This is a genomic window from Kitasatospora sp. NPDC097605, assembly GCF_040302725.1.
In the GTDB taxonomy this organism is placed as follows: Bacteria; Actinomycetota; Actinomycetes; order Streptomycetales; family Streptomycetaceae; genus Kitasatospora.
The window spans coordinates 1-225,325 of the sequence record NZ_JBEOSF010000003.1; the positions used below are offsets into that span (position 1 = coordinate 1).

A 225,325-nucleotide genomic window follows, 5' to 3' on the forward strand; every position below is an offset into this window, starting at 1 on the left:
GACCGGGCGGGAACGGGAGGGCACGGGGCCAGCGTATCCGCATTTCCGCACAGCCGGTCTGCACGATTGGTGCTTGAACGCACACCGGTGCGCGCCGACGGCCTGAAGCACGCCCGCGGCGGCACGCCCCACCACCGGCCCGCGCGCCCGGCCACCGCAGCCCACCCGGCCCGACGGCGGTCGCCGCCGCGGCCCGCCGGGGTGATGGGAACGGCGCGGCCCCCGACACCCCGGCCCGGCACCGGGCCCCACGCCCCCTCCGGCCACCCGTAAACCCCCGCCCGGCGGCGAGCGGCGGCCGGCCCGGACGCCGACACCCGCCCCGACGAGGGCAGCCCGGCCCCCGACACCCCCACCCGGCACCGGGCCCCACGCCCGGCCGACCCACCGCCCCCGGCCCGGCTGCAGCCACCACGCCCGCCCCGCCCAACCGGCAGCAGCACCGTCCCGGCACCCGCGCCGTCGAGGCCAGCCGCCCCGACGGCCCGGTGCCCGCGCCCGAGGCGTACCGGGCCTTCCGCCGGGGCAAGTACCGCCGGGGCGGTGGAGCGGCGAGTGGGGGACGGGATGACGTCGGGCACGGGTGGGGCGGAGCGGGCGGTGCGGGAGCGCGAGCTGCTGCCGGAGCTCTTCTGGGCGGCCGACTCGGCCTCCCAGCAGGGGCAGACCAGGACGGTGCGGCTCGCCGCCGCCGAGCTGGTGCTGCTGGTCGCGGCCGCCACGGCCGGATCCGCCGACGGCACGGTCTGGGCCTGGCTCGCCGCCGTCGCCTACCTCGGCGCCATCGCGCTCTCCGCGGTGACCAGCCGGCAGAACCCGCAGGGCCTCTGGTACGAGGGCCGGGCGGCCGCCGAGTCGGTGAAGACCCTCGCCTGGAAGTTCGCTGTCCGGGCCGACGCCGTCCAGCCGCCGCCGCGCCCGCTGCCGGACGCCGAGGGCCTGTACGGCCTCCAGCTCGGCCGGGTGCTGCACGCCTTCCGGGGCAGCCGCGCGGTCGGCCCGGGCCTGGCCGGCCGGCCCGCCGAGAGCCAGATCACCCCGGCGATGCGCGGCCTGCGCGAGCAGCCGCTCGCCGTCCGCCGGGACGTCTACCTGCGCGAACGCATCCAGGTGCAGCAGGACTGGTACCGGTCCAAGTCCCGCTACTGCGCCCGCGCCGGGTTCTGGACCGGGGTGGCCGGCGTCGGGCTGCCGCTGCTCGGCCTGGTGCTCGCGCTGCTGCGGGCGATGGGCGAGTTCTCCTTCGACGCGCTCGGCACCGTCTCCGCCGTGGCCGCCTCGGTCACCGCCTGGGCCCAGCTGCGCCAGTACCGCCCGCTCGCCGCCGCCTACGGCCTGGCCGCCGACGAACTGGCGCAGATCCGCGCGCAGTTGGCCCGGCTGGACGTCGGCTCCCCCGACGCCGAGGAGCTCTGGGCCCGGTTCTCCCGGGACGCCGAGGACGCCGTCTCCCGCGAGCACACCACCTGGCAGGCCCGCCGCGAGGTCAACGGCCCCGCCGACCGCGACTCCTGAACCGGCACCCGGGCCGGAGCTTCGCGGGCGTCAGGTGGCGAAGGTGGCCAGCGGCTCCAGGCCGTAGCTGCGGGCGTAGCCGTTCTCGACGCCCACGAGCAGCTCCACCACCTCGAAGTAGCGGTCCCAGAACGGGGTTTCGCGCAGTGCGTCGATCAGCAGCCGGTAGGCGTCGTGGTCGTCCGCCTCCCACACCCAGACATCGGTGACCCGCGCCGAGTAGAACTCGGTGTCGTAGAAGCGGGAGCGGACGCCCCGGGTGCGGGCCTCGACCACCGGGACGACCTGGGCGGTGAAGGCCTCGACGCGTTCGGGCACGGTCATCGCCAGCCACTCGGGCGTGGTCTTGACCAGCAGGAACGCGGTGACCGGCGCCGGGCCGGTGCGGTCGGCGGTGCGGCCCTCCGTGCGGCCTTCGGTGCGGCCTTCGGTGCGGTCAGCGGGCATCGACGGCCTCCGGCGCGGCGAGGACGGCGGGCTTGAGGGTCTGCGCGCACCACCGCGCGAATCCGGTGGCCGGACGGCCCGCCCGCGGCGAGCGCTCGACGCCCGCGTCCAGGCCCTCGTCCTTGGCGCGCTTCATGTCGACCATGCCCTCGACGAACGCCTCGTCGAGGCCGTACCCGAGCAGGTCGGCGCGCAACTCGTCGAGCGACTGGCGCCGGTAGCGGACCGGACGGCCCAGCTGCTCGGTCATGACGCGAGCCAGGTCGTCGGGCGACAGGTCCTCCGGGCCGAGCACCGGGACACTGCCGACGCCGGTCCAGGAGCGGTCCAGCAGAAGTTCGGCCGCCGTCGCGGCGATGTCGGCGACGGCCACCAGCGGGGCCCGGCGGTCCGCGGCGGCGGTGTCGGTGAAGACGCCGCTCTCACGGATCGAGTCGGCCTCCTCCAGCAGGTTCTCGAAGAACGACGGGCAGGCCAGGGCGCGGTAGGCGACGCCGGAGCCGGCGATCAGGTCGTCCATGGCCAGCGAGGCGGTGACCAGTCCGGCCCGGGCGGCCTGCGGGGTGCCGCGGCCGAGCGCCGAGACGCCGACCACACGGCGCACGCCACAGGCGGCGAACGCCCGTGCGGCGGGGCGGGTGAAGCCGCTGTACGCCCGCTCGGGCGTGGTCGAGGCGTCCGGCGGCACCAGCCAGAACACGGCGTCGGCGCCGGTGAGGGCGCGCTCGACGGTCGCGGCGTCGCCGTGCGAGCCGGTGACCACCTCGACCCGTCCGCGCACGGCCTCGGGGAGCCGGCCGGGATCGCGGACCACGACGCGCAACTCCTCTCCGTGCGCGGGCGCGGCCTCGACCAGCAGCGGCAGCAGCCGGCGGCCGATGTTCCCGGTGGGGGCGGTGATGACGATCATGAAAACCTCTCGGTCCCGTGGTGTCGGATCGGTACGGCCCCCTCATCGTGCTGACGCCAACCCCGTTGCCACAATGGGAACTTCAGCAACCAATCCTTGCCCGGAACGGAATGATGCCGGTGAGCAGCGACTCCGCCCCGCACCCCGCCCCGCAGCCGTCCCCGAACCTCGACGCCAACCTCGCCGTCGCCCTCGACGCCCTGCTGACCGAGCAGAGCGTCACCCGCGCCGCCGCGCGGCTGCGCACCTCCCCCGCGGCGATGAGCCGCACCCTGGCCCGGCTCCGCCGGGTGCTGCAGGACCCGCTCCTGGTCCGGGCCGGGCAGGCGATGGTGCCCACCCCGCGCGCCGAGGAACTGCGGGGCGAGGCCGCCGCGGTGGTGCGCCGGCTGGAGGCCCTGCTCACCCCGAGCGGCGGCATCGACCCCGCCGCGCTGCGGCGCACCTTCACCGTCCAGGCCTCGGACCTGGTCGGCGCGGCCCTGGCGCCCGGCCTGCTCGCACTGGCCCGCCGCCGGGCACCGGGCGTCTCGCTGCGGGTCCTGGCCGAGGAGTGGGAGGCGGGGCCGGCGCTGCGCGAGGGCCGGATCGACCTGGAGGTGGGGGCCATCGACCACGTCGACCCGGAGACCCGGGTCGAGGAGCTGGTCACGGTGCGCCTGGCCGCCGGCGTCCGCGCCGGGCACCCGCTCACCGAAGGCCCCCTTACGCCGGCCCGGCTGGCCGCGGCCGACCATGTGGCGGTCAGCCGCCGCGGCCGCTTCACCGGCCCGCTGGACACGGCCCTGGCCGAGCACGGCCTCAGCCGCCGGGTCGGCGTCACCCTGCCCGGCCACCTGGCGGCGATGGCGCTCACCGCCGCCGGCGACGCGGTCTGCCTGGTCCCGACCGCCCTCCCGGGCGAACCCCCGTCCCCCCTGAGCACCGCCGCCCACGCCCTGGGGCTGCGCCTGCTGGAGATCCCCCTGCCCCTGCCGCCCCTGACCATCGCCATGGCGTGGCACCCCCGCCACACCACCGACGGCGCCCACCAATGGCTCCGCGACGCCGTCCGCCAGGTCCTCCGCCCACCCCGGGATCGGTAGCCGGGCCAGGGCCGCTCGCCCGCCTCCCGGGCACCGCGGTCCCGGTGACGGGAAACCCGATGATCTGACCGGCTGTTAGCGTGCCCGGGTGGAAGATCTGGAACTCACGGTGTGGCCTCCCGAGCCGATCAGGACCGAGCGGCTCGTGCTCCGCGCGCCCGAGGCGAGGGACCGTGCGGCGTTCATCGAGCTGCTGTCCTCACCGGAGGTGAACGCCTACCTCGGTGGCCCCCGTCCGCGTGACGAGGTCGAGCGCGAGGTGCCCGAGGTGCCCGCACGGTGGCCGGGGAGCTTCGTCGTCGAGCTCGACGGGGCGATGATCGGCCAGATCCTGCTCAGGAGGGCGACCGGGCACCGCCGCCCGGCCGCCGCCGGGAAGGCCGATCTCGGCTACCTGTTCCTGCCCCGGGCCTGGGGATCCGGGTACGCCACCGAGGCGTGCGCGGCGGCGCTCGACTGGCTCGACGACGCCCTGCCCGGCGAGCCGGTGGTGCTCACCACCCAGAGCGCCAACGCCGCCTCGATGCGCCTCGCCGCGAAGCTGGGCTTCACCGAGGTGGAACGCTTCGAGGCCTGGGACGCCGAGCAGTGGCTCGGCGTGCGGTCCCCGTCGCGCCGTACGGGCTGATCATCCACGACGGCGGCACCTCCGTCATGGGGACCGACATCTGCCCCTGGTGCGGACATCGCCTCCCCGAGTCCCAGCGGGACGGGAACCGGATCACCGCACCAAGCTCCTAACGAGCCACCGGGGTGACCGGGTCCTTGCCGGAGAGGACGGCGCGGACGTTGTCCACGGCGAGGTCGCCCATGGCCTGGCGGGTGCGGACGGTGGCGCTGCCGAGGTGCGGGGCGAGGACGGCGCGGTCCTGGGCGAGCAGGGCGGACGGGACGGCGGGCTCGTGCTCGAAGTTGTCGACGGCGGCGGCGAACAGCGCGCCGGACTCCAGGGCGGCGGCGAGCGCCACCTCGTCGACGACGCCGGCGGTCATCGAGACCGCCACCGCGCCGGGCGGCAGCAGGGCGAGCCGGCGGGCGTCCAGCAGGTGGCGGGTGGCGTCGCTGAGCGGGCAGGTGACGATCAACACCGGGGAAGCGGAGAGCAGCTGCTCCAGCGGCAGCCATTCGGCGCCGTCGGCCTGCTCGGGCGGAAGCGGATTGCGGTTGTGGTAGCGGACCGGCATGTCGAAGCCGCGCGCCCGGCGGGCCACCGCCTGCCCGATCCGGCCCATGCCGAGGATGCCGAGCGGGGTGCCGGTGAGCTCCAGGCCGAGCAGGAAGTTGGGCGCCCAGGCCCAGGTCTCGCCGGAGCGCAGCAGGCGCTCCCCCTCGCCGAGGCGGCGGGTGGCGGCCAGCAGCAGGGCCCACGCCATGTCGGCGGTGGCGGCGGTCAGCACGCCGGGGGTGTTGGTGACCGGGATGCCGCGCTCGGCACAGGCGGCGAGGTCGATGTTGTGGTGTCCCACGGCGTGGTTGGCGACGATTTCGAGGCCGGGACCGGCAGCGTCGAGGAGTTCCGCGTCGACGCGGTCGTCCAGGGTGGTGATCAACGCCCGGCGCCCGCGAACGGCGGCCAGGAGGTCGGCGCGCTCCATCGGCAGGTCGGAGTCGTGCACGGTGGCCGGGAGGTTCGCGGCGAGCCGTTCGACGACACCGGGCGCGAGACGGCGGGTGACCAGGACCGGGGGCTGCTCGTTCATGGCCCGAATCTACGCCCCGCCCCCTCGCCGGGCCGGGCGAGGGGGCGGGGTGCCATCTATGGCACCTGCGTTCGCCCGGCCTTCTCGACACGGTCCCGCAGTGACCTCGTCAGCACCTCGCCGACCGCCCCGACGAGGGCGGAGACGAGGACGAGGAGGCCGAACACGATCGTCACGCGGCCGAGTCCAGCTCGAACCAGACGAGCTTGCCTCTCTTCTGCGGGTCGGCGCCCCACCGGTGGGTGAGCCCGGCGACGAGCTGGAGGCCCCGTCCGCACACATGATGTACGGCGGTCCGGCCGTCATGCGGGAGCAGCTGAACCACCTCATCGAGATGGCTCGCCTGCCTCATGTGACGATCCAGATCCTCCCGTTCGACTCCACGGTCTACGCGTCGACCGACACGGCGTTCCTGCTGATGCACGGGACACATGCACGCCTGGACACCGTTCTGTTGGAGAACCCCCATGGCCCGACGTTCGTCGGAGATCCTGAGGGAGTGGCCGCGTTCCGACGGAAGTTCGATCGCCTCAAGGGCATGGCACTCCCGCCCTTGAATGCCAGCGTAGACGGGCCATCGCCCGCCTTTCGGGACTCGTGGGGCATGATCCAGCACGTCCGCTACAAACTCCTGGGGAGGTAGCCATGGAGCAACTCAACTGGCAGAAGTCCACGTTCAGTGGGGACGCCGCCGAATGTGTCGAGATCGCATCCGACAGCAAACTCGTCCACATCCGCGAGTCCGACGACCCCACCGCCGTCATCACCACCACCAAAGCCAACCTCGCCACTTGGCTCCAGGCCGCCAAGGCCGGCGAGTTCGACCACCTCACCCACTGACTCCCCCGGGCTGCTCCCGCGCCTCGCGGGAGCAGCCCGGATCCTCACGGAGGGATGACCTCCTCGATGCCGGGAAACTCGAAACCCGACGCGACCACGATCGACGGCACCATGCCATGGCCGAGATCCTCCGTCGCGTCGGCCTGCGCGAGGTGCGGTACCAGGAGAACTACCGGGAGGAGTGGCGTCTGGGCGAGGTCGCCTTCGACTTCGACACCTGGCCCGATCTCCCGACCTTCGTCGAGATCGAGGGACCCGACGAGACGTCGGTCCGCCAGGCGGCGGCCCTGCTCGATCTCGACTACTCCGACGCCAGGTTCGGCAGCGTGGACGAGATCTACAAGAGCGAGTCCGGCCGCGACATCCTCGCCGAATCCACCCTCCTGTTCGCCGTCACTGACAGGACCGGGCTGCCGCCCATGGCGGCCGAGAACCATTGAGCACACCGGCTCCCGGTTCTTCATCACCGTCGTCCTCGAAGCCATCACGAACGAGCGCGTTCGAGAGGACGGTCGCGGCCGGTACCGTCGCCCGGCTGCTCCCGCGACGCGCGCGGGAGCAGCCAGGGATCGACCGACGCCCTCGCGCCGGCGGCGAATCGCTCTCCCATCGGCGTCAGGGCTCCGCTTCCGGCGAGGAGGTCCACCGCTTCGTCGGTCAGGGCTCGCCAGTGGGTGAAGCGGGAGCGGGCCGTTGGCGATCCGGCGTTCGCTCGGGTGCCCCAGAAGGCGGTGACGGCGAGGTGGGCGTAGACGGCCTGGAAGAGGGAGCCGATCGGGCGCGGGGAGAGGTCGAAGGCCTCGAACAGGCGGGTGTCGGTGCGGTCGTACAGTTCCCAGCGGTCGAGCACCGCGCCCAGCTTCACGTGCTGGAACTCGTGGACCAGGAGGAGTGCCAGGGTCGGCGCGGCGCGCGGGCGGGCGATGGCGACCGCTCCGAAGGCCTGGCGTGCCGCCGAGCTGAGGTCGTGCCCGTCCGGGCCGGGTCGCAGTGGGGTGATGGTGGTCAGGCCCGCCCATAGACCGGCCGCGTAGTCCGGCAGTTCGCGGTCGAGCAGGTCGGCGGCCGCCCGTAGGTCCCGTGCCCAGCCCGCGTACGCGGTGTCGGACAGCCGGTCCGCCACCGGCCAGCGGTGGGCGGCCCGTTGCGGGTCCACGTCCTCCAGCGCGATCGACCCGATCCGGCGGACCGGCTGCCAGCGCGGATCACCCGGACCCGTCAGCGCGCCGTCATCCGTGCGCGCCGTCCAGCCCGTGCGCCCGCCGGTCACCCGCGCCTCCCGGACACCCCCGCCGAGCACCAGCCGGCCGAGGGTCGGCAGATGGAGGGTTCCGTCGCGGACCGGCACCGTCATCACATCCCCGCGACCGGCCAACACGGCGGCGGAAGCGGCCAGTTCGGCCAACGGGCCGAGGCCCGCGCCCGGGTCGCCGGTCAGCCGTCGCGCGGCCCAGGACCGGACGTACGGGTGCGCCACCACCGCGTCCACGGCGACGGGTGCGGCGGCGTCCAGCTCGGTCAGCAGCTCCCAGGCGGCCGAGCGGGCCAGCCCCGCCGAGCCGTGCACAGCGGCCAGCATCGCCCGGGTGAGCGCGAGTTGGGAACGGGCCAGCGAACGGACGGTCTCCGGCCCGCCCAATCCGAGAGCCAGCTCGCCGAGTTGCGCGTCGGTGAGCCCCGGCCCGGCGACGTCGACCGAGGACGGAGCGGCGCGCGCGACGGTACCCGCCCGGGCCGCCAGGCCGTCGATCAGCGTCCGCAGGTCCGCGCAGTACACCGAGGGGTGCTCGAAGGAGCCGTCCCGGTAGCGGTGCGCGTACAGGCCCCCGCCGCAGGAGCGCACCACCGGGCAGGCCCGGCAGGTGGCGCTCAGCCCGGCCGGGCCCGCCTGCCGGGCGGCGATCCCCGGGTGCCGCAGGACGTCGTCGAGGCTGTGCCGGAAGACGTCCATCCCGGTGGCGGGCGCGCCGTCGTACGCCGTCCGCAGGCTGTCCGCCTGCTCGTACGTGCCGTCCGTCTCCAGCACCACCAGGTCGACCGGCTCCAGCCCGAGCGCCTCGCTCAGCCCGGGCAACCCGGACAGGGTGCGGTGCACCGAGTCGAAGGTGCGGACGGCGAACGGGCGGCCGTCCGCCTCCCAGCGCGCGTGCACGGCCAGCAGCCAGTCCGCGTACGGCGTCGCGCCCAGCCGGTCCGGACGCTCCGGCGGCCGCTCCCACGTGGCGTGCGGGAGCAGGAAATCGACGGCCGGCGGCTCCAGTTCGGCGAGCGCCCGGTAGACGGCGACCGGGTCGTTCGCCGCGTCGACGGTGCAGAGCAGCCCCGCGAACAGGTGCCGGAACCGGGGCTCGCGCAGCAGCCCGACGGCGCGCAGCACCTGCGGATGGCTGGAGCGCCCGTCCGCGAACCGGCGGTGGCGGTCGTTGGCGGCCCGGTCGCCGTCCAGCGAGAGGCCGACCCGGATGCCGAGTTCGTCGAACAGCTCGCAGTACGCCCGGTTCAGCCGGACCCCGTTGGTGTGCACCCGCAGGTCCAGGTCGCAGACCTCGGGCAGCGCGGCCCGCAACGCCTCCGCCGCCCGCCGGATCACCGCCGACCCCGCCAGCAGCGGCTCGCCGCCGTGCAGGACGACGCGCACCGCCGTCAGGCCGTGCGCCACGGCGTGCTCCCCGATCCGCTCGGCGGTTCTCCCCAGCACGGCGTCCCTGACGACGCGCGGCCGGGAGCGCCAGCCGGTGTCGGCGTGCTCGTAGACGTAGCAGTGGTCGCAGGCGAGGTCGCACCGGCTGTGGACCTTCAGCACGACCTGCGTGAGCGGCGGAGGAGTCATGACGGCACATTTCCAGGACGCGCCGTCCGCTAACCGTACTGTCAGATGCCCGAATTGAAAGACGCGACCGGTCTGGCCCCCGCGCCCGGCAGGGCCAGCTCCAGCCACCGGGCCAGCTCACCCGCGTCGGCCCTGGCCAGATCGGCCAGCGCGGGCCGCCCGTCGGTGCCCTGCGGCGGCCGGTCCGGCTCCACCACGATGTCCGGTTCCATGTCTCCTGCTCCCTCTCGGCCGATGCCTGTCCCGGTCCTCACACCAGGGGCGGCTCCGTCTCGATGTCCACCCACTCCCCCACCCGGATCGCCTCGGTGAGCGGGTGCCCGTCCCCCAGGTGCGGGAGCGCCCGCGCCCGGACCAGCGTCCGCACCCGCAGTTCCGCCGCCCGTGCGGTCTCGCCGACCGCTGCCAGCGCCAGGGCGACGTTCGCGGTCGCCGCCAGGACGTCGGGGTGGTCTTGGTCGAACCGCCCGGTGAGCAGTTCCGCAGCCGCCTCCGCGAGCGCCAGGGCCTCGGCGGAACGACCGGCCCGCGCCAGGTCGTTGGCCCGGTTGAGCCGGGCGGTCCCGACGTACGGATGGTGCTCGCCCAGCAGCCCGGTCAGGTCTTCCAGCACCCGGCCGGAGAGCGCCTTCGCCTCCTCGGTCTGCCCGGCCCGGCGCAGCGCGACGGCCAGGTTGCCCGCCGCGACCCGCTCCATGGGGTGACCGGCACCGAGGTGGTCGCGCTGGTAGAGGTACACCTCCTGGGCGAGCTCCACGGCCTGTTCGGTGTCCCCGAGCGCGCTGAGCGTGGCGGACAGGCTCCCCGCGGCGGCGGCCGTGCCAGGGTGGTCCGGGCCGTAGCGCCCCACCAGCTGCCGGTGCACGTCCTCGATCTCCCCCAGGGCCTCCGGCAGCCGGCCGAGCCGGCGCAGCACGGCGCAGCGGAAGCGGCGGGCGCGCAGGGTCTCGTCGTGGTCCTCCCCGAGCGCCTGCCGGCTGCGGCGCACCGCCTTGTCCAGCCGGGAGAGCGCCTCCTCCAGCCGCCCCGTCTCGCACAGCGCCAGGCCGAGCGCGACGCCGCCGAGGATCGTGTACGGGCTGCGCTTGCCGAACACCTCCAGCTTCCGGTGGTAGAGCGCCTCGTGGACGGCCAGCGATCCGGCGAAGTCCCCGGCCAGCATGATGGAGACGGCCAGGTTGTGCTCCGCCATCAGGCTGCGCCTGCTGTCCGGGCCCAGCACCCGGCGGGCGACGGCCAGCGTCTCCTCGTCCAGTTCCCGGGCATCGTGGTAGCGGCCCAGGTGGCGCAGGTCCCCGCCGAGGCTCATCGCGGCCGGGACGGTCTCCTGGTGCTCGCGCCCCAGCAGCGCGGTGAGCCGCTCGAAAGCGTCCCGGTCCGTGGCGTACGCCTCCCGGACCAGCCCCTGGGTGCGCTGGATGTTGCCGAGCTGGACGCGCAGCAGCTGCACCTTCACGTCCGGGCCGGTGCCCTGCAGCCCGGTCTCCCGCCAGCGGGCGAGGACGCGTTCGGCCAGCTCACGGCCCGCGTCGTGGAGGCTGCGCTGCCACAGGTAGCGGACCGAGTTGACGATCCACTGCCGCACCGCCGGGTCGGTGGACTCGTCCGCGCCGGACGGGCGCAGGTGGGGCAGCAGTTCGGCGTACCGGGGCCAGTGGTGCGGGGCGTCGGGGTCGCCGGGGTCGGCAAGGGCGAGGGCCCGGTGGGCCACCCTGCGGACCCGGTCCCGGTCGGCCTCGCCGACCTGTTCGCGGAGCAGCGCCTGGACGATCCGGTGCACCACCAGCGTGCCGGCGCTCTGGTCGTAGCGGGCGAGGTTGAACTGGTTGACGGTGCGCAGGATCTCGCCGACGGCGAGCCGGTGGTCGGAGGAGCCGGTCGGGAGCCCGATCGCCTCGATCACCGGCGGGCTGTACAGCAGCCCGATCGGGATGGCGTCCGGGCCGAGGAAGCCGCAGATCTCCAGCAGCCGGGCGGCCGGGGCGTTGATCCGGCGCAGGTCGGAGCCGGCGATCCGCCAGGTGGCGGCGGTGACCGTGGCGTTGGGGCCTTCCTCGGTGGCCCGCCCGACGTCGGGTTCGGAGTCCGCCCGCACCGAGCGGTCGAGGATGTCGGTGAGCGTCTCGTCGAGCAGGTCGGCGTAGGTGGCCGCCGGCATCGGCGTCTCCTGGAGCCAGGCGGCGGCCTGCCCGACGGCCAGCGGCAGGTCACCGAGCAGCTCGGCGATCCGCTCCGCGTCCGCCCGTTCGACACCGGTGTTGAAGTGCCGGACGAGTTCGACGCTCTCCGCCCGGTCGAACACCTCGACCTCGGTGCGGCCGGGCCGGCGGGCCCAGCGCCGGTCGCGGGAGGTGACCAGGACGTGGCCGTCCGGCCCGGCGGCGGGCAGCCAGGGGTCCAGCAGCTCCGGGTCCTCGGCGTTGTCGAAGAGCAGCAGCCAGCGGCGGTACGGCCGGCCGCTGCCGAGCGCCTCCAGCACCGCGCGCGCGGTGCGGGTGACGTCGCCGTCGGTCTCCAGGCCGAGGCCGGGGGCGAGTTCGGCGAGCTTCTGCGGGATCACCGCGGGCTGCTGGGCGGGCACCCACCAGAGCACGTCGTAGCCGGCCGCGAAGCGGTGCGCGTACTCGATCGCGGCCTGCGACTTGCCGACCCCGCCGATGCCGTAGAGCACCTGGACGGGCGCGGCCTCGGCGCCGGCGGTGAAGCCGTCGCGGACGGCCTCCAGCAACCGCATCCGGCCGGTGAAGGTGGGCAGCCGGGGCGGCAGCTCCTGGACCGAGGGGCGGCCGTCGGGGAAGCGCGGCAGGCGCGAGACGGTGAACTCGCCGGAGTCCATCCAGCGCCCGGCGCCGGGCGGTGGGCCGATCAGTTCGAACAGCTGCGCCTCGGCCCGGTCGGCGGAGCCGGTCGCCAGGTCCAGCACCCGGTGCCCGGCGAACTGCGGCGGCTCCGGCTGCTCCGGTGTGCCGATCCGCACCGCGAGCAGGCCGCCGGAGTCGCCCACCGGGTCGGTGGTGAGCCGGCGCCAGATCTCCCGGGCGCGCGGCAGGACGGCGTAGTCGGCGGTGAGCAGGGCGAGCAGCCGGCCGTCGCCGTCCAGCGGCCCGGCGGCCTCGGGCAGCGGGGCGGCCTGCGGCGGGCCCGGGTCGAGCGGGACGGCGGCGCTGTGCAGGGTGGCGAGGTAGCCGAAGCCGCGCAGGGTCCCGGCGATCCACTCGGCCCAGACCCGGTCCCTGGGGGCGTAGCTGATGTACACCTGGCGGGAGCGGGTGCGGCCCTGGCGCAGGTAGGCCGCGTACAGCCGGCGGCGGGCCTCGTCGGGGACCGGCCGCAGCTCGCGGACCCGGCCGTCGGTGAGCCAGTCGGCCAGCCGTTCGAAGGCGGCGAGCAGGGTGCGGCCCTGCTGCGGCCGGTCGACGACGGTGGCCGGCACCTCCTCGTAGGCGTAGAACGGCTTGTACGGCACCTCGACGTCGCGCCAGTACTCCGCGCGCTGCTCGGGGCCGAGCCAGCGGCCCAGGTAGGGGTCGAAGGCGTCGTGGGCGAGGTCGCGGCCGGCCGCCAGTCCGGCGCGTTCGGCGTCCTCGACGCGCATCGGGACGGGCAGCACCCGGATCTCGCGCTCGTCGGCGTCGACGATGGCGCGGGCCGCGTCGACACCGCCGCGGATGCTCTGGGCGCCGAGGGTGAAGCAGTCCACGACGGTGTCGGGCATCAGCACGGTGCAGATGCCGGAGGTGTCGCTGACGCCGGTGCGGCTGTCGATCAGCACGTAGTCGTAGGCGCTGGTCCACTGCTCGCGCAGTGCGTAGAGGAACTCCGCGCCGCGGATGTCGGCGCGGGTGTAGAAGCTGCGCCAGTTGAAGCTGGTGACGGCGGCCGAGTAGGCGGCGTTCTGCCGGCCGGCCGGCATCAGGTCGAGCCGGCCGCCGTCCGGGAGGTCGAGTGCCAGGCCGCACAGGTACTGCTCCAGCCGGCCGGGGGCGGCCAGCCACTCCCGGGGGTCCGGGCCGGGCCCGGGGCGGTCGGCGCCGGGCAGCGCCTCGTCGACGTAGGCCCGGAGCATGTCGATCAGGCCGTCGGTGGCGTGCAGCTCGGGGTCGACCAGCAGCGGGTGGTAGTACCGGTGCAGGCCCGGGGCCTCCAGGTCCCAGTCCACCACCAGGACGCGCAGCCCCTGGCTGGCCAGGATCCAGCCCAGGTTGGCGAGCGCCATGGTGCGGCCGGTGCCGCCCTTGAACGAGTAGAAGGTGACGACGGTGCCGGTGTCGGGGGTCGCCAGGGCCGCGGACCCGTGGTCCGCGAGGGCGGCGTGCTCGGGGCTCATCGGTCCGCTTCTCCTTCACTGGGCGCCCGGGTGGCCGGGGGCACGGTCTCCTCGCGCAGGACCGCCCGCGCCCCCGGGGCGGGCCCGTTCCCCGGGGTGCTCCCCGGGCGGGGCAGGGGTGGCCCCGTCCGGGCCGGCGGATCCGGTGGCGGCTCCGGCGGGTCCGCCGGATCCGACGGACCCGCCAGGCCCGGAGGGCCCGGCGGGCTCGGCGAGGCGGGCGGCGGCCAGGCCGGGATGGTGAGCCCGGGCATCGGCCGCGGGTCGGGGCCGAGTCCGAACGCGGCCCGGGCCGTCACCGGATCGTCGTCGACCTGGTCCAGCAGCCGGTTCTGGGCCACGGTCACCGTCGACAGGAGCTCGCGCTCGAAGCGTTCCCGCCGGACGTGGATGCGAAAGAGCGGCTCGGGCCCGGACCGGTGCAACCAGGTGCGCGCGAACACCTCGCGCACCCCCTCCCAGAGCCGGGCGCGCGCCGGACCGGGCGGCGGGTCGTCGGAGCTGTCGGGCAGCAGGACGGCGGTGACCGGGTGGTTCTGCCGGTCGAAGTCGCGCAGCGCCTGCCGGTAGGGCTCCCCGCCGGCCGCCCACGGGTCCACCAGCAGCACGCAGACCTCGTTGTTCTCCCGGGCCCGGTCGAGCGCGTCGCCGAGGTCCGGGCCGACCGTCTCCAGACTGGTGCTGTGCCCGGCCCGGGTGATCACCTGCTGGGCCTGGACCGCCAGCGAGGGCAGCCGCGGCGGGTGGTAGGGCGCCCAGTCCCGGGGGTGCGCCCCGTACCAGCCGCCGTGGTAGCGCTCGTCGGCACCGCCCGCGCCGCCCGCGCCCTCGGAGCGCTGCGGCGGGACGCGGTCGCCGTTGGCGGCGGCGGAGGCGGCGGAGGCGGCCTGGGCGGCCCGGTCCCCGGACCAGCGGGCGGCGACGAAGAGCCGCACCAGGCTGCTGCGGACGGCGACCGGGGCGATCTCCGGCACCGGGAAGCAGCCCTCCACCCGGCCGAGGTCGAGGTCCCGCAGTTCGGCGACCCGCCAGGCGGCGGCCTCCCGTACCCGCTCGGCGATCACCCGCACCACCAGCCGGTACGCGGTGCCGTGCGGGTCGGTGCGCAGCAGGTGGCGCAGGCCGCCGCTGACGTACTCGGGGCCGAAATCGTGCTGCACGTACTGGATCCGCCGCACCTCGGCGGGCAGGTCCTCGGGCGGGGGCTCCCACAGCACCGGGATCAGGGCCGGGACGCTCTCGCCGGTCTGCTCCTCGTGGCGCCGCGTCCGGTGGTCGAAGGCGGTCCACTCCTTGCCGCAGTAGTCGCTGGCGAAGTAGGCGGGCGAGTAGAGGGCGACCATGGTGCGGCTGGCGCCGACCATCCGGGAGAGCTGCCGTTCCCAGTCGTCGCCGACCCGCAGCCGCTCGGTGTCGCGGTAGGCCAGCTCGCCCGGCCCGGCCTCGGGCTCGATCCGGGCCAGTTCGTCCCGCAGGTCGGTGAAGAACTGGTCGACGAAGGCGCCTCCGACCAGATGGTCCCGCCGCGCGTAGCTGAAGAAGAAGTACGGCCGCACCCACAACCCCCCACCGACCCGGTGAACGTCCCCACCATACTGGCGGGTTGACTGCAGGTCAGCCGGTGGACGAAGGAAGTTGTCGCGGTGTCGTCACAAGTGCGACCCCGCGCCTCGACGTCCCTGGTCGGGGGCGTGCGGGCCCGGGGTCCGGGCAGCCCCCGGGCGGCCCGGCGGGCAGGCCCGGGGCGGCCGCGCGGGCAGCATCGGGCCGGCCCGGCGGGCGGTCGCGCACCCGCCTCACGGGCAGAGTCGCTCCACCCGCCAGCCCGTCGGGGCGGCCGGGTCGGCGACGTAGCGCAGCCGGTCGTGCAGCCGGTTCTCGCGCCCCTGCCAGAACTCCACGCTCTCCGGCACCACCCGGTACCCGCCCCAGAACGGCGGCACCGGCACCCCCTCGCCCTCCGGGTAGCGCCGCTCCAGCTCCGCGTAGCGCTGCTCCAGCACCTCGCGCGAGGCGACCGGGCTGGACTGCTCGCTGGCCCAGGCGCCGAGCTGCGAGCCGTGCGGGCGGGTGCGGAAGTAGGCGGCGGTCTCGTCCCGGCCGACCTTCTCCACCCGGCCCTGGACGATCACCTGGCGGGCCAGCGCGATCCACGGGAAGAGCAGCGCCGCGTGCGGGTTGGCGGCCAGCTCGGTGCCCTTGCGGGAGCCGTAGTTGGTGAAGAAGGAGAAGCCCCGGGCATCGAAGGCCTTGAGCAGCACGGTGCGCGCGCTGGGCCGCCCCGCGGCGTCGGCGGTGGAGAGCACCATCGCGTTGGGCTCCACCACCCCCGCGTCGTCCGCGTCGTGGAACCACCGGGTGAACTGTCCGATCGGCTCGGCGGCGAGCTGCTCCTCGGCCAGGCCCTCGTGCGCGTAGTGCTTGCGCATCACGGTGAGGTCCGGTCCGGGGCGGGCCTCGTCGGCCAGGATCCGGGTGGCGGGGGTCAGGGGCGTCGACTGGGCGCGGTCCGGGGTCTGCACGTCAACATCATCCCGTACGACAAGCAACCGGCACCGCTACCTCCGGACAAACCCCGGTGGGAGATAAGGTGACTCGCCACCGATCGGCCGCCCGTCGTACGGTGATTTGTCCGCGATCGCGCCCTTGGTTCCGCGGCTCCGCCGGGCCGGTCCGGCCGTCGGGCGAAAAGTCAAGCGGGCCCCGGGAAAACATCACCACCGTGGTGTATGGCGCAATGCACCCCGTGCCTGTCACCCTGGCACCGAGTGCCAACCACCATTCGGTCAGAGGCGTGCCTCCCCACCACGGCGGCCCGCCGATCGCAGAACTGAAGGAGCCGTGCATGTCCGACTTCGTACCCGGGCTCGAAGGTGTCGTCGCGTTCGAGAGCGAGATCGCCGAACCCGACCGTGAAGGCGGCGCTCTGCGGTACCGGGGCGTCGACATCGACGACCTGGTCGGCAATGTCTCCTTCGGCCACGTCTGGGGCCTGCTGGTCGACGGCAAGTTCAACCCCGGCCTGCCGGCCGCCGAGCCCTTCCCGATCCCGGTCCACTCCGGCGACATCCGGGTCGACGTGCAGTCCGCGCTCGCCATGCTCGCCCCGGTCTGGGGCCTGAAGCCGCTGCTGGACATCGACGCCGAGCAGGCCCGCGACGACCTCGCCCGGGCCGCCGTCATGGCGCTCTCGTACGTCGCCCAGTCCGCCCGCGGCCAGGGCCTGCCGATGGTCCCGCAGAGCGAGATCGACAAGGCCGAGACCGTCGTCGAGCGGTTCATGATCCGCTGGCGCGGCGAGCCGGACCCCAAGCACGTCAAGGCCATCGACGCCTACTGGACCTCCGCCGCCGAGCACGGCATGAACGCCTCGACGTTCACCGCCCGGGTCATCGCCTCCACCGGCGCCGACGTCGCGGCCGCCCTCTCCGGCGCGGTCGGCGCGATGTCCGGCCCGCTGCACGGCGGCGCGCCGTCCCGCGTGCTCGGCATGATCGAGGAGATCGAGCGCACCGGCGACGCCACCACCTGGGTCAAGAACGCGCTGGACAAGGGCGAGCGCCTGATGGGCTTCGGCCACCGCGTCTACCGCGCCGAGGACCCGCGCGCCCGGGTGCTGCGCCGCACCGCCAAGGAGCTCGGCGCGCCGCGCTTCGAGGTCGCCGAGGCGCTGGAGAAGGCCGCGCTGGAGGAGCTGCACAACCGCCGCCCCGACCGCGTGCTGGCCACCAACGTCGAGTTCTGGGCCGCCATCATGCTGGACTTCGCCGAGGTCCCGGCGCACATGTTCACCTCGATGTTCACCTGCGCCCGGACGGCCGGCTGGTCGGCGCACATCCTGGAGCAGAAGCGCACGGGCCGGCTCGTGCGCCCCGCCGCGCGCTACATCGGCCCCGGCCCGCGCAGCCCGCGCGACATCGAGGGCTACGACGCCATCGCGCGCTGACCCGCAGACCTCCGCAGGTCACCGCACACCCGCGCGAGCAGCGGGTCCGGAATGTGAACCGGACCCGCTGTTTCCGCAGCTCGCAGGCCGGTCGACGGCATCTCAGCGGGCGGACCGCCGTCGATTCCGGCCACCCCGACGGGTAGGCTGCGCCCGTGGCTCAGATCCAGATCCCCGCTGACATCAAGCCCGCCGACGGCCGTTTCGGCTGCGGCCCGTCCAAGGTGCGCCCCGAGGCCCTGAGTGCCCTCGCCGCGACCGAGACCTCCCTGCTCGGCACCTCGCACCGCCAGGCCCCGGTGAAGAACCTGGTCAAGCGCGTGCGCGAGGGCGTGAGCAGCCTGTTCTCCCTCCCCGAGGGGTACCAGGTGGTGCTCGGCAACGGCGGGTCCACCGCCTTCTGGGACATCGCGGCCTTCGGCCTGGTACGGGAGAAGTCCCAGCACCTCGACTTCGGCGAGTTCTCCTCCAAGTTCGCCTCCTCGGTCAAGGCCGCGCCCTGGCTCGCCGAGCCGAGCGTGATCAAGACCGCCCCCGGCACCCACCCGCTGCCGGTCGCCGAGGCCGGCGTCGACGTCTACGCGCTCACCCACAACGAGACCTCCACCGGCGTCGCGATGCCGATCGCCCGCCCGGCCGGCGGCGACGCGGGCTCGCTGGTCCTGGTGGACGCCACCTCGGGCGCCGGCGGCCTGCCGGTGGACATCACCGAGACCGACGTCTACTACTTCGCGCCGCAGAAGTCCTTCGCCTCCGAGGGCGGCCTCTGGCTGGCGTCGTTCTCCCCGGCCGCGCTGGAGCGCGCCGCCGAGATCGCCGCCTCCGACCGGTACATCCCGCCGTTCTTCGACCTGCCGACGGCCATCGACAACTCGTCGAAGGACCAGACGTACAACACCCCGTCGATCGCCACCCTGTTCCTGCTGGCCGACCAGCTGGAGTGGCTGAACGGCAACGGCGGGCTCGACTGGGCCGTCGCCCGTACGGCTGATTCCTCGTCCCGGCTGTACGGCTGGGCCGAGAAGTCCTCGTTCGCCAACCCGTTCGTGGCGAACCCGGCCGAGCGCTCCCAGGTCGTCGGCACGATCGACTTCGACGACTCGGTGGACGCCGCCGCCGTCGCCAAGGCGCTGCGCGCCAACGGCATCGTCGACACCGAGCCGTACCGCAAGCTGGGCCGCAACCAGCTGCGCGTCGCGATGTTCCCGGCGATCGACCCGGCCGACGTCGACGCCCTCACCGCCTGCGTCGACTACGTGGTCGAGCGGCTCTGACCGGACCGCGCGGACCGAAAGGGAAGGGCCACCGCCCGTGGGCGGTGGCCCTTCCCCGTGTCATCTCCGGTGGTCACCTGCTGACCAGCGAGCTGATCAGCACGACGACCAGCAGCAGTACCAGGGCGCCGGTCACGATTCGCATTCGAGTCTTGGGATCCACGGTCAACGAGCGTACCCCCGCCCGGCCGGCGGCCGGACGCCGAGGCCCGGCCCGGGGCTACCGCGGCCCGGCGTCCCAGCGGGCCAGCGGCCAGGCGCTCAGCGAGGTGTAGCGCAGCGGGCCGCCGCCCTCGTGGGCGCTGAGCATCAGGTGCAGCTCGGCGGCCTCCCACTGCGGCCCCCGGTACCCGTCCAGCGCCCGCGCCAGGGCGTCCAGCTCGGCGGCCGCCAGCCGCAGCTCCGCCCGCCGCCGGCCCCGCGAGGAGCCGGCCCTGGCCAGCGTGAGGTGCGGGTGGAAGCTGAACGTGTCCGTCTCTCCGACCACCTCCGCGGTGGCCTCGTGGACCGCCTCGGCGAGCCGGCGCACTGCCCAGTCCTGCCCCTCCACCCCGGCCCAGAGCACCCGGTCGCCGAACCGTCCGCCGCCGGCCAGCCGCAGCGTGTGCGCCGGGTGCCCCTCGGCGACCTCGGCCAGCGCGACCTCCAGCTCCGGCACCCGGACGGCCGGCACCTCGCCGAGGAAGGCCAGGGTCAGGTGCCAGGCGTCGGCCGTCGTCCAGCGCAGCCGCTCGGCCCCCGGCAGCCCGCGCACCGGGGCCACCGCGTCGGCCAGGTCCTGCAACGCCTCCACCGGAGGCAGCACCGCCACGAAGAGCCTCATGGGGCCATCCTCCCGCCGTCTTCCCGCACGCGACGGTTTGGGCTAGAACGGATTTCCATGAAGATCCGCAACGGGGGCCCCGAGGACATCCCCGACATCCTGTCCCTGCTCGACGGCGCCGTGGCCTGGCTGGCCGCCCGGGGCCGCACCCGGCAGTGGGGCGACCAGTCGTTCAGCGGCTCCACCACCCGCGTCGAGCACATCGGCGGATACGCCCGCGAGCCGTTCCTGATCCGGCTCGCGGTCGACGACGCGGGGCGGACGGTCGGCTCCTGCGTCCTGTCCGAGCAGCGGCCCGAGTACGCCACGGCGGTGGACGAGCCGGAGCTGTACATCCGCAACCTGGTGACCGACCGGTCCCGCAAGGGCTCCGGGATCGGCGCCGCGCTGATCGCCGACGCGCTCGACGAGGCCCGCCGGCGCGGCATCGGCCTGCTGCGGGTGGACTGCTTCGGCGGTGACGACCGCAAGCTCGTCGGGCAGTACCGGGCGCTCGGCTTCACCGAGACCGAGTCCTTCGAGGTCGAGCAGCCGGCCGGGCCCTGGCCGGGGCAGATCCTGGCGATCCGGCTCTGAGCCGCCGGCCCCGGCGCGCCGTCGCTGCGCGCCGGGGCCGGACGGGCGTCAGCAGGCCGTGGCCAGCTCCGGCTTGGCACCCGCTGCCGGACGCGGCACCAGCGCCACCACCCGGCCGCCGCGCCCCGGGTGCAGGTCCAGCCGCAGCCGCAGCTCGGCGCTGCGGGCCAGCACCAGGCCGACCACACCGGCCGCCGCGGCCGAGACCAGGCCGCAGGCCAGCAGCCCGACCCGGGGCCCGTACGAGGCGGTGACCCACCCCACGACGGGCGCGCCGATCGGCGTCCCGCCGGTGAAGACCAGCATCAGCAGGCCCATCACCCGGCCGCGCATCGCGGGGTCGGTGGCCAGCTGGAGCGAGGCGTTGACCGAGGTGTTGAAGCTCAGCCCGAACACCCCGATCAGGGTGAGCAGCAGCGCGAAGGTCCAGTAGCCGGGCGCGAACGCCGCCACCACCTCCAGCAGGCCGAAGCCGAGGGCGGCGCCGACCAGCCTGCGCAGCCGGGGCACGCCCCGGCGGGCCGCGATCAGCGCGCCGGTCAGCGAGCCGACGGCCATCGCGGTGTTCAGCAGGCCGTACTGCCCGGCGCCGACGTGGAAGGTGTCGGAGGCGAAACCCGCCAGCAGCGTCGGGAAGTTGAAGCCGAAGGTGCCGATGAACCCGGCCAGCACCATCGGCCAGAGCAGCTCGGGCCGCTCCTTGACGTACCGCAGGCCCTCCCGCAGCTGCCCCTTCTCACGGGCGATCGGCGCGGTCGGGCGCAGCTCGCTCTGCCGCATCGCGAGCAGCCCGCCGATCACGGCGGCGAAGGACAGCGCGTTCAGCGCGAACGCCCAGCCGCTGCCGACCGCGGCGATCAGCAGGCCCGCGACGGCGGGGCCGACCAGCCGGGCGGTCTGGAAGTTGGCGGCGTTCAGGCTGACCGCGTTGGCGAGGTCCTTGGGGCCGACCATCTCGGAGACGAAGGCCTGCCGGGTCGGGTTGTCGACCACCGTGACCAGGCCGAGCAGCAGCGCGAACACGTACACGTAGTACGGGGTGACCACGCCGCCGATGGTGAGCACGGCGAGGCCGGCGGCGAGCAGGCCCATCGCGGCCTGGGTGATGATCAGCAGCCGGCGCTTGGGCATCCGGTCCGCGAGCACCCCGCCGAACAGGCCGAACAGCAGCATCGGCAGGAACTGCATGGCGGTGGTGATGCCGACCGCGAGCGGGCTGCCGGTGAGGCTCAGGACCAGCCAGTCCTGGGCGATGCGCTGCATCCAGGTACCGGTGTTGGACACCACCTGGCCGGCGAAGTAGTAGCGGTAGTTGCGTACGCGCAGTGAGGAGAACATCCCCCCGGGCCGGGTGAAACGGGCGCCTGTGGGGGACGCGGCCGCGCGGGTGCGGCCGGGAGCGGCGGGGTCGTCCGCCGCGGTGCGTTGGTCGGGGTCGTCGTCGCCGTTGCCCGGCAGCCCCGTCGGGGCGGGTGCCCGGGTGTCGGCGGCCGCGGCGCTCGCCGCGGCGGGGTCGGTGGTCTGCTCGTCGGTCCGGGTACGGGTGGCGGCGGCGCTGGCTGCGGCCGGCGGTGTCACGGTGGTCTCCCCTCGCGGCGCGACGGCCGGTGCCACGGCCGTCGCGCTCCTGGTGTCGGTCATCGGTCCTGCGGTGATGCGGTTCTCCTTCGTCCTCCGGCGGCTACCGGATTCGCTGGGCCTAGAGGTGTGCGAGCTTGTAGAGCACGGGCGCGGCCTCGCGGAGCTTCGCCCACTCCTCCTCGTCGAGCCCCTCGGCGAGCTCGGCGAGCCAGGCGTTGCGGCGCCGGCGGGACTCCGCCAGGATCTCCTCGGCCTGTTCGGTACTGCTGACGACCACCTGCCGGCGGTCCTCCGGGTGCGGTTCGCGCCGCACCAGGCCCTTCTCCTCCAGCATCGCGACGATCCTGGTCATCGAGGGCGGCTGTACGTGCTCCTTCCGGGCGAGCTCACCCGGCGTGGCCTTCCCGCACCGCGCGAGGGTGCCCAGCACCCCGATCTCGGTGGGACTGAGCGACTCCTCGACCCGCTGGTGGCGCAGTCGACGGGAGAGGCGCATGGCGGACGACCGCAGCTGACTGATGGCTGCGAGGTCCTGCTCGGACATCTCGGGCATGTTCTTTAGCCTACGTCATTACTTTGACTAAAGAAAATTGGATGGCGAACGTCCGGATCCCGGCTCCCGGGCAGGGCTTCAGCGCCGGGTGTGCCGCCACCACCAGGCCGGGCGCCGTCGCCCCGGCGGCCACCGCCGTCACCGGGCAGCCGCGCCGGTCGGACGGCTCGGGCATCGGCGCCGAGCGCGGACCCCAGAGCCGGACGACGCCGTCGAAGCCGCCGCCCACCAGCAGCGGGATCTCCGGAGCCGGAGCGATCCCGATCGATCCGTGCTGGTCAACGGCCCGCAACCGGCCCCGTCGACCCCCTCCTCCCCCACCCCGTTCCGGCTGGCCGTGCCCTCCGTGACTCCCGGTGCGATGCTGGTCCTGGGACCCGGTCCACGCGGGCCCCGGCGCCGCAGCACCGCCCAGGGAGAGCAGCCATGACCGACGTCGCCGCCGAGCAAGCCACCGAGGTCGACCCGGCCCGCCCGGCCGGCCCGCGTACGGCCGACCCGGCCGGGCAGAACGACACCGGCTTCGCCCGCCTCGCCATGGTCACCATCGACTGCGCCGACCCGGTCGCGCTGGCCGGCTTCTACGGCGAGCTGCTCGGATGGGAGACCCGGCACGTGGACGAGCAGTTCGCCATCCTGGACAACCCCGAGGGCGGCAGCCCGCTCGGCTTCGGCCGGGTCAGCGGGTACCGGCCGGAGCCGTGGACCGAGCCGGACGGCGGCAAGCACTTCCACCTGGACTTCTACGTGGACGACCTGGAGGCGGCCACCGCCCGCGCCCTGGCCCTGGGCGCGACCGAGCCCGCCTACCAGCACGGACGCACGCTCAAGGTGCTGATCGACCCGGCCGGCCACCCGTTCGGCCTGGCACCGCTGGACGCCTGACCGTCGCGTCCGTTTTAGGCAGATCGGACGCTTTTGGGAAGAGTGCGTCAGGGCTTGGTGCCAAGATCATGCCGATCGCGTGAAGGGTGCCTCTGACCTGCGATTTCACAAGAAAACCGCACATTGTGGGACTCATCGGGAGCCACTACTCTCCGGCGGTGTCAGGGCACCCCCCACCCCAGGCGTCCCCCTCACGGACCCGGTTCACGGCCGGCCGGTCCGCCCTGCCCTGGTGTCGGTGCTCCCCCTCCTCCCCAACCCTCATCAGGAGTCCCTCGTGGGCGAGATCCACCACGCCAACCACGGCTGGGTGACACCGGCGGCCTCGTACCTGGTCGCCTGCCTCGGCGCCTTCGTCGCCCTGCGCGGCACCCGCTGGGCGCTGGTCTCCACCGGCCGCACCCGGGTGTACTGGCTGCTCTTCGCCTCGGCCTCGCTCGGCGCGGGCATCTGGTCGATGCACTTCATCGCGATGCTCGGCTTCTCCGTCACCGGCGCGGAGATCAGCTACCGGCCCGACCTCACCGTGCTCAGCCTGCTCGTGGCGATCGCGGTGGTCGGCATCGGCGTGTTCTCGGTCGGCTACGGACGGCAGCGGTGGACGGCACTGCTGGCGGGCGGCCTGACCACCGGCCTCGGGGTCGCGGCGATGCACTACCTCGGCATGGCCGCGATGGTGCTGCCCGGCTTCGTCGGCTACGACCGGACCACCGTCGCGCTCTCCGTCGGCATCGCGGTGTTCGCGGCGACGGCCGCGCTGTGGGCCGCGCTGAACATCCGGGGCACCCTCGCGGTGCTGGCCGCCGCGCCGGTCATGGGCATCGCGGTCTGCGCGATGCACTACACCGGGATGGCCGCCGTCTCCGTCCGGCTGCACAGCACGCGGACGGTCGACGACGGGCTGATGGCGCTGCAGTTCATCTTCCCGCTGGTGGTCGGGCTGGGCTGCTTCATCTTCGTCGGCTCGCTGGCCTTCGCGGTGTCACCGAGCCGCTCCGCCGCCGGCGCCCAGCCGATCCTGGTCGGCCACGCCGCGCCGCTCGCCCCGCGCGAGCCGTGACCGGCGCGGGGCGGTGAGCGGCGCGGGGCAGTGACCGGCACAGGGCACTGAGCCACGCGGGCCTTCCGGTGCGTCAGCGCGGGAAGGCCCGCCGCGCCCGCCAGGTGGTGTGCTCGCGCGACACCGCGTCCTCCGCCTCCGCGGCCAGCCGGGCCCAGCGCTGCTCGGCGTCCGGCGTCCGCGGGTCGAGGTCCGACAGCTGGTTGCCGACGTTCTCCAGCTCCCGCGCGGCCAGCTGGTACGCGGCCGCCAGCGGGCGGAGCTGCTTCAACTGCGTCCAGGCGATCACCGACGCGGCCGCCGCCGCGGTGGCCCCGAAGACGTGCACCTGCAGCGCCCCGGTCGCCTGCGCGACGGCCGCCGCCGCACCGATGATGATCAGCGCCGCCACGCCCAGTCCCCAGGTGACCGCCTGCGACTCGCAGGACTCGGCACGCGAGCGGTACCACGTCCGCTGCCCCTCCACCCGGGTGCGCAGGTAGAGCGTCCGCCGCGCGGTCAGCGACTCCGCGCGCACCCGGCGCATCTCCGGGGTGATCTCGGCGACCGACCCGGGCGGCACGATCGCCGGGTCCTCGAACGCCCGCAGCACGTCCTCCACTTGCAGCAGGTAGCCGCGGTCGACGTCCGCCGACTCCGCGTCACCCTCGAACGGCCGGGCCCGCACCGAGTACTTCCAGGCCAGCGTCTTCACCGACTCGGCCGCCGCCCGCGCCTCGTACCACCGCGCCTGCGGATTGCTGCGGCGCAGCCGCGACCAGAAGTACCCGGCCACCAGGAACGCCACCACCGAGAACAGCGGCGTGATGTCGGAGGTCCCCTTGTCGTCCGGCCCGGGCAGCGAACCCACCACCGCCGCGATCACCAGCATCGAGATGAGCCCCCGGTACCAGCGCAGCGTCTGCTGCTGGCCGGACAGCGACGCCTGGTCGGCCGTCCGGAACAACTCCGGCAGCAGCTGCGCCTCGACCCCCGCCGGCGGATCCTGTCTCACCATCGAACCGCTCCCCTCCCCCGTCTCAGGCCGGAGTATGCCCCCCGCCAACTCCCCTACACCGACGCCCTCTTGACATTCCCTCTTGCCCCGCATGCTGGAAACCTCTATAACCGGTTACATGCCCATGCACTGGAAGCTCGTCATCGACGCCACCGACCCGCACCGCCAGGCCGCCTTCTGGGCCGCCGCCCTCGAGTACACCCTCGAGGACCACAGCACCCTGATCTCCGGTCTGCTCAAGGCGGGCGCGATCACCCCGGACCTGCTCACCGAGGTCGACGGCCGGCAGGCCTGGCTGTCCCTCGCCGCCGTGCGCCACCCCGAGGACCCGCACGACCCCGCCAGCGACACCGGGCTCGGCCGGCGCGTCCTCTTCCAGCGGGTCCCCGAGCCGAAGCAGGGCAAGAACCGCCTCCACCTCGACCTCCACCCCGGCCCCGACGCCCGCGCCGCCACCGTCACCCGGCTCGAAGCCCTCGGCGCCACCACCCTCCGCGAGGTCGCCGAACCGGGCGGCTCCTGGACGGTCATGCAGGACCCCGAGGGCAACGAGTTCTGCGTCCACTGAGTCCAGCCGTGTCGAGGACTGAGCACGACGGCCCCGGCCACGACGACGACAGCCCCGCGCTCCGGGGGAGCGCGGGGCCGTCGAAGGCGCGGGGCCGGTCAGAGCAGCCCGAGGGCCGGCATCAGGTAGTAGAAGGCGAAGACGGCGGAGACGGCGTACATCGGGAGCGGGACCTCGCGGCCGCGGCCGGTGGCGAGGCGGAGGATGCAGAAGGTGATGAAGCCGAAGCCGATGCCGTTGGTGATGGAAGCCACTAACGGCTTGGGTAGGGTCTGGCCATGGCTGCATTCACACCGCGCCGCTTCGGGGGCCGCACAGAGCTGGACATAGACCCTGACCAGCTGGTTTGGATCCTGTATGCCCGCGAGTCGGAAGACTCCGAGGCTGGTCAACAAGTTGTTCAGGCGGACGCCTCGGTGATCAGGAAGTCGTCGGCGGTGGCGTCCATCAGGAGTTCGTCGCAGGGACGGCCGCGCCAGTAGCCCGACTGCCGCAGGCGGCCGGCGGCCTGGAATCCGGCCTTCTGATAGGCGGCGACGCCTGCCACGTTCGGCTCCAGGACCTTGAGCCACACCATCCGCAGGGCCGTGTACTCGAAAGCCCAGCGGAGCGTCAGTTCGGTCGCCTCAGCGGCGAAGCCCTTACCGCGCGCCTCCGGGGCGAGGAGGATGACGTACTCGGCCGTCCTCACGGCGGGGTCGATCGAGAGGGTCGTGATGCCGACCGGCGTGTGGTCGTCGCCGGCGACCACCTCGAACTGGGAGTAGTCGCGGTTGCGGCCCTGACCTTCCCAGCCGCCCGCGCGGACCTCCCAGGACTGGGCGACCTGCGTGCCGAAGCCGAGGATGGTGCCGGGGTCGTTCTCCCATCGGTGATAGTCGGCCAGGTGGTCACGGTTGGTCATCGCCAGGCTGACGCGCTCGCCGGGCAGCAGGATGTGAGGGGTGGGCATCAGTGCCTCGTTCCGGGTCGGTCGGTGCGTTGATCGGTGTGCAGTCGCCAGTCTGCTCGGGTTCCTCCACCGGCAGGCCGTGAACGTCGCAGATCCAGGCGTGCAGGCGTATCGGGTCGGTGGCCACGCCGTGGCGCCAGGCACCACCACGGCCGCCGAGCAGGAGAAGGAGGGAGGCCGCCACGCTCTCCTCCAGGCAAGCGACACGGGCGGGGAACGCGCGGGCGGCCCAACGGACCGAGCGCACCGCGAGACCGGCGTGGCGCGCGGTCGGGAGCGGCAGCCGGCCACCGGCCTCGGCGAGGCGTCGAAGGCAGCCGAAGCTTCTGTCCGGCCGGCCTGCCGTGCGCACGGCCAGGGTCGTCGCCACCACGGCCGTCGCCGCCAGCCGCCATGCCCACGGTGGTGGGGCGACCGCCTCCAGACGGGCGGGGGATTCGCGGGTTCCCCAGGAGACCTGCGAGTCACGCAGGACGACCGGCGCCGGCGCCGCGCTGTGCTTCTGTGCGGCGAGCCAGCGGGTGAGCATGTCGCCCGTAAGGAGGACCGTCCGGCCGGTCCGGTAGTCGACGACGACACCCGCGCGGCCGGTCAGTGCGGTACGCGTGTACTTCGTCGGCGTGGGAATCGTCACGGCCTCTCCTCCCAGCGAACCGCCTGTCCGGCCGCGGTCGAGGCCCGGAGCCAGAGTTCCGTGCCGAGAACGGATTCGATCAGGCCCCACGGGATGTCGACGCCGAGCACGGCATGGCCCAGCAGCGAGCGCACGGCCGCCGGACGGATGAGACCGAGGTCGGCGAGGCGGCCGTCCACCAGGTCCAGGACGCGGGCCTTGTTCGCGCGCAGCCCGTGATGGTGATCGGCCGCGAACACCCCCTTGGCGCCCCGCTGGAGGACCCCTTGAGGCAGGAGACCGGTCACGGCGTCGGTCAGCAGCGGCTTGTAGCGGCGTGCGGACCACCGTTGCGTCGCGGGCGTGGCGAGGACGGTCTCCACGATGCGGGCGTCCGTGTAGGGGTTGTGCATATCGATGCCGTGTGCGGCGGCGAGCTGGTTCTCCGTCGCGGCGGTCCGGCCGACGTAACGTGCTTCTCCCAGGAGGTAGCGGTCGGCGTGCCCGAGGGTGAGCGTGTCCGCGTATGGAGCGGTGACGGACCGGGCCAGGTCGAGCGTGTGGCGGGTGAGCCACGGCATCGGCGCCGTCGCACCGCCGAGCTTTCCGGGGTCGCTCCAGGCTGCGGCTACCACTCTCCAGGGGCTCGACCGGTAGAGCCGTGCCCATGCCTGCGCGTCGTCGGCGAGGCGGAGGAGCCGACCCGATCGCGCCAGGTCGGCCATGTGCACCGGGGGCGGCATGAACAGGGAGTCCCCGCCGTCCCCGGTCAGGTGCACGTTCATGCCATCAACCGCCAACAAACTCAGCTGGGCGGAGAGCTGGGCGTGGACCATGGCCGACGGCGCCGGTTCGTCCGTCAACGGGACGGAACCGAGGTCCGCAAAGGGCAGGTGCTCCGGGCCCAGGGGCATGAAGCGGTGGCGGATCGTGGGGAACGCGCGGGCGACGGCGCGGGCGTGGTCGATGTCTCCGCCGCTCTCCCGCCCCTTGGGGTGGTAGGTGAGGCCGGCGACAGGGCCGCACTTGGCGGCGAGCGCCGCGAGGGTACTGGAGTCGAGACCACCCGACAGATCGGAGGACGCCGCTTGTCCGGAAACCCGGATGAGCACACTGTCCTCCAGGTCATCGCGCAGCCGCTGTACGGCGTCGTCCCAGGCCAGGCTAGGCACCCGCCAGAACGGAGCAAAGACGGAAGCACCATGCACGGTGGCGGTCCAGCGGTGTCCCGGCGGTACCTGCTCCACTCCCTTCCAGGCCGACCGGCCGGGAACCCAAGCGGTCGGCTCGGCCAGGTGCGCGGCCAGCCAGACGTCATCCGGCTCGGCACCGATCAGCGAGGCCAGCGCGAGCGCACTCGACGCCCAGACCGAAGTCCCGTCCACCTGCGTGGTGTAGACCGGGGCCGCGCCGGCAGGGTCGGCCCACACCGTGAGTTCGCCGCGGCCGTCGTCGAGGACCAGCGTGTACGCCCCCGTCCAAGCGGTTGCCGCCATGTCCAGGACGCGCAGACCAGTTGAACGGACGAGACGATCAAGGTCCGGGTCCGTGGCACCACACGGGCCGAAAACCGCCAACCGCCTACCGGCGCCCTCCGCCAGGCGTACCCGGGCGTCGACCGACCAGGCCGACGGGCCGCGCCACAACACGCGTGCGCCGGCAGGCGTTCGAGACGTGGTGGCCGGGGTGATTGATCCACCGAACAGGCTCATGCGATCACCTCCAAGGATCGAGCCCGAACAAGGTGCGGCGGCACCCCCGGGGGTCAGGGTGCCGCCGCCGTGCCGTCACCGTCAGGCGTCGTACGGCGCGCGCTTGCCCTCGACGCTGTTGTTGTTGCTGCCCTTCGTCAGGAACGTCGCGTCGCCCAGGACGACGACCTCCTCCTCCTGCTCGGGGTCGAGCTGGACCAGGTTGTCCATGTCGTTCACCTCCCTCCGCTGGTGCAGGGCGTGACGGGTCCGATCCCGTCACGGTGGTGCACCCCCTGACCCCGGTGTCGTCGTCGGGGCCAGGGGAGTCTTGAGGGGACCTGCTTGTCAGGCCGGCGGCTCGTGGTCGGGTACCGATCTCGCGGGATGCGCGAGGCCCTGGTGATCGGCGGCCTCCAGATGGTTCAGCACCGAGGTTCCGAGGAGGAACACGGTGACGACGTGGCCGAGCGCCCGAACTCCGGTAAGTACGGTGCCAACCGGATCTCGATGCTCGCCCCGGTGTCGGCCGGGGATCCCGGATCGGTTCACGGTCACGTCGCCGCCGTCCTCAGCTCGAACCAGACCCACTTGCCGAGCGCGGCCAGATCCACTCCCCAACCGGAGGCGAGGGAGTCCACCAGGCCGAGGCCGTACCCGGACTCCGCCTCGCCTTTCGGCTCCATGCGGCATGGCAGTTCGACGGACGAGTCCCGGACCCCTACACGAACCGACGCCTGTTGCCGCTTCACCGAAACGGAGATCCTCGTGCACCCCGTGTGTTTGGCCGCGTTGGCGACCAGCTCGGTCACCAGAAGCTCAGCCACGTCAGTGAGATGATCGAGCGACCACGCGGCCAGGCTGGTGGTCACCAACTTGCGTGCGAAACCGGCCGATTCGGGGACGCAGGGCAGTTCCACCCGACACCGCCGGTCGCCAGGGAGTACCGCCGGGAGTTCGATGTGCACGTCGACCGGGCTACTGATAGAGGAGGAAGGAAGCACCGTCGAGGCGGAGTTGATCACGCTCATAGGTGCAGCCGTCCTCTCCGTTGGTCACCTCCGGGCATCTCCCGGAGGTGACTCCAGAGTCCCCGAGCGGACGGCTTCGAAATAAGGCCAGCGCGTGTACCCACGATGGGTAAACTCGCGGTCAGTCATCTCACGTGACACTGAGCGATGATCTTCCTGGCGCTGAGGGGCGGCAGCCATGAGCGAGTCCACTGAGCCACAGGGGCTTCCGCGCAGACTGCTCGCGGACCCGGAGATGGTTCTCGCCTGCGCGGAGCGCGACTTCGCGCGGATCTTCCAACTCGCCGCACGCAAAGGCGGGTTCCATCCCTCTCGCATCGCTCGCGCATGCGAGCTGACGCCCAGCAGGGTGGGCGAGGTGATGAAGGGCCGCCCAAAGATCACCAACATGGGCGTCATCGAGCGCATCGCGGACGGCTTACGGATTCCCGGGCGGATGCTCGGTCTGGCCGACCGGAAGTGGGAACAGCCCACCGGCCGTCGCCTGGATCCACCGCCCAAGGTCGAGCCTTCGCGCAGCCCCTGGACAGTGCCCGAGGCCCGAGTCGGGACCGAGCTGGATGACATCCTCGCCATAGCCGCAGGCGCGAGGGTAACGCCCAACGTCGTGCGTTCCCTGCAAGCGTCCATCGAGGACTATTGGCGGCGCGACGACCAGCATGGCGGTGAAGCCCTACGGCCGGCGGTGATCGGCCAGCTCAGGTACGTCACGGGCATCATGCGCGACACCGCGGATCCCAACTACCGTCGTAGCCTCCACGGCATCGCTGCCGAACTCGCGCGCCTCACCGGGTGGACGTACTTCGACGCACGGCAGTTCAACACCGCCCAGGGCTACTTCACCGAAGCACTCCGGTTCGCGCGCGAGATCGGCGACCGCCCGTTCATCGCCAACGTGCTCGCCTGCCTCAGCCTCCAGGCGACCTACCAGGAGCAAGCACAGGACGCGATCACACTGGCTCGAGCCGCCCAGGACAACGCCCGTCTCGACGGCGGTACGCCGAGGCTGCTGTCGATGCTGTCGATGCGCGAAGCCTTCGGCCACGCGAGCGCGCACGACCAGGAGGCGACCCACCTGGCGATCACCAGGGCGCATGACCACTTCGAGCGGATCTCCACCACCGACGACGCCCCCGCGTGGGTCCAGTACTTCGACCACACCAAGCTCACCGTGGACACCGGGATCGCCCTTGGCCAGCTGGGCGATGCGACATCCGCCGAGCCCCTCATCGCCGAAGCCCTCCGGGCCGAGCCGACGACGAACCTCCGAGGCCGCGCGTTCCACAGCTTCTGGCTCGCCCGCACCCAACTCCAGCGGCAGGAACTCGAACTGGCCTGCACGACCGCGACGGCAGCCCTCGACCTAGCGGCGGCCGTCGAATCCCCCAGGGTGGTCGCCCACCTCCAGGAGTTCCGCCAGTTACTCAAGCCCTATCGCGGCCACCCCCAGGCCGCGGAACTGGCCGACCGGATCACCGGCTCCGCCAGGTGATCAGAGCTCCGCTTCGTCGAGCAGCAGGTAGAGCACGCCCACGAGCGTGCCGCTGCTGACGATCTCGCGGCGGTCGATCATGCCGCGCAGCTCGGACAGGGCGACCCACTCGATCCGGTCGGACTCGTTGCGCTCGGTCGGCGGCCCCACGTACTCGACGGCATCGGCCCGGAACACGAAGTGCTCGGAATCGGTGATCCCGTTCGCCGGCTGGGCGTAGATCAACGGCTTGACCTCACCGACCCTCCAGCCGGTCTCCTCCAGCGCTTCGCGGGCCGCGGCCTCCGCCGGGGTCTCCTCCGGCTCGATCAGCCCCATCGGGAGTTCCCAAGCCCAGGTGTTGGTGATGAAGCGGTGCCGCCACATCATGAGCACCTGCTTCTCGCTGTTCACGATGGCCGCGACGGCCAGGTGCCGCAGCTTGACCACGTGGTGTTCCCAGCGGTGCCCGTCGGGCTGCTCGACATCAGCCAGCCACAGGTTCACCCAAGGGTTCTCGTAGATCGGACGTTCCCCGTGGATCTTCCACTGCATAGCCGCGGCCCCTCTCGATGGACCTTCAGCATCGCAGAGGAGGGCGGCCTCAACAGCCCACTCCGGCAAATTCGCGTCAGACTGACGAATACTGGCGGCCCTCGCATGCCGCGACACCGACGGCCCCACACCCATGAAGGTGTGGGGCCGTCGAAAGCTCAGCAGGGGTCAGAGCAGCCCGAGGGCCGGCATCAGGTAGTAGAAGGCGAAGACGGCGGAGACGGCGTACATCGGGAGGGGGACCTCGCGGCCGCGGCCGGTGGCGAGGCGGAGGATGCAGAAGGTGATGAAGCCGAAGCCGATGCCGTTGGTGATGGAGTAGGTGAACGGCATCATCGCGATGGTCAGGAAGGCCGGGATCGCGATGGTGTAGTCGGACCAGTCGATGTCCCGCACGGAGTTGGCGAGGATCAGGAAGCCGACGGTGACCAGGGCCGGGGTGGCGGCCTGGGCGGGGACCATGGTGGCGAGGGGGGTGAGGAAGAGGGCCACCACGAAGAGGCCGCCGGTGACGATGGAGGCGAAGCCGGTGCGGGCGCCCTCGCCGACGCCGGCGGTGGACTCGACGAAGCAGGTGTTGGCGGAGGAGGAGGTCGCGCCGCCCGCCGCGGTGGCGATGCCGTCGATCATCAGGACCTTGTTGATGCCGGGCAGGTCGCCCTTCTCGTCCAGCAGGTGGGCCTCGTCGGCGACGCCGAGGATGGTGCCCATCGCGTCGAAGAAGCAGGACATCAGGACGGTGAAGACGAAGAGCACGCCGGTGAGGACGCCGACCTTCTCGAAGCCGCCGAACAGGCTGACCTCGCCGACCAGGCCGAAGTCGGGGGCGGCGACCGGGTTGCCCGGCCAGGCCGGGACGGTCAGGCCCCAGTTGAGGGCGGGGATGTCGGCGAACTTGTCGATCACCACGGCGACGACCGTCGTCACGGCGATGGAGACCAGGATCGCACCGGGGACCTTGCGGACCACTAGGACCAGGGTGAGCACCAGGCCGAGCACGAAGACCAGGACCGGCCAGCCGAGCAGGTGGCCGCCCGTGCCGAGCTGGAGCGGGACGGTGGTGTGGGCGGCGTCCGGGATGCGGCTGACGAAGCCGGAGTCGACCAGGCCGACCAGGGTGATGAACAGGCCGATGCCGATCGCGATGGCCTTGCGCAGGCCGAGCGGGACGGCGCTCATGACCCGCTCGCGCAGGCCGGTGGCGACCAGGAGCATGATCGCGAAGCCGGCCAGCACGACCATGCCCATGGCGTCCGGCCAGGTCATCTTGGGGGCCAGCTGGAGGGCGACGATGGTGTTGACGCCGAGGCCGGCGGCCAGGCCGATCGGGACGTTGCCGATGACGCCCATGAGCAGCGTGGTCAGGCCCGCGGTGAGCGCGGTGGCGGTGACCAGCTGGGCGCTGTCCAGGTGGGCGCCGGTCATGTCCGTGGCGCTGGCCAGGATGATCGGGTTCAGCACCAGGATGTACGCCATGGTGAAGAAGGTGGCGACGCCGCCGCGGATCTCGCGCGGCAGGGTGGAGCCGCGCTCGCTGATCCGGAAGTAGCGGTCCAGCGCGCCGAACGGGGGCTTCGGCGCGTCGGGCTGGGCGGGCTCGGGCGACTCGGTGGTCGGCTGGGCCACGGGCATGCTGCGTCCTCTGTGGGGGGCGGAGGAGAGGGGGGACCCGCCCGGGAACGACGGTGGCCGGGCGACCCGGTGGGACGGGCACGAAGCACGGTGTCCTGAGCATGCCGCGACCGACCGGAGAGACAAGTATGGGTTCCGCGATCGCTCGTACGCTATCTTCGCGCGTAGAACGAATAACCCGGGTAAAAGTGCAGCCAGTGCCGTACGGAATCGATCGGACGTGCGCCCGCACCGTACCCTAGGCCCCATGCCCAAGACGCCACCGCACCCCTCTCCCCCGCCGCTGGAGGCCAACGACGTCGCCATCGTCGGCGGCGGCACGGTGCTCTGGTTCGTGGCGTTCGTGGTCCTGCTCCCGTTCTGGGGCACGCTCTCCGACCACGGCCACGGCAACTGGCCGTGGATCTGCCTGGCCGGCGGCGGACTCGGACTGATCGGTCTCTGGTACTGCCGGGCCCGCCGGGACGCCATCGCGCGCAGCCGGGCGGCCGCCGCGGCGGAGGCCCGGAACCCGGCCACCCGGTCGGACTGAATAGTCCTTTAGTAGCACGCACCGGACATAAGGCACCCGTAGAGTCGGTGCCATGACGCAGCCTGCGCAGCCCGCCGAGGAACAGCCCGCCGGTGAGAAGCCGGACGGCGCCCACCCGCTCGGCCTGCTGCCCGGGCGGGTCGGCGGGCTGACCGCCGCCGAGGTGGCCGAGCGGGTCTCCCGCGGCCAGGTCAACGACGTCCCGGTCCGCTCCAGCCGCTCCACCCGGGAGATCGTCCGGGCCAACGTCTTCACCCGGTTCAACGCGATCATCGGCGTGATGTTCGCGATCATCCTGGTCGTCGGCCCGCTCCAGGACGGCCTGTTCGGCCTGGTCATCGTCGCCAACACGGCGATCGGCATCGTCCAGGAGCTGCGTGCCAAGAAGACCCTGGACAGCCTCGCGCTGATCGGCGAGGCCAGGCCCCAGGTGCGCCGGGACGGCGCCGCCCAGCAGGTCGCCGTCGGCGAGATCGTGCTGGACGACACCGTGCTGCTCGGCATCGGCGACAAGGTGATCGTCGACGGCGAGGTCACCGAGGCCGACGGCCTGGAGATCGACGAGTCACTGCTCACCGGCGAGCCGGACCCGGTGCTCAAGCACCCCGGTGACCACGTGATGTCCGGCAGCTTCGTGGTGGCCGGCGCGGGCGCGTTCACCGCCACCAAGGTCGGCCGCGAGGCGTACGCGGCGCAGCTGGCCGAGGAGGCGAGCCGGTTCACCCTGGTGAAGTCGGAGCTGCGCTCCGGCATCGACAGCATCCTGCGGTTCATCACCTGGCTGCTGGTGCCGACGGCGATCGGTCTGATCATCAGCCAGCTGGCGGTGGAGGGCCGGGACTGGCGCGAGGCGGTCCGCCGGATGATCGCCGGGATCGTGCCGATGGTGCCCGAGGGCCTGGTGCTGCTGACCTCGGTGGCCTTCGCGATCGGCGTGGTCCGGCTGGGGCGCAAGCAGTGCCTGGTGCAGGAGCTGCCCGCGATCGAGGGGCTGGCCCGGGTGGACACCGTCTGCCTGGACAAGACCGGCACCCTCACCGAGGGCGGCATGGACGTGGTGGACCTGCGGATCGTCGGGGGCGGGGAGCCCGACGATCCGGACGACGGCACCCTCAAGGAGACGGTCCGGCAGGCGCTCGGCGTGATGGCCGGCGCCGACGCCCGCCCCAATCCGTCGATGCAGGCCGTCATCGACGCCTACGGCGACGGCAGCGAGGAGCGGCGCGACGGCTGGCGGGTGATCGAGGCGATGCCCTTCTCCTCCGCCCGCAAGTGGAGCGGGGTGCAGCTGCTGGAGCCGCGCGGCGACGAGGCCAGCTGGCTGCTCGGCGCCCCCGACGTGCTGCTGCCCTCCGGCCACCCGGCGCTGGCCGAGGTGGACGAGCTGGGCGCCCAGGGCCTGCGGGTGCTGCTGCTGGGCCGTACGCCCGTCCCGCTGGACGCCCCGGACCCGGCCGCCGGCCTGCGGCCGCTCGCCCTGGTGGTGCTCCAGCAGCGGCTGCGCGAGGACGCCGCCGAGACGCTGCGCTACTTCGAGGGCCAGCGGGTCGAGGCGAAGGTGATCTCCGGCGACGCGGCCGTCTCGGTCGGCGCGGTCGCCGCCCACCTCGGCCTGCCCGGCGCCGGCCACCCGGTGGACGCGCGCACCCTGCCCGCCGAGCCGAAGGCCTTCGCCGACACCGCCGAGCACACCACCGTCTTCGGCCGGGTCACCCCGCAGCAGAAGCGCCAGCTGGTCGGCGCGCTGCAGTCGCGCGGGCGCACCGTGGCGATGACCGGCGACGGCGTCAACGACGTGCTGGCGCTCAAGGACGCGGACATCGGCGTGGCGATGGGCAGCGGCAGCGACGCGACCAAGGCGGTCGCCCAGATCGTGCTGCTGAACAACTCCTTCGCGGTGATGCCCTCGGTGGTCGCCGAGGGCCGCCGGGTGATCGGCAACATCGAGCGGGTGGCCGGGCTGTTCCTGGTCAAGACGGTCTACTCGGTGCTGCTGGCGCTGCTGGTGATCTTCACCCACTCGCCGTACCCGTTCCTGCCCCGGCACTCCACCGTCCTGTCCACCCTGACGATCGGCGTGCCGGCCTTCTTCCTGGCGCTGGCGCCCAACAACGAGCGCGCCCGCACCGGCTTCGTGCGCCGGGTGCTGCGGCTGGCGGTCCCGGGCGGCCTGATCGCGGGGACGGCCACCTTCACCGCGTACGCGCTGGCCCGCGCCAACCACGCCACCGAGCTGAAGTCGGACACCAGCGTGGCCACCCTGACGCTCTTCCTGGTCGCGATCTGGGTGCTGGCGATCGTCGCCCGCCCGTACAACTGGTGGCGGCTGCTGCTGATCGGGACGATGTGCGGGGCGTTCGCCCTGGTGCTGACGGTGCCGTGGCTCTCCGACTTCTTCGAGCTCTCGCTGGCCGGCACCCGGGACCCGTGGATCGGCGTCGCCATCGCGCTGATCGCCGGGGTGGTGCTGGAGGTGGTCTGGCGGATCATGCGCCGCCGGACCGATGATTGAGCCCGGGACCGGGCGACGGGGGGTGGCCTCGATGGGGCGCAGGGGCGGTGAGCTGGAGGCCTTCGCGGCCTTCCTGGGCGGGCTGCTGGTCACCGGGGTACTGGCCCTGGCGATGGTGGGGGTCGGCGTGCTGGCCGGGATCGACCCCGGGCCGCGGCTGACCAAGGCGGCGGCCGCCGTGCTGACGGCCGCCTGGGTGGTCGCCACGCTCGCGATCTACCTGCGGCTGATCGCCCGCGGCCGGACCCGCTCCGGCACCCGCTCCTGAGGCGGGCGGGCACCGGAGCCCGGTGGCTCAGCCCTCGAAGTCGCGCGCGGCGGACAGCTCGTAGGCGCGGTCCGGCTCGCTGAGCGCGGCCAGCACCTCGAACCGGCGGTGCCACTGCCCGGCCGACCAGGCCAGCCCGGCGGCCAGCCCCTCCGGGGTGGCCGCGTGCAGCAGCCCGGGTACCGGCGGCACCTCGAACTCGTCGTCCTCGTCCGCCTCCTCGGCCGACTCCGGGTCGTACGGCGCCTCCGGGGTGTCGGCCGCGGCGTCCCAGCGCCAGTCCACGGCGGCCTCCTCGCCGTCCGGGCCGACCACCAGCAGCTCCTCGTGCTCCTCGTAGGCGACGGGGCAGCCGGGCAGCAGCTCCCGCACCACGGCCGGCACCCGGTGCAGGGCACCCTGGGAGAGCACCCGGCCGCCGGCCACCTCGCTGGCCAGCGAGACGTGCAGCCGCTCGGCGAGGTCGGCGGCGAGCGCCGGGGCGACCGGCAGCAGCGGGTGGTCGTGCAGCAGCTCCACCAGGTCGGGGGCGTCCGCGACGACCGCCTCGGAGGCGTCCACCACGATCGTGCGGTCGGGGCGGCGGCCGGTGGCGCGGTCCATCGGCGGCACCGCCCGCACCACGTCCAGCGGCTCGATCCGCTCCACCGCGACCCGGGCCAACGCGCTGTGGATGCCGTGCAGCTGGCGGTGCCCGACCTCGGCGACCGGGTCGGTGAGCCGGTCCAGCACCTCGTCCGGCCCGTGCGGCTCGGCGAGCAGCGCGGCCAGCGTGGTGCGCACCCCCAGCGCGTGCAGGAACTGCTCGTCCAGGGTGGTGCGGGCCTCGTCGTACAGGCCGCGCAGCAGCGGGTCGGCGCCGGCGGCGCGCAGCCCGGCGGGCTCCCGGCCGTCCAGCACCGGGTGGTCGCGCAGCCACCAGGCGGTGTACGGCGGCAGGTCGGCGTACGAGCCGTTGGGCAGCAGGGTGCGGACGGGGGTGACGACGGCGTCCCGGTACGGCGGGCGGGCCAGCGCGGCCAGCGCCTGCGGCCAGGCGTCGTCGTCCACCAGGTCCAGGTCGCGGACGGCGAGCAGCTCGGCGGCGACCGGCGGGACGCCCACGGTGTCCCCGTCGTCGGCGTGCAGCGCCTCCAGCACGTCCTCGGCCCACTCGGCGAGGCCGTCCGGCGCCTCGTCGATCAGTCCGGTGGGGTGGCCGCCGGCCGCCCGGTCGGCGGGGGCGGTCGGGTCGAGCCGCTCCAGGTCGTCCGGGTCGAGCACCACGTCCTCGGCGCGGACCAGCACGAACTCGGCCGGTACGCCGGCGGCGGCGAGCACCTCCGGGCCCCAGCGCTCCAGCAGCTCGTCGTCCACCCAGGCGGCGTCGTCCTCGCGCGCCAGCGCGGCGAGCGGGCTGTCGGGGAACAGCAGCTCACCGGCCCGGGCGGGCTCGCCCTCGTCGTCGAGCAGGGCCAGCCGGGCCAGCCAGGGGTGCTCGCCGGGCGCCGGGGCGGCCGCCTTGACGAGCGCCAGCACCGCCTCGGCGAGGTCGGCGGCGGCGTCCGGGTCGTCCTCGGCCAGCTCGTAGGAGCGGGCGACGGCGGCCCGCACCTCGGGCGTGTCCAGCACCCCGGCCGGGGTGGCCGCGCCGGCGCCGAGCTTGGCCAGCAGCGGGTGGGCGGCCTCCGGGTGGGCGAGCCGCAGGTCGAGCACGGCGAGCGCGCCGGCCAGCGACTCGGGGTAGCCGGGGAAGGCGGCCCAGTCGGCGTCGTCGGAGGGCAGCAGCACCCGGCGCGGGCCGGTCACCGTGCGCCCGTCGGCGAGCGGCACCGGCAGCGCGCCAAGCGCCTCCGGGTCGGCGCCGCCGAGCGCCGCGTAGAGGTTGCGCCACCAGGCCGGCTCGCGGTCCAGGCCGCCCAGCTGGTCGACCACCTCGGCGAGCGGGACCCGGCGCACGTTCAGCACCCGCAGCTCGGTGCGGCGCTCCAGGCCGGCCGGCAGCAGGCCGGGGAAGATCGGCGCCAGCGCCTCGACCACCGAGCCGTCCGCGCCCTCCAGCAGCGTGGCGTCCCGGGGCCGCAGCGCGGGCGTGCCCTCCTCGACCGGCGCCGGGTGCGGCAGGAACGGCGTGCCGGGCAGCCGGGAGAGCACGGCGGCGCGCAGCGCGTTGTCCAGCGCGCCCTGGCCGAGCGGGCCGGGCACCAGGCCGAGCGAGCCGAGGTCGCCGCCGCGGGCCCGCAGCAGGTCGGCGTAGGCGTCGGCGGCGCGCTCGGTGAGGTAGTCGGCGAGCGGGCCGGGGGCGACGTGCCGGCGGGTGGAGTCCAGCGGGTAGGAGGCGATCAGCAGCGCGGGCAGGCCGAGCGGCTCGTCGCTGGGGGTGGGCGCGTGCAGCACGGGGGCGATCGCGGGGCGCTGCGGGGCGCCCTCGTCGGAGACCGGCACCGCCCAGGTCACCGTCCAGTACGGGCGGGCGCGCTCCTCGGTGGGCCGGTCGGCGAGCAGGTCGGCGGCGAGCGTGCCGGACGCCTCGGCGGTCTGCCAGACGGTGCGCCGCAGCCCCCCGCCCGCGTCGTCTGTCACCGTCACCTCGGTGATGTTTCGACCCGCCTGCGGGCCCTCCTGACCCGGCGCCGACGGTCGTCGCTCCGTCGCTCCTCCGTCGCTCCCGCGCTCCTCCCTTTCGGCGCCGGCGGGCCCTCCGGCGCGAGTGTCCGGACGCGGCTCGGCGGCCGAGCGGGTCAGCGTGCGGGTGCCCTCCGAGGTCTCCACCACCACCTCGGCCAGGCCGGGCAGGGTGAGCAGCAGCGCGTCGTCGATGCCGGCCAGCAGCCGGCGGGTGAGGTCCTCGGCGGCGGCGTCGCGCAGCGGCAGCACCACCACCGTGTCGTACCCCTCGGGCGCCGGGCCCTCGGCGGCGAACGGCAGGCGCAGCAGCGGCACGTGGCCGTCCCGGCGGCGCAGCTCCTCGGCGAGCGCGGGCTGCGCCTCGGCCAGCGTCCGGGCCTCGGCGAGCGACCAGCGCACCCCGCCGGCCGAGCCGAGCACGGCGGGCTCGTCGGTGACCGCGAGGACGGCGGCGAAGCCGACGCCGAACCGGCCGACGGTGGTGTCGCGCTCGCCGCGCTTGGAGGAGGCGCGCAGGGTCGACAGCGACTCGACGGCGGCGGCGTCCAGCGGGGCGCCGGTGTTCGCGGCGGCCAGCACGCCGTCCGCCAGGGTGAGCCGCAGCCGTCCGGGGCCGTGCCCGGCGCGGACGGCGGCGTCGGCGGCGTTCTGCGCCAGCTCGACGACCAGCCGGTCGCGGTAACCGCCGAGGGCCAGCTCCTCCTCGGCGTTGGCGTCCTCCCGGAACCGGGCCGGGGAGGCGGCCCAGGCGTCCAGCACCCGGCGGCGCAGCTCGGCGCTGCCGAAGGGGTCCGCGTGGTGCTCGTCCGTGCCGCTGCCGATGATCCGAGGTTCCACTGGACCTGCCGCCTTCCGCCGCCCTGTTGTGCCCTACGGGGGCATTCTTCCTTGCCGGAGGGACTGCGCCGGACACGCCCCCGGCCGCAGCGCGCCGGGAGTGCGCCGGGAGCGCGGGCGGGAACGACGGCGGCCCGCCCCACCTGCTGGGGGACGGGCCGCCGGGAGACCACGGGGCTCAGGAGTGGCCGAGCTCCTCGGTGGGGGCGTCCGGCTCGACCGAGCCGGAGAGCCGGTCCGGGTGCAGCGGCAGCGGCTCGACCACCAGCTCGTCCAGGATCAGCTCGGCGGGCGCCGGCGGAGCCGGGATGACGGCCGCCTCGGAGTGCCCGCCGCAGCCGTACGCGAAGGAGACGATCTGGCCGTCGGCCGGGCCGAACTCGTTGCCGCAGACGCCGAAGGCCTGGCCGAGCGTGCCGCCGATCGGGATCAGGAAGCCGCAGCTGACGCAGGAGGCCGGGGCGGACTGCGCCATCGGCGTCTGCGGGCCGTGCGCCTTCTCCCAGCGGTCGGCGGCCAGGTGCATGCCGAGCCGGGAGAGCACCCGGCTGCGGCCCATGCCCAGCTCGTCGGCGACGGCGCTGATCTGGGCGCGCACCGGCGCCGGCTGGATGTCGGGGTCGGAGACCAGCACGTCCTCCTGCGCGGCCTGGGCCACCGCGGAGTTCGGCGCGGGCTCGTCCTCGCCGGTCCAGCCCGGCTCCAGACGCAGGTCGTCGGCGTCGGTGGGGAGCAGGTCCCCGGGGCCCATGTCGCCCGGGCGCAGCCGCTCGCTCCACGGCACCCACTGCGGGGCGAGGATCGCGTCGGCGCCGGGCAGCAGCACGACCTCGTCCAGCGTCACGTTCTTGGCGCGCGGGGCGCGGGCCACGGTGACGGCCCAGTGCCAGCCCCGGTAGGCCGCGTCCAGGCACTCGAAGGTGTGGGTGACGACACGGTCGGCCTCGGCCTGGACACCCAGGTGCGCTCCGACGGTCTCGGCACCGACGGCGTCCTCGGCGGCCTGACGGGCGAGTTCGACGGCCTCGGCACAGAGCCGATCAGGGGTACGGCTTCGCATCGCAGCACTCACGGCGTCGATTCTCTCCCAGTTCTTCTGTCGCCCACGGCGAGTTGCCTGTTCCGTCGCGGCTCGGTGTCCCTTGTCCATTCTGCGCGACCGCGGGCCGCCGCGGATACCGGCCGCGCCGCTCGTCAGGTCCGCCGGCGCCGGTCGGGCCCTCGGGCGGACCCTGGGCAGGCTACCCGCCGGTCGGCCACCCGGCACAGTCCGGGGCGTCCGGAGTGGCTCGCGGACGTCCGGATCGGGAACGCCGGCCCACGGCCGCGCGGCGCGGAGCGGAATCCCGCGTTGTCGTCATGATTCTGGGGCAGGATGGGCTTGTGGCGGACGAGAACCCGTCGCAGCACGCACTGCGCGCCTCGCAGGCCGGCGGCCCCGACGAGGCGAACGCGGTGCCGCGACAGCAGCCTCCGGTCCACGCTGCGGGTGAACCGCAGTCGGTGGACCCGTCGCCACTGCCCGCCGCCGAGGCCGTCGAATCCGCCGAGGCCGCCGAGACGATCGGGGCGCCGGAGGCCGGCCGAACGTTCGAGGCGGAGGACGCGGAGGAGCCGCACCGGCACTTCCTGGTCCGCACCGCCTCCGCGGCCGGCTCCCGCACCGGCAAGGTGGTGCACGGCACCGGCCGCCGGATCCGCCGGGCCACCGCCGCCGAGGGCGCCGGCGAGTCGGGCCTGGCCAAGCTCATCGAGCTGCACGCACTGAACGCCTTCGGCGACATGCTGATCACCGTGGCGCTCGCCTCCACCATCTTCTTCTCCGTGCCCACCGGCGAGGCCCGCGGCCGGGTGGCGCTCTACCTGCTGGTCACCATGGCGCCGTTCGCCCTGCTGGCCCCGGTGATCGGCCCGCTGCTGGACCGCCTGCCGCACGGCCGCCGGGCCGCGATGGCGACGTCGATGCTGGCCCGCGCGGTGCTCGCCTGGACGATGGCCGGCGTGGTGGCCGGCGGCGGGCTGGCGCTCTACCCGGAGGCGCTCGGCGTGCTGGTCGCCTCCAAGGCGTACGGGGTGGTGCGCAGCGTGGTGGTGCCCCGGCTGCTGCCCAGCCGGCTCTCCCTGGTGAAGGCGAACTCCCGGGTCACCCTGGCCGGGCTGCTGGCCACCATGGTCTCGGCCGGCGTCGGCGGGCTGCTGCACCTCATCGGGCCGGGCTGGCCGCTGCGCGGCGCCTTCCTGGTGTTCGTGGCGGGCACCCTGATGGCCTTCCACCTGCCGCACGAGGTCGACTCGGCCAAGGGCGAGCAGCGCGCCGTGCTGCATGCCGAGGAGCACCCGCCGGGCCACCACCTCGGGGTGCTGCACGGGCGCGGCGGCGCCGGGCCCGCCGAGCCGGCGGGCCCCGGGCAGCGGCCCAGGGCCTCGCTGCGCACCGTCGGCCCGTCGGTGGTGCTGGCGCTGCGCGCGATGGCGGCGATGCGCTGGCTGGTCGGCTTCCTGGTGCTGTTCCTGGCGTTCCTGCTCCGCGACGACCCGGTCGGCGGCCTGCGGCCGACCCTCGCGCTCGGCCTGGTGGCGCTGGCCGCCGGGACGGGCAACGCGCTCGGTTCGGTGCTCGGCTCCTGGCTGCGGCCCCGCGGCCCGGAGCTGACGGTCACCGCGATGCTGCTGCTGGCCGGCTGCGCCACGGCCGCCGCCGCGCTCTGGTACGGCACGGTGACGGTGGTGGCGGTCGCCGGGACGGCCGGTCTGGCGGCCTCGCTGGGCAAGCTGTCGCTGGACGCGCTGATCCAGCGGGACGTCCCCGAGTCGGTGCGGACCTCCGCCTTCGCCCGCTCGGAGACGGCGCTCCAGCTGTCCTGGGTGGCGGGCGGCGCGGTCGGCATCCTGCTGCCGCTGAACGGCGCGCTGGGCCTGTCGGTGGCCGCCGCCGTGCTCGGCGCGGTGCTGCTCTGGACGCTCCACTCGCTGCTGCGGCTGGGGCTGCGCACCCGGCCGGCGGCGCCCCGGGTGGCGTGATCCGGGCCCCGGTGGACAACACGCGGTTCCCGACCCCCGCGTAGCGTGATCGCGAAAGCCCGGTAGCCTCTGACGCATGAGCCTCAGCACCCGCGCAGTCGCCGGCCTCGGCGCCGTCGTCGTCATCGCCGCCGGCACGGTCGGCGGGTCCATCGCCTACGCGTCGAACCAGCACGAGATCAGCGACCACCGCGCCACCCTGCTGGTCGGCAACTCCTCGCAGGCCGCCGACCCGTTCTGCTTCAACAACGGCCAGCCGCTGACCGACCAGCAGCAGGAGGAGTGCCAGGACAAGGCCGGCAAGGCCCTGGAGGACGGCACCCTGCCCTCGTCCGACGTGGTCGTCAGCGACCGGATCGGCATCGGCGTCAGCCCGGAGGTGGCGGACCGCGGCTGGTGGGCCAACACCAACGGCGGGCAGCAGGGCCAGGGCGGCCGGTTCATCCTGGCCTCGGCCGCGCGCAACGCCACCTTCTCGGGCTCGGTCCCGGCCACCAAGGCGCTGAACGCCTCGGGCAAGACCCTGGTCACCGTGGTCGAGACCGACCCGAAGACGCCGGACGCGATCTACGCGGTGTGGTACTTCCAGCTGAACACCCAGGACAGCTGACGGTCGTCCGGTGACGGTAGGACTCCCCGACGAGCAGTCGGACCCCGCGCGGGCCCGGCTGCTCGTCGTCGTCGCGGTGCCGGCCGAGGCCGACGCCGTGCTGCGCGGCCTGGGCGCCGACCCGCGGGCCCACCAGGAGCGGGTGGCGCTGCCGGGCGGCGCGCTGGACCGCGTCGCGCACCCCTCGGGCGTGACGGTGGACGTGCTGGCCGGCGGGGTCGGCCCGGGCGCCGCCGCGGCGGCCGCCGCCACCGCGCTCACCGCCGACCGCTACGGCCTGGCGCTCTCGGCCGGGATCGCCGGCGGCTTCGCCCCCCGGGCGCCGCTCGGCGCGACCGTGGTCGCCACCGGCATCGTCGCCGCCGACCTGGGCGCCGAGACCCCCGACGGCTTCGCCGACGTCACCGAGCTGGGCTTCGGGACCGTCCGGCACACCCCCGCGCCGACCGCGGTGGCGCTGGCCGCCGAGGCCCTGGGCGCGGTCGCCGGGACGGTGCTCACCGTCTCGACGGTGACCGGCGGCGCCGCGCGCGCCGCCGCCCTGATCGCCCGCCACCCGGACGCGGTGGCCGAGGCGATGGAGGGCTTCGGGGTCGCCGAGGCCGCCGCCCGGCACGGCGTGCCGTCCTTCGAGCTGCGGACCGTCTCCAACGCCGTGGGCCCGCGCGACCGCTCCGCCTGGCGGATCGGCGAGGCGCTGGCCGCGCTGGAGCGCGCCTTCGCCGCCCTGCCCCACCCCGCGCTACTGAAGGAGGCCGGCCGTGGCTGAACGGCTGAGCATCGCGTACTCGCCCTGCCCGAACGACACCTTCGTCTTCCACGCCTGGTCGCACGGCCTGGTCGCGGGCGCGGACGCCCCCGAGGTCACCTTCGCCGACATCGACATCACCAACGGCCTGGCCGAGCGCGGCGAGCTGGACGTCCTCAAGGTCAGCTACGCCGCCCTGCCGTGGGTGCTGGACGAGTACACCCTGCTGCCGTGCGGCGGCGCGCTCGGCCGCGGCTGCGGACCGCTGGTGCTGACCCGCCCGCAGAGCGGCGACGACCTGAGCGGCCGGACCGTGGCCGTCCCCTCCGAGCGGTCCACCGCCTACCTGCTGTTCCGGCTCTGGGCGGCCGGGGCGGTGCCCGGCGGCCTGGGCGAGATCGTGGTGCTGCCGTTCCACGAGATCATGCCCGCCGTCCGGGACGGCCGGGTGGACGCCGGCCTGGTCATCCACGAGGCCCGGTTCACCTACCAGGACTACGGTCTGCGCTGCCTCGCCGACATGGGCGAGGCCTGGGAGCGGCAGACCGGCCTGCCGATCCCGCTGGGCGCGATCATCGCCCGGCGCTCGCTGGGCGCGGAGCGGCTGCGGGCGCTCACCGAGGCGATCCGCGCCTCCGTCCGGCAGGCCTGGGACGACCCGGAGGCCAGCCGCCGGTACGTGCTGGAGCACGCCCAGGAGATGGACCCGTCCGTCGCGGACCGGCACATCGCCCTCTACGTGAACGAGTTCACCGCGGCCCTCGGCGAGGAGGGGCACGCGGCCGTGCGCGCGCTGCTCACCCGGGCCGCCGCGGAGGGGCTGGTGCCTCCGCTCGGCCCGGGTGCGCTGGACTTCTGACGCCCGCCGGGGCCGTCAGACGTCGAACTGGTCGGCCACCCCGCGCAGCAGCACGGCGAGCTTCTGCCCGGCCGGCTTGGCCGGGTAGCGGCCGTGCTGGAGGCCCGGCAGCACCGCGTCCATCATGGTGATGAGGTCCTGGACGAGCGCCGCCATGTCGTCCGGGCTCTTGCGCTGGGCGGCGGCCACCGACGGCAGCGCGTCCAGCAGCTGGACCTGCATCGCCTGGTCGCCGCGGTGCCCGGCGACCACGCCGAACTCGACCCGCTGGCCCGGCTTCAGCGACGTGATCCCGGCGGGCAGCGCCTTGGTGTGGACGAAGACGTCGCCGCCGTCGTCGCGCGACAGGAAGCCGAAGCCCTTCGTCTCGTTGAACCACTTGACCTGGCCGGTGGGCATCTCGAACAGTCCTCGATGTGGGTGTGAGGGATCCCGGCCCTGGCCGGGGATCACTGGGTGGTGGGAGAGCGGTCCTGCCTCGGGGGCACGCCCGCGGGGGGCGCGTACGGCTGGCACGCTGTAAGGAGCAGACTAACGGTCCGTCACTGTCTCATCCGCGTTCCGCACAGGATCCGTACGGAGCTCCGGCGGCCACGGGCGACCCGGAACCGGAGTCGCCGGGGCGCGGCTCGGCGCTGTCCACAGGCTCGCACCCCCGCTCGGAGAGAAACGGGGCGCACTGATCGCACCCCTCGGCACAGCCTGCATACCCCCGCCCAGCAGGGATCAAAACTCCCAGCGCCCGGAAAACTGCGCAACGTGACGGAGCCGCTCGTCCGCGAAGCGGTCGCGGACGCCCGCGCCCGGCGCCGGCGCGGCACCGCGCGGGACGGGTCGCCGGCTGCCTCTGCGAGACTGGGACGGCAGCCGAACCCGCCGTCCCGGCCGCAGAGGAGCAAGTTCCGTGAGCAGCCAGAGCACCGACCGCGGCGACGCCTTCGTCAAGGCCGGAGCGATCGTCTTCGGGCTCGGCGCGCTCGCCACGCTCGTCACCTTCGTCCCGCTGTTCCTGCACCTGACGCCGCTGCCGACGGCCGCATACTGGCTGAGCATGCTGATGCCGCTGGGCTTCCTGCTCGCCCTCACCGGCCTGCTGCTCTCCGCCCGGGCCCAGCGCCGCCGCTCCCGGGCGAACGCCTAGGGTCCGCTGGAGGGCGCTAGACGGCCTTGCCGAGGTGCCCGGCCAGCCAGGCCGGGAAGGCGGTGAGGTCGGGCAGCACCACGTCCGCGCCCGCCGCCCGCAGGTCCTCGGCGCCGTACGGGCCGGTGGCCACCGCCACCGCGACGGCGCCCGCGTGCCGGGCGCCCCGGATGTCGCCGAGGTGGTCGCCGACGTAGACGGTGGCGCCGTGCTCGCGCAGCGCGTCGCCCTTGGTCTCCGCCCACAGGTCGCCGGCCAGCGCGTCCGCCCGCAGGCCGGCGTGCTCCAGATGGAGCCGGGCGTTCGGCTCGTACTTGCCGGTGATCACCGCGACCCGGCCGCCGTGCGCCCGGACCGCGTCCAGGGCGGCGTGCGCGCCGGGCAGGGCGACGGTCGGCGCGAAGGCGTGGTCCCGGTACAGCGTGCGGTAGCGGTCCACGACCGCCTCCAGCCGCTCCGCCGGGAACCAGTTGCGCAGCTCGTCGACGAGCGGCGGTCCGAGCCGGGTGACCACCAGGTCGGCGTCGATGGCGGTACCGGTCTCGGCCGACAGCGCCAGATAGGTGGCGCGGATGCCGGGCCGGGTGTCCAGCAGCGTCATGTCGAGGTCGAAGCCGACGGTGAGCGGGGCGTCCGAGGTGGCGGGCATGCCGCCAGGCTATCCAACCGGGCCCGGGCCGCCCGGCCGCCCGAGTCGCGCGACCTGCCCGAAGGAACGATTTGCCCAGGCTTCCGGGTGGAACTTAGGTTTGCCTGAGCTATCTGCGAGAGAGAGCCATGACCGACACCACCGCGCCCGGCAGAGCCCGCCTGCTGCGCCGCCGCATCCTGTGGCTCGCCGCCGCGCTGGCCGTGCTGGCCGCCGCGGTGCTGCTGAGCCTGGCGGTCGGCAGCCGGAACATCCCCTTCGGCGACACCGTCGACGCCCTGCTGCACGGCGGGGACACCACCAACGCCGTCGTGATCCGCGAGCTGCGGGTGCCACGCACGGTGGTCGGCCTCGCGGTCGGCGCGGCGCTCGGCCTGGCCGGCACCGTCATGCAGGGCATCACCCGCAACCCGATCGCCGACCCCGGCATCCTCGGCGTCAGCCAGGGCGCGGCGGCCGGCGTGGTGCTGGCGATCTCCGCGTTCGGGATCACCACGCTCACCGGGTACGTCTGGTTCGGCTTCGCCGGCGCGGTGATCGCCACCGTGGTGGTGTACGGGCTGGCCGGGCGCGGCCGGGGCGGGGCCACGCCGATCAAGCTGGCGCTGGCCGGCTCGGCGATGTCCGCGTTCATCGCCTCGCTCAACACCCTGGTGCTCACCACCGACGCCGCCGCGATGGACCAGTTCCGGTTCTGGCACGTCGGCTCGCTCTCCGGCCGCACCGCGGACGTCGCCTGGCAGCTGCTGCCGTTCCTGGCCGTCGGCACGGTGCTGGTGTTCGCGGTGGCGCGCGGGCTGGACGCGCTGGCGCTCGGCGACGACACCGCCAAGGGACTCGGCGCGAAGACCGGCCTGGTCCGGGCGGTCGGCGCGCTCGGCGCCACCGTGCTGACCGGCTCGGCGGTCGCGGCGGCCGGACCGGTCGCCTTCGTCGGCCTGGCCGTGCCGCACGCCGCCCGCGCGGTGGCCGGCGCCGACCACCGCTGGGTGCTCGCGCTCTCCGCCGTGCTCGGCCCGGCGCTGCTGCTGCTCGCCGACACCCTGGGCCGGGTGCTGTTCCCGCCCTCCGAGGTACCGGCCGGTGTGATGACCGCACTGGTCGGTGTGCCGGTGCTGGTCGCGCTGGTCCGGCGCCGGAAGGTGGTGGCGGCATGACCGCCTCGACGGTGCCGCTGCGCGGCTACACCGTGGTGCGCGCCCGGGGCGCCTCCTTCCTGCTGCACCGGCGCTCGGCCTGGGCGGCGCTCGGCCTGCTGGTGGCGCTGGCCGCCGTGGTCGTCGCCTCGCTCTGCCTGGGCGAGTCCACCGTGGCGCCCGGCGAGGTGCTGAAGGTGGTGTTCGGGCAGCCGAGCCCGCACGAGCTGGTGGTCGGCGAGTTCCGGCTGCCCCGGGTGGTGGTCGGCCTGCTGGTGGGCACCGCGCTCGGGCTGGCCGGGGCGCTGATCCAGACCGTCGCCCGCAATCCGCTGGCCAGCCCCGACGTGGTCGGCGTCTCCTGGGGCGCCACCGCCACCGTGGTCGGGCTGCTGGCGTACGGCGTGGTCGACTCCACCGGCCAGGTGCCGTACGCGGCCGTCGCGGGAGGGCTGGTGGCCGGCCTGCTGGTGTACCTGCTGGCCTGGCGGCGCGGGCTGCACGCCCAGCGCTTCGTGCTGATCGGCATCGGCATCTCGGTCGCGCTCTCCTCGCTGACCTCGGTGTTCCTCACCAAGGGCGACGGCTTCCAGGCGCAGGCCGCCAAGGTGTGGATGACCGGCAGCCTGAACGGCGCCGGCTACGACCAGGCCGGCTGGCTCGCCTGGGTGCTGCTGGCCGCCCTGCCGGTGGCGCTGTGGGCGGCCCGGGCGCAGCGCTCGATCTCCTTCGACGACGCCACCGCCGTCGGCCTCGGGCTGCGGCTGAACCGGATCCGGCTCGGCATGGCGCTGCTCGGCGTCGTGCTCGCCTCCTGCGCGGCGGGCGCGGCCGGGCCGGTGGACTTCGTCGCGCTGATGGCCCCGCAGATCGCCCTGCGACTGGCCCGCTCGGCGCAGATCCCGCTGTTCTGCTCGGCGCTCACCGGCGCGCTGGTCGTCGTGCTGGCCGACCTGCTGGCCCGCCGGCTGCTGGCGCCCACCGAGCTGCCGGTCGGCGTGGTGACCGGGCTGGTCGGCGCGCCGTACCTGATGTGGCTGCTGATCCGCTCCCGCCGAGGAGGTTCCTGAGTCGTGGAGGTCCCGATGCCCGCCGACGCCGAGTCCGCCGCTGTCGTCGACACCGCGGAGCCGGTGTCCGCCCACCGTCTGGAGGCGCGGGAGCTGACCCTCGCCTACGAGGCGCGCACCGTCGCCGAGCGGCTCTCGCTGCGGATCCCGGACGGACAGGTCACCGTGATCGTCGGGCCGAACGCCTGCGGCAAGTCCACCCTGCTGCGCGCGCTCGGCCGGCTGCTGAAGCCGGTCCGCGGCGCGGTGCTGCTGGACGGCGAGGAGCTGGCGCGCGTCCCCACCAAGCGGATCGCCCAGCGGATCGGCCTGCTGCCGCAGTCGCCGTCCGCCCCCGAGGGCATCGCGGTGGCCGATCTGGTGTCGCGCGGCCGCCAGCCGCACCAGAGCTGGTGGCAGCAGTGGTCGGCGGAGGACGAGGCGGCGGTCGCGGAGGCGCTGGAGCGCACCTCGACGGCCGAGCTGGCCGAGCGCGGCGTGGACGAGCTGTCCGGCGGGCAGCGGCAGCGGGTGTGGATCGCCATGGCGCTCGCCCAGGGCACCGACATCCTGCTGCTCGACGAGCCGACCACCTTCCTGGACATCGCGCACCAGGTGGAGGTGCTGGACCTGGTGCGGCGGCTGAACGTGGAGCGCGGGCGGACGATCGTCGCGGTGCTGCACGACCTCAACCAGGCGGCCCGGTACGCGGACCACCTGGTGGCGATGCGGGACGGGCGGATCGTCGCGCAGGGCCCGCCGGCCGAGGTGGTGACGGCGGAGCTGGTGCGCGAGGTGTTCGGGCTGGAGTCGGTGGTGGTGCCGGATCCGGTGACCGGGACGCCGCTGGTGGTGCCGGGCGCGCCGTGGGTGGCCAAGCCGGGCACATAGCAAAACTTTATGCACCAATTCGGACATAATCGACGGACGGCGTTCACTTTCCCCGCGCTCACCGTCCCCCGCCGTCCGAGGTGCCGATGTCCCCGCTCACCCGCCGCACCCTGCTGGCCTCGCTCGGCGGGCTCGGCGGCGCCGCGCTCACCGGCTGCACCACCCGCAGCCCCGCGCCCCCGCCGGCCGGCCTCGCGGCGGCCGCCGACACCCCCGCCCCCACCCCGCTGCCGCCGGTCACCGTGGCCACCGCCACCGGCCCGGTGACCGTGCCCGGCGCGCCGATGCGGGTGGTCGTCCTGGACACCGCCGAGCTGGACTCCGCGCTCACCCTCGGCATCACCCCGGTCGGCGCCGCCCGGTCCGCGGCGGACCGGGCGTTCCCGGACTACTGGCCCGCCTCCCGGCTGGACCGGATCGCCTACGTCGGCCCGGTCGGCGCCCCCGACCTCGCCGCGGTGCGCGCCCTGCGGCCCGACCTCATCCTGTCCAACCAGACCCGCGACGGCGGCCGCTACGACGAGCTGCGGGCGATCGCCCCGACCGTGCTCACCCAGACCACCGGCGCGCCCTGGAAGGCCAACGTGCAGGTCCACGCCCAGGCACTCAGCCGCCAGGACGCGGCGTCGGCGTTCGCGGGCTCGTACCAGCGGCACGTCAACCAGGTGGTGACGGCGCTGGCGAACGCCAGGGTGGGCGGGCGGAAGGTCGGCCTGCTCCGCTTCGTGGAGGGCGGCGGCATCCGGCTGTACGGCCGGCAGAACTTCCCGGGCTCGGTGCTCACCGACGCCGGCCTCGGCCGGCCGGACGCCCAGAACACCGACCAGTCCGACCAGGAGCTCCCGCCCGACCAGCTCGCCAGGGCCGACGCCGACCTGCTCCTCTACGCGGGCTACGGCGACCCGGCCCGCAACGGCCTCACCGCCACCCTGGCGAGCCCCGCCTGGCGGTCCCTGGAGGCCGTCAAGGCGCACCGCGCCTTCCCCGTCGACGACCGGCTCTGGTTCCAGGGCATCGGCTACACCGGCGCCAACTACGTCCTGGAACAGCTCCAGCGCTTCCTCGGCGCCTGACCGGGGTCAGGTGGCGCGCGGGAGGTCCGTCGCCGCGATCAGGCGCTGGAGGTCGTGCGTCAGGGCGAGCCGGTAGCGGCCGGTGGCGGCGAGGGCGTCGTAGACGCGCCGCGCCGTGGCCTCCTGGCGGACCAGGTCGCCGTCGGAGTCCTTCACGTCGAGGTAGGCGTCATAGCGCTCGAAGGGGATGCCGGCGTCCTCCTCGAACGCGTGGGAGAACGACAGCCAGAACGCCGTCCCGCCGACCTTCACGCCCCAGTCGCTGTGGTCGGCCTCGACCGGGAGCAGGGCCGCGCCGCAGGCGGCCCCGACGTCCGCCAGCAGCCGCTCGTGCGGGACGCCGTCGGCGCACTCGACGAAGACCTCGTGGTACGAGCCCATGACGGTGTCAGTCCTCCTCGTCGGCGACCGCGTTGAGGGAGGTGACGAGGGAGGAGAGCTGGGAGTTCCAGCTCTGGTAGGTCGGGCCGTCGATGGCGTGCTTCTTGGCGAGGTCGCGGACGGTCCGCTGGGCGCTCTTCAGCTTGGCGGCGGCGTCGTCGGGGCGGCCCTCGTTGAGGCGGGCGGTGGCCTCGTCGAGGGTGCGCAGCAGCTCGACCTGGCGGGCGCGCTCCTTCTCCACCGGGGTCTGCGCGATGTTCCCCCGCAGGGCGTTGATCTTCACCAGCGGGGCCGGGTCGTGCGGGGCCGGGGTGGTGGCGGGGGCGGTCGGGGTCGGCTTCGCGGACGGGGTGGTCGCGGTCGGGGTGGGCGTCGGCGTCGGCGTCGGGGTGGCCGACGGGGTGGCGGGCGCGGTCGTGGTGGGGCGGGTGGACGGCGCGGCGGCGACGGGGGTGGCCGGGTCCTCGAAGGCGGTGAGCGCGAGCACCGCGGCGCCGGCGACGCCGGCCAGCCCGAGGGCGCCGAAGACGATCGGCTTGCGACGGCTCTCCCGTTCCGGTTCCGGCAGCGGCGGCGGGCCTGCCGGGATCGGCGCCATCACCGAGGTGGCCGCCGGGGGCATGGGCGGCGCCGGCTGGGGCGGCAGCAGGGCGGTGTGCTGCTGGTCCGGCAGCGGGGCGGTGGGGAAGGCGGGCGGCAGCGGGGCGGCGGCGAGCAGTTCGGCGGTCGGATCGGCGGGCACCAGGCCCGGGACGCAGGCCAGCAGTTCGGCCCGCGCCGCGGCCGCGTCCGCCGGACGGGCGGCCGGGTGCTTGGCGAGCAGCCGCAGCACCGCCGCGTCCAGCGCGGGCGGCAGGCCGGGCCGCCGGGCGGAGGGCGGCAGCGGCTGCTCGCCGACGTGCTTGTAGGCGATCGCCACCGGTGTCTCGGCGGTGAACGGCGGCGCGCCGGTGAGCATCTCGGTCAGCACGCAGCCGACCGCGTAGAGGTCGGTGCGGCCGTCCAGCGGGCTCGCGGTGGCCTGCTCGGGCGACAGGTAGGCGGCGGTGCCGAGCACCGAGGCGGTCTGGGTGAGGTTGTGCGAGGAGCCCGCCCGGGCGATGCCGAAGTCGACGACCTTCACCCCGCCGTCGTCGGTGATCATGATGTTGCCGGGCTTGATGTCCCGGTGCACCAGGCCCGCCGCGTGCGCGTGGGCCAGCCCCTCGCAGACCGCGGCCGCGATCCCGACCGCCTGCTCGACCGGCAGCCCCGGCCGCTGGGCCAGCAGCGCGGCCAGCGAACGGCCCTGCACCAGCTCCATCACGATGTACGGCGAGCCCTGGTCGACCCCGGAGTCGAAGACCATCACGATCCGCGGGTGGACCAGCATCGCGGCGTGCTGCGCCTCACGGCCGAACCGCTCGGCGAACCTCGGGTCGTCGGCGAGGCCCCCGTTGAGGACCTTGACGGCCACCTGGCGGCCCAGCACGTGGTCCACCCCGCGCCAGACCGTGGCCATGCCGCCGACGCCGAGTATCTCGACGAGTTCGTAGCGCCCGTTCAGCGCGCGTCCGATCACCTGGAACCGCTCCCCTCAGAAGCCCTGCCCGGGGTCCCGGACCGCCTCGTGCACCTGTGCACGATAGCCCCCGGCGACGACCGTTCCCCGGGCGGCGGCGGCCCGCCCTGAGGGGCGGGCCGCCGGCCGGAAGGGTGTGGCGGCCGGGGAACCGGGCAGCGGATCCCCGACCGCCGGCTCGTGGTCGTACGGGACGACGGTCACGATCGGTCCGGGTCGGACTGGTCGAGCGGGTGCCGGCCCGCCCTGACTGCGGGCGGGCGGGCCGGCGGGGTCCGGTCCGGACGGACCGGCGGGCGCGTTCCGGGGTGCGCCCGCCGGTCCGTCCGGGGCCGGCCGGGTGGACGGCTGGCACGGGGGAGCCGGCCGGCCACTCGGGGTCCTCGGGTGGAGCGGGGTACTGCGGCTACTGCGGTGGTGCGGGTGGAACAGTCCGGATGGGCGACGGGCCCGGGGGGAGTCGCTCGCCGCCCATCCGGAGATCGTGGGTCACCTCGGACCGCCCGAGGTGTCGTCGGGCCGGTCGGTCCTCGGCTGGCCGGACGCGGCCGGCGGGGGCGGTGCGGTGGCGGGCTTCGACGCCCGGCCCGTGCCGCCGTTGCCGGAGCTGTTGGCGCCCTGGCCATTGGTCCCCTGACCGTTGGTCCCCTGGCCGTTGCCGCCGGAGTTCCCGGCGCCCTGGCCGTTGTTGGTCCCCTGGCCGTTGTTGGCGCCCGGGCCGTTGCCGCCGGCGCCGTTGCCGGGGCTCGCGGCACCGGGGCGGGACGGCGTCGGACCGCCCTGGTGGTCGTCCTCGCCCGCGGCGCGCAGCAGCCGGGCGCAGTAGTCCTGCACCTTGTCCGGTCCGCCGGCCGCGGCGACCAGCCCGCCGAACTGGGGGTCGCCGACCAGCGTGCGGGGGCGCTCGCCCTTGCCCGCCCGGTCGGAGAACGCCTTGCAGAGCGCCGCGTGGGCCGTCGGGTTCGACGGACCGCGCCCGTCCCCCGGCGTGGCGGCGGGCGGCTGCGACGCCGTCGGCCGGTCGGCCGGGGCGGACGGATCGGGGGCGGCCGGGGCGCTCGACGGACCGCCGGACGGAGCGGTGGTGGACGGAGCGGTGGTGGACGGCGCCACCGCCTTCCCGCCGGCCGTCGGGGAAGCGGAGCGGGTCTCCGTGACAGCCGACGCGGCGGACGTCACCGGGGCGGCCGGGTGCCGCTGCGGCTCGCTCGAACCGCCGCCCAGCCCGGTCAGACCGCTGGTGCCGGCGACCGCGACCCCGCCGAGCGCGGTGGCGCCGAGCACGACGACCGCGGCCTTCGTGCTGAAGGCCCTCGTCAGCGCGGCGGTTGCCATCGAACGTCTCCGGACGGGTGCGGGTGCGGCGGGTACTGCGGGGACGGGCGCGAGACGGGCCTCCCGGAACGCGGCCAGGGCCGCCTCCTCCCCGGCCAGTTCGCCCCCCGTCGCCGGCGCCGCGGCGGCGGCGAGCACCCGGGCGATCCGCTCGTCCGGCCGGTCGCCGGACGGGAGGGGTCCCGTGTGCCCGGTGCTGCCGTCCGGGCCGGTGAGCGAGGCGTCCCGCCCGGCCGGCGGGCCGCCCACGGCACCGGCGAGCAGCTGCTCGGCGGTGTCACGGTCGATCCGACGGGATCGGTTGGTGCTCATCTCATGTCCTTCAGCGTCGCGGCCCGGCGTTCTGTCACACCCTGCGCAGAATTTTTTTTCGCGGCCCGTCCGAGCCCCTTCCGGACCGCCCCGCCGCCGGTCGGCCCCCCGGCCTGACCGCCGACCGGGCCCCCGGTCTCACCGCCGGCCCGCGCGGCCGGGATCCCGGGGCCGCCGTTGCCGGTCCCCGCGCTCGCCGGGAAGGACTGCTCCAGCAGCTTGGCGAGTCGTTTCAGTCCGCGGTGCGCGGCCATCCGGACGCTGCCGGAGCGCTTGCCGAGCACCTGGGCGGCGCTCTCCGCGTCCAGCTCCATCACCACCCGCAGCAGCACCGCCTCGGCCTGGTCCCGGGGCAGCCGGGAGATCAGCGCCAGCGCGTCCGAGGTGCCGACGGAGGTGAGCGCCGCGCCCGCGGTGTCGTCCCCGCCGGCCAGCTCGGCCAGGTACTCGAAGGGCAGGTCGGTGACCGGCCGGCGGCGGCGGGCCCGCAGGTGGTCCAGCGCCCGGTTGCGCGCGACGGTCGCCGCCCAGCCCCGGAAGCCGTCGCCGTCGCCGGTGAAGGAGCCCAGGTCGCGGGCGATCTGCAACCAGGCCTCGGAGGCGATGTCCTCGGCGTCCTGGGCGTCCTCGGGCCGGCCCCCGACCAGCACCCGCAGATAGCGGAGCAGACCCGGCTGGACGCTGCGGAACAGCAGCCGGAAGGCCTCCTCGTCCCCGCCCTGCGCAGCCCGGACGGCCTCGGTCAGATCGGCGGGGGCGGCGGCCGCACCGCCCGGGGCGGGGCCCGGCGGCCGGCCGGACGTCGGGACCGGTCCGGACCGGCCGACGGCGCTGTCGGTGCCCGCTCCGGGGCGTTCTGCACTCTGCACCCGCCACATCATCCGCCATCCGGGCGAACGCCCCGCCCCGGCGGGCCCGGACCGCTTTCCCCCGCCCGCGCGGCCGCCCGGCCGACGGCGCCCAGGATGCGGCACCGCAACCAGAAAGCCTTCAGGTCGAAGGTCCTGAGACCTCCTGACCTTCGCATGCTGCACCAAAACGGGCATATCGCCTACGTTGTAGGTGACGATTCATTCCGGCCGCCGCCTCTGCGCCCCTCCCCCTCCGCTGCGCGCCGCCGGCACCGCCGGATGCTCCCCCCACCCCCAGGAACGCCATGACCCCCGCCGCCCACGAGCTCTTCGAGCGCGGCCTGCGCGACCACCTCGCGCCCGCCCTCCGCCTGCTGGGCCTCACCGGCTGGCGGCGGACCTTCAGCCTCCCCGACCCGACCCACTGGGCGCTGCTCGGCCTGGTCGAGCAGCGCGCCGGCGGCCGGCTCCGCTACACCTTCGACCTGAGCCTGGTCCGCCGCGCCGACTGGGCCGCCGCGGCCTTCCCCGGCCCGCGCCCTGACCCGCGCGCCGTCTACGGCGTCGAGTCCTGGCGGGCCCGGATCGGCGAGCTGCTGCCGGTCGGCGAGGACGTCTGGTGGGAGGTGCTGCCCGGCCCGCGCTGGCGGGTCGCCCTGGACGACTCGGTGGCCGCCGTGCGCCACTACGGGCTGCCCGAGCTGCGCCGCCGGGCCGACCGCGAGCGCGGCACCGCGACCGGCGAGACCTACCTCTCCGCCGCCGAGCTGGAACAGGTGAACGCCGCCCTGCTGGCCGTCCCGGTGGCCCGCGTCCAGCGCGCCGAGCTGGTCGACGGGGCGCTCGTCCTCACCGGTGCCTGGACGCGGGCGGACGCCGCCGCCCGCACCGTGCTGCGCGGCGTCGCCCACGGCTTCCTCGCGGCCGAGGACGAGCTCTTCGCCGTCGTGCGCTGCGTGGACACCCTCGACCGGCCGCTCTGGGACTTCGGCCACCCCTGACGCCCCGTGACCCCTCCCCGGCCCGACGGCACCGTCACGGTGCGCGCCGTGACACCTGTCATACGGATCCCGCAACGGACGGCACTGCAGGGCGGGCGGCCCCGCTCGGAAAACTGGAGGCACGACGGAGCGGGCAGCGGCCCGCCGACCGAGCAGCCAGTCCGGGGAGGACCCACCGTGAGCCAGATCGCCGCCACCACCGCCGCCACTGCCACCGCCGCCAAGGCCCCGAACCCGCTCGCCAAGGCCCTGCGCCCGCTGGCCGTCGACATCGCCGGCCCGCTCGCCGGCTTCTACCTCCTCCACGCCGGCCTCGGCCTGAGCGAGTTCGCCGCCCTCGCCTGGAGCAGCCTCCTGCCGGTCGCCCGCACCGTTCTCGGCCTGGTCGGGGAGCGCACGCCGAACCGCTTCGCCGCCCTGATGCTCGGCGTGAACCTGGTCGGCCTGGCGCTCACCACCGTCAGCGGCGACGCCCGGCTGATGCTCGCCAAGGAGGCCGTGCTGAGCGGCTTCATGGCACTGGCGGTCCTGGGCTCGGCGCTGACCGCCCGTCCGCTGATGTCCGCCGCGCTGCGCCCCTTCCTCACCAAGGGCGACGCCGCCCGCGACGCCGCCTGGGACCGGCTCGCGGCGGACTCGCGCCCGTTCCGCCGCCACGAGCGCCTGTTCTCCATCATCTGGGGCACCGCGCTGCTCGCCGAGTGCGTCGCCCGGGTGGCCGGCGCCTTCACCCTGCCGGTGGCCACCATGGCGTGGCTCTCCACCGTCCTGCTGATCACCGCGATCGCCGCCGGCGCGGTGCTCGGCCAGGCCGCCGCGCAGCCGATGGAGAAGCTGGTGCGCGCCGAGGCCGCCGCCTGACCGCCCATCGAGGCCCTACCCCACCGATCATCCGAAGATCCCAGGAACCATCCCGCTCCACCGGAAGTCCACATATAACGAGGGGGTAACGGGACCCCCTCGTCGAGGAGACGGGGAACCGATGAGCCGGGCCGACGCGCAACCCACCACCACCGAGGACCGCACCCTGGTCTGGGACGGCTGCCTCAACGTCCGCGACCTGGGCGGACTGCGCACCACCACCGGCGCCCGCACCACCCGCGGCGCGATCGTCCGCGCCGACAACCTGGACCGCCTCACCGCCGAGGGCTGGGACGCCCTCCTCGACCACGGCGTGCGCACCGTCGTCGACCTGCGCGACATCGAGGAGTACAAGCCGCTCCTCCCGCTCCCCGAGGACGTCGAGCTGATCCGCGTCCCGCTGGACGCGCTCGCCGGCCCCGCCTGGTGGCAGAGCTACGGCCACCTCGACGGCACCCCGCTCGCCCTGCGCCCCTACCTCGACCACTGCCCGCACGCCGCCGCCGAGCTGATCACCACGATCGCCGGCGCCCGCCCCGGCGGCCTGGTCGTCCACTGCGGCGCCGGCCGCGACCGCACCGGCCTCGCCGCCCTCCTGCTGCTCGCCCTCGCCGACGTCGAGCCCGCCGAGATCGTCGCCGACTACCTCCGGAGCGCCCCCAACGTCCGCCCGCTCTACGGCATGCTCGGCCTGCCCGACCCGTACCGCCGCATCGACACCGTCCTCGCCGAGGCCGGCACCACCGCCGAAGCCGCCCTCACCGCCACCCTCGCCGGCTTCGACCCCACCCGCTACCTCCTCGCCGCCGGCGTCGCCCCCGGCGACCTCGCCGCCGTCCGCGCCCGGCTGCTGGCCTCCTGACGGGACGCCCCGGAGTGGCCGGAGTGGGAAGTCCGCCGATCCGGCTTCCCAGTCCGGCTTCCCGCTCCGGCGCCCGACCCGCGCTCTGGCAGACTCCGGGCGTGATCCTTCGTACCGCCACCCGCCGGGACCTGCCGGCGATCATCGCGCTGCTCACCGACGAGGACGGGGTCACCGATCCCGCCTCCGTCGAGGTGGGCGAGGCGTACGCCCGGGCCTTCGCCGACACCGACGCCGATCCGCGCAACGAGATGCTGGTGCTCGACGCCGGGGACGGGACGGTGGTCGGCTACCTCCAGGCGACGTACATCCCGGGGCTCGGACGGGGCGGGGCGGAGCGGGCGCTGATCGAAGGGGTCAGGATCCGGGCGGACCGCCGGGGCGCCGGGCTGGGACGGGAGTTGATGGCCCGGGTGATCGAGCGGGCCCGGGCGCGGGGCTGCGCGCTGGTCCAGCTGACCAGCGACAAGCGGCGGGCCGGGGCGCACCGGTTCTACGACTCGCTCGGCTTCGACCGCAGCCACGACGGGTTCAAACTGACGCTCCGATAATCGTTCGCGGCCGGCCGGGGCGGCGCTCAATACTGCCGGGCATGGTGGACTTCTCCGATTTCGACACCCGCAACTACCCCACCGTGGACGTCCGGACCGGCTACGCCGGCTGGGTGGACACCTATGAGCAGACCGTCGAGGACACGATGGACCTCGCCGTGCTCGAACAACTCGCCACCCCGCCGTGGTCCGAGGTCCGCCGGGCGGCCGACCTCGGGTGCGGCACCGGGCGGACCGGCGCCTGGCTGCGCGCCCGGGCCGCCGAGGGGCTGGTGCTGGACGGGGTGGACCTCACCCCCGAGATGCTGGCGCGGGCCGAACGGCGCGGCGCCCACGACAGCCTGAGGGAAGGCGACGTCGCCGCCACGGGGCTTGCGGCCGGGCGGTACGACCTGGTGATCTCCTCGCTGATCGACGAGCACCTGGCCGACCTCGGCCCGTACTACCGCGAGGCCTTCCGGCTGGCCCGCCCCGGCGGGCGCTGCGTCCTGGTCGGGCTGCACCCGTACTTCATCATGGCCGCCGGCATGCCGACCCACTTCACCGGTGCGGACGGCTCCGACCTCGCCATCACCACCCACGTCCACCTGGTCTCCGACCACCTCACGGCCGGCCTGGCGGCGGGCTGGACGCTGGTCGAGATGCGGGAGGCGGTGGTGGACGAGGCATGGATCGCGCTCAAGCCGAAGTGGGAGAAGTACCGCAGCCACCCGGTCTCGGCGGCGTACGTGTGGGAGAAGCGGTAGGAGCCCGGCGCACCTAGCGTCAACCGATGGTTGACGATCCCGGGTCGACAACCTACGGTTGACGCTATGGAGAATCCGATCGTTCCCAAGACCACTCCGCTGCGCCTCGACGATCTGATCGACGCGATCAAGAAGCTCCACACCGACGCGCTCGACCAGCTCTCCGACGCCGTCATCGCGGCCGACCACCTCGGTGAACTCGCCGACCACCTCATCGGCCACTTCGTCGACCAGGCCCGCCGCTCCGGTGCCTCCTGGACCGACATCGGCCGCAGCATGGGCGTCAGCAAGCAGGCCGCCCAGAAGCGCTTCGTCCCCAAGGACCCGGCCACCCCCAACGACCTCGACCCCAGCCAGGGCTTCGGCCGGTTCACCGACCGGGCCCGGCACGTGGTGATGGCCTCGCAGGAGGAGGCCCGGCAGGCCGGCAACGCCGAGATCGGCGCCGAGCACCTGCTGCTCGGCCTGCTCGTCGAGCCGGACGGCCTCGCCGTGCGGGCGCTCGCCGCCCAGGGCATCGCCCCGGACGCGCTCCGTGCGGCGGCCGCCGGCGCGCTGCCCGCCCCCGACGCCGAGGTGCCGGCGCTGATCCCCTACGACGCCCGGGGCAAGAAGGCGCTGGAGCTGACCTTCCGGGAGGCGCTGAAGCTCGGCCACAACTACGTGGGCACCGAGCACATCCTGCTCGCCCTGCTGGAGTTGGAGAACGGCGCCGGGGTGCTGAACGGCCTCGGCGTGGAGAAGGCGGAGATCGAGCGGTTCATCAGCGAGATCCTCGCCGCGTTCGCCGCGTCGGGCACCGGGAACCAGCAGGACTGACCGGACCGTTCCGGGGCCGCGCGGGACGGGCCCGGCCCCGGAACACCCTCGGCCGCTCAGAAGCCCGACACCTGGGTGGTGACGATCCGCACCCGCCCGTCCGCCTTCGCCTCCAGCGCGGCGCGCAGCCGCAACGACCGTGCCGGGCCGAGCAGTTCGAGCGCTTCTTCGTCGTCGACCCAGCGGTGGTCGTCCAGTTCGCCGGCCGGGACGGTCACGGGGGTGCCGTCCGGGACGGTGCCGAAGTCGAAGAGGAAGTACTCGGCCGGGTGGTCGAGTTCATCCGACGGGTGGGTCCAGGAGATGGCCAGCAGGTCGCCGGCCGCCCGGACGATGCCGGTCTCCTCCAGCAGTTCCCGGGCGGCGCACTCGGCCGGCCCCTCCCCCAGGTCGATCGTGCCGCCGGGGAACTGCCAGTGCTCCCGGTAGCCCGCCTTGACCAGCAGGATCCGGCCGGAGGCGTCCCGCAGGACGCACCCCGCCGCCGCGTAGATCCGCGGCAGCGAGGCCAGCCACTCTTCACGGGACTTCAACGGCTCGACCGACACGGCGGGGCCTCCTGGGGAGCGGGAACAAGGCTGCGCCCCACTCTGCCAGCCGCCGGAGCGGTCAGCTCCGGGCGCCCAGGTACTCGACCAGGCGGTCGAAGCTGGAGTTGTGGCCGGCCTCCGCCTCCGGGCCCAGGAACATCGCCGGCACGTCCTCCTGCTCCATGAGCACCCGGGTGCGGCCGTCGCCGAGGTCGGTGAGGGTGATCCGGCCGGTGAGGCCGACGCCCTCCTCGAAGAACTCCAGCAGCTCGCCCTCGCGGATCGCGGTGAACCGGGCCCGCAGCGGGTAGCGCTCGCCGGTCGCCTCGATCACCATCGTGCTGTCGAAGCGCCCGCCGACCTCCGGCTCGATGGTCACGGTGTCCAGCGGCACATGGGTGCCGGCCGGGCCCCAGAAGCGGACGAACCGCTCGGGCTCGACGTACGCCCGGAAGACCTCCGCCGGGGTGGCCGACAGCTCGCGGACGATGGACAGGGTGCCGAGGTTCTCGGTCATGGTGGTGGTTCCCTCTGTTCGTTGGCGCGCCGCTCGGTGCCGCGCTCTCCCAGGGGTAGACCGCAGGCGCGTCGGAAACTCATCGCTCTCCGGCGAGTTTTTTCGGAGAACTTTCCGGCGGGCCGATGAGGCCCGGCCGTCGCACCGGTCTCCCCTCCGTGAAGACCGAACCGGAAGCACCCGCCGACCGACCGCTGAGCCACGACCTGAGCCGCGAGCTGAGCTGTGACCTGGGCGCCCTGACCGCCCCCGACCTGGCCGTCGTGGACGCCCTGGCCCGGCTGCGGCTCGCCGCCGCCCGGCGCGGGGTACGCCTCGTCCTGCGCAACGCGAGCGGCCCGCTGCGCGAACTGCTCGTGTTCAGCGGGCTGGCCGCCGTCCTGCCCGTCGAGCGGGACGGCGCGCGGCTACTCCCCGGCCGCCAGCCGGGGCGGCAGGCCGAAGAGCGGGAACAGCACGTCCGTGTCCAGGAAGTTGGTGAGCCCGGTGATCCGGCCCGCTGACACCTCCAGCACGATCAGCGCCCACGGCTCGTGCCCGCCGTCCGGGCTCGGCCGGTACTGGCCGAACGCCGGGCTGCCGTTGGCCTCCGCCCACAGCAGCCGGGAGCCCCGGCAGCCGGCGCCGGGCCCGAGCATCCACTCCCGGATGTCCGCGTGCCCGGTCAGCCAGAGCGCGAACGGCGGCATGTTGAGCGTGACGTCCTCGTGCAGCAGCGCCGCCAGGCCGTCCATGTCGTACGCCTCGAAGGCGGTGACGTACCGGGCCAGCAGCGCCCGGTGGTCCTCGTCCAGCGCCGGGGCCGGTCGGGCCGCGGCCGGGTCGGCGGCGAGCGCGGCCCGGGCCCGCTGGAGCGCGCTGTTCACCGAGGCGACGGTGACGCCGAGCAGTTCGGCGACCTCGCCGGCCCGCCAGCCGAGCACCTCGCGCAGGATCAGCACCGCCCGCTGCCGGGGCGCCAGCCGCTGCAGCGCGGCGACGAAGGCCAGCCGCACCGACTCGCGCTGCGCGGCCACCTCGGCCGGGTCCCCGGTCCCGGACAGCACCCGGCCGTCCGGCGCCGGACCGATCCAGGTGACCTCGGGCAGCTGGGCGTCGCTCGCGGTGGCCACGGTGGACGGGCCGGCCAGGTCCATCGGCCGGGCCCGGGCGTTGCGGCCGTTCAGCGCGTCCAGGCAGACGTTGGTGGCGATCCGGTAGAGCCAGGAGCGCAGCGCCGCGCGGCCCTCGAAGCCCCGGTACCCGCGCCAGGCCCGGACCATGGTGTCCTGCACCGCGTCCTCGGCCTCGAAGACCGAGCCGAGCATCCGGTAGCAGTACCCGGTCAGCTCCGTCCGGTACCGCTCCAGCTGGAGCTCGACCGGCTCCTCCGTCATCAGCTCGGTCATCGCCCGCGCCCCCGCTCACCTGCTGTCGTCGATCACCGCGAAAGCTACCGCAGGGCACCGACAACGCCACCGCACGCCCCCGGCCGCCGTCCTGAACGCCGGTCAGGACGAGGACCGGCGGCCGACGCACCCGGACGCACCTCGACGCACCTAGTGCGCGCTGTGCTTCTCGGCACCGCGGTGCCGGTGCCCCTTGAGCTCGGCGTGCTGGGCGGGCGCGGAGTGCGGGGCGGCGCTCGCCGCGTCCCGGCCGCCGTGCCGGAAGGCGGCGGCGCCGGCGGACCCGTCGCCGGTGCCGGCGACGGACGGGGTGCCGGTGCGCAGCCGGGGCGGGAGCGTGTCCGGCGTCGTCGCCATGCCCCGGCGCTCCAGCAGCTCCTGGGTACCGCTGCGGAGCCTGGGGGAGCTTCCCGCTGTTCGCTTGGTCATCGTCGGCCTCCCTTCGGTGGCCGCCGGCCGGACGGTACCCGGCCGGAGGCCGCACGGGCGTTATGTCCCGATTGGTCGGGGATTACACCTCAACCCATGGCCGCCGGAACGTCAACCCGGTCACCCCATGAGCTCGTGGACGAAACACCACCGCCAGTCCTCCCCCGGCTCGTAGGACCGGATCACCGGGTGCGAGCTGTCGTGGAAGTGCGCGGTGGCGTGCCGCTGCGGCGAGAAGTCGCAGCAGCCGATGTGACCGCAGTCCAGGCAGAGCCGCAGGTGCACCCAGTCCCGGCGCCCCTGGGCCAGGCAGTCGGCGCAGCCGTCCACGGGCGGCAGGGGCGCGATGTCCCGGGGTGCGGCGGCGAGGTCTTCGCAGGCGCTCATGGGAGGCACAGTAGTGACGCCGGGCCCGCCCCGCTCCCCGGGACACGCACCCGGAGGGCTCGTGGGAGCATGCCCCAGTGGCGGATACAACGGGGAACACGGTGGTCGGCACGACCGGTGGCACGGGCGACCCCCCGTCCCCGGGCATAGCCGGCACCGGCCGGATCCGGCAGCCGGCGGCACTGATCCGGCTGCTCGCCGGCCTCGCCGTGATCGCCCTGGCCCTGGTCTGCGCCGACTACGCCCGCGCCACCACCAGCGGCCTCGCCGAGGACGTCGCCGCGGCCGCCGCGCTGGTGCCGCACCCGCTGGGCGGCATCGCCACCGGCCTCACCACCGCCGCGCTGCTGCTCCTGCCCGGCGTCTCGGCCGGCTGCCGCCTGCTCCGCTGCGCGAACGACCGGCGCCACGTCCTCCAGCAGCTCGCCGACGGCGTGCTGGCCGCCGCCCTGGCCTACGGCGCCTCGCTCGCCGTCGACCTGTGGATCGACGGTTCCGCGCCGTTCTCGCTGGTCTCCGCGCTCACCCAGCCGCTGCCCGGCGACCCGCTCGCCCGCACCGAGCCGGTCTACGGCTACCTCGCCCCGGTCCTCGCCTTCCTCACCGCCTCCGCGGCGCGCGAACGGCGGGTGCCACGGGCCGTCCTCACCCTCTCCGCGCTGGCCGGGCTGGCCGCCGGGGCCGCCACCCCGACCGCCCTGCTGCTGGGGGTGCTGATCGGCTGGACGGCCGCCCACGGCACCCGCTGGGCGGTCGGTACCCCGGACCCGCGGCCCCGGCCCGCCCAGCTCCTGCACAGCCTGCGCGAGGCCGGCCTGCGCCCCGCCGCCGCCACCCCGGCCGGCCCGGACCGCTACCTGGTCCGCCAGCAGGACGGCCGCCCCGAGCTCGACGTCCAGCTGCTCGACCGGCAGGCGGTCACCGCCGCCCTGGTGCAGCGGGCCTGGCGGCGGCTGCGGCTGCGCACCGCCCCGCACCCGCGCGCGCTGCGCTCGCTGCGCACCGGGCTGGAGCACGAGGCCCTGGTCTCCTACGCCGCCGTCGCCGCCGGGGTCCGCACCCACCGGATCGCCGCCACCGCCGAGCTCGGCCCGGACACCGCGCTGGTCGCCTACGAGCGGCTGCCCGGCCACACCCTGGACGAGCTGGCCGACGAGGAGCTCACCGACGCGCTGCTCGCCGACGCCTGGGGGCAGCTGGCCCTGCTCCAGCGGCGGGCGATCGCGCACCGCGCGCTGGTGCCCTCCGCGCTGCTGGTCGACGCGGCGGGGGCGGTGCACCTGGTGGGCCTCGCGGACGGCGACATCGCGGCGGGCGAGCTGGTGCTGCGCAGTGACATCGCCCAGCTGCTCACCACGCTCGCGCTGCGCACCGGGGCCGAGCGGTCGGTGCGGGCCGCGGTGGCGGTGCTCGGCCCGGACGCGGTCGCCGCCGCCCTGCCGCTGCTCCAGCCGATCGCGCTGGCCCGCGAAACCCGGCACGCCCTCAAGCAGGCCGGCCGGGCCGCGGCCCCCGCGCCCTCCGAGGCCCCCGGAGCGCCCGCACCCGCACCGCCCGCACCCGACCTGCTGGAGGAAATCCGCGCCGAGGTCCTCCGCAGCCGCCCGCAGGCCCCCGTCCGCCCGGTCCGGCTGGAGCGGCTGCGCCCCCGCACCCTGGTCGCCGTCGGCGGCGGCGTGGTGGCCGGCTGGCTGCTGCTGCCGCAGTTCTTCGCCACCGACCGCAACCCGGTCGCCGCCGTCCTCGACGCCGACCCGTTCTGGCTGGTCCTCGCCCTGCTCGCGGCGGCCGCCAGCCACGTGATGGGCGCGATGGGCTTCGTCGGCTTCGTCCCCGAGCGGCTGGACTTCCGCAACGCCGTGCTCGCCCAGGTCGCCGGCTCCTTCCTGAAACTGGTCTCCCCCGGCGGGGTCGGCGGCGTCGCGCTGAACACCCGCTTCCTCCAGCGGGCCGGCATCCCCACCGCGCAGGCGCTGTCCAGCGTCGGCGTCGGCCAGCTGCTCGGGCTGGTGCTGCACCTGCTCCAGGTCGGCGCCTTCGTCTACCTGACCGGCGTCGAGACCGGCGACTCCGAGCGGGACGCCCTGCCGTTCGTGGTCGGCGGCCTCGCGGTGGCGGTCGCCCTGCTGGCCATGGTGTCCGCCGTGCCGCCGGCCCGGCGCTGGCTGGTGGCCCGGCTGCGCCCGCTGACCGCCGAGGTGCTGCCCCGGCTGGTGGAGCTGCTGCGCAACCCGGGGCGGCTGGCGGTCGGCTTCGCCGGGCAGCTGCTGGTGTCGCTCACATTGATCGGCTGCCTGTACTGCTGCATCCGGGCGGTCGGATCGGAGGCGGACTTCGCCATGGTCGGCGTGGTGTTCCTGGTCGGCAACGCGGCGGGCAACGCCGCGCCGACCCCGGGCGGGGCCGGTTTCGTGGAGGCCGCGCTGATCGCCGGCCTGGAGCTGGCCCCCTCGATGGCGCACGGCGCGGCCGTGGCCGCCGTCACCCTCTTCCGGCTGCTCACCCTCCTCCTGCCGGTGCTGCCGGGCTGGGCGGCGCTCAGCTGGCTGCAGCGCCGCGGGGCACTCTGAGAACCCCTCCCGGCGCGGGACTACTCGCGGTACTCGTCCTCGTCGAGCTGGACGATCCGGCTCTGCTCGGCGACGTCCGCGACATCGGTGGCCGGGTCCGCGCCGAGCGCGCGCCGCTCGGCCAGCTCGTCGTACTCGTCCTCCACCGTCTGCTCGTCCGGCTCAGCGGCCTCGTCGACCTCGTCCAGGTAGTCCTCGTGGTTCTGCGGCATGGCGTCCGTCCTCGTTCCTCGAAGGCCTGTGACCCGATGGCGACTGCCCGGTGGGGTACTGGCAGTATCCGTCGGCCGCCGCCCGGGCGCGATGCGCCACCGGCCGGTCGGCGTGTTGCCTCCTACCCGGATTGACCCGTCGAAACCGGCCGGGAATGCACCCCTCCCGGGGTGCACCCAGTTCCTAGGGTCGTCGCCATGACGACGAACGCGAAGGCCCCCCGGCACCCCGCCCGCCTCGACTACGCCCGCACCGCCCCCAAGGTCTTCCGCGCGGTGATCGCGCTGGACGCCGCCGCCCGCGAGGGCCTCGACCCGGCCCTCGTCGAGCTGGTGCAGATCCGCTCCTCCCAGCTCAACGGCTGCGCCTACTGCCTGGACATGCACGTCAAGGACGCCCGCAAGGCCGGCGAGAGCGACGAGCGGATCTACCTGCTGCCGGCCTGGCGGGAGGCCCCCGAGGGCGTCTACAGCGAGCGCGACCGCGCCGCCCTCGCGCTGGCCGAGCAGATCACCCACATCGGCGGCGGCGTCTCCGACGAGGTGTACGGGCGGGCCGCCGAGCTGTTCCCGGAACAGGAGCTGGCCCAGCTGATCTCGCTCTGCTACACCATCAACGCCTGGAACCGGATCAACGTCGCCACCCGCAAGACCCCCGGGGCCCGCTGACCGGCCGGGCCGGCCGGGCCGCCCCGCGGGCAGAACGGGCCTCCCGGCCACCGGGGTACGATCGGAGCCGTACCAGCAGGGCTTACCCACACCTCCCGGTGGCCCCGAGGCCCTTACGAACGACGGGGAAATCATGTCCGGCTCGCACTACTTCACCGGTGCACCCGAGGTCGCCAGCGAGCGCAGGCCGATCACGGTCACCCTGCCGGACCTCACCCTGGAGCTCACCACCGACGCGGGCGTCTTCTCCCGCACCCGGCTGGACCCGGGCACCCGGATCCTGCTGGAGCACGCGCCACCGCCCCGGGTCCGCGGCCCGATCCTGGACGTCGGCTGCGGCTACGGCCCGATCGCGCTGACCTGGGCGAGCCGCCGCAAGCGGCTCCCGGTCTGGGCGGTGGACGTCAACGGCCGCGCCCTGGAACTGGTCCGGCACAACGCCGAGTCGCTGGGGCTGGGAAACGTGGAGGCCGCGCTGCCCGAGGAGGTCCCCGCCGACCTGCGGTTCGCGGCGATCTACTCCAATCCGCCGATCCGGATCGGCAAGGCGGCGCTGCGCCGGCTGCTGGAGCAGTGGCTCGGCCGGCTGACCCCGGACGGCTCCGCCTTCCTGGTGGTGCAGAAGCACCTCGGCTCGGACTCGCTGCAGAAGTGGCTGAACGAGCAGGGCTGGCCGACCACCCGGCTGACCTCGGTCAACGGGTTCCGGATTCTGGAAGCGCGGCCCCGCCCGGCGGCGGGCGAGGGCCCCGAGAGTGGACGAGGGACGACGTCGTGAAGCAGCTCCGCGGGACCGAACTGAAGCGGCTGCACCGCTCCTGGCGGCGTGGCAACGAGTTCCGGCTCGCGATGATCCTGGAGAACCTCCAGTCGCCGTTCAACGTCGGCTCGGTCGTCCGGACCGGCGCCGCGATGGGCGCGGAGAAGCTCTACCTGACCGGTGACACCCCGTCGGTGCGCTCCTCCGGCGCGCAGAAGGCCGCGATGGGCACCGACAAGTACCTGAAGGTGGAGCACTTCCCCACCGTCGCCGAAGCGATCGCGGCCGCGAAGGCCGACGGCTTCAAGGTGGTCGGGCTGGAGCTCGCGGACGAGGCGGTGCCGATGTTCGCCGCCGAGCTGACCCCGGCGGTCGCCTTCGTGCTCGGCCACGAGGACCGCGGGGTGACGGCCGACGCGCTCGCCCTCTGCGACCAGGTGGTCTTCGTGCCGCAGCTGGGCCGGGTCGGCTCGCTGAACGTCTCCGCCGCCGCCACGGTGGCCTGCTACGAGGCACGCCGCCAGGGCTACGCCCTCACCGGCACCCCGGACGGCTCCGACGCCGGTGCCTTCGACGGCCTCGACGAGGACTGAGGTTCCCAGGGGCCGGGCGGATGGAACCACCCGCCCGGCACCCGCTCAGACCTCGACCAGCACCTTGCCCCGGTTGGCCTCCCGGTCCAGGTAGAGGCTCCGGTAGGCCTGCGGGATCGCGTCGAACCCCTTGTGCACGGTCTGGTGGTAGCGGATCTCCCCGCTGCCGACCAGCCCGCCCAGCTCCCGGTGCATCTGCGCCAGCAGCGGTTCGGTGAACCACTCCTGGGCGAAGATCCCGCGGATCGTGGTGCGCGGGAACATGATGTACGGCAGCAGCCGCGGCCCGGTCAGCTCGCCGTTCACCGTGGTCGCCCACTGCCAGCAGACCGCCACCCGGCTGTCCACGTTCAGCATGGTGAACACCGCGTCCGTGACGGTCCCGCCCAGGTTGTCGAAGTACCGGTCGACGCCGTCCGGCGCGGCGAGCAGCAGCGCCTGCCGGGCCTTCTCCGCGTCGTCGCCCTGGGTGTAGAGCACCACCTCGTCGAAGCCCAGCTCGCGCAGGTACTCGGCCTTGCCCGGCGAGCCGGTGGTACCGACCACCCGGCCGGCGCCGGCCCGCTTCGCCAACTGGCCCACCAGGGTGCCGATCGAGCCGGACGCGCCGCTGATCACCACGGTGTCGCCGGGGCGGACCTCCAGGAAGCGGGTGAGCGTGCCCCAGGCGGTCATCCCCGGCGCGCCCATGATGCCGAGCGCGGTGGACAGCGGCAGCCGCTCGTCGTACCAGGACGGGTCCAGCCGGCGGTAGGCCGGGAAGACCATCGGGAAGGTGCCGGTCGTCCACAGCTCCTCGGCGCCGTTGTGGACGACATGGGTGCGCCAGCCGCCGAAGCCCTGCACCAGGTCGCCGACCGCGAACGCCGCCTCCGGACCGGCCTCGACCACCTCCATGATCGAGTCGGCGCCCATGTGGTGGCCGACCGGCGTCTCCAGCGCCAGGCCGTTCTGGTACGGGTCCACCGAGACGTACCTGGTCCGGAAGAGCATCTCGTCCGGCCGCAGGTCGATCGCGACGTCCTCGACGACCTTCTCGTAGATCCGGTTGACGTCGGGCACACCGTCCAGGTGCTCCCGCACCACCCACTTCTCGATCCTCATGCCAGGGCTCCCGTCTCCACGTTCTCGCTGTCCTCGGTCCGCGCCGCCTGACCGGCACCCGCCGGCACCGTCCGCCGGGCCGGGCCGGGCCGGCCGACCGGGATGACCAGGTGCGTCGGCGGCGGCGCGCTCCGGTCGATCTCGGCGGTGAACTCCAGCCCGTCGTCCCGGCAGATGAACTGCATGACGTGCCGCCCGGCGGCGGCCGCCCGGATCAGCCCGCCGATGGTCGCCCAGACCCCGGAGAGGTAGAAGTCCGAGAGCCCGGGCAGCACCGGGCCGCTCTTCTTGATCTCCTCCTCCACCGTCTCGGCACCCTCCACGAAGGGGTTCCAGCCGGGGAAGGTGCCGTCGTAGACGCCGGTGTAGCGGACCTGGGTGAGCGGGGTGGACACGTCGGCGACGGCCACCGCGTCCTTGAAGCCGGGGAAGCGCTCGTCCAGGAAGCCGACGATGCCGTTGCGGACCCGCCGCTTGGCCGCCATGTACTCCCGGCCGTGCTTGACCGGCAGGGTGTGCAGCTCCTCGCCGCGCCGGATCCGGGAGGACTGCTCCGGGCCCTCGTGCAGCGCCCGCCAGGGGGCGATGTCGGAGAAGTACGTCGCGAACACCACGGTGGAGTCGGCCGGCGCCAGCTCCGGGTAGTGCCGGGTGCGGAACTGGACGTTCATCGACCGGCAGCGGATCCCGGTCAGCTCGGCCGCCTGCCGCTCGTCCAGCAGGTAGGTGGTGCACGGGTCGCCCGTCGGGAAGGGCTTGCGCAGGCCCAGGAAGAGCGCCACGTAGCCGGGCGACAGCTGGCCCGGCTCGTCGATCAGCGAGGTGTAGAGCCGGCGGTAGGTGTCGTTGAGGTACTGCCCCTTGAGCAGCTTCATCACCGTGGTGTGGCCGTCGGCGGCGGAGACCACGATGTCGGCGCGGAACTCCCGGCCGTCGCTGAGCCGCACGCCCACCGCGCGGTCCCGCTCGACCAGGATCTCCTCGACCTTGGCGTTGTAGGTGATCTCGCCGCCGAGCCCGCGGTAGCGCTCCTCGATCGACCGGGCCAGCGCGAGCGAACCGCCCTCCGGCACTCCGGCGGCGTGGTTGGCGTGCGAGGCGAGCTGGAAGTAGAACGGCAGCACCGGGAAGGCCGGGTGCTTCTCGTAGAGGATGAAGTTGAACGCCTCACGCAGCAGCGGGTCGCGGAAGCGCTGCGAGAAGTCCGTCATCAGCACCGCGATCGACTTGCGGATGGTGTTGAAGTACGGCGTGAAGGAGGCCAGCATCCGCCAGCGCTCCAGCCGGCCCATCAGCCCGACCGGCTTGAGGAACGGGTACGCCGCGAGCGCCTTGCGGAAGGTCCGGATGCCCGCGCAGAACTCCCGGATCGGCGCCGCGTCGGCCGGCGAGAGGCCGAGCAGGTGCGACTCCAGCCGGTCCGGGTCGGAGTAGAAGTAGACCGCCCGGCCGTCCTGGGCCCGGACGATGTTGAACACGTCGAAGTGCCGCATCTCCTTGCCCTGGAGCGCGCCCAGTTCGAGCCAGATCTGGTACATCTCGTTGCCCGGGCCGTTGCCGAGCAGCCAGCTGACGCACCAGTCGAAGGTGAAGTCGCTGCGGTCCCAGCCGGTGCAGGAGCCGCCGGGGATCTCGTGCATCTCGAAGATCCTGGTGCGGTAGCCGTTCATCCGGGCGTAGCACCCGGTGGACAGGCCGCCGAGCCCGCCGCCGACGATGATCATCGACTCCCGCCGGCGCGCGGTGTCTGTCTGCCGTGCCATTCCTGGCCTTCCTCGTCGTCCTTGGCTAGCCGTGCCTAGCCGTGCCTTGCGCTGCCTTGCCGTGCCGTGCCGTGCCGTGGCGTTCGTGGGTGTGACGGCTGCTCACCAGGCGATCGGGAGCGCCTGCAGGCCGTTCACCATCGCGTCCTCCTTCCAGCGCAGTTCGCGCTCGGGGACGGCCAGCCGCAGGCCCGGCAGCCGGGTCAGCACCCGCTCGATCGCCACCTGGAGCTCCAGCCGGGCGAGGTGCGCGCCGATGCAGTAGTGCACGCCGTGGCCGAAGCCGATGTGCGGGTTGGCCGGCCGGTCCAGCACCAGCCGCTCCGGCTCGTCGAACACCTCCGGGTCCCGGTTGGCGGCCGCGGTGGCGATCATCACCGCCTCGCCGGCCCGGATCACCACCCCGCCCAGCTCGACGTCCCCGGTGGCGTACCGGGGCAGGCTGAAGCCGGTGAGCAGCGGCACGTAGCGCATCAGCTCCTCCACGGCCTTCGGGATCAGCTCGGGGTGCTCCCGCAGCCGCGCCGGCTCCCCGGGGTTCACCAGCAGTTGGTGGAAGAAGTTGCCGATCTGGTTGGTGGTGGAGACGAACCCGGCGATCAGCAGGTCGCAGGCGATGGAGAGCAACTCCTCCTCGCTGATCAGCCGCTGCTCGCGGCAGGCCCGGACCAGCGTGGTGAGCAGGTCCTCGCCGGGCTCGCGGCCGCGCAGCTCCAGCACCCCGGCCATGTAGTCGATGAACGCCTGCCCGTCGACGGCCAGCACCTCGCCGGGGGTGACGGCGGAGAGCACCGTCTCCGCCCAGCGCCAGAGCATCCGGTGGTCCTCGGCCGGGACGCCGAGCACCTCGCAGATGATGGTGGTGGGCATCGGGATCGCGAAGTCCTCGACCAACTCGGCGGGTTGGCCCTTGGCGAGGATGCCGTCGAGCAGCTCGTCGGCCAGTTCCCGGGCCCGCAGCCGCAGCCGCTCGACCCGGCGGGCGCTGAACTCCTTGGCCACCAGCGAGCGCAGCCGGGTGTGCTCGGGGGGCTCGGTGGAGAACAGGCCGGCGCCGGTACGGGCCACCGGGCGCATCCGCGGCTGGTCCTCGCCCATCGCGGCGGCCAGGCTGAACCGCGGGTCGCCGAGCACCGTCCGGACGTCCTCGTACCGGGTGACCAGCCAGGCGCCGTCGCCGTACGGCATCCGGATCCTGACCAGCGGCTGCTCGCGCAACTCGGCGTATCGGGGGTCGAGTTCGAGGCCGTTCGGCTCGAAGGGGTAGGTCAGCGGCGGGTGCTGGCGGAGCATGGGCGGATCCGTCTCTCGTGCGGGGGCGGGCAGGCTCGGGGCGCGGCCCCGGACCGTCTCAGGACGCATGGGGGGCGGCTCCGGTGAGGATCGACCGGGCGAGCCCGGCGTTGTGGGCGATGAACTCGCGGTCGAGCATCTCGGCGTGCGGGCCGAAACCCTTGAAGACCGCCGTCCGGGTGGCCGAGCTGCCGTGCCAGGCGCCGTGCTGCCCGGCCTCGTACAGCGCCACCTTCTCGTCGTCGGAGATCACGCTGAGCGCGGCGGTGACCACCCCGAGGTTGGGCGTACGGCTGCAGAACCGCAGGTAGTCCCGGGCCTGCTCGCGGGTCTCCTGGGCGACCGCGGCCGAGCCGGTGTGCCGCTGGAGGTGCTCGGCCAGCTCCCGCTCGAAGGCCTGCAGGTGCTCGTCGCCGAGGTCGAAGGACTCCGGGATGCGGTGCGAGTCCATGATCACCACATTGGGCACCGCCCGGCCGCGCCGCTCCAGCTCCTTGGCCACCTCGAAGGCGAGGTTGCCGCCGAGCGAGTAGCCGAGCAGGGCGCACGGGCCCTCCGGCTGCAGCGCCTCGACGAGGTCCGCGTACCGGTCGACCTTGTCGTCCCCGGCCACGTAGTTGAAGGCGACCATCCGGTACTCCGGCAGGTGCGCCGCGAACTGCCGGTACACCAGCCCGTGGCCGCCGGCCGGCGGGAAGCAGAACAGCGTCTGCTGCTGCTCCTGGTTGAACCAGAGGTAGGGCTGGGCGCCCTCGATCCGGCCGGTGATGATGTGCTCCACGGTCTTGGCCATCCCGTGCAGGGTGGTGACCTTGAAGAGCCGGCTGACCGGGATGCTGATGTTGAACTCGGCCTGCAGCCCGTGGATCAGCTCGATCAGCTTGATCGAGGAGCCGCCCGACTCGAAGAAGTCGTGCTGGAGGCCGGGCTCCTCGATGCCGAGCAGCGCGCGCCAGTGCTCGGCCATCCGGACCTCGTAGAGGGTGACCGGCGGCTCGGCGGCCTCCGCGGCGTCGGTGCGGGGCTCGGGCAGCGCGGCCGTGTCCACCTTGCCGTTGGCGGTGAGCGGCAGCGCGGCCAGCTCGACGAAGTGCGTCGGGATCATGAAGGTCGGCAGGTAGCCGGCCAGGTGGCGGCGGAGTTCCCGGTGGTCGAAGGACCGCCCGGGAGCCGGCACGCAGTAGGCGCAGAGCACGTGCTCGCCGTCGCGGTCCGGCCGGACGGTGACCACCGCCCGCGCCAGCTCCGGCCAGTCGGCGAGCTGGGTCTCGATCTCGCCCAGCTCGATCCGGTGGCCGCGGACCTTGATCTGCGAATCGGCCCGGCCGAGCAGGTGCACCCCGCCCTCGGTGTCCCAGCGGGCGAGGTCCCCGGTGCGGTAGAGCCGGACGGGCTCGGTGCCGTCGGCGCCGCCGAGCGGCAGGGTGGCGAACCGGCGGGCGGTCTGCTCCTCGTCGCCGAGGTAGCCGAGCGAGACGCCGGAGCCGCCGATCCACAGCTCCCCGGTGACGCCGGGCGGCACCGGGCGGTTCTGCGGGTCGAGCAGGTAGAAGGCGCTGTTCGGGAACGGCCGCCCGATCGGGACCATCCGGCTGGGCTCCAGGGCGTCCGCCGGACCCTCGAAGTACGCGCTGTCGATGGTGGTCTCGGTCAGGCCGTAGGAGTTGACCAGCCGGGTGCGGGGCCCGCCGAGGGCGCCCAGCCGCTGGTACTCCTCGACCTTCCAGACGTCCGAGCCGACCACCAGCAGCCGCATGAACGACAGGTCCTGCCCGGTGCGTTCGCAGTGGTCCAGAACGGTGCGGACGACCGCCGGGACGAACTCCGCGGCGTCCACCCGCTCGGTGCGCATCACCTCGTACAGCCGGGCGGTGTTGAACAGCAGCTCCCGGCCGATCAGCACCAGGGCGCCGCCCGAGCAGAGGGCGCGGACCACGTCGCCGGTGAACACGTCGAAGGACGGGCTGGCCATCTGGAGGTGGACCCGGGCGTCGGTGTCCAGCCGGTACTCGGCGTGCCAGGCCCGGTAGGCCGAGGCGAGGTTGCCGTGGGAGACCCGCACCGCCTTGGGCCGGCCGGTGGAGCCGGAGGTGTAGATGACGTACGCCGGGTCGTCGGGGCGCACCGCGGCGTCGGTGAACTCCTCGTCACCCGCTTCGAGTTCAGCCGTGGTGACCAGCCGGGCGGGCAGCGTGCCGAGGCGCTCGGCGTCGTCGCCGACCAGCAGTGCGGCGCCCGCGTGCCCGACCATGTAGGCCAGCCGGTCCACCGGGTGGCCCGGGTCCAGCGGCAGGTAGGCGGCGCCGGTGCGGAGCACCGCGAGCAGGGCGGTGATCAGCTCCGGCGACTTCGGCAGGCAGAGCGCCACCACGGTGCCCGGCCCGGCGCCCAGCGCGCGCAGCCGGGCGGCAGCCCGCCGGGAGCGCTCGGCCAGCTCGCCGTAGGACAGCCGGGCGGCCGGGCCGGACTCGGCCGGCGCCGCCACCGCGGGCGCCGCCGGGTCGGCCGCCGCCGCGCGCAGCACCAGCTCGTGCACCGGCTCCGGGAAGGGCACCCGGCGGTCGGCGCCGCTCCACTGCCGGAGCACCACCGCGCGCTCCTCGCGACCGAGCAGTTCGAGGCCGGTGGCGGCCCGCTCCGGACCGGCCGTGGTCAGCGCGTCGACCAGGTTGACGTAGTGGCCGGCCATCCGGGCCATCGTCGAGGGCAGGAAGAGGTCGGTGTTGTACTTGAAGACGCAGTGGAAGCGGTGCTCGGCCTCGTCCTCGTAGGCGGACAGGGTGAGGTCGAACTGCCCCTCCTCCTCGGGGAGTTCGATGTACTCCAGGTGGTAGCCGTACTTCTCGGTGGCCACCTTGTGGTGGAGCAGGATGAACATCGCCTGGAAGACCGCCGAGCGGCTCGGGTCGTGCTGCAGCCCGAGCTTCTCCACCAGCAGCACGAACGGGTACTCCTGGTGGTCCAGCCCGCCGAGGACGGTGGTCCGGACCCGGTCCAGCAGCTCGGCGACGGTCGGGGCGCCGGCCAGCGAGACGTGCAGCGGAAGCGGGTTGACGAAGTAGCCGTAGACGCCGGCGAACTCCTCGTCGGTGCGGCCGGTCACCGGGCTGCCGACGATGATGTCGTCCTGGCCCGCGTAGGCGTGCAGCAGCAGGTAGTAGGCGCTGAGCAGCACCATGAAGACGGTGACGTTGTGCTCGCGGGCCAGCGCGTGCACCCGGGCGCTGAGCTCCTCGTCCAGCACGAAGAACTCGGAGGCGCCGTTGTGGGTCTGCACCGGCGGGCGCGGCCTGTCGGTGGGCAGGCTGAGGATCGGCACCTCGGCGGGCAGGTGCGAGCGCCAGTACTCCAGCATCCTCGGCGCCTCGCGGCCGGCCAGGAAGGCGTTCTGCCGGTTGAGGAAGTCCAGGTAGCGGGCGGCCACCGGGGGCAGCTCGGGCACCCGGCCGCGGCGCAGCCCCTCGTAGACGGCGAGCAGTTCCTCGATGAAGGTGAAGGTGGAGATCGCGTCCGAGATGATGTGGTGGACGGCCTTCATGATCACCCAGCGGGCCGGTCCGCGCCGGAACAGCCGGAACCGCACCAGCGGGTCCCGCTCCAGGTCGTACGGCCTGCGGTACTCGCGGACGATCATCGCGTGGATGTCGTCCCAGGGCAGGCCCTCGACGTCGAAGACCCCGAAGTCCGGCTCCACCGCGGCGGAGATCCGCTGCACGGCCCGGCCGGCGTCCAGCACGAAGTTGGCCCGCAGGCTCGGGTGGCGTTCCACCATGGTGCGGAACGCCAGGGCCATCAGCTCGGGCTCCAGCTCCACCCGGACCTCGACCGCGCCGCCGATGTTGTAGGCGAAGCCGTCCGGGTTGAGCTGCTTGAGGAACCAGAGCGCCTTCTGGTTCTGGGTCAGCGGGTAGGCCGAGGCGTCCTCGTACCGCTCGACCTCGGCCGCGCCCGGGCCGTCCGGGCCCTCGTCCAGCAGCTCGGCCAGCGACTCGTGCAGCCGGGCGACCAGCTCGGCCACCGGGGTGTTGCCGAGCAGCGCCACCACCGGGAGGGTGACGCCGAGTTCGCCGCTCAGACGGGCCCGCAGTTCCATCGCGAGCAGCGAGTCCAGGCCGAGGCCGCCGAGGCCGGCGGCGGGGTCGATCTGCTCGGCCGGCGCCTTCAGCACGGTGGCGGCCAGCACGGTGAACCGCTCGGTGAGCAGCGTCCGCCGCTCCTCCTCGCCGGCCGCCCGCAGCGCGTCCAGCAGTCCGGCCCGCCCGGCCGCCGGGGCGGTCTCCCGGGCGGCGGCGGCGAGTTCGGCGACCAGCGGCGGCGGCGCCGGGTACCAGGAGAGGAACACCGGCCAGTCGACGACGGTGGCGACCAGCAGCTGGGCGCGGTCCTGGCCGAGCACTCGTTCCAGCACGGCCATCCCGGTCTCCGGGGCGAGCGAGCTCATGCCCCGGCTGTGCCGGTAGTGGTCGATCAGGCCGAGCTCCTCGATCATGCCGGTGGCCCACGGCCCCCAGTCGAGGCTGAGCGCGGGCAGGCCGAGGGCCCGGCGGTGGTGGGCCAGCGCGTCCAGGAAGGCGTTGCCGGCGGCGTAGTTGGTCTGTCCTGAGGTGGTCAGCAACGAGGCGATCGAGGCGAACAGCACGAAGTGGTCGAGCGGTTCGCCGGCCAGCTGCCGGTGCAGGGCGAAGGCGCCGAGCACCTTGGGCCCGTAGACGGTCTCGAAGGTCGGCCGGTCCAGCTCGCCGACCAGGGTGTCCCTGACTTGACCGGCGAGGTGGAAGACGCCCCGGATCGGCGGCCGCTCCAGCCGCCGGTACTCGGCCAGCCAGCCGGCCAGCGCGGCCTCGTCGGTGACGTCCAGCGGCGCCGGGACGGGCTCGGCGCCGAGCGCCTCCAGCTCGCGCAGGAACGCCGCCCGCTGCCCGGCCGGGCTCGCCGGGTCGAGGTCGCGCCACCGCTCGCGCGGCGGCAGCGGGCTGCGGCCGACCAGGATCAGCCGGCGGGCGCCGCGCTTGACCAGGGTGCGGCAGAGCAGCCGGCCGAGCGCCCCGAACGCCCCGGTCACCAGGTACGCCGCGTCCGCGCGCAGCCGGGGCGCGAGCGGACGGCTCAGTCCCTCGGCGGTCCGCAGCCGGCTGGTCAGCCGGCGGGCGCCGCGCAGGGCGATCTCGTCCTCGTCCGCGAGCGCGAACTCCCGCAGCAGGGCCTCGGCCTCGGCCGCCCCGGGCGCGGCTGCCCCGGCCTCCACGGCCTCCGCGACCGGGCCGAGGTCGATCAGTTTGCCCCGGTGGGCGGGGAGTTCCTGATGGCGCAGCACCCGGGTGATGCCCCAGGCCGGGGCGGCGAGCGGTTCAACGAGCTCGCCGGGGGCGGTGCACTGGGCGGAGCGGGTGACCACGTGGAGCCGGCAGCCGGGCAGTTCGGCGGCCAGCAGCGCGGCCAGCGCGACCAGGCTGTAGGCACCCGCGGCGGTGTGCCCGGCGACGGTGGCGTGGTCGGCCCCGGCCAGCCCGGGGCGGTCGAGGTTCCACAGGTGGACCACGGCGGCCGGGTCGGGGGCGCCCGCGGCCCGGCGGTCGGCGAGCAGCCGGGCGAGGTCCCCGGCCGAGCCGGGGTCGACGGTGGCCGGGCGGTCGCCGTCGGCGGGCCGGTAGCCGGTGCCGGGGCGGACCAGCAGGCAGCTGCCGCCGCGCGCGGCGATCCGCTCGGCCAGGGCGTCGGCGACGCCGCCCCGGTCGGCGAACAGCAGCCAGTGGTCCGGGTGTTCGGCCGACAGGCCGGTGGTGTCGGGTGTGTCGGTGGTGTCGGTGGTGTCGGTGGTGTCGGCGGCGGCCGGCAGCTCCGTCCAGACCGGTTCGGCGAGCCAGCCGTCGATGGTGCCGAGGCCGACGGCGGTGGCGGCCTGCTCGACGTCGGCGGCCCGGAAGCCGGTGATCCCGCCGAGCGGCGCGCCGCGCTCGTCGTGCACCGCGAGGTCGCCGACGAGTTCGCTCCCGGCGTCCCGGGTGACGGTGGCGTGCACCCAGAGCGGGCGCTCGCCGACCGCGTCCAGCCGGACCTCGGCGATCGCCACCGGCAGCCGGATGCCCGCGCCCCCGGGGCGGCCCTCCAGCAGCTGGGGCGTCAGCAGGGTCTGGAAGAAGGCGTCCATCACCACCGGGTGCACCTGGTGGTGCTCGCCCTGTCCGGCGACCGGCGCCGTCGGACGGATCCGGGCCAGTGCCTCGCCGGGCCCGATCCAGACCTCCTCGATGCCCTGGAAGGCGGGACCGTAGTGGTAGCCCAGCGCGGCGAGTCCGGCGTAGCAGTCGGGGCCGGCGAGCCGGCGCAGGGCCCGTCCGCGCACCGCCTCGACGTCCAGCGGCCGGCCGGGCCGGCGGCGCTGGGCGGGGCGGACGGTGCCGACCGTGTGCACGGTGCGCTCGGCGCCCTCGCCGGTGGCGACGGTGAACGAGCCGTGCTCGGCGGAGAGGGTGAGCCGGACCGCGCGGCTCTCCTCGTCCGGCAGGAACAGCGCCTTGCGCAGCTCGATGTCGGCCAGCGCGGCGTCCGTCCCGCCGGTGAGCGCGCGGACCGCCTGGACGGCCATCTCCAGGTAGCCGGCGGCCGGGAACAGCACATCGCCCTGGATCCGGTGGTCCTCCAGGTAGGGCAGGGCCTCGGCGTCCAGCCGGGCCTCCCAGGCCGGTTCGGCCCCGGGCAGCCGGCGGCCGAGCAGCGGGTGGTCGAGCCGCCCGCGCCGGACCTGCTCGACCGGCCGCGGCTCCACCCAGTGCCGGTCGCGCCGGAACGGGTAGCGCGGCAGCGGGACGATCCGCCCGGCCGGCTGGAGCACCGACCAGTCGACCGCGACCCCGAGGTTGTGCAGCGCGGCCAGCGAGGCGGTGAAGACGGCCCGCTCGTCCTCCTGGCGGCGGATCGAGGGCAGGACCCGCACCTCGGGCCGGTCCGCCGTGCCCGGGTGGGCCTCGACGGTCTCCTGGATCGAGCGGCCGAGCACCGGGTGCGGGCCGATCTCCAGGAACACGCCGTAGCCGTCGTCGGCCAGCCGCTCCACGGCCTGCCGGAAGCGGACGCTGTCGCGGACGTTGTGCCACCAGTACCCGGCGTCGAGTTCGGTGCCGTGCGCGGTGCCCTCGCGGCCGGTCAGGTAGAGCGGGACCTGCGCCGGACGGGCCTTGAGGTCGGCCAGCGACTCCAGCAGCTCGTCCTTGATCAGCTCCATCCGGGCGCTGTGGTACGGGACTTCGACGGTCAGCGGCCGGGCGAAGACCTGCTCGGCGGTGAGCGCGGCGGCGATCTCGGCCAGTGCCGCCTCGTCCCCCGCGAGGGTCAGCGAGCCGGGGCTGTTGACGGCGGCGACCGAGACGGCGTCCCCGTACGGGCGCAGCCGGCGCAGCGCCTCGGCCTCGGTGAGCGCCACGGCGAGCATGCCGCCGGTGCCGGCGAGCTTCTGCTGGAGGCGGCTGCGGTGGACCACCACCTTGACCGCGTCGGCGAGGTCGTAGACGCCGGCCTCGTGGAAGGCGGCGACCTCGCCGGTGGAGTGGCCGACGATCGCGTCCGGCCGGACGCCCCGGCTGCGCCAGAGCGCGGCGAGGCCGATCTGGACGGCGAAGTTGGCGGGCTGGGCGAGCCAGGTCTCGGCCATCCGGGACGCCGCCTCGCCGGCGGCGAGCTCCTCGGTCAGCGACCAGCCGGTGAGGTCGGCGAGGTGCTCGGCGCACTGCTCGACGGCCTCCCGGTAGACCGGCTCGGTGGCGAACAGTTGGCGGCCCATCGCCCACCACTGCGGGCCCATTCCGGTGAAGACCCAGGCCAGCCGGCGGTGCCGGGCCTCGCGGCGGTGGTCGGTGAGCACCCGGGGGTGCGGTTCGCCGCGCAGCAGGGCGGCGAGCGCCTCGTCCAGCGACGCGCGGGCGGCGTGCTCGCGGGCGTCGTAGACGATCGAGAGCCGGGCGTCGTGGCGCTGGCGGCGGTGGGCCAGGGTGTGGCCGAGGTCGGCCGGGCGGGCCGGGCTGCCGCCGCGGACGCCGGCCAGCTCGGCCCGGACGCCGGCGGCCAGTTCGGGCAGCGCGGCGGCCTCCCGGGCGGTGAGCGGCAGCACCGTCCAGGCCGGCAGGTCGGCGGCGGCCGGCTCGGTGGTGTGCGCGGCCTCGGCGTCGGCATCGGCGGCGGGCGCGGACTCCGGCGCGGCCTCCAGCAGGACGTGCGCGTTGGTGCCGCCGAAGCCGAAGGAGTTGACCCCGGCGCGGGCCGGTCCGTCGTGGGCCGGCCAGGGGGTCGGCTCGGTGGGGATCCCGTACGGCAGGGTGGCCGGGTCGATCGCCGGGTTGAGCGTCTCCAGGTTGATGTGCGGCGGGATGGTCCGGTGCTTGAGGGCCAGCGCGGACTTGATCAGCCCGGCCAGGCCGGAGGCGGACTCGGTGTGCCCGATGTTGGTCTTGACCGAGCCGACGTAGCAGGCGTCGCCGGGACGGCGGCCGACGGCGAGCGCCCGGGCCAGCGCGTTGGCCTCGATCGGGTCGCCGACCGGGGTGGAGGTGCCGTGCGCCTCGACGTACTGGAGGCTGCCGGGGGTGATCCCGGCCTCGGCGCAGACCCGCTCGATCAGCGCGACCTGGGCGTCCGGGTTGGGCACGGTGATGCCGTTGGTGCGGCCGTCCTGGTTGACGCCGCTGCCGATGACGACGGCGTGCACCGGGTCGCCGTCGCGCAGGGCGTCGGAGAGCCGCTTGAGCGCGACCACGGCGACGCCCTCGGCCCGGACGTAGCCGTCGGCGGCGGCGTCGAAGGTGCGCGAGCGGCCCTGCGGGGAGAGGAAGCCGCCCTTGGTCTCGGCGATGGTGTACTGCGGGGCGATGTGCAGCAGGGTGCCGCCGGCCAGGGCCAGGTCGGTCTCGCCGCGCTGCAGGCTCTGCGCGGCGAGGTGGACGGCGACCAGGGAGGAGGAGCAGGCGGTGTCGATGGAGACGCTGGGGCCGCGGAAGTCGAAGCAGTGCGAGATGCGGTTCGACACCATCGTCATCATGGTGCCGGTGGCGGTGTGCGCGGCGAGTGTCTCGAAGGACAGGTCGGAGAACTGGACGATCTTGTAGTCCAGGGTGAAGGCGCCGACGTAGACGCCCACGTCCCGGCCGGCCAGCTCGGCCGGCTTCTGCCCGCCGTCCTCCAGCGCCTCCCAGGCCACCTCCAGCAGCTTCCGCTGCTGCGGGTCCATGTGGTCGGCCTCGCGGCCGCTGATGCCGAAGAACGCCGGGTCGAACTCGTCGAAGCCGTCGATGTAGCCGCCGCGGCCGCCGACCAGCCGGCCGGGCTTGGCCCGGTCGCGGCTGCCGAGGGTGGCGACGTCGTAGCGGCTGCGCGGGGTGGGGGTGATGCAGTCCTTGCCGTCGACCAGGTTCTGCCAGAACGACCGGTGGTCGCAGGCCCCGCCGGGCAGGCGGAGGCCGATCCCGATGATCGCGATCTTCTCCCGCCCGGCGGCGGACGGGCCGGCCGGTGCGGGTCGTTCGGAGGGTTCCGGGGAGGTGACGAAGCGGGAATCCGTCATGCGAGTCGAGTCCTTGGGTCGCTGCGTTCGCGCGCGCGGGCGGGGTGCGGGAGTGCCGCGCGCGCCGGGGGACACGGGGCCGTGCGCCGGTGCCGGGCAGGCCGGACACCGGGTCGGCCGAAGGGACGAGCCGTCGGTGGGAGGGCGGTCGGCGGAGCTGCGGGGCGGATCGGGTGCGTCAGGATCGGGTGCGTCGGGGACAGGAGCGTCAGGGACGGGCGGGCCAGGGACGGGTGGGTCAGGTCGAGCCGGTCGGGGAGCCCTCGGCCCGGGCGGGGCGGTGCCAGGCCTGGACGTGGCTGGCGACCACCCGGCGGGTGGCGGGGAAGCCGCCCGGATCGGCCAGCCCCACCGCGGCCGGACGGCGCCCCGGCCGCCAGGTGAAGCTGCCGAAGGCGTGGTCCCACACCGAGAGGTCGGAGCCGTAGTGGCCGGCCTCCGCCAGGTCGGTGCTGTGGTGCAGCCGGTGCTGCTCGGGACCGGCCAGCACATGGTTGAGCGCGCCGAGCCGGACGTCGATGTTGGCGTGCACGAAGTAGCCCTGGGCGACGACGAACAGGCCCACCACGAACACGGCCGGCTCCGAGAAGCCGGCCAGCGCCAGCGCGAACTGGACGCAGCCCTGGGTGAGTACGACGTCCAGCAGGTGGTTGACCCCGTTGTTGCCGACGTTCACCTTGTCGGGCACGTGGTGCACCCCGTGCAGCCGCCAGAGCCTCGGACTGGTGTGGCACCAGCGGTGGACCAGGTAGTTGGCCAGCGAGCCGAGCAGCAGCGCGGCCGGGATCTCCGCCCAGAGCGGCAGCGCCCCGTGCGCCGGCGCCGCCCACCCGACGAGGGCGGAAACGGGCACCTGGGAGAGGGCGCCGCCGACCATCGTCAGCGCGAAATAGACGCCGTACCAGCCCCATTCGCGGACATTCGGGGCCCATTCCGGTTCGTATGGAATCAACTGTTCGAGCAGCGCCATGTACCCGATCGTCCCGAGCAGGAAGAGCTGGTTCGCCCGGCCGAGGTCCCAGCGCAGCCGCAGGGTCGCGGCCGATATCACCACCAGGGTGACCAGCAGGAACGGGTAGGCCGCATGACGCACGGCAGTTCGAGGCCACTCCCCCATCACGACCCCCTTCGCGGTCCACGGTCGAACGATCACCGAAAGTGTTCGTTCAGATACTAAGGCCGCCCGGAACACCTGGCGAGGCATTTTCACGGGAAATCATGGAATTCTCGATTTGTCTGATGATCTCCAGGCGGATCATCCGCTCGGAGTCACGGATATCCAGCCATCGACCCGTTATTGCAGGTTATTCGATTAAGGAATCATCATTCCGGCACGCTTGACGCTTCGGACCACCGGCGCCGTCTCCAGCGCGCCGACCCCCTCCAGCGCCCCCAGCCGCTCCGTCAGGTAGTCGTAGAACGCCTCGGTGTCCCGGCAGACCAGCCCGGCCACCAGGTTGGTCGGGCCGGTGGTCGCCGCCACGAAGCCCACCTCCGGATGGTCCGCCATCGCCCGGCCGACCGCCGCCAGCCGCCCCGGGGCCACCGTCAGCCAGCAGAACGCCTCGATCTCGTAGCCGAGCGGCCGGGGGTCCACGTCCACGTCGAAGAAGAGCAGCCCGTCGGCGATCAGCGCGGCCAGCCGGCGGCGCACCGTCGTCTCCGGGTTCCCGGTCCGGGCCGCCAGCCCGGCCAGCGGCGTCCGCGCGTCCACCGCGAGCTCCGCCAGCAGCGCGCGGTCCAGCTCGTCCGGCACCGGCGGGACCACCGGGGCCACCGGAGCCACCCGCCCGCCGCCCGCCGGACGGGGCGCCGCCGACGCCGCCGCCCGGAGCCGGTCCACCTGCCCGGCGCTCAGCGCCGAGGTCCGCCCGGCCCACGCCACCCGCCCGCCGACGTAGGTGCGCAGCAGGTAGTGCGCCGCGACCGACAGCACCCGCGGGGTCCTCGGCAGCCGGCCGAGCAGCAGCTCCTCGCGCTCCGGCCGGACCTGCGCCCGGGCGTTGCAGACGATCTCGCCGCCGGACAGCAGGCTCACCCAGGAGGTGTCCGGCCGCCGGGCCAGCGCCTCGGCGATCGACGCCGCGGCGTCCGGCACGCAGCGGATCCGGGTGAGCCAGTCGACCTGACCGAGCAGCCGGGCGTTGGTCCGCCCCACCACCCGCAGCACCCCGGCGGCGCGCAGCCGCTGGTAGCGGCGGGCCACCGTCTGGTCGGACACCCCGAGCACCTCGGCGATCCGCCGGAACGGCGCCCGGCCGTCCACCTGCAGGGCGTGCAGCAGCGCCCGGTCCAGCCCGTCCAGCGTCAGGGTTTCCACCACCGGGATGGTAGGGCGTGTCGAGATCCGCCGGAAAGCCGTCGCCGGGCGGCGCGGCGGCCCGCCCCGGACCGAAGGTGACGGGGCGTCCGCCGAAGCGGCCGGCGCGGATCGAGGGAACGGGGACGACGGGGATGCGCAAGTGGGGACCGCTGGTCGCGGTCAGCCTCGGGGTGTTCATGCTGCTGACCGACGTCAGCATCGTGATCGTGGCGCTGCCGGACATCGGCGCCGGGCTGGACATGGGCTTCGACGGCCTGCAGTGGGTGCTGGACGGCTACGCGCTCGCCCTGGCCGCGCTGCTGCTCGGCCTCGGCGCGCTGGCCGACCGGGCGGGCCGCCGCCGGGTGTACACGGCGGGCCTGGCGGTGTTCGCGCTGGCCTCGCTGGCCTGCGGGCTCGCCCCGGACGGCGCCACCCTGGTGGTGGCGCGGATCGTCCAGGCGGCCGGCGGCGCGGCGATGTCCGCCACCGCGATGGCGCTGCTCAACCTCGCCTACCGGGGCCGCGACCGGGCGGTGGCGTTCGGGGTCTGGGGCGCCGTCAGCGGCGCGGCCTCCGCCGTCGGGCCGGTGGCCGGCGGCCTGCTCACCGAGTACCTGGGCTGGCGCTCGGTCTTCCTGGTGAACCTTCCGCTGGCGCTGGCCGGCGGCGTCCTGGCCCGCCGCACGCTGACGGAGTCCCGCGACCCCCGCGCCCGCCGGCTCGACCTGCCCGGCGCCGCGGCCTTCACCGTCGCGGCCGGGGCGGCCGTCCTGGCGCTGATCCGCGGCGGATCGGACGGCTGGACCTCGCCCGCCGTGCTCGGCGCGGGCGCGGCCGCCGCCGTCGCGCTCACCGTGTTCCTGCTGGTCGAACGCCGCAGCCCGGCACCGCTGCTGGACCTCGCGCTGCTGCGCCGCCCGGCCTTCACCGGGGTGCTGCTGTGCGGCGCCGTCTACTCCGCGGCCGCGTTCTCCGCGCTGCCGTACACCTCGCTGTGGCTGCAGTCGGTGCTCGGCCTCGGGCCGATGGCCACCGGGCTCAGCCTGCTGCCGATGAGCGTCACCGCGTTCACCGTCTCCGCGCTGGCGGGCCGCCGGCTCGCCGGCCTGCCGACGGCGGTGCCGCTGGCCGGCGGCCTGGCCGTGATCGGCCTGGGCGGGCTGCTCCAGGCCGTGCTGGACGGATCCTCGGGCCGGCTCGCGCTGCTGCCCGGCCTCACCCTGACCGGCCTCGGGGTCGGCGCGGTCAGCCCGATCCTGGCGTCCGGCGCGATGGCGGCCGTCCCGCCGGAGCGCGGCGGCATGGCGGGCGGCGCCCTCAACACCTTCCGCCAGCTCGGCCAGGCCTTCGGCATCGCGGTGTTCGGCCTCGTGCTGCACCGGGGGCTGCGCGACGCCGTGGCCGGGCACCCGGCCGCCGCCGATCCGGACGCCGCCGCCTCCGCCCTGAGCGCGGGCCGCCCGCCGGCCGGCCTGTCCGGGGAGCTGGTGCGGAGGGCCTTCGCGACCGCCCTGGACCAGACCCTGCTGGCCGCCGGGATCGCCGCCCTGGCGGGCGCCGCCCTGGTCGCGGTCCTGCTGCGGCGCACCCCGGCGACGGCCGGCGCCGACGGGCGGCCCGCCGGGGAACGGCCCGGCGGGGAACGGCCCGGCGCCCGTCCGGCGGCCCCCGTGCGCCGCTAGCCGGCGGCCCCGGACGGGCCGCGCCGGGCCGGTACGGCGTCAGCCCGTCCGGCCGGCCCGGTACAGCTCGGCGACCCGGAACGCGAGGTCCAGCGACTGGGCGTGGTTGAGCCGCGGGTCGCAGGCGGTCTCGTAGCGGTGGCGCAGGTCCTCCGGCCGGACCTCGTAGCCGCCCCCGATGCACTCGGTGACGTCGTCGCCGGTGAGTTCGACGTGGATGCCGCCCGGGTGGGTGCCCAGCGCGTGATGGACCTCGGTGAAGCCGGCGACCTCGTCCAGCACCGCGTCGAACCGCCGGGTCTTGTGCCCGCTCGGCGCGGTGAAGGTGTTCCCGTGCATCGGGTCGCAGACCCAGGCCACCCGGGCCCCCTCCGAGGCGACCTTCTCGACCAGCGGCGGCAGGACGTCCCGGACCCGGTCCGCGCCCGCCCGGACGACGAAGGTCAGCCGGCCCGGTTCGCGGTCCGGGTCCAGCCGGTCGAGCAGGCCGAGCACCGCGTCGGGGTGCGCGGTCGGGCCGAGCTTGACCCCGATCGGGTTGGCGATCCCGGCGAAGTAGGCGACGTGCTCGCCGTCGAGGTCCCGGGTCCGCTCCCCGATCCACAGGAAGTGGGCGCTGGTGGCGTACCGCCGGCCGGACTCGTCGCCACGGGTCAGCGCCTCCTCGTAGTCCAGCAGCAGGCCCTCGTGGCCGACGAAGAAGTCGGCGGTGGTCAGCCCCCGGGTGTCGGCGCCGCAGGCCTGCATGAAGGACAGCGCGTGCTCGATCTCGCCGGCGAGCCGCTCGTAGCGCTCGCCGGCCGGGGAGCCCACCACGAAGCCCCGGTTCCAGTCGTGCACCTGGCGCAGGTCCGCGAAGCCGCCGCCGGTCAGGGCCCGCACCAGGTTGAGCGTGGTCACCGAGGACTCGTACATCCGCCACATCCGCTCCGGGTCCGGGCGGCGGGCCCCGGCGGTGAACTCCCGGCCGTTCACCGCGTCGCCGCGGTAGGACGGCAGGACGGCGCCGTCCCGCTCCTCGACCGGGCTGGACCTGGGCTTGGCGTACTGCCCGGCCATCCGGCCGATCCTGACCACCGGCACGGCGGCGGCGTACGTCAGGATCACCGCCATCTGCAGCAGGGTCTTGAGCTTGCCGCGCACCTCCTCGACGCCGGTCGACCCGAAGGTCTCCGCGCAGTCCCCGCCCTGGAGCAGGAAGGCCTCGCCCCGGGCGACCGCGGCGAGGCGGTCGCGCAGCCGGTCGCACTCCGCGGCGAACACCGGCGGGGGCGCGGCGGCCAGTCGGCCGGTCACCGCGCGCAGGGCCGACGGGTCCGGCCAGTCGGGCTGTTGGTTCATCGACGCAGCTCCGTTCCACGGTCGAAAGCATCGGCGGATCCCACTTGAAGCCACCGCCCCGGCGGGGGTCAAGCGGACGCCGAGTGGACCGCACCCGCGCCCCGGGAGTGGTCTGGTCGCCCGCGTCGGCGACCTGTTCTGCTGTCCACCGGTCACCGAGACGGAACGGAGCTTTCATGGCCGCCACACCGGACTGGACGCCGATCGCGGTTCGGGTCACCGCGACCGGACTGCCGTCGCACGATCCCCTGGACCTCTACGCCGGGCTGCGCCGCACCCTCCCGGAACAGGAGGTCTTCCTCTTCGAGAGCGTGGCCGGCCCGGCCGACGACCTGCGCACCGCCACCGTCGGCCACGGCCGGCTGGCCGAACTCCGGGTGTTCGACGGGTACGTGGACATCGACGGGCTGCCCGCCCTCGCCACCGTGCTGCTCCGCGCGGCCCCCGGACTCGGGCTCACCCCCGCCGCCCGCGCCCCCGCCCCGGGCACCGTCCGGCTGTTCTTCGACCACCCCGACCGGCTCTGGCGGCTGCTGGCGCTGGCCCGGGAGGTGTTCCGGGTGGACACCGAACTCCCGGACACCGGCTACGCGTTCGGCTTCCTCGCCACCTTCGCCTACGAGTCCTGCTGGCTGATGGAGACCCTGCCGCCCCGCACCAAGGCGCCACGCGGCCCGGACGTCACGCTGACGCTGTTCCGGGACGTGGTCCGCTACGACCTGGTCACCGGCCTGGTCCACCACCTGCGCGCCGAGGGGGCCGAGCTGCCGCCCCCGGCCGCGCGGCCGGACGTCGCGGCGCTCGCCCGGACGGCGGCGGCCGACCGGCTCCGCCCGGCCGGCGTCCCGCGGGCGCCCGCCCCGCTCGCCGTGCGCGACAGCGTGGACCGCGAGACCTTCCTGGCGTGGGCCGAACGCTGCCTGGAGCACATCCGGGTCGGCGACGTCTACCAGATCCAGATCGGCCACCGCATCGACGTGGAGACCGCGTTGACCCCGGTCGAGGTCTACCGGCGGCTGCGCGACCGCAACCCCTCCCCGTACATGTACCTGATGCCCCGCGCCGACCGGATGCTGATCGGCGCGAGCCCCGAGCTGTTCCTGCGGATCGAGGGCGACGACATCACCATGCGCCCGATCGCCGGCACCACCCGGCGCGGCCCGGACGAGACGGAGAACCGCCAGCGCATCAAGGAGATGCGCGAGAGCGTCAAGGAGCAGGCCGAGCACATCATGCTGGTGGACCTCTGCCGCAACGACCTCGGCCGGGTCTGCCGCCCCAGCACCCGGCCGGTGGAGCGGCTGATGGCCGTGGAGAGCTTCTCGCACGTCTTCCACCTGGTCTCGACGGTCAGCGGCTCCCTCGCCGAGGGCACCGACGTCTGGCAGGCGGTCCGCGCCACCTTCCCGGCCGGCACCATGTCCGGCGCGCCCAAGAAGCGGGCCACCGAGATCATCGACTCCCTGGAGCGGGAGCCGCGCGGCAGCTACGCGGGCGCGGTCGGCCTGGTCGACGTCCGCGGCTGGAGCGAGCTGGCGCTGTGCATCCGCACCATCGAGTACGACGGATCGGTCTACTCCAGCCAGAGCTCGGCCGGCATGGTCGCGCAGTCCCGGCCGGAGGCCGAGTGGCAGGAGACCCTGGCCAAGCTCGCGGCCGCCTACTGGGCGCTCACCGGAGAGGAGTTGACGGCGTGAAGGTCCTGCTGATCGACGCGTACGACAGTTTCGTCCACATCATCGACCAGTACCTGCGGACGCTGGGCGCGGACACCCTGGTGGTCCGCTCGCTCACCCGCGCGCCCGGGGAGCTGGCCGCCCTCGAACCGGACGCGGTGGTGCTCGGACCGGGCCCCGGGCACCCGGCCGACTCCGGCCACGTCGAGCTGGTGCACACCTTCGCCGGCCGGGTCCCGCTGCTCGGCGTCTGCCTCGGGCACCAGGCGATCGCCCTCGCCCACGGCGGCCGGGTCGAGGTCGCCGACCAGGTCATGCACGGCCGGACCAGCACCGTGCGGCACGACGGCGCGGGGCTCTTCCAGGGCCTGGGCAACACCCTGGAGGTGGCCCGTTACCACTCGCTCATCGTCGCCGAACCGCTGCCGGACGAGCTGGAGGCCACCGCCACCGCGACCGACCACGGCTATCTGATGGGCCTGCGGCACCGCGAACTGCCATTGGAGGGCGTCCAGTTCCACCCGGAGAGCATCATGACCACCGGCGGCCTGCAGATGCTGCGGAACTTCCTGGCCGCGGGCTCGCCGGCGGATCGGCCCACGGACCGACCGATCCCAGCCGGCGGACGGCCTCGGTGATCGCCGAGCGCGGCAGGTGGGCGTGGCCCACCACCAGGGCCGGGGCGTCCCAGGACCACCGGGCGTGGAAGCCCGCCCCGCCGCGCACCAGCACCGAGCGGCGCAGCGCCCCGGCCACCACCTCCGCCTCGTCGGTGCCCGGGGGCAGCCGCAGGTAGGCGTGCAGGCCGGCCCGGACACCGAGCACGGTGGTACCGGGAAGATGGCGGCGGACCGCCTCGGTCAGGGCCTCCCGACGGCTCCTGCCCAGGGCGGTCAGCCGCCGCAGGTGCCGGTCGAAGAGCCCGCTGCGCAGCAGTTCGGCGAAGGCCAGCTGGGTGAGGCTCTCGGTGCCGAGGTCGTGCCGGGCGCGGTGGCGCAGCAGCGGGCCGAGCAGGCGCGGCGGGGCGGCCACCCAGCCCAGCCGCAGCCCGGGGGCGAGCGTCTTGCTCGCGGTGCCCGCGTAGACCACCCGCTCCGGGTCGAGGCGCTGCAGGGCGAGCGGCCGGCCGCCGCGCTCGTACCAGAGGCTGCCGTCGTAGTCGTCCTCGACCACCCAGCCGTCCACCTCGCGCGCCCAGCCGACCAGGGCGGCGCGGCGCTCCGGGGAGAGGCCGACGCCGGTGGGGAACTGGTGGGCCGGGGTGACCACGACCGCCCGGACCCCGGTGCGGGCCAGCGCCCCGACGTCGATGCCCTCCTCGTCCACCGGGACCGGCACCGGCCGCAGCCCGCTCTCCCGGACGAACTGCCGCTGCCCGGGGTGGCCCGGGTCCTCCACCGCGACCTCGGTGACGCCCAGCTGCGGCAGGACGCCGCAGAGCAGCCCGAGCGCCTGGGCGAAGCCGGACACCACCAGCAGGTCGGCGGGGTCGGCCCGCACCCCGCGCACCCGGCCCAGGTAGCGGGCGAGTTCGAGCCGCAGCTCGCCCATGCCGGCCAGCGGCGGGTAGGCGTGGCTCTCCGGGCCGGCCGCCTGGAGGGCGCGCTGGTAGCAGGCCAGCCACTCCTGGCGGGGGAAGGCGGGGGTGTTCCGCGCGCCGGTGCGCAGGTCCCAGCGGACGGCCGGGATCCAGCCCTCGTCCAGCAGGGTGGGCACCACCGTGTCCTGCCGGGACAGGTGCTCGACGACCCGGGTGCCGGAGCCCTGGGCGGCCTCCAGGTAGCCCTCGGCGACGAGTTGGCCGTAGGCCTCGACCACCACGCTGCGCGAGACGTCCAGGTCGCCGGCCAGCCGCCGGCTGGACGGCAGCCGGGTGCCGGGGTGCAGGACGCCCGCGGCGATCTCCTCCTTGATGAAGCGCTGGATCTGCGAGGTCAGGGAGTCCGGGGAGCTCCGGACGACCTCCAGGGCCATCTGCAGGCTCATCAACGCCGTCCTTTCCGAGTCGAAGTGGACCGTACGGCCGGTGGGGCACTGGTCTGGAAGCGGTCGGCGGGGGCTGCGCAGACTGGGCGGCAGAGGGACGGCAGGGCTGCCGTCCGGTCCCGTTCGAGGAGGATCCCCGTGGCGTCCGTACCTCCCCGCCCCACCTGGCCGCAGCTGATCGGCGCCCTGCTGGAGGGCAGGGACCTGTCGGCGGAGGAGGCTTCCTGGGCCATGGACGAGGTGATGTCCGGGAACGCCGGCGCCGCCCGGGTGGCCGCGTTCGCGGTCGGCCTGCGGATCAAGGGCGAGACGGTGGCGGAGCTGGAGGGGCTGGTCCGGGCGATGTACCGGCACGCGGTGCCGCTCGACGTGCCCGGCCCCGCGCTGGACATCGTCGGGACCGGCGGTGACGGCTCGGACAGCGTCAACGTCTCCACCATGTCGGCCCTGGTGGCGGCGGGCGCCGGGGCCCGGGTGGTCAAGCACGGGAACCGCTCGGCCTCCTCCGCCTGCGGCTCGGCCGACGTCCTGGAGGAGCTGGGGGTGGGGCTGGACCTGCCGGTCGCCCGGGTCGCCGAACTGGCCGAGGAGGTCGGGATCACCTTCTGCTTCGCGCCGGCGTTCCACCCGGCGCTGCGGCACGCCTCGGTGCCCCGGCGGGAGTTGGGCGTGCGGACGGTGTTCAACCTGCTGGGGCCGCTGGCCAACCCGGCCCGGCCGGCCGCGCAGGCGGTGGGCGTCGCGGACCGCCGGGCCGCCCCGCTGCTCGCCGGGGTGCTGGCCCGCCGGGGGGTGAGCGCCCTGGTCTTCCGGGGCGACGACGGGATGGACGAGCTCACGGTCACCACCACCTCCACCATCTGGTCGGTCGCCGGCGGGGAGGTGCGGACCGAGACCTTCGATCCGCGCGACCTCGGGATCGCGCCGGCGTCGCCCGAGGACCTGCGCGGCGGGGACCGGGTCCACAACGCCGCGGTGGCCCGGGCGGTGCTGGACGGGGCGCCCGGGCCGGTGCGCGAGGCCGTCCTGCTGTCGGCGGCGGCCGGGCTCGCCGCGCTCGCCCCGAGCGAGCGGCCGGTGGCGGAGCGGCTCGCCGCCGGATACGCGCGGGCCGCCGAGGCGGTGGACACCGGGGCCGCCGCCGGCGTGCTGAAGCGCTGGACGGCCGCCGCTGCCGGGGAGTAGCCCCGGCCGGAGGGGCTCAGGTCATCGAGACCAGCACCCGGCGCGCGTCGGTGTACGCCTCGCGCCCGTGCAGCACCCGCAGGTTGTCGACGACCTCAGGCTGCCGCTGCGCCGGGGCACCGACAGCCGGTTGCTCCGCGCGGCCGCCCGCACCGCGCCAGGTCCTCGTCCGGGATCGGGCTGCCGTCCCGGTAGGTGACCCAGTGCGGCAGGTCGTCGGCGCTCTCGATCAGCGAGAGCAGTGTGCGGCCCTCGCCCTCCGGCCGGTTGGACGGGTGCCACTGGTCGGCCTGGTCGGAGACCGCCACCCGCGGCGTGTTGCCGCCCCGGTAGCTGCGGATCAGCCGGTCCCCGAAGCGGTCGACGGACCGGTGGAACTCCTCGGCGTCCGCGATCCCGAGGCCGTGCACCATCACCGCTCCGTGCTCCGCGAGCAGCTCCTCGGCGCGCAGCCGCAGCCCCGCCGGCGCTCCCGGCGCCCCGGACCCGGCGACCGCCCCGGCGTGCAGGACGCCCATGCTGGTCCCGCCGGCCGTACGCAGCTCCTCCCGGTACTCCTGGTCGGTCGTCATGTCAGCGGTCTCCTTCGGCGGTCAGTTCGACGGGCAGGCCGCTGTACCCGTGGACGAAGTTGGAGTACAGCCGGGTCGGCGGGCCGAGCAGCTCGATCCCGCCGGCCATCGTGCGCAGCGCGTCCAGCACCGCGTTCACATGGACCCGGCCGAGGAACGCCCCGAGGCAGAAGTGCGGGCCGTGGCCGAAGGCGACGTGCTTGTTGGGGGTGCGGGCGAGGTCGAAGGCGAACGGGTCGGCGAAGGCATCCTCGTCGAAGTTGGCCGAACTGTTCCACAGGGTGACCACGTCGCCGGTCCGGATCACCCGGTCGCCCAGCGGGACGTCCTCCAGCGCCCGGCGGCCGAAGTGCATGGCGGGCGTGGTCCAGCGCAGCACCTCCTCGACGGCGCTGTCGACGGAGACCGTCCCCTCCTTCAGCGCCCGCCACTGGTCGGGGTGCCCGGCGAGCGCGATCAGTCCGCCGATGGAGGACATCCGGCTGGACTCGTCGCCGCCGAGGATGAGGCTGTAGCAGTTGAGGACGATCTCCTCCTCGGTCAGCGGCCGGCCGTCGACGGTGCCGGTGACCAGCGCGCTGATGACGTCCTCGCCGGGGTCGCGGCGGCGCGCGGCGGCCAGCTCGGAGAAGTAGAGCAGGATCTCGTTGCGGGCCAGCAGCTCGTCCAGTTCGCTGTCCGCGGAGCTGTGCCGGGAGAGCGTGCGGGTGTTCCACTCGACCAGCTGCGCGCGGTCGGCGGCCGGCACGTCCATCAGGTCGCCGATGGTGTTGATCGGGATGTGGTCCGCCACGTCGGTGACGAAGTCCAGCGGCCCGCGCTCCACCACCTCGGCCATCAGCTCCCTGGTCCGCCGGTGGACGCCGGCCACCACCGGCGCCAGGACGCGCGGGGAGAAGGACTTGAGCATCAGGTTGCGGATGTCGCGGTGGCGCGGCCCGTCGGTGACGGCGAGCATCTTCCCGGCGGCCGAGTCCTCGCCCTGCAGCAGGGTGGCCAGCACGTTGCCGCGCTCGGAGGTGAACCGCCGGTTGTCGCGGTAGACGGTCAGCAGGTCCTCGTACCGGGAGACCACCCAGAAGCCCGGCCGCCCGGGAGCGGCCGGGTGCCAGTGCACCGGGCTCTCCGCGCGGAAGCGCCGCCACATCGCGTGCGGGTCCACGTCGAGGAAGGTCTGCGGGTCGGTGAGGTCGAGGTCCGCCGGGTCGGGCGCGAGCGGACCGGTGCCGGTCGCGTCCGAGAGCCGCTGCGTGGTCATGGCTTACTCCCAGTCCCGGGCTCAGGAGCCCGCGGTGCGGTAGCGGTGAAGGCTCACCGCGGAGCAGATGGTGAACAGCACGCCCAGCGAGACGGCCAGCACCACGGCCGGGTGCTCGGCCGGGAAGCCGCCGGCGGCCGGGGCCGGGTTGCCCCAGGCCTCGCGGCAGGCCGCGATCACCGCGCTGACCGGGTTCCACTCCGCGACCGGGCGGATCGCCGCCGGCATGTCCTGCGGGGCGAGGAAGGCGTTGGACAGGAAGGGCAGCACGACGACGATGAAGGGGGTGACCACGCTGATCGTCTCCACCGCGCGCAGCGTCGTCGCGAGCAGCACGCCGACCCAGAGCATCACGTAGGCGAAGACCACGATCAGCCCGAACCCGCCCAGCGCGGACAGGATCCCGGCCCGCGGCCGCCAGCCGAGCAGCAGGCCGGCGGCCGTGACGACCGCCAGCCCCAGCACGCCGACCAGCAGGTCCGCCAGGGTGTGTCCGAAGAGCACCGCCGACCGGCTGATCGGCAGTGAGCGGAACCGGTCGACCAGTCCGCTCCTGAGGTCCACGGCCACCGACACGGCGGTCGGCCCGACCACGGCCAGGCCGACCTGGACGGCGCCGCCGGCGAAGACGTACTCGGCGTAGTCGCCGCCGCCGGGCAGGGTCACGGCGTCCCGGAAGAGGTAGCCGAGCATCACCATCGACACCAGCGGGCTGAGTGCCACGCCGATCACCCGGCCGGGGGCCCGGCCGAGGTGGCGCAGGCGGCGGCCGGCCACCGCGCCCACCTCGGCCAGGACCGCCCGCAGGCCCGTCGGGCCGCCGGCCGCGAGCACGGTGCTCATGCGCCCGCCCCGGACTCGCGGTGCAGCCGCTCCAGTTCGGCGGCGATCAGCGGGCCGACCACGGCCAGCGGCTCCGGGCCGAGGATGTCGTCGTGGGTGCAGTCGATCCGGTGGACGTCCATCGGCCCGTCGAAGAACGGCCGCCACAGCCCGGCCGGGTCGCCGCCCGGTCCGCCCCAGCCGGTGGCCCGGGACGCCACGAACATCGTCATCCTCCCGTCGTAGCCGCGCGGCCGGTAGCGGGTGCCGAGTCCCTGGTGGTGCCGCATCAGGGCGGCCATCCGGGCCATCCGGTGCTCCCCCATCCGGGCCATCGGGCTGTTGTCACGGCGCAGCGCCCCGTAGACGTCCTCGATGGTCAGCTCCCGGTCGCCGAACTCCTCGCGGTGGTGCCCGATGCCCTCCAGCAGCCAGCCGAGCATGGCCTGTTCGTCCCGCTCGTCGGCCAGGCCGGCGCGCGGGTAGGCGTCCAGGTTGGCCAGCAGGCCGACCTCGGCGCCGGCCGCCCGCAGCTGGACGGCGACCTCGTAGGCGAGGATGCCGCCGAGCGACCAGCCGAGCAGGTGGTAGGGGCCCTCGGGCTGGACCGCCCGGATCGCCTCGACGTACCCGGCCGCGGCGGACTCGATGCTCTCCGGCAGCGGGGCGTCGCCGACTACGCACGGCGCCTGGACGCCGTGGACGGGGAACGCGGGGTCGAGGTACCGGGCCAGCGGCAGGTACGACAGGGCGAACCCGACGCCGCTGTGCAGGCAGAACACCGCCGGGCGGCCGCGTCCGGGGGCGATCCGCAGCATCGGGCTGAACGGGCCGGACCCGTCCTCCCCGTCGATCTCCTCGATCGCCCGGGCCATGATCTCGGTGCTGCCGCGCTGTTCCGGGGCCTTGGCGGCCACCGGCTCGGGCGCGGGAGCGGGTTCGGGCTCCGGAGCGGGAGCGGGCGCCGCGAGCGAGCCGGCCAGCTCGCGGACCGTCTGGTGGGCGAAGACGTCGGCGATGGTGATCGGCAGCCCGGCCTTGTGGGCCAGGCTGACCACCCGCAGCGTCTTCATGCTGTCCATGCCGGAGTCGAAGAAGTTCTGGCCGACGCCGAACCCGGGCCGCCCGAGCACCTCGGCGACGACGGCGCAGAGCGCCTCCTCCTCCGGGGTGGGCGCGCCCTGCTCCCGCGCCGGGCCCTCGGCCGCTCCCCCGGCCACCGTCTCCCCCGGCGCCAGGAGCGCCCCGGAGCGGTGCCAGGCGGCGCGCTCGCCGGTGCGGTGCAGCACCGAGCCGGGCGGGCCGAACGGGTCCGCGACGAAGCGCAGGGCGGTGTCGCCCGGCCGGCCGGCGTACCCGCGCGGCAGGGCGCCGCCGGTCACGTACACCTCGCCGACCACGCCCGGCGGGACCGGCCGCAGCCACTCGTCCAGCACGTACCGCCGGCTGTTCCACGCCGCGTCGCGGTGGTCGGTGGGCGACGGGGTCACCCAGTCCGCGGGCAGCGGCTCGGCCGGCCGCGCACCGCCCCCGGTCAGCAGCGCGAACCAGTCGCCCGCCGTCCCGGCGTGCTCCTCCCAGACCGCCCGCAGGGCCGCCGCGCGGTGCTCGACGACCAGGGCGGCCGGGCGGCCGTCCTCGCCCTCGGTGCGGATCAGGTAGGCCGCGTGTTCCGGGCGCGGCGCCGGGCGCTCCTCGTCGCCCAGCGGGCCGTCCGGCAGGGCGAGCACCTCGGGGCCGTCCAGCACCACCGCGGGCAGCCGCAGCGCGCGCAGGCGCGGGGCGAGTCCCGAGGTGGTCAGCAGGCAGACCGGCGCGAGGTCGGCCAGCAGCGCCTTGATCCGGGCGGGCGGCTCGTCCGCCTCCACCGGCAGCACCGCCGCGCCCGCCTTCAGCACCGCGAGCGCGGCCGTCGCCCGGTCCAGCGGCCGGGGCACGGCCAGCGCGACGGTCCGCTCCGGGCCGGCCCCGGCCGCGATCAGCCGGCGGGCCAACCGGTTGGCCCGGGCGTCCAGTTCGGCGTAGCCGAGGCTGTGCGGACCGGCCGTGACGGCGACCGCGCCGGGCGTGCGCGCCAGCTGCCGCGCGAACAGCTCGGGCAGCGTGCGCTCCGGCACCTCGTGGCCGGTGTCGTTCCACTCCCGCAGCACCTGATCGCGCTCGGCGTCGGAGAGCAGCGGCAGCGTGCTCAGCCGGGCCCCGGGGTCGGCGGCCACCGCGTGCAGCAGCCGGACGAAGCGCTCGGTGATCCGCTCGACGGTGCTCCGCTCGAACAGGTCGGTCCGGTAGCCGAGCAGACCGCGCATCAGGCCGGTCTCCGGCCAGGGGACGATCTGCAGCACCAGGTCGACCTTGACCTGGTCGGTGGGCATGAACTCCAGGGACGCCCGCAGCCCGGGCAGGTCGAGCCGGCCCTCCTCGTTGTTCTGCATGCTCAGCACCACCTGGAACAGCGGGTGCCGGGCGGGCGAGCGGGTCGGCCGGACCGCCTCCACGACCTGGTCGAAGGGCACGTCCTGGTGGGAGAAGGCCGCCAGGTCGCTCTCCCGCAGCCGCTCCAGCAGCTCCAGGAAGGTCGGATCGCCGCTCAGGTCGCTGCGCAGCACCAGCGAGTTGATGAACACCCCGACCATGTCGTCGAGCGCCTCGTCGGTGCGCCCGGCGACCGTGATGCCCAGCGGGACGTCGGTCACACCGCCGAGGCGGCCGAGCAGGGTGGAGAACGCGGCCTGCAGCACCATGAACTCGGTGGTGCCGGTGGTGCGGGCGAGCTCGACCAGCCCGGCGTACAGCTCCGGCTCCAGGTCGAACACCACCTCGTCGCCGGCGGTGCCGGCCACCGCCGGACGCGGGTGGTCGGTGGGCAGTTCCAGCTGGTCGGCGATCCCGGCCAGCGCGTCCCGCCAGTAGTCGAGCTGCCGGGTGACCAGGCTGTCCGGGTCGTCCGGCGAGCCGAGCAGGTCGCGCTGCCAGCGCGCGAAGTCCTCGTACTGCACCGGCAGCGGCCGCCACTGCGGGGGCCGTCCGGTGGTCCGGGACCGGTAGGCGTCGGCCAGGTCGCGCAGCATCGGCGCCATCGACCAGCCGTCGAAGCCGATGTGGTGGAAGACCAGCAGCAGCACGTGCTCGTCCGGGCCGAGGTCGAACAGCCGGACCCGCAGCGGCGGTTCGGCGGTGAGGTCGAAGCCCCGGCCCGCCTCGGCGGCCAGGTCGGCCGCCAGGGTCGGCCCGGTGGTCCGGCGCGCCTTGAGCACCGGCGCCCCGGCCGCGGCGTCCAGCACCCGCGGCACCGGCAGGCCGTCCACCTCGGGGATCACGGTGCGCAGCACCTCGTGCCGCTCGGTCAGGTCGGCCAGGGCCGCCTGCAGCGCCTCGGCGTTCAGCCGGCCGGAGAGCCGCAGCGCCACCGGGGAGTTGTAGGCGCCGCTGTCGCCCTCGCGGCGGTTGAGGAACCACTGCCGCTGCTGCGAGAAGGACAGCAGGGGCTCGCCCTCCCCGGCGGTCCGGACCAGTGGGGTGCGGGCCGAGGCCGCGCCGGCCAGGTACTCGGCCAGGGCGGCCACCGTCTTCTGCTCGAACAGCGCCCGGATCGGGAGTTCCACCCCGAGGGCGGTGCGCGCCCGGCTCACCAGCTTGGTGGCCAGCAGGGAGTGCCCGCCGATCGCGAAGAAGTCGTCGTCGACGGAGACCCGCTCGACGTCCAGGACGTCCGCGAACAGGCCGCAGAGGATCTCCTCGGTGGGCGTGCGCGGGGCCCGGCCGCCGGCCCGGCCGCCGAGTTCCGGGGCGGGCAGCGCCTTGCGGTCCAGTTTGCCCTGGGCGGTCAGCGGCAGCTCCGCCAGTTCGACCACCGCGGCGGGCACCATGTAGTCGGGCAGCGTGCCGGCCAGCCGCTCGCGCAGGGTCGCGGTCACGGCGGGGTCGGAGACCACCACATGGGCGACCAGCCGGCGCTCGCCGTCGTCCTCACGGACCGTCACCACGGCCTGGTCCACCCCGGGCTGGGCCAGCAGCGCCGAGGTGACCTCGCCGAGCTCGATCCGGAACCCGCGCAGCTGGACCTGGTCGTCGGCCCGGCTCAGGTAGTCGAGCTGGCCGTCCGGCAGCCAGCGGACCAGGTCGCCGGTCCGGTAGAGCCGGTCGCCGGCGGTCCCGAACGGGTCGGCGACGAAGCGCTGCGCGGTGAGTGCGGGCCGCCCCAGGTAGCCGCGGGCGAGGCCGCCGCCGACGTACAGCTCGCCGACCACGCCGACCGGGACGGGCACCAGGTCGTGGTCCAGCACGTAGACCCGGTGCGCGGTGGTGGGCCGGCCGATCGGCGGCCGGCCGGAGCCCTCCAGCGGGCCGCTGACGGTGGAGGCGACCACGGCCTCGGTCGGACCGTAGCCGTTGAACAGCCGGACCTTGCCGGCCCAGCGCTCGACCACCTCGGACGGGACGGCCTCGCCGGCCACCGCCAGCCGCAGGTCGGCGGGCAGCACGCTGCCGGCCGGCAGTCCGCCGACCACCACCGGCGGCAGGCCGGCCAGGTTGACCCGGGCCCGGTCGAGGAGCTCGACCAGCGGGCGGCCGGGCGTGCGGCACTCGTCGTCGGCGATCACCAGGGTGCCGCCGGTGAGCAGGGCCAGCATGAACTCCCAGACCGAGGCGTCGAAGCTGGCCGAGGCGAACTGCAGGACCCTGGTCTCCTCGTCCAGGCCGAACCGCTCGACCAGGCTGTCGACCATCGCCAGCAGGCCGGCGTGGGTGACCACCACGCCCTTGGGCCGGCCGGTGGAACCCGAGGTGTAGATCACGTACGCGGGGTGCCCGGGGCGCAGCGGGGCGAGGCGCTCGGCGTCGGTGAGGTCCCCGCCGGGCAGCGCGGCCGTCGCCGGGTCGTCCACCAGCAGGGGCTCCCCTGCCGGCCAGCCGCGGTCGGCCGCCCGGGCCGCGGTGGCGCCGTCGGTCAGCAGGACGGCCGGAGCGGCGTCCGCGAGCATGTGGGCGATCCGCTCGTCGGGGTAGCCCGGGTCCACCGGCAGGTAGGTCGCGCCGGCCTTGAGCACGGCGAGCGCGGCGGCCACCAGGTCGGCCGAGCGCGGCAGCATCACCGCGACGGTCCGCTCGGGGCCGGCGCCGAGCCGCACCAGCCGGCGGGCCAGCCGGTTGGCCCGGCCGTTCAGCTCCGCGTAGCCGGTCCCCCGGTCGGCGAGCACGACGGCGGTCTTGTCGGGGGTGCGGGCCGCCCACCGCTCGAAGAGGTCGGCGGTCAGCCGCTCGGACGGCTCCCGCGCGCTGCCGGCGCCGGACCAGTCGCCGAGCAGCCGGCCGCGCTCCCCGGCCTCCAGGGTCTCCAGCCGGCCGAGCGGGGTGGCCGGGTCCGCGACCAGCGACTCCAGCACCCGCACGAAGCGGCGCACGGTCGAGGCGACCTCGTCGGGGCCGAAGACGTCGGGCCGGTACTGGGCCTCCAGCCGGATCCGCTCGCCCGGGAAGACGCTCAGCGCCAGCGGGTACTCGGCGACGACCCGGGCCTCCCAGCCGAGCAGCCGCAGACCGGGGATCCGCTCGGCGATGCCGTCGAGCACGCCGGCGGGGTAGTTGTGGTAGCTGACCACGGTGTCGAAGAGCTCGCCGATGCCGGCGGCCTGCTGCACCTCGGCCAGGCCGAGGTGGTGGTGCTGCTCCAGGCCGAGCCGGCGGTCCTGGAGGTCGGCCAGCATCGCCTCGGCGCCCAGCCCCGGGTCCAGGTTCACCCGGACCGGCAGGGTGTGCAGGAAGGCGCCGACCATCCGGTCGACCTCGGGCAGCCCGGCGGGACGGCCGGAGTGGACCGCGCCGAAGGTGACGTCGCGCCGGCCGGTCAGCCGGCCGAGCGTGATCGCCCAGGCGCCCTGGACCACGGTGTTCATGGTCAGTCCGCGGCCGGTCGCCCAGGCGCCCAGCGCGCCGGTCAGCCGCTCGTCGAGCTCGCTCTCCCAGGTGCCGGGAAGCACCGAGACCTGCCCCCGGTCGGCGGGGCCGAGCCTGGTGGGCCCGTCGATGCCCGCCAGTTCCTTCTGCCAGGCCTCGCGGGCGGCCGCCTTGTCCTGCGCGGCGGACCACTCCAGGTAGCCGCGGGCCGGGACCACCGGCGGCAGGGCCGAGGGGTCGGCGCCGTTCGCCCACAGGGTGACCAGTTCGCGGGCCAGGACGCCGGACAGCGACCAGCCGTCCACCAGCATGTGGTGCGCCGTCCAGACCACCCGGTGCCGGTCCTCGCCGAGCCGGTAGGCGGTGAACCGGGTGAGCGGGGCCCGCTCGACATCGAAGCGCCGCAGCCACTCCTCGTCGGTGAGCCGGCACACCTCCGCCTCCCGGTCGCCGGCCGGCAGGCCGGTGAGGTCGGTGTCGGTCCAGGGCAGCGGGACGGCGGCGGAGACCAGCTGCACCGGGTCGCCGGTGTCGCGGCCGCGGAACGCGGCGCGCAGGCCGGGGTGGCGGGCGAGCAGGGCCGCGGCAGCGGCGTGCAGCGCGTCGCGGTCCAGCGGGCCGCCGAAGTCCATCACCACCTGGAGGGTGTAGGCGTCCATGCCGTGCCGGTCGAACTCGGCCGCGAAGAGCAGCCCCCGCTGCAGCGGGGAGAGCGGCAGGATGTCGGTCAGCCGCTCGGACTCCCGCTCGTAGGCCTCGACCTCCTGCTGGGTCAGGGACACCAGCGGGAAGTCGGCGGGCGTGCGACCGCCGGCGCCGGGCTCGGCGGCGTGGTCCGCGAGCACCTCCAGCGCGTGGAACCAGCCCTCGGCGAGCTCCCGGACGTCCTGCTCGGTGAGCAGCGCGTCGGCCCAGGTCCATTCGGCGACCAGGACCGGCCCCTCCGGGCGCTCCTCGGTCAGCGAGACCAGTTCGACGGCGTGCCGCAGCGGGGTCTGCGGCGAGGCGGTGAGACCGGCGCCGCCGGTCTCGATCGACCAGTCGCCGCCGGTGCCGGCGCCGAACCGGCCCAGGTAGTTGAAGCCGATCTCCGGGGTGCCGAGCCGGGAGAGCACGGCGGCGCTCTGCGGGTTGAGGTGGCGCAGCAGGCCGTAGCCGAGGCCGTGGTCGGGCAGCGCGCGCAGCTGCTCCTTGATCCGCTTGAGGGCCGTCCCGTGGGACGCGCCGCCGGTGCCGGCGGTGCGGTCCGGCGCGCCGAGGTCGAGGGCGACCGGCAGGACGCTGGTGAACCAGCCGACCGTCCGCGAGAGGTCCACGTCGGGGAAGACGTCCTCGCGGCCGTGGCCCTCCAGTTCGACCAGGGTGCGCCGGCCGTCGCGGCCGTGCCGGCGGTGCCAGTCGCCGACGGCCAGCGCCAGCGCGGTCAGCAGCACCTCGTTGGCCTCGGCGTGGAAGACGGCGGGCACCCGGGTCAGCACCTCGGCGGTCCGGCCGGCGGGCAGCTCGACGCGCAGCCGGCCCGCGCTGCCGTGCAGATCCCGCGCGGGGTCGGCGGGGCGGCCGGCGACCGGGGCCCGGTCGGCGGTCAACTGCTCGACCCAGAAGGGCAGTTCGGCGACCCTTCGGGCGGTCCTGGCCTCGTCGGAGAGCAGCTTGGACCAGCGCCGGAAGGACGTCCCCACCGGGTCGAGCCGCACCTCGGCGCCCGTGGCGGCGGCGCTCCAGGCGGCCGCCAGGTCGGGCAGCAGGATCCGCCAGGACACCCCGTCCACGGCGAGGTGGTGGACCACCAGCAGCAGCCGGTCGCCGTGCTCGGCGCCGGACAGCCGGACGGCCTGGACGAGCAGCCCCTCCTCGGGGCGCAGCCGGGCCCGGGCGGCGGCGAGCTGCTCCGCCAGGGCGTCCGGGCCGTCCTCGGCGGCGGCGAGCACCTGCTCGGCGCGGACCGCGCCGGGCTCCCGCACCTCGGCGGACCAGAGGCCGGCCACCGGCTCGGTCAGCCGGATCCGCAGCGCGTCGTGCCGGTCGAGCACCGCCTGCAGCGCCCGCAGCAGGTCCTCGGTGCGCGCGCCGGCCGGCAGGGCGACGGTGGCGTACTGCGCGAACTCCCGGACGGGGACGGGCAGCCGGCCGAGTTCCTCGCGGAGCTGGTCGATCACCGGGGTGAGCTCGACGACGCCGACGCCGTCCTCCTCGGGGGCCGCGGCGCCGGGGCCGGCGGGCTCGGCCGGCCGCACCGCGGCGGCGATGCCCGCCGGGGTCCGGTGCCGGAAGACGTCCCGGGGGGTGACGGCCAGCCCGGCCTTACGGGCCCGGCTGACCACCTGGATGACGGTGATGGAGTCGCCGCCGAGGGCGAAGAAGTTGTCGTCCGGACCGATCCGGGGCAGGCCGAGCGCCTCCGCCAGCACCCGGCAGAGCAGGTCCTCGTGCGGGCCGGCCGGCTGCCGGCCGTGCTCCGTCCGCTCGGACCCGGGTGCGGGCAGCGCCTTGCGGTCCACCTTGCCGTGCGCGGTCAGCGGCAGTTCGGGCAGCACCAGCAGGACGGCCGGCACCAGGTGTCCGGGCAGCAATCCGGCCAGCTCGGCGCGGAGCGCCGCGGGGTCCGGCGCGGTGGCCCCGGCGGCGGCCTCGGGGGCCAGGTAGCCGACCAGCCGCTGGTGGCCGGAGCGGTCCGGCACCCCGAGCACCACCGCGTCCGCCACCCCGGGCAGCGACCGCAGCGCCGTCTCGACCTCGCCGGGCTCGATCCGCTGGCCGCGGATCTTCAGCTGGTGGTCCTCGCGCCCCAGGAACTCCAGCCGTCCGTCGCCCCGGAGCACCACCCGGTCGCCGGTGCGGTACATCCGGGCCCCGCCGCCCGCGAACGGGTCGGCGACGAAGACCGCCGCGGTGCGGCCCGGGTCGCCGAGGTAGCCCCGGCCGACACCCGCCCCGCCGATGTACAGCTCGCCCGGCACGCCGCGCGGCACCGGCCGCAGGTCGTCGCCGAGCACGTGCAGCGTGGTGTTGCGCACCGGCCGGCCGATCGGCACGGTGACCGAGTCGACGGTCCGGCCGGCCGGCGGGACCTCGTGGGTGACGTCGTCGGAGCACTCGGTGGGCCCGTACACATTGGCCACCGGGACCGCCGGGTGGTACGCGGCCCAGCGCGCGCACAGGTCGGCCGGCAGCGCCTCGCCGTTGGAGACCAGGACGCGCAGCGAGGGCAGGGCGGGGGCCGCGCCGGCGGCGTCCCAGGCGTCCAGGGTGGCCCGCAGCAGCGAGGGGACCAGCTCCAGCACGGTCAGCCGCTCGGCGGCGACGGTGCCGAACAGGACGTCCGGATCGGCCTGGGCGTCCCGGTGCACCGGGCGGACCCGGCCCCCGGCGACCAGCGCGGCCAGGGTCTGCCAGACCGTCACGTCGAAGGTCACCGGGGCGCTGTGGACCACCGCCGCGTCCCGGTCGAGCCCGAGGTCCTCGACCTTGGCCAGCAGGTGGTTCACCAGGCCGCCGCGGTGCACCAGCGCGCCCTTGGGGCGGCCGGTGGAGCCCGAGGTGTAGATCACGTAGGCCAGTTCGCGCGGGTCCTCGGCGGCCGGCCCGGCGTCGGGCTCGGCCGTCGCGCCGTCCAGCTCGTGCACGGCCACCGGCCGGCCGGCCCCGGCGGCGGCCCGCTCGGCGAGGCCGAGGTTGGCCCGGTCGGCGAGCACGGCGGTGGCGCCGCTGTCGGCGAGCAGGCCGGCCAGCCGGGCCAGCGGGGCGCGCGGGTCGAGCGGCAGGAACGCCCGGCGGGTGCCGAGCACGCCGATCTCGGCGACCACGAAGTCGCGTCCGGGCTCGGTCAGGACGGCCACCACGCCCTCCCCCGGGGCGAGCAGCCGGGAGACGGCGGCGGCCCGGCCGACCAGGGCCGCGTAGCCGAGGTCGCCGGCGTCGTCGGTGACCGCGACCGCCTCCGGACGCAGCCGGGCGTTGCGCCGGACCCGCTCGACCACGCCGAGGTGCGGCTCCTCGCGGACCGGCCCGGTCAGCGCGGCGGTCACGGCCTCCTGCTCGCCGGGGGCGAGCAGGTCGAGGTCGGCGAGCGGGGTGTCCGGGTCGGCGGTGACGAACCGCTCCAGGAAGGCCAGGAAGCGGGCCAGGTGGTCGCGCAGCTCGTCGCGGTCGTAGCGGCTCTCGTTGCCGCTCAGGTCGAGGGCGATGCCCGCCTCGCCCTTGTCGGCCAGGGTGAACTCGAAGTCGTCGACGAGGCCGGTGGAGAGGTTGTGCATGACCGCCTCGCACGGCCCGATCGACAGCTTCTCGATCTGCGGCATCATGTTGACGAACGGCCCGAAGGCCCGCCGGTCGTCACTGGACAGCCCCATGCCCCGGCGGATCCGGCTGACCCGCAGCCGCTGGTGCTTCAGCCCGCCGGCCAGCTCCTTGTACGCGGCCGCCAGCAGCCCGCCACGGGTCAGCCCGGGCTCGACGGCCAGCCGCAGCGGCACGTAGTTGACCACCATGCCGGGGATCACCTGCATGGTGCCGCCGACGCGGGCGGTGACCGGCAGCGAGAGCAGCACGTCCCGGGCACCGGTGACGCGCTGGGTGTACGCGGCGACCGCCGCCACGACCACGCTCTGCCAGGTGGCCCGGATGTCCCAGGCGATCGCCCGCATCCGCTCGGCGATCGCCTCCGGCAGCACGGTCTGCTCGCGCAGGAAGCCCTGGGTGGGCTCGGCGTCACGGCGGGAGAGGGTGATCGGCTCGGGGGCCCCGGCCAGCCGCTGCTCCCAGTACGCGGTGTCGCGCGCGTGGTGCTTGTGGTCGGCGTAGGCCGCCTCCGCGTCGATGAGGGTCCGCAGCGGCGCGAACCGGCCCTCCTCCAGGTCCCCGCCGGTGAGCAGGCTCGCGTAGACGGCCGACAGCCGCTGCCAGTAGATGACGTAGCTGAAGCCGTCGGAGGCCAGGTGGTGGTTGTTCAGGCAGAAGACGAGACGGTCGGGGCCCAGCAGGTAGACGCCCAGCCGGAACAGCGGCTCGCCGGAGGCGACGTCGAACGCGATCGCCATGTCGGCCCGGATGCCGTCCCGGGCGGCCTCGAACGGATCCTCGGCGCCGCTCACATCGGTGATCGTCAGCGGCGGCTCGGGCAGCGGCTCGACGCTCTGCCGGGGCTCGCCGTCCACCTCGAAGTACCGGGTGCGCAGGCACTCCGACTCCTCGACGAGCCGGTGGAGCGCGGTCAGGAAGAGGTCGCGGTCCAGCGGTCCCCTGACGTCCCAGAAGATCGCCGTGTTGTAGCCGGCACCCCCGCCGGTGATCTTCTCGTCGAACCAGATGTCCTGCTGGCCGGCGGTGAGTGGCAGACCGGTCGTCCGAACGTGATCCATAGCAATCCCCTCGACAAGGTCACCGGCGGTAGGGACGATGCTTGTCGCGCCCGCTGACACCTCGCTGACCTGCAACTGACGCAGAACCGGTGCCGGGGCGCCTCACGGCGCCCCGGCGGTGTTGCCCGTCGTGCGTGCGCGGCGGCGGCCGGTCAGCCGCAGCCGCCGGCGTGGCCGTCGTCGATCGACGGGCCGAGGCGCACCGCGCCGTTGTGCGGCTGCGGCGTGGTGGCCGCGGTGACCGTGACGCCCTTGCCCCGCAGGTAGGCGGCGAAGTCGTCGAGCCGGTCCAGGCCCCAGAAGCGGGTGAACCCGTGGACGAAGAACGGCACGCCGAACACCCCGTCCTCACCGGCCTGCGCCAGCAGCCTGGTCCCCTCGGCCCGCAGCCCCGGGTCGTCGACGGCCCCGGCGACCAGGTCGGGGTCGATGCCCAGCGAGGCGCCGATCTCCCCGACCACCTTCGGGTCGCAGATGTCCCGGCCCTCCAGGAAGCGCGCCTGGTAGCAGGCCGCGATGTACGCCCGGCCCCGGCCCTTGGCCTCGGCCACCAGGTAGCCCAGGTGCGGCACCTCCCAGACCGAGTCCCGGTCCACCGGCCAGGTCATGTCCAGACCGCGGGCCTTGGCGAGCCGGCCGATGTCCTGGAGGATGTACATGTTCTTGGCCCGGGTCATCTCGCCGACCACGTACTCGCCGCCGTACTCGGCGAGCATCTGCGTGGTCTTCGCGTCCGGCTCGCAGAACGGCACCCACTCGACCGCCTCGGCCACGTCCGGCAGCCGGGTGGTCAGTTCCCGGTGGAGCAGCCAGGAGTACGGGCTGCGCAGGGAGAAGTAGAAGCGCGGAATCTTGTGCTTGGCCATGCCGGAAGCCCTCCTTTCGATGTCTGGACGAATCAGGTCGCGCGGCCTCAGACGACGAGGCCGCCGTCGACGCCGAACACCTGGCCGGTGATGTAGGAGGCGCGCTCGGAGACCAGGAAGGAGACCAGGTCGGCGACCTCGTCGGCGCGGCCGAACCGGCCCAGCGGGATCCGCTCGGCCATCTTCCCGGCGTAGCCCTCGGTGAGCCCGGAGATCATGTCGGTCTCGATGAACCCGGGCGCGACCGCGTTGGCCCGGATCCCGTACGGGCCGGCCTCCTTGGCCACCGCCTTGGTGAATCCGATCAGCCCGGCCTTGGAGGCCGAGTAGTTGGACTGGGTGGCGTTCCCGTACACGCCGGCCACCGACGAGAGGGTGACCACCGAGCCGGCGCGACGCTTCATCATCGCGAACACCGCGGCCTTGCAGACGTGGTAGGTGCCGTCGAGGTTGGTCCGCAGCACCGCGTCCCAGTCGGCCTCGGACAGCAGCACCAGCGGGTTGTCGCGGACGATGCCGGCGCAGGACACCACCGCGTGCAGCGGGCCCAGCTCCTTCTCCACGCCCCGGACCAGGTCCCGGACCTCGCCGTGCGAGGAGACGTCGACCCGGCGGGCCAGCACGGCGGCGCCGTGCTTCCGCGCCGCCTCGGCGACGGCCCCGGCCGCGTCCTCGTCGGCCCGGTAGCAGAACGCGACGTCGTAGCCGTCGCGGGCCAGCCGGTCCACCACCGCGGCGCCGATCCCCCGGGAGCCGCCGGTCACCAGGGCCACCCTGCGGGGCTCCGCCCCGTGCGCGGTCCCGGTCACCGTGCCCACCCGCCCACGACCGCACAGCCGACCAGGCCGTCCCGCTCGATGCCGGTGACCAGCGCGACGCCGTCCGGGGCGAGCCCGCCGAGCTCCGCCCTGGCCAGGACGGCGGCCAGTTGGAGACCGGTGGCCGCGCCGGCGGTGTCGCCGAGCAGCGGACGGCAGCGGATCCACTCCGGCCCCGCCCCGGGGCCGAGCACCTCGGCCAGCGCCTGCTCCTCGACGGTGTCGAGGCCGTCGCCCGCGCCGAGCGGGGCGATCAGGACGACATCCCCGGGCCGGACGCCGGCCCGGTCGAGCGCGTCGCGGACGCAGGCGGCGAGCGCCCCGCGGGCGTCACCGCGCTCGGCGAAGGACCGGAACCCGGTGCCGAGCAGCCGGGCCAGCGGGGTCCGCCCGGACTCGAGCGCGTCCTGAGCGCGCTCCAGCAGGCAGACCGAGGCGCCCTCCCCCAGCGCGGTCGTGCGGTCCTCGCCCACCCGGCCGTGCCACTCCAGCCAGGCCCGCTGCTCCGAGTACTCCTCGGCGGCGCCGCACAGCACCCGGGCGCAGTGGCCGCCGCGGTGCAGCCGGGCCGCGTAGCTGAGCGCGAGCAGCCCGGCCAGCCGGCCGCCGGTGACCGTGGTGTTGGGCCCCTTGAGGCCGTGCCAGATGGCGCTCTGCCCGGCCGCCCGGTTCATGATGGCGTTCGGGAAGTGGGCCGGCTCCACGTGGTAGGGCCGCTCGCCGGTGAACGAGCCCTTGGTGAAGTCCATGGTGCTCTGGACGCTGCCGGAGCCGGTCCCGAGCACCAGCCCGATCTGTTCCGGACGCTCCGTCAGTTCCGGTCCGCAGTCCGCCAGCAGCCGGCCGACGGCGGTGACGGTGATGGCCGTCACCCGGTCCATGCTGCGGGTGCCCTTGCGGCCGACGTACTTCGCGGCGCTGAAGTCCGGGATCAGGCCGGCCTCCCGGAACGGGCCCGGGTGCTGCTCGCCGTCCAGCGCGCGGACCGCCGGCCGGCCGGCCAGCACGCCCTCGCGGTACGGCTCGCTGCCCACGCCGTACGGGGAGACCGCCGACCAGGCGGTGAAGACCAGTCCCGTCCGGTCCGGCGTCCGGTCCGCCGATGGCCCGCCGGCGGTCTGCTGCGCGGTGGTCACGACGCCTCCCGGTAACGGCCGAGGATCAGCACGGCGTTGTTCCCCCCGAAGGCGAGCGCGTTGTTCTGGACCATGTTCAGCTCGGCGGCCCTCGCCTCGTTGGGCACGCAGTCCACGCCGCACTCCGGGTCGGTCTCACGGTGGTTGATGGTGGGCGGGATGAAGCCCTCGACGATCGCCAGCGCACAGGCGGCCGAGGCCAGCGCGCTGGCCGCGCCCATCGAGTGCCCGATCATCGACTTGATCGAGACCACCGGCGGCGGCGTGCTGAACACCTGCCGGATGGCGCCGGCCTCGGTCACGTCGTTGGCCTTGGTGCCGGTGCCGTGCGCGGAGATGAAGTCGATGTCCTCCGGCTTGATCCCGGCGTTGCGGTGGGCGATCTCCATGCAGCGGGCCAGGCTGTCCCGGTCCGGCGCGACCGGGTGGTGCGCGTCGCAGTTCAGCCCGTACCCGAGCACCTCGGCGTAGATCCGCGCGCCGCGGGCCCGCGCCGACTCCAGGCTCTCCATCAGCAGGATGCCGGCCCCCTCACCGGTGAGGATGCCCCGGCGGTCCTTGTCGAACGGCCGGCAGGCGTCCGGCGCGATGGTGCCGAGCCGGTAGAAGCCGGAGAAGGTCTTGCGGCAGACCGCGTCGGCCCCGCCGCACAGGGCGATCTCGGCGTCGCCGTGGCGGATGGCGTCGAAGCCGCTGCCGATGGCGTAGTTCCCGGCCGAGCAGGCGGTCGGGATGGTCAGCGCCTCGACGTCGGTCAGCCCGAGTTCCCGGACGATGCCGAGCGACAGCCCGCCCGCCTGGGTCCGCCGGACCACCTCGGGCGCCCACGACTCGGGGCCGTGCTCCAACTGCTGGGCGACCAGGCCGTCCAGGTCGCGGGACTCCGCGTCGGTGGTGCCGACCGAGACCAGCGCCCGGCGGCGCCGGAGCTCCTCCGCGCTCAACCCGCTGTCGGCCACCGCCATGTTGGCGGCGGCCACGGAGAACTGGGTGGCGCGCCCCAGCTCGTCCGGGTCGGTCCGGTGGATCCACTGCGCCGGGTCGAAGTCGTCGACCTCGCACCCGTTGGCGTGGGCGAATCCCGTCGTGTCGAAGGCGGTGATCGGCTTGACCCCGCTCCGGCCGGCCCGCAGACCGTCCAGGAAGGCCTGGACGCCGAGGCCGATACTGGTGACCACGCCGAGGCCGGTGATCACGACGCGGCGTGGCCGTTGCTCGTTGTCGTGCACGTGCACTCCCGTCCGAGACCCGGTCTACGCCTTGGCGGCCAGTGCGTCTTCCACCACGGCGGCCACGCCGTTCAGGTCGACCATGCGGGAGAGTTCGGCCTGGTCGATGTCGATGCCGAAGGCACGCTCGAGCTGGGAGAGGATCTCGATGGCGCCCATCGAGTCGGCGTCGTGGTCCTCCTTGAAGCGGCTGGTGTCGGTCACCTCGTCCGGGTCGATCTCCAGGATGTCGCAGACGAGTTCCTTGATCTGGGCGCGACGCTCAACGTCGGTGTTCAGGGTCATGCCGGCCATGCTGGTCGAGCGAGCTGACAGGGCTCTGATCCACCGCTGACCGGCCGCTGACGGGGCCGGCCAGATACCCGCTCAATTCGGTGAATTCCGACGGGTGTTCGGCGATCCAGGCCCAGTAGCGGGGGATGGATCGGGCGTACTCGCAGTAGTATTGCCGGACCGTCCCGGCGAGCCGGTCCACGGTGGCCCGGCCGAGCAGACCGCTGCGCCACATCAGCTGCATCTCCGTCCACCGGGTGCCCGCGATCGGCACCAGGCGGACATCGCTGGTGGCCCCGGTCGGGGTCGCCAGGGCGGCCGCCCCGCCGTCACTGACCCAGCTCATCGCCTCGGCGTGGCTGGCGACGCGGTGCAGCAGCTCGGGTCCGGAGCCGAAGCTCTCGAACAGCGCCGACTCGACCCGGTGGAACCAGTGGTCACGGGTGAAGCGGACCCAGGTGAGGGAGGCGAGTTCGGTGGTACCCAGCACCGGCCGCGCGGCCATCGGATGCCCCTTCGGCAGGGCCACCCAGACGGGTTCGCGCACCACCACGAGCCGGGACAGCACGGGGTCCGCCCCGGCGTCCGGGAGCCCGGCGCCGACGCCGGCGCCCGGCACCAGCGCGGCGGTCAGCGTGCCGCGGCGCAGGGCGGCGACGGCGGCGTCCGGTCCGACCGTCTCGGTCCACACCTGGGTCCCGGGGAGCGCGGCCTGCAGCGCGCCGCGGAGCGTCGGCGGAGTCCACTCGGCGTTCCCGAAGTACAGGGTGTCCTGCCCCGTGGCGGAGGCCTCGGCGATCAACGCGTCGGCGCGCTCCACGAGGTCCAGCATCATGGGTATGAGTCGCTCGCCCAGAATGGTCGGAACGACTCCCGAGCGCGACCGGACGAAGAGTTCGCCGCCCATGGCTTTTTCGATTCTTCGCAGCTGCGCGGTGAGTGAAGGCTGTGGAATCTTGAGCTCGACCGCAGCCTTGGATATGCTTTGAGTGGCCGATATTGCCGCGACGACTCTGGCATGGCGAAGCTCGACATTCACACTGCCCCCCTAGCCGGTCGGAATCTCCCAAAAATGACACGGCCGGCCCCCGCCAACCGCCAGAAATGAAATTCCGAGAAATCCTCCTGCACACCGGCAAGAGCATTCACGATGCTAGCAGGGCATACCTGCATCGTCCACCAAGAGACGTTACCCGATCTTGGTGGACTTTTTTATGCCGCGCGGCACTTGCCACGGCGGCGCCCGGCCGGGACCCGCCCGGCGCACTAGCCGGCATGGACCCCCAGTGCCCGGCGGGGTTCACCCAGCACCGCGTCCTGCTCCAGGATCGCCTGGTAGACCCGGTGCATCGCGCGGCCCGGTTCCAGGCCCAGATCGCTGACCAGTCGCCGGCGGGCGCCGTGGAAGACGTCCAGCGCCTCGGTCTGCCGGCCCTCCTGGTAGAGCGCGAGCATCAGCAGCTCGCTCAGCCGCTCGCGCTCCGGGTACTCCACCGACTTCTCTCTCAACTCCGCTATGGACACCCGTTTCTGACGGAGATGCAGACGCGCCTCGGTGAGGTCCTCGTAGGCGGTGACCCGGCGCTCCTCCAGATGGGCGGCCTGGATCCGGCAGTGCATGCCCTCGCAGGAGTTCACCGCGTCCTGGAGGGCGGGACCGCGCCACAGCGCGAGTGCCCTTTCGAGCACCACCACCGCGTCGGCCGGGCAACGGCCGAGCAGGTCCGCGCCGGCCTCCGCCAGCGCGAGGAAGCGGTGGGCGTCCACCGCCTCGGCCGGGACGTCCAGCAGATAGCCGTTGGCGACCGTGCGCACCAGCTCGTCCTCCCCGGTCACCGACTGAAGCAGCTTGCGAAGTCGGCCGATATTCGCCTGCAACGCGTTTCTGGCATTGGCGATGCGCTGCTCCGCCCACAACTCGTCGATGAGCCGGTCAAAAGTCACCACCGATCCCGGTGCGGTCGCCAGGAGGGTCAGCACCGCGCCGACCCGCTTCGACGCGACCGCCCACCGGCGATTCCCGACGGACAAGGAAAGAGAACCGAGCAGTAGTATTTCCACGGCAAGGACCCCCGTCGACGTAGGCTTTGGCCCATCGTGCCGAATCTGTCAGGTCCCGGGAAATACCATCTCGCCGGTGCATGTCATACGGAATGGTATGGCCGGGCAGGGAACGCGGGGAGGCGCCGGACCGGGCGGGGGTCCCGATCCGACGCCGGTCTGCGGCAGGGTTGTCAGACACCTGTTCCCACGGTCGCCGGGCCCGCGGCCGGCTGGAGCGGGCCGCCCTGCTCGGGGGTGCGGGTCGGCCACCAGCTCAGCCGCCCGAGCAGGGTCAGCGCGGCCGGCAGGATCATCACCCGGATGATGAAGGCGTCCAGCAGCACCGCGACCGCGAGGCTGAAGCCGATCTGCTTCATCTCCGCGAGGTGCAGGAACATGAAGCTGGCGAAGACCGTCACCATGACGACGGCGGCACTGGTCACGACCTTGGCCGAGCGGGCGATGCCGTCGATGACCGCCTGCCGCGTGGGCATCCCGGCCAGGACGGCCTCCCGGATCCGGCTGACCACGAAGACCTGGTAGTCCATCGACAGGCCGAAGAGGATCACGAAGAGGAAGAGCGGCACCCGGGAGCCGATCGCGTTGGTGGCACTGGAGTCGAACCCGAACAGGGTGGAGGCCAGGCCCCACTGGAAGAAGATCACCAGCAGGCCGAGCGAGCCGCCGACCGAGAGCAGGTTCAGCGCGATGCCGACCAGGCCGATGACCACCGAGCGGAACACCACCGCCGTCATCAGGAAGGTCAGCAGCAGCAGGAAGCCGACCACCAGCGGCAGCTTGTCGTTCTGGTGGGTGAGGTAGTCCGCGTCGCGGGCCGAGTCCCCGGTCACCCCGTACTCGGCGCCGGCCAGCTTGCCGAGCGTCGCGGGCACGTAGTCGTCGCGGAGGTGGTCCAGCGAGGCGGCCGCCTCGTGCGAGCTCTGCCGGAACGGCACCGCCAGGGTGAGCCGGCTGACCCGCTTGTCCTGCGAGGTCCTCAGCTCCGGCTGCACCCCCTGGGCGAACACCGGGTCGGCCTGGGCCTTCCGGCCGAGGTCCTGGAGCGCCGCGGCGACCGCGCCGGCCTCGCCGGGTTCCGCGCTCACCACCACGGTGTGCTGGACCCGCAGGTGCGGGAAGGCGTCGTTCAGCCGGTCGTAGGTCTGCATCGCCGGGATCTGCCGGGAGTGGGTGTCCCGGTTCAGCACCCGCAGCTCCATCCCGAAGGCCGGCAGCGCCAGCAGGAGCATCGCCAGCCCGGAGACCAGCAGGGTCAGGCCCGGACGCTCGCTGGCCGGCCGCAGGACGGCGGTCCACACCTTGCCCAGCTCCGCCTTGCGCGGCGCGGCCGTCCTCGGCGCCTTGCCGCGCGCGGCGTCCCTGGCCGCCCGGCGGGCCGCCCGGCGCTCGGCCCGGTGACCGGTCTTCACCAGCAGGGCCGGCAGCGCGGTCATCGAACTCGCCATGGCGACCAGGACGACGACGATGGCACCGGTGGCCAGCGAGGAGAAGATGATGTCGGTGGCCAGGTACAGCGTGGCGGTCGAGACGATCACCGCGACGCCGGAGACCATCACCGCCCGGCCCGAGGTCGCCGCGGCGATGCCGACCACGGCCTCCGGGCTCAGCCTGCCGCCGCTGTTCTTCTGCTCCTCGCGCTCGCGCTTGAGGTAGAAGAGCGCGTAGTCGACGCCGACCGCCATGCCGATCAGCAGGATGACGTTGTTGCCCACCCCGGCGTCCGGCATGACGTGCGAGACCACCATCGACAGGCCCATCGCCGCCATGATCGAGGAGACCGCCAGCAGCAGCGGGACGCCGACCATGAGCACCGAACCGAACACCACGGCCAGGGTGACCAGGGTGACCGGGAAGGTGATCGCCTCGGACGCCGCGAGGTCCGAGCTGCGCTGGTCGTTGAGCCCCTTGCTGACCGACCCGCTGCCGGTCTCCTCGACCACCAGGTCGGGGTTGGCCCGCTGCACCTGCGCCGTCTGCTCCTGCAGCGGCTCGACGTTCTTCTTGGCCTCCAGCTCGGGGCCCTTCATGGTGACCTCGACCATCACCATCCGGCCGTCGCCGGACCGCACCGGGGCGGCCACCTGCTCGACCTCCGCCAGCCTGCCCATCCGCGCGGCGATGTCCGCCGCCACGGCGTCGGCCTCGGCCTTGTCCAGCGAGCCGGACTTGGCGGAGATCATCACCTGCTCGGCCGGCTTGTGCTGGAGGCCGGCCGAGGCCGCGATCCTGTCCGCGCGGCCGGACTCGCCCACCCAGTAGTCCTTGGCCACCGCATTGTTGGTCCCGGCCGCGATGCCGACGCCGAGGCACAGCACGACGAACGCGAACCAACCGGCGATGGCCCGTCCGGGGTGCAGCGCACTCCAGCTCGCCACCCTCACGGTGATCGGCTGCTTCTTCACTGGCCCATGCTCCTTACCGATCGTCACGTCCATCATGTGTAAGTCGAGAATGACGGGTGTTGGGCTGAGGGGTCAACTGAAAGACGGACTCCGGCCAGAACGGCGAACTTTGGCCGTCCGAACGGGATTTCGACGCCGGACAGGCCGCGACCCCCGCCTCCGGGGGAGGACGGGGGTCGCGATCGGCGTGACCTGCCGTGCCCGGGCCGTCGCCCGGGGTCACCGGATCAGCCCCGGGCGGTCGTGTCGAGCTCCAGGGCGTGGGGGCCGTAGACCTCGTTGACCCACGAGGTCAGGTAGACGTTGTCGAGGTAGCGCTCGCCCAGGTCGGGCGCGATCGCCACCGCCACGGTCGGCTCGTCCCCCCGGTGGTCGGCCAGCCAGCCGAGCGCGCCGGCGAGCACCGTGCCGGTCGAGCCGCCGAACAGCAGCCCGCGGGCGGCCAGCCGGTGCGAGACCCGGACCGCCTCGATCTCCGGGACGTGCACGACGTCGTCGACGAACGACCGGTCGAGCAGCGGCGGCCGGACACCGGCGCCGAGCCCCGGGATCATCCGCGGCCCGGCCGGGGCGTCGAAGATGACCGAGCCGACCGAGTCCACCGCCACCACGGTCACCGGGCGGCCGGACTCCTTGAAGTAGCGCGCGCAGCCCATCAGGGTGCCGGTCGTCCCGGCGCCGACGAACAGCACGTCGAGGTCGGGGAACTGCTTGGCGATGGACGGCGCGGTGGTCCGGTGGTGGGCGATCCAGTTGTACTCGTTGCGGTACTGGTTCAGCCACAGGTACCGGTCGTCCCGCTCGCAGAGCCACCGGACGTGGGCCAGCCGGGCACCGAGGAAGCCGCCCGCCGGGGCGGGCTCGGTGACCGTGTGCACCTCGGCGCCCATCGCCTCCATCATCCGGCGGGTGGCCGGGTTGCACCGGGTGTCGGTCACGCAGAGGAAGCGGTAGCCCTTGCCGGCCGCGATCAGGCTGAGGGCGACACCGAGGTTCCCGGAGGAGGACTCCACCAGCACCGAACCGGGGCGGAGCGCGCCGCGGTCCTCGGCGTCGGCCACCATCGCCGCGGCGGCCTTGAGCTTGATCGAGCCGGCGAAGTTGAACGCCTCGCACTTCAGGTAGAGCGGGGCCCCCAGGGACGGACGCAGGTCCACGAAGAGGTCGTCGACGTGGAAGTCCTCCGGTGCGGAGATGACGGGCATCGCCACCCCGCCTCAGGAGCCGGCCGCGGCGGCGTGCCCGTACCGGTCGACCTCGTGGAAGAACCCCTCGACCACCTGCAGCCCGCCCTCGCGGCGCACCTCGTCCAGGACGTACCGGCCGAGGGCCAGGTCCAGGATCCCCAGGCCGAAGGGCGAGAAGACCACCGTCCGCCCGGCCGGCACCCGCAGGCCGCCGGTCAGCACGTCGTACAGCGTCCCGTCGACGAAGTCCCGTCCGCCGGTGAGCTGTTCGGCCAGGTGCGGGGAGGTGTCGGCCTTCAGGCAGTGCTCGACGTCGTCCAGCACGTTCACCGCGGTCAGCAGGACCTCGGGGGCCAGGTCGCGCAGCGAGACGTTGAGGACCACCGGGTGGTGGTCGAACCAGCCCGGGTCGGTGAGGTGCGGGGCGGAGGCGACGGTGGCCAGCACCACGAGGTCCGAGCCGCGGACCAGGTCCTCGGCCCGCTCGTGCACGGTGATCCGGCCGGCCGCCCCGGAGCGGTCCAGGTAGGAGCGGAAGCCGTCCGCGTGCCCGGCGGACAGGTCGTGCACGCCCACCTCGTCGAACTCCCAGCCGGTGGCGGCCAGATGGGTGTGGATGTAGCGGGCGATCAGCCCGGCCCCGATGAAGCCCACCCGCCGGGGGCGCTCCCGCTCCCGGGTGAGCCGGTCGGCCGCCAGCGCCGCCGACGCGGCCGTCCGCGCCGCGCTGACGATCGAGCTCTCCAGACAGGCCAGCGGATAGCCGGTCGCCGGGTCGTTGAGGATCAGCACCGCGGACGCCCGGGGGATTCCGGCCGCCACGTTCCCGGGGAAGCTGGAAATCCACTTGAGCCCGTCCACCGGCGAATCCCCGCCGATCGACGCGGGCAGCGCGATGATACGCGAGGAGGGCCGGTCGGGGAATCGCAGGAAATACGACGGGGGATTCACGGTGGCGCCTTCGCCGTGCAGCCGGTAGGCCGCCTCCACCAATTCGACCGTCCGCTTCTCCTGGCCGGACAGCACACGGTGGACCTGCTCGCCGGGGATCACCGCGAACGGCGGCACCTGTCCTTGCCGGGTCATGCGCTGTGTCATGCAGAACTCCATTGCAGCTCGAGTGCCGTCCGGCACCGCCGACGGCGCCATCCTGGCCAGCGGCACTGACACCACGCTGACGCCCGGCCCGGCCGACGGCCGACCCCCCGGTCGACCTGCGAGTTTCACGGATGCCTGAAAAACGTAGCCGGTAATTGCCGCCGAACCTAGGCTTCATTTTCGGTGGCGCCACCACAGGGATATTCGAAGCCAGCTCCAGCGAAAGGATTCAGCCATGCTCAACAAGGTTGTGATCGTCGGCGGCGGAACCGCCGGCTGGATGACCGCCTCCTATCTCAAGGCGGCTTTCGGCGAGCGCATCGACATCACCCTGGTGGAATCCGGGAACGTCGGCACGGTGGGCGTCGGCGAGGCCACCTTCAGCGATATCCGGCACTTCTTCGAGTTCCTCGGGCTCAAGGAGAAGGACTGGATGCCGGCCTGCAACGCCACCTACAAGCTGGCCGTCCGCTTCGAGAACTGGCGCGAGCCCGGCCACTACTTCTACCACCCGTTCGAGCAGATGCGGTCGGTCAACGGCTTCCCGCTGACCGACTGGTGGCTGCAGAACGGGCCGACCGACCGCTTCGACAAGGACTGCTTCGTGATGGCGTCGGTCATCGACGCCGGCCTCAGCCCCCGGATGCTCGACGGCACCCTGATCGACCAGCCGTTCGACGAGAAGGCCGGCGAGATGCACGGACTCACCATGTCCGAGCACCAGGGCAAGACGCAGTTCCCCTACGCCTACCACTTCGAGGCCGCGCTGCTGGCCAAGTACCTGACCAAGTACTCGGTCGACCGCGGCGTCACCCACGTCGTCGACGACGTCCAGGAGGTCCAGCTGGACGACCGCGGCTGGATCACCGGGGTCCGCACCCGCGAGCACGGCGACCTCACCGGCGACCTGTTCGTCGACTGCACCGGCTTCCGCGGCGTGCTGCTGAACAAGGCCCTGGAGGAGCCGTTCATCTCCTACCAGGACACCCTGCCGAACGACAGCGCGGTCGCCCTCCAGGTGCCGATGGACATGGAGCGCCGGGGCATCCGCCCCTGCACCACCGCCACCGCCCAGGACGCCGGCTGGATCTGGACCATCCCGCTGATGGGCCGGGTGGGCACCGGCTACGTCTACGCCAAGGACTACCTCTCCCCCGAGGAGGCCGAGCGGACCCTGCGCGAGTTCGTCGGACCCGCCGCGGCGGACGTCCCGGCCAACCACATCCGGATGCGGATCGGGCGCAGCCGCAACTCCTGGGTCCGCAACTGCGTGGCGGTCGGCCTGGCCAGCGGGTTCGTCGAGCCCCTGGAGTCGACCGGCATCTTCTTCATCCACCACGCGATCGAGCAGCTGGTGAAGAACTTCCCGGCGGAGGACTGGAACCCGACCCACCGGGAGCTCTACAACAGCGCCGTCGCCAACGTCATGGACGGCGTGCGGGAGTTCCTGGTGCTGCACTACGTCGGCGCCAAGCGGGCCGACAACCAGTACTGGCGGGACACCAAGACCCGGAGCATCCCGGACGCGCTGGCCGAGCGGATCGAGCGCTGGAAGACCCAGCTGCCGGACTCCGAGACGGTCTTCCCGCACTACCACGGGCTGCCGGCCTACTCCTACATGTGCATCCTGCTCGGCACCGGCGGCATCGAGCTGAAGCCCTCGCCCGCGCTGGCACTGTCCGACCCGGCCGCCGCGGAGCACGAGTTCCGGCTCATCCGGGAGAAGACCGAGCGGCTGACCCGGACCCTGCCCAAGGCCTACGACTACTTCGCCGCCCAGATGCGCTGACCGGCGCCGCTCCGACCGGAAGGGAAGGACCGGCATGGACGCCCTCGGGCTCCTGATCCGCATCGCACACCTGGCCGCCGCGCTGGCCGTGGTCCTGCTGATCGCCAAGCTGGGCAGGAGCGCCGCCGAGCGGTTGCGCCAGCCCGGCGTCATCGGGGAGATCCTGGCGGGGCTGCTGGCCGGACCGGCCGCGCTCGCCCTGCTCGGTGACCGCGCCTTCGACGCGGCCCTGCCGCCGGTGGTGCTCGACGACGTCAAGCTGGTCGCCGAGGCCGGCCTGGTGCTCTTCCTGGTCGGCCTGGCCCACAAGCTGCGGATCGGCCCCAACCGGCCGCCCCGCCGCGCCACCGCGTGGGTCTCGGCGGGATCCCTCGGGCCGCCGCTGGTGACCGGGCTGCTGCTGGCCGGCTGGGTGCTGGTCACCGGCGACGAGGCGGCCCGGGGCAGCGCCCCGCTGCCCGCCTTCCTGCTGATGACCGCGGTGACGATGTCCATCACCGCGGTGCCCGTGCTGGCCCGCATCCTGGCCGACCGGGGCCTGAGCGAGACCACCGCCGGGCGGCTGGCCCTCGCCTCGGCGATCGTCATCGACGCCCTCGGCTGGCTGCTGCTGACGGCCGCGATCGGCCTGGGCGCCGGCGACCCGGCCGAGTCCCTGCGCTCCGCCCTGGCGCTGCTGTTCGGCGGCGGGTGCGCGCTCCTCGTCCGGTACACCCTGCGCACCCGGATCGCGCAGGACCTGTGCCGGCGGCTGCCGGTGCCCGCCGCGATCGTGCTCGGCGCGGCGGCGCTGGCGGTGGCCTTCACCGTGGAGGAACTCGGGATGACCGCGATCCTCGGGGCGGCCGCGGTCGGCCTGGCGATCCCCGGGGACGACGCCGCCCCGTGGGCCCGGGCGGTCACCTCGGTGTCGAAGGCCGGCCGGCTGCTGGTGCCGACCTTCTTCGCGGCCACCGGGATCACCGTGCTCAACCGGGCCTTCTCCACCGCCTCGTGGTCGCTGATCCTGGTGACCGTGCTGCTCGGCTGCCTCGGCAAGGGGCTGGGCGGCTACCTCGGGGCCCGGCTCGGCGGCGAGGGCCCGCACACCGCGCGCCGGATCGGCGTGCTGATGAACACCCGCGGCCTGACCGAGCTGATCGTGATCCAGGCCGGCTTCAGCGCCGGGATCCTCACCCCGCCGATGGTGCTGGCGCTGATCGCCATGGCGGTGGCGACCACGATGATGACCGGGCCGCTGCTCAACCTGGTGGACCGTCGCGCCCCCGCCGTCCAGACCGGGCCCGCCGCCGTCACCGCCGTCCCCGTCCCCGCCCTCCGTCCCGTCGACCAGGAAAGCGGTGCGCGATGACCGACTCCACCCTGCGCTCCGAGGCCGGGGTGACGGCCGACGAGTTCCGGACGATGATGAGCGGCTTCCCGACCGGCGTGGCGGTCACCACCACCTACCTGGACGGTGTGCCGCGCGGGATGACCTGCTCCTCGATGTGCAGCGTCACCCTCGAACCCCCCACCCTGCTGGTCTGCCTGAGAGTCGGCAGCCCGACCCTGGAGGCGATCGTCAAGAGCGGCGCCTTCGCGGTCAACCTGCTGCACGAGAGCGCCCGGGAGACCGCCCGGCTGTTCGCCTCCGGCAACCCCGACCGCTTCGACCTGATCGACTGGGAGTCGGCGCCGGACTCGGCCGGACCGCACCTGGTGCGGGACGCCGGCACGGTGGCCGACTGCGAGGTGGCCCTCACCCAGCGGGTCGGCGACCACGTCACCGTCTTCGGCGGGGTCCGGCGGATCACCGACCGGGACCCCCGCCCCCCGCTGCTCTACGGTCTGCGCCAGTTCCGTTCCTGGTCGGCGATCTGACGACCGGTCACCCGCAGGAGGCCCGGCTCGGAGTGACGAGCCGGGCCTTCGCGCCGCCCGGCCGCCGGACCCGGGGCGGGCGCTCCCGGCCGTCATTGACAGTCACCTGCGCCATATGTAAGTTCCACATTACAGGTGGGAGCTTGGGGTGGTTGCGGATGACCAGCGAGGAGCTTCTGGCGCTGCTCGCTGCCCTGGGACACGCACAGCGCCTCCGGGTGATCGCCGAGCTGTCCGGCGGCCGGATGTACGTGAGTGAACTGGCCAGGCGGCTGGGCGTGTCCCGGCCGCTGCTCTACATGCACCTGGAGCGCCTGGAGACGGCGGGCCTGGTCGTGGGCCGGCTGGAGCTGTCCCCGGACGGCAAGGCGCTCAAGTACTACGAGCTGGCCCCGTTCGACGTGCACCTCACCGCGGACACCGTCCTCGCGGCGCTCCGCGAGGACCAGTCGGACGGGAAGGGGAAGAGCACATGACCGGCGCCACCATCGCCATCACCCTGGTACTGATCATCACCCTCGGCATCACCACCGGGACGGTCGCCTTCTTCCGCCTCCAACGGCACCGCGCGGACGCCGTGGCGATGGCCGAGTACCGGCGCCTCGCCGAGGAGGCCGTCGCCGGCCAGGAGGTCCTGCACGGCCGGCTGAGCGAGCTCCACGACCGGCTGGAGGCCGTCGAGACCCTGCTGCGGAGCGTCGAGTGAGCCGCCCCGGCCGGCCGCCGCACCGCCCCGCGCCGGACGACCCCCGGCTGCTCGGCGACCGGCTGGACGGCGGAGCGGGCCCGCTGTCGACGCTGTTCTCCGCCGCCCCCTGGCGGGCCGCCGGCTACCTCGCCGGCTACCTGGTGGCCGCCCCCGGCCTGTTCGCCGTCTCCCTGCTCGCCGTCCTGGCCGGCGCCGTGCTCAGCCTGTTCAGCTTCACCGTGCTGCTGGTCTCCGGCTCCGCCTGGGTCCTGCGCTGCTGCGCCCAGGTGGAGCGCGGGCGCGCCGTCCTGGTCGCCGACCCGATCCCCTACCGCTACCGGGACTCCGCCGGGCTCGACCTCACCGCCAGGCTCCGCACCCGGCTGGGCGACGCCGCCGTCGGCCGCGACTGCGCCTACCTGGTGCTGCTCTTCCCCCCGCTGCTGCTGCTCGACGCCGCCGCCCTGCTGGTCTGGCTGGTCCTGCTCGCCGGGGTCTCGCTGCCGCTCTGGTTCCGGGCCGTCGACAGCACCCACGCCGACGGGACCGTCGCCCCCGGCGTGCGGATCGGCCCGTCCGCCGACGGCCCGGCGCTCTGGCTCGACACCTGGCCGGCCGCGCTCGGCGCCGCCGTGCTCTGCCTGCTGCTCGCCGCGCTCTGGAGCCGGCCCCTGGTCGCGGCCGCCCGGCTGCACCTGCTGGTCGCCCGGACCCTGCTCCGCCCGCCCACCGATCCGCTCGCCGCGGCCAGGCGCGTCCTCGCCGAACCGGGCCCGCTGGCGCGCCTGCGCCACGGCTGAACCCGTACCACGCCCGACACCGCCCGGAAGGGGCAGCACAGATGAACGGGACACCGACTCCGCACCCGGAGGCCGTGGTGCGGCTCGACGACGTCCGCAAGATCTACCGCGGTTCCAAGAACACCGTGGCCGCCCTCGAAGGCGTCACCGTCGGCCTGCCCCGGGGCAGCTTCACCGCGGTGATGGGCCCGTCCGGCTCGGGCAAGAGCACCTTCCTGCACTGCGCCGCCGGGCTCGACCGGCCGACCTCCGGCTCGGTGCGGCTGGACGGCGTGGAGCTGACCGAACTCGGCGAACGCGAGCTGACCAGGCTGCGGCGGGAGCGGATCGGCTTCGTCTTCCAGGCCTTCAACCTGCTGCCCGCCCTCGACGTGGTCGACAACGTCACGCTGCCGCTGCGGCTGGCCGGCCGCCGCCCGGACAAGCGCGAGGTCGACGAGGTGATCGAGCGGGTGGGCCTGGCCGACCGCCGGCGCAACCGCCCCGGCGAGCTCTCCGGCGGCCAGCAGCAGCGCGTCGCCATCGCCCGCGCCCTGGTCACCAGGCCCGCCGTGGTCTTCGGCGACGAACCGACCGGCGCCCTGGACACCCACACCGCCCGCGAGGTGCTCGGCCTGCTGCGGGAGGCCGTCCAGTGGGCCGGCCAGACCGTGGCCATGGTCACCCACGACCCGGTCGCCGCCTCCCACGCCGACCGGGTGATCTTCCTGGCCGACGGCCGGATCGTCGGCACCCTGGAGCAGCCGACCGCCGACGAGGTGGCCGACCGGATGACCCAGCTCGGCGCCTGGGCGCAGGGCACGCCGCGCGGAGCCCGCCGATGATCAGGCTCGCACTGCAGACCCTGCGCTTCCACAAGGGCGGGTTCATCGGCTCCTTCGTCGCCCTCTTCCTCGGCGCCGCGCTGGTCATGGGCTGCGGCTCCCTGATGGAGACCGGCATCCACAACGCCGCGCCGCCCCAGCGGCTCGCCGCCGCGCCGATCGTGGTCACCGGCGACCAGGCGTACGCCGGCACCCGCCGCGACACCTTCCCGGAGCGGATCCGGGTGGACGCCGCCCTCGCCGCCGGGATCGAGGCGGTGCCCGGGGTCACCGGGACCGTCCCCGTGCTGTCCTTCGACACCGCGCTGCTGCGCGCCGGCGGTGCGCCCGGCCCGGAGGCGACCGGCCTCAACTGGTCGGCGGCCCGCCTCGCGCCCTACCACCTGGCCGAGGGCTCCGCCCCCCAGGAGTCCGGCGGCGTCGCGCTGGGCACCCGGCTCGCCGCGGCCGCCGGGCTGCGGCCCGGCGACGAGGTCCGGCTGGTGGTCCACGGCGAGCCGACCGTCCACCGGGTCACCGGCCTGGTCGACGGGCCCGCCGCCGACAGCACCCTCTTCGTCCCCGACGCCGACGCCGGCCGGGCCGTCGGCCGCCCCGGCCGGGTGGACTCGATCGGCGTCCTCACCGCCCCCGGCACCGCGGCCGGCCCGGTCCGCAAGGCCGTCGCCGCCGCGCTGGCCGGCTCCGGCGGACCGGTCACCGTGCTCGCCGGCGACGACCGCGGCCGGGCCGAGGACCCCGAGGTGGTGAGCCGCGGCCAGACCCTGATCACCCTCTCCGCGGTGTTCGGCGGCCTGTCCGCGTCGGTGGCCGTCTTCGTGGTGGCCGGCACCCTGGGCCTGTCCGTCCAGCAGCGGCGCCGCGAACTGGCCCTGCTGCGCGCCATCGGCAGCACCCCCGGCCAGCTGCGCCGCCTGGTGCTCGGCGAGACGCTGTTCCTGGCGGTGGCCGCCACCGCGCTCGCCGCCTGGCCCGGCCCCTGGGTCGGCCGCCGGCTGCTCGACGCCTTCTCCTCCGCCGGGGTGGTGCCGGAGAGCGTCGCCTTCCGGGCCGGCTGGGTCCCGCAGGCCGCCGGCGCGGGCGTCGCGCTGATCGCCGCCCTCGGCGCGGCGTTCATCGCCTCCCGCGCCGCCTCCCGCACCCGGCCCACCGAGGCGCTCGCCGAGGCGACCCTGCAGAGCCGCTGGTTCAGCTGGACCCGGCTGGTGTTCGCGGTGCTCTTCCTCGCCGGCGGCGCCGCGCTCGGCCTGGTCACCGCCACCATGGCGGGCCCGCAGGCCGGGAGCACCGCGATCCCGGGCGCGATGCTCTGGACGGCCGGCTTCGGGCTCCTCGGCCCCGGCCTCACCAAGGCGGCCGCCACCGTGCTCCGGCTCCCGCTGCGCGCGGTCACCGGGCTGGCCGGCCGGCTCGCCGCGCTGAACACCCGCGCCCGGGCGACCCGGACGGCGTCCGCCGTCCTGCCGGTGATGCTCGCCTCCGGGCTGGCCACGGCGATGATCTACCTCCAGACCACCCAGAGCGCCGGGGCCCAGGAGGCGTTCGAGGACAACCTCCGGGCCGACCTCGTGGTCGCCTCGGCCACCGGCGGGCTGCCGCTCTCCCTGGTGGACACCGTCACCCGGACGCCCGGGGTCGCGGCGGCCTCCGCACAGCTGTCCAGCGCGGGCTTCCTCGTCCCCCCGGAGCCGGCCGGCGGCCGGAAGGCCGATGACGACGACGCCCCGGAGCCCACCGAGGTGCTGCTCCAGGGCGTCACCGCCGCCGGGGTGGCCGGGACCACCTCCTACCGGGCGAAGGAGGGCGACCTCGGCGCGCTGACCGGCGACACGGTGGCGCTGCCGACCGGGACCGGCGGCCACCGGGTCGGCGACCTGGTGCCGATGCGGCTGGGCGACGGCACCCCGGTCACCCTGCGGGTGGTGGCCACCGTCGACGCCCGGCGCGGCTACGAGACCGCGCTGGTGCCCGCCGCCCTGCTGGCCCCGCACACCGACCGGGGCACCGTGCAGCAGATCCTGGTGAGCGCCGCGCCGGGCACCGACACCGGCCGGCTGCGCGCCGCGCTCGCCGCGCTCGGGGCCGAGCACCCCGGGCTCCAGGTGGCCACCAAGGCCGCCGTCGAGGCCGGCCGCGCCGAGCAGACCGACACCCAGACCTGGATGTCGTTCCTGGTGGTCGCCATGGTGATCGGCTACGCCACCATCGCGCTGGTGAACACCCAGGTACTGGCCACCAACGAGCGGCGGCGGGAGTTCATGCTCCAGCGGCTGATCGGCGCCGGGCGACGGCAGATCCTGCGGATGATGGCGGTGGAGGGCGTGCTGGTGGCCGGCTCCGGCATCCTGCTCGGGCTGGTGGTCGCGGCGGCCACCCTGATGCCGCTCAGCCTGAGCGTGCTCGGCTCGCCGCTGCCGCGGGGGCCGCTCTGGATCCTGCCGACCGTGACCGGCACGGCGCTGCTGCTGACCCTCGGGACGACCCTGCTGTGCACCGCGCTCATCCTGCGCGGCCGCCCCGCCGAGGCGGCGGGCAGCCCCGACTGAGCGCCCGGGCCCCCGTTCCCCGTTCCCCTGGTCACCGGACCGTCGGATCCGGGGAACCGGGGGCCGGGAGGCGGGGGCCGTCTGGTCGTCAGGACACCGTGAGCGAGTGCCGGGCGATCTCGGCCAGGGCCGCGGCGGTGCGCGCCGGGTGGTCGAGGGGGAACATGTGGCCGCCCTCCAGCAGCCGCAGGCTGCGCGCCCCGACCAGCGGCTCAAGCCGCCGCAGCAGCGCCGGCGGGCTGACCCGGTCCCCGGTCCCGCCGAGCAGGTGCACGGGGGCCGCCACCCGGCCGGGCCGCCAGCCGGCGGACGCCACGAAGGCGAGGTCCCGGCGCAGCACCGGGACGATGTACCCGACCGCGAAGCGCTCGGAGATCTCCAGCTCCAGCAGCATGCCGCGCCGGCCGGCCTCCGCGAACAGCCGGCCGTCCTCCAGGCACAGCAGGTCGTCCGAGCTGCGGCCGGGCTCCGGCGGCGCCGAGAGCACCAGATGCAGCCCGGCCGGCCAGTCCGGCCCGCTCAGCCGGGCCATCGCGTGCGCCACCCCGGCCCCCAGGCTGTGCCCGAACAGGATGCCGGGTCCGCGCAGCTCCCCGGCCAGCAGGTCCAGGTAGAAGCGGGCCAGCGTGTCGATCCCGCCGCCCGGGCGCTCCGGCTCCGGCGGGTGCGGCGGCGGCTGGACGCCGACCACCTGCCAGCCCGGGTCGCAGTGCTTGGCCAGCCGGGCGAACGAGCGGGTGGACCCGCCGGCGAACGGCACGCAGATCAGCCGGAAGTCCCCGCCCTCCCGGAGCACTTCGCGCTCGGGGCCCTGACGGCCGCTCACCGCTCCGCCTCCCGTCCGGGCCGGACCGGCGGGACCGCCGGGAGCGGGCCGGCCGCCGGGTGCGGGTCCCGGTGGAGCCGCACGGCGGACCGCCCGGTGCCGGTCCTGGCCGGCCGCTCCGTCCGCCCGTCCAGCAGGGCCACCCCCAGCGGGGTCACCGAGTGGAAGACGGTGTTGCGCACCCGCCGGGTGGTGATCAGCCCGGTCTGCCGCAGCACCGCGGTGTGCTGGCTGGCCCCGGCGACCGAGATGCCGAGCCGGTCGGCGAGCTGGCTGGTGGTGCAGCTGGCCCGCAGGGCGCGCAGCGCGGCCGCCCGGGTCTGGCCGACCAGGGCGCCGAGCGACTGCCGGCCCGTCGCCCGCTCGCCCCACAGGTCGGCCGCCCGGTCCGCGTCCAGCGGGGCGGAGACGGCCAGGACCAGCCGGCCGTCCTCGCGCTCGTCGGCGACCAGCTGGCCGGGCCGGTGGCCGAGGAACACCGACGGGCTGATCACCAGGCCGTTCCCGTCGAGCCGGACGTCCTCGTCCGGCGCGCCGTGGATCTCCAGGACCGGGGCGCACCAGCGGATCCTGGGGTGCAGGGTGGCGAGCAGCTGCTCCACCCCGCCGGCCATCACGGTCCGGCCGCGGGCGTCGCACTCGGCCTCCAGGAAGCCCAGCAGCCGGTCCCAGTACGGCGCCACCGCGATCCGCCAGACCTCCGGCAGACAGGCCTCCACCCGGCGCAGCTGGCCGGCCGGCGGGCCCTGCGGGCGGCCCGCGCGCAGCAGCGCGTCGGGGACGGCGGGCGGCAGGGCCGCCAGGTGGGGCATCCGGGACTGGGGCATCCGGGACGCGGCCTGCCGGCGCCAGCGCGCGTACGCCGTCCCGCCGCCGCGGGCGAGCAGACCGAGCGCGAACACCGTCTCGGCGTAGGGACCGGCGGTGGGGCTCAGCCGTACTCGGGCGAGGTCTCCGGCGGTGAAGTGGATTCGGAGCATCTGCGGTCTCCCCCCGGAGGCGCGGGCCTGCGCGGGAGCGCGTGCCCGATCGGCGCACGTCACCGGGACCGCAGGCGGACTGTCACTGCGTCGGGCCGGCCGCTCGGCCGGTCGGCGTGATCGGCGAGGCCGGCCGGTCGGAGCGATCGGCAGGTCGGATCGGCCGGTCGGAGCGATCGGCAGGCAGAGCGATCGGCCGGTCAGAGCGATCGGCCGGTCAGGGTGACGAAGACGTCGTCGAGCGTCGGCCGGCGGAGGGCGAAATCGGCGATCTCGATGCCCTCCTGCTGGAGCGCCACGGACACCGCGGCGATGTCGCCCACGCCGTGGTCGAGCTGCACGGTGATCTCGTGCTTCTCCTCGTCCACCGCCGTCTCCCCGACGGTCGCCCGGCGCACCGCGGCCAGCGCGGCGGGCAGTTGGTCCGGCCGGGCCAGCGCCAGCTGGAGCCGGTCCGGCCCGGTCTTGCGCTTGAGTTCGTCGGGGGCGCCCTCGGCGATCACCCGGCCGCCCGAGACCACGGCGATCCGGTCGGCGAGGAAGTCCGCCTCCTCCAGGTACTGGGTGGTGAGGAGCACGGTCACTCCGTCGCCGACCAGCTCCCGCACCGCCGACCAGAGCGCCATCCGGCTCACCGGGTCGAGGCCGGTAGTGGGCTCGTCCAGGAAGAGCACCGAGGGCGCCGACACCAGACAGGAAGCGAGGTCCAGCCGCCGCCGCATGCCGCCGGAGTACGTGCGGACCGGCCGGTCGGCGGCGGCCACCAGGTCGAACTCCTGCAGCAGCCGGTCCGCCCGCTCCCGGGCCGCCCGGCGGCCGAGGTGCAGCAGCCGGCCGATCAGGACCAGGTTCTCCCGCCCGGTGAGCAGCTCGTCCACGGCCGCGTACTGGCCCGCCAGGCCGATCCGGCGGCGCACCTCGCGCGGTTGCCGGACCACGTCGTACCCGGCCACCCGCGCGTGCCCGCCGTCCGGTTCGAGCAGGGTGGCGAGCACCCGCACCGTGGTGGTCTTCCCGGCCCCGTTGGGGCCGAGCAGGCCGAGCACCGTCCCCGCGGGCACCGCGAGGTCGACCCCGCTGAGCGCCTCGTGCTGCTTGTACCGTTTGCGGACCCCTTCGGCCCGGATCGCGTCCACGCGCTACGCCTCGCGCAGGCTACGCGGGCGCAGGTCGCTCCAGTGCTCCTCGACGTAGGCCAGCGCGGTGTCCCGCGGACCCTCCCCGAGGGCCACCGTCCAGCCCCGGGGCTGCTCGGCGAACGCCGGCCAGAGGGAGTACTGGCCCTCGTCGTTCACCAGTACCAGGAACGTGCCGTCCGGGTCGTCAAAGGGGTTCGTCACGTCGGAGCACTCCGGATCTCGTCGTGGGTGGTGCCGCCATGTCCCGATCATCGTGTCGAGGAGCGCTGACACGGCACTGACGGTGGCCTGAACCCGCCGCCCGCCCGGAGCAGGGCCTAGGACGCGAGCAGCTTCCGGGTCGCCGCCGGGTCGGCCTTGCCGTTGGCGTTGAACACGATCTCCGGCACGACGTGCACCTCGTTGGGCGCCAGCGCGGAGGGCAGCACGTCGGCCAGCGCCTGCCGGACCACCGCGGCGAAGGCCGGGTCGCGGGCGTACGCCGGGCTCGGCAGGACGAACACCTCCAGGCTGTCCACCGGCCCGCGGACGACGTCGAAGACGGCGTTGGCGACCCCGGGCACCGCCAGCACGTGGTGCCGCAGCTCGCCGAGCTCCACCCGGTGCCCGTTGACCTTCAACTGGTCGTCCCGGCGCCCCAGGTAGAGCAGCGCGCCCTCCGGGAGCAGTTCGACCACGTCGCCGGTCCGGTAGGCCCGGCCGGCCGCGCCGCCGAGTTCGCGCTCGTCGACGAACCGCTCCTGCCCGGCCCCGCCCAGGTAGCCCGCCGCGACCGCCCGGCCGGCCACCACCAGCTCGCCCGCCGTCCCGGCCGGGACGGGGCGCAGCTGCTCGTCCACCACGTAGGCGCGGGTGTTCCAGGCCGGCCGGCCGATCGGCACCGTCGGCAGCGCCGGCACCCGGGTGTTGTCGAAGACGTGGGCGCAGCAGCCGATCGTGGTCTCGGTCGGCCCGTAGTGGTTGACCAGCCGCACCCCGTCGAGCCGCTCCCCCATCGAGCGCACCAGGGCCGGGTCCAGGCCCTCGCCGCCGAACATCAGCGTCCGGGTCGCCCGCCGGTAGAGCGGCGGCTGCGCCAGGACGTCGAAGAACCGCGCGTGCGAGGGGGTCAGCTTCACGAAGCCGTACGGCTCGGCGCGCTCCCCGAAGAGCGTCTCCTGGTCCCACAGCCCGGCCACCGTCACCACCCGGCGCCCCCGGGCGAGCGGGACCCAGAGCGAGGTCATCGCCAGGTCGTAGCCGAGGCTCGCGAACAGCGGGCTGTCGGCGGTCCCCGGGCCGACCAGCGAGCCGCACCAGGACACGTAGTTGGCCAGCGCGCCCTGCTCGACCATGACGCCCTTCGGCGTGCCCGTCGAGCCGGAGGTGAAGACCACGTAGGCGATGTCCTCCGGCCGCGGCAGCGGCCGCTCGGGCGGCAGGGGTCCACCGGCGAGTCCGTGCACGTCGATCGAGGGCACGTCCGCCCCGGGCGGCCGCCCGGCGTCGCCGGCCCGGTCGTGGACGGCCGCGACCGGCGCGGAGCCGGCCACCACGGCGGCGATCCGCTCGGCCGGATGGGTCGGGTCGACCGGGACGTACGCGGCCCGCAGCGACATCACGGCCAGGGCGGCGGCGACGACGCCCGGCGTCCGGTCGGCCCGGAGCAGCACGCGGTCCCCGGGGCCGACCCCGGCCTCGTCCAGGGCCGCGGCGATCTCCCGCACCCAGAGCCAGAGCTGACCGTACGTCAGGATGCTGCCGGCGGATTCGACGGCGGGCGCGTCGGGGCTGCGCCGGGCGTGCCCGCGCACCAGTTCGACGATCGAGCCGGCCACGACCGGCCGGGACTCGCCCTGGACCAGGCTGGGGTGTTCCGCTGTCGGAGCCACGCCGCTCCTCCTCCTTCGCTCGGCGGTCATCGGTCCGCGCAGACGCGTCGCGGGGCCGGGCAGCGCGCCCCGGCCCCGCGACGTCGGGGTCTGCGGTTCGGTCTCGGCGGTTCGGTTCCGGCGGTTCGGTTCCGGCGGTTCGGGCTCGGCGCTCGCTCCCGGGGTCCGCTCCTGGCGCTCGCCCCCGACGGTTCGGGCTCAGTCGGCCCGGCGGCCGGCGACCGCCTCCCGGCGCACCACCATGTCCCCCATCGCGACGATGATCTTGCGGTCGCCGACGAAGGGGTCCCGGGCGTGCGAGACGAGCATGTTGTCGATCACGACCAGGTCGCCGCGCTCCCACCGGAAGCGCCGGGCCAGCCCGTCGTAGACCTCGCGCAGCATGGCCACCGTCGCGTCGTCGATCGGGGAGCCGTCGCCGTACGAGGCGCTGCGCGGGTAGGCCGCCTCGTCCTCGCCGAACAGCGAGACCATCAGCTCGCGGATGGAGGGTTCGAGGCAGGCCGTGTGGTGCAGGAACAGCTGGTTGAAGAAGACCGGCTCACCGGTCACGGGGTGGTGCACCACGGCCGGCGCCCACTGCCGGGTGCGCAGGGTGCCGTCCGGCAGCCACTCGCACTCCACCTCCTGGGCCCGGCAGCGCTCCTCGACCTCGGCCCGGTCGTCCGTCCCGAACATGTCCGGCCAGGCGATGTCCAGGCCGGTGATGAAGTTGCGCACGTAGCGGATGCCGAGCCGCTCGAAGCGGGAGCGGACGTCGTCGGGGAGCGCCGCGTAGACCGCGCGGCCGTCCACGATCGGGGTGGCCCCGCCCTCGGCGGAGGGCCGCAGGCAGCAGAAGAACTGCCGGCTCGGCCACTGCGCCATGTGCGAGCTCTCGTGGTGGAAGAGGATCGACTGCTCCGCCGGGTACGGGGTCGACCCGTACACCCGGTCGGCGTCCTTCTCCAGCGGCAGGTCTCCGTAGTCCCCGTACAGCTGGTCCACCAGCGAGGCCGCCACCGCCTCGAAGACCTCGGCGTCCTCGACCCCGAAGCCGCGCAGCAGCACCGCCCCGTGCTCGCGCAGCAGCCCGTCGAGGTCGGCCCGGTGGCGCGCGGCCCAGGCCGCCGGGTCGGTGCCCACCGCCGTGCAGCGGATCGTCGGGGGGAAGGTCTCGGGGTTGACGTCGATGCCAGGGCCGAACATGCCTGATCACTCTCCCTCGTGGTGGCGGACCGGGCCGCCTCGGCGTCCACGGCCGGTGGACGCCGGTGCCACGCTCGAACCCGGCAGAGCGCTGCTCTGGCAGGTCCGCCCCACGGGACAGCGGGCCGGCTCGGCGGGAACACTCGTGAGTCTAGGGAGCGCCACCGGGCCGGACCATGTCATTCAGCGACCCGTGAAAGTCGCAGGCCCCGGGGCTACTCGACGCTGCGCAGCAGCGTCTCGACCGACTCCACCCGGCTGTTGAGCTCGTCCAGCTTCCCGTGCAGCGCCTGCTGGTTGGCGACGGCCTCCTCGGCGAGGCGCCGGTACTCGGCCATCGCCGCGGCCTCCGAGCGGTGCCGCTGAAGTCTGAAGTACGCGACCGTGCTCGTGGTGATGCCGCCGATGACGATCAGGACGATCGCGATGGCGATGAGGGCGCCGGTCATGTACGTGTCCCCTTCTTCACTTCATGTCTGACTGTCCTCGCGGAGCGCCGCGAGGACGGTGTCCGCGGTGAGGTGCACGTCGAACGGGGCCAGCTCGTAGTACTTGAGCGCCTTGCCGTCCGGGGACAGCTCCAGCCGGCCCACGACCAGGCCCGCCGTCTCCAGGCGCTCCAGGTGCATGTAGAGAAGCGGCCGGGACACGCCCAGCCGCCTGGCCAGTTCACTCACGTACATCCGGCCGCCGGACAGCTCGGCGATCACCCGGAGGCGCTGTGCGTGTCCCAGGGCAGCGAGCAGCGCCAGAAGCTCCTCGCTGGTCAAGGCCACACACCCCCCTCGCGTCTCCGGACAAACCTGTCCGCCAAGCCTTTCCCATTCCGGGAAGGGGTGTCAAACACTCTCCGATCCACGTACCCACTGGTCAGCGGACGGGGCGGGGCCCTTGGCCGGGGCGGGACGGGGCGGGACGGGGCCCTTGGCCGGGACGGGGCGGGAACACGACCGCGCCCGCGGTCCGCCGGTCGCGGTCCGCGGGCGCGGGGTTCCCCTCCGTCTTCCCCGGTCACCCCCGCCGGGGCAGGCCGCGGGCACCGCGACGGGCGGTGCCCCGGGAGACGTCCAGCGGGTCCCAGCCGTCCGGGCGCTCCGGCAGCAGGTCCGGATCGGCCAGGACCGCGCCCGAGTGCACCTCGTGGATCAGCCGGCGCTCCAGGATCTGCGCGGCGCAGGCGATCCCGCCGACCGCGACCCCGGTGATCCCGCTTCCGTAGCGGGTGCTGGCCCCGACGACGTACAGGCCGTCGACGGTGGTGCGGGTGTCCGGCCGGGCGCCGGTCGCGCCCCACTCGGCCAGGCCGAACGGCGTGCCGCCGGTGGACCGGGTGTACCGCTCGTGGGTGAGCGGGGTGGCCGTCTCCAGGTGGGTGATGTGCTCCCGGAACGGGCCCAGGGCCTCCTCGGCGGCCGCCAGCATGCCCTCGGTGAGTTTGCGCTTGCGCGCCTGGTACGCGGGGTCCCGGCGGTAGCGCCCGCCGGCGGCCGGCCCCTGCTCCACGCCCCACCACTCGGTGCCGGGCGGGCAGAGCGTCATCACCTGGAGGTTGGCGTGCCCCGGCGGGCACAGGGTGGTCGAGCCGGGGTCCTTCAGCGAGGCGAAGGAGATGAACAGGAACGGCACCGGGTCGAGCTCCCCGCGTCCCAGGGCGGCGTAGTAGTCGTCGATGTCCTCGCCCCGGTACCACCAGAGGTTGGCCTCGTTGGGCCGCGGCAGCTCCCGGTCCAGTCCCAGGTAGAGCGTGGCGAACGGCAGGCCCATGACGGCCTCCCGGGTCTTCGTCACGAGCTTGCGCGGGAAGTGCTCGGCGCCGACCAGGTCCAGGACGGTGCGCCGGTAGTCGGCGTTGGAGACCACCAGGCCGGCCCGGACCGTCCGCCCGTCGGCGAGCCCGACCCCGGTGGCCCGCCCGTCCTCCACCAGGACCTTCTCCACCCGCGCCCGGGTGCGCAGTTCACCCCCGTGCGACTCCAGCACCTCCACCAGCGAGGCCACCAACTGCTGGCCGCCGCCGACCGGGTAGGAGGCCCCGCGCACATAGTGGTCGGTGACCGAGGCGTGCATCGCGACGGTGGCCTGGCGCGGGCTCAGCCCGTAGTTGGGCGACTGCGCGGCGAGCACGGTCCGGGCCCGCGGTGACAGGCCGCAGTGGTCGAACAGTTCGGCCAGCGTCCGCCGCCCCCACGCCACCGAGACCGGCGCCCGCACCAGCAGGTCGGCCACGGTGAGGTCCTCGGCGCCCAGCATCGCGGACCGGATCTCCCCGCCCAGCGCGGCGCAGACGTCGACGAAGGTGTCGATGCCGGCGGCGTCCTCCGGCAGCGCCTGCTTCAGCCGGGCCCGGTACCGGCCCCAGTCCGCGGGCATGTCCAGCTCGGCGCCCCGGACCACCACCCGGTCGAAGCCGTTCCGGTCCATCTCCCGGTAGCGGACCCGGCCGGACAGCCCGAGACCGGCGAAGACCGCCGGCAGCACCCCGTCCGGACCGCAGTCCCCGAGGTAGTGGATGCCCACGTCGAACTCGTAGGCCCGCCGCCGGCGGAACACATGGCTGTTCCCGCCCGCGACGTCGTACTGCTCCAGCACCAGGACCCGGCGGCCGCTCACCGCGAGGTACGCGGCGCACACCAGCCCTCCCAGCCCCGAGCCGATCACCACGGCGTCCCACTCGTCCAACGACATCGGGCCGTTCCTCCCTCTCGGCCGGCACTCCGCACCCATTGGACGCAGACCCCGCTGACAGCCGGCCGACAGCGTCACCCCCCGACGCGCGCCTCCCGGAACGGCCCCGGCTCCCCGACCGGCTCCGCGACGGCCTCCCCGACCCCCTGCCCCCCGAGCTTCTCCAGGACCCTCTCCAGCAACTCGGTGTCGCAGTAGATGTGCAGCTCGGTGATGCGCCCCCACTTGATCCGCACCACGTGCACCCCCTGGTTGGAGTAGCGGTTGCCCTCACGGTCGGTGAGGTGGTCGACCCACTCCGCGAAGGCCACCGTGTCCCACGGCCACCCCTTGGCCACCACCTTCGTCAGCTCGAACCGCAGGTCGGGCATGACCTCCGCCAGCCGGTCGTACCACCGCTGGATCTCCTCCCCGCTGCGCCGCCCCCCGGACAACGCGTGCCGCCCCGAGAACCAGTGCTCCGCCCCCGGAGCGAACTGCCGCACGATCGCCCCGTAGTTCCCCCGCCCCACCTCGGCGAACGACCTCCGGAGATTCCGCCGAACAATCGCGTGATACACGCCCCACCCCTCCCCGCCGACAACCTGACCCCCAGTCAGACCATACGCCCCCGCCCCCACTCCCGACCGCCCAAACACAAAGAACCCCAGGTCAGAGTCCTGACCTGGGGTTCTTCACCGAGCCGCCTGCGGGATTCGAACCCGCGACCTACGCATTACGAGTGCGTTGCTCTGGCCAACTGAGCTAAGGCGGCACCGTTGCCGGAAGTCGTGGCAACGCGGGCCAGTCTACACAGGTTGGCGGGTGATCCGTAACGGGATGGGGGGGTGGCGGGTCAGGTGGAGGAGACGGCGAGCTTGGCGGCGAAGCCGGCGAAGAGGGCGGCGACGCCGCTGGTGAGGCCGGCGGAGAGGCGCTTGCGGCGGCGGAAGGCGCCGGCGAGGGAGGTGCCCGTGAAGATCAGCAGGGAGAGGTAGAGGAAGCTGAAGGTCTGCAGGATGCCGCCGAGGAGGGTGAAGGAGAGCACCGGGCGGCCGTAGGAGGGGTCGACGAACTGGGTGAAGAAGGAGAGCAGGAAGAGGATGGCCTTGGGGTTCAGCAGGCTGATCACCAGGGCGCGGCGGAACGGGCGCTCGGCGGATTCCTGGGGAGCGGCCTCCGCGGCGGCCGCCTCGGGGGCGGCGCGGTGTTCGAGCCAGAGCTTGCGGGCGGCGCGCAGCATGCCGATGCCTATCCAGAGCAGGTAGGCGGCGCCGCCGAACTTCACCACGGCGAAGACGGCCGGGTTGGCCTCCAGGAGGGAGGCTGCGCCCAGCGCGGTCAGGCTGATGAGCGTGAAGTCGCCGACGAAGACGCCGGCGGCGGCGCGGTAGCCGGTGCGGACGCCCTTGCGGGCGGCGACGGACAGCACGTAGAGGGAGTTGGGGCCGGGGAGGAGGACGATGACGAGGGCGCCGAGGACGTACGTCGCCAGGTCGTTGACTCCGAGCACGGTGGGCTCCGGTGGGGGGAGAGCGGGGAGGGGGCGCTCATCCTAACGTCGTACCGGCCGTAGGCTCAGGATCCGCACCGCTTCCCGTTCTCCGGGGCCTCGCCGCCCAGCAGGTAGCGGTTGACCGCGCCGTCGAGGCAGGCGTCGTGCCGGCCGTACGCGGTGTGGCCGTCCCCGTCGTAGGTCAGCAGCCGCCCGGACTCCAGCTGGCCGGCGAGCGCCTGCGCCCAGGAGTAGGGGGTGGCCGGGTCCCGGGTGGTGCCGACGACCACGATCGGCGTGGCGCCGGCGGCCCGGACGGTGTGCGGCGTGCCGGTGGCCCGGACCGGCCAGTAGGTGCAGGTCAGCGCCATCCAGGCCATGTCCCGGCCGAACCGCGGCGAGGCCCGCTCGAACTCCGGTACCGCCCGCGCGGCGTCCTCCGGGCCGCTGAACGGCGCGGGCAGGTCGAGGCAGTTGACCGCCATGTTGGCGAACATCAGATTGGGGTAGGAGCCGTCCGGCTCCCGCCCGTAGTAGGCGTCGGAGAGCTTGAGCAGGCCGGCACCGTCCCCGGCCCTGGCGTCGGCGAGCGCGGTGCGCAGCCGGGGCCAGAGGAAGTCCGCGTACATGGCCTGGATGACGCCGGTGGTCGCCTGCGCCTCGCTGAGCGGGCGGGCGGCGTCGCCGGTCGGCAGCGGGTGGGCGTCGATCGCCGCGAGCAGGGCGGCGAGCTGCTCGCCGGCCTGCTGCTCGGTGCGGCCGAGCGGGCAGTCCTGGTGTCCGGCGCAGTCCTTGGCGAAGGCGGTCCAGGCGGTCTCGAAGCCGCCCGCCTGGGTGCGGTTCCCGGCCAGCGAGTCGAGCGACGGGTCCATCGCGCCGTCGAGCACCATCCGCCCGGCACGGCCGGGGAACAGGCCCGCGTAGGTCGCGCCGAGGAAGGTGCCGTAGGACTTGCCGACGTAGTTGAGCCGCTCGTCGCCGAGCAGGGCGCGCAGCACGTCGAGGTCGCGCGCCGCCTCGACGGTGCTCAGGTGGCCGAGCCGGGCGCCGGCCCCCTGGCGGCAGCCCTCGGCGAACTCCTTGGCGGCGGTCACCAGGGCGTCGACCTCGGCCGGGTCGTCGGGGGTGATGTCGACGGCGGTGTACGCGTCCATCCGCTCGCCGCTCAGGCAGGTGACCGGGGAGCTGCGGCCGACCCCGCGCGGATCCACGCCGACCAGGTCGTACCGGGCGCGCAGCTCGGCGTCGTAGGTGCGGGCGGCGCCCTCGACGTACTCGACGGCCGAGCCGCCGGGGCCGCCGGGGTTGAGCAGCAGCGAGCCGAGCCGGCCGCCGGAGCCGGCCGATCCGGCGGATCCCGTGGGGACGGCCGGGGCGCGGACGGCGGCCAGGGTGAGGTCGCCGTCGGCGGGGTGGTCGTAGTCCAGCGGCACCCGGAAGGTGGTGCACTCGTAGCCGTCGTCGCAGGGCTGCCAGGCGAGGCCCTGCGCGTAGTAGGGGGCGAGCGCGGCCGGCACGGCGGCGGGCAGCGACTCCAGCGGGGTGACCGGCGGGGCGGACGCCAACCCGGACGCGTGACCGGAGGCAGGACCGGAGGCAGGACCGGACGGCGTGGCGGAGCCCGTCGTCCCGCCGTCGACGGGGGCCGCGTCCGGGCCCGCCCCACCGGCCGAGCAGCCGCCCGCCACCAGCCCGGCGGCCAGCACGGCCGCCGCCACCCCGCCCCCGAACCCCGCGCGCACCCGCGCCGGGGCGTCCTGCCGCCTGTCGGCCCGCATCTGGGATCCCCTCAGCCGTTCTCGGTACCGGACGAGCGTAGTGCCGCGCACCGGCCGGCTCAGGACGCCTTGCCGAGCGCCTCGCCGAGGTACTGCGCCGCCTGCCGGACCAGCCGCAGCCGGATCCGCTCCGCCGAGTAGTCCGTCGCGTTGTCGGAGATCCGCACCTCGGCGCGGGCGGCGGCGCCGGTACCGGCGCGCAGCGCCGACTGGAGCTTGCGGGCGGCGTCCAGCCCGGCGCTGTCCGCCTTCCCGGCGGCGAGCAGCAGCCTCGGGGTGCCGGTGGCGGGCGCCTCGGCGCCGGTGCGGACGAGCGCGGCCGCGTCGTATCGGCCGGAGACGGCGGCCGCCGCGCCGTACAGGTCGGGGCGGGCGAGGCCGGCGGCCGCGGCGCAGGGCGCGCCGTCCTCGACCCCGAGCGTGCCCCAGGCCGCCGGGCCGGGCGGCAGGGTGCGGAAGGTGGCCGCGATGGTGGTGCGCAGCGCGGCGTCGTCGGCGACGGCCATCGGGGCGGCGGCGACCAGCTCGCAGGGGTGCGCGGTGCCGTTCGGCGCCTCGGGGGCGACCAGGATGAACGGCTTGCCCTTGGCGCTCTGCACGGCGGAGGCGAGGCCCTCGAAGACGTCCGGGACCTCGGCGTCGGCGGTCTTCCGGGGGGTGGCGGCGTGCATCACCACGACCGGGAAGCGGGCGCCCGGGTCCTTGGCGTACTGGGCGGGCAGCCAGACCCGGACGTTGCGCGGGTGGCCGTCGGGGCCGGGGACGGCGGACTGCAGCAACTCGCCGCCGCCCGGGTGGCCGACGCTGTCGAACCGGCTGACGACGGGCGCCGGAGACGGCATCGGCACGGCCGCGTCGGCGGCGTCCCCGGCCTGGGCCGGCGGAGCCGCGGGCCGGCCGCCGCCCGGACGGGCGCCCCCCGCTTCCACGCCGTCGAACCGCCCGGCGGCCGACCCGTACGGACCGCCCGAGCCGTACGGGCCGGCCGAGCCGTCGGCCCGGCCGCCGCTCAGCGCGCCGAAGGTGCCGAGCGCCGTCAACAGCGTCAGCACGGTGACGCAGACCCCGCAGACCATCGCCCCGGCCGCCCGCACCAGCATCGGCCGGTGTTCCCCGGCCAGCTCGTACGTCTCCGCCGCCCGCAGGTCGCGCCAGCGCAGCAACGCGCCGCGCGCCAGCCACACCCCGCCCCCGGCGGCGGCCAGCAGGGGAACGACCAGAAGCGAACGGACCATGGGACGCACCACCTCGAAGGAGGGCCGGCCGACCGGTCGGGCCCGGCACCGTACGGGACACGACGGCCCCCGGGGCGGGCGCAGTCGGCCCCCAGCGTGCAAGACGACCCGGGGCTCGCACGCGCGTGTGCCCGGCGCGTAACGCGCATTCACTCGAAGGTGGGACGCCGCACTCGGGCGACGAGCCGCAGCCCGCGCCCCGCACGCCCCGCGTGCCCTGTCCCGGCGGCGGTCAGCCCGCCCGCAGCGCCACGGTCATCGCCTCGACGGCGAGCAGCGGGTCGACGTTGCGGTCCAGCGCCCGCCGGCAGGCGAGCACCGCCTCGATCCGGCGCAGCGTGGACTCCGGCGGACCGGCCTGGGCGACCCGGTCCAGCGCCTGCCGCTGGTCCTCGTTGGCCAGCGCGCCGGTCGAGCCGAGCTGGAGCGCGAGGACGTCCCGGTAGAAGCCGAGCAGGTCCAGCAGGGCGACGCCGAGGGTCTCGCGGCGGGTCCGGGTGGCCCGGCTCTTCTGCCGCTTCTCCAGTTCCTTGACCGCGCCGGCCATGCCGCGCGGCGCCTTGCCGCCCTCGGCCGCGCCGTAGGCGGCCTTGAGGTCGTCGGTCTCCTTGGCGTCCTGGGTCTCGGCGAGCGCCTCGGCGTCGGCCTTGGCGGTGTCGACCAGGCGCTGGGCGGCGGTCAGGCAGCCGCCGATGTCGCCGACCTCCAGCGGGATCCGCAGCACCTCGGTGCGGCGGGTCCTGGCCTGCTCGTCGACGGCCAGCCGGCGCGCGCGCTCGACGTCGCCCTGGCCGGCCAGCGCGGCCAGCCGGGCGGTGTGCGGCTCGACGCCGTCGCGCCGCACCAGCATGTCGGCGACCGCCTCGGCCGCGGGGGTGCGCAGCACCAGCAGGCGGCAGCGGGAGCGGATGGTCGGCAGCACGTCCTGCACCGAGGGGGCGCAGAGCAGCCAGACGGTGCGCGGGGACGGCTCCTCCACGCCCTTGAGCAGCGCGTTGGCGGCGGCCTCGGTGAGCCGGTGGGCGGCGTCGACGAGGATCACCGACCAGCGGCCGCCGGTCGGGTAGCTGGAGGCGCGCAGCACGAGGTCGCGCATGTCACCGACGCCGATGGACAGGCCGTCGGTGCGGACGTACTTCACGTCGGCGTGGCTGCCCGCGAGGACGGTGTGGCAGCCGTCGCAGAAGCCGCAGCCGGGCGTGCCGCCGAGCGCGAGGTCGGGGCTGGTGCACTGGAGCGCGGCGGCGAAGGCCCGCGCGGCGGTGGTCTGGCCGGCGCCGGGCGGCCCGGTGAACAGCCAGGCGTGCGTCATCAGCGAGGCGTTGCCGCCCGCCTGCGGATCGGCGCCGCGCCCGGCGCCGACGATCGCCCCGGCCGCCCGGGCGGCGGCGGTCAGCTGCTCGACCACCCGCTCCTGGCCCACCAGGTCGTCCCAGACGGCCACTGCTGCTCCCAAGCTCGCTACGGACTACCGCTCCCGCCGTCGAGCATACGTGGCGGCTACGACGGGCCCTGGCGCCGCCGGAACCCGGCCGACCGGCCTGACCGCCGGTCGGCTCCGACGGACCGCCGGTCAGCTCCGACGGCCCCAGCGACGCCCCTTGCCCTTGCCGTCGCCCTGACCGCCCTGACCGTCCCGGCCTCCCTGACCGCCCCGGCCGTCGGCGCCACTGGCTCCGCCGGCCCCGCCGACGCCACCGGGACGCGGACGGTCGGCCTGGTCCCAGCGGGCCCACTCCTCGCGCGAGCCGAGCAGCGTGTCCGTCAGGCTCGGCAGGTCGTCCAGCGGCGTCTCCTCCGCCCAGTCCGGACGCGGCCGCTGGTCGGCGGCGGGCTGCCCCTGCCGGGGGTCGACCACCGGCAGCTCACGGGTGCGCTCGACCGGGCGCTCCTCGCCGCCCGCCCGCTCGTCCCGCCGACGGGCCGACGGCGCCCGGTCGGCCGGGGCGCCCGGCTCGATCCGGGGCAGCACCGCCGTCCGGTCGGCGTCCTCCGCCGGGATCCGCGGCAGCACGGCCGTCTCGTCGGCCGCCGGCCCGTCCGGCACCACCGGCAGCTTCGCCGTCGCCGTGAGGTCCGCCGCGCCCGGGCCCCGCAGCGCGAGCTCCTGGGTCGCGTCGTCGGCCTGCCCGGTCCGCGGACCCGCCGGCCCGGTGTCCTTCACGGCCCGCAGCTCGGTGGTCGCCGCGTCGTCCGCCGCACCCGAACCGGCGCCCGCCGCACCCGCACCACCCGCGCGCTCCGCCGCCTCGGCGGCCGCCGCCGCAGCCGCCGCCAGCGCGGCGGCCTGCGCCAGCCGCGCCTCCTCGGCCCGCTGCAGCGCCTCCTCCGCCCGGCGCCGCTGCTCCTCGCGCGCCAGCTCGCGCTGCCGCTGGAGCTCCGCCCGGGCGGCCGCCTCCTCGGCGAGCCGCTTGCGCTCGGCCTCCTCGGCCGCCTTGCGCGCCTCTTCCTCGGCGCGGCGCTTCGCTTCCTCCTCCGCGCGGCGGCGGGCCTCCTCCTCGGCCTTCTTCCGGGCCTCCTCGGCCGCCTTGCGCGCGGCCTCGGCGGCGGCCCGCTCGGCCTCCTCCTTGGCCAGCCGCTCCTTCTCCGCCTGCTCGGCCCGCAGCTGCGCCAGCACCTCCTGGCGCTTGCGCTCGGCGGCCTCCTCCTCGGCGCGCTTGCGGGCCTCCTCCTCGGCCCGGCGGCGCGCCTCCTCCGCCGCCTTGCGCTCCTGCTCGGCGCGGGCGGCCTTCTCCTGCTCGGAGAGCGGCAGCTCGCGGTCGAGCCGGTGGCGGATCGCGGTGGTGACGACGCCGGGGGCCTGGCTGCCGTCGACGACGAGGTAGCGCGCCGGGTCGGCGGCGGCGAGCGCCAGGAAGCCGGAGCGGACCCGCTGGTGGAACTCGGTCGGCTCGGACTCCAGCCGGTCCAGCGCCTCGGTGAACCGCTCCCGGGCCCGGGTCGGGTCGACGTCCAGGACGACGGTCAGGTCGGGCAGCAGGCCGCCGGTCGCCCAGCGCGAGATCCGGGCGACCTCGGTGGCGGCCAGGTCGCGGCCGGCGCCCTGGTAGGCGATGGACGAGTCCATGTAGCGGTCGGTGATCACCACCGCGCCGCGGGCCAGCGCCGGGCGGATCACGTTCTCGACGTGCTCGGCCCGGTCGGCCGCGTAGATCAGGGCCTCGGCGCGGTGCGAGAGGCCGGTGTTGCCGACGTCCAGGACGAGGCCGCGCAGCCGCTGGCCGACCGGGCTGCCGCCGGGCTCGCGGGTGAGCACGACCTCGTGGCCCTTGCCGCGGATCCACTCGGCGAGCGCCTGGGCCTGGGTGGACTTGCCGGCGCCGTCGCCGCCCTCCAGGGCGATGAAGAAGCCGGTGCCCGCCCGGTGCGGGGCCGGGCCGGTGGCGCCGCGCACCGCGTCGACCAGGTCCCGGCCGAACGGCACGGTGCCGCGCCGGTCGTCGGTGCGCAGCAGCACGACGGCGGCCAGCACCAGGGTGAGCAGTCCGGCGGTGGCGACCGCGAGGGCCGCGCCGCCGTGGATGAAGGTGAACGAGCCGGGCTCGACCGTGCCGTACTCGACGTCCCCGTAGGCGGCGGCGATCAGCGGGACGCCGACCAGCGCGGCGCCGACCACGACCAGCAGCACCGCGTCGAGGTGCTCGGTGACCTGCGGCAGCCGGACCTCCTCGACCTCCTGGGCGAGCAGGGTGCGGCCGGTGGAGATCGCCACTCCGGCGGCCAGCGCGGCCAGCACGGTGAGCAGCAGGACCAGCACGAAGTCCGGTACCAGGCCGGCCAGGATCAGCGCCACGCCCTCGGTCAGCAGGGCGAGCGCGAGCAGCCGGCGGCGGGAGAGCGAGGGCAGCACGGCCCGGGTGAGCCGGCCGCCGAGCGCGGGGACGCCGGTGGCGGCCAGCACCAGCAGGCCGTAGCCGATCGGCCCGGCGCGGTGCTCGGCGGCGGTCAGCAGGGCCAGCGCAGCGACGCCGGCCATCGCGGCGAACCCGGCGGACACCGCGAAGGTGAAGTAGGGGGCGGAGCCGGTGCGGCCCTTGGCCAGGGCCGGGCCGGGGGTCGCGTCGGTGGGGGCGCGCAGGCCCCGCAGCGGCGAGACGGGCGGCACCGGGCCGGAGCCGCCGGGCAGTTGCTGGAGGTGGACCCGGACGGCCGAGACGGCGAACAGCGCGGCCGCGCCGAGGGCGGCGAAGGTGGTCTGGTGGGCGCGCAGCCAGTCCGAGCCGAGCGCCGCGCAGACGTTGTTGAGCAGCGTGAGCGCGATCAGCGCGGCGGCGCCGAGCGGCGCGGTGGCGAGGCCGGTGCGGTGGTCCAGGGTCCGGACGGTGGCCAGGTTGGCGGCGGACGGCCGCCGCTCGGCCACCGGGGCGTAGGCGTCGGCGGGCGGCAGCAGCGCGGGGACGGAGGCGGCCTTGGCGATCGCCCAGACCCGATCGGCGGCGCCGGTCAGGAAGACGGTGGCGAGCAGCACCCAGGTCGCGGCGCCGGAGGGCTTCGGGCCGGAGCCCAGCCAGACGATCCACCAGGGGGCGACGCCGATCAGCACGGCGCGCAGCGCGTCGGCGCCGAGCATCGTCCAGCGCCGGTCGAGCCTCCCGCCGAGCAGCCCGTGCACCGGGCCGAGCAGGGCGGTGCCGACCAGTCCGGTGGCGGCGAGGCGGGCGGCGAAGACGGCGGCGACGGCGAGCGGCAGGCTGCGCGGCGGGTCGCCGAACGCTCCGCCGAGCACGGCGGCGACCACGGTGAGCACCAGCAGCACCAGCAGGCCGAGCCGGTCGGCGGTGCCGCCGATCAGCTGGGTGGTCCACAGCCGCCGGTAGGGGCGCAGCCGCAGCAGCGCCCGGATCCGCTCACCGGCGGTCCCGGCGGGCGCGGTCTCCGGCCGGTCGGGCGTGCCGGTGCCGGCGGCCGCCGCGGCGCTGGGGGTGGGCTGCTCCTCGCTCGTCATACGGTCAGCGTAGCGGTCGGGGCTCGACGCAAAGGAGGGGAGCGCGGCTCCGGAAGGGCGCCGCCACCGGGTTGTGACGATCCGCGTACGCCCCTGTCACGCCCGCTGCCCGCCACTTCCCCACCGCTTCCCCCGGCCACCGTTCCGCCGGTTCCCCCGGACCCGACCGGACCCGCCGGGCCGGGCCGGGGCGGGCCGGGGAACGGTTCGGGCCCGCGCCGCCGGGGCGGACGCGGGCCCGGATGCGACCGACCGGGGATCAGCCCTCGTCGGTGGCGGTGGTCTTGCTCGCGGCGCTCTTGCTCGCCGCGGTCTTCTTGGCCGCCGTCTTGGTGGCGGCCTTCTTCGCGGTGGTGGTCTTCTTCGCCGCCGTCTTGGCCGCCGTGGTGGTCTTCTTGGCGGCGGTCTTGGTCGCGGTCTTCTTGGCCGCCGCCTTCTTCGCCGGGGCCTTCTTCGCCGTCTTCTTCACCGGCCCGCGCGCCCGCTTCTCGGCGAGCAGCTCGTAGCCGCGCTCGGGCGTGATGGTCTCGACCGCGTCGTCCTTGCGGAGCGTGGCGTTAGTCTCGCCGTCGGTCACGTACGGCCCGAACCGGCCGTCCTTGACCACCACCGGACGCTCGCTGACCGGGTCGGTGCCCAGCTCCTTGAGCGGCGGCGCGGCGGCGGCCCGGCCGCGCTGCTTGGGCTGGGCGTAGATCGCCAGCGCCTCCTCCAGCGTGACCGTGAACAGCTGGTCCTCGCCGGTGAGCGAGCGGGAGTCGGTGCCGCGCTTCAGGTACGGGCCGTAGCGGCCGTTCTGCGCGGTGATCTCCACGCCCTCCGGGTCGACGCCGACCACGCGCGGCAGCGAGAGCAGCTTCAGCGCGTCGTCCAGGGTGACGGTGTCCAGCGCCATCGTCTTGAACAGCGAGGCGGTGCGCGGCTTGACGGCGTTCTTGCCGGTCTTGGGCGTGCCCTCGGGCAGGATCTCGGTGACGTACGGGCCGTAGCGGCCGTCCTTGGCCACCAGCATGTTGCCGCTGACCGGGTCCTGGCCCAGCTCGTAGTCGCCGCTGGGACGGGCCAGCAGCTCCTCGGCCAGCTCGACGGTCAGCTCGTCCGGCGGCAGCTCGTCCGGGATGTCGGCGCGCTGGCCGGGCTCGCCCTCGACCTCGGAGGCACGCTCCACGTACGGGCCGTAGCGGCCGACCCGCAGGGTGATGTCGTCGCTGACCCGGAACGAGCTGATCTCCCGGGCGTCGATCGCGCCGAGGTCGGTGACCAGTTCCTTCAGGCCGCCCAGGTGGTCGCCGTCACCGTTGCCGGCCTCGGCGGCGCCGCCCGCGGCCGCGCCCTCGCCGCCCTCGCCGAAGTAGAAGCGCTTCAGCCACGGCACGGACTGCGCCTCGCCGGCCGCGATCCGGTCGAGGTCGTCCTCCATCTTCGCGGTGAAGTCGTAGTCGACCAGCCGGCCGAAGTGCTTCTCCAGCAGGTTGACCACGGCGAAGGAGAGGAACGACGGCACCAGGGCCGTCCCCTTCTTGAAGACGTACCGGCGGCCGATGATGGTGTCGATGATCGAGGCGTAGGTGGAGGGGCGGCCGATCTCCCGGTCCTCCAGCTCCTTGACCAGCGAGGCCTCGGTGTACCGGGCCGGCGGCTTGGTGGCGTGGCCCTCGGGGGTGAGCTGCTCGGCGGCCAGCGGGTCGCCCTCGGAGACCTGCGGCAGCCGGCGCTCGCGGTCGTCCAGCTCGGCGTTCGGGTCGTCGGCGCCCTCCACGTAGGCCTTGAGGAAGCCGTGGAAGGTGATGATCTTGCCGGAGGCGGAGAACTCGACGTCCCGGCCGTCGGCGGCCCGGCCGCCCACCTTGACGGTGACCGACTGGCCGACCGCGTCCTTCATCTGGGAGGCGACGGTGCGCATCCAGATCAGCTCGTAGAGCTTGAAGTCGTCGCCGCTCAGACCGGTCTCGGCGGGGGTGCGGAAGCGGTCGCCGGACGGGCGGACCGCCTCGTGCGCCTCCTGCGCGTTCTTCACCTTCGAGGCGTAGGTGCGCGGCGCGTCCGGCAGGTAGTCGGCGCCGTACAGCTGGGTGACCTGCGCGCGGGCGGCGGCGACGGCGGTCTCCGACAGCGTGGTGGAGTCGGTGCGCATATAGGTGATGAAGCCGTTCTCGTACAGCTTCTGGGCCACCTGCATGGTCCGCTTGGCGCCGAAGCCCAGCTTGCGGCTGGCCTCCTGCTGGAGCGTGGTGGTGCGGAAGGGCGCGTACGGCGAGCGGCGGTAGGGCTTGGACTCGACGCCGCGCACCGAGAACGCGGTCTGCTCCAGGGCGGCGGCCAGCGCGCGGGCGGCCTGCTCGTCCAGGTGCAGGGTGTTGGCGCTGCCCGCCTTGAGCCGGCCGTCCTGGCCGAAGTCGCGGCCGCTGGCGATCCGCTTGCCGTCGACGGCGATCAGCCGGGCGCCGAAGCTCTCCGGGTTGGCCGCGTCGGCCGGGGTGCGGCCGGTGCCGAAGGTGCCGACCAGGTCCCAGTACGAGGCGGAGCGGAACGCCATCCGCTCGCGCTCGCGCTCGACCACCAGCCGGGTCGCGACCGACTGCACGCGGCCGGCCGACAGCTTCGGCATGACCTTCTTCCAGAGCACCGGCGAGACCTCGAAGCCGTACAGGCGGTCGAGGATGCGACGGGTCTCCTGGGCGTCGACCAGGCGCTGGTTCAGCTCGCGCGGGTTGGCCACCGCCTCCTGGATGGCGGCCTTGGTGATCTCGTGGAACACCATGCGGTGCACCGGCACCTTGGGCTTGAGCACCTGCTGGAGGTGCCACGCGATGGCCTCGCCCTCGCGGTCCTCATCGGTGGCGAGGAAGAGCTCGTCGGACTCCGCGAGCAGCGACTTCAACTTGCTGACCTGGGACTTCTTGTCCGCGTTGACCACGTAGATCGGCGCGAAGTCGTGGTCCACGTCCACACCGAGACGGCGCACCTCGCCGGTGTACTTGTCCGGGACCTCGGCGGCCGTGCTGGGGAGGTCGCGAATGTGCCCGACGCTGGCCTCGACGATGTAGCCGGGGCCCAGGTAGCCCTTGATCGTCTTCGCCTTGGCCGGCGACTCGACAATGACGAGTCGCTGTCCGTGCGCGGTCTCGCTGCTCGGGGACACCTTCGCTCTTCTCTCCCGGTCGTTACGTGAGCTGGTCGGCGCTGGCAGCACGGGCTGCGCTCCGCCCGACCCCTCCACCGTCCCGGGGCTGCCGCTGTACGACGACCCCACCAGCGGAGTGTGACCGTACCCCGGCCACCCTTGTCAAACGGACGGATCCCGCAATTTCACCGGCAAGGCCGACCGACGCCACTCGAACGGTAACCCGAGCGCAACGGATCGCGCCCTGCGGAGGGGGGCTTCGGCGGGTTTCGAAGGATGGAATGACGGATTTCAAAATCTGTCAACGGAATATCCGCCCCCGGATCCCGCCGGCGCGGGTCCCCGGTGCCGGCTCCCCGGTGCCGGGGAGGGGCCTGCCCTGGGGACGAGGGCCGGGGTCCGGGGCCGGTTACGCGGCGACGAGCAGCAGGAGCGCCGCGGCGGCCAGGCAGCCCAGGCCGAGCGCCGTCCACAGCAGGTCGGCGACGACGGTCCGCGGACCGCTCTCCTCCGGCGCGAGCACCGCGAGGCCGGGGCGGCGGGGGTCGTAGGCGATCCGGACGGAGGTGCCCGGGACGAGCCGGGGCGGGCGCCGCAGCGGGGTGTGGCCGCGCGGGCGGGTGAGCACCAGCTCGCACGCCTCGACGGCCAGGGTGCCGCTGCTGTGCGCCGTGTGCGCCCCCACCCCCTGCGCCCCGACGGTCGAGGGCTCGGTGGCGAAGGAGAGCAGCGGCGCGCTGTCGAGCTCGCCGTGCGCGTCGGCCTCGGCGACCACGGTCGCGACGGCCGGCCGGCCTCGGCGGCGCACTCGGTGGCGCAGGCGCACTTCGGCGGCGCACCAGAGCAGGAGTGCGCCTCCGAAGAGGGCGAGTATCGCGCCCCCCACCGTCGCCGTCGTCGTTTCCACCCCAGCCGCCCCCAGCCCTGTCCACAGCCTGTGGACAGAGCCTCACAGTCCGGGGCCAACGAGGGGAAGATGTCAGGCGAACGACCGACGAACCGGGGGGAGCCGGAACGTGAACCGGCGGTCCGGAGGCCTGCTGCCTCCGGACCGCCGACTCACAGGGCGCCTGCTCCCAGGGCGCCGGCTCTCGGGCCACCGGCTCTCAGGCCACCGGCCGGATGAACCCCTGCTCGGTCAGCAGCCGCAGCGACTCCGGCACGCGGTCCCGCAGGACCACCCGGTCCTCGCCGAGCAGCTGGGCGATCGCGTCGACGATCTCGCCCGCCGAGAGCGTCCCGTCGCAGACCCCGACGAAGCCGGCGCCCACCGTGTCCACCTTGGTGGCCCGGCGCATCCCCCGGTTGTGACGCAGGATCACGTGCTCCGGATCCTCCGCCCCCGGCGCGCCCACCTGCTCCTGGACGACCTCGTCGGCCAGCACGTACCGCGCCGCCAGCAGGCCCGCGTCGTCGTGGGTGCGCAGGAAGTCCTGCCGGTCGAACCACTCCTCGATGTGCGGGCCGAGCGGCTGCTCCACCGGGTGCGGCCACTCCTCCACCCGGACGGTCGGCCGCTCGGCGCCGCTCGCCCGCAGGGTGATCCAGCCGAAGCCGATGCCCTCGACCCGGCCGGCCTCGAAGGCGTCCAGCCACTCGCCGTAGCGGGCCCGGTAGTCGCCGCCGGGGCCGCGGTGGTCGCCGCCGTCGCGCAGCCAGAGCTCCGCGTACTGGGCCACGTCCTGCACCTCGCGCTGGACGATCCAGGCGTCCAGCCCGGTTCCGGCCACCCAGCCGGCCAACCGGTCGTGCCAGTCCTCGCCCCTGACGTGCTGCCAGTTGGCCAGCAGCTGGCAGTAGCCGCCGGGCTCCAGGTGGGCGGCGGCCGAGCGGACCAGGCTGCGGCAGAGGTCGTCCCCGGCCATCCCGCCGTCCCGGTAGGTGAAGCGGCCGGCGGGCGAGATCACGAACGGGGGGTTGGAGACGATCAGGTCGAACCGCCGCTCCCCCACCGGCTCGAAGAGGCTGCCGACGGCGGTCTCGGTGTTGGCGAAGCCGGACAGCGCCAGGGTCAGCTCGGTGAAGCGCAGCGCCCGCGCGTTGAGGTCGGTGGCGGTCACCCGCTGGGCGTGCCGGGCGGCGTGCAGCGCCTGCACGCCGGATCCGGAGCCGAGGTCCAGCACCGAACCGACCGGCCGGCGCACCGTGATGTTGGCCAGCGTGGTGGACGCGCCGCCGACCCCGAGCACCAGGTCCTTGCGCGCCACGCCGTGCGCGGTCTCGCCGGAGCCGATCCCGCCCGCGCCGCCGACCGCGCAGCCCAGGTCGGAGACCACCCAGGCGTCCGAACCCGGCAGCCCGGCGACCTCGTTGGCGTACGGGCGGATGTCCACGGTGGCGCGCACCAGCTCGCCGTCCGGGCGCAGCCAGCCGTCGGCCAGGCAGTCCTCCACCGGCAGCGCGGCGGCGGCCGCCTTGTACGGGACGGGCTGCTGCAGCAGGAAGAGCCGCACCAGCGTCTCCAGCGGGCTGCCGCCGCGGGTCGCGCGCAGCGCGGGCACCGCCTCGCTGCGGGCCAGCGCCGCGTACCCGGTGGGCCCGAGCAGGTCCAGGCAGCCGTCGGCGGTGTACGAGGCGGCGAGCAGCGCCTCGCGCAGCTTGGCGAGGCGGGTCGGGTCGAGAACGGGGCTACTGATCACCCCGCCATTGTCCCCCGCTCGGCACCCCGCGCCCGACCTTCCCGGCCTTCCCGGCCTCCGCTCCGCGACGCCGACGACCCCCTCGGCCGTCGGGCCGAGGGGGTACGGGTGCGGCGACGCGGGAGGCGCGGGAGGCGCGGGAGGCGCGGCGCCCAGGGGGCTGCGGGTGCGGTCGGTCAGCTCGCCGAGGGAGCGGGGGTCGGGGCGCCCGTCGCCGGGCTCGCGCCCTCGCCGGCGCCCGCCGTGGCGGTGTCCGTGGGCGCGCCGGTGGCCGCGTCCGTCGGCGCGGCCGCCGGGGTGTCGGTCGAGCCTGCCGTCGGCGCGGCGGCGGCCGAACCCGGCTTGCACCCCTCCTGCTTGGCCATCGCCGCGCCCAGCTCGCCGCGCTGCAGCTTGCCCTGCGCCTGCGTGGAGAGCGCGGACAGCTGCCGGATCTGGTCGCCCACACTGCGCAGCCCGTCGGCGAACTTCGACTGGTCGTCGTTGGCGAGCGCGTCCAGCTTCTTCTGGATGTCGAGGTAGCCGTCGGCCGCCTTGTTGAGCTCGGCGACGGTGTCCTTCTGCAGGGTCGCGCCGTCGTCCACCTTGGGGGCGCCGGCCCCGTCGATGGCCGCGGCGATGTCCTGGTTGGTCTTGGCCAGCCGGCCGATGTCCGCCGAGAGGCGCTTCTGGAGGTCGGCCGGGGCCTCGCCGGTCTTCACCTGCGCGGTGTCCGCCAGCGCGGTCTGCGCTTGGGCGATCGGGTCCTTGGCAGCGCCGCACACGTTCGCCGCCCAGGACTCCAGCTGCTTGCTGTTGTCGTCGCCGCAGCCGACGGCGCCGAACGCGAGCAGCGCCCCGAGCACGGGTACGGCCAGCAGTCGCTTGTTCACCGGGAGAAGCCCTTTCGGTTTCGGTCGTCGAACTGCGAACCTACACGGCCGCCGTTCGACCCCCGGTTCCCGCCCGGACCGCTCCCGTTCCGCCCCCGGCACGCCGAGCCGCGCCCGGCCGCTCCCGGCGTGCCGGGGCACGCCGGACGGAACGGGTGTGCAGGACGGACGGAACGGGTGTGCAGGACGGACGGAGCGGGCGCCGCGCGTCAGAGCGCGAGCGCGTCCACCGAGGCGGGCCAGCTCATCCGGATCAGCCCTCCGCCGGCACCGGCGGTGACCTCCAGGTCCTCGACCAGGCCGGTGAGCACCGCGAGCCCGAGGGCGTCCTCGTCCGGCTCGGCGCCGTCCGCCGTGCCGGCGGTCGGGACGGTGTCGAGGCCGGCCTCGTCCTCGACCTCGATGAGGAAACGCTTCTTCTGGTCGATCAACGCGACGCGCACCGCGCCCTTGACGTCTCCGCGCTGGTGCAGGCCGACCGCGCGGGAGCACGCCTCGCCCACGGCGAGCCGCACCTCGTCGAGCACCGACTCGTCGACCCCGGCCCTTCTGGCGACTGCCGCGGCTACCAGCCGGGCCGTCCGCACGTGCTCGGGAAGCGCACTGAATCGAAGTTCGACGGTTGCCATCTCTTCCCCCTCGGGGTGCTCCGACCGGGGCCGGGCTCACGGCCCCTGCGGGCCGGTGTCGACCGGCCCTGGGGCGGCCGGACGGGCCGGGGCGCGCGGCCCCGGCTCCCCGGACGCATAGGGATCGGGCGGGCCGGCCACCAAGGGCCGACCCGGCCGGGTCAGTCGGTCCTGCTGATCAATCGGTACCGCTGATCAGTCGGTCTCGCTGATCAGTCGGTCGCCTGGACCGCGTCGTCCACCGAGTTGTGGATCGGGAAGACCTTGGTCAGACCGGTGATCCGGAAGATCTTCAGGATGCGCTCCTGGTTGCACACCAGGCGCAGCGAGCCCTCGTGGGCACGCACCCGCTTCAGACCGCCCACCAGCACGCCGAGGCCGGTGGAGTCCAGGAAGTCCACGCCCTCCATGTCGACGACGAGGTGGTAGCTGCCGTCGTTGACGAGCTCGACCAGCTGCTCGCGCAGCTTGGGGGCGGTGTACACATCGATCTCGCCGCCAACCTCGACGACCGTGCGATCGCCGACTGTACGGGTCGACAGGGACAGGTCCACGGAACCTCCAGCACCTTGCCTTGCTACGTCATTGCGATCCTCGGCCGGACGGCCGCCACCGCATGGTCGCGAGCTCCGGGCACACCCAGCCAGTGCGTGGCAAGCCTCAGCGCTGCGACCCCCGGCCGTACGGCCGTCACCGCCACATTCAACCACCTGCGACCATGCCCGCACGATGGCTTAGGACGATTCTCCGTCACGCCGGTGACACACTGGGTCCTCATGCCGCCGCGTCACAGCCTGCCCGAGGCACTGCTCACGACCCTGTCCACCACCCGAGGGCGGTCGGACCGGCTCACCCATACGGAGCACCTTCCCGCCCGGCCCGCCCGTTATGCGCCGTGGCCCGACTGGATCCGGCCCGAGATCACCGCATCCGCCCAGGCCATGGGTGTCGGGCACCCTTGGGCCCATCAGGCGGAGGCGATGGACCTGGCCAAATCCGGTCAATCTGTGGTGATCGCCACAGGGACCGCCTCGGGCAAGTCCCTCGGCTACCTCGCCCCGGTGCTCTCCGACCTGCTGGACGGCACCGAGGCGCCCAACGGCCGGGGAGCCACCGCGCTCTACCTCGCCCCGACCAAGGCGCTCGCCGCCGACCAGCGCCGCCGGGCCGCGGAACTCGCCCCGCCCCGCGTCCGGGCCGCGCTCTACGACGGCGACACCCCGCCCGAGGAGCGCGAGTGGGTCCGCCAGTACGCCTCCTACGTGCTCACCAATCCGGACATGCTGCACCGTGGTGTCCTGCCCGCGCACGCCCGGTGGTCCTCCTTCCTCAAGGCCCTGCGCTACGTCGTGGTCGACGAGTGCCACGGCTACCGCGGCGTCTTCGGCTCGCACGTGGCCCAGGTGCTGCGCCGGCTGCGGCGGATCTGCGCCCGCTACGGCTCCTCGCCCGTGTTCCTGCTCGCCTCCGCCACCACCGCCGACCCGGCCGTCACCGCCCGCCGCCTCACCGGCCTGCCGGCCGAGGCGGTCACCGAGGACGCCTCCCCGCGCGGCCCGATGGTCTTCGGGCTCTGGGAGCCCCCGCTCACCGAGAACGTCGGCGAGCACGGCGCGCCCGTCCGCCGGACGGCCACCGCCGAGGCCGCCCACCTGCTGACCGACCTGGTCGAACGGGAGACCCGCACGGTCGTCTTCGTCCGCTCCCGGCGCGCCGCCGAACTCGTCGCACTGCAGACCCAGGACCAGCTCCCCCGTCCGCTCGCCGACCGGGTCGCCGCCTACCGCGGCGGCTACCTCGCCGACGAGCGCCGGGCCCTGGAACGCGAACTGCAGTCCGGCCGGCTGCTCGGCCTCGCCTCCACCTCCGCCCTCGAACTCGGCGTCGACATCTCCGGCCTGGACGCCGTCCTGATGGCCGGCTACCCGGGCACCCGGGCCTCGCTCTGGCAGCAGGCCGGCCGGGCCGGACGCGAGGCCCAGGGCGCGCTGGCCGTCCTGATCGCCCGGGACGACCCGCTGGACACCTACCTGGTGCACCACCCGGAGGCGCTGTTCGCCACCCCGGTCGAGGCCACCGTGCTCGACCCGGACAACCCGCACGTCCTCGCCCCGCACCTGTGCGCGGCGGCCGCCGAGCTGCCGCTCACCGACCCGGACCTGGAGCTGTTCGGCCCCTCGGCCGCGCCGCTGCTGCCGGTGCTGGAGCGGCGCGGACTGCTCCGCCGGCGCGGCGACGCCTGGTACTGGACCCGCCGCGAGCGCGCCGCCGACGCCGTCGACCTGCGGGGCAGCGGCGGCAGCCCGGTGCAGATCGTCGAGGCGCCGACCGGCCGGCTGCTCGGCACCGTGGACGCCTCCGCCGCCCACACCACCGTGCACACCGGGGCCGTCCACCTCCACCGGGGCCGCTCCTACCTCGTCCGGGACTTCGACCTGGAGAGCTCGGTCGCCCTGGTCGACCCCGCCGACCCGCCCTACACGACCGCCGCCAGGGACATCACCTCCGTCTCCGTGCTCTCCACCGACACCACCGTCGAGTGGGGCGAGGGCCGGCTCAGTTTCGGTTCGGTGGAGGTGGTCAACCAGGTGGTCGGCTACCTCCGCAAGCGGATCTCCACCGGGGAGATCATGGGCGAGAGCAAGCTCGACCTGCCGCCCCGGACCCTGCGCACCCGGGCCGTGTGGTGGTCGGTCACCGAGGACCAGCTGCTCGACGCGGACATCCCGCCCGACCAGCTGCCCGGCGCCGCCCACGCCGCCGAGCACGCCTCGATCGGCCTGCTGCCGCTCTTCGCCACCTGCGACCGCTGGGACATCGGCGGCGTCTCGGTGCCGCTGCACCCCGACACCGGGCTGCCCACCGTGTTCGTCTACGACGGCCACCCCGGCGGGGCGGGCTTCGCCGAACGCGGCTTCCAGCGGGCCGTGCAGTGGCTGACCGCCACCAGGGAGGCGATCGCCGCCTGCGAGTGCGAGCGCGGCTGCCCCTCCTGCGTGCAGTCGCCCAAGTGCGGCAACGGCAACGACCCGCTGGACAAGGCGGCCGCCGTCCGGCTGCTGGACGTGCTGCTCGCCGGCGCTCCCGCGGCCGCCGGAGCGCCCGAGCCGGACGCACCAGCCGGACGGTCCGCGCAAGCCGTGCAGGCCGTGCAGCCCGCGCCGACGCTCGCGGCGGACCCGGTGGAGGCGGCCCAGGCGGCAGCCGAGGCGGCCGACGACGCCGAGGCGGCGTCCCGGGCGGCGGAGCAGGAGGCGGGGCGGGAGGCAGGGCCGGAGACCGAGCAGCGGACGGACGGGCCCACCGACGCGGGCTCACCGGACACCTCATGAGCCGCCCCCGGGCTGCCCGGCCTCGCCCAGCGCGGCCCGCGCGTCCTCGTCCGTCGGCGCCACCGGCGCCCTGATCGGTCCGGCCCGGGCCCGCGCCCGGGCCGGACCGACCGGCAGGCGCAGCGGCAGCCGGGCGACCGGCACCTGGGCCACCACCTCGACCGCGTCCTCCGCCCGGTCCACCGCGCAGGCGACCACGGCGGCCTGCTGCGCCGCCGCCACCGCCCCGGCCCGGCCGCAGCCGCCGTCCGCGTCCAGCAGCAGCCGGTCGGCCGCCGCGAGCGCCGCCAGGTCGGCGGCGGACTCCGCCCGGTGCCGGGCGCCGAGCACCGCGCCCACCGAGAGCGCGGCGGTGCACGCCAGGCAGCCGAGCAGCGCCCAGGCCAGCAGCCAGACCGTCGCCGACCCCGTGTCGGCCCGGCGCGGCGGCTGCCGCGCCGGCACCCTCAGCCCGCCCATGCGCCCGCACCTCCCTCCACTGCCGGCGAGCCGTCCTCCCGGGCCGCGACGGCGGTGGCGCTCAGCCGCACCGCGAGCACCTCCGCGAACCGCCCGGGCGCTCCGTACGGCGCCTCCACGGTGACCCGGACGGTGTCCGGCGCCAGCTCGACCAGGACCGCCGCCCCGGCCGGCGCGGCATCCCGCGCCACCCCGGCGGCATCGGCCTCCCCGCGCGCGGCCGCCCTGGCGCCCGCCCGTGCCGCGTCGACACAGCGGAGCTGGGCGGCCGCGGCGAGCACGGCCCAGACCAGCAGCACGCCCAGCAGCACCAGCGCCGGCAGCGCGACGGCGGTCTCGGCGGTGACGAATCCGCCGTCGCCGCGCCGTCGTCGCCGCTGCCCCTGCCGCTGCCCCTGCCGCGACGGCCGGTCAGGCCACATGGAGCGCCCGGTCCAGGGCGCCGGACAGGGCTTCGAACACGGCCGCGCTGGTCGCAACCTTGTACAAAGCGGCCCCCAGGGCGCACGCGCCGAGCGTGCCGACCGCGTACTCCGCGGTGGACATCCCCGCGTCCGAGCCGCCCCTGGCCCGGATCCGTCGCCGGATCGCAGGCCCGATCGCGGGCCGGACCCGTCGCACCGCCCCGAAAGCGGCCCCGACAGCGGCCCCGACAGCGGCCCCGCGCACGGACTTGATCGCCACGTTCATGTTTCCCTCCTTGCATCGATTCGGTTCGGTCCTGCGTCACATCGCGTGCGAGAAACGGCTGGTGAGCCCCATGACCACCGGGGCGACACCGACCAGCACGAAGGCCGGGAGGAAGCACAGCCCGAGCGGCGCCGTCGCGAGCACCCCGGCCCGGCGGACCCGGGCGTGCGCCGTCCGGACGGCCTCCGCCCGCCGGCCGCTCGCGAGCCCGGAGAGCGCCGCCGCCGCCGGGGCACCGCTCAGGCTCGTCCGGACCAGGCACCGGGCCAACGGCGCCAGCGGCGGATGCTCCTCGCCGAGCCGCCGCCAGCAGACCTCCGGCGGTGATCCCAGGGCGAGTTCGGCCGCGGTCGACAGCAGCCGCGGACCCATCGGGGCGTCCACGCTCGCGCCGACCGCCGCCACGGCCGCCGCCGGTGAGGCCGCGGATCCGAGGCAGGCCGCCAACAGCTCGGCGGTGAGCGGCAGCTGCCGCACCAGCCGCTCCCGCTCCAGCACGGCCCACCGCTCCGCCGGGGATCTCGCCCGCGGCATCCACCGGTGCAGCCCTACCGCCAGCAGTCCGCCCGCCAGCAGACCTCCCGGTCCGCCGAGGAAGGCCGCCGCCCCGAGCCCGGCCACCACCACCGTCGCCACCCGCCGGGCCCGTCCCGGGAGGACGGGGCTCGCCCGCGCCGCCGCCGATCGGCCGCTCCGCCACGGCCGGGGCGGCTCCCCGGCGCCCAGAAGCGCAGCGGCCCTTCGCCGCGCCCGCCGTCCGCGCCGAACCGGACCGTCGGCCATCGCGGCCACCGCGGCCACCGCGGCCATCGCGGCCAGCAGCACCGCCGCACCGGCCGTCTCCGCCGGCCAGGTCATCCGCACCCCACCTCCCGGCGGAAGGCCGCACTCGGCCGACCGGACCGGGCGCGGGTCCGGCTGATCCCGCACCGCCACTCCTCCGGCCCCGGCCCGGCCTCCCTCACCGGGGCGGAGCCCAGGGCGCCCTCGGCGGCCGCCCGGACGATGCGGCCGGTCCAGACCAGGCCCACCACCTCCAGGGCCGTGCCCGCCGCCAGGGCGGCCAGCCCGGCGGACGTGTGGAGCAGCACCTCCAACGGTTCGGCCCCGAGGCCCGCCCCCAGCAGCAGTCCGGCGAGCGGCAGGGCTGCCAGGACCGCGATCGTGGTGCGCGGGGCCGCCAGCTCGGCACCGATCTCCTCCGCCAGGGCCCGCTCGACGCGCAGCGCCTCGGCCACCCCTTCCAACCCGGCCGCCAGGCCCGACCCGCCGGCGGAGGCGACCTCCCAGCAGGCGGCGACCGCCGCCGCGCCGCTCCCGCCCGGCAGTTCGGCGAGCAGCCGGAACGCGGCGGGCACGTCCGCCCCGTACCGGCCGGCGGCGAGCCGGGCGACCGGCTCCGCGCCCAGCCGAAGCAGCGCCACCGGATCGGCGGCGATCCGGGTGGTCACCAGGTGCAGCGCCTGCTCGGGCGTCGCCCCGCCGCGCAACTCGCCCGCCAGTCCGGCGCAGAGCTCCACCACGCCGGCCGCCCGGTGCCGCGCCTCGGCCGCCGTCGCGCGCCGCTGCCGCCATCGCCGCGCCGGCAGGGCGGCCAAGGCGGCCGCCAGCACCGGGACGGGCGATGCCGTCGCCCAGCCGGCCGCCAACCCGCCCGGCAGGAGCAGCAGTTCGGGAGCGCCCCGAACGGTGCGCCAGAGTCCGTCCGACCACCGCGCGACCACGGCCGCCGCACCGCCGCCGTCACCGCCGTCCCCACTGCCACCACCGTCGGCAGCGGCGTCACCGTCACCCGCCAGGACCACCCCGGTCCGGCGCACACCCGCCAACTGCCGCTGCAGCCCGCACCACCCCGCCACCGCGGCCCCGCACAGCACCAGCGCCCACCACGGCGCCACCTCGTCAACCACCATGAGCACCACCTCCCTCGCCGTCACCGCCATCGCCGCCACCGCCCCGTTCCCTTCGCGCCCTCGGTCCGCTGCCCGGCCCGAGGAGCAGCAGGGCGCCCGCCGCGCAGCCGCCCATCAGCAGCGCGAACGCCGCCTCCGCCCACCCGGCCGTCACGGCGACCCCTCCTCGACGGCGGCTCCCCGGGCGGCGAGCAGGCCGGTCAGCCGCTCCCAGCCACGGCCCGGGACCGTGGCGCCGTCCGCCGTGAACGTCACCGCCGGGGTGGTGACGGCGAGTCCGTGCCGGTCACCGCCCAGGGTGTGGATCTCGGCGACGCGGCGGCGCCCGGTGCCCGGGTCCCGCACCAGGTGCACCACCAGGTCGAGGGCGGCCCGGAGTTGGCTGTGCAGGGCCGGGCGGTCCAGTCCGGCCAGCGAGCCGAGCGCCTCCAGCCGGACCGGCACGTCCGCCGCCGTGTTCGCGTGGACCGTCCCGGTGCCGCCCTCGTGGCCGGTGTTGAGGGCGGCGAGCAGGTCCGCGACCTCGGGCCCGCGCACCTCCCCGATCACCAGCCGGTCGGGCCGCATCCGCAGCGCCTGGCGGACCAGGTCCCGCAGGGTGAGTTCGCCCAGCCCCTCCTGATTGGGCGGGCGACCCTGCAGCCGCACCACGTGCGGGTGGTCGGGGCGCAGTTCCGCGGAGTCCTCGGCGACGACGATCCGCTCCTCCGGACCCGCCAGGCCGAGCAACGCCGCGAGCAGCGTGGTCTTCCCCGTGCCGGTGCCCCCGCTGACCAGCAGCGAGAGCCTGGCCCGCACGACGGCGGCCAGCAGCTCGCCGCCGCACGGCGGGAGCGCCCCGCCGGCCACCAGCTCGTCGAGGCTGAACGGCCTGGGTCGGCACACCCGCAGCGAGATGTGGGTGCAGCCGGCGGCGATCGGCGGCAGGACGGCGTGCAGCCGCGTGCCGTCCGGCAGCCGGGCGTCCACCCAGGGCCGCGCGTCGTCGAGCCGCCGCCCGGCCGCCGTGGCGAGGCGGTGGGCCAGCCGGCGCACCGCCTCCGGACCGGCGAAGCGAATCCCGGTGGCCCGGCGCAGACCGCCGCCCCGGTCGAACCAGATCTCGTCCGGTCCGTTGACCAGGACGTCCGTGACGTCGGGCGCCGCCAGCAGCCGGTCCAGCGGGCCCGCACCCACCAGTTCGGCGCAGAGCGAGCGCACGGTGTCGAGGACGTCGTCGCCGCCGAGCGGCGGCCGGGCGGCGCGCAGCGCGGTCGCCACCGAGCCGGCGGTCGGCGGCGCCCCGGACTCGGCCAGCCGCAGCCGCACGGCGTCGACCAGCGCTGCTGCGCGCTCCTCCCGTGCCGTCCGGCCGTAAGGGTTCGGTTCGGGCCGGGGAGCGGCCGCCGGGAGGCTCACGGCGCCGGGGACGCTCCGCAGCGCCCGCCGCTCGCGCGGCCCCGGACCGCCGCGGTCGACGACCGGGCCGCAGCCGGCCTTGCGCAGACGCACCATCAGGAGACACCTCCCTCGACCGCCGGCACCGGCGGCAGCACCTCGTCCAGGAACGCCCCGCAGAAGCGGGCGAGCGGCCCGCCCTCCCGGATGCCGGGCGGCACGCCCTGTTCGAGGTCGACGGCCAGGCCGGGCTCCGGCTCCAGCACCCCGGCGAGCTGCGTCCGCAGCCCCCGGGCGACCCGGTGCGCGGGGAGGGCGAGGGGACCCGGCGTGCGCACCACCACCCGCACGTCGTCGAGCCGCATCCGGACCGACGCCGCCACCCGGTCGGCGGCCGCCACCGCCCGCAGTTCGGCCGGCACCACCAACAGCGCCGTGTCGGACTGCTCCAGCGCCTGCCCGGCCGCCGGATCCAGCCGCCGGGGCACGTCGACCACCACGAGACCGCCCCGGCGGCGGGCGGCGGCCAGGACGCTGCGCATCGCCTCGGGCGGCACCGCGAGGGTGTCGCCGCGGTCCCAGGACAGGCAGGACAGGGTGCCGAGCCGCTTGAGCGCGGGCAGCGCCCGGGCGAGTTCGGCGCCGCTCACCCGGCCCCGGGATCCGGCGAGGTCCGGCCAGCGCAGGCCGGCGGCCGTCTCGCCGCCGAGCAGGATGTCCAGCCCGCCGCCGAGCGGGTCGCCGTCGACCAGCACGGTGCGCAGGCCCCGGCGTGCGGCGGTGACCGCGAGCGCGCAGGCCAGGGTGGAGGCGCCCGCGCCGCCCCGCCCGCCGAGCACGGCGACGGTACGCGCGGGGGCGCCGACCCCCTCGGCCGCGTCGGCCACCCGGTCGAGCAGCCAGGCCTCGGCGTCCGGCAGGAACAGCACGTGCTCCGCGCCGAGTTGGACGGCCCTGACCCAGACGCCCGCGTCGTCGAGGTCCAGCCCGAGCAGCAGCACCCCGGGTCTGCGGGGCAGCCCGGCGCACTGCCCGGACCGGTCGTCGCCGACCAGGACCAGCGACGCGCCCTCCCAGAGCTCGCGCGGCGGCGGAGCGCCCCGGATCAGCCGCGGCTCGGTGCCGGCCGCCGCGCAGATCCGCAGCAGCTCCTCGGCCAGGCCGTCGTCCCCGGTGAGGACGAGCGGCCCGGCGGGCTCCGGCCCGCCGGTGGTGGCGTGGTCGGTGATGGGCTTCGTCATGGCGGCTCCCCTGTCGTCCTGGTGTCCGTCGCTCCGGCGGTCCGGCACTCCGGCGGTCCGGCAGCCGGTGGCCGGGCCCGCGGCACGGGCCCGGCAAGCGCTGCCGGACATCACGGTGGACGGTGATCCGGATTACGACCGCCGGGTTCCGAATCCCTGTGGACAACTCGTGGGCTGTGGACGAAAACGTTCACCCACACGGGGGGCTATTGGACAAAGAATTGACGAAACGGCCTCACGGAGATGAACCGCCATACCGGCCCGGCCGGATAGCCGGGTGCGGAGCGCGCGCTCCCCGGGGCAGGTCCGGGCCCCATTCCGGAAGCGGCGCGGGCCGGAACGGGCCATGAGCGATGTCCTACGGATACTCTACGGAGAGTGACGAAAACCCGGGATCGCAGCCAGCCGCCGACACCCCCTGTAGACGTCACCGAGGTCGACCGGCAGATCCGCGCGGCGGGCCGTTCAAGCCCTGAAAATGGGCCCGGACGTGCGACGACCCCCGCCGGGGGGGAGAGCGGGGGTCGTCTATCCACGGCCCGACTCGGGGGGGAGGAGCCGGACCGGGTTAGCACGGTCGCGAACGATCCGTGACTTCCATGGTGTACCCGAGCGGCCAGAAACACAAACCCGCACGCCCACGAGTACGCCGAATGGCGGGCTGTTTTGCGGCGCCCTCTATCCTCGGTTCCCGTGGACACCACCGAGAACGCCGACGAACACGCCGACGAGTCCCCGGACTCCACCGCCGCAGCCGCCGGAACCGACGGGACAGCCGGGTCCGACGGGACGGCCGTGACCGGCGCGCGGCCCGCGGCGCCCGGCTCCGGCCCGTCCGGGGCCCGCCCGCCGGCCGCCCGGCCGCGCCCGGCCGGCCCCCGCACCGCCGCCTTCTTCGACCTCGACAAGACGATCATCGCCAAGTCGAGCGCCCTCGCGTTCAGCCGTCCGTTCTACCAGGGCGGCCTGATCAACCGTCGGGCCGTCCTGCGAAGTGCGTACGCCCAGTTCGTCTTCCTGGTGGGCGGCGCGGACCACGACCAGATGGAGAAGATGCGGGAGTACCTCTCCGCGCTGACCCGGGGCTGGAACGTGCAGCAGGTGCGCGAGATCGTCGCCGAGACCCTGCACAACCTGATCGACCCGATCATCTACGACGAGGCCGCCTCGCTCATCGAGCAGCACCACGCGGCCGGCCGCGACGTGGTCATCGTCAGCAGCTCCGGCTCCGAGGTGGTCGAGCCGATCGGCGCACTGCTCGGCGCGGACCACGTCATCGCGACCAGGCTGAAGATCGAGGACGGCTGCTACACCGGCGAGATCGAGTACTACGCCTACGCCGAGAACAAGGCCGCCGCGATCCGGGAGTTGGCCGAGGTCGAGAGGTACGACCTGGCCGAGTGCTACGCCTACAGCGACTCGTCCACCGACCTGCCGCTGCTGGAGGCGGTCGGCCACCCCTCGGCGGTCAACCCGGACCGGGCGCTGCGCAAGGAGGCGGTGGCCCGCGAGTGGCCGGTGCTGGTCTTCGACAAGCCGGTGGAACTCCGGCGGCGGCTCCCGGAGTTCTCGGCGCCGAGCCGCTCGGTGCTGACGGCGGTGGCGGTCGGCACGGCCGCGCTGACGGCCGGGGTCATCTGGTACGCGGCCCGGCGCCGCCGCCCGGCGGCCTGACCGCGTGCCGCCGGCGGTCCGACCGCGCAGCGTTGGACAAAACGGTCAAAAGCCGAAGACGTCGCTTTTCGGGTTCCCCTTTCGCCCGAAACGCGATACAAATGAAGCACGGCCCGCGAGACCCGGTCAGGACCGAAGAGGTCAAACCGACAACGCAGTTCAGGCCCCACGGACCGTCGTGCAGATGACCGAGCACCCACATGCAGCCGACCCGCTGTCGGGCCGCCGGACCAGACGAACGGGCAGGATCCCCGTCTGATCGGCACTTCCGGTGCATGCATGGTCACCCGGCATCTGTGCCAGCGGCGGCACCTGGCAGGATCAGGTGCCGCCGCATCTTCTCGTCCACCGGACGCGCGGTGGATCCCCGCCCGCCGCCCCGCCACCGGCCCGCCCGGTGGGTCCGGGTGCTCAGACCATGCCGCGCTGCATCGCCTCGCAGACCGCCGTGCTCTCCCGCACCCCGAGCCGCAGCGCCCGGCCGCAGTGGCCGATCCAGGCCCCCAGGCCCTCCGGCGTCCCCGCCAGGTAGCCGGCCAGCGCCCGCCGGTAGGCGTCCGTCCCCAGCTCCACCAGGCCGACCTCGGCCGGGCAGATCGACTTCGGGTCGAGCCCTTCGGCGATCAGCACGATCCGCTGCGCGGCCCGGGCGATCAGGCCGTTGTACGCGCCGAACGGCCGCAGCGCCAGCAGTTCGCCGTGCACCACCGAGGCGACCACCAGGGCCGGCGTCCCGACGCCCTGGCCCTCCGCGCGGGCCACCAGCAGCCGGGAGAGCTGGTCGAGCCGGGCGGCGACCTCCTCCGGACCCGGCGCCGCCGGCAGCTCCGGCACCGGCCCGTCCGCGGTCGCACCGGCGGGCGCGACCGGGCCCCGGTCCGCCGCGACGCCCTCCACCGGCTTCAGCGCCAGCGGGAACAGGTCGTCGGCGGCTTCGCCGGCCTGCCGCGGACGGCCCGCCGCGGGATCGGCGTCGCCGACCGCCAACAGGTGCAGCCGGGCCAGCACCTGGAGCGGCGAGTGCCGCCAGACGCTCAGCAGCTGGCCCGCCTCGGCCGCGATCCGCAGCGCGGCGCCCACCGTGCGGGCCTCGGGGTCCACGCCGAAGTCGCTGCGCCTCCGGACCTCCTCCAGCGGCCAGTCGGCCCCGGCCAGCGCCGCCGAGGCGCGGGCACCGCGCAGGGCGGACTCGGAGGTGACCTCGGCCGCGCGGCGGCGCATCACCCGGTGGCCGTAGAGGCGGTCGACGGCCTTGCGCACCTCGGCCACCGCGTCCGGCACTCCGGGGAGCTGGGCCAGCGGGGCGAGGGGATCTGTTCCAGTGCTCACCTACCCGAGAGTAATGACCCGGGTGCCCCGGCCGGAACAGCAGCCTCGCATCACCCGTTAGAGGCAATCCTCACTTCCCTCCGGCCCGCGGCCCGAAACCCCCGATAGCATGACCGCCGTCGAAGACGATAACGATTTCCACCTCGAAGATCGTCGACCTCGCCGCGGCGCGCAGCCGCGCCCGCGGCGGGCCCAGGAGCGAGAGCCGGAGTCCCAAGATGAAGATCGCCTTCGTCGGCAAGGGCGGCAGCGGCAAGACCACGCTGTCCGCGCTGTTCATCCGCCACCTGGCCGCCGCGGGCCGACCGGTCCTCGCCGTCGACGCCGACATCAACCAGCACCTCGGCCCGGCGCTCGGCCTGACGGACGACCAGGCCGCCGCGCTGCCCTCGCTCGGGGCCCGGCTGCCCGAGATCAAGGAGTACCTGCGCGGCAGCAACCCGCTGATCCGCTCCGCCGAGGAGATGATCAAGACCACCCCGCCGGGCCGGGGCTCGCGGCTGCTGCGGATCGTCGAGGAGAACCCGGTCTACACGGCCTGCGCCCGCCCGCTCGCGCTCGACGAGGGCTCGGTGCGGCTGCTGGCGACCGGCGCGTTCACCGAGGAGGACCTCGGCGTCGCCTGCTACCACTCCAAGGTCGGCGCGGTCGAACTGCTGCTCAACCACCTGCTCGACGGCCGGGAGGAGTACGTGGTGACCGACATGACGGCCGGGTCCGACTCCTTCGCCTCGGGGCTGTTCACCCGCTTCGACCTCACCTTCCTGATCGCCGAACCCACCCGCAAGGGCGTCTCGGTGTACCGCCAGTACCGGGACTACGCGCGCGACTTCGGGGTGCGGTTGCGGGTCGTCGGCAACAAGGTGCAGGGCCCGGGCGACCTGGACTTCCTCCGCCGGGAGGTCGGCGAGGACCTGCTGACCGCCTTCACCCAGTCCGACTGGGTGCGCTGCCTGGAGCAGGGCGCGCGACCGCCGCTGCGCGCCCTCGAACCCGCCAACCGCGCCGTGCTGGACGAGCTGCGCGCGGCCGCCGACGCCGCGTACGAGCTGCGTGACCCGCGCCGGTACACCGAGCAGGCCGTCCTCTTCCACCTGCGCAACGCCGAGAGCTGGGCCAACGCCAAGGTCGGCACCGACCTCGCCGCCCAGGTCGACCCGGACTTCGTGCTCGGCGACGCGTCCGCCCCGGCCGGCGAGCCCACCGCCGCCGGTGCGGCCGTCTGAGCCGGAGCCCCGCCGCACCACCCACGGGCCGCGGTCCCCCGCACGGGGACCGCGGCCCGCGCGCGTCCCGGCAGGCCCGCCACCAGCAGATTCCCGTCCGTTCGGCCACCACCCAATGGAGTGAACCAGGCCGTTATTCACTGTCGCTCCGGATGACGCTGTGCAAAGCTCTCATTACCCTCGGTTTACCGAGTCTTGATGTTCCGCTTCCGTCCCGGTGCCCCTCGCCGTGGCCTGGCTCCTCCCAGTGCCCCGCCGAACGGCCGCCGGGCGGCCCGATGGACCAAGGCCCGGCCGGTGATCCCCGCACTCCCGGCCCGACCGCGCCGTCCCGCCACACCGTCGCGACCCACGACAGCCGATCCGCTCCACCGAGCCCACGCGCGGACTCACCGCCGGACCTGACTGCGTTCGTTCCCCCGGACAGACGGGAAGACCCGATGACCCTCGACATCTCCAGCGCCCCCATCGCCTCCGACACCACCGACCACGCCCCACCGGGCCGACGTCCCCCCGCCGCCTGGGCGCGGGACCTCTCGGCCTCCCTGGTGGTGTTCCTGATCGCCGTGCCGTTCTCCCTCGGCATCGCCCTGGCCACCGGCGCCCCGCTCACCGCCGGCCTGGCCGCGGCGGCCGTCGGCGGCATCGTGGTCGGCCTCTTCGGCGGTACCCCGCTGCAGGTCAGCGGCCCCTCCGCCGCACTCACCGTGATCACCGCCGGACTCATCGCCCAGTACGGCTGGCAGGCCACCTGCGCCATCACCCTCGCCGCAGGGCTGCTCCAACTCCTGCTCGGCGTTCGCCGGGTGGCCCGCACCGCACTGGCCGTCTCGCCCGCCATCGTGCACGGCATGCTGGCCGGCGTCGGCCTCGCCATCGCGATCGCGCAGCTGCACGTCGTCCTCGGCGGCTCGCCTCAGAGTTCGGCCCCGGCCAACTTGCTCGCCCTGCCCGCCCAACTGGCGACGCCTCACCCCGCGGCCCTGACCGTCGGCGCGGTCACCGTCGCGGTGCTGCTCGGCTGGCCCCGGCTGGGCCGGCTCCCCGGCCGCTACGGGAAGTTCGGCGGCCGGCTGGCCAAGGTCCCCGGCCCGCTCGCCGCCGTCGCCGCCGCCACCGCGCTCGCGATCGCGCTGGACCTGCGGCTCGCCCGGGTCGAACTGCCCGCCTGGCAGCCGCACGGCCTCGCCCCCGACCTGCCGCACGGCCCGCCGCTCGCCGTCCTGGCCGCCGTGCTGACCGTCACCGCCGTGGCGAGCGTCGAGTCGCTGCTCTCCGCCGTCGCGATCGACCGGATGTCGCACCGGACCGGGGACCTCGACCGCGAGCTGCGCGGCCAGGGCCTCGCCAACCTGGTCAGCGGACTGGTCGGCGGGCTGCCGATCGCCGGCGGCGCGGTGCGCAGCACGGCCAACGTCCGGGCCGGGGCGCGCAGCCGCCGCTCCTCGGTGCTGCACGGGGTGTGGGTGCTGGCGGCCGCGCTCGCCCTGGCCGGCGGGCTGCGCCGGATCCCGCTCGCCGCGCTCGCCGCCCTGGTGCTGGTCGTCGGCCTGCAGATGGTGAGCTTCGCGCACATCCGCAAGGTGCACCGGCACCGCGAGTTCCCCGTCTATCTGACCACCGTGGTCGCCGTGGTGCTGCTGGGCGTCCTGCCGGGGGTGGCGCTGGGCGCGGCGACGGCCGTGCTGCTCGCGCTCTACCGGCTGACCCGCGCCCATGTGGACGTCCTGGCCGGCCCCGACGGCTCGTTCAGGGTGGAGACGCACGGCCCGCTCACCTTCACCGCGGTGCCCCGGCTCAGCCGCGCGCTGGCGGGCATCCCGGCCGGCGCCGAGGTCGCCGTCGTGCACGACGGCTCCTTCCTGGACCACGCCGCCTACGAGACGGTGCACAGCTGGCGCACCGGCCACCAGGCGGGCGGGGGGCGGGTGTCGATGGTGACCCGCCGCCAGGACGACGAGGTGCTCGATCCGGACGGCACCGTGCGTGCCGGCAGCTCCCCCGGCCCGCACCGCTGCCGCGCCTGGACGCCCTGGGTCGGCCACCACTGCATCGAACAGCAGGAGGACCCGCACGGCCGGCTGCTGGACGGTGTCCGGGTGTTCCAGCTGCACACCGCCCCGCTGGTGCGGCCCGAGCTGGCCCGGCTCGCCCGGGAGGGGCAGACGCCCTCCCAGCTCTTCCTGACCTGCGCCGACTCCCGGATGGTCACCAGCATGATCACCAACAGCGGTCCGGGCGACCTCTTCACGGTGCGCAACGTCGGCAACCTGGTGCCGGCGCCGCACGAGCCGGGTGCGGCCGACGACTCGGTGGCGGCGGCGGTGCAGTACGCGGTCGAGGTGCTGGAGGTGCGGTCGATCACGGTCTGCGGGCACTCGGGCTGCGGGGCGATGAAGGCCCTGCTGGACGGCGTGCACGAGCAGCCCGGCCGGCCCACCCCGCTGGCCCGCTGGCTGCGCAACGGCCGCGGCTCGCTGGACCGGCTGCGCAGGGCCCCGGCGGAGTTCGCCGACCGCCCCGCGGTCGACCTGAGCGAGCAGCTCTGCATCACCAACGTGGTCCAGCAGCTGGACCAGCTGCTGGCCAACCCGGCGGTGGAGCGGCGGGTGGCCGAGGGCACCCTGCGGCTGGTCGGCATGTACTTCGACTTCGCCACCGCGCAGGCCTATGTGCTCGACCGGGAGAGCGGCCGGTTCGGTCCCGTCGAGGCGTCCGCCCCGCGGCAGGAGCGCGACACGCCCGGACCTGTGGATGGATTCGAACAGGTTCCAGCGGGTGGTACCGCCGTCGCGGATCCGGCCCGGGACGGAGGAGGTCCCGGACTGGCCGCCTGAGACCCGGGCCCGCGTCCCGCCGGGCGGGCCAAGGACGCGGGCCCGCCTCCCGCACCGCCCCCGGGGCGCCGCCGGCCTCGGGCGGCCGTTCGACGCCCGGTCAAAGGTCTACACCAATTATCCGGAGCCTCTTGTCAACTGACCTCTTCGCCTGGTGAGCTGTGCGCTGGGACACACGGGACAATCCCCACGCACGGGAAACGACCCCGATCATGACTCATGAGGAGTGCGCGTTGAGCAACGAGAGCCTGGCCAACCTGCTCAAGGAGGAGCGGCGCTTCGCCCCGCCGGCAGAGCTCGCCGCAGCCGCCAACGTCACCGCGGCCGCGTACGCTCAGGCCTCCGAGGACCGCCTCGGCTTCTGGGCCGAGCAGGCCCGCCGCCTCAGCTGGGCCGTCGAGCCCACCCAGACCCTCGACTGGTCCAACCCGCCGTTCGCCAAGTGGTTCGCCGACGGCAAGCTCAACGTGGCCTACAACTGCGTCGACCGGCACGTCGAGGCCGGCAACGGCGACCGCGTCGCCATCCACTTCGAGGGCGAGCCCGGCGACGGCCGCTCGATCACCTACGCCCAGCTCAAGGACGAGGTCTCGCAGGCCGCCAACGCGCTGCTGGAGCTCGGTGTCGCCAAGGGCGACCGGGTCGCGATCTACCTGCCGATGATCGCCGAGGCGGTCGTCGCGATGCTCGCCTGCGCCCGGATCGGCGCCACCCACTCGGTGGTCTTCGGCGGCTTCTCCGCCGACGCCGTGGCCTCCCGCATCCAGGACGCCCAGGCCAAGCTGGTCATCACCGCCGACGGCGGCTACCGGCGCGGCAAGCCCTCCGCCCTCAAGCCGGCCATCGACGAGGCGCTGACCAAGGTCGACGGCGTCGAGCACGTCCTGGTCGTGCGCCGCACCGGCCAGGAGATCGCCTGGACCGAGGGCCGCGACGTCTGGTGGCACGAGGCCACCGCGCGCCAGTCCACCGAGCACACCCCCGAGGCGCACGACGCCGAGCACCCGCTCTTCATCCTCTACACCTCGGGCACCACCGGGAAGCCCAAGGGCATCCTGCACACCTCGGGCGGCTACCTCACCCAGGCCGGCTACACCCACCACGCCGTCTTCGACCTCAAGCCGGAGACCGACGTCTACTGGTGCACCGCCGACATCGGCTGGGTCACCGGCCACTCGTACATCGTCTACGGCCCGCTCTCCAACGGCGCCACCCAGGTCATCTACGAGGGCACCCCGGACACCCCGCACCAGGGCCGGTTCTGGGAGATCGTCCAGAAGTACGGCGTGACCATCCTCTACACCGCGCCGACCGCGATCCGCACCTTCATGAAGTGGGGCGATGACATCCCCGCGAAGTTCGACCTGTCCTCGCTGCGGGTGCTGGGCAGCGTCGGCGAGCCGATCAACCCCGAGGCGTGGATCTGGTACCGCGAGCACATCGGCGCCGGCAAGGCCCCGATCGTGGACACCTGGTGGCAGACCGAGACCGGCGCGATCATGATCAGCCCGCTGCCCGGCGTCACCGAGACCAAGCCGGGCTCGGCCCAGCGCGCGCTGCCGGGCATCGAGGCCACGGTGGTCGACGACAACGCGGTCGAGGTCCCGAACGGCTCCGGCGGCTACCTGGTGCTCACCGAGCCGTGGCCGTCGATGCTGCGCACCATCTGGGGCGACGACCAGCGCTACATCGACACCTACTGGTCGCGCTTCGAGGGCCGCTACTTCGCCGGCGACGGCGCCAAGAAGGACGAGGACGGCGACATCTGGCTGCTCGGCCGGGTCGACGACGTCATGCTGGTCTCCGGCCACAACATCTCGACCACCGAGGTCGAGTCGGCCCTGGTCGGGCACCCGTCGGTGGCCGAGTCCGCCGTGGTCGGCGCCACCGACGCCACCACCGGCCAGGCGATCGTCGCCTTCGTGATCCTGCGCGGCAACGCCACCGACAGCCCCGAGCTGGTCGAGGAGCTGCGGGCGCACGTCGGCCGCACGCTCGGCCCGATCGCCAAGCCGAAGCAGATCAAGGTGGTCGGCGAGCTGCCGAAGACCCGCTCCGGCAAGATCATGCGCCGCCTGCTGCGCGACATCGCCGAGGGCCGCGAGGTCGGTGACACCACCACGCTGGCCGACTCCACGGTGATGAACCTCATCCAGGCCCAGCTGCCGCCGGCGGGCAGCGAGAGCTGACCCGCGTCGGAAGACGTGTGTGACGGTGCCCCGGGCGGTCGTGACCGCCCGGGGCACCGCCGTGTCCGGACCCACTCCGCCCCCACCCACCCGCTGCACCGGGCCCGCACCGGGCCCGCACCGGAGCCGCTCCGGAGCCGCCCCGGGCCCTTCGAGAACCCGGGCCGCCGTGCACAAAGGGCCGCAGGGGGCTTAAGTCCTTGAAGTAGGACAATCCGGATGTCGCTTTGTCGCCACGCTACAATGTCAAAGGCGCATCAAGATCCGCGTCACAGGGCGAGCCGGGAAGTCTGGTCGGCGATGCACCACCGGTGCATCCACACACCGTCCCCTCGCCCCCAGGAGGCCGCGCGTGGCCAGCCAGCCGCCCGTCCACGAGCCGACCGAGCCGACGCCCCGGCGCCGCCAGTTCCTCGGCAGGCTGCCCCTCCCCGAGCGGAGTTACCTCGCCGACGCCCTGCGCACCGAGACGGTGGGCGGCGTCCTGCTGCTCACCGCCGCGGTCGTCGCGCTGATCTGGGCCAATGTCTGGCCGGACGCCTACCAGTCCGTCCTCAACCACACCGTCGGCCCGTCCGCCCCGCTCCACCTCGACCTCACCCTGGGCACCTGGGCCAAGGACGGGCTGCTGACGATCTTCTTCTTCGTGGCCGGCATCGAGCTCAAACGCGAGTTCGTGGCGGGTGAGCTGCGCAGCCCCAGCGCGGCGATGCTGCCCGTCATAGCCGCCGTCTGCGGTGTCGTGCTGCCCGCCGTCCTGTACACCGTCGTCAACGCGGGTCCCGGCGGGCACCCGAGCGGCTGGGCCGTCCCGACCGCCACCGACATCGCCTTCGCGCTCGGCGTGCTCGCCGTGGTCGGCACCCACCTGCCCTCCGCGCTGCGCGCCTTCCTGCTCACCCTCGCGGTGGTGGACGACCTGATCGCGATCCTGATCATCGCGGTCTTCTACAGCTCCGGCATCAAGTTCTGGGCGCTCGGGCTGGCCTTCGTCGGGCTCGCGCTCTTCTGGTTCCTGCACCGGCGCGGAGTGCACGGCTGGTACCTGTTCGTCCCGCTCGCCTTCGTGAACTGGGCGCTGATGCACGAGAGCGGTGTGCACGCCACGGTGGCGGGCGTCGCGATGGGCCTGATGCTCCGCTGCCACCGGGAGGGCGACGAGAAGCACTCCCCCGGCGAGCACATCGAGCACCTGGTCCGGCCGCTCTCGGCCGGGGTGGCGGTACCGGTCTTCGCGCTGTTCGCGGCCGGGGTGGCGGTCTCCGGATCGGCGCTGCGCGAGGTGTTCACCCAGCCGGCCCCCTTCGGCATCGTGCTCGGCCTGGTGGTCGGCAAGTCCGTGGGCGTCTTCGGCGGCACCTGGCTGGCCGCCCGCTTCACCCGCGCCGAGCTGAACCCGCAGCTCAAGTGGGCCGACATGTTCGCCCTCTCGGTGCTGGCCGGCATCGGCTTCACCGTCTCGCTGCTGATCGACGAGCTGGCCTTCCCGGACGACCCGGTGCTCGTCGACCGGGCCAAGGCGGCCGTCCTGGTGGGCTCGCTGATCTGCGCCCTCTCCGCCACCGTGCTGCTGAAGCTGCGCAACCGGCACTACCGCGAGCTCTGCGAGGAGGAGGACCGCGACCTCGACGGCGACGGCATCCCCGACGTCTACCAGCTCGACGACCCGGCCTGGCAGAACCGCATGGCCGAACGGACGCGGGCCGCCGAGGCGAGGACCACCGAGGCGACGCCCACCGAGGCGACGCCCACCGGGTCGACGCCCACCGGGTCAACGCCCACGGAGGCGCGGCCCACAGAGGCACGACCCACCGACACGGGCCCGACACGCCCGGCCGACGAAGGCCGCGACGGGGCGCGCTGAGCGGCCCGCCCGCCGGAACACGTCCCCCCGGCGGGGCCCCGGAGTGGTGTCCGCTCGTCCGGTAGGGGCATGATTCTGAACTGTCGACAGTCACCCGAAGAGGAGAACCGCTGATGCCCGCAGGAGCCGCAGACCCGTCCAGCAACGGCCGGGCGCCCTACGAGGGCGAGCGTTCGGTGGGGCAGCTGTTCGCCGCGGCCACCGCCGACCTGTCCGCCCTCGTCCACGACGAGATCGCGCTCGCCAAGGCCGAGATCCGCGCCGACGTCAAGCGCGGCGTCTCCGGCGGCGTCTCGCTGGGCGTGGCCGGCGTGATCGCGCTGGCCGCCGTCCCGATGCTGAGCGCGGCCGCGGCGTTCGGCATCCACGCGCTGGGCGTGTCGCTCGGCTGGTCGTTCCTGATCGTGGCTGGCGCGTACCTGCTGCTGGCCGTGCTGCTGGGCCTGCTGGCGCTGCGTTCGTTCAAGAAGATCGAGAAGCCGGTCCGGACCATCGAGGGTGCGCAGAAGACCGCCGACGTGCTGAAGAACGCGCGGCCGCGTCCCGCCACCAAGGAGGAGATCGACCGCGCCCTGGGCCGCATCCCGTAGGCCACCCCGCGCGCCAGGGGCGCGCCCGGGATCGCGCCAGGCACGCGCCAGGAACGTACCCGGGACGTGCGCCCGGTACGCGGCGGCCCGGAAGGGCCCGAGTGCGAGTGCCGGGCGCGTGTCCGGCGCGCGGATGTGACACGCTCTCGGTATGTCGCTCGACCAGAAGCCCGTGCCCGCGCAGCCGTCCGACAGCTCCGGCCTCAACGCCCCTGGCGACGCCCAGGACACGCCTGCGGCCGCCTGGGACGTCCGGCAGGCCGGGCCGTGGGTCCACCGCGACCTCGCCGCCAACGGCGCGCGGTTCCATATCGCCGAACTCGGCGAGGGCCCGCTGGTCCTGCTGGTGCACGGCTGGCCCGAGTACTGGTGGGCCTGGCGCCACCAGCTGACCGCGCTGGCCGCCGCCGGCTACCGCGCCGTCGCCGTGGACCTGCGCGGCATCGGCGGCAGCGACCGCACCCCGCGCGGCTACGACCCCGGCAACCTCGCGCTGGACATCACCGGGGTGATCCGCTCCCTCGGCGAGGACCGGGCGCACCTGGTCGGCCACGCCTCCGGCGGCACCCTGGCCTGGGTGGCGGCCGTGATGCGGCCCTCGGTGATCCAGAGCCTCACCGTGGTCTCGGCCGCGCACCCCCGCGACCTCCGCCGGGCGCTGCTCACCGACCGCAAGCAGCTGGCCGCCTTCGAGCACGTGCTGGGCTTCCAGCGGCCGTGGATACCGGAGCGCCGCCTGGTGGCCGACGACGCCGCGCTGGTCGGCCGCTACCTGGACGCCTGGACCGGCCGCAACCAGCTGGACCGCACGGCGGTGGCCGCCTACCGGCAGGCGATCCGGATCCCCAGCACCGCGCACTGCTCGATCGAGCCCTACCGCTGGCTGCTGCGCTCGATGGCCCGGCCGGACGGCATCCAGTTCGCCCGCCGGATGAAGAAGCCGATCACCGCGCCCACCCTGCACGTCCAGGGCGCGGCCGACCCGGTGCTGCTGTCGCACACCGCGCTGGGCGGCGGCGAGTACGTGGCCGCGCCGTACCGCTGGCGGCTGCTGCCGGGGATCGGGCACTTCCCGCACGAGGAGGCGCCGGAGCAGTTCACCGCCGAGCTGCTGGACTGGATCGGCCGGCACAAGGACTGAAGGACCAACGACCTTCCGCCGAACGGGGCACGGGGCCGAGGGTCCCGGCGCCCGGATGGGCGAACGGGGTCGAAGGTCCCAACTCCCTTGATGTGACGTTCATATGACAAACGCATAGGCCACGTTGATGGCCCGCCGGGCGGTTACCCCCGTCGGCCCAGGGGCATCCATTGCGGTATGACCTGGATGCCCGATCGCGGCGGCGCCCCGCGCGGCCGACAGCACAGCAACAGCCCGCAGCGTTCCGCCCACCGCCCCGAGTGGGCGGACGACCGCAGTTACGACCACGGCTACGACCACGGCTACGACGGCGGCTACGACGTCGGTTTCGAGGGCTCGGGCGGCCACCCGCGCACGGCGCAGCGACAGCTCGGCATCCCGCACATCCTCGGCCGCCGCGCCCGCTGGGTGAGCGCCCGGCTCCGCCGCGAGAGCTGACGTCGTGCGGCTGCCGGCCGGTCCCCGGCCGGCAGCCGCACGACGTCAGAGAGCGCAGCCCTGGGTGTCCACCCGGCCGGTCGCCGCGGCGCCGTGCTCGGCGTCCTGGCGCACCTCGGCGGCGGTCAGCACGTACCCGGTGTCCGCGCTGTCCAGCGACTTGGCGAACACCATCCCGTACACCTGGCCGTCCGGCGTGAGCAGCGGGCCGCCGCTGTTGCCCTGGCGGACCAGCGAGCGCACCGAGTAGACGTCCCGGACGACCTGGCCGCGGTGGTAGATGTCCGGGCCGTTGGCCTGGATCCGGCCGCGGATGCGGGCCGGCTGGACGTTGAAGGCGCCGTTCTCGGGGAAGCCCGCGACGATCGCGCTGTCGTTGGTCTTCGCCTCGCCCGCGAAGGTGAGCGCCGGCGCGTTCAGCTTGGGCACGTCCAGGACGGCGATGTCGCGCTGCCAGTCGTAGCTGACCACGGTCGCGTCGTACAGCGGGCCGACGCCGCCGACCTGCACGGTCGGCTCGTCGACGCCGCCGACCACGTGGGCGTTGGTCATCACCCGGTGCGGGGCGTAGACGAAGCCGCTGCCCTCCAGCGTCTTGCCGCAGGCGGTGGCGGTGCCGACCACCTTGACCAGGCTCTGCCGCGCCTTCGCCACCGCCGGGCTGGCGGCCAGCGCCGGGTCGGGCGTGTCGACCTGGGTGATCGGCTCGTGCTCGAAGGGGTTGAACACCTGCGGGAAGCCGTTGCGGGCGAGCACCTTGGAGAAGTCCGAGAACCAGTTGGGCGCGTCGCCGGGCAGCGCGTCCTGGACGCCGCCGAGCACGGCCGAGGTGCGGACCTGCTTGGAGACGGTCGGCAGGGACGTCCCGGCGAGCGCCGAGCCGATCAGCCAGGCCACCAGCAGCATCGAGATCACATTGACCACGGCGCCGCCCGCGGCGTCCAGGGCCCGGGCCGGGCGGCGGTCGATGTGGCCGCGCAGCTTCCAGCCGAAGTGCGTGGTGATCGCCTGGCCGGTCGCCGCCAGCACGATGACCACCACCACCGCGATCACCGAGGCGGTCGTCCCGGGGCTGAGGTGGTCGAGCAGCAGCGGCAGCAGCTGGACGGCGAGCAGGCCGCCGCCCAGGAAGCCGAGGACCGACAGCACGCCGACCACGAAGCCCTGCCGGTAGCCCGAGACGGCGAAGCCGACGGCGGCGGCGATCAACAGCACATCCAGGACGTTCACCCGGACACCCTCCCACGACGTACCACCCGGCCGGACGGACGACCGCCGAATCCGGCGCGGATCACGTGGGTCCCCGGGCATGCCCGGACCACGTGGGGATCCGCGCCGGCCCCGACCACGCGGGGACGACCGCCGGCCCGGATCACGCGGGGACGCGCCCGGCCCGCCGCCCGGTGGTTCACGGCGCCCCGGCGTCGCGGCCGAGCAGCGCGCGGGAGCGCTCCAGGTCGCCCTGCACCAGCGCCAGCGCCTCGTCCGAGAGGTCCACGATCCGGCCCGCGTCCCACGGCAGCTCCAGACCGCTGTGGTGCAGCACCCGGTCGATCACCCCGGCGGTGAAGCCCCAGACCAGCCGCCCGCCGACCGCGAAGGCCGGGCCCAGGTGACCGGACGGGTGCCGCAGCCGGGCCCGGTTGGCCGGGTCGGTCAGCTCCGCGATCGGCACCCGGAACACCGCGCCGGTCTCCCCCAGGTCCACCGGGCGGACCGGCGACTCCTCGCGCCACCAGCCGAGCACCGGGGTCACCACGAACCGGCTGACCGGGATGTACAGCGCGGGCAGGGTGGCGAAGACCTGCACGCCGGCCGGCTCCAGGCCGGTCTCCTCCCAGGCCTCGCGCAGCGCCGCCGCCACCGGCCCGGGCCCCGCCGGGTCGCCGTCCTCCGGGTCCAGCGCGCCGCCCGGGAAGGACGGCTGCCCGGCGTGCGAGCGCAGCGAGCGGGCCCGTTCGATGAGCAGCAGGTCCGGCCCGGACGCGCCCTCGCCGAACAGCATCAGCACGGCGGCGGCCCGGCCGCCCTCGGGCGGCGGCAGGAAGCGGCTCAGCTGCTCGGGCAGCACCCGCTCGGCGGCCTCCCGGACGGGATCCAGCCAGCCCGGCAGCCCGTCCCGCTCGACCCGGGGCGGCCCGGGCACCCGCGGCGCCCCGGGCATCCCCGGCTCCGCCCGCCCGCTCACTCGGCCACCGCCAGGTCGGCGACCTGGCCGTGGTGGGCGGCGGCGTCCGCCCGGGCACCGGCCTCGCCGGGGAAGTCGGCGGGCGGGCGCAGCCGCTGGCCCGGGTGGCCGCCCAGCTCGTACTTCAGCAGCTTCGCCGCCTTCTCCGGGTCGGTCTCGCCCTCTCCGTAGGAGGGGCAGAGCGGTGCGATCGGGCAGGCCCCGCAGGCCGGCTTCTGGGAGTGGCAGATGCGCCGGCCGTGGAAGACCACCCGGTGCGAGAGCATCGTCCACTCGGACTTCGGGAAGATCTCCGCGACCGCCGCCTCGACCTTCACCGGGTCCTCCTCGGCGGTCCACCCGAACCGGCGGGCCAGCCGCCCGAAGTGGGTGTCCACGGTGATCCCGGGGACCCCGAAGGCGTTGCCGAGGACGACGTTGGCGGTCTTGCGGCCGACGCCGGGCAGGGTGACCAGGTCGGCCAGCCGGCCGGGGACCTCCCCGCCGAACTCGTCGCGCAACGCGATCGACAGGCCGATCAGCGACTTCGCCTTGTTCCGGAAGAAGCCGGTCGGCCGGATGATCTCCTCCAGCTCCGCCGGGTTCGCCGCCGCCATGTCCTCCGGCGACGGGTACCTCGCGAACAGCGCCGGCGTCGTCTGGTTCACCCGCAGGTCGGTGGTCTGCGCCGACAGCACGGTGGCCACCAGCAGCTGGAAGGGGTTGTCGAAGTCCAACTCCGGGTGCGCGTAGGGGTACAGCTCCGCCAGTTCCCGGTTGATCCGCCGTGCCCGGCGCACCATCGCCAGCCGCGACTCCGGCTTGCGCACCTTGACCGCCCTGCCTGCCGGCTTCCCCGCAGACGCGGTCGTCCGGACCTTGCTCTCTGCCATGCGTGAAGGCTACGCCGGACGGCCGTACTCCTGCGGCGGATCGGCCAGGCCCGCCCCGACCACGGGTGATCACGCGCCGTCGGGCACGTGTCAGGGGCAGGTGACGACCTGGCCGGCCCAGGAGAGGCCGCCCCCGAAGCCGAGCAGCAGGGCGGGGGCGCCGCTGGGCACCTCGCCGCGTTCGACGAGCTTGGCGAGGGCGAGCGGGACGGAGGCGGCCGAGGTGTTGCCGGACTCGACCACGTCGCGGGCCACCACCGCCCCGGTGGCGCCGAGCCGGTCGATCAGGGCCTCGATGATCCGCAGATTGGCCTGGTGGGTGACCACGGCGCCCAGGTCACCAGGGGTCAGGCCGGCCCGGCGGCAGGCCTCCTCGGCGATCGGCGCCAGGGTGGTGGTCGCCCAGCGGAAGACGGTCTGGCCCTCCTGCCGGAAGCGCGGCCGCCAGCCGTCGTCCAGCCGGACGGCGTGGCCCTTCGTCGGGTCGGAGCCCCAGACCACCGGACCGACGCCGGGGCGTCCCCCGCTCGCGGTGTCCGGGCCGAGCACGGCGGTGCCCGCGCCGTCGCCGAGCAGCACGCAGCTGGAGCGGTCCGTCCAGTCGGTGACGTCGCTCATCCGCTCCGCGCCGACGACCAGCGCGTACCGGGCGGCGCCGGCCCGGACGGCGTGGTCGGCGGTGGCCAGCGCGGTGCAGAAACCGGCGCAGCCGTTGTTGACGTCGAAGCCGACGGCCGCCGGGATGCCCAGCCGGCCGGCCACCTGGGTGCCGATGTTGGGGCAGCGGTCGCGCGCGGTGCAGGTCGCGACCACCACCAGGCCGATCTCCTCGGGGGCCAGCCCGGCGGCGGCCAGCGCCTTGCCGGCGGCGGAGGCGGCGAGGTCGGTGACGCTCTCCTCCTCGGCGATCCGGCGGGTCGCGATGCCGGTGCGCCGGCGGATCCACTCGTCGCTGGTGTCGACCAGCCTGGCGAGGTCGTGGTTGGTCAGGACCTTCGCGGGCTGGTGGTGGCCCAGCGCGACGATGCGGGAACCCGGCATGGCTGCTCCTCGGGGACGGGGGCGGTGATGGGTCGTCATCACGCCGGACTATAGCGTCCGAACGGTCGGACGCTAAAGGGCCGACGCTCGCTACACTGGCGCGGTGAGCCCCAGAAGATCCGCCGCCGACACCCGCCGGACCCGCGCCTCGATCCTGGCGCGGGGCCTGGACCTGGCCTCGGTCGAGGGGCTGGAGGGTCTGACCATCGGCCGGCTCGCCGCCGACCTGTCGATGAGCAAGTCCGGCGTGCTGGGTCACTTCGGCACCAAGGAGTCCCTGCAGCTGGCCGTCGTCGACGAGGCGGTCGCGCTGTTCGTGCGCGAGGTGGTGCACCGCTCGGAGGCGGGCGGGGCCGCGCCCGGCCTGCCGCTGCTGCTCGCCCAGTGCGAGGCCTGGGTCTCCTACCTGGAGCGCGATCTGCTGCCCGGCGGCTGCTTCTTCACCGCCGTGACCGCCGAGTTCGACGACCGGGGGCCCGGGCCGGTCCGCTCGGCGGTGGCGGCGCGCAACGCGCTCTGGCAGCGGAGGGTCCGGCACCAGGTCGAGCTGGCGGTCGCCGCCGGGCAGCTGCCGGCCGGGACGGAGCCCGAGCAGACCGTCTTCGAGCTGACCGGCCAGGTGCTCGCGCTCAACCACGCCCGCCGGCTGTACGGCGACCGGGGCGCGGCCGACCGCGCCCGGCGGGCGATGCGGCGGCTGCTCGGGCTGCCGGCCCCGGGCGCCGGACAGCCGACGGCGCTCGCCGAGCTGCCCGCGCCCCCGGAGGCCTGACGCCCGCCCCGGGCGCGGCACCGTCCGGCCCGGAACGGCGCGACACCATCAGCCCCGGAACGGCGCGCCGCCATCAGGCGGAAGAGCAGCCCCCCGGAACAACCCGCCGCCGTCAGCCCCGGAACAGCGCGTCGACGTCGCCGAAGCCGAGCGCGCCGGCCGGCTCCGTCAGGGTGCCGGGGCCGAGCAGCTCCGCGGCGGCCCGGCGGGCCTCGGTGTAGGCGAGCTGCGCCACCGCGGTGCCCGCGCTGATCCGGCGCACCCCGGCGGCGGCGAGCTCGGCGACGGTCGGCCCGCCGGCCACCGCCATCGCGTTGACCGGCAGCGGCGAGCGCGCGCAGAGCACGACCAGCGCGTCGAGGTCCAGCAGGCCCGGCACGAAGAGGCCGTCGGCGCCCGCCGCCGCGTACGCCTCGGCGCGGACCAGCACGTCGTCGAGCCCGCCGAGACCGAACAGGAAGACATCCGTCCGCGCGTTGACCAGCAGTTCCGGCAGGCCCGCCGCCCGCGCCGCCGTCCGGGCCGCGCGCAGCCGGGCGGCCTGCTCGTCCACCGCGAACAGCGGGCCGCCGACCGCCGTCGAGTCCTCCAGGTTGACGCCGGCCGCGCCCGCCCCGACCAGCGCCCGGACGGTCGCGTCGACGTCGGCGGGCGCGGGACCGTAGCCGCCCTCGGCGTCCACGGTGACCGGCAGGTCCACGGCGGCGGCCACCCGGCGGGCGGCCTCGACGGCGCCCGCCCGGTCGAGGCGCTGACCGTCGCCCCGGCCCAGCGACCAGGAGACGCCGCCACTGGTGGTGGCGATCGCGGTGGCGCCCGCCGAGGCGATCACGGCCGCGCTGCCGGCGTCCCAGGCGTTCGGCAGCACCAGCACGCCGTCCGCGACCAGCGCCCGCAGGCGTTCGGCCTTCGCACGGAGGACAGCGGGCGGGAACGGGAGCGGGGCAGAGGTGGTCATACGGGGTCACCGGCTTTCGCGGATGGGGGGTGTGCAGGGCGGAAACGAAGGCGGGGGGGCGTGCCGGTGGTCCGGTGCGACCGGGCCGACGACGGCATCCTGCGGGCGGCCCGCGCCCCGGCTCCAGTGATTAAGCTGAGGCCGAATCAAGCCGGGCGAGAGGGGGGTGGCCCGATGCGTACCGAGCTCGCGCTGTCCGCCGACGACCTGGCGCGCACCAGGTTCGCCGTCTCCCCGATGTGGGAGGTGGTGACCAGCCTCCGGGTACTCGCCCAGCCGGTCGTCCCCGCCCCGCACCGGCCCTGGGCCGCTCAGGTCCGCCCCCGGCTGGCCGCCGCCGGGCCCGCCGTCCGGCGGCTGGCCGCGATGGTCCCGCCCGCCGGCCATCTGCCGGACTTCCTCAACCCCGTTCCCGGCACCGCGGCCCCCGCGCTCGCCGACGAGCTGGCGGCGATCGCCGCGACCTCCCCCGAGCTGGTCCGCGCCGACCTCGCCGTGCTGGCCGCCGAGCGGGGCGGCCGGCTGCCCGCCGCGCTGGAACCGCTCCACCGCGACCCGGCCGCCCGGCTGCCCCGGCTGGTGGCCGACGTCGAGACGTACTGGGAGCTGGCGCTGGCGCCCTCCTGGGCCCGGATCCGCGCCCTGCTCGACGCCGACGTGCTGCACCGCGCCCGGCAGGCGGTCGGGCACGGCCCCGCCCGGGTGCTCGACGACCTGCACGGGACGGTCCGCTGGGACGGCCGGGGGCGCGGGGCGCTGCGGCTGGAGCAGCGGCACTGCGCGGTCGAGCGGCTGGACGCCGCGGCCGGCCTGGTGCTGGTGCCCTCGGCGTTCGCCTGGCCCCGGGTGCTCACCCGCGTGCTGCCGCCGGACCCGCCGCAGCTCGCCTATCCGGCGCGCGGGATCGCCACCCTGTGGGAGCCCCGTCCGGCCGCCGGTGCCCCGGAGGCGCTGGCCGCCGTACTCGGCCGCTCCCGGGCCCGGCTGCTCGCCGAGCTCGACGCACCCGCCTCCACCACCGAACTGGCCCGGCGCACCGGGCTCTCCGCCGCCGGCGCCTCCCAGCACCTCACCGCCCTGCGCGCGGCGGGGCTGGCCAGCGCCCACCGGGCCGGGCACGCCGTGCTGTACGCCCGGACCGCCCTCGCCGACGCCCTGCTCGACCCGGACCGGTCCTGAGCCGTCCCGCCCTGACCAACCCGCTGACCAACCCGCTGACCAACGCCGGCCACCCCGCTGACCAACCCTGGCCAGCCGCGACCAGCCCTGACCGATCCTTTCCGGACCGGACACCGACCTGACCGGAACCGACCGAACCGTCGCGCCCCGTCGACCGGCTGACCTGCCGGTTCGACCGGCTTCCGGGAAGAGTCCGGCGGTACGAATGGCCCCGCGCAGCACACCTCCGCACACCCCCTCCTCATATGATCGGAGCGACATGCGCCATGCTTGGTGATGCAGAGCACTGTACGAACTTGTGCCGGAGGGCTTGACGGCCGGCCGGCCGAGAAGGAGGAAGCACGTGGACGACGTTCTGCGGCGCGCCGCACTCTTCGCGGCACTCGACGACGAACAGGCCGGCGAGCTGCGCGCTTCCATGACCGAGGTGACGCTCGCCCGCGGCGAGTCGCTGTTCCACGAGGGCGACCCGGGCGACCGCCTGTACGTCGTCGCCGAGGGCAAGGTCAAGCTGCACCGCGCCTCGCCGGACGGCCGCGAGAACATGCTCGCCGTCCTCGGCCCCAGCGAGATGATCGGCGAACTCTCGCTGTTCGACCCGGGTCCGCGCACCGCCACCGCGAGCGCGCTGACCGAGGTCAAGCTGCTCGGCCTCGGCCACGGCGACCTCCAGCCCTGGCTGCACGCCCGCCCCGAGGTCTCGATCGCGCTGCTGCGCGCCATCGCCCGCCGCCTGCGCCGGACCAACGACGTGATGTCCGACCTGGTCTTCTCCGACGTGCCCGGCCGCGTCGCCAAGGCCCTGCTGGACCTCTCCCGCCGTTTCGGCGTGCAGTCCGAGGAGGGCATCCACGTCGCCCACGACCTCACCCAGGAGGAGCTCGCCCAGCTGGTCGGCGCCTCCCGCGAGACGGTCAACAAGGCGCTCGCCGACTTCGCCGGCCGCGGCTGGCTGAAGCTGGAGGCCCGCGCGGTCGTCCTGCTGGACGTCGAGCGGCTCTCCCGCCGGTCCCGGTAACCGCGCACCCGCGCACCGGAAGGGCCCGTACGCTCCGGCGTACGGGCCCTTCCCATGGGCCGTGGACGGACCTCAGTCCGGGATGAGCCCGTGCTCCCGGAGGTACTGCAGCTGGGCGCGGACGGACAGTTCGGCGGCCGGCCACAGCGCGCGGTCCACGTCCGCGTAGACCCGGGCCACCACCTCGGCGGCCGTCCGGCAGCCGGCCTCGACCGCCGTCTCCACCTGGGCCAGCCGGCCCGCCCGGTGCGCCAGGTAGTAGTCCACCGCGCCGAGCGCGTCCGCGAGCACCGGCCCGTGGCCGGGCAGCACCGTCCGCACGCCGTGCTCGGCGGCCATGGTGTGCAGACGGCGCAGCGAGTCCAGGTAGTCGCCGAGCCGGCCGTCCGGGTGGGCGACCATCGTGGTGCCGCGGCCGAGCACGGTGTCACCGGTGAGGACCGCGCCGTCGGCCGGCAGGTGGAAGGTGAGCGAGTCCGAGGTGTGGCCGGGCGTGGCGACCACCCGCAGGTCGAGGCCGCCGACGTCCAGGCGCTGACCGTGGGTGAGTCCCTCGGAGCCGAGCCGGTGCGCCGGGTCCAGCGCGCGGACCTCGGTGCCGGTCAGCTCGGCGAACCGGGCCGCGCCCTCGGAGTGGTCGGCGTGCCCGTGGGTCAGCAGGGTGAGCGCCACCCGCTTGCCCCGCTGCTCGGCGGTCTCGATCACCCGGCGCAGATGGCCCTCGTGCAGCGGGCCCGGGTCGATCACCACCGCGAGGTCCGAGCCGGGCTCGGAGAGCAGCCAGGTGTTGGTGCCGTCCAGCGTCATCGGGGACGGGTTCGGCGCCAGCACGCAGAGCGCACGGGCGGTGGCCTCGCCGCCGATGGCGGCGGCGGGGTCACCGGGCAGGAGTCCGCTCACCGGCCGCCCTCGCCGTCGCGGTACAGCAGGCGCAGGGGCAGCGAGCGGACCAGGGCGCGCTGGGCGAGCTCGGCGAAGCCGACCGGGCCGCTCTCACAGGCCGGGGTGCGCGGGGTGAGGCTGCGGGCGGGCATCTCGGGTGCCGTCCGGCGAGCCACGTCGTTGTGGGTCATCGGCGTCGGTCCTTTCCGGTGGACGGGTAGAAGGGGGACGGGTAGAAGGGGACAGCTGAGGGGCGCGGCGTCAGCCGACGCGCTCCTCGGGGAAGGTGCCGTCGATGGTCAGTTCGTCGTACCCCGGCCAGCGGACGGTCAGCCGCTCCCCGCGCACCTCGGCGCGGCCGAGCACCGGCTCCAGCGAGCGGCCGGCCGCCGCGTCCAGCGCCTCGGCGGCGCTGCGCACCGGCAGCAGTTCGCGCAGCACGGTGACGGTCGGCGGCAGCATGCCGAACCGGCCCTCCTGGTAGCCGCGGACCGCCTCGGCCGGGGTGAGCCAGGCGACCCGGTCGGCCTCGCCGACCTCGCGGGCGGCGTCCTGCCCGGACGGCAGGGCGGCGACGAAGAACCAGGTGTCGTAGCGGCGCTCCTCGAACGCCGGGGTGATCCAGCGCGCCCAGCCGGCCAGCAGGTCGCTGCGCAGCAGCAGGCCGTGGTCACGCAGGAAGTCGGCGAAGGAGAGCTCGTGGGCCTCCAGGGCGGCGCGCTCGGCGCTCCAGTCGCGGGGCTCGGCGACGCTGCCGGCGTCCGGGCCGGCCAGCAGGACCCCGGCCTCCTCGAAGGTCTCGCGGACCGCGGCGCAGACCACCGCCTGCGCGGTCGCGGCGTCCACCCCGAGCCGCTCGGCCCAGGCGCGCGGACCGGGTCCGGCCCAGCCGAGCTCGGCCTCGGCGTCCCGCCGGTCCACTCCGCCGCCCGGGTAGGCGTACATGCCGGCGGCGAACGCCATCGAGGTGCGGCGGCGCAGCAGGTAGGCCTCGGGGCCGGCGTCCGCGGCCTGGTCCCGGAGCAGCACCACGGTGGCGGACGGCTTCGGCACGGGCGGGGTCAGCTCGCCGGCGGCGGCCGCCCTGATCCGGGCGGGCCAGCCGGGCGGCATCGGGAGCGTCGTTGCTCGCTGGTCCATGCCCGGATGCTAAGCGCCCGGGGGCGGGGTTGGACAGGGGTGATCCATTGTCCGACCCCGCCCCCGGCAGGTGTGCGCGCCGCGGTCAGGCCCGGACGCGGACCTGCAGCTCGACCTCGACCGGGGCGTCCAGCGGCAGCACGGTGACGCCGACCGCGCTGCGGGCGTGCACACCCGCCTCGCCGAGGACCTTGCCGAGCAGCTCGCTGGTGCCGTTGATCACACCGGGCTGGCCGGTGAAGTCGGGGGCGGAGGCGACGAAGCCGACCACCTTGACGACCTGCTCGACCAGGTCGAGGTCGCCGATCACCGACTTGACGGCGGCCAGCGCGTTCAGGGCGCAGATCTGCGCGAGCTCCTTGGCCTCCTCCGGGGTGACCTCGGCGCCGACCTTGCCGGTGTGCGGCAGCTTGCCGCCCACCATCGGCAGCTGGCCGGAGGTGAAGACGAACTCACCGGTGCGCAGCGCGGGCACGTAGGCGGCGACCGGGGCGGCCACCGGCGGCAGGGTCAGACCCAGTTCGGCGAGCTTCTCCTCGACCTTGCTCATGCCTGCTTCTCCCGCTTGAAGTAGGCCACCAGCTGCTCCGGGTTCGGGCCCGGTACGACCTGGACGAGCTCCCAGCCGTCCTCGCCGAAGTTGTCCAGGATCTGCTTCGTGGCGTGCACGAGCAGGGGTGCCGTCATGTATTCCCACTTGGTCATGGCCAGACTCTAGACGCTCCGTCCCGACGGACCGGCACGGTCCGCGCCCGGGCGTGCTCCGGCGTGTGAAGTGGCCCACAAAGCGGGCATGATTCAGGCCCGGCCCCCGGGGTAGTCCCGGCATCCGGCGCGGTCCCTGGTTACCCTCGCGGAAGGGCACCCGTGTGGTGCCGGCCCTCGGAGACGGACGGAGACGGAGCGTGGCACGCACCCCCGGCCAGGCGGCCCGGCGCGATCCCGACTGGGAGGGCGTGCGGTTGCACGTGGTCAGCGGCAAGGGCGGCACCGGGAAGACGACGGTGGCCGCGGCGCTGGCGCTGGCGCTCGCCGCGGAGGGCCACCGGACCCTGCTGATCGAGGTGGAGGGCCGGCAGGGCATCGCCGAGCTGTTCGGCATAGCGGCGCTGCCGTACGAGGAGCGCCGGATCGCCTCGGTCACCCCGGCCCAGCTGGGCCTGCCGGCCCAGGACGGCGCGAACGCGGGCGGCGAGGTGCACGCGCTCGCCATCGACACCGAGCAGGCGCTGCTCGAGTACCTCGACATGTTCTACAAGCTCGGCCGGGCCGGGAAGGCGCTGCAGAAGGTCGGCTTCGTCGACTTCGCCACCACCATCGCCCCCGGCGTCCGGGACGTCCTGCTGACCGGCAAGGCCTGCGAGGCCGCCCGCCGCAAGGGACCGGACGGACGGCGGCGGTACGACGCGGTGGTGATGGACGCGCCGCCGACCGGACGGATCACCCGGTTCCTGAACGTCAACTCCGAGGTGGCCGGCCTGGCCCGGATCGGTCCGATCCACAGCCAGGCGCAGGCCGTGATGCGGGTGCTGAAGTCGGCGGAGACCGCCGTGCACCTGGTCACCCTGCTGGAGGAGATGCCGGTCCAGGAGACCGTCGACGGCTTCGCCGAGCTGCGCGAGGCCGGGCTGCCGGTGGGCGGGGTGCTGGTCAACATGGTCCGGCCGCCGGTGCTGGACGCGGCGGCGGTGGCGGCGGTGGACGGCGACCACCGCGAGGAGGTCGCGCTGGCCCTCGGCGAGGCCGGCCTCGGCGGGCGCTCGCGCAAGCCGGAGACCGTCCGGGCGACGGTCGAGCCGCTGCTCGACCCGCTGCTGGAGCAGGCCCGGGAGCACGCCGAGCGGGTGGAACTGGAGCGCGCCCGGCGCGCCGACCTGCAGCAGCTGAAGCTTCCCACCTACGAACTTCCGCTGCTGGGCGAGGGTGTGGACCTCGGCGGGCTCTACCGGCTGGCGGGCGAACTGAAGCGTCAGGGGGCAGCGTGAGCGAGCGCAGGAGTGTCAACGGCGACGGCAGCCGGCTCGCCGTGGACGAGCTGATCGACAGTCCGAGGACCCGGATCATCGTCTGCTGCGGCTCCGGCGGCGTCGGCAAGACCACCACCGCGGCGGCGATCGGCCTGCGGGCCGCCGAACGCGGCCGCAAGGTCGTCGTGCTGACCATCGACCCGGCCCGCCGGCTGGCGCAGTCGATGGGCCTGACCGAGCTCGACAACACCCCGCGGATCGTCAAGGGGGTGAGCGGCGACGGCGAGCTGCAGGCCATGATGCTCGACATGAAGCGGACCTTCGACGAGGTCGTGCTGGCCCACGCCGAGCCCGAGCGGGCCCGGGCGATCATGGAGAACCCCTTCTACCAGTCCCTGTCGGCCGGCTTCGCGGGCACCCAGGAGTACATGGCGATGGAGAAGCTCGGCCAGCTGCGGGCGGCCGAGGAGTGGGACCTCATCGTCGTCGACACCCCGCCGTCGCGCTCCGCGCTGGACTTCCTGGACGCGCCGAACCGGCTGGGGTCGTTCCTCGACGGCAAGGTGATCCGGATCCTGACCGCGCCGGCCAAGGTCGGCGGCCGGTCCGCGATGAAGTTCCTGAACGCCGGGATGGGCCTGTTCACCGGCACCCTCGGCAAGATCTTCGGCGCCCAGCTGCTGACCGACGTGCAGACCTTCGTCAGCGCGATGGACTCGATGTTCGGCGGCTTCCGCGAGCGCGCGGACCGCACGTACCAGCTGCTCCAGGCGCCGGGCACGGCGTTCCTGGTGGTGGCCGCGCCGGAGCGGGACGCGCTGCGCGAGGCGGCGTACTTCGTGGACCGGCTGGCCGCCGACCGGATGCCGCTGGCCGGACTGGTGCTCAACCGGGTGCACGGGACCGGCGCGCCGCAGCTCACCGCCGAACGGGCGCTGGCGGCGGCGGAGGCGTTGGAGGAGAACGGCTCGGAGCACGCCTCGCCGGAGGCCGAACTGCTCGCGGCCGGGCTGCTGCGGCTGCACGCCGAGCGGATGCAGGTGATGGTGCGCGAGCGCCGGACCCGTGACCGCTTCGTCTCGGTCTACCCGGACGTGCCGATCGTCGAGGTCGCCGCACTGCCCGGGGACGTCCACGACCTGGACGGACTGCGGGCGATCGGCGAACGGCTCAGCGGCTCCGCCGACTGATCGGACCAGCCGACTGATCCGACCAACCGACCGGCCGGCTTGGCCGGCCGCACCCGGACAACCGGTCCGGCCCGGGCCCCCCAGCCCGGGCTGACCGACCCTCCCGCCGCCGGCTGCCCGGCGGCGCGGGGCTCAGCCCGCCTGGGCGTAGTCCGTCAGTATCACGCCGGTGGCCAGCGAGGCCTCGTACTCGGTGCGCGCGGTCTCCAGCAGCCGGCGCCACGAGATCACGGTCGGCCGGCGGCGCAGCAGCGCCCGGCGCTCGCGCTCGGTCATCCCGCCCCAGACCCCGAACTCCACCCGGTTGTCCAGCGCGTCCGCCAGGCACTCCGTGCGCACGGGGCACCCGCTGCACACCGCCTTGGCGCGGTTCTGCGCCGCCCCCTGGACGAACAGTTCGTCCGGATCGCTCGTGCGGCAGGCGGCCTGCGCACTCCAGTCGTCTACCCAGCCCATGCCGGCGCCGTCCTCTCCCGAATCGAGGCTCCCCCACGGCGGCAACGGCATATTCACCGTTGCCAGTTGAGGACGTTACGGAAGAACGACAGCTTGCAACAGCCCCTTCGGGCTCAATCTCGAATGACCCAATTGGACTATGGGTGGCGATCAGCTCACTCGTTGGAGTGATCGCAGGTCGCAAGCCTTGCCAGGGCCGGGGGCGCCACTCTCGCCACGCGAGCCGTCACTCACTGCTACCGGACACACGGGTGCAGCGTCCGACAGCTGCCTCAAAAGCACACCAGTAGCGGGCAATTCGGGCAATTCTCATCACTCACAAGAGTGATCGATGCTGACGCAGCGAAGCTGTCGCAAGCTTGTGACAAGCCTAGGCGAACACCTGCCCCGGTGTGTGGCATTCGGCAACGTAGGGTTCTCCTCATGGCACCGAAGCGCCCCCAGGCATCCCAGCCCCCCGGCAACACCGGAGCTCCGCGCGGCAAGCGTCGCGGGTCACCGCTGGACTACGCGGGACACGGAGTGAAGTTCCTGGGGGTCAGCGTGCTCTCCGGTGTGCTGCTGGCCGGCATGGCGCTGCCCGCCGTCGGGGCGCTCGGACTGACCGCCAAGAACACGGCGGAGGGCTTCTCGAACATCTCCGACGACTTCAAGACCCCGCCGCTCACCCAGGCCACCCAGATCTTCGACGCCAAGGGCGGACTGATCGCCAAGGTCTACGAGCGCGACCGCACCGTCCTCACCGCCGACCAGATGTCGCCGTACATGCGGCAGGCCCAGGTCGACATCGAGGACGCCCGCTTCTACGAGCACGGCGCCGTCGACCTCAAGGGCGTGCTCCGCGCGATCAGCAAGAACGCCGAGAGCGGCACCGCCTCCCAGGGCGCCTCGACGCTGACCCAGCAGTACGTGAAGAACGTCAACGTCGAGAAGGCCGGCGACGACCAGGCCGCCGTCCTGGAGGCCCAGCGCAAGACCCTGGGCCGCAAGATCCAGGAGCTGAAGGTCGCGATCAAGTTGGAGGAGGACCTGACCAAGGACCAGATCCTCACCAACTACCTCAACATCACCTTCTACGGCCACCAGGCGTACGGGATCGAGGCCGCGTCCCAGCGCTACTTCAGCAAGAGCAACAAGGACCTCACCGTCGCCGAGGCCGCCACCCTGGCCGGCCTGGTGCAGAACCCGTCGCAGTACGACCCGGTGCGCTTCCCGGACAACTCGGTGAAGCGGCGCAACGTCGTGATCGACAAGATGGTCGAGAACAAGCACATCACCGCGGACCAGGCCAAGGAGGCCAAGGCCGCCCCGCTGGGCCTGAAGTACAAGGACCCGCAGAACGGCTGCATCACCGCCCAGGCGGGCATGGGCTTCTTCTGCGACTACGTCCGGCACGTGGTCAAGCAGGACCCGGTGTTCGGCAAGAACGCCGCCGAGCGCAAGAAGTTCTGGGACCAGGGTGGTCTGAACATCTACACCACCCTCGACCCGGACAAGCAGGCCGCCGCCCAGACCGCGGTGACCAGCAAGGTCAAGGTCACCGACCCGGTCTCGGCCGCGGCGACCATGATGGAGCCGGGCACCGGCAAGATCCTGGCGATGGCGCAGACCCGCCCGTACGGCCTGGAGCCGGCCAAGAACCAGACCGTCGTCAACCTCAACGTCGACGCGGCGATGGGCGGCGGCAACGGCTTCCAGCCCGGTTCGACGTTCAAGCCGATCATCGCCGCGGCCGCGCTCGAGAACGGCATGCCGCCCACCAAGGCGTACCCGTCGGAGAACCGCATCGAGTGGCCGGCGATGAAGACCTGCGAAGGCACCTGGAAGAACACCTACAAGGGCAACGAGCGCTACGTCCCGAACGAGAGCAAGAGCGAGGTCGGCCCCTACGAGCTGAAGCAGGCGATGGCCCTCTCGGTCAACACCTACTTCGTCCAGATGGAGCAGGAGATGGGGCTCTGCCCCGTCAAGCAGATGCTCGACAAGCTGGGCATCACCGCCACCGCCGCCGGTGACAAGCTGGAGGTCGTGCCCTCGATCACCCTGGGCACCAAGGAGATGTCGCCGCTGACCATGGCGAACGTCTACGCGACCTTCGCCGCCCGCGGCAAGCACTGCACGCCGATCGCGATCAACAAGATCACCACCGTCGACGGCAAGGACGTCAAGGTCCCGCAGACCAGCTGCAGCCAGGCCTTCTCCGAGCAGACCGCCGACGCGATGAACACCGTCCTGCTCAACGTGACCGAGAAGGGCACCGGCGCCACCCTCGGCCTGGAGGACGGCCGCCAGATCGCCGGCAAGACCGGTACCACCGACAAGAAGAAGGCCGCCTGGTTCAGCGGCTACACCCCGCAGCTCGCGACCGCGGTCTGGATCGGCGGCCCGACCGGCGGCGTCGAGATGAAGAACATGAAGATCGGCGACACCTACTACGGCGCCGACGGCGTCTTCGGTGCCACCGGTCCCGGCCCGATCTGGAAGATGGCCATGGACGGCGCGCTGAAGGGCTCGCCCAAGGAGACCTTCCAGACCATCGACATCCCGGACCCGGCCCCCAAGCCGGACCCGAACGCCACCGCCCCGGCCACCGCGCCGGCCGACCCGAACGCGGGCGGCAACCCGCAGCCGCCCGTGCCGAACCCCGGCGTCCCCGGCACCAACGCGGGCGGCGCGATCGGCGGCGGCTTCACCTTCCCGCCGGGCATCATCGGCGGCGGCGACGGCGGTGACGGCGGGAACGGCAACGGCAACGGCAACGGGCGCGGCCGCCACTGAGCGGGCACCCGGTGAACGACGGGGGCGCCCCCCGAGCTTCGGCTCGGGGGGCGCCCCTCTTCCGTGCTTCCGCGGCGCCCGTCTCACGCGGCCCCGGTCACCGAGCCCCGACCGCTCAGCCGGCGAGGGCTGCCTTCACCGCGGCGGCCACCCGGCCGCCCTCGGCCAGGCCCTCGACCTTCGGCCGCACCAGCTTCATCACGGCGCCCATGCCCTGCGGCCCGCTCGCCCCGCTCTCCGCGACGGCGGCGGCCACGATCGCCGTCAGCTCCTCGTCGGACAGCTGCTTGGGCAGGTAGCCGGCCAGCACCTCGCCCTCGGCCCGCTCCCGGGCGGCCTGCTCGGCCCGGCCGGCGTTGTCGAAGGCCGTGGCGGCCTCCCGGCGCTTCTTCGCCTCCCGGCCGAGGACCTTCAGCACCTCGTCGTCGGAGAGCTCGCGCTTCTCGTCCCCCGCCACCTCCTCGCTGGTGACGGCGGCCAGCGTGAGCCGGATGGTGGACGAGCGCAGCTCGTCCCGGTTCCTGATGGCAGCCGTGAGGTCCTCCTGCAGCTGCGCCTTGAGCGTCGTCATGGCCCCGAGTCTCCCACCTGCGAGGTTCCGCCGCCCGCCATTAACCCGTGCCCCGCCCTTCCCCTCCCTTTTAAAGTGGTTACATGACCGACGAGCGGCCTCCGGGCCTGGTGCTGCACTCCCCCGGCGGAACGCGGTTCCACTTCGATCCCGGCACGCTCTGCCTGGAACTGCTGCCCACCGGCGGCCCCGGCCCGTACGCCCGGTACGAGGTCCTGCACCGGCCCGCCGACCTGGCCGACTGGGCCGCGAGGTCCCGGCTGGCCCTGCCGCCCGGCGCCGTCCGGATCACCGACGGCCAGCTCACCGCCGTCCGCGCCCTGCGGGACGCCCTGTGGCGGCTCACCGCGGCCCGCGCCGCCCACGGCGCGGGCGCCGGGGACCCCGCAGACTACGCCGTGCTCAACCGGGCCGCCGCCCGGCCCCCGCTCGCCCCGCAGATCACCCCGGACGGCACCGCGGCCCCGCCGCTGCCCGGCGACGGCGACCAGCTCGCCTCCACCGTCGCCCGCGACGCCATCGCCCTGTTCACCGGCCCCCACGCGGACCGGGTCCGCGAGTGCGGCGCCGACGACTGCCACCTGCTCTTCGTCGACACCTCGCGGCCGGGGCGGCGGCGCTGGTGCTCGATGGAGCGCTGCGGCAACCGCCACAAGATCCGGGCCCTGCGCGCCCGGCGCGAGCAGCACGAGGAATGACCCCTGCCTCCGTCCGGGGCCCGTCCGGGACCCGCCCGGACCCCGTGCGGGCACCGGCAGTTCACCTGCTGATCCGCCGTCTGAGAGCATGGAACGATGCGACCGCTGTACTCCGTTCCCCTCGGAATCGCCGCCACCGGCGCCGCCTGCCTCGCCTACTCCGCTGGGTACGAGGTCCGTTCCTTCCGCCTCCGCCGGGTCGAGGTCCCGGTCCTCCCCCGAGGCGCCCGCCCCATCCGGGTACTGCAGGTCTCCGACATCCACATGGTGGCCAACCAGGGCAAGAAGCGGCGCTGGCTGCAGAGCCTCGCCGGCCTGCGCCCCGACCTGGTGGTCAACACCGGCGACAACCTCTCCGACCCGCTCGGCGTCCCGGCCGTGCTGGACTCGCTCGGGCCGCTGATGGAGTTCCCCGGCGTCTACGTCTTCGGGTCCAACGACTACTACGGCCCCGCCCGCAAGAACCCGGCCCGCTACCTCCAGGCCCTGCGCAGCGGCGTCCACGGCATGAACAACCCCGACGGCACCGCCGCGCGCGGCGTCTCCGGCGCCGTCCACAACCCGTGGGAGAAGCTGCGCGACGGCTTCGACGCGGCCGGCTGGCTCGACCTCACCAACACCCGGGGCCGCCTCACCGTCGCCGGCCTCGACCTGGAGTTCACCGGCCTGGACGACCCGCACATCCGCCGCGACCGCTACAGCGAGGTCGCCGGGGGCCCCGCCGCCGACGCCGACCTCTCCATCGCCGTCGTGCACGCCCCCTACCTGCGCGTCCTCGACGCCTTCGCCGCCGACCGCTACCCGCTGATCCTCGCCGGCCACACCCACGGCGGCCAGCTCTGCGTCCCCTTCTACGGCGCCCTGGTCACCAACTGCGACCTCGACGCCAAGCGGGTCAAGGGCCTCTCCACCCACCTGGCCGGCGGCAGCCGCTCCTACCTCCACGTCTCGGCCGGCTGCGGCACCAACCGCTACACCCCCGTCCGCTTCGCCTGCCCCCCCGAAGCCACCCTCCTCACCCTCACCCCGACCCCCCGCTGACCCTCCCACCCCGCTCGCCGAGGAACCGGATTTCGTCTCTCGGCGAGCGTCCGGTAGAGTTCTACTCGTCGCGAAGGAGACGGAGCGACAAACAGAAAGACCGGGGTGTGGCGCAGCTTGGTAGCGCGCTTCGTTCGGGACGAAGAGGCCGTGGGTTCAAATCCCGCCACCCCGACCCAGTCCAGAGGGCCTATCGGAGAAATCCGGTAGGCCCTCTGGCGTTGTGCGTGTCTAACTGAGTGACTAAGCCTCAGGGTCTCGGGAGAACAGGTCATCCATGACCGTCGCCCCAGTCTGGATCACCGGACGGATCTGGTGGCGGTAGACCTCTTCGGTGACCGCCGTACTGGAGTGGCCGACCAGGCGGGAGATCTCTTCCAGGGGCACACCTCTGTCCGAAAGCAGGGAGACGAAGCTGTGGCGTAGCTCACGAGGGGTCCAGTCGGCGGCGTTGATCCCTTCCGCCGTGCCGATGGCGGACCGGAACGCCCGCCGGACGTGGGACGGGTCCAGCTCGGTGCCGACGGCCGAATGGAAGACCAGGTTGTTCTCCTCCCACTTGTCACCGGCGGCGAGCCGGTCCCAGCCCTGATCCACCCAGTGGTCCCAGAGCGCTTCGACGCAGCGGGCCGGCAGCGCGACCGTCCGGCGGGACTTCCGGGTCTTGGTATCGCCCGACGCGCGGACCGAGCGCCACACGGCGATGTGCGGCGGGACCGGCGGGGTGGCAGTGGGCTGGCCCTTGAGGAAGACGTGGTCCCAGGTGAGCGCGCGAAGCTCCTCTGTCCGGGCGCCGGTGAGGAGGGAGACGACAATGTATGCGTGCATCAAGGTCTTCTCGGCCGCTTTCAGCACCGCCTCCGCCTGAGCGAAGGTCAGCGACTTCGACGGCCGGCCCGGCTGTCCGGTGGGGACGGAGCAGAGTTCGACGACGTTGCGCTTGACCTTGTCCCGGGCCATGGCGCGCTTGACGGCCCGGTTCAGGCAGGAGTGGAGGGCCTGGAGGGTGCGGGTACTGAGGATCTTCGCCTTGTCCGCCAGCCAGCGGTCCACGTCCTCCGCGCTGAGGTCCCGGAGCTTGCGGGCGCCGAGAGCCGGTATGACGTGGTTGAGGCAGAGAATCCTGCTGGTCTCCACGGTCTTCTCGTCCCGGCCGGCGAGGCCGAAGGCAAGCCAGTCGTTCACCGCGTTCTCCACCGTGTAGTTCGTGGGCGCGATGGCCAAGCCGTCCTCGAAGTCCCGCAAGACTTCTTTGAGCTTGTTGCTCGCCTCGGTCTTGGTCTTGCCGCTCCCGCGCTTGGTGATGCGCTTGCCGCCCGGGTCGAAGCCGAGGTTGGCCGCCGCGATCCAGCGCTGTCGCTTCTCGTCCCAGTGGAGGCCGCCGTCTCCCCTGCTGCGGCGCTTGGTCAACGTCGGCCCCTCGCTTCGCGCTCCAGCAGCGCGACGTAGTCGGCGATGGCCGAGGCGGGGATGAGGCGTGAACGGCCCTCCTTGACAGTCCGGAGGCGGCCGGTGCGGATGAGGTCGTAGATGACCGTCCGGCTCAGGTTGAGGACATCCACGGCGTCCGCCACCCGGAAGAGGGCGGGTCTGGTCATCACGTCAGCCACGGGTCGGTTCTCCTTCCGTGCCGGGAGCGGGTTGGACGGCTGCGGCGAGCCACTGTTCACCACGGGTGAGGCCGAGGCCGGCGAAGACCCAGTGAGCGAGAACGAGCGTGGTGTGGTCGACGGCCGGGGCGTCCGGGCCGTGGAGGCGTTCGAGGGTCTGGGCACGACGCCAGGCGGTACGGGCGTCACGGAGGGCGCCCAGGGTGGTCGAGTACTTGCGGGTCTTGGTGGAGAAGTGGCCCCGGAAGCCGAGCATGTGAGCCCAGGCGCGGAGGCGGAGTTCGGCGAGTTCGGGGCGGGCGCCGAGGTTCCAGCAGGTGCGGATGAGCCGGCGGGCGTGTTCGGGGATGTCGTGCTGGGCGATCTCGACGAGCAGGCGCACGGGGCGGTCGAGCGTGCCGGTCGCGGTCTCGGCGCCCTTGGTGGCGTACTTGGCGATGTAGGCGGCGACGGCGCGGTCCGTGATCTGCGCGGCGCCGGTGAAGTCGGAGCCGCGGATGGTGCGGACGTCGAGCTGGCGGCCGAAGGAGAAGCGGAGCTGTCGGCCGTCGAGGTCCGGGCCGGGGATGTCAGTGCGGCGGGCGGCGGCGCGGATGGCGTCGGTCAGCAGCTCGGCGGAGGCCCAGGAGGGCGGAGGCGTGTCGCCGCCCTCGGGGCCGTCGAGGCGGATGACGGCGTGGAAGTGGATGGCGCCGCGCTTCTGGTACTCGGCGACCTTGCCGAACGAGATCCGGGCGAAGTCCTTGAACTCCCGCTGCGTCAGCCCGGCGCGCTTGGCGACTTCCCGGCGGAGCAGGATCGTGAAGCGGGCCCAGATCTTGCCCACGTGGGCGTTCCACAGGACGGCGGTCTCGTAGTCGTACGAGTCCGGGTCGAGGGGCGAGCCGAGCGCGGGGTCGTCGGCCGAGTGAGCGGTGCCGCAGCGGCAGCGGCCGGAGGCGGGACGGTTGTGGACGGGGCCGAAGCTGGGGGCGGTGAAAGTGGCGAAGACCCGGGGGTGCGAGGCCACGGTCTCCGGGGTGCCCTTGCCGCCGACGAGTCCGGCGGTGATCAGGTGGTAGGTGTCCCGGCGGTAGGTCTCGGCGCAGGACGGGCACCGGGTGGTGCGGCGGTTGCCGCAACGGACGAGCAGGTGGCCGGCGGGCAGGTCGGCCGGCTCCAGGTGGTGGAGAACCTGTCCGGTGGTCTCGTTGATCTCGGTGCGCCAGCCGTCGAGGCGGATGGGCGAGGTGCAGCCGGCGAGCCCGGAGAGCTGTCGCATGAGAGCGGGCATCGTGCCGAGTTCGGCGAGGCCGACCAGGTCGGCGATGGGCGGTGCGGTGGTGGTCGTCATCAGGCGGCCACCGCCAGTGGAAGGCTGGCCGGCGCCAGAACGGAACGCAGGACGGCGGTGGCCAGACCGGGCGGGACGGCGTTGCCGATCTGCTCGAACTGCTTCGTCCGCGAGCCCGCCCATGGGTAGTCGGCGGGGAAGTCCTGGAGGACGGACGCCTCGGTGGCGCTGAGCCGACGGACGGGTGAACCGTCATCGTCCAGCCAGGTCACGTCGTTGAGGGAATGGCCGAACAGCAGGGTCGGCGCGGGGGTGTCGATACGACGGCGGGTGGCGGAGGGACGGTTGCCCATGCGCAGGGTCCAGGAGCGGGCGCGAGCCGTCAGCGCCCACGAGGGTCCGGTCGTGGCGAAGCGGTTGCCGCCGCCGTGGTGTTCGCCGCGGGTGATGACGTCGCCGACGGGCAGGTGGAGAGCGTTGGCCATGGTGACCCAAGGGGAGCGCCCGGGGCCGAAGAGGCTCTCCGGTTCGGCGGTGGCGGCGTGGGTGGGACCGGGCGGCGTGACCGGGCAGACGGCGGAAGCCAGAAGGAACGCCCGGCGGCGGGTCTGGGGCATGCCGTAGTCGGCGGCGTTGAGGACGCCGACCCAGGTCGAGTAGCCGAGGCCGCGCAGGATGCGGGCGGTGTGGTCGAAGAGGGTTCCACCGCGGGGACTTCCTCCAAGGCGATCCAGTCCGGGCGGGTGTCGAAGGCGTAGCGCAGGGGTTCGACGGCCAGGAGCGAGCGCGGGTCGGCGCAGGCGGAGTGCAGGGCGGACCTGGTGTCGCGGCCGGCGGTGAGGTCGTCGAGCGCCTGGTGGCAGAGCGCGATGTCGTCGTTTCCGGCACGCAGCCCGGCGGCGCTGAAAGGTCTGGCAGGGCGGCGAGGCGATGAGGCCGGAGACCTTGCCGACGAGCGGGGCGGTCGGGTAGGTGGCGACGTCGGTGCGGATGGTGTGATGACCGGCAGCGGTACGGGTGGCGCAGGCGGCGGCGTCGATCTCGAATCCGATGTCGGTGTGGCCGAGTCGGCGCAGGCCCTCGGACCAACCCCCGGGGCCGGCGAACAGGTCGATGATGTAGCGGTTCAAGGCGGTTCCTCCCTCTGGTGGAGAGGCCCCGGGACGGACCAGCGGCACCGGTCCCGGGGCCGGGCTGGTCAGGACTGGTCGGTGGGCCTGGGGTGCTGCTCGGTCCACTTCTCGGCGCAGACCTTGTGGGCGGGCTTGCCTCGGTCGGAGCGGAGGTTGGTGGGCTTCTGGCAGACGCCGCAGGGGGCGGGCTGCGGGGACCAGTGGCGGGAGTCGCGCCAGTCGAGGAGGGCCATGTCAGACGGCCTTCGCGGTGGCGACGACGGCCGGGCGGACGACGGTGCCGGACCCGTGGCAGGTCGGGCAGTTGACCGGGACGGTGGCGCGGGAGCCGTCGCGGAGGCGGACGCCGGTGGCGATGGCGACGGCGGCGAAGCCGGAGCAGTTCGGGCAGATCCGGGCCGGGGCGTGGTTGTGCTGGGGCATGATGGTGCTCTCCTTCGTGGGCTTCGGTTCGGGAAGGGGTTGCGGCCCCGGGGCGGCGGATGCTTGGCGGCGTGAAACCGCCCCGGGGCTGGTTCAGAGGTCAGCGACGGCGAGCGAGCCGGCCGTCGGACTTGTGTGCGTACATGGCCCGGTCGGCGGCGGCGAGCGCGTCCGTCAGGGAGATCACCGGCAGCGCGGCAACGGCGCACAGGCCCACCGAGGCGGAGACCGGGACGACGCGGCCGACGTGCGTGACCGGCTGGTGGAGGGCTTCGAAGAGGTCGCGAACGCGGTCGGGGCCGTCCAGGACGATGGCGGCGAATTCGTCCCCGCCCAGGCGGGCGGCAATGCCGGAGTGACCGCACCAGGCGGACAGACGCATGGCAGTGGCAGCAAGGACAGCGTCACCAGCAGCGTGGCCGTGGGTGTCGTTGACGGCCTTGAAGTGGTCCAGGTCGACCAGCAGCACCGAGGCACGGTCGGGGTGGCGCTGGATGATCCGCTCGGCGCGGGCGGTGAAGCTGTCGCGCGTGTGCAGGCCGGTGAGCGGGTCGCGGCGGGCTGTCGCCAACCGGCGGTTGAGCACCAGGCCGTGGGTGGTCCATCCGATCAGCGGTGCACCGGCGGCAAAGATCGTGGGCAGATCCATGAGCGGTCCTTCGTGATGGGCGGTGATGGGGTTGCGGTCGCCCGGGACGGCTGGATGCTTGGCGGCGTGAAGGCCGTTCCGGGTTGGCTGGTCAGAGGCCGAGCGACTGGGCGCGGGTGGCGGCTCGGTCGAGGAGGCGGTGGATGTCGGCCTGCCGGGTGGTGGGGCGGTCGTTGTACTCGTCCGGGGAGTTCACCGGGCGGCCGGTGGAGTGGAGGACTTCCATGACCTGCACCCGGGCCGTGGTGACGGTGGCCGGGGTGCCGTAGCCGTGGACGAGGACGGCGGCCTGGGCGCCGAGGAGGCAGACGCGGCCGGCGGAGTCCCACATGGCGCCCTGGAGCCAGCCGAAGGCGCCGATGTACCGCGAGGTGAGCCGCAGGTGGTCGGCGGCGCTCACCGGGGCCGGGCGGGCCGGACGACGGGTGAGCCGGTCGAGCCGGGTGGGCTGCGGGAGCGGGTAGCCGGCGTTCCAGGCCTGGACCGTCGAGCCGCGCGGCGAGACGAACGGGACCGGGATGCGCGCCGGGGCGGGCAGCGTGGCCATGTACGCCTCGATCTCGGCGACCAGGGCGGCGCCGTCGGCCGTGACGAGCGGTGGGAGGCCCAGGAGCGTGCCGTTCACGGGTAACTCTCCTATCTGTTCGGCTACTTGGTGCCGGTCTGGTTGATGACGGCGACGCCGTCGCGGGTGGTCTTGTCGATCAGCGGGGCGGCGGACGAGCCGGCGAGGTAGAAGCCGAGCAGGACGAGCGCGGCGACGGCCCACCAGCGGAGGCAAAGGTTGCGGACGATGAACCAGGCGGCGAGCGCGAGGATCGGGAGGAGGGGCAGCGAGATGTTCATCTGGCTTGCCTTTCAGGCGAGCTCGGCGGCGAGTGCCGAGGCGAGCGGGTCTCGGACGCCGAGCTGAGCGCGGAGTGTGGCGGCGTCGATCGGGCTGCCGGTGTGGGCGCGGTGGCCGTCGGCGACCTTGCGGGCGTGTTCGAGGAGGAAGGCCGGAACCTGCGGACTCGCGGTGGGAGCCGCGGGCGTCGGGAGCGGTGGCAAGGGCGGTGCGGGAGTCGGCTCCGGGAGCGGTGCCGGTGTGATCTCCGGCACGGCGGGCGCCGGGAGCGCCGGCGGAGGTTCGAGAAGGGGCTCGTCGGCCGGGGCGTACAGCGGCTCTTCGGGCTGGACGTCGTCCGACTCGTCTTCGGCCGGGACGATCTCAGATTCCGGGGCCGGTTCGGTCGTCGAGTGAGCCAGCAAGGTGCCGCCGAGGAACGCGGCGGCGGGCCACCCGGCGACGAGCACTCGGAGCCAGGCCGGTGCGGCGGCGAGGTCGAGGAGCCCGGCCGTGCCGACGTTGGCGCCGAGCGAGGCGGCCAGCGCGATGACGAACCAGACCCAGGCGAGCCGTACGGAGGCCCCGGAGCGGAGTCGGCGCCAGGCGGCGACCAGCAGGAGGTCCACCGAGACCGGGTAGGCCCAGGACTTCCAACCGGCCTGGCCGGCGGCCTCGGCGAGGTCGTGCAGGTGGGCGAAGGAGAGCGCGGCGGCGATCACCGCTTGCGCCAGCACGGCGTCCAGCTTGGGAAGACGGCGCACAGTGATCACCCGGCGGTGTTCAGGTGCGGGCAGCGCGGACGTCGGCACGCGGTGACGTAGAGACGGCGCTGACCGGCATCGCGGGCGGGGTGCTCCTTCACGTCGTGCACGGTCCAGAAGCGGGCCAGGTCGGCGACGACGAGGTGCACGTCGTTCACGTCGCAGATCACGCGGATCTCGATCACTTGACGGCCTCCGGCGTGGTCCCGGCGCCGAGGCAGTCCAGGCACGTGGCCTCCTGCTCGGCGACCTTGCGACGACGGGCGCCACGGCCGGCGAAGACGGTGACGGCGGTCTGACCGGTGCCCGCGCAGGGCTGGCAGGGCACGGGCGTGGGCGCCGTCTGGCGCTTGCGGGTGGCCACCCGGATCACCGGCTGTTGCGCTTGGCGCGGTTGGCGGCGGCGCGCGCCTCGCGAGCGAGGGCGGCGGCGTCGCGGTCGTTGGGGTTGGCCTTGGCGATGCGCTCCAACTGGTCGGCCTTCTCGGCGAGCAGGGGGCCGATGTCGGCCCCGTTCCGGCTGGCCAGGCGGCTGCCGATGACGGCGCCGAGTTCGGCGTCGGAGGGCTTGCGGGACACGGTGAACTCCTCAGGTCTCAAGGCATGGAGGTGGTAGAGACTTGGCGCGAGACGGTGCGCCGACCGGAGTGAGAGGGTGCTACTCGGCGACCGGGGCCGGCGCGAAGACCGGCGGCGCCGAGGGCACGGGCGGGATGTCCGCCGGGATGAGCTGACCGGCCGGGGCCGTCGGGCGGAACGCCGCGAGGCGGGGCAGCTCCGGCGTCAGGTGCGCGAACTCGGCGCAGCGCTCAGCGACGTCGGCCAACGAGCGGTACGGCGTGCGGATCTCGTACCAGCGGCCGGAGGTGTCACCGGCAACGGCCTTACCCGGCATGTCGGGGCTGATCCGGGTGGCGGCGAGCATGGCGACTTCGGAGATGTCCCCGAGCCCCATCCGGGCCGTCTCCAGGTCGTTGACCCGGTGGACCGTGCGGCCGGTGAGCTGCGAGCGGAGCAGGGTCGCGCCCTTGCCCAGCTCGGAGCCGAAGCGCTGGCCCGCGATCTCCAGGTAGATGCCGGCGGCGCGGGCGAGTTGAGCCAGGCGGATGAGCGCGGTGACAGCCTGGTTGCGGCGTTCCTCATCGGCCCTGCTCGTCACCAGGAACAGCTCGGCGATCTCGTCGACCAGCACGACGATCGGCACCGGCCGCAGCTTCTCCGGCAGACCCCAGATGTCGGAGGTGAGGTCTTCGGCGGCGACCGACCCGGGCACGCCCTGGTGGGCGCGGATCAGGTCGTACCGGTCGTCCATCTCGACGAGCAGCGCGAGCAGCAGGCCCAGCGCCTCGGCCTGGTCGGTGGCCAGCGCGGACAGCCGCGGGGCGAAGGGGCGCTGTTCGACGCCGCGCTTGCAGTCGATCCCGACCAGCGCGACCGGCTGAGCGGCCAGGCCGTGCACCAGGTTCCGGGTGAACATCGACTTGCCTGACTGGTTGGCACCCAGGTCGAGCCCGTTCGGTACCTGCCGGTAGTCGCGGTGGTGAACCGTACCGTCGGCCCGCAACGCGACCGGGACCCGCAGCAGACCGGCGGACTTGGCGGTGGCCCGGCGCGGCATCCGGACGTCGCGGAGCACATCGAAGCCAACCACTCGCAGGTCCACGATGCCAGGCTTGACCTCGGCGGCGTACACCGCGTGGACGGCCCAGGCGTGCCGCAGCTTCTCGGTGGCGCTCAGCACGTCGGCCGTCTCCTGGCCCCGGGCGAGGCGGAGCCGAATGCGCATGCCGGTCGAGCTGGCGATGATCCTGCGGATCTGGGGCATCGCCGGCCGGGCCGGGCGGTTGGCGGCCGAAGACGCCATGGCGCGCCAGAACGAGGGGTCCACCGTGAGGCCGCACGACTCCATCACGGCCTCGTAGTCGCGCCGGATGCGGTGGACCGCGAGCGGAAAACCGATGGTCGACCAGTAGGTGCGCGGCATCCTGGCCCGGGCGTAGAGGGCACCGGAGCCGAGGGCCGCAGCGGGGGTGCCCAGCTCCAGGAGCGTCGTCGTCAGCGCATCCATGGCGGTCAGGCGCTCGCGCTGGCGAGGGAGGGCGCGGCCGTGACGGTCACGGCGTCGGCCCGGAAGGCGATGCCGGAGCGGCGCTGACCGTTGAACTCGTTCTCCCACGGCCGGGCGATCAGCCGGGTGAGGCTGACCAGCATGCCGGGCGCCAGCCCCTCGGGGATGCCCGGCTGCGGGACGGTGAGGGACAGGATGTCGGCCTCGCCGTTGGCGACGAACGTGACGTCCAGGGTGACCAGCGGCGCACCGGTCTCGGCGTCCATGGCCATCTCGCCGGTCTGGCGGTTCTTCAGCTTCGGGCGGGGCGGCTGGGTGACCATCACCAGCGCGCCGGTCGTGTCGACGGGGATGAAGCGCATGAGCTGGGCTCCTTCGTCTGGCCCTGAGGGAAGCGATCAACCTCCGGGCAGTCTCACCACGGCAAATGCCGGGCATCCGCAGCACCTCCTGAGGTCTTGTCTTCAAGTCCTCATTAAGAGTTGCCGTGGTGATGACTATGACTGGTCATCAGTTAGTCGTCAACACCTCTTTAAGACTTAGGATGGGCCCGAGACCACGACAGGACGGTGACCTGCACCATGGCCAACCAGTACGAGCGGATCGCGACCGATCTCAGGCGCCGGATCGGCGCCGGCGAGCTGGCGCCGGGCGACCGACTCCCCACGGAACCCGCGCTCGCCACCGAGTACGGCGTGAGCGTGCCGACCGTCCGCCAGGGTGTCGGAGTGCTCCAGGCCGAGGGGCTGGTGGAGAAACAGCATGGTCGCGGAACGTTCGTCCGCCAGCAGCCGACCCCGGCCAAGCGGGACAACCTGCGGCACCAGTGGGAGAAGGACCGGGCCCGCCAGTCCAGGGAAGAGCGGCTGAAGACGGGTGCCACCGAGCACGACACCGGGCTGACGGTGAACGATCTCGTGTTCTCCGCCGAGTACACCCAGAAGCCGGCGGATGCCGATCTGGCCGCAGCGTTCGCCGTTCGCGAGGGCACGATGCTGCTGGAGCGCACCTATCGGACCCGCCGCAACGGCGAGCGCACGCCGTTCAACGTCTCCCGGTCCTACCTGGTGCTCGACATGATCGCCGGGAACCCGGACCTTCTCCGGGACGACCAGGAGCCCTGGCCCGGCGGAACGCAGAACCAGCTGTACACGGTCGGCATCGAGCTGGACCGCATCGTGGAAACCTTCCGGGCCCGGCCCCCGACGCCGGAGGAGACCGAGGAACTTGGACTTCCGGTGGGTGTGGCGGTGATCGTTCTCCGGAAGACTTGTATCGACACGACGGATCGTGTGGTGGAGGTCGCCGATGTGACGCTGCCGGGCGACCGCACCGAAATGGTCTACACGACCCAGCTGAGCAGGTGGTGAGCATGGCCAGGCTCGTAACCGTCATCACGGCCGTCCACGGCCCGAGCGCCGAGTACCTGGCGGACGCCTACAAGTCACTGCTTGAGCAGGACCTCCCGCACGGGTGGGACTGGCAGTGGGTGATCCAGGAGGACGGCGAGACGGACGACGTTGCCCCTCACGTCCCGGACGATGCGCGGATCAGCTTCGGGCAGGGCAGGCACGGGCGTGCGGGCATGGCGCGGACGATGGGCCTCTCACGGGCGGCCGGCGAATTCGTGAAGGTGCTGGACGCCGACGACATGCTTCCGCCAGGAACGCTGGCCCGGGACATTGCCGTCCTCAGCGGGCGGCCGGACGTGGCGTGGACGACGTCGCGAGTACTCGATCTTCTCCCGGACGGCAGCACGGTCGGCTTCGATCAGGACCCGCTGGCCGGGCCGATCGAGCGCGGCGAGGTGCTGGCCCACTGGAAGGCCCACGACTTCCGCGCCCAGGTGCATCCGGCGACGCTGTGCGTCCGGCGGGACCTGTTGCTCGCGCTGGGCGGGTGGATGGCCCTGCCTGCGTCCGAGGACACCGGGCTGCTGCTAGCGCTCAACGCGGTGAGCCGCGGGTGGTTCGTCGAGGAGACCGGGCTTCTGTATAGGAAGTGGCCGGGGCAGAGCACCCACCAGGCGGCGCACAGCCACGAGATCGAGCGGGAGGCGCGGATGGCCGTCATCCAGGCGCGGGCGGAGTCGCTGCTGGCACTGGAGAACTGGCGGCTCGACGCTGGCTGAGCGCGACTCGACGAGACCGGCCCCGGCAGCGCGAGCGTCGGGGCCGTCTCGTTGCCCGGGTCAGGGCCGGTCGGAAGCCCCATCCGAGTTCCGAGCGCCAGGGAGCAGAAGCCCGCGGGCCGTGTGGTGCTCTCCCTCGAATCGGCCCCGGACACCCAGGTCCGCGCGGGCGGACTCGTGGAACCGGTTGATCGCCTTGAATGCCTCGGTGTGCAGTGACCGCCAGTCCGCGAGAGTGCCGTCGACGATGCCGCGGGCCTGCCAGCCGATCGCGGCTAGGTTCTCCTGAATGGCGTGGGCCGCCTCGATCACCTCGTCGCCGGCGAGCAGCATGACTCGCTCGAAGGCCATGGCCTGGGCGCCGCCGGCCTCGGTCAGTTCCATCGCCAACTCGTGCTCGGTACGTGGCATCAGCCGGATCTCCTCGCGCACCTCGTACAGGAGAACTGCAAGGTGGATCGAGGTCCGGACCCGCCCGACGTAGTCGGCATAGGCGTCGAGCTTCTTCTCATCCCACCGGAGCCGAAGACCGTCCTTGCGCCTGCTCCGCTCCATCAAGTTGTTCGTCAGGTACGTCGTCAGCCCACCGAGCACCACGGCCGCGATGGTCACAAGCTGGGTGATCGTATCCATAGCCCCCGCGCAGGATGGTGAAGAACCGTCAGTTCAGAGCCTGCCGATCATAGGCGGAGACCGGCGGGCCGAGCAGCAGGGCGACGTGCAAGGGGTGAAGGAGTGAGAGGGGCGAGGAGGCGATGGAGAGGAGTGCGTAAAAATCTTCTCTACGGGTTCAAGGGCGCGCACGGCGCGCCAGCGCGCGGCCCAGCCGCTCGCCGCCGCTCCTGTCTTGCGCCCCGCGACGGCGGCGGCCGGCCGCGCCCGGCGGCCGACGGCGATGGGGCGGGTTGAGGCCACTACCGGTCGTGGCTGGTGACGGGCGGCTCCACGGTTTTACCCACCTGCCAGGACCGGGACCCGCGTCGAGCAAGACCGGGGGGCCACTCGGCCAAATTGCGGTCAGGCCCAAAGAGCCCTGACCGAGTCGCAACAGCTTACGGCCCCCCGATCATGCTCGACCCCAGACCAGACAGGACACCGGCCAAAACCGCTCCGCCGCCCAGCGCGACGGTCAATGTTCGCCGGACATACCTAAATCTAATCCGCCAACATGTCAGCCCATTCTTGCTGACTATCCTTACCGCAGTGAAAATCCTTCAGGCGCTCAACTAGAAGTTGAGGAAGCTGCTGCAAACATGCGGACAGAGAAAGCGGAGACCACTGAATAGCGCTTCTGATCAAATCTTTAGGGTCCGTGATAACGTGCAGCAGCACTCCGCTACGCTCCTGAGCCTTCCTTGAAAGAGCCTCGGGATCTAGGTCCTTTTGATTAGGATGCACTGCCACGTACAGCGCCTTGCCGATTCCAGACGCCGCAAGGCGGTCGACAAACTGGAGGACTTCACTTTCCATTACAATCTTCTGCTTCGCCTCGCCACTCAAGATCACAATCCTGTTTGCGAAGTCGGCGACCGAGGCAATCGGCAGGGTCCCCGCAGGTGAATCTTGCGGGATTTCAAAGGTTACATCACCGGGCACTTTTCGACTAGGGTCATTAATCGCCCCGGAATAGACCTTATCGGGGTGCACCAAGTCAAAGCAGGCCGCAACGAGCGCTTGCCCCCTCTTGCCACCCTCACGATTCTGATTGATGAACTTTTCGATAAGATCTGAGATTTCGGGAAGCGTTAGAGAGTTTTTTTCAAGCTGGAGGATCGTCGCCTTGTTTCCATCCTCTATGCGCACCTTCAGAAAAGCAGCAAGAGCGCGAAGGGCAGTATCTCCCTCGAGAAAGTCAGCCACCTCAAGGCAATCAATTAGATACTCCAACTCAGCTCGAGCTGTCACCTTATTTTCAGGAATCAAATCCTTGTGGATGTGCGTCTTGTTGTAGAATGGATTATTGTTAAACGGTTCCGCGCCCGTGGTCCTTAGGTCGATCTCATGTTCGACGCAAAAAGGCACGAAAACGCTCTTGGCCAATCCCCGGGGCGAGTATCCACGGTGCACCTTCGTCTGAAGTGCAAGAGCGGCGACATCCTTATTTGTGGCCTTAGCCAATAGCGCCACTCCGAGCACTGGAGTGTTAGTGGCGTTGCTAGCCTTACCGACTTGGCGGCTGCGAGCAATCCACTCCCCCGGAAGATTGTCGCTCTCAGTAGCCAGCTGGAGCGCCTCCGTGAGATTCTGCCATGCAGCGCGCTTGTCGACCGTAAGGGTCTTCTTCTTGTTCCCGCCCTGTGCCATGCCCCTGCCCGCACTTCTGTCCGATCCCAACAGATGGCGCCCAGGCTCGCACACCTGGACCCTCGTGGCTACTCTGTGGCCCAGAAGTGTCACAGACAGGTGACGTCGGGGAGGTCAAGCACCGATCTGTCAGTCGCGTCTGGCACTCTGTCCTAGTGACTAGTCGTGGCATCGCAATCTCCCTGTTCTCTGGCGCCGGTGGGCTCGACCTCGGCGTCGAGGCTGCCGGCTACGAGGTACGTGCCGCTGTTGAGCACAACGCCGACGCCGTGGCGACGATGGAAAAGAACTTTTCCCACCTTCAGACTGAAGTGATCCAGAAGGACATCATCGATGTAAAGACAAAGGATCTTCTGGCTGCAGCGGGGCTTAAGGGTTCTGAGAGGCCGGACCTGCTCGTAGGTGGGCCGCCGTGCACTCCCTTCTCCAAGTCAGGCTTCTGGCTCGAGTACAAGCGAAAAGGCCTCGACCCAGGCGCATCGCTACTCCAGGCGTATACCCGGGTGCTGCGTGAAGCGAAGCCTCGGGCTTTCGTACTAGAGAACGTTTATGCGCTCACCTTCAACAATAAGGCTTCACGTCCGGCCTATGAGCGCCTCCTCAGGGAAATCGATGAGGCTGGGTATGACTGCGAGCCCCGCGTCCTCAATGCTGCTGATTATGGCGTTCCTCAGGCCCGTCCAAGGCTCTTTGTAATCGGAGTGCCGAAGGGCGAGAAGGTCCCGCTACACCCGGATCCCACACACGGCGGTAAGTGGGAGCGCAGGTCTACTGGGCTTGAAGGCCAGCCCCATGTAACTGCCAGCCAAGCGCTAAGCGGCCTTACAACCGAGCCGGAGCCCGGCGAAGTAGTTGCCGGCAAATATGGTCATCTGCTTCCCGGAATTCCACCCGGAGAGAATTACCTTCACTACACGGTGGAGCGAGGACATGAGAGCCCCGAGTTCAAGTGGCGATCGAAGTATTGGTCTTTCCTTCTGAAGCTGGACCCAGACCGGCCGGCACCGACCATCCAGGCACAGCCGGGACCCTATATCGGCCCGTTCCATTGGGAAAATCGTCGACTTCGCGTTGCTGAATTGAAGAGACTTTTCACATTCCCGGACGAGTTCGAGTTTGTTGGGAAGCGAAACTCAATCCAGGCACAACTTGGAAATTGCGTTCCCCCGCTCCTTGCAGAGAAGGTCGTAAGGGCGATAGCAGAGCAGGTGGCGAACTAATCTGGGCAGTGGATTCCTCATCGCGCTAGCCAGTTCGACTCACTGCTTTCCGGCCGAGCTGGCTACTCAGAAGAGAGTGGGCGCAGCTTCGTCGGGTTGCCCCACCCCCGGCAACGAATCCTGCCAGATAGTGGCATCCGCCAGGGCAAGCTGTTTCATGCTGCCCTCGCAGAGGACCAACGATCGCCGGTCCTTTTTGTGGTCATGAAGTACTCCATAGCCAACACGGCGAGTGGGCATGAGGGCTACTGGTCGTCCGCAGGTCGGGCACTGGACCCTTGGTGCACGCATGCCGCTAGGTTGCCTCATGCCTACGACAACATCCAGATCAGCGTCGACGGCGAGAGGTGCGACACGATCGTGGCACAGGTGTGCCAAAACGGGCGATACGTGCTACGTGTTCGATCTCGATCAACCACTGTTCCTGGACCCTGGAGACCAGTATCTGGATCTGGGCGGAGCGCAGCACGGTGGTCGTGCGGCGCTTGGTCACTGGCGTGGTCGAGCGCCCTGGGGGCAGCATGAATGCCGAGCGGTGGACGTACAAGCTGTTGTAGTACGGCCTGGCTGCGCCACCCGCAGCAGTCAGGCTGAGTGTCTAACTGCGCTACAACGGGTGCGCACATCGGCGGACGGCCACGGACAGCTGTGGACTGTCCGGGCAGGTCAGCAGTGCTGCCGATCGAGGTCAGGCGGGTGCCCAGGTTGCTTCGGGACGAAGAGGCCGTGGGTTCAAATCCCGCCACCCCGACCCAGTAGGACCAGCTCAGGGCCGGTCTCCCGCAAGGGAGACCGGCCCTGACTGGTTTTCGGGGGCGGTGGGGAGAGGGCCGAAGGCGACCGGCCCCGCCCGGGTGGCGGGTGATCGGGCTCACACGGTGGGCCCGCCGGGGGAGGGCCGGCGGGCCCGGTGGTGGGGGGTCAGGCGGTGGCGAGGGGGGCCACGGTGACGATGATCGAGCAGGCGGGGGTGGCGGGGCCCTGCTGGAGGGTCACGCCGACGCGGTCGCGGCGGGCGGGGTCGCGGGGGAGCTGGGTGACCTCGACCAGGCAGGGCTCGTCCAGTTCGACGTAGCGGCTGAAGTCGCACTCCATGGCGACGGCCATCACCGGTGCCTGGTGGTGCAGCGCCTGGGCGGCCTGGCGGGCGGCGTCGAGGAGCAGTGAGCCGGGGACGTGGTCGACCGGGTGGTCGAAGTGGACCGGGTGGTGGGTATCGGCCCGCAGCTGCCAGCGCCGGGCGCGGTCGGTGGCGGAGAGCACCACCTCGCGGGGTACGGCGCGGCCGGCGCGGGCGACCGGGATCGGGGCGGGCAGCGGGACGGCGCGGGCCATCATTTCGGCGGCGTCGCCCTTGTCGGCGCGCAGGCGGCGGTAGATCGCCGGGGTCTGGACGGCGAAGCGGGTCTGCGCGGTGGCGATCGGCTCGCCGTCCCGGCTGACCACGTAGGCGAGCGTCAGCGCGGCCACCCGGTTGCCGCGGCGGACCACGTCCTGGCAGACGGCGTCGATCTGCACCTCGTCGTACGCCTCGCCGGCCGGCGGAGTGGCGGGGACGGCGCCGTCGGCGTCGGCGGCGCCGCGCTGCCGCGGGACGGTGTCGCCCGCGCCGGCCCACAGGCCGCCGGGGATCAGCGCGTAGCCGAAGTGGTCCCAGATCAGCTGGTGGCCGATCGGGACGCCGAACGCCACGTGCGACAGCAGCGGGAAGGTCTGGCGGACCGTCTCCACCAGGAGCATCGGGTCGTGGTAGCCGTTGCGGACGCCGTAGGCGCGGTGGTCGCGCGGCCAGTGGGCGGTGATCCGGTAGGAGTCCTCGGCCAGTTGCTCCCAGCCGGTCAGCAGGACCTCCTCGGCCGCCCGCTTGTGCACGTACTCCTTGGGCACGGTCACCGGCGCGGGCGTCGGCTCGCCCGTCATGGATGCGTCAACAGTGCTGGACATGGTGGTGCTGTGGTCTGTGCGAAACATGGATGCACTCCCCCAGAGTGGCCACAGGCAAGGTGAAAGATCGGCGCTCCGGTGGTGTGTACGCCGGGCCCCATGGCGAATAACATAGAGGTCGTTCTTTTTGTTTGTCGAGGCGTTTGGAGTGACTCGTGGCAAGAGCCAAGCAGGAACGAGCCGTACGCACCCGCGAGACCATCCTGAGGGCCGCCGCCCAGATCTTCGACGAGTACGGCTTCAGCGGCTCCAGCGTCAGCAAGATCATCAACCAGGCCGGGACCACCCAGGGGGCGATGTACTTCCACTTCAAGTCGAAGGAGGACCTGGCCAAGGCGGTCATCGACGAACAGGCCTCCGACCTCGACCTGCCGGGGCAGCCGGCGGGGCTGCGCCAGCTCATCGGGATCAACCTCTACCTGGCCGACGAACTGCAGGGGAACGTGCTGCTGCGCGCCGGCGTCACCCTCGCCGTCGAGCAGGGGCAGCTCGGACTGCGCGACTTCAGCCCGTACGAGATGTGGGCCGAGCAGTTCCGCGCCGAGCTGGAGACCGCCCGGCGGGCCGGCGAACTGCTCGACGACGTCGTGATCGAGGAGCTCGCCCAGGTGCTGGTCGCGGCCTACACCGGTTCGCAGATCATGTCCCACCTGCGCACCGGGCGCGCCGACCTGCCCGAGCGGATCGTCCAGCTGTGGTGGTTCCTGCTGCCCGGCATCGCGCCCGCGCCGGTGGTCGAGGAGCTGCGCGCGTTCGTCCGGGAGCACGGGAAGCAGCCGGCATGACCGGGGTACGGGGGAAGAGCGGCGGGCGGTCGGACACCGGCCGGCCCGCCGTCCTGCTGACCGGGGCGGGCGGCTTCATCGGCTCCGCCGTCCTGGCCGCGCTGCGCGCGCTGCCCGGGGTCGGCGAGGTCCGGGCGCTCACCCGCTCGTCCGCGCCGGCCGGGACCGTGCCGGTCGCGGCGGACCTCGCCGATCCGGCGACGCTGCGCGGCGCGGCCGACGGCGCCGACGTGCTGGTCCACCTCGCCGCGCTGGTCGGCGGCCCGGAGCGGGAGTGCGCCGCCGTCAACGTGCACGGCACCCGGGCGCTGCTGGCCGAGGCCGGGCGGGCCGGGGTCGGCCGGATCGTCCACCTCTCCACCTCCGCGGTGTACGGCGACGGGCCGCACCGGGGCATCGGCGTGGACGAGGTGGCGCCCGCGCCCGTCTCGGCGGCCAGCCGCACCCGGCTGACCGGCGAGGCGGCGGCGCTGGACGCCGGGGCGGTGGTGCTGCGCGCGCCGCTGGTGCTCGGCGCCGGCGACCGCTGGGTGGTGCCCTGCCTCGCGGACCTGCTGCGCCGGGTGCCGGCCCGCTGGGACGGCGGCGGGGCGCTGCTCTCGCTGGTCGCGGTGACCGACCTGGCCCGGCTGATCGCGGACCTCGCGCTCGCCCCGGATCCGGCGGCGGCCCCACCCGGGGTGTACCACGCCGGGCATCCCGAACCCGCCCCCATCGCTGGGCTGTTGGCGGTGCTCGCGGAGCACGGCGTGCTCCCGCCGGTGCCCGACACCGACTGGCCGTGGGAGCGCTGCGCCGCCGAACTCCGCAAGGTCCCCGGCGTGTTCGGCGAGCGGCAGCTCGATCTGATGGCCCGTCATCACTGGTACCGCAGCGAGGAGATCTGGCGGCCGGCGGGCACCGATCCCGGCCCCGGCCCGCTGCACCGGCTCGCCGACGCCGCGCCCTGGTACCGCGCGCACCTCGCGGCGGCCCGGAGGGCATAGGTCCGGGGAGCTCCAAAACCGCTGCCTTTGCGGGCATTTGCAAAGGAAATGCCAAAGCCGCCGGAGGATCGTGAGGATGCCGTGCGTGTGCGGCGCGCCGGAGCGTAGCGTCGGAGTGTCACCGGGCCGGTACGCACCGGCACGCCCCGACCGCACGAAGGAGCCACGCCGACCATGTGGTTCGTCCACCCACACCTCCAGGCAGCCCCGGGGACACCGCGCCCCGGAGCCCCCCGGCCGCGCCGCCCGGGGACGGACGCGGTCCCGGACGCCCGTGCGCACCGGGGGCCCACCGGCCGGGCCGGCGGTGCGCGATGAGACAGGAACGCGCCCAGCAGACCCACCGCACACTCCTGCACGCGGCCGCCACGGAATTCGACCGGCACGGTTACGCGGGTACCTCGCTGGCCCGGGTCAGCCAGACCGCCGGGGTCACCATGGGCGCGCTCACCTTCCACTTCCCGTCCAAGGCCGCGCTGGCGGACGCGGTGCGCGCCCAGGCGGCCGCGCTCACCCGGGCGGCGGTGGCCCGGGCGTCCGGACCGGACGGACGACCCGGCCCGGGTGTCGTCGAGTTGATCGACGCGCTCACCCGGCTGCTGGACGAGGAGCCGAGCGTGCGGGCAGCCGCGCGGCTCACCTGGGAGCAGCCGGAGTCGGCCGGCAACTGGCACGCGGGCTGGAGCCCGGACCTGCGCGACCGGTTGGCCCGGGAGCGGGCCACCGCGCCGACGGCCGAACCCGCTGTCGACGGCCGCCCGTTCACACCGGCCCTCGACAGCGGGAAGGCCGACGACGGGAAGGCCGACGACGGGAAGCTCGACAGCGCGGACCTGGAGACCCTGGCCCACTGCCTGGTGGTCGGCTCCGAGGCGCTGCGGCGCGGAATCGTCCCCCTGGGCGGCGACGACCCGGCCGCCCGGGCCGAGACCCGGCAGCGGCTCGGCCGGCTCTGGCACCGCGCGGTGACCGGCCCGCCCGCCCCCGGCGCAACCCGCTGACCTGCACGTCCATCCCTCATCCCGACTCAGACCACCGCCCGCACCGGCCGTTTGACGCCGCTGCGGGCGGTGGTGCGTTCCCCGGCCACCGGGCACCAGGACTTGCCAAAACCGGTCCCGCGCCCGCACGGGACTCAAAAACAAAGAGATCGTTCGCTATTCTTTTGGGGACGGCACCTCACGGCACCACACGATCTCGGGGAGCTCACATGGACGCGCAACCCCTGTCACCGGCCGGCGAAGCCGCGGTCTCCCGGTTCGCCGAGCAGGTCTTCGCCCATCTGACCCGGATAGACCAGCGTCGCTGGGCCCGGGCCTACCTGCACGGACTGCTCGCGGCCCCCGGCCGCAAGTCCCTGTCGAACATGGCCGCGAGCCTGGCGACCGGACCGGCGGCGGCCACCGCCTCGCTCTCGCTCCAGCAGTTCATCAACGGCAGTCCCTGGGACTGGCGCCCGGCCCGCCGGGTGCTGGCCCGCCTCGCCGCCGAACGGCACCCGGTCCGCGCCTGGACGGCCACCCTGGCGGTCGTCCCCAAGCGCGGCGACCAGGCGGTGGGCGTCCACCGCCGGTTCGTCCCGGAGGCTGGCCGCACCGTCAAGTGCCAGGCCGCGCCGGGACTGTTCGTCGCCACCGACCGGGACGCCGTCCCGGTGGACTGGTCGCTGCTGCTCGACCCCAGCTGGACGGACGACCCGGAGCGCCGCACCCGCGCCCGGATCCCCGACGGCCTCGCGCCGTACGCGGCCGGCGAGCTGCTGCTCGGGATGGTCGACCGGCTCACCGCCCTCCTCCCGGTGGCCCCGCTGGTCGCCGACCTCGGTGTGGCGGACCAGCCGCTGCGACTGGCCGGCGCGCTCGCCCGGCGGGGCGTCCCGTACCTGCTGGAGGTCCGCGGCGGCCAGGCCGTCCGGCCGGTGATGCAGGCGGCCACGGGCCGGCACGGGCGGGTGCAGCAGAGCGGCACGACGGCCGAGGCACTGTTCCCACGCCGCCGGCCGCGCACACCGGGGGCCCCGCAGCCGGTGCTCCGCGGCGCGCCGGTCCTGCTGCCCGGCCTGCCCGGCGCGCCCGGTCCGCACGGCACGCCCATGCACCGGCTCTGGGCGCACCACGACGGCGGCTTGGACGGTCCCCGGCGGTACTGGCTGACCAACCTGGCCGAGGACGCCCCGGGCGTGCTCGCGCTGCTGGACGCCGCCGCGGCCACCCGGACCACCGTGGACCGGCTCGGCTCGGACTTCGGCCTGCTGGATTTCTCCGGCCGCTCCTTCACCGGCTGGCACCACCACATGACGCTGGTCTCGGCCGCGTACTCGCTCGGCCGCGACCTCCCCGGACGCACCGGACCCACCGGACGCACCGGACGCACCCCGGAAATCAGCCGGGAAAGCCTCCGCAATTCCGCCTGACAATGGCCGAGGCGACTTGCCGAAGGCGTCCGAATCGGATTGACCGAATTCCCCGGCCGGCCGATGATTCTGGTGTCGGAAAGATAGCCGGAAAGGGCAACGGAAACCGGAAAGGAGGTGGGCACGATGACGACGGCGGCCGCCGCGGACCACCTGGTCGAAGAATTCCCGGGAATTCTCGGGGAGCAGCTCTTCGGATCGTTCGACCGGGCCGACCACCGGCTCAAGGCCGAGGAATACCTGCGCGGTCTCCTCGGCACGGCCGGCCGGAAATCCATCAGCAACATCGCCCGGACGCTCGGCGACCCGGGGGCGGTCCAGCGGCTGCACCACTTCATCCGCAACTCGCCCTGGGCCTGGGCACCGGTCCGGCAGGCCCTGGCCGCCCGGCTGGTCGAGGCGTGCACCCCCCGCGCCTGGCTGGTCCGGCCGATGTTCATCCCGAAGTCCGGCACCCGTTCGGTCGGCGTCGGGCGCCGGTTCGTCCCCGAGCTGGGACAGCTGGCCGGGGCCCAGCAGGCCGTCGGCCTCTGGTACCTGGCCCCGCGACTCAACGCACCGGTCGACTGGCAGCTCCAGCTGACGGACCCGCCCCACCGGGCCGTCGCACCGCCGAACCGGCCGGGCGCACCGGCCGCGACCTGCGCGACCGGGGACTCCCTGGACCGCCAGGCCGCGCTGCTCGGACCACTCGCGGACCGGCTGCCGGCCACCGCCGCGGCCACCCTGATCTGGGACGGCTGCCCAGCCGAACCGGGCGGGCTGTTCGCCACCGGCCGGGAGCTCGGCCTGCGGGTGGCCGTCCGGGTCGACCCCGCGACCCGGCTCACCCCGGTCACGGCCCCCACCCGTGACCGCGGCCGGGCCCTGCCCGCCTACCAGCTGTTCGCCTCCGCCGGCGCCCGCCGGCTGGCCGGTGCCTCGGGCCCGCCCGGGGTCGAGGCGCACGTGGTCCGGGTCGCCCTGCCAGGCACCCCGGCCGAACTGCTCCTCTACGCGGAGTCCGGGGCACGCACCACCGCGTTCTCCGGATTCTGGCTGACCGATTCCGGACCGGACCGGGCCGCCGAATTCCCCCGGCTCTTCCGCATGGCCGGCGGCGTCGAGGACGACCGCACCGTCATCGGCGATCGGGTCGGCCTGCGCGATTTCGAAGGGCGTTCCTTCGAGGGCTGGCACCGGCACATGACGCTCGCCTCGGCGGCCTATGCCGCGGTGGCGCTCGACCGCCGCACCGCCTGACCGATTCCCCCTGCACTTCCCCCCACCGCACCGTGATTTCACCCATGCCTTCACAAGGGAAAAGGACATGCTTGTCTTCGACAATTACCCGAGCGGTCTCACCTACAGCCAGTCCTCGAACTCCTGGCGAGTGCGCGCGGTCAAGCCGGTCGAGTACGAGGTGCGCGTCTGCGACGGCGTCTTCGATCCGGCCAGCACCGCCCTGATCGAGCAGACCGGCGACGCCGCGGGCGGCAACCGCCGCTTCGTGGTGATCGACGCCGAGGTCGACCGCCTGCACGGCGAACGGATCCGCCGCTACTTCGAGCACCACGGCGTCGACTACTTCCTGCAGGTGGTGCGCGCCGACGAGACGCTCAAGGAGTTCGAGACCGCCTCCGACATCGTGGTCGCGCTGGACTCGTTCGGCCTCGACCGCCGGCGCGAGCCGATGATCGTGATCGGCGGCGGCGTCCTCATGGACATCGTCTGCCTGGTCGCCAACCTCTACCGCCGCGGCACCCCGGTGGTGCGCGTGCCCACCACGCTGATCGGCCTGGTCGACGCGGGCGTCGGGGTGAAGACCGGCGTCAACTTCAACGGCCACAAGAACCGCCTGGGCACCTACTTCGCCCCGGTGCTCACCCTGCTCGACCGCTCCTTCCTCACCACCGTCGACCGCCGGCACATCGCCAACGGCATGGGCGAGATCCTGAAGATGGCGCTGATCAAGGACGCCCGGCTGTTCGACCTGCTGGAGCAGTACGGCCCGGCGCTGATCGACCGGAAGTTCCAGGACGACGGACGCGGCGGCGACCCGGCCGGCGAGGTGCTGCGGCGCGCCATCCACGGCATGCTGGAGGAGCTCCAGCCGAACCTGTGGGAGGCGGAGCTGGAGCGGATCGTCGACTACGGCCACACCTTCTCCCCCACCCTGGAGATGCGCGCCCTGCCGGCCCTGCTGCACGGCGAGGCGGTCACCGTCGACATGGCGCTCACCACCCTGCTCGCCTGGCGCCGCGGCCTGGTCGACCTGGAGCAGCGCGACCGCATCCTCGCGGTCATGCGCGCGCTCGAACTGCCCAGCTGGAACGAGCTGCTGGACGCCGAGCTGCTCGACGCCGCGCTCCAGGACACCGTCCGCCACCGGGACGGCCAGCAGCGCCTGCCGCTGCCGGCCGGCATCGGCGACGCGGTCTTCGTCAACGACGTGACCCGCGAGGAGCTCGCCGTCGCCGTCGAGGACCTGCGGGTGCTCAACTCCCGGGAGCTCAGCCGTGTCTGACGCCCTGCCCGCCGCCGGCCTGCTCGTCGCGGACACCCGGGACGCCTCGGAGATCTACGGCGTGCACGGCGCCCCCGGCCTCACCTACTGGAAGGCGCTGGCCGGCCGGCAGCACCTGGAGGCCGAGGTCGAGGCGGTCGAGGTCGCCCGGATCCCGCCCGGCGGCCTGAGCGGGGAACACCGCCACACCCGCACCGAGGAGATCTACTTCATCCTCCGCGGCCACGGCGAGTTCCTGGTGAACGGCGAGGTCCGGCCGGCCCGTCCCGGCTCCCTGCTGCTCACCGGGATCGGCACCGTGCACGGCCTGCGCAACACCGGCGCCCCCGCGGGCGTCACCGACCCCGGCTACGGCAGCGCCCCCGAGGGCCACCTGGAGTGGCTGGTCATCGAGATGCCGGCCCCGGCCACCTCCGCGGTGCTGCACGGGCTGGCCCCCGACGCCCCGACCGCCGGACTCATCGAGAGGAAGACCGAGACGATGCGGCTGCACGACCTGCGGGAGGAGAGGGCGGTCGACCCGGTCGGCGTCTTCACCGGTCCGCTGCGCCTGGTGGAGATCCGCGAGCTGGCGGACGGCGACAGCGCCGCGTTCAGCGCGCACGCGAGCGAGCACACCGTCTTCGTGCTCACCGGCTCCGGCACGGCCGCGGCCGGTGACACCGAGGTGGAGCTCACGGCCGGTACGGCGGTCACCCTGCCGTTCGGGGCGGACGCGGTGATCACGGCCGGCGCGGGCGGCCTGGAGTTCTTCCACGCCGAACTCGCGGTGCCGGGGCGGGACACGGCGTCGGAGAACGCGTCCGGGCAGGACGCGACCGGGCAGGACGCATCCGGGCGGGACGCGACCGAAGAGGACGCATCCGGGCGGGACGCCCGATGATCGTCAGCCGCGCGCTCCGCCCGGTGGACTGCGCCCCGGCCGCCGCCGGCCCCGACCGGCGGACCTGGTCCTGCCTGGCCCGCCGGGGCATGCTGCACAGCGAGACGGAGACCTTCGACCTCTGGCGGCTGCCGCCCGGCGAGCAGCTGGCCCACGAGGTCCGGGACGGGGTCGAGGAGGCCCTGTTCGTCCTCTCCGGCACCGGCACCGCCACCCGCGGACCGGACGAACTGCCGCTCGCCGAGGGCTCGTTGCTGCTCGCCCGGCACGACTCCGAGGTCATGGTGACGGCCGGCCCCGAGGGCCTGCGCCTGCTCAGCACCCGCGTCCTGCCGCGCGCGCTGAGCAGCGCCCTCCCGGCCCGCGTCCCCCAGCTCGACTGACCGCCCGGCATCCGAACCCCTGAACAGGAAGTGGGAAGAGTTCCATGCGCAATCTCAGTCGCCGCACCTTCGTGGCCGGTGCCGGGGCGACCATCGGCACCGCCACGGCGGGCGGGCTGCTCGTCCCGGCCGCCCGGGCGGCCGCGGAGGACACCACCGACCCGGCGTCCAGAGCGGTCCGGGCCGGTGACCTCATCACCGTCACCCCCGACCAGCCGCGCTACGTCGACCTGACCTCCGGCTTCAACCCGCGCTGGGAGGCCCGGCCGAAGGGCGTCCGGCTGCCGCGCACCACCGCCCAGGTGGTGCAGGCGGTCCAGGACGCGGCCGACCGGAAGCAGCGGCTGACCATCCGCGGCGGCGGCCACTGCTACGAGGACTTCGTCTACAACCCCGAGGTCGACATCGTCGTCGACATGAACCTCATGGACGCGGTCGGCTACGACCCCGGCCGCCGGGCGTTCGAGGTCGAGGCCGGCGCCACCCTGCTCAAGGTCTACCAGACCCTGTACGAGGGCTGGGGCGTCACCGTCCCGGGCGGCGTCTGCTACGCGGTCGGCGTCGGCGGCCACGTCACCGGCGGCGGCTACGGCAACCTGTCCCGCAAGCACGGCCTGGTGGTCGACCACCTCTACGCCGTCGAGGTGGTCACCCTCGGCGCCGACGGCCGGGCCCGGGCGATCGTCGCCACCCGCGAGCCGAACGACCCGCACCGCGACCTCTGGTGGGCCCACACCGGCGGTGGCGGCGGCAACTTCGGCGTGGTCACCCGGTACTGGTTCCGCTCGCCGGACGCCACCGGCAGCAACCCGTCCGACCTGCTGCCCAGGCCGCCGGCCGAGGTGGTGATCGCCATCCCGAGCTGGTCCTGGGAGAACATCACCCGCAGCGGCTTCGCCCACATGGTCCGCGCCTACGGCACCTGGTTCGAGCAGAACAGCGGCCCCGACTCGGTCCACACCGGCCTGACCAGCTGGCTGTTCCTGAACCACAAGGTCTCCGGCAGCCTGGTGCTGCTGCTCCAGGTCAACGGCGACGTGCCGCAGGCCGAGCAGCGCGCCAAGGACTTCGTCCAGGGGCTCAGCGACGCGCTCGGCGTGCCGCACACCGGCGACGTGGTCCGGCTGCCGTGGCTCAAGGCGGTCAAGTACCTCGGCACCATGGACGGCTCGCAGACCAACCCCCAGCTGCGGGCCGGCCACAAGTCGGCGTACATGAAGAAGGGCTTCCCGGAGGACCAGATCGCGGCGATCTGGAAGCACCTGACCCGCACCGACTACACCAACCCGAAGGGCGGCCTGGCCGTGGTCTCCTTCGGCGGGCGGATCAACACCGTCGCCTCCGACGCCACCGCGCTCCCCCAGCGCGACGCGATCTTCAAGCTGCTGTACCAGACCTACTGGACCTCGCCGGCCGACGACGCCCCCAACACGGCCTGGCTGCAGGAGTTCTACCGCGAGGTGTACGCCGACACCGGCGGCGTCCCGGTCTCCAACCGGGTCACCGACGGGTGCTACATCAACTACGCGGACCGTGACCTGAGCGACCCGCAGCAGAACACCTCGAACGTCCCGTGGACCGCGCTCTACTACAAGGACAACTACCCGAAGCTCCAGCGGGTCAAGCAGACCTACGACCCCAAGGACTTCTTCCGCCACCGCCAGTCGATCCGGCTGCCCGGGAGCGTCCGATGAGCGCCCCCCGCCTCTCGGCCGACCTCGCGCGGCTGCCGTCGCTGACGGGCATGCGGTGGATCGCCGCGCTGCTGGTCTTCCTGACCCATGTGTCGGTCGCCAAGCCCTTCGACACCCCCGCGCTGAACGACTTCATGTCGGACTACCTCAGCCGGGCCGGCTTCCTGGGCGTCGGGTTCTTCTTCGTGCTCAGCGGCTTCGTGCTGACCTGGTCCGCCCGGGAGGGCGACCGCCCGTCGGCCTTCTACCGCCGCCGGCTGTTCAAGCTGTACCCCAACCACGCCGTCACCTGGCTGGTCGGGCTGCTGCTGATGGCCCGGGCCGGTGCCGAGCTGACCGCCGCCGGGACGGTGCCCTCGCTGCTGCTGCTGCAGAGCTGGATCCCCTCCCTGGAGGTCATCGGCGGGACCAACGGCCCGAGTTGGTCGCTCGCCTGCGAGGTGCTGTTCTACCTGAGCTTCCCGGTGATCATGCCGCTGGTGCGGCGGATCCGGCCGGAGCGGCTCTGGCTCTGGGTGGGGGCGACGACGGCGGCGCTGTTCGCGCTGCCGCTGATCGCCCAGCTGCTGCCGGGGAGCCCGGACTCGCCCTGGCAGCCGCTCTCCTTCTGGCGGTACTGGTTCGTCTACTTCCTCCCGGCCGCCCGGCTGCCGGAGTTCGTGCTCGGCATCCTGCTGGCGCGGATCGTCCGGACCGGGCGCTGGGTGGCCATCGGCTGGCCGGTGGCGGCGCTGCTCACCGCCGCCGGGTACGCGCTGATGATCACGCTGCCGGACGCCTGGGGCATGGCCGCGCCGACCGCGCTGCCGGTCGGGCTGCTGATCGCCGCGGTGGCCGCCAGGGACGCCGCGGGGGTGGGGACGCCGTTCGCCGGCCGGACCATGGTCTGGCTCGGCGAGGTCTCCTTCGCCTTCTACATGGTCCACTTCCTGGTCATCCAGTACGGACCGCTCGGCCTCGCGGCGACCGGATCGGCCGGCGCGAACACCTGGAGCACCCCCGGTGCCCTGGGAGTCATGGGGATCACCCTGGCGCTGAGCATCGGCTTCGGCTGGGCGCTGTACCGCCTGGTCGAGGTGCCGGTGATGCGTCGATGGGGTCGGTCCGCCAAGGCCGGGACCAAGGCCGGAGCCAAGGGCGAGGGCGCGGCCGGGACCACGGCCGAGTCCCGGCCGGCCGAGGCCGGAGCGGTCGAGGCCGGAGCGGCGCGCTAGGACGGCCGGCTCAGGCCGACACCAGCGCGTTCAACTCGACCACCTCGGCCTCCCGCCGGGCCGCCGCGACGATCCCCGCCAACGCGGCCCGGCTCGCCCCGAGCGCCAGCATCTGCTGGTCGAGCAGGTCGAGCCGCTGCTCCAGCACCTCCAGCATGCAGGGGGCCACCGTGCCGTCGCCGCCCACACAGGGCAGCACGTCCCGGATGGCGCTGGTGGAGAGCCCCGCCCCCAGCAGGGCCCGGATGTTGCGGACCACCGCCGGCGCGTCCTCGTCGTACCGGCGGTGCCCGCCCTCCGGGCGACGGGCCTCCAGCAGGCCCTGCTCCTCGTAGTACCGCAACAGGCGGACGCTGACCCCGGTCCGCGCCGCCAGCTCACCGATCCGCATGTGACACCCCTCACATCCACTTGAATCTCACACGAATGGGAGATTGTACCGTGACCGGTATGACGAACACCGAGATCACCGCCCAGATCGACCGTCAGACCTTCGCCGTCGGCGGTGACTTGACGGTCCGCCGGATCGGCTACGGCACCATGCGCCTGGCCGACACCCCGGACATCAAGCCCACCGAGGCCGTCGTCTGGCACGCCCCGACCCCGCGCTCCGCCGCCCTCGACGTGCTGCGCGCCGCCGTCGAGAACGGCGTCCAGCTCATCGACACCGCCGACTCCTACGCCCTCGGCGGCAGCGAGGAGCTGATCGCCGAGGCGCTGCACCCGTACGCCCAGGACGTCGTGGTCGCCACCAAGGTCGGCATGACCCGCCCGAGCCCCTCCGAGTGGGTGCCGGTCGGCCACCCCGCCTACATCCGCCAGCAGGCCGAGCTGAGCCTGCGCCGGCTGCGGGTCGAGCGGATCGACCTGCTCCAGCTGCACCGGATCGACCCCGAGGTGCCGCTGGCCGACCAGATCGGCGCGCTCAAGCAGCTGCAGGACGAGGGCAAGGTGCGGCACATCGGGCTCTCCGAGGTCACCGTCGAGGAGCTGAAGCAGGCGCTGGAGATCGCCCCGATCGCCACCGTGCAGAACTGGTACAACCTGGCCACCCGCCAGCACGACGAGGTGGTCGACTTCACCGCCGAGCGCGGCATCGCGTTCATGCCGTTCTTCCCGATCGCCATCGGCGGCCACGCGGGCGAGGACAGCCCGGTCACCGAGGTCGCCCGCGAGATCGGCGTCACCCCGGCGCAGACCGCGCTCGCCTGGCTGCTGCACCGCTCGCCCAACATCCTGCCGATCCCGGGCACCACGTCCGAGAAGCACCTGGTGGAGAACCTGGGCGCGCTGGCCGTCGAGCTGACCGGCGAGCAGTACGCGCGCCTGGACGGCGTCGCCGCCGCCGAGGCCGCCAAGGCCGCCGAGGCCGAGGCAGCGGCAGGCGAGTGACCGGCGCTCCGCCCGGCGGCGTGCTCCGCCGGGCGGGCCGGCCACCGGCTCCGGTGCCGAATCCGGCACCGGTCTCGGATCCGGCACCGGCTTCGGCACCGGTTTCGGAAAGGGCCCCCTACCCCCGTGGGGGCCCTTTCCCCTGCCGGGCCCCGGCCGCCGCCCGACCCGCTCACCGCTCCATCAGGCCCAGGTCCGTCACATCGGCGGCCAGCGCCTTGAGCAGCGAGCCGGCCCGCTTGTCGTCCGGACCGAGCGCGATCAGCCGGTTCATGACGTACGAGACGCCGAGCCCGGCCCGGGGCCAGGCCTGGTTCGCCGAGCCGCCCCCGCCGTCGTGGCCGAAGGTCTCGCCGTCCGGGCCGGGCCGCTCGGCGGTCCGCAGCCGGTAGCCGCCCCCGCCGTACGCCATCACCACGTCGATCAGCTGGTCGGTCTTGCGGGCGTACACCCCGCGGGCCTCGTCCAGCAGGCGGCGGGAGAGCAGCAGCGGACGGTCGTCCAGCGGCCGGCGGGCGTCCTCGGCGAGGATCCCGTAGAAGGCCGAGAAGGCCCGGGCGGTGCCGCTGACGTTGATCGCCGGGATCAGCGCGGAACGGCGCTCCGGCCGGCCCCAGACGCCCTCGTCGTCCGGGAACGGCTGGGGGTTCTGCCAGATCCGCCGGGTCAGCGGGTCGTCGCTGTGGAAGAAGCCGGTGAACTGGGGCAGGAAGTTCCTGCCGTAGGTGGTGCGGGCGAGCCGGGGCCAGTCGGCGGGGCCGGTGCCGTAGTGGATGTCGAGGTCCAGCGGGACGGCGATCTCCTCGCGGAAGAACCGGTCCAGCGGACGGCCGTCCACCCGGCGGACCAGTTCCCCGACGATCCAGCCGGCCGACAGCGGCCCGTACAGGATCCCCTCGGCGCGCGGGTCGCTCTCCAGGGGCTGAGCGGCGATCAACCGGGCCATCAGCAGCGGGTCGTTGGCGTCGTCCTGGGTGACCTCGGTCCAGGTGCCGGGCAGCCGGCCGGTGAAGGTGACCACCTCGCGGACGGTCACCGCGCCCTTGCCCTCGGCCGCGAACTCCGGCCAGTAGTGGGAGACCGGGCGGTCCAGCTCGATCCCGCCCCGGTCGACCAGCTTGAGCAGGGCGGTCACGGTGATGCCCTTGCTGCCGGAGAAGATCGTCTGGAGGGTGTCCCGCTCCCAGCGGGCGCCGCTCAGGTGGTCGGCCGTCCCGCCCCAGAGGTCCACCAGGACCTCGCGGCCGCGGTGGACGGAGAACGCGGCGCCCAGGTCGTCCCGTTCGAGGAGGTTGCGCTCGAACTCCGCGCGGACCCGCTCAAACCCCGGGGCGGCGTACCCCGCGACGTGCACCCCGGAGGCGACCGGCGACGTGATCGTCATGTGAACCAACTCCGCTCGAATTCTTGACTTGACGGGAAAACCACGATCGGACCGACAGCAGAACACGACAAGCAGGAAACCGGGAATCCCCGCACCCCCGGTTTGGCACCTTGACAAAGTCCTCCGCCGACGATTGCCCCCCACCGGGCCGGCGGCCCATTCTCGGACCAGCCGGCGGAACCCCGCCGGGCCGGGAACGGACGAAAGAGGATTCCCATGGCCAAGATTCCGGGCGCCCGGGCGGTGCACCACATCGCCTACACCGTGCCGGACCTCCAGCAGGCGGTCGACTTCTTCGTCGACGTCATCGGCGCCGAGCTCGCCTACCGGCTCGGGCCGGTCGAGGACCCGGACACCGACTGGATGGCGCGCAAGCTCAACGTGGACCCGCGGGCCTCGGCGAACATCGCCATGCTCCGCCTCGGCCCCAACGCCAACCTGGAGCTCTTCGAGTACAGCGCCCCCGTCCAGGACCGCGAGCAGCCCCGCAACAGCGACGTCGGCGGGCACCACTTCGCGATCTACGTGGACGACGTCGACAAGGCCGCCGACTACCTGCGCAAGGTCCCCGGCGTCACGATCCTCGGCGACCCCGAGACCATCGAGGACGGCCCGATCAAGGGCGACCGCTGGGTCTACTTCACCACCCCCTGGGGCATGAGCATGGAACTCATCAATATGCCCGAGGGGATGCCCTACGAGGACGCCACCGAAACCCGCCTCTACCTCCCCACCGAACACTGGCCGGAGAGCTGACGACAATGCCGCCGAACCGCCCGGAGAAAAGCCCGTCCCATCGATTCGCCAGCGAATCGTCTCATCGCCTCGCATTCCTCTCGCTCGCCCTCGTCGCCTTCGTCGTCGGCACCTCGGAATTCGCCGTAGTCGGCATCCTCGGCCCGATCGCGGACGGCCTGGGGGCGGGGCTGGGCACGGCCGGACTGCTCGTCACCGGCTACGCCCTGGGCATCTCCCTCGGCGGACCGGCCCTCACCGCGCTCACCCTCCGGCTGCCGCGCCGCACCCTGCTGCTCGGCGCGCTCGCCGCCTACGTGGCGGCGAGCGCCGGGGCGGCGGCGGCCGGCGGCATCGGTGTCCTGCTGGCCGCCCGCTGCGCCGCCGGACTCGCCCACGGGGTGATCGTCGGCGCCGCCACCAGCGTGGCCGTCGCACTGGCCGGACCGGGCCGGCAGGGGCGGGCGATCTCGCTGGTCTTCGGCGGCATCTCGGTCGCCACCGTGCTCGGCGTCCCGCTCGGCACGCTGGTCGGGCAGTCGCTCGGCTGGCGGGCCGCGCTCGCCGCCGTCGCCGGCCTCGGCGCGCTCGCCCTCCTCGCGGTCCGGCGCACGGTGCCACCGACCGCCGCGATGGGCGCCGCCGGCCTCGCCGGGCAGGCGCGCGGCGCGCTCTCCCGGCCGGTGCTCGCCCTGCTCGGCACCGCCGTGGTGCTGTTCACCGGGCAGTTCACCGCGTACACCTACCTGGCCGGCTACCTGACGGAGGTCACCGGGGTCGACGGCCGGCTCGTCGGCGGCTACCTGCTGGCCTTCGGCACCGCCGCCGCCGTCGGGACCTTCGTCGGCGGCCGGTGCGCCGACCGCCGGGCCGCCGCCACGCTCACCGCCGGCTGCGCCGGGCTGACCATCGCGCTGCCGGCACTGCACCTGTGCGGGCGCTCCGGCGCGGCGGCGGCCGTGCTGGTCGCCGGCTGGGGCCTGGTCGGCTTCGGGCTGGTCCCGGCGCTGCAGTCCAGGATCGTCGAACTCGCGGGCCCGGGCGGGGACTTCGCCGCCACCCTCGGCGTCTCGGCGGCCAACGCCGGGATCGCCGCCGGCGCCGCGCTCGGCGGCTGGACGGTCAGCGCGCACGGCGTCAGCACAGTGGTGCCGCTCGGCGCCGCGATCTGCCTGGGCGCGCTGCTCGCGGTGGCGGCCTGCGCCCGTCTGCGGCCGGCCACGCCCCCCGCGCCACCACCCCTTGCTCAGCACACCCTTCCCCACGCTCTCCCCCTCGACCGTGAAAGGACCGTCCGAGCATGATCGGCACCCTCGACCGCCCACCGGCACGCACCTCGCGCCCGGCCGACGGCCTCGCCGTCTGGTACCAGCACACCCCGTCCGGACCGGCCGGGCGCGACCGGATCCGGTGCCTCGTCGAGGCCGGGAGGATCACCTCCGTCGCCCTGACCGGCCCCGCCCCCGAGGACGAACTCCGGTGGCTGTGCGACCTGTTGTCCCCGCTGCACGAACGCGGCGACGGCCGTGACGGGCTGGTTTCCGTCCCCGTCGCCGCCCGCAGCCGCAAGGCCTGCGACCAGGTGCACGCCGCCCGCCGGCTCGCCGCCGCCGTCAACCGGCCCAATCTGCTGCCCGCCCTGCCCGCCTCCGACCCGGGCCTCGCCG

199 protein-coding genes, 2 tRNA genes and 3 pseudogenes (1 of these 204 cut by a window edge) are annotated in these 225,325 nt (G+C 74.1%); 84 read left to right on the top strand and 120 right to left on the bottom strand.

The genetic code is table 11. The annotated features are described in order from the left end of the window. Positions 1-567 precede the first annotated feature (567 nt). Positions 568-1,515, top strand: a complete 948-nt coding sequence (locus tag ABTX81_RS03745) for a DUF4231 domain-containing protein (RefSeq protein WP_350541330.1) — start codon at positions 568-570, stop codon at positions 1,513-1,515. Positions 1,516-1,545: 30 nt separating this feature from the next. Here ABTX81_RS03745 and ABTX81_RS03750 read toward each other — a convergent pair whose 3' ends face one another. Both ABTX81_RS03750 and ABTX81_RS03755 read right to left on the bottom strand, forming a co-directional pair. Beyond that, positions 1,546-1,962 (bottom strand): darcynin family protein, encoded by a 417-nt coding sequence (locus ABTX81_RS03750; RefSeq protein WP_350541331.1) that lies wholly within the window; start codon positions 1,960-1,962, stop codon positions 1,546-1,548. Beyond that, a complete protein-coding gene (locus ABTX81_RS03755; RefSeq protein WP_350541332.1) occupies positions 1,952-2,872 on the bottom strand; it encodes an NAD(P)H-binding protein in 921 nt (306 codons plus the stop codon). The genes ABTX81_RS03750 and ABTX81_RS03755 overlap by 11 nt, the downstream gene beginning before the upstream one ends. A gap of 110 nt (positions 2,873-2,982) precedes the next feature. On the opposite strand from ABTX81_RS03755, the gene ABTX81_RS03760 reads away from it, so the two are divergent. The 3 genes from ABTX81_RS03760 (at position 2,983) to ABTX81_RS39585 (ending at position 4,698) form a co-directional block, all read left to right on the top strand. Next, positions 2,983-3,957 carry a LysR substrate-binding domain-containing protein gene (locus tag ABTX81_RS03760; protein WP_502892703.1) on the top strand — a complete coding sequence of 325 codons (975 nt, stop codon included), beginning with the start codon at positions 2,983-2,985 and terminating at the stop codon, positions 3,955-3,957. An 88-nt stretch (positions 3,958-4,045) separates the two neighbouring features. Then, positions 4,046-4,585: a GNAT family N-acetyltransferase gene (locus ABTX81_RS03765; RefSeq protein WP_350541334.1), complete on the top strand. Its 540-nt coding sequence runs from the start codon at positions 4,046-4,048 to the stop codon at positions 4,583-4,585. 26 nt (positions 4,586-4,611) lie between these two features. Continuing rightward, the gene (locus tag ABTX81_RS39585; protein WP_502892710.1) at positions 4,612-4,698 is read left to right on the top strand and encodes a hypothetical protein; all 87 of its coding nucleotides are present in this window, start codon (positions 4,612-4,614) and stop codon (positions 4,696-4,698) included. Here the strand turns inward: ABTX81_RS39585 and ABTX81_RS03770 are convergent. Then, a complete protein-coding gene (locus tag ABTX81_RS03770) occupies positions 4,695-5,657 on the bottom strand; it encodes a 2-hydroxyacid dehydrogenase (protein ID WP_350541335.1) in 963 nt (320 codons plus the stop codon). The genes ABTX81_RS39585 and ABTX81_RS03770 overlap by 4 nt on opposite strands. Positions 5,658-5,940: 283 nt before the next feature. Here ABTX81_RS03770 and ABTX81_RS03775 point away from each other — a divergent pair, with 283 nt between their 5' ends. From ABTX81_RS03775 to ABTX81_RS03785, 3 genes and pseudogenes are all read left to right on the top strand, one after another. Continuing rightward, positions 5,941-6,300, top strand: coding sequence for a Scr1 family TA system antitoxin-like transcriptional regulator (locus ABTX81_RS03775; RefSeq protein WP_350541655.1), 360 nt, complete (start codon positions 5,941-5,943; stop codon positions 6,298-6,300). Positions 6,301-6,302: 2 nt separating this feature from the next. Then, on the top strand, positions 6,303-6,497 hold the full coding sequence (locus tag ABTX81_RS03780) for a DUF397 domain-containing protein (RefSeq protein WP_350541336.1): 195 nt from the start codon (positions 6,303-6,305) through the stop codon (positions 6,495-6,497). 110 nt (positions 6,498-6,607) lie between these two features. Further along, positions 6,608-6,937: pseudogene (locus ABTX81_RS03785) on the top strand (adenylyl cyclase); the annotation flags it as partial. A 44-nt stretch (positions 6,938-6,981) separates the two neighbouring features. On the opposite strand, the gene ABTX81_RS03790 reads toward ABTX81_RS03785, so the two are convergent. The 5 genes from ABTX81_RS03790 to pdxH form a co-directional block, all read right to left on the bottom strand. Next, positions 6,982-9,327, bottom strand: coding sequence for an FxsB family cyclophane-forming radical SAM/SPASM peptide maturase (locus tag ABTX81_RS03790; RefSeq protein WP_350541337.1), 2,346 nt, complete (start codon positions 9,325-9,327; stop codon positions 6,982-6,984). 41 nt (positions 9,328-9,368) lie between these two features. After that, positions 9,369-9,539, bottom strand: coding sequence for a hypothetical protein (locus tag ABTX81_RS03795; RefSeq protein ID WP_350541338.1), 171 nt, complete (start codon positions 9,537-9,539; stop codon positions 9,369-9,371). Positions 9,540-9,577: 38 nt separating this feature from the next. Continuing rightward, positions 9,578-13,654: an FxSxx-COOH system tetratricopeptide repeat protein gene (gene fxsT, locus ABTX81_RS03800; RefSeq protein ID WP_350541339.1), complete on the bottom strand. Its 4,077-nt coding sequence runs from the start codon at positions 13,652-13,654 to the stop codon at positions 9,578-9,580. Beyond that, positions 13,651-15,210: a TIR-like protein FxsC gene (locus ABTX81_RS03805; RefSeq protein WP_350541340.1), complete on the bottom strand. Its 1,560-nt coding sequence runs from the start codon at positions 15,208-15,210 to the stop codon at positions 13,651-13,653. Before ABTX81_RS03805 ends, fxsT begins: the two co-directional genes overlap by 4 nt. A gap of 240 nt (positions 15,211-15,450) precedes the next feature. Next, a complete protein-coding gene (gene pdxH, locus ABTX81_RS03810) occupies positions 15,451-16,083 on the bottom strand; it encodes a pyridoxamine 5'-phosphate oxidase (protein ID WP_350541656.1) in 633 nt (210 codons plus the stop codon). Between the two features lie 416 nt (positions 16,084-16,499). Here pdxH and ABTX81_RS03815 point away from each other — a divergent pair, with 416 nt between their 5' ends. Together ABTX81_RS03815 and serC are read left to right on the top strand one after the other, a co-directional pair. Beyond that, a complete protein-coding gene (locus tag ABTX81_RS03815) occupies positions 16,500-17,600 on the top strand; it encodes a citrate synthase 2 (RefSeq protein ID WP_350541341.1) in 1,101 nt (366 codons plus the stop codon). Between the two features lie 155 nt (positions 17,601-17,755). Further along, positions 17,756-18,874: a phosphoserine transaminase gene (gene serC, locus ABTX81_RS03820; protein ID WP_350541342.1), complete on the top strand. Its 1,119-nt coding sequence runs from the start codon at positions 17,756-17,758 to the stop codon at positions 18,872-18,874. Between the two features lie 220 nt (positions 18,875-19,094). Here serC and thpR read toward each other — a convergent pair whose 3' ends face one another. After that, on the bottom strand, positions 19,095-19,697 hold the full coding sequence (thpR, locus tag ABTX81_RS03825) for an RNA 2',3'-cyclic phosphodiesterase (RefSeq protein WP_350541343.1): 603 nt from the start codon (positions 19,695-19,697) through the stop codon (positions 19,095-19,097). 57 nt (positions 19,698-19,754) lie between these two features. Here thpR and ABTX81_RS03830 point away from each other — a divergent pair, with 57 nt between their 5' ends. After that, entirely contained in the window at positions 19,755-20,273 is a 519-nt protein-coding gene (locus tag ABTX81_RS03830; RefSeq protein WP_350541344.1) for a GNAT family N-acetyltransferase, read from the top strand. Between the two features lie 48 nt (positions 20,274-20,321). On the opposite strand, the gene ABTX81_RS03835 is transcribed toward ABTX81_RS03830, so the two are convergent. Together ABTX81_RS03835 and ABTX81_RS03840 are read right to left on the bottom strand one after the other, a co-directional pair. Continuing rightward, positions 20,322-21,914, bottom strand: a complete 1,593-nt coding sequence (locus ABTX81_RS03835; protein ID WP_502892704.1) for an MFS transporter — start codon at positions 21,912-21,914, stop codon at positions 20,322-20,324. A 58-nt stretch (positions 21,915-21,972) separates the two neighbouring features. Further along, a complete protein-coding gene (locus ABTX81_RS03840; RefSeq protein ID WP_350541345.1) occupies positions 21,973-22,407 on the bottom strand; it encodes a MarR family winged helix-turn-helix transcriptional regulator in 435 nt (144 codons plus the stop codon). Between the two features lie 426 nt (positions 22,408-22,833). Here ABTX81_RS03840 and ABTX81_RS03845 point away from each other — a divergent pair, with 426 nt between their 5' ends. Both ABTX81_RS03845 and ABTX81_RS03850 read left to right on the top strand, forming a co-directional pair. Then, entirely contained in the window at positions 22,834-23,292 is a 459-nt protein-coding gene (locus ABTX81_RS03845; RefSeq protein ID WP_350541346.1) for a VOC family protein, read from the top strand. A gap of 277 nt (positions 23,293-23,569) precedes the next feature. Continuing rightward, positions 23,570-24,352 (top strand): MHYT domain-containing protein, encoded by a 783-nt coding sequence (locus tag ABTX81_RS03850; RefSeq protein WP_350541347.1) that lies wholly within the window; start codon positions 23,570-23,572, stop codon positions 24,350-24,352. 73 nt (positions 24,353-24,425) lie between these two features. Here the strand turns inward: ABTX81_RS03850 and ABTX81_RS03855 are convergent, their stop codons facing one another. Beyond that, on the bottom strand, positions 24,426-25,349 hold the full coding sequence (locus tag ABTX81_RS03855; protein WP_350541348.1) for a DUF4231 domain-containing protein: 924 nt from the start codon (positions 25,347-25,349) through the stop codon (positions 24,426-24,428). A gap of 124 nt (positions 25,350-25,473) precedes the next feature. Between ABTX81_RS03855 and ABTX81_RS03860 the strand changes: the two genes are divergently transcribed. Further along, positions 25,474-25,917, top strand: coding sequence for a VOC family protein (locus tag ABTX81_RS03860; protein WP_350541658.1), 444 nt, complete (start codon positions 25,474-25,476; stop codon positions 25,915-25,917). A 98-nt stretch (positions 25,918-26,015) separates the two neighbouring features. Here the strand turns inward: ABTX81_RS03860 and ABTX81_RS03865 are convergent. The 7 genes and pseudogenes from ABTX81_RS03865 to ABTX81_RS03895 form a co-directional block, all read right to left on the bottom strand. After that, a pseudogene (locus ABTX81_RS03865) lies at positions 26,016-26,177 on the bottom strand (NCS2 family permease); the annotation flags it as partial. A 140-nt stretch (positions 26,178-26,317) separates the two neighbouring features. After that, on the bottom strand, positions 26,318-26,869 hold the full coding sequence (locus ABTX81_RS03870; protein ID WP_502892705.1) for a GNAT family N-acetyltransferase: 552 nt from the start codon (positions 26,867-26,869) through the stop codon (positions 26,318-26,320). After that, a complete protein-coding gene (locus ABTX81_RS03875; protein ID WP_350541349.1) occupies positions 26,808-27,503 on the bottom strand; it encodes a lasso peptide biosynthesis B2 protein in 696 nt (231 codons plus the stop codon). Before ABTX81_RS03875 ends, ABTX81_RS03870 begins: the two co-directional genes overlap by 62 nt. After that, positions 27,500-29,194 carry an albusnodin/ikarugamycin family macrolactam cyclase gene (locus ABTX81_RS03880; protein WP_350541350.1) on the bottom strand — a complete coding sequence of 565 codons (1,695 nt, stop codon included), beginning with the start codon at positions 29,192-29,194 and terminating at the stop codon, positions 27,500-27,502. The genes ABTX81_RS03875 and ABTX81_RS03880 overlap by 4 nt, the downstream gene beginning before the upstream one ends. 81 nt (positions 29,195-29,275) lie before the next feature. Next, on the bottom strand, positions 29,276-29,404 hold the full coding sequence (locus ABTX81_RS03885) for an albusnodin family lasso peptide (RefSeq protein ID WP_350541351.1): 129 nt from the start codon (positions 29,402-29,404) through the stop codon (positions 29,276-29,278). Between the two features lie 117 nt (positions 29,405-29,521). After that, a complete protein-coding gene (locus tag ABTX81_RS03890) occupies positions 29,522-29,731 on the bottom strand; it encodes a hypothetical protein (RefSeq protein WP_350541352.1) in 210 nt (69 codons plus the stop codon). Beyond that, positions 29,728-30,204 carry an ATP-binding protein gene (locus ABTX81_RS03895; protein ID WP_350541353.1) on the bottom strand — a complete coding sequence of 159 codons (477 nt, stop codon included), beginning with the start codon at positions 30,202-30,204 and terminating at the stop codon, positions 29,728-29,730. Before ABTX81_RS03895 ends, ABTX81_RS03890 begins: the two co-directional genes overlap by 4 nt. A gap of 178 nt (positions 30,205-30,382) precedes the next feature. Between ABTX81_RS03895 and ABTX81_RS03900 the strand changes: the two genes are divergently transcribed. Further along, complete coding sequence (locus tag ABTX81_RS03900; RefSeq protein WP_350541354.1) at positions 30,383-31,696, top strand: NsdA family TPR-like regulatory protein; 1,314 nt, start codon at positions 30,383-30,385, stop codon at positions 31,694-31,696. Here ABTX81_RS03900 and ABTX81_RS03905 read toward each other — a convergent pair whose 3' ends face one another. Beyond that, on the bottom strand, positions 31,697-32,230 hold the full coding sequence (locus ABTX81_RS03905) for an NUDIX domain-containing protein (protein ID WP_350541355.1): 534 nt from the start codon (positions 32,228-32,230) through the stop codon (positions 31,697-31,699). It abuts the gene before it with no gap. A gap of 168 nt (positions 32,231-32,398) precedes the next feature. Beyond that, positions 32,399-33,862 (bottom strand): NCS2 family permease, encoded by a 1,464-nt coding sequence (locus ABTX81_RS03910; protein WP_350541356.1) that lies wholly within the window; start codon positions 33,860-33,862, stop codon positions 32,399-32,401. A 247-nt stretch (positions 33,863-34,109) separates the two neighbouring features. Between ABTX81_RS03910 and ABTX81_RS03915 the strand changes: the two genes are divergently transcribed. The 3 genes from ABTX81_RS03915 to ABTX81_RS03925 are packed head-to-tail and all read left to right on the top strand — an operon-like array spanning position 34,110 to position 37,174. Then, entirely contained in the window at positions 34,110-34,394 is a 285-nt protein-coding gene (locus ABTX81_RS03915; protein ID WP_350541357.1) for a DUF2530 domain-containing protein, read from the top strand. A 52-nt stretch (positions 34,395-34,446) separates the two neighbouring features. Continuing rightward, positions 34,447-36,906, top strand: a complete 2,460-nt coding sequence (locus tag ABTX81_RS03920) for an HAD-IC family P-type ATPase (RefSeq protein WP_350541358.1) — start codon at positions 34,447-34,449, stop codon at positions 36,904-36,906. Between the two features lie 31 nt (positions 36,907-36,937). After that, positions 36,938-37,174, top strand: a complete 237-nt coding sequence (locus tag ABTX81_RS03925) for a hypothetical protein (RefSeq protein WP_350541359.1) — start codon at positions 36,938-36,940, stop codon at positions 37,172-37,174. A 27-nt stretch (positions 37,175-37,201) separates the two neighbouring features. Here the strand turns inward: ABTX81_RS03925 and ABTX81_RS03930 are convergent, their stop codons facing one another. Continuing rightward, complete coding sequence (locus ABTX81_RS03930; RefSeq protein WP_350541360.1) at positions 37,202-40,618, bottom strand: sacsin N-terminal ATP-binding-like domain-containing protein; 3,417 nt, start codon at positions 40,616-40,618, stop codon at positions 37,202-37,204. Between the two features lie 178 nt (positions 40,619-40,796). Next, positions 40,797-41,678 carry a DUF3027 domain-containing protein gene (locus tag ABTX81_RS03935; RefSeq protein WP_350541660.1) on the bottom strand — a complete coding sequence of 294 codons (882 nt, stop codon included), beginning with the start codon at positions 41,676-41,678 and terminating at the stop codon, positions 40,797-40,799. Positions 41,679-42,313: 635 nt separating this feature from the next. On the opposite strand from ABTX81_RS03935, the gene ABTX81_RS03940 reads away from it, so the two are divergent. The 4 genes from ABTX81_RS03940 (at position 42,314) to ABTX81_RS03955 (ending at position 45,856) form a co-directional block, all read left to right on the top strand. Further along, positions 42,314-43,639 (top strand): MFS transporter, encoded by a 1,326-nt coding sequence (locus tag ABTX81_RS03940; protein ID WP_502892711.1) that lies wholly within the window; start codon positions 42,314-42,316, stop codon positions 43,637-43,639. Between the two features lie 76 nt (positions 43,640-43,715). Beyond that, complete coding sequence (locus tag ABTX81_RS03945; RefSeq protein ID WP_350541361.1) at positions 43,716-44,249, top strand: hypothetical protein; 534 nt, start codon at positions 43,716-43,718, stop codon at positions 44,247-44,249. A gap of 10 nt (positions 44,250-44,259) precedes the next feature. Next, complete coding sequence (locus tag ABTX81_RS03950; protein WP_350541362.1) at positions 44,260-45,018, top strand: futalosine hydrolase; 759 nt, start codon at positions 44,260-44,262, stop codon at positions 45,016-45,018. Then, a complete protein-coding gene (locus tag ABTX81_RS03955) occupies positions 45,011-45,856 on the top strand; it encodes a 1,4-dihydroxy-6-naphtoate synthase (RefSeq protein WP_350541363.1) in 846 nt (281 codons plus the stop codon). Before ABTX81_RS03950 ends, ABTX81_RS03955 begins: the two co-directional genes overlap by 8 nt. Before the next feature lie 15 nt (positions 45,857-45,871). On the opposite strand, the gene ABTX81_RS03960 is transcribed toward ABTX81_RS03955, so the two are convergent. Further along, positions 45,872-46,255 carry a cold-shock protein gene (locus ABTX81_RS03960; RefSeq protein WP_350541364.1) on the bottom strand — a complete coding sequence of 128 codons (384 nt, stop codon included), beginning with the start codon at positions 46,253-46,255 and terminating at the stop codon, positions 45,872-45,874. Between the two features lie 505 nt (positions 46,256-46,760). Between ABTX81_RS03960 and ABTX81_RS03965 the strand changes: the two genes are divergently transcribed. Further along, on the top strand, positions 46,761-46,997 hold the full coding sequence (locus tag ABTX81_RS03965) for a hypothetical protein (protein ID WP_350541365.1): 237 nt from the start codon (positions 46,761-46,763) through the stop codon (positions 46,995-46,997). Positions 46,998-47,013: 16 nt separating this feature from the next. On the opposite strand, the gene ABTX81_RS03970 is transcribed toward ABTX81_RS03965, so the two are convergent. Continuing rightward, on the bottom strand, positions 47,014-47,646 hold the full coding sequence (locus tag ABTX81_RS03970; RefSeq protein WP_350541366.1) for an HAD family hydrolase: 633 nt from the start codon (positions 47,644-47,646) through the stop codon (positions 47,014-47,016). 128 nt (positions 47,647-47,774) lie between these two features. Here ABTX81_RS03970 and ABTX81_RS03975 point away from each other — a divergent pair, with 128 nt between their 5' ends. The 4 genes from ABTX81_RS03975 to ABTX81_RS03990 all read left to right on the top strand — a co-directional run bounded on the left by ABTX81_RS03975 (position 47,775) and on the right by ABTX81_RS03990 (position 51,795). Next, on the top strand, positions 47,775-48,803 hold the full coding sequence (locus ABTX81_RS03975; protein ID WP_350541367.1) for a FecCD family ABC transporter permease: 1,029 nt from the start codon (positions 47,775-47,777) through the stop codon (positions 48,801-48,803). Continuing rightward, positions 48,800-49,852, top strand: a complete 1,053-nt coding sequence (locus ABTX81_RS03980; protein WP_350541368.1) for a FecCD family ABC transporter permease — start codon at positions 48,800-48,802, stop codon at positions 49,850-49,852. The genes ABTX81_RS03975 and ABTX81_RS03980 overlap by 4 nt, the downstream gene beginning before the upstream one ends. A gap of 15 nt (positions 49,853-49,867) precedes the next feature. Then, the gene (locus ABTX81_RS03985; protein ID WP_350541663.1) at positions 49,868-50,722 is read left to right on the top strand and encodes an ABC transporter ATP-binding protein; all 855 of its coding nucleotides are present in this window, start codon (positions 49,868-49,870) and stop codon (positions 50,720-50,722) included. 86 nt (positions 50,723-50,808) lie between these two features. After that, the gene (locus ABTX81_RS03990) at positions 50,809-51,795 is read left to right on the top strand and encodes an ABC transporter substrate-binding protein (RefSeq protein WP_350541369.1); all 987 of its coding nucleotides are present in this window, start codon (positions 50,809-50,811) and stop codon (positions 51,793-51,795) included. A gap of 6 nt (positions 51,796-51,801) precedes the next feature. Here ABTX81_RS03990 and ABTX81_RS03995 read toward each other — a convergent pair whose 3' ends face one another. The 4 genes from ABTX81_RS03995 to ABTX81_RS04010 all read right to left on the bottom strand — a co-directional run bounded on the left by ABTX81_RS03995 (position 51,802) and on the right by ABTX81_RS04010 (position 56,262). Beyond that, positions 51,802-52,176 (bottom strand): hypothetical protein, encoded by a 375-nt coding sequence (locus tag ABTX81_RS03995; RefSeq protein WP_350541370.1) that lies wholly within the window; start codon positions 52,174-52,176, stop codon positions 51,802-51,804. A gap of 7 nt (positions 52,177-52,183) precedes the next feature. After that, positions 52,184-53,737 (bottom strand): protein kinase domain-containing protein, encoded by a 1,554-nt coding sequence (locus ABTX81_RS04000; RefSeq protein WP_350541371.1) that lies wholly within the window; start codon positions 53,735-53,737, stop codon positions 52,184-52,186. A 489-nt stretch (positions 53,738-54,226) separates the two neighbouring features. Beyond that, positions 54,227-55,384, bottom strand: coding sequence for a hypothetical protein (locus tag ABTX81_RS04005; RefSeq protein WP_350541372.1), 1,158 nt, complete (start codon positions 55,382-55,384; stop codon positions 54,227-54,229). Next, on the bottom strand, positions 55,381-56,262 hold the full coding sequence (locus tag ABTX81_RS04010; protein WP_350541664.1) for an RNA polymerase sigma factor: 882 nt from the start codon (positions 56,260-56,262) through the stop codon (positions 55,381-55,383). The genes ABTX81_RS04005 and ABTX81_RS04010 overlap by 4 nt, the downstream gene beginning before the upstream one ends. Before the next feature lie 278 nt (positions 56,263-56,540). Between ABTX81_RS04010 and ABTX81_RS04015 the strand changes: the two genes are divergently transcribed. The 6 genes from ABTX81_RS04015 to ABTX81_RS04040 all read left to right on the top strand — a co-directional run bounded on the left by ABTX81_RS04015 (position 56,541) and on the right by ABTX81_RS04040 (position 61,075). Continuing rightward, positions 56,541-57,236: a hypothetical protein gene (locus ABTX81_RS04015; RefSeq protein ID WP_350541373.1), complete on the top strand. Its 696-nt coding sequence runs from the start codon at positions 56,541-56,543 to the stop codon at positions 57,234-57,236. Between the two features lie 177 nt (positions 57,237-57,413). Continuing rightward, positions 57,414-58,097: a VC0807 family protein gene (locus ABTX81_RS04020; protein WP_350541374.1), complete on the top strand. Its 684-nt coding sequence runs from the start codon at positions 57,414-57,416 to the stop codon at positions 58,095-58,097. Between the two features lie 121 nt (positions 58,098-58,218). Further along, on the top strand, positions 58,219-58,959 hold the full coding sequence (locus ABTX81_RS04025; protein ID WP_350541375.1) for a tyrosine-protein phosphatase: 741 nt from the start codon (positions 58,219-58,221) through the stop codon (positions 58,957-58,959). Positions 58,960-59,060: 101 nt separating this feature from the next. Next, entirely contained in the window at positions 59,061-59,510 is a 450-nt protein-coding gene (locus ABTX81_RS04030) for a GNAT family N-acetyltransferase (RefSeq protein ID WP_350541376.1), read from the top strand. Between the two features lie 41 nt (positions 59,511-59,551). Then, complete coding sequence (locus tag ABTX81_RS04035) at positions 59,552-60,256, top strand: class I SAM-dependent DNA methyltransferase (RefSeq protein WP_350541377.1); 705 nt, start codon at positions 59,552-59,554, stop codon at positions 60,254-60,256. Positions 60,257-60,322: 66 nt separating this feature from the next. Then, on the top strand, positions 60,323-61,075 hold the full coding sequence (locus ABTX81_RS04040; RefSeq protein ID WP_350541378.1) for a Clp protease N-terminal domain-containing protein: 753 nt from the start codon (positions 60,323-60,325) through the stop codon (positions 61,073-61,075). Between the two features lie 56 nt (positions 61,076-61,131). Here the strand turns inward: ABTX81_RS04040 and ABTX81_RS04045 are convergent, their stop codons facing one another. Next, complete coding sequence (locus ABTX81_RS04045) at positions 61,132-61,623, bottom strand: NUDIX domain-containing protein (RefSeq protein WP_350541379.1); 492 nt, start codon at positions 61,621-61,623, stop codon at positions 61,132-61,134. Positions 61,624-61,684: 61 nt separating this feature from the next. Next, positions 61,685-62,122 (bottom strand): SRPBCC family protein, encoded by a 438-nt coding sequence (locus tag ABTX81_RS04050; protein WP_350541380.1) that lies wholly within the window; start codon positions 62,120-62,122, stop codon positions 61,685-61,687. A gap of 158 nt (positions 62,123-62,280) precedes the next feature. Between ABTX81_RS04050 and ABTX81_RS04055 the strand changes: the two genes are divergently transcribed. Then, on the top strand, positions 62,281-62,625 hold the full coding sequence (locus ABTX81_RS04055) for an STAS domain-containing protein (RefSeq protein WP_350541381.1): 345 nt from the start codon (positions 62,281-62,283) through the stop codon (positions 62,623-62,625). On the opposite strand, the gene ABTX81_RS04060 is transcribed toward ABTX81_RS04055, so the two are convergent. The 3 genes from ABTX81_RS04060 to ABTX81_RS04070 all read right to left on the bottom strand — a co-directional run bounded on the left by ABTX81_RS04060 (position 62,530) and on the right by ABTX81_RS04070 (position 64,326). After that, a complete protein-coding gene (locus ABTX81_RS04060) occupies positions 62,530-63,510 on the bottom strand; it encodes a sigma-70 family RNA polymerase sigma factor (RefSeq protein ID WP_350541382.1) in 981 nt (326 codons plus the stop codon). The two genes, ABTX81_RS04055 and ABTX81_RS04060, sit on opposite strands and share 96 nt — an antisense overlap. A gap of 150 nt (positions 63,511-63,660) precedes the next feature. Continuing rightward, positions 63,661-63,939 carry a hypothetical protein gene (locus tag ABTX81_RS04065; RefSeq protein ID WP_350541383.1) on the bottom strand — a complete coding sequence of 93 codons (279 nt, stop codon included), beginning with the start codon at positions 63,937-63,939 and terminating at the stop codon, positions 63,661-63,663. A 120-nt stretch (positions 63,940-64,059) separates the two neighbouring features. Further along, positions 64,060-64,326 (bottom strand): UBP-type zinc finger domain-containing protein, encoded by a 267-nt coding sequence (locus tag ABTX81_RS04070; protein WP_350541384.1) that lies wholly within the window; start codon positions 64,324-64,326, stop codon positions 64,060-64,062. A gap of 77 nt (positions 64,327-64,403) precedes the next feature. On the opposite strand from ABTX81_RS04070, the gene ABTX81_RS04075 reads away from it, so the two are divergent. After that, a complete protein-coding gene (locus ABTX81_RS04075) occupies positions 64,404-66,896 on the top strand; it encodes a lysylphosphatidylglycerol synthase transmembrane domain-containing protein (RefSeq protein ID WP_350541385.1) in 2,493 nt (830 codons plus the stop codon). Between the two features lie 20 nt (positions 66,897-66,916). Here the strand turns inward: ABTX81_RS04075 and ABTX81_RS04080 are convergent, their stop codons facing one another. Then, positions 66,917-67,108 carry a hypothetical protein gene (locus tag ABTX81_RS04080; protein ID WP_350541386.1) on the bottom strand — a complete coding sequence of 64 codons (192 nt, stop codon included), beginning with the start codon at positions 67,106-67,108 and terminating at the stop codon, positions 66,917-66,919. A 198-nt stretch (positions 67,109-67,306) separates the two neighbouring features. Here ABTX81_RS04080 and ABTX81_RS04085 point away from each other — a divergent pair, with 198 nt between their 5' ends. From ABTX81_RS04085 to ABTX81_RS04095, 3 genes are all read left to right on the top strand, one after another. Then, entirely contained in the window at positions 67,307-67,777 is a 471-nt protein-coding gene (locus ABTX81_RS04085; RefSeq protein ID WP_350541387.1) for a carboxymuconolactone decarboxylase family protein, read from the top strand. 133 nt (positions 67,778-67,910) lie between these two features. Continuing rightward, on the top strand, positions 67,911-68,555 hold the full coding sequence (locus ABTX81_RS04090; RefSeq protein WP_350541388.1) for a class I SAM-dependent methyltransferase: 645 nt from the start codon (positions 67,911-67,913) through the stop codon (positions 68,553-68,555). After that, positions 68,552-69,130, top strand: coding sequence for a TrmH family RNA methyltransferase (locus ABTX81_RS04095; protein ID WP_350541389.1), 579 nt, complete (start codon positions 68,552-68,554; stop codon positions 69,128-69,130). The genes ABTX81_RS04090 and ABTX81_RS04095 overlap by 4 nt, the downstream gene beginning before the upstream one ends. 45 nt (positions 69,131-69,175) lie before the next feature. Here the strand turns inward: ABTX81_RS04095 and ABTX81_RS04100 are convergent, their stop codons facing one another. From ABTX81_RS04100 to ABTX81_RS04125, 6 genes are all read right to left on the bottom strand, one after another. Then, positions 69,176-70,234: an MDR family NADP-dependent oxidoreductase gene (locus ABTX81_RS04100; protein ID WP_350541390.1), complete on the bottom strand. Its 1,059-nt coding sequence runs from the start codon at positions 70,232-70,234 to the stop codon at positions 69,176-69,178. Then, positions 70,231-71,997: a phytoene desaturase family protein gene (locus tag ABTX81_RS04105; RefSeq protein ID WP_350541391.1), complete on the bottom strand. Its 1,767-nt coding sequence runs from the start codon at positions 71,995-71,997 to the stop codon at positions 70,231-70,233. Before ABTX81_RS04105 ends, ABTX81_RS04100 begins: the two co-directional genes overlap by 4 nt. A gap of 102 nt (positions 71,998-72,099) precedes the next feature. Continuing rightward, positions 72,100-73,290 (bottom strand): cytochrome P450, encoded by a 1,191-nt coding sequence (locus ABTX81_RS04110; protein ID WP_350541392.1) that lies wholly within the window; start codon positions 73,288-73,290, stop codon positions 72,100-72,102. A 58-nt stretch (positions 73,291-73,348) separates the two neighbouring features. Beyond that, positions 73,349-82,840 carry a non-ribosomal peptide synthetase/type I polyketide synthase gene (locus tag ABTX81_RS04115; RefSeq protein WP_350541393.1) on the bottom strand — a complete coding sequence of 3,164 codons (9,492 nt, stop codon included), beginning with the start codon at positions 82,838-82,840 and terminating at the stop codon, positions 73,349-73,351. A gap of 238 nt (positions 82,841-83,078) precedes the next feature. Beyond that, positions 83,079-83,957: a sterol desaturase family protein gene (locus tag ABTX81_RS04120; protein WP_350541394.1), complete on the bottom strand. Its 879-nt coding sequence runs from the start codon at positions 83,955-83,957 to the stop codon at positions 83,079-83,081. Between the two features lie 195 nt (positions 83,958-84,152). Beyond that, positions 84,153-85,160: an Lrp/AsnC family transcriptional regulator gene (locus ABTX81_RS04125; RefSeq protein ID WP_350541395.1), complete on the bottom strand. Its 1,008-nt coding sequence runs from the start codon at positions 85,158-85,160 to the stop codon at positions 84,153-84,155. 134 nt (positions 85,161-85,294) lie between these two features. On the opposite strand from ABTX81_RS04125, the gene ABTX81_RS04130 reads away from it, so the two are divergent. Next, on the top strand, positions 85,295-86,827 hold the full coding sequence (locus ABTX81_RS04130; protein WP_350541396.1) for an MFS transporter: 1,533 nt from the start codon (positions 85,295-85,297) through the stop codon (positions 86,825-86,827). A 39-nt stretch (positions 86,828-86,866) separates the two neighbouring features. On the opposite strand, the gene ABTX81_RS04135 is transcribed toward ABTX81_RS04130, so the two are convergent. After that, positions 86,867-88,168 (bottom strand): class II 3-deoxy-7-phosphoheptulonate synthase, encoded by a 1,302-nt coding sequence (locus tag ABTX81_RS04135; RefSeq protein WP_350541397.1) that lies wholly within the window; start codon positions 88,166-88,168, stop codon positions 86,867-86,869. A gap of 176 nt (positions 88,169-88,344) precedes the next feature. Here ABTX81_RS04135 and ABTX81_RS04140 point away from each other — a divergent pair, with 176 nt between their 5' ends. Then, on the top strand, positions 88,345-89,865 hold the full coding sequence (locus ABTX81_RS04140) for an anthranilate synthase component I family protein (protein ID WP_350541398.1): 1,521 nt from the start codon (positions 88,345-88,347) through the stop codon (positions 89,863-89,865). Next, on the top strand, positions 89,862-90,482 hold the full coding sequence (locus ABTX81_RS04145; protein WP_350541399.1) for an anthranilate synthase component II: 621 nt from the start codon (positions 89,862-89,864) through the stop codon (positions 90,480-90,482). The genes ABTX81_RS04140 and ABTX81_RS04145 overlap by 4 nt, the downstream gene beginning before the upstream one ends. Here the strand turns inward: ABTX81_RS04145 and pdxR are convergent. After that, a complete protein-coding gene (gene pdxR / locus ABTX81_RS04150) occupies positions 90,376-91,830 on the bottom strand; it encodes a MocR-like pyridoxine biosynthesis transcription factor PdxR (protein WP_350541400.1) in 1,455 nt (484 codons plus the stop codon). The two genes, ABTX81_RS04145 and pdxR, sit on opposite strands and share 107 nt — an antisense overlap. Before the next feature lie 138 nt (positions 91,831-91,968). Between pdxR and trpD the strand changes: the two genes are divergently transcribed. After that, positions 91,969-93,015, top strand: coding sequence for an anthranilate phosphoribosyltransferase (gene trpD, locus ABTX81_RS04155; protein ID WP_350541401.1), 1,047 nt, complete (start codon positions 91,969-91,971; stop codon positions 93,013-93,015). Positions 93,016-93,110: 95 nt separating this feature from the next. Here trpD and ABTX81_RS04160 read toward each other — a convergent pair whose 3' ends face one another. The 14 genes from ABTX81_RS04160 to sbnB form a co-directional block, all read right to left on the bottom strand. After that, the gene (locus ABTX81_RS04160) at positions 93,111-93,587 is read right to left on the bottom strand and encodes a hypothetical protein (RefSeq protein ID WP_350541402.1); all 477 of its coding nucleotides are present in this window, start codon (positions 93,585-93,587) and stop codon (positions 93,111-93,113) included. Between the two features lies 1 nt (position 93,588). Then, the gene (locus ABTX81_RS04165) at positions 93,589-94,845 is read right to left on the bottom strand and encodes a cytochrome P450 (RefSeq protein ID WP_350541403.1); all 1,257 of its coding nucleotides are present in this window, start codon (positions 94,843-94,845) and stop codon (positions 93,589-93,591) included. Between the two features lie 21 nt (positions 94,846-94,866). Continuing rightward, on the bottom strand, positions 94,867-95,688 hold the full coding sequence (locus tag ABTX81_RS04170) for an ABC transporter permease (RefSeq protein ID WP_350541404.1): 822 nt from the start codon (positions 95,686-95,688) through the stop codon (positions 94,867-94,869). Further along, positions 95,685-106,922: a non-ribosomal peptide synthetase gene (locus ABTX81_RS04175; RefSeq protein WP_350541405.1), complete on the bottom strand. Its 11,238-nt coding sequence runs from the start codon at positions 106,920-106,922 to the stop codon at positions 95,685-95,687. The genes ABTX81_RS04170 and ABTX81_RS04175 overlap by 4 nt, the downstream gene beginning before the upstream one ends. A gap of 152 nt (positions 106,923-107,074) precedes the next feature. Then, complete coding sequence (locus ABTX81_RS04180) at positions 107,075-107,788, bottom strand: 2-hydroxychromene-2-carboxylate isomerase (protein WP_350541406.1); 714 nt, start codon at positions 107,786-107,788, stop codon at positions 107,075-107,077. 47 nt (positions 107,789-107,835) lie between these two features. After that, positions 107,836-108,561 carry a 3-oxoacyl-ACP reductase FabG gene (gene fabG / locus ABTX81_RS04185; RefSeq protein WP_350541407.1) on the bottom strand — a complete coding sequence of 242 codons (726 nt, stop codon included), beginning with the start codon at positions 108,559-108,561 and terminating at the stop codon, positions 107,836-107,838. Between the two features lie 32 nt (positions 108,562-108,593). After that, positions 108,594-109,742: a beta-ketoacyl synthase N-terminal-like domain-containing protein gene (locus tag ABTX81_RS04190; protein WP_350541408.1), complete on the bottom strand. Its 1,149-nt coding sequence runs from the start codon at positions 109,740-109,742 to the stop codon at positions 108,594-108,596. Next, entirely contained in the window at positions 109,739-110,971 is a 1,233-nt protein-coding gene (locus ABTX81_RS04195; protein ID WP_350541409.1) for a beta-ketoacyl-[acyl-carrier-protein] synthase family protein, read from the bottom strand. Before ABTX81_RS04195 ends, ABTX81_RS04190 begins: the two co-directional genes overlap by 4 nt. 24 nt (positions 110,972-110,995) lie before the next feature. Continuing rightward, complete coding sequence (locus ABTX81_RS04200; protein WP_350541410.1) at positions 110,996-111,256, bottom strand: acyl carrier protein; 261 nt, start codon at positions 111,254-111,256, stop codon at positions 110,996-110,998. Then, positions 111,234-112,283: a LysR family transcriptional regulator gene (locus tag ABTX81_RS04205; RefSeq protein WP_350541411.1), complete on the bottom strand. Its 1,050-nt coding sequence runs from the start codon at positions 112,281-112,283 to the stop codon at positions 111,234-111,236. Before ABTX81_RS04205 ends, ABTX81_RS04200 begins: the two co-directional genes overlap by 23 nt. A 227-nt stretch (positions 112,284-112,510) precedes the next feature. Beyond that, positions 112,511-113,305: an AfsR/SARP family transcriptional regulator gene (locus ABTX81_RS04210; RefSeq protein WP_350541412.1), complete on the bottom strand. Its 795-nt coding sequence runs from the start codon at positions 113,303-113,305 to the stop codon at positions 112,511-112,513. A gap of 173 nt (positions 113,306-113,478) precedes the next feature. Further along, positions 113,479-115,743, bottom strand: a complete 2,265-nt coding sequence (locus tag ABTX81_RS04215) for an MMPL family transporter (RefSeq protein ID WP_350541413.1) — start codon at positions 115,741-115,743, stop codon at positions 113,479-113,481. 194 nt (positions 115,744-115,937) lie between these two features. Then, a complete protein-coding gene (sbnA, locus tag ABTX81_RS04220) occupies positions 115,938-116,915 on the bottom strand; it encodes a 2,3-diaminopropionate biosynthesis protein SbnA (RefSeq protein ID WP_350541414.1) in 978 nt (325 codons plus the stop codon). Positions 116,916-116,927: 12 nt separating this feature from the next. Next, complete coding sequence (gene sbnB, locus ABTX81_RS04225; protein WP_350541415.1) at positions 116,928-117,995, bottom strand: 2,3-diaminopropionate biosynthesis protein SbnB; 1,068 nt, start codon at positions 117,993-117,995, stop codon at positions 116,928-116,930. Positions 117,996-118,230: 235 nt separating this feature from the next. Here sbnB and ABTX81_RS04230 point away from each other — a divergent pair, with 235 nt between their 5' ends. From ABTX81_RS04230 to ABTX81_RS04265, 8 genes are all read left to right on the top strand, one after another. Further along, positions 118,231-119,784 (top strand): tryptophan halogenase family protein, encoded by a 1,554-nt coding sequence (locus tag ABTX81_RS04230; RefSeq protein WP_350541416.1) that lies wholly within the window; start codon positions 118,231-118,233, stop codon positions 119,782-119,784. Positions 119,785-119,818: 34 nt separating this feature from the next. Continuing rightward, complete coding sequence (locus ABTX81_RS04235) at positions 119,819-121,135, top strand: cation:proton antiporter (RefSeq protein ID WP_350541417.1); 1,317 nt, start codon at positions 119,819-119,821, stop codon at positions 121,133-121,135. Then, complete coding sequence (locus tag ABTX81_RS04240; protein ID WP_350541418.1) at positions 121,132-121,644, top strand: flavin reductase family protein; 513 nt, start codon at positions 121,132-121,134, stop codon at positions 121,642-121,644. The genes ABTX81_RS04235 and ABTX81_RS04240 overlap by 4 nt, the downstream gene beginning before the upstream one ends. Before the next feature lie 158 nt (positions 121,645-121,802). Then, on the top strand, positions 121,803-122,120 hold the full coding sequence (locus ABTX81_RS04245) for an ArsR/SmtB family transcription factor (protein WP_350541419.1): 318 nt from the start codon (positions 121,803-121,805) through the stop codon (positions 122,118-122,120). Continuing rightward, on the top strand, positions 122,117-122,350 hold the full coding sequence (locus ABTX81_RS04250; RefSeq protein ID WP_350541420.1) for a hypothetical protein: 234 nt from the start codon (positions 122,117-122,119) through the stop codon (positions 122,348-122,350). The genes ABTX81_RS04245 and ABTX81_RS04250 overlap by 4 nt, the downstream gene beginning before the upstream one ends. Then, positions 122,347-123,132 carry a sensor domain-containing protein gene (locus tag ABTX81_RS04255; protein ID WP_350541421.1) on the top strand — a complete coding sequence of 262 codons (786 nt, stop codon included), beginning with the start codon at positions 122,347-122,349 and terminating at the stop codon, positions 123,130-123,132. Before ABTX81_RS04250 ends, ABTX81_RS04255 begins: the two co-directional genes overlap by 4 nt. A gap of 41 nt (positions 123,133-123,173) precedes the next feature. Then, positions 123,174-123,956 carry an ABC transporter ATP-binding protein gene (locus ABTX81_RS04260; RefSeq protein WP_350541422.1) on the top strand — a complete coding sequence of 261 codons (783 nt, stop codon included), beginning with the start codon at positions 123,174-123,176 and terminating at the stop codon, positions 123,954-123,956. After that, positions 123,953-126,502: an ABC transporter permease gene (locus ABTX81_RS04265; protein WP_350541423.1), complete on the top strand. Its 2,550-nt coding sequence runs from the start codon at positions 123,953-123,955 to the stop codon at positions 126,500-126,502. The genes ABTX81_RS04260 and ABTX81_RS04265 overlap by 4 nt, the downstream gene beginning before the upstream one ends. A gap of 88 nt (positions 126,503-126,590) precedes the next feature. Here the strand turns inward: ABTX81_RS04265 and ABTX81_RS04270 are convergent, their stop codons facing one another. The 22 genes from ABTX81_RS04270 to bldG all read right to left on the bottom strand — a co-directional run bounded on the left by ABTX81_RS04270 (position 126,591) and on the right by bldG (position 152,441). Then, positions 126,591-127,328, bottom strand: a complete 738-nt coding sequence (locus tag ABTX81_RS04270; RefSeq protein ID WP_350541424.1) for a thioesterase II family protein — start codon at positions 127,326-127,328, stop codon at positions 126,591-126,593. Further along, positions 127,325-128,308, bottom strand: coding sequence for an ArsR/SmtB family transcription factor (locus tag ABTX81_RS04275; RefSeq protein WP_350541425.1), 984 nt, complete (start codon positions 128,306-128,308; stop codon positions 127,325-127,327). Before ABTX81_RS04275 ends, ABTX81_RS04270 begins: the two co-directional genes overlap by 4 nt. A 200-nt stretch (positions 128,309-128,508) precedes the next feature. Next, positions 128,509-129,444, bottom strand: a complete 936-nt coding sequence (locus tag ABTX81_RS04280; protein WP_350541426.1) for an ATP-binding cassette domain-containing protein — start codon at positions 129,442-129,444, stop codon at positions 128,509-128,511. Positions 129,445-129,447: 3 nt separating this feature from the next. Then, a complete protein-coding gene (locus tag ABTX81_RS04285; RefSeq protein ID WP_350541427.1) occupies positions 129,448-129,648 on the bottom strand; it encodes an MbtH family protein in 201 nt (66 codons plus the stop codon). 116 nt (positions 129,649-129,764) lie between these two features. After that, positions 129,765-131,318, bottom strand: coding sequence for an amino acid adenylation domain-containing protein (locus ABTX81_RS04290; RefSeq protein WP_350541428.1), 1,554 nt, complete (start codon positions 131,316-131,318; stop codon positions 129,765-129,767). Between the two features lie 198 nt (positions 131,319-131,516). Beyond that, positions 131,517-132,506, bottom strand: a complete 990-nt coding sequence (locus ABTX81_RS04295) for a TauD/TfdA family dioxygenase (protein ID WP_350541429.1) — start codon at positions 132,504-132,506, stop codon at positions 131,517-131,519. A gap of 215 nt (positions 132,507-132,721) precedes the next feature. Then, positions 132,722-132,955: a hypothetical protein gene (locus tag ABTX81_RS04300; protein ID WP_350541430.1), complete on the bottom strand. Its 234-nt coding sequence runs from the start codon at positions 132,953-132,955 to the stop codon at positions 132,722-132,724. A 21-nt stretch (positions 132,956-132,976) separates the two neighbouring features. Then, entirely contained in the window at positions 132,977-133,276 is a 300-nt protein-coding gene (locus ABTX81_RS04305) for an ArsR/SmtB family transcription factor (RefSeq protein ID WP_350541431.1), read from the bottom strand. A 241-nt stretch (positions 133,277-133,517) separates the two neighbouring features. Then, positions 133,518-135,191 (bottom strand): phytoene desaturase family protein, encoded by a 1,674-nt coding sequence (locus tag ABTX81_RS04310; RefSeq protein WP_350541432.1) that lies wholly within the window; start codon positions 135,189-135,191, stop codon positions 133,518-133,520. Positions 135,192-135,265: 74 nt separating this feature from the next. Continuing rightward, entirely contained in the window at positions 135,266-135,829 is a 564-nt protein-coding gene (locus tag ABTX81_RS04315; protein WP_350541433.1) for a nuclear transport factor 2 family protein, read from the bottom strand. A 42-nt stretch (positions 135,830-135,871) separates the two neighbouring features. After that, positions 135,872-135,945: transfer RNA gene (locus ABTX81_RS04320), tRNA-Thr, on the bottom strand. A gap of 81 nt (positions 135,946-136,026) precedes the next feature. Further along, positions 136,027-136,683, bottom strand: coding sequence for a leucine efflux protein LeuE (leuE, locus tag ABTX81_RS04325; RefSeq protein WP_350541434.1), 657 nt, complete (start codon positions 136,681-136,683; stop codon positions 136,027-136,029). Positions 136,684-136,748: 65 nt separating this feature from the next. Then, on the bottom strand, positions 136,749-138,443 hold the full coding sequence (locus ABTX81_RS04330) for an alpha/beta hydrolase (RefSeq protein WP_350541435.1): 1,695 nt from the start codon (positions 138,441-138,443) through the stop codon (positions 136,749-136,751). Between the two features lie 59 nt (positions 138,444-138,502). After that, entirely contained in the window at positions 138,503-139,678 is a 1,176-nt protein-coding gene (locus ABTX81_RS04335) for an alpha/beta hydrolase (RefSeq protein ID WP_350541436.1), read from the bottom strand. Positions 139,679-139,910: 232 nt separating this feature from the next. Beyond that, complete coding sequence (locus ABTX81_RS04340) at positions 139,911-141,122, bottom strand: DNA polymerase III subunit delta' (RefSeq protein WP_350541437.1); 1,212 nt, start codon at positions 141,120-141,122, stop codon at positions 139,911-139,913. A gap of 129 nt (positions 141,123-141,251) precedes the next feature. Beyond that, on the bottom strand, positions 141,252-144,623 hold the full coding sequence (gene tmk / locus ABTX81_RS04345) for a dTMP kinase (RefSeq protein ID WP_350541438.1): 3,372 nt from the start codon (positions 144,621-144,623) through the stop codon (positions 141,252-141,254). Between the two features lie 259 nt (positions 144,624-144,882). Then, on the bottom strand, positions 144,883-147,765 hold the full coding sequence (gene topA, locus ABTX81_RS04350; protein WP_350541439.1) for a type I DNA topoisomerase: 2,883 nt from the start codon (positions 147,763-147,765) through the stop codon (positions 144,883-144,885). Between the two features lie 391 nt (positions 147,766-148,156). Then, positions 148,157-148,654: a DUF3592 domain-containing protein gene (locus ABTX81_RS04355; RefSeq protein WP_350541440.1), complete on the bottom strand. Its 498-nt coding sequence runs from the start codon at positions 148,652-148,654 to the stop codon at positions 148,157-148,159. Between the two features lie 199 nt (positions 148,655-148,853). After that, the gene (locus ABTX81_RS04360) at positions 148,854-150,386 is read right to left on the bottom strand and encodes a DUF7059 domain-containing protein (RefSeq protein WP_350541441.1); all 1,533 of its coding nucleotides are present in this window, start codon (positions 150,384-150,386) and stop codon (positions 148,854-148,856) included. Between the two features lie 176 nt (positions 150,387-150,562). Beyond that, complete coding sequence (locus ABTX81_RS04365) at positions 150,563-151,258, bottom strand: small secreted protein (protein ID WP_350541442.1); 696 nt, start codon at positions 151,256-151,258, stop codon at positions 150,563-150,565. 209 nt (positions 151,259-151,467) lie between these two features. Then, complete coding sequence (locus ABTX81_RS04370) at positions 151,468-151,887, bottom strand: ATP-binding protein (protein ID WP_350541443.1); 420 nt, start codon at positions 151,885-151,887, stop codon at positions 151,468-151,470. 212 nt (positions 151,888-152,099) lie between these two features. Further along, positions 152,100-152,441, bottom strand: coding sequence for an anti-sigma factor antagonist BldG (gene bldG, locus ABTX81_RS04375; protein WP_344342978.1), 342 nt, complete (start codon positions 152,439-152,441; stop codon positions 152,100-152,102). A gap of 222 nt (positions 152,442-152,663) precedes the next feature. Between bldG and ABTX81_RS04380 the strand changes: the two genes are divergently transcribed. Further along, positions 152,664-155,219 carry a DEAD/DEAH box helicase gene (locus tag ABTX81_RS04380; RefSeq protein ID WP_350541444.1) on the top strand — a complete coding sequence of 852 codons (2,556 nt, stop codon included), beginning with the start codon at positions 152,664-152,666 and terminating at the stop codon, positions 155,217-155,219. Here the strand turns inward: ABTX81_RS04380 and ABTX81_RS04385 are convergent. The 7 genes from ABTX81_RS04385 to ssd form a co-directional block, all read right to left on the bottom strand. Continuing rightward, positions 155,214-155,678, bottom strand: coding sequence for an Rv3654c family TadE-like protein (locus ABTX81_RS04385; RefSeq protein ID WP_350541445.1), 465 nt, complete (start codon positions 155,676-155,678; stop codon positions 155,214-155,216). The genes ABTX81_RS04380 and ABTX81_RS04385 overlap by 6 nt on opposite strands. Next, positions 155,666-156,100 (bottom strand): TadE family type IV pilus minor pilin, encoded by a 435-nt coding sequence (locus tag ABTX81_RS04390; protein ID WP_350541446.1) that lies wholly within the window; start codon positions 156,098-156,100, stop codon positions 155,666-155,668. The genes ABTX81_RS04385 and ABTX81_RS04390 overlap by 13 nt, the downstream gene beginning before the upstream one ends. Next, complete coding sequence (locus ABTX81_RS04395) at positions 156,090-156,368, bottom strand: DUF4244 domain-containing protein (protein ID WP_350541447.1); 279 nt, start codon at positions 156,366-156,368, stop codon at positions 156,090-156,092. The genes ABTX81_RS04390 and ABTX81_RS04395 overlap by 11 nt, the downstream gene beginning before the upstream one ends. A 36-nt stretch (positions 156,369-156,404) precedes the next feature. Next, positions 156,405-157,226, bottom strand: coding sequence for a type II secretion system F family protein (locus ABTX81_RS04400; RefSeq protein WP_350541448.1), 822 nt, complete (start codon positions 157,224-157,226; stop codon positions 156,405-156,407). Further along, positions 157,223-158,281, bottom strand: a complete 1,059-nt coding sequence (locus ABTX81_RS04405) for a type II secretion system F family protein (protein ID WP_350541449.1) — start codon at positions 158,279-158,281, stop codon at positions 157,223-157,225. Before ABTX81_RS04405 ends, ABTX81_RS04400 begins: the two co-directional genes overlap by 4 nt. Before the next feature lie 150 nt (positions 158,282-158,431). Beyond that, on the bottom strand, positions 158,432-159,775 hold the full coding sequence (locus ABTX81_RS04410; protein ID WP_350541450.1) for a TadA family conjugal transfer-associated ATPase: 1,344 nt from the start codon (positions 159,773-159,775) through the stop codon (positions 158,432-158,434). After that, positions 159,775-160,899: a septum site-determining protein Ssd gene (gene ssd / locus ABTX81_RS04415; RefSeq protein WP_350541451.1), complete on the bottom strand. Its 1,125-nt coding sequence runs from the start codon at positions 160,897-160,899 to the stop codon at positions 159,775-159,777. The genes ABTX81_RS04410 and ssd overlap by 1 nt, the downstream gene beginning before the upstream one ends. A gap of 693 nt (positions 160,900-161,592) precedes the next feature. Here ssd and ABTX81_RS04420 point away from each other — a divergent pair. Beyond that, positions 161,593-162,573, top strand: a complete 981-nt coding sequence (locus ABTX81_RS04420) for an HAD family hydrolase (RefSeq protein WP_350541452.1) — start codon at positions 161,593-161,595, stop codon at positions 162,571-162,573. 411 nt (positions 162,574-162,984) lie between these two features. On the opposite strand, the gene ABTX81_RS04425 is transcribed toward ABTX81_RS04420, so the two are convergent. Further along, positions 162,985-163,902 (bottom strand): Fic family protein, encoded by a 918-nt coding sequence (locus ABTX81_RS04425; protein ID WP_350541453.1) that lies wholly within the window; start codon positions 163,900-163,902, stop codon positions 162,985-162,987. Positions 163,903-164,120: 218 nt separating this feature from the next. Between ABTX81_RS04425 and ABTX81_RS04430 the strand changes: the two genes are divergently transcribed. The 7 genes from ABTX81_RS04430 (at position 164,121) to ABTX81_RS04460 (ending at position 174,187) form a co-directional block, all read left to right on the top strand. Next, complete coding sequence (locus tag ABTX81_RS04430; protein ID WP_350541454.1) at positions 164,121-165,128, top strand: ATP-binding protein; 1,008 nt, start codon at positions 164,121-164,123, stop codon at positions 165,126-165,128. Positions 165,129-165,568: 440 nt separating this feature from the next. After that, positions 165,569-167,965 (top strand): SulP family inorganic anion transporter, encoded by a 2,397-nt coding sequence (locus ABTX81_RS04435; protein ID WP_350541455.1) that lies wholly within the window; start codon positions 165,569-165,571, stop codon positions 167,963-167,965. Between the two features lie 212 nt (positions 167,966-168,177). Further along, positions 168,178-170,154 carry an acetate--CoA ligase gene (gene acs / locus ABTX81_RS04440; protein WP_350541456.1) on the top strand — a complete coding sequence of 659 codons (1,977 nt, stop codon included), beginning with the start codon at positions 168,178-168,180 and terminating at the stop codon, positions 170,152-170,154. A gap of 352 nt (positions 170,155-170,506) precedes the next feature. Further along, complete coding sequence (gene nhaA / locus ABTX81_RS04445; RefSeq protein WP_350541457.1) at positions 170,507-172,018, top strand: Na+/H+ antiporter NhaA; 1,512 nt, start codon at positions 170,507-170,509, stop codon at positions 172,016-172,018. Between the two features lie 113 nt (positions 172,019-172,131). Continuing rightward, positions 172,132-172,608 (top strand): phage holin family protein, encoded by a 477-nt coding sequence (locus ABTX81_RS04450; protein ID WP_350541458.1) that lies wholly within the window; start codon positions 172,132-172,134, stop codon positions 172,606-172,608. 151 nt (positions 172,609-172,759) lie between these two features. Further along, a complete protein-coding gene (locus ABTX81_RS04455) occupies positions 172,760-173,749 on the top strand; it encodes an alpha/beta fold hydrolase (protein WP_350541459.1) in 990 nt (329 codons plus the stop codon). Positions 173,750-173,926: 177 nt separating this feature from the next. Continuing rightward, on the top strand, positions 173,927-174,187 hold the full coding sequence (locus tag ABTX81_RS04460; RefSeq protein ID WP_350541460.1) for a hypothetical protein: 261 nt from the start codon (positions 173,927-173,929) through the stop codon (positions 174,185-174,187). A 45-nt stretch (positions 174,188-174,232) separates the two neighbouring features. Here ABTX81_RS04460 and ABTX81_RS04465 read toward each other — a convergent pair whose 3' ends face one another. The 4 genes from ABTX81_RS04465 to ABTX81_RS04480 form a co-directional block, all read right to left on the bottom strand. Continuing rightward, positions 174,233-175,417: a MarP family serine protease gene (locus ABTX81_RS04465; protein ID WP_350541461.1), complete on the bottom strand. Its 1,185-nt coding sequence runs from the start codon at positions 175,415-175,417 to the stop codon at positions 174,233-174,235. A gap of 178 nt (positions 175,418-175,595) precedes the next feature. Continuing rightward, positions 175,596-176,351 (bottom strand): NUDIX hydrolase, encoded by a 756-nt coding sequence (locus tag ABTX81_RS04470; RefSeq protein WP_350541462.1) that lies wholly within the window; start codon positions 176,349-176,351, stop codon positions 175,596-175,598. Positions 176,352-176,371: 20 nt separating this feature from the next. After that, a complete protein-coding gene (gene nth, locus ABTX81_RS04475) occupies positions 176,372-177,247 on the bottom strand; it encodes an endonuclease III (protein ID WP_350541463.1) in 876 nt (291 codons plus the stop codon). A gap of 90 nt (positions 177,248-177,337) precedes the next feature. Continuing rightward, entirely contained in the window at positions 177,338-178,288 is a 951-nt protein-coding gene (locus ABTX81_RS04480) for a beta-ketoacyl-ACP synthase 3 (protein WP_350541464.1), read from the bottom strand. Positions 178,289-178,391: 103 nt separating this feature from the next. Here ABTX81_RS04480 and ABTX81_RS04485 point away from each other — a divergent pair, with 103 nt between their 5' ends. Next, positions 178,392-179,060, top strand: a complete 669-nt coding sequence (locus ABTX81_RS04485; RefSeq protein ID WP_350541465.1) for a TetR/AcrR family transcriptional regulator — start codon at positions 178,392-178,394, stop codon at positions 179,058-179,060. A 112-nt stretch (positions 179,061-179,172) separates the two neighbouring features. On the opposite strand, the gene ABTX81_RS04490 is transcribed toward ABTX81_RS04485, so the two are convergent. After that, positions 179,173-180,018, bottom strand: coding sequence for an isocitrate lyase/PEP mutase family protein (locus ABTX81_RS04490; protein ID WP_350541466.1), 846 nt, complete (start codon positions 180,016-180,018; stop codon positions 179,173-179,175). Between the two features lie 174 nt (positions 180,019-180,192). Here ABTX81_RS04490 and ABTX81_RS04495 point away from each other — a divergent pair, with 174 nt between their 5' ends. Continuing rightward, the gene (locus tag ABTX81_RS04495; RefSeq protein WP_350541467.1) at positions 180,193-181,197 is read left to right on the top strand and encodes a DUF5937 family protein; all 1,005 of its coding nucleotides are present in this window, start codon (positions 180,193-180,195) and stop codon (positions 181,195-181,197) included. 343 nt (positions 181,198-181,540) lie between these two features. Then, positions 181,541-182,215 carry a Crp/Fnr family transcriptional regulator gene (locus ABTX81_RS04500; RefSeq protein ID WP_030288117.1) on the top strand — a complete coding sequence of 225 codons (675 nt, stop codon included), beginning with the start codon at positions 181,541-181,543 and terminating at the stop codon, positions 182,213-182,215. A 72-nt stretch (positions 182,216-182,287) separates the two neighbouring features. On the opposite strand, the gene ABTX81_RS04505 is transcribed toward ABTX81_RS04500, so the two are convergent. From ABTX81_RS04505 to sp36, 5 genes are all read right to left on the bottom strand, one after another. After that, positions 182,288-183,115 carry an MBL fold metallo-hydrolase gene (locus ABTX81_RS04505; RefSeq protein ID WP_350541468.1) on the bottom strand — a complete coding sequence of 276 codons (828 nt, stop codon included), beginning with the start codon at positions 183,113-183,115 and terminating at the stop codon, positions 182,288-182,290. After that, positions 183,112-183,288 carry a hypothetical protein gene (locus ABTX81_RS04510; RefSeq protein ID WP_350541469.1) on the bottom strand — a complete coding sequence of 59 codons (177 nt, stop codon included), beginning with the start codon at positions 183,286-183,288 and terminating at the stop codon, positions 183,112-183,114. Before ABTX81_RS04510 ends, ABTX81_RS04505 begins: the two co-directional genes overlap by 4 nt. 70 nt (positions 183,289-183,358) lie before the next feature. Next, a complete protein-coding gene (locus tag ABTX81_RS04515; protein ID WP_350541470.1) occupies positions 183,359-184,237 on the bottom strand; it encodes an NUDIX hydrolase in 879 nt (292 codons plus the stop codon). Between the two features lie 85 nt (positions 184,238-184,322). Next, positions 184,323-184,787: a RidA family protein gene (locus ABTX81_RS04520; RefSeq protein WP_350541472.1), complete on the bottom strand. Its 465-nt coding sequence runs from the start codon at positions 184,785-184,787 to the stop codon at positions 184,323-184,325. Then, complete coding sequence (gene sp36, locus ABTX81_RS04525) at positions 184,784-184,942, bottom strand: Sp36 family protein (protein ID WP_350541473.1); 159 nt, start codon at positions 184,940-184,942, stop codon at positions 184,784-184,786. The genes ABTX81_RS04520 and sp36 overlap by 4 nt, the downstream gene beginning before the upstream one ends. A 200-nt stretch (positions 184,943-185,142) precedes the next feature. Here sp36 and bagA point away from each other — a divergent pair, with 200 nt between their 5' ends. Further along, on the top strand, positions 185,143-186,222 hold the full coding sequence (bagA, locus tag ABTX81_RS04530; RefSeq protein ID WP_350541474.1) for an ATPase BagA: 1,080 nt from the start codon (positions 185,143-185,145) through the stop codon (positions 186,220-186,222). Then, positions 186,219-187,394: an ATPase BagB gene (gene bagB / locus ABTX81_RS04535; protein ID WP_350541475.1), complete on the top strand. Its 1,176-nt coding sequence runs from the start codon at positions 186,219-186,221 to the stop codon at positions 187,392-187,394. The genes bagA and bagB overlap by 4 nt, the downstream gene beginning before the upstream one ends. A gap of 132 nt (positions 187,395-187,526) precedes the next feature. On the opposite strand, the gene ABTX81_RS04540 is transcribed toward bagB, so the two are convergent. Beyond that, a complete protein-coding gene (locus ABTX81_RS04540) occupies positions 187,527-187,850 on the bottom strand; it encodes a WhiB family transcriptional regulator (protein ID WP_344338874.1) in 324 nt (107 codons plus the stop codon). Positions 187,851-188,372: 522 nt separating this feature from the next. Here ABTX81_RS04540 and ABTX81_RS04545 point away from each other — a divergent pair. Beyond that, on the top strand, positions 188,373-190,628 hold the full coding sequence (locus ABTX81_RS04545; protein WP_350541476.1) for a transglycosylase domain-containing protein: 2,256 nt from the start codon (positions 188,373-188,375) through the stop codon (positions 190,626-190,628). Positions 190,629-190,743: 115 nt separating this feature from the next. Here ABTX81_RS04545 and ABTX81_RS04550 read toward each other — a convergent pair whose 3' ends face one another. Beyond that, complete coding sequence (locus tag ABTX81_RS04550) at positions 190,744-191,199, bottom strand: GatB/YqeY domain-containing protein (RefSeq protein WP_350541477.1); 456 nt, start codon at positions 191,197-191,199, stop codon at positions 190,744-190,746. Positions 191,200-191,282: 83 nt separating this feature from the next. On the opposite strand from ABTX81_RS04550, the gene ABTX81_RS04555 reads away from it, so the two are divergent. From ABTX81_RS04555 to ABTX81_RS04565, 3 genes are all read left to right on the top strand, one after another. Next, positions 191,283-191,897 carry a CGNR zinc finger domain-containing protein gene (locus ABTX81_RS04555; protein WP_350541478.1) on the top strand — a complete coding sequence of 205 codons (615 nt, stop codon included), beginning with the start codon at positions 191,283-191,285 and terminating at the stop codon, positions 191,895-191,897. Positions 191,898-191,993: 96 nt separating this feature from the next. Then, positions 191,994-192,938 (top strand): metallophosphoesterase, encoded by a 945-nt coding sequence (locus ABTX81_RS04560; RefSeq protein WP_350541479.1) that lies wholly within the window; start codon positions 191,994-191,996, stop codon positions 192,936-192,938. Between the two features lie 101 nt (positions 192,939-193,039). After that, positions 193,040-193,113 (top strand) — tRNA-Pro (locus tag ABTX81_RS04565). Between the two features lie 68 nt (positions 193,114-193,181). Here the strand turns inward: ABTX81_RS04565 and ABTX81_RS04570 are convergent. From ABTX81_RS04570 to ABTX81_RS04640, 16 genes and pseudogenes are all read right to left on the bottom strand, one after another. Further along, positions 193,182-194,348 carry a site-specific integrase gene (locus ABTX81_RS04570; protein WP_350541480.1) on the bottom strand — a complete coding sequence of 389 codons (1,167 nt, stop codon included), beginning with the start codon at positions 194,346-194,348 and terminating at the stop codon, positions 193,182-193,184. Further along, complete coding sequence (locus ABTX81_RS04575; protein WP_350541481.1) at positions 194,345-194,548, bottom strand: helix-turn-helix domain-containing protein; 204 nt, start codon at positions 194,546-194,548, stop codon at positions 194,345-194,347. The genes ABTX81_RS04570 and ABTX81_RS04575 overlap by 4 nt, the downstream gene beginning before the upstream one ends. Next, on the bottom strand, positions 194,541-195,881 hold the full coding sequence (locus ABTX81_RS04580; RefSeq protein WP_350541482.1) for a replication initiator: 1,341 nt from the start codon (positions 195,879-195,881) through the stop codon (positions 194,541-194,543). The genes ABTX81_RS04575 and ABTX81_RS04580 overlap by 8 nt, the downstream gene beginning before the upstream one ends. Further along, positions 195,881-196,438: a DNA cytosine methyltransferase gene (locus ABTX81_RS39590; RefSeq protein ID WP_502892712.1), complete on the bottom strand. Its 558-nt coding sequence runs from the start codon at positions 196,436-196,438 to the stop codon at positions 195,881-195,883. The genes ABTX81_RS04580 and ABTX81_RS39590 overlap by 1 nt, the downstream gene beginning before the upstream one ends. A 21-nt stretch (positions 196,439-196,459) precedes the next feature. Further along, positions 196,460-197,059: pseudogene (locus ABTX81_RS39595) on the bottom strand (DNA cytosine methyltransferase); the annotation flags it as partial. Next, a complete protein-coding gene (locus ABTX81_RS04590) occupies positions 197,020-197,187 on the bottom strand; it encodes a hypothetical protein (RefSeq protein WP_350541483.1) in 168 nt (55 codons plus the stop codon). The gene ABTX81_RS04590 and the pseudogene ABTX81_RS39595, both read right to left, overlap by 40 nt. A 1-nt stretch (position 197,188) precedes the next feature. After that, the gene (locus ABTX81_RS04595) at positions 197,189-197,377 is read right to left on the bottom strand and encodes a hypothetical protein (RefSeq protein WP_350541484.1); all 189 of its coding nucleotides are present in this window, start codon (positions 197,375-197,377) and stop codon (positions 197,189-197,191) included. A 100-nt stretch (positions 197,378-197,477) separates the two neighbouring features. Continuing rightward, on the bottom strand, positions 197,478-198,026 hold the full coding sequence (locus ABTX81_RS04600; protein ID WP_350541485.1) for a GGDEF domain-containing protein: 549 nt from the start codon (positions 198,024-198,026) through the stop codon (positions 197,478-197,480). Positions 198,027-198,117: 91 nt separating this feature from the next. Beyond that, positions 198,118-198,651, bottom strand: coding sequence for a DUF6197 family protein (locus ABTX81_RS04605; protein ID WP_350541486.1), 534 nt, complete (start codon positions 198,649-198,651; stop codon positions 198,118-198,120). A 23-nt stretch (positions 198,652-198,674) separates the two neighbouring features. Further along, positions 198,675-198,872 (bottom strand): hypothetical protein, encoded by a 198-nt coding sequence (locus ABTX81_RS04610; protein ID WP_350541487.1) that lies wholly within the window; start codon positions 198,870-198,872, stop codon positions 198,675-198,677. Positions 198,873-198,884: 12 nt separating this feature from the next. Then, positions 198,885-199,616, bottom strand: a complete 732-nt coding sequence (locus tag ABTX81_RS04615; RefSeq protein WP_350541488.1) for a DUF2637 domain-containing protein — start codon at positions 199,614-199,616, stop codon at positions 198,885-198,887. A 5-nt stretch (positions 199,617-199,621) separates the two neighbouring features. Further along, entirely contained in the window at positions 199,622-199,801 is a 180-nt protein-coding gene (locus tag ABTX81_RS04620; protein ID WP_344338893.1) for a hypothetical protein, read from the bottom strand. After that, a complete protein-coding gene (locus ABTX81_RS04625; RefSeq protein WP_350541489.1) occupies positions 199,798-199,980 on the bottom strand; it encodes a hypothetical protein in 183 nt (60 codons plus the stop codon). The genes ABTX81_RS04620 and ABTX81_RS04625 overlap by 4 nt, the downstream gene beginning before the upstream one ends. A 5-nt stretch (positions 199,981-199,985) precedes the next feature. Beyond that, positions 199,986-200,195, bottom strand: coding sequence for a hypothetical protein (locus tag ABTX81_RS04630; protein WP_350541490.1), 210 nt, complete (start codon positions 200,193-200,195; stop codon positions 199,986-199,988). A gap of 79 nt (positions 200,196-200,274) precedes the next feature. Continuing rightward, positions 200,275-201,684, bottom strand: coding sequence for an FtsK/SpoIIIE domain-containing protein (locus ABTX81_RS04635; RefSeq protein ID WP_350541491.1), 1,410 nt, complete (start codon positions 201,682-201,684; stop codon positions 200,275-200,277). Between the two features lie 5 nt (positions 201,685-201,689). Further along, complete coding sequence (locus ABTX81_RS04640) at positions 201,690-202,046, bottom strand: SCO3933 family regulatory protein (RefSeq protein WP_350541492.1); 357 nt, start codon at positions 202,044-202,046, stop codon at positions 201,690-201,692. Positions 202,047-202,265: 219 nt separating this feature from the next. Here ABTX81_RS04640 and ABTX81_RS04645 point away from each other — a divergent pair, with 219 nt between their 5' ends. Both ABTX81_RS04645 and ABTX81_RS04650 read left to right on the top strand, forming a co-directional pair. After that, the gene (locus ABTX81_RS04645; RefSeq protein ID WP_350541493.1) at positions 202,266-203,054 is read left to right on the top strand and encodes a GntR family transcriptional regulator; all 789 of its coding nucleotides are present in this window, start codon (positions 202,266-202,268) and stop codon (positions 203,052-203,054) included. 2 nt (positions 203,055-203,056) lie between these two features. Then, positions 203,057-203,815, top strand: a complete 759-nt coding sequence (locus ABTX81_RS04650; RefSeq protein WP_350541494.1) for a glycosyltransferase — start codon at positions 203,057-203,059, stop codon at positions 203,813-203,815. Between the two features lie 60 nt (positions 203,816-203,875). Here ABTX81_RS04650 and ABTX81_RS04655 read toward each other — a convergent pair whose 3' ends face one another. Together ABTX81_RS04655 and ABTX81_RS04660 are read right to left on the bottom strand one after the other, a co-directional pair. Further along, on the bottom strand, positions 203,876-204,448 hold the full coding sequence (locus ABTX81_RS04655) for a hypothetical protein (RefSeq protein ID WP_350541495.1): 573 nt from the start codon (positions 204,446-204,448) through the stop codon (positions 203,876-203,878). 522 nt (positions 204,449-204,970) lie between these two features. Beyond that, the gene (locus ABTX81_RS04660) at positions 204,971-206,119 is read right to left on the bottom strand and encodes a restriction endonuclease, SacI family (protein WP_350541496.1); all 1,149 of its coding nucleotides are present in this window, start codon (positions 206,117-206,119) and stop codon (positions 204,971-204,973) included. Positions 206,120-206,274: 155 nt separating this feature from the next. On the opposite strand from ABTX81_RS04660, the gene ABTX81_RS04665 reads away from it, so the two are divergent. Then, entirely contained in the window at positions 206,275-207,339 is a 1,065-nt protein-coding gene (locus ABTX81_RS04665; RefSeq protein WP_350541497.1) for a DNA cytosine methyltransferase, read from the top strand. 921 nt (positions 207,340-208,260) lie between these two features. Here ABTX81_RS04665 and ABTX81_RS04670 read toward each other — a convergent pair. Beyond that, complete coding sequence (locus ABTX81_RS04670; RefSeq protein ID WP_350541499.1) at positions 208,261-209,283, bottom strand: ScbA/BarX family gamma-butyrolactone biosynthesis protein; 1,023 nt, start codon at positions 209,281-209,283, stop codon at positions 208,261-208,263. A 155-nt stretch (positions 209,284-209,438) separates the two neighbouring features. Between ABTX81_RS04670 and ABTX81_RS04675 the strand changes: the two genes are divergently transcribed. The 10 genes from ABTX81_RS04675 (at position 209,439) to ABTX81_RS04720 (ending at position 220,147) form a co-directional block, all read left to right on the top strand. After that, entirely contained in the window at positions 209,439-210,068 is a 630-nt protein-coding gene (locus ABTX81_RS04675; protein ID WP_350541500.1) for a ScbR family autoregulator-binding transcription factor, read from the top strand. Further along, positions 210,065-211,054: an NAD-dependent epimerase/dehydratase family protein gene (locus tag ABTX81_RS04680; RefSeq protein ID WP_350541501.1), complete on the top strand. Its 990-nt coding sequence runs from the start codon at positions 210,065-210,067 to the stop codon at positions 211,052-211,054. Before ABTX81_RS04675 ends, ABTX81_RS04680 begins: the two co-directional genes overlap by 4 nt. A 314-nt stretch (positions 211,055-211,368) precedes the next feature. After that, positions 211,369-212,055 (top strand): TetR family transcriptional regulator, encoded by a 687-nt coding sequence (locus ABTX81_RS04685; RefSeq protein ID WP_350541502.1) that lies wholly within the window; start codon positions 211,369-211,371, stop codon positions 212,053-212,055. 209 nt (positions 212,056-212,264) lie between these two features. Continuing rightward, positions 212,265-213,467 (top strand): IS701 family transposase, encoded by a 1,203-nt coding sequence (locus tag ABTX81_RS04690; protein ID WP_350541503.1) that lies wholly within the window; start codon positions 212,265-212,267, stop codon positions 213,465-213,467. Between the two features lie 126 nt (positions 213,468-213,593). Further along, the gene (locus tag ABTX81_RS04695; protein WP_350541504.1) at positions 213,594-214,709 is read left to right on the top strand and encodes an IS701 family transposase; all 1,116 of its coding nucleotides are present in this window, start codon (positions 213,594-213,596) and stop codon (positions 214,707-214,709) included. Between the two features lie 67 nt (positions 214,710-214,776). Then, a complete protein-coding gene (locus tag ABTX81_RS04700) occupies positions 214,777-215,973 on the top strand; it encodes a sedoheptulose 7-phosphate cyclase (protein WP_350541505.1) in 1,197 nt (398 codons plus the stop codon). Further along, positions 215,966-216,856, top strand: a complete 891-nt coding sequence (locus tag ABTX81_RS04705) for a cupin domain-containing protein (RefSeq protein WP_350541506.1) — start codon at positions 215,966-215,968, stop codon at positions 216,854-216,856. The genes ABTX81_RS04700 and ABTX81_RS04705 overlap by 8 nt, the downstream gene beginning before the upstream one ends. Then, positions 216,853-217,239 carry a cupin domain-containing protein gene (locus tag ABTX81_RS04710; protein WP_350541508.1) on the top strand — a complete coding sequence of 129 codons (387 nt, stop codon included), beginning with the start codon at positions 216,853-216,855 and terminating at the stop codon, positions 217,237-217,239. The genes ABTX81_RS04705 and ABTX81_RS04710 overlap by 4 nt, the downstream gene beginning before the upstream one ends. 44 nt (positions 217,240-217,283) lie before the next feature. Continuing rightward, a complete protein-coding gene (locus tag ABTX81_RS04715) occupies positions 217,284-218,933 on the top strand; it encodes an FAD-binding oxidoreductase (protein ID WP_350541509.1) in 1,650 nt (549 codons plus the stop codon). Continuing rightward, complete coding sequence (locus ABTX81_RS04720; protein WP_350541510.1) at positions 218,930-220,147, top strand: acyltransferase family protein; 1,218 nt, start codon at positions 218,930-218,932, stop codon at positions 220,145-220,147. The genes ABTX81_RS04715 and ABTX81_RS04720 overlap by 4 nt, the downstream gene beginning before the upstream one ends. 10 nt (positions 220,148-220,157) lie before the next feature. On the opposite strand, the gene ABTX81_RS04725 is transcribed toward ABTX81_RS04720, so the two are convergent. Next, entirely contained in the window at positions 220,158-220,538 is a 381-nt protein-coding gene (locus ABTX81_RS04725; RefSeq protein ID WP_350541511.1) for a MerR family transcriptional regulator, read from the bottom strand. Between the two features lie 59 nt (positions 220,539-220,597). Here ABTX81_RS04725 and ABTX81_RS04730 point away from each other — a divergent pair, with 59 nt between their 5' ends. After that, positions 220,598-221,539: an aldo/keto reductase gene (locus ABTX81_RS04730; protein WP_350541512.1), complete on the top strand. Its 942-nt coding sequence runs from the start codon at positions 220,598-220,600 to the stop codon at positions 221,537-221,539. A 172-nt stretch (positions 221,540-221,711) separates the two neighbouring features. Here ABTX81_RS04730 and ABTX81_RS04735 read toward each other — a convergent pair whose 3' ends face one another. Then, the gene (locus ABTX81_RS04735) at positions 221,712-222,923 is read right to left on the bottom strand and encodes a serine hydrolase domain-containing protein (RefSeq protein ID WP_350541513.1); all 1,212 of its coding nucleotides are present in this window, start codon (positions 222,921-222,923) and stop codon (positions 221,712-221,714) included. A 216-nt stretch (positions 222,924-223,139) separates the two neighbouring features. On the opposite strand from ABTX81_RS04735, the gene ABTX81_RS04740 reads away from it, so the two are divergent. The 3 genes in view from ABTX81_RS04740 to ABTX81_RS04750 are tightly spaced (at most 5 nt apart) and all read left to right on the top strand, a layout consistent with a single transcriptional unit that may run on beyond the window. Further along, positions 223,140-223,679 carry a VOC family protein gene (locus ABTX81_RS04740; RefSeq protein WP_350541514.1) on the top strand — a complete coding sequence of 180 codons (540 nt, stop codon included), beginning with the start codon at positions 223,140-223,142 and terminating at the stop codon, positions 223,677-223,679. A gap of 5 nt (positions 223,680-223,684) precedes the next feature. Beyond that, entirely contained in the window at positions 223,685-224,962 is a 1,278-nt protein-coding gene (locus ABTX81_RS04745) for an MFS transporter (RefSeq protein WP_350541515.1), read from the top strand. Beyond that, on the top strand, positions 224,959-225,325 hold the 5' portion of the coding sequence (locus tag ABTX81_RS04750; RefSeq protein WP_350541516.1) for a transaldolase family protein. 620 nt of this gene lie beyond the right edge of the window; the window shows 367 of its 987 coding nt (coding positions 1-367); the start codon lies at positions 224,959-224,961; its stop codon lies off the right edge, out of view. The genes ABTX81_RS04745 and ABTX81_RS04750 overlap by 4 nt, the downstream gene beginning before the upstream one ends.

Excerpts from the sequence above, each read along its gene's own strand:
- ABTX81_RS03745 (WP_350541330.1), top strand. The coding sequence starts at position 568 with ATGACGTCGGGCACGGGTGGGGCGGAGCGGGCGGTGCGGGAGCGCGAG.
- ABTX81_RS03750 (WP_350541331.1), bottom strand. The coding sequence starts at position 1,962 with ATGCCCGCTGACCGCACCGAAGGCCGCACCGAAGGCCGCACGGAGGGC.
- ABTX81_RS03755 (WP_350541332.1), bottom strand. The coding sequence starts at position 2,872 with ATGATCGTCATCACCGCCCCCACCGGGAACATCGGCCGCCGGCTGCTG.
- ABTX81_RS03760 (WP_502892703.1), top strand. The coding sequence starts at position 2,983 with ATGATGCCGGTGAGCAGCGACTCCGCCCCGCACCCCGCCCCGCAGCCG.
- ABTX81_RS39585 (WP_502892710.1), top strand. The coding sequence starts at position 4,612 with ATGGGGACCGACATCTGCCCCTGGTGCGGACATCGCCTCCCCGAGTCC.
- ABTX81_RS03770 (WP_350541335.1), bottom strand. The coding sequence starts at position 5,657 with ATGAACGAGCAGCCCCCGGTCCTGGTCACCCGCCGTCTCGCGCCCGGT.
- ABTX81_RS03775 (WP_350541655.1), top strand. The coding sequence starts at position 5,941 with ATGTACGGCGGTCCGGCCGTCATGCGGGAGCAGCTGAACCACCTCATC.
- ABTX81_RS03780 (WP_350541336.1), top strand. The coding sequence starts at position 6,303 with ATGGAGCAACTCAACTGGCAGAAGTCCACGTTCAGTGGGGACGCCGCC.
- ABTX81_RS03790 (WP_350541337.1), bottom strand. The coding sequence starts at position 9,327 with ATGACTCCTCCGCCGCTCACGCAGGTCGTGCTGAAGGTCCACAGCCGG.
- ABTX81_RS03795 (WP_350541338.1), bottom strand. The coding sequence starts at position 9,539 with ATGGAACCGGACATCGTGGTGGAGCCGGACCGGCCGCCGCAGGGCACC.
- fxsT (WP_350541339.1), bottom strand. The coding sequence starts at position 13,654 with ATGAGCCCCGAGCACGCCGCCCTCGCGGACCACGGGTCCGCGGCCCTG.
- pdxH (WP_350541656.1), bottom strand. The coding sequence starts at position 16,083 with ATGCGCAAGCACTACGCGCACGAGGGCCTGGCCGAGGAGCAGCTCGCC.
- ABTX81_RS03815 (WP_350541341.1), top strand. The coding sequence starts at position 16,500 with ATGTCCGACTTCGTACCCGGGCTCGAAGGTGTCGTCGCGTTCGAGAGC.
- thpR (WP_350541343.1), bottom strand. The coding sequence starts at position 19,697 with ATGAGGCTCTTCGTGGCGGTGCTGCCTCCGGTGGAGGCGTTGCAGGAC.
- ABTX81_RS03830 (WP_350541344.1), top strand. The coding sequence starts at position 19,755 with ATGAAGATCCGCAACGGGGGCCCCGAGGACATCCCCGACATCCTGTCC.
- ABTX81_RS03835 (WP_502892704.1), bottom strand. The coding sequence starts at position 21,914 with ATGACCGACACCAGGAGCGCGACGGCCGTGGCACCGGCCGTCGCGCCG.
- ABTX81_RS03840 (WP_350541345.1), bottom strand. The coding sequence starts at position 22,407 with ATGCCCGAGATGTCCGAGCAGGACCTCGCAGCCATCAGTCAGCTGCGG.
- ABTX81_RS03845 (WP_350541346.1), top strand. The coding sequence starts at position 22,834 with ATGACCGACGTCGCCGCCGAGCAAGCCACCGAGGTCGACCCGGCCCGC.
- ABTX81_RS03855 (WP_350541348.1), bottom strand. The coding sequence starts at position 25,349 with ATGGTGAGACAGGATCCGCCGGCGGGGGTCGAGGCGCAGCTGCTGCCG.
- ABTX81_RS03860 (WP_350541658.1), top strand. The coding sequence starts at position 25,474 with ATGCACTGGAAGCTCGTCATCGACGCCACCGACCCGCACCGCCAGGCC.
- ABTX81_RS03870 (WP_502892705.1), bottom strand. The coding sequence starts at position 26,869 with ATGCCCACCCCTCACATCCTGCTGCCCGGCGAGCGCGTCAGCCTGGCG.
- ABTX81_RS03880 (WP_350541350.1), bottom strand. The coding sequence starts at position 29,194 with ATGAGCCTGTTCGGTGGATCAATCACCCCGGCCACCACGTCTCGAACG.
- ABTX81_RS03885 (WP_350541351.1), bottom strand. The coding sequence starts at position 29,404 with ATGGACAACCTGGTCCAGCTCGACCCCGAGCAGGAGGAGGAGGTCGTC.
- ABTX81_RS03895 (WP_350541353.1), bottom strand. The coding sequence starts at position 30,204 with ATGAGCGTGATCAACTCCGCCTCGACGGTGCTTCCTTCCTCCTCTATC.
- ABTX81_RS03900 (WP_350541354.1), top strand. The coding sequence starts at position 30,383 with ATGAGCGAGTCCACTGAGCCACAGGGGCTTCCGCGCAGACTGCTCGCG.
- ABTX81_RS03905 (WP_350541355.1), bottom strand. The coding sequence starts at position 32,230 with ATGCAGTGGAAGATCCACGGGGAACGTCCGATCTACGAGAACCCTTGG.
- ABTX81_RS03910 (WP_350541356.1), bottom strand. The coding sequence starts at position 33,862 with ATGCCCGTGGCCCAGCCGACCACCGAGTCGCCCGAGCCCGCCCAGCCC.
- ABTX81_RS03915 (WP_350541357.1), top strand. The coding sequence starts at position 34,110 with ATGCCCAAGACGCCACCGCACCCCTCTCCCCCGCCGCTGGAGGCCAAC.
- ABTX81_RS03920 (WP_350541358.1), top strand. The coding sequence starts at position 34,447 with ATGACGCAGCCTGCGCAGCCCGCCGAGGAACAGCCCGCCGGTGAGAAG.
- ABTX81_RS03925 (WP_350541359.1), top strand. The coding sequence starts at position 36,938 with ATGGGGCGCAGGGGCGGTGAGCTGGAGGCCTTCGCGGCCTTCCTGGGC.
- ABTX81_RS03935 (WP_350541660.1), bottom strand. The coding sequence starts at position 41,678 with ATGCGAAGCCGTACCCCTGATCGGCTCTGTGCCGAGGCCGTCGAACTC.
- ABTX81_RS03945 (WP_350541361.1), top strand. The coding sequence starts at position 43,716 with ATGAGCCTCAGCACCCGCGCAGTCGCCGGCCTCGGCGCCGTCGTCGTC.
- ABTX81_RS03960 (WP_350541364.1), bottom strand. The coding sequence starts at position 46,255 with ATGCCCACCGGCCAGGTCAAGTGGTTCAACGAGACGAAGGGCTTCGGC.
- ABTX81_RS03970 (WP_350541366.1), bottom strand. The coding sequence starts at position 47,646 with ATGCCCGCCACCTCGGACGCCCCGCTCACCGTCGGCTTCGACCTCGAC.
- ABTX81_RS03975 (WP_350541367.1), top strand. The coding sequence starts at position 47,775 with ATGACCGACACCACCGCGCCCGGCAGAGCCCGCCTGCTGCGCCGCCGC.
- ABTX81_RS03980 (WP_350541368.1), top strand. The coding sequence starts at position 48,800 with ATGACCGCCTCGACGGTGCCGCTGCGCGGCTACACCGTGGTGCGCGCC.
- ABTX81_RS03985 (WP_350541663.1), top strand. The coding sequence starts at position 49,868 with ATGCCCGCCGACGCCGAGTCCGCCGCTGTCGTCGACACCGCGGAGCCG.
- ABTX81_RS03990 (WP_350541369.1), top strand. The coding sequence starts at position 50,809 with ATGTCCCCGCTCACCCGCCGCACCCTGCTGGCCTCGCTCGGCGGGCTC.
- ABTX81_RS03995 (WP_350541370.1), bottom strand. The coding sequence starts at position 52,176 with ATGGGCTCGTACCACGAGGTCTTCGTCGAGTGCGCCGACGGCGTCCCG.
- ABTX81_RS04005 (WP_350541372.1), bottom strand. The coding sequence starts at position 55,384 with ATGAGCACCAACCGATCCCGTCGGATCGACCGTGACACCGCCGAGCAG.
- ABTX81_RS04010 (WP_350541664.1), bottom strand. The coding sequence starts at position 56,262 with ATGTGGCGGGTGCAGAGTGCAGAACGCCCCGGAGCGGGCACCGACAGC.
- ABTX81_RS04015 (WP_350541373.1), top strand. The coding sequence starts at position 56,541 with ATGACCCCCGCCGCCCACGAGCTCTTCGAGCGCGGCCTGCGCGACCAC.
- ABTX81_RS04025 (WP_350541375.1), top strand. The coding sequence starts at position 58,219 with ATGAGCCGGGCCGACGCGCAACCCACCACCACCGAGGACCGCACCCTG.
- ABTX81_RS04035 (WP_350541377.1), top strand. The coding sequence starts at position 59,552 with ATGGTGGACTTCTCCGATTTCGACACCCGCAACTACCCCACCGTGGAC.
- ABTX81_RS04040 (WP_350541378.1), top strand. The coding sequence starts at position 60,323 with ATGGAGAATCCGATCGTTCCCAAGACCACTCCGCTGCGCCTCGACGAT.
- ABTX81_RS04050 (WP_350541380.1), bottom strand. The coding sequence starts at position 62,122 with ATGACCGAGAACCTCGGCACCCTGTCCATCGTCCGCGAGCTGTCGGCC.
- ABTX81_RS04060 (WP_350541382.1), bottom strand. The coding sequence starts at position 63,510 with ATGACCGAGCTGATGACGGAGGAGCCGGTCGAGCTCCAGCTGGAGCGG.
- ABTX81_RS04065 (WP_350541383.1), bottom strand. The coding sequence starts at position 63,939 with ATGACCAAGCGAACAGCGGGAAGCTCCCCCAGGCTCCGCAGCGGTACC.
- ABTX81_RS04070 (WP_350541384.1), bottom strand. The coding sequence starts at position 64,326 with ATGAGCGCCTGCGAAGACCTCGCCGCCGCACCCCGGGACATCGCGCCC.
- ABTX81_RS04080 (WP_350541386.1), bottom strand. The coding sequence starts at position 67,108 with ATGCCGCAGAACCACGAGGACTACCTGGACGAGGTCGACGAGGCCGCT.
- ABTX81_RS04085 (WP_350541387.1), top strand. The coding sequence starts at position 67,307 with ATGACGACGAACGCGAAGGCCCCCCGGCACCCCGCCCGCCTCGACTAC.
- ABTX81_RS04090 (WP_350541388.1), top strand. The coding sequence starts at position 67,911 with ATGTCCGGCTCGCACTACTTCACCGGTGCACCCGAGGTCGCCAGCGAG.
- ABTX81_RS04100 (WP_350541390.1), bottom strand. The coding sequence starts at position 70,234 with ATGAGGATCGAGAAGTGGGTGGTGCGGGAGCACCTGGACGGTGTGCCC.
- ABTX81_RS04105 (WP_350541391.1), bottom strand. The coding sequence starts at position 71,997 with ATGGCACGGCAGACAGACACCGCGCGCCGGCGGGAGTCGATGATCATC.
- ABTX81_RS04110 (WP_350541392.1), bottom strand. The coding sequence starts at position 73,290 with ATGCTCCGCCAGCACCCGCCGCTGACCTACCCCTTCGAGCCGAACGGC.
- ABTX81_RS04115 (WP_350541393.1), bottom strand. The coding sequence starts at position 82,840 with ATGACGGATTCCCGCTTCGTCACCTCCCCGGAACCCTCCGAACGACCC.
- ABTX81_RS04120 (WP_350541394.1), bottom strand. The coding sequence starts at position 83,957 with ATGGGGGAGTGGCCTCGAACTGCCGTGCGTCATGCGGCCTACCCGTTC.
- ABTX81_RS04130 (WP_350541396.1), top strand. The coding sequence starts at position 85,295 with ATGCGCAAGTGGGGACCGCTGGTCGCGGTCAGCCTCGGGGTGTTCATG.
- ABTX81_RS04135 (WP_350541397.1), bottom strand. The coding sequence starts at position 88,168 with ATGAACCAACAGCCCGACTGGCCGGACCCGTCGGCCCTGCGCGCGGTG.
- ABTX81_RS04140 (WP_350541398.1), top strand. The coding sequence starts at position 88,345 with ATGGCCGCCACACCGGACTGGACGCCGATCGCGGTTCGGGTCACCGCG.
- pdxR (WP_350541400.1), bottom strand. The coding sequence starts at position 91,830 with ATGAGCCTGCAGATGGCCCTGGAGGTCGTCCGGAGCTCCCCGGACTCC.
- ABTX81_RS04160 (WP_350541402.1), bottom strand. The coding sequence starts at position 93,587 with ATGACGACCGACCAGGAGTACCGGGAGGAGCTGCGTACGGCCGGCGGG.
- ABTX81_RS04165 (WP_350541403.1), bottom strand. The coding sequence starts at position 94,845 with ATGACCACGCAGCGGCTCTCGGACGCGACCGGCACCGGTCCGCTCGCG.
- ABTX81_RS04170 (WP_350541404.1), bottom strand. The coding sequence starts at position 95,688 with ATGAGCACCGTGCTCGCGGCCGGCGGCCCGACGGGCCTGCGGGCGGTC.
- ABTX81_RS04175 (WP_350541405.1), bottom strand. The coding sequence starts at position 106,922 with ATGGATCACGTTCGGACGACCGGTCTGCCACTCACCGCCGGCCAGCAG.
- ABTX81_RS04180 (WP_350541406.1), bottom strand. The coding sequence starts at position 107,788 with ATGGCCAAGCACAAGATTCCGCGCTTCTACTTCTCCCTGCGCAGCCCG.
- ABTX81_RS04200 (WP_350541410.1), bottom strand. The coding sequence starts at position 111,256 with ATGACCCTGAACACCGACGTTGAGCGTCGCGCCCAGATCAAGGAACTC.
- ABTX81_RS04215 (WP_350541413.1), bottom strand. The coding sequence starts at position 115,743 with ATGGACGTGACGATCGGTAAGGAGCATGGGCCAGTGAAGAAGCAGCCG.
- sbnA (WP_350541414.1), bottom strand. The coding sequence starts at position 116,915 with ATGCCCGTCATCTCCGCACCGGAGGACTTCCACGTCGACGACCTCTTC.
- sbnB (WP_350541415.1), bottom strand. The coding sequence starts at position 117,995 with ATGACACAGCGCATGACCCGGCAAGGACAGGTGCCGCCGTTCGCGGTG.
- ABTX81_RS04230 (WP_350541416.1), top strand. The coding sequence starts at position 118,231 with ATGCTCAACAAGGTTGTGATCGTCGGCGGCGGAACCGCCGGCTGGATG.
- ABTX81_RS04235 (WP_350541417.1), top strand. The coding sequence starts at position 119,819 with ATGGACGCCCTCGGGCTCCTGATCCGCATCGCACACCTGGCCGCCGCG.
- ABTX81_RS04240 (WP_350541418.1), top strand. The coding sequence starts at position 121,132 with ATGACCGACTCCACCCTGCGCTCCGAGGCCGGGGTGACGGCCGACGAG.
- ABTX81_RS04245 (WP_350541419.1), top strand. The coding sequence starts at position 121,803 with ATGACCAGCGAGGAGCTTCTGGCGCTGCTCGCTGCCCTGGGACACGCA.
- ABTX81_RS04250 (WP_350541420.1), top strand. The coding sequence starts at position 122,117 with ATGACCGGCGCCACCATCGCCATCACCCTGGTACTGATCATCACCCTC.
- ABTX81_RS04260 (WP_350541422.1), top strand. The coding sequence starts at position 123,174 with ATGAACGGGACACCGACTCCGCACCCGGAGGCCGTGGTGCGGCTCGAC.
- ABTX81_RS04265 (WP_350541423.1), top strand. The coding sequence starts at position 123,953 with ATGATCAGGCTCGCACTGCAGACCCTGCGCTTCCACAAGGGCGGGTTC.
- ABTX81_RS04275 (WP_350541425.1), bottom strand. The coding sequence starts at position 128,308 with ATGCTCCGAATCCACTTCACCGCCGGAGACCTCGCCCGAGTACGGCTG.
- ABTX81_RS04295 (WP_350541429.1), bottom strand. The coding sequence starts at position 132,506 with ATGTTCGGCCCTGGCATCGACGTCAACCCCGAGACCTTCCCCCCGACG.
- ABTX81_RS04300 (WP_350541430.1), bottom strand. The coding sequence starts at position 132,955 with ATGACCGGCGCCCTCATCGCCATCGCGATCGTCCTGATCGTCATCGGC.
- ABTX81_RS04310 (WP_350541432.1), bottom strand. The coding sequence starts at position 135,191 with ATGTCGTTGGACGAGTGGGACGCCGTGGTGATCGGCTCGGGGCTGGGA.
- ABTX81_RS04330 (WP_350541435.1), bottom strand. The coding sequence starts at position 138,443 with ATGCGGGCCGACAGGCGGCAGGACGCCCCGGCGCGGGTGCGCGCGGGG.
- ABTX81_RS04335 (WP_350541436.1), bottom strand. The coding sequence starts at position 139,678 with ATGGTCCGTTCGCTTCTGGTCGTTCCCCTGCTGGCCGCCGCCGGGGGC.
- tmk (WP_350541438.1), bottom strand. The coding sequence starts at position 144,623 with ATGACGAGCGAGGAGCAGCCCACCCCCAGCGCCGCGGCGGCCGCCGGC.
- ABTX81_RS04370 (WP_350541443.1), bottom strand. The coding sequence starts at position 151,887 with ATGGCAACCGTCGAACTTCGATTCAGTGCGCTTCCCGAGCACGTGCGG.
- ABTX81_RS04380 (WP_350541444.1), top strand. The coding sequence starts at position 152,664 with ATGCCGCCGCGTCACAGCCTGCCCGAGGCACTGCTCACGACCCTGTCC.
- ABTX81_RS04385 (WP_350541445.1), bottom strand. The coding sequence starts at position 155,678 with ATGGGCGGGCTGAGGGTGCCGGCGCGGCAGCCGCCGCGCCGGGCCGAC.
- ABTX81_RS04390 (WP_350541446.1), bottom strand. The coding sequence starts at position 156,100 with ATGTGGCCTGACCGGCCGTCGCGGCAGGGGCAGCGGCAGGGGCAGCGG.
- ABTX81_RS04395 (WP_350541447.1), bottom strand. The coding sequence starts at position 156,368 with ATGAACGTGGCGATCAAGTCCGTGCGCGGGGCCGCTGTCGGGGCCGCT.
- ABTX81_RS04400 (WP_350541448.1), bottom strand. The coding sequence starts at position 157,226 with ATGACCTGGCCGGCGGAGACGGCCGGTGCGGCGGTGCTGCTGGCCGCG.
- ABTX81_RS04405 (WP_350541449.1), bottom strand. The coding sequence starts at position 158,281 with ATGGTGGTTGACGAGGTGGCGCCGTGGTGGGCGCTGGTGCTGTGCGGG.
- ABTX81_RS04410 (WP_350541450.1), bottom strand. The coding sequence starts at position 159,775 with ATGGTGCGTCTGCGCAAGGCCGGCTGCGGCCCGGTCGTCGACCGCGGC.
- ssd (WP_350541451.1), bottom strand. The coding sequence starts at position 160,899 with ATGACGAAGCCCATCACCGACCACGCCACCACCGGCGGGCCGGAGCCC.
- ABTX81_RS04430 (WP_350541454.1), top strand. The coding sequence starts at position 164,121 with ATGAAGATCGCCTTCGTCGGCAAGGGCGGCAGCGGCAAGACCACGCTG.
- ABTX81_RS04435 (WP_350541455.1), top strand. The coding sequence starts at position 165,569 with ATGACCCTCGACATCTCCAGCGCCCCCATCGCCTCCGACACCACCGAC.
- acs (WP_350541456.1), top strand. The coding sequence starts at position 168,178 with ATGACTCATGAGGAGTGCGCGTTGAGCAACGAGAGCCTGGCCAACCTG.
- ABTX81_RS04450 (WP_350541458.1), top strand. The coding sequence starts at position 172,132 with ATGCCCGCAGGAGCCGCAGACCCGTCCAGCAACGGCCGGGCGCCCTAC.
- ABTX81_RS04455 (WP_350541459.1), top strand. The coding sequence starts at position 172,760 with ATGTCGCTCGACCAGAAGCCCGTGCCCGCGCAGCCGTCCGACAGCTCC.
- ABTX81_RS04460 (WP_350541460.1), top strand. The coding sequence starts at position 173,927 with ATGACCTGGATGCCCGATCGCGGCGGCGCCCCGCGCGGCCGACAGCAC.
- ABTX81_RS04470 (WP_350541462.1), bottom strand. The coding sequence starts at position 176,351 with ATGCCCGGGGCGCCGCGGGTGCCCGGGCCGCCCCGGGTCGAGCGGGAC.
- nth (WP_350541463.1), bottom strand. The coding sequence starts at position 177,247 with ATGGCAGAGAGCAAGGTCCGGACGACCGCGTCTGCGGGGAAGCCGGCA.
- ABTX81_RS04480 (WP_350541464.1), bottom strand. The coding sequence starts at position 178,288 with ATGCCGGGTTCCCGCATCGTCGCGCTGGGCCACCACCAGCCCGCGAAG.
- ABTX81_RS04490 (WP_350541466.1), bottom strand. The coding sequence starts at position 180,018 with ATGACCACCTCTGCCCCGCTCCCGTTCCCGCCCGCTGTCCTCCGTGCG.
- ABTX81_RS04495 (WP_350541467.1), top strand. The coding sequence starts at position 180,193 with ATGCGTACCGAGCTCGCGCTGTCCGCCGACGACCTGGCGCGCACCAGG.
- ABTX81_RS04510 (WP_350541469.1), bottom strand. The coding sequence starts at position 183,288 with ATGACCCACAACGACGTGGCTCGCCGGACGGCACCCGAGATGCCCGCC.
- ABTX81_RS04515 (WP_350541470.1), bottom strand. The coding sequence starts at position 184,237 with ATGGACCAGCGAGCAACGACGCTCCCGATGCCGCCCGGCTGGCCCGCC.
- ABTX81_RS04520 (WP_350541472.1), bottom strand. The coding sequence starts at position 184,787 with ATGAGCAAGGTCGAGGAGAAGCTCGCCGAACTGGGTCTGACCCTGCCG.
- sp36 (WP_350541473.1), bottom strand. The coding sequence starts at position 184,942 with ATGACCAAGTGGGAATACATGACGGCACCCCTGCTCGTGCACGCCACG.
- ABTX81_RS04540 (WP_344338874.1), bottom strand. The coding sequence starts at position 187,850 with ATGGGCTGGGTAGACGACTGGAGTGCGCAGGCCGCCTGCCGCACGAGC.
- ABTX81_RS04550 (WP_350541477.1), bottom strand. The coding sequence starts at position 191,199 with ATGACGACGCTCAAGGCGCAGCTGCAGGAGGACCTCACGGCTGCCATC.
- ABTX81_RS04555 (WP_350541478.1), top strand. The coding sequence starts at position 191,283 with ATGACCGACGAGCGGCCTCCGGGCCTGGTGCTGCACTCCCCCGGCGGA.
- ABTX81_RS04560 (WP_350541479.1), top strand. The coding sequence starts at position 191,994 with ATGCGACCGCTGTACTCCGTTCCCCTCGGAATCGCCGCCACCGGCGCC.
- ABTX81_RS04580 (WP_350541482.1), bottom strand. The coding sequence starts at position 195,881 with ATGACGACCACCACCGCACCGCCCATCGCCGACCTGGTCGGCCTCGCC.
- ABTX81_RS39590 (WP_502892712.1), bottom strand. The coding sequence starts at position 196,438 with ATGCCCCAGACCCGCCGCCGGGCGTTCCTTCTGGCTTCCGCCGTCTGC.
- ABTX81_RS04590 (WP_350541483.1), bottom strand. The coding sequence starts at position 197,187 with ATGGCCCTCCTCGACTGGCGCGACTCCCGCCACTGGTCCCCGCAGCCC.
- ABTX81_RS04595 (WP_350541484.1), bottom strand. The coding sequence starts at position 197,377 with ATGCCCCAGCACAACCACGCCCCGGCCCGGATCTGCCCGAACTGCTCC.
- ABTX81_RS04600 (WP_350541485.1), bottom strand. The coding sequence starts at position 198,026 with ATGGATCTGCCCACGATCTTTGCCGCCGGTGCACCGCTGATCGGATGG.
- ABTX81_RS04610 (WP_350541487.1), bottom strand. The coding sequence starts at position 198,872 with ATGAACATCTCGCTGCCCCTCCTCCCGATCCTCGCGCTCGCCGCCTGG.
- ABTX81_RS04635 (WP_350541491.1), bottom strand. The coding sequence starts at position 201,684 with ATGGATGCGCTGACGACGACGCTCCTGGAGCTGGGCACCCCCGCTGCG.
- ABTX81_RS04640 (WP_350541492.1), bottom strand. The coding sequence starts at position 202,046 with ATGCGCTTCATCCCCGTCGACACGACCGGCGCGCTGGTGATGGTCACC.
- ABTX81_RS04645 (WP_350541493.1), top strand. The coding sequence starts at position 202,266 with ATGGCCAACCAGTACGAGCGGATCGCGACCGATCTCAGGCGCCGGATC.
- ABTX81_RS04650 (WP_350541494.1), top strand. The coding sequence starts at position 203,057 with ATGGCCAGGCTCGTAACCGTCATCACGGCCGTCCACGGCCCGAGCGCC.
- ABTX81_RS04655 (WP_350541495.1), bottom strand. The coding sequence starts at position 204,448 with ATGGATACGATCACCCAGCTTGTGACCATCGCGGCCGTGGTGCTCGGT.
- ABTX81_RS04660 (WP_350541496.1), bottom strand. The coding sequence starts at position 206,119 with ATGGCACAGGGCGGGAACAAGAAGAAGACCCTTACGGTCGACAAGCGC.
- ABTX81_RS04670 (WP_350541499.1), bottom strand. The coding sequence starts at position 209,283 with ATGTCCAGCACTGTTGACGCATCCATGACGGGCGAGCCGACGCCCGCG.
- ABTX81_RS04680 (WP_350541501.1), top strand. The coding sequence starts at position 210,065 with ATGACCGGGGTACGGGGGAAGAGCGGCGGGCGGTCGGACACCGGCCGG.
- ABTX81_RS04685 (WP_350541502.1), top strand. The coding sequence starts at position 211,369 with ATGAGACAGGAACGCGCCCAGCAGACCCACCGCACACTCCTGCACGCG.
- ABTX81_RS04690 (WP_350541503.1), top strand. The coding sequence starts at position 212,265 with ATGGACGCGCAACCCCTGTCACCGGCCGGCGAAGCCGCGGTCTCCCGG.
- ABTX81_RS04695 (WP_350541504.1), top strand. The coding sequence starts at position 213,594 with ATGACGACGGCGGCCGCCGCGGACCACCTGGTCGAAGAATTCCCGGGA.
- ABTX81_RS04700 (WP_350541505.1), top strand. The coding sequence starts at position 214,777 with ATGCTTGTCTTCGACAATTACCCGAGCGGTCTCACCTACAGCCAGTCC.
- ABTX81_RS04710 (WP_350541508.1), top strand. The coding sequence starts at position 216,853 with ATGATCGTCAGCCGCGCGCTCCGCCCGGTGGACTGCGCCCCGGCCGCC.
- ABTX81_RS04715 (WP_350541509.1), top strand. The coding sequence starts at position 217,284 with ATGCGCAATCTCAGTCGCCGCACCTTCGTGGCCGGTGCCGGGGCGACC.
- ABTX81_RS04720 (WP_350541510.1), top strand. The coding sequence starts at position 218,930 with ATGAGCGCCCCCCGCCTCTCGGCCGACCTCGCGCGGCTGCCGTCGCTG.
- ABTX81_RS04725 (WP_350541511.1), bottom strand. The coding sequence starts at position 220,538 with ATGCGGATCGGTGAGCTGGCGGCGCGGACCGGGGTCAGCGTCCGCCTG.
- ABTX81_RS04730 (WP_350541512.1), top strand. The coding sequence starts at position 220,598 with ATGACGAACACCGAGATCACCGCCCAGATCGACCGTCAGACCTTCGCC.
- ABTX81_RS04735 (WP_350541513.1), bottom strand. The coding sequence starts at position 222,923 with ATGACGATCACGTCGCCGGTCGCCTCCGGGGTGCACGTCGCGGGGTAC.
- ABTX81_RS04740 (WP_350541514.1), top strand. The coding sequence starts at position 223,140 with ATGGCCAAGATTCCGGGCGCCCGGGCGGTGCACCACATCGCCTACACC.
- ABTX81_RS04745 (WP_350541515.1), top strand. The coding sequence starts at position 223,685 with ATGCCGCCGAACCGCCCGGAGAAAAGCCCGTCCCATCGATTCGCCAGC.